Raw genomic sequence first — 183,158 nt, forward strand, 5'->3', positions numbered from 1 at the left:
TACAGCGCCGATGGTACTGCAGGGGGGACCCTGTGGGAGAGTAGGACGCCGCCGAACAAATCTTGGGAAGACCCCGCACCGGGACGGTGCGGGGTCTTCTGCATTTCAGGGCTCTTTAGGCGGGGCGGCGGCGCCACCCACCATTACAGGCGGCCCGCAGCTTTCAGTGCCAGATACGCGTCTGCCAGTGCTGGAGCCAGATCGTCGGGCGTCGCATCGACGACCGTCACGCCGTGGCGGCGGAGTTGTTCCGCAGTGCGATGACGTTCGGCTTGGGCGTGGGCGGCGGCTGCGGCCTCGTAAATTGCCTCGGTGCTTCCGCGGGCCGTGGCCATGCGAGCGATGTGCGGGTCCGCTACCGATGCCAGCAGGAGGGTGTGGCGCTGGGTGAGTCGGGAGAGGACGGGCAGCAGGCCTTCTTCGACGGGGGCTGCGTCCAGGGTGGTCAGGAGGACGATCAAGGATCGGCGAGGGGCCGTCCGGAGTGCCGTCGCTGTGAGGCCACGGGCGTCCGTTTCGACGAGTTCGGGTTCCAGTGTCGCCATCGCGTTGACCAAGGACGGAAGGACGTCGCCTGCCGTGCGGCCCTGAACGAGGGCGCGTACCCGGCGGTCGTAGGCGAGCATGTCCACGCGGTCGCCGGCTCGGGATGCCAGTGCCGCCAGGAGCAAGGCGGCGTCCATGGAGGCGTCGAGGCGGGGGGCGTCGCCTACGCGGCCGGCCGAGGTACGTCCGGTGTCGAGGACCAGGAGGATGTGGCGATCGCGTTCGGGGCGCCAGGTGCGTACGGCGACCGCGGACTGGCGGGCTGTGGCGCGCCAGTCGATGGAGCGCGTGTCGTCGCCAGGGACGTACTCGCGCAGGCTGTCGAATTCCGTGCCTTCGCCGCGGGTGAGCACACTCGTGCGGCCGTCCAGTTCGCGCAGGCGGGCGAGCTTGGAAGGCAGGTGCTTGCGGCTGGTGAAGGGAGGCAGGACGCGTACCGTCCAGGGAACCTGGTGGGTGCCTTGGCGGGAGAAGAGGCCGAGAGGGCCGTAGGAGCGGATCGTGACGCGATCGGCCTGGCGGTCGCCGCGGCGGGTGGGGCGTAGGCGGGTTGTGATGCGTCGGCGTTCGCCGGCCGGGACTGTCAGGCGGTGACGGGAGGCCGCGATTTCCGTGCCGGGCTGCCAGCTGCTGGGGGGCCAGGCGTCGCGGAGGCGCGCGCGGAGGGGGCGGGGGGAGGTGTTGGTGACCGTGAGAGTGACGTCGGCGGTGTCGCCCAGGCGCACCGAGGTGTCGCCCGAGCGGGCGAGGCCGAGGCGCCGTACGGGTGCTGCCAGCGCGAAATCGCAGGCGCAGGCCACGGCCAGGGGGGCGTTGACCGCGAGGAGCCCGGTCCAGCCGGGTTCCCAGATGCCGACGGGGAGGGAGCCTAGGGCCGCGAGGAGCGCGGCGCGTCCGGTGAGCGCCATCAGCGGGGGACGGGGACGTGGGCGAGGATCGCGTTGATGACGGAGTCGGCCGTCACGCCTTCCATCTCGGCCTCCGGACGCAGCTGTACACGGTGGCGGAGGGTGGGGAGGGCGAGGGCTTTGACGTCGTCGGGGATGACGTAGTCGCGGCCCGTCAGCCAGGCCCAGGCGCGGGATGTCGCGAGGAGGGCGGTGGCGCCGCGGGGGGAGACGCCGAGGGTGAGGGACGGCGATTCGCGGGTGGCTCGGCAGATGTCCACCACGTAGGCCGTGATCTCGGGGGAGATCGCCGTCTTGGCCACCGCGGCGCGGGCGGCTTCGAGGGCGGCGGGGCCTGCTACGGGGCGTACGCCGGCGGCGTGCAGGTCGCGCGGGTTGAAGCCCTCTGCGTGGCGGGTGAGGACATTGATCTCGTCCTCACGGGAGGGGAGCGGAATCGTCAGCTTGAGGAGGAAGCGGTCCAGCTGGGCTTCGGGGAGGGGGTAGGTGCCTTCGTACTCGACCGGGTTCTGGGTTGCGGCGACCAGGAACGGCTCCGGGAGCAGGCGGGGCGTGCCGTCGACCGTGACCTGGCGTTCCTCCATGGCTTCCAGGAGGGAGGACTGGGTCTTCGGCGGGGTGCGGTTGATCTCGTCGGCCAGGAGGAGGTTGGTGAAGACCGGGCCGGGCTGGAAGGAGAACTCGGCGGTGCGCGTGTCGTAGACCAGGGAGCCCGTCACATCGCTCGGCATCAGGTCAGGGGTGAACTGGACGCGTTTGGTGTCGAGTTCGAGTGCGGATGCGAGGGCGCGGACGAGCAACGTTTTGGCGACTCCGGGGACTCCTTCCAGTAGTACGTGTCCGCGGCAGAGGAGGGCGACGACGAGGCCGGTCACGGCGGGATCCTGGCCGACCACGGCCTTGGCGATCTCGGCGCGCAGGGCCTCCAGGGCGGCTCGGGCGTTGCCCGGGTCCCCGGTCTGCCCGGCGTTGTCAGTGGTCGGGTCCATCATGGACGGCGTACCTCTCTTTCGAGGGCGTCGAGTTGATCGGCGAGAGAGATGAGGGCGGCGTCGTCGCCGGGCGGCGGGCCGTAGAGGAGGGACTGCAGGGCCTGTCCGTCTCCGTGACCCCGGAGATGGGCGGACAGGGCGGGGAGCAAGGCTTCGGGTGCGTGCGCCTGGGTGACGGGGACGCCTACGAGGGGGGCGAGGCGGGTGCGAGTGGTGGAGCGAAGAGCGGCGGCGGCGCGATCGCGGGCGTTCGCCTTGCGGTAGAGGCGGGCACGGCCTTCGACGGTTTCGGAGGCGCGGATCGCCACGGGGAGTTTTTCGGGCACGAGGGGGCCGAGTCGGCGTGCCCGCCAGAGGGCGGCGAGGGCGGCGGCGATGAAGAGCTGCAGTGTGCCCCAGAGCCAGCCCGAGGGGAGCAGGTCGAAGAAGCCGCGTTCCTCGTCGGTGTCGGCGGCCGTGGTGTCGGAGAGCGAGGGGAGGTACCAGACCAGATGGGGGCGGGAGCCGAGGAGTTGGAGGGCGAGCGAGGCGTTGCCCTGCTCGTCGAGGCGGTCGTTGTGGAGGATGTCGGGCGCGCCGAGTACGACGGTGTCACCGTCCCCGGCCGCCTCGGGTACGCGCACCAGGGTGGCCAGGCGCTCGCTGGGGTAGCACTCGTCGGCGTCGGGCCGGGTGGCGGTGTAGCGGATGCCTCCCGTGTCGGCGGTGCCCGCGCGTCGGGCGGCGGGCAGGTCGCAGTCGGGGGCGAGCGCCGAGTCGAGGCTGGTAGCGGGGTCAGCGACGACGCCGGGGGCGAGCCGTTCGACGGACCAGCTGCCGGGGGCGACGAGGACGGTGCGTCCGCCGGAACCGTTGGTCGCGGAGTGCAGTCGGTTCTGCTGGCGGTGCGTCAGCTGGTCGGGGACGGCGACGAGCAGGGTGGTGTCCGGGCCGGCGGCGGCACGGGCCTCGTTCAGGCTGGTGACCACGCGCGTGGAGACGCCGCGGTCGGCGAGGAGTTCGGCGACGGCGCGGCTGCCGGAGGGGTCGGCGGAGCGCGGGTCGAGGTTGCCGTGCCGGGCGTCGGAGCGGATCACGGCGATCGCGACAGCCGCCGCAAGGAGCAGCACCAGGGCGAGCATGACGCCTCGCGTGCGGGTCCACACCTGTCGTGCGGTGGGCGAGGCCGAGGTGGACGGGAGCGTGGCCTCGGTGGTCATTCGGCGGCTCCCCGGCGGGCGTTGTGGGCCGCGCTGTGGCTGCTGCTCGCGAGCTGCGGCTTGGTGCGCTCCAGGTCGCGGTCGAGTTCGGCGGTTCGGTGGTACGACTGCTCGGTCGCTGTCCGTCCGCCGTATGTGACGTCGTCGAAGTCCCGGGCGGCGGTGCGTAGCCGGTCCGCGTGCGAGGGCAGGGTCCGCCCCGCCTCCGCGGCCGCCTCGTCGGCGGTGCGGCCGGGGCGGGTGTCGAGGAGGGCGCGTTCTTCCAGGGAGCGGACGATGGCGCGCATGCGCTCCTGGACGGCCTGGTTCCAGTGGGCCTGGGCGGCGTGTGCCTCGGCGGCCGCGCGGTGCTCGGCGGCGCTGCGGGGGCGGTCGTCGAACAGGGTGGTGGCGGAGGTGGCCTCGCGGCGCGGAGTGCCCAGGCGCCACCACAGGGCGCCCAGGACCGCGAGGACGGCCACGATGACGACGACCAGGCCGAGCGGCCCGCCGGGTGTCGCGGCCGAGGCGGTGCTGAACAGCTTGTCGACCCAGTCCCAGAAGGCGTCCAGCGCGCGTTGGAAGAGGCCGGGTTCGTTCTCGTGGTACATGCGCTTGGTCAGCTCGCGCCGGGCCGCTTCCCGCGCGGGGTCGCGAGGGATCGTCAACGGCGGTTCGTCGCTCGAGCGGGAGAGCGACAGCAGGGAGGTGTCGCCGGCGCGCAGCACGGCCCGTACGGACCGGGCGCCGGCCCGCAGCACCGTCCGTACGGGCGATACGGCGGCGTGCGGCAGCGCCGGTACCGCTGTGAGGACTCCCCCCGCCAGGCTCACTTCGTCAGCTCCGGGGGGTGGCGCTGGTGCCGTAGTCCTGGACGCCGGCCGCGCGGGCCAGTTCGAGGTCGAGGGCTTCGCGGCGGATGCGCTGGTCGATGTAGAGGAGCACGGTGACGCCGGCCGTGATCGGGAATGTGATCATGGAGCCGATCACCGAACCGATCCCGCTGATGATGAGGAACGTCCAGCCGAGGTCGCCGGTGCCCTCCAGGAAGCCGCCGACGCCGTCGCCGCTCAGTGCCGCGGCGAGGAAGGTGAAGGGGATGACGACGATCGCGGCGATGATGTTCGCGATGATCGCCGCGAGGAGCTGGATGCCGAACACGCGCCACCAGGAGCCGCGGACGAGCTTCACGGAGCGGCTCATCGACTTCACGAGGCCCTGCTTCTCCAGCATCAGCGCGGGCGAGGCCAGGGAGAAGCGGATCATCAGCCACACGGCGACGACACCGGCGCCCAGGCCGCCCAGGACGGCGAGCGCGGCGCCTCCCGCCCCCTCGCCCGAGATGGCCACGAGGATGCCGGGCAGCGTGCCCGCGAAGACGATTCCGGCGGCGATAAGCATCAGGAGGAGGATCAGGCCCAGCAGCCTCAACACCTGCGGGCGGGCGTCGCGCCAGGCCTCGCCGGTGGTGACGGGCTTGCCGAGCACCGCGCGGCTGGTGACGCTTGTGAGCAGGGCGGTCGCAAGGACCGTGCCGATCAGGGAGATCACGAGGACGACGGCGGAGCCGAGCATGGCGTCGCCCATGGCACGGGTCAGTTCGTCGAGTGTGGCGCTCGGGTCGTTGAGGGCCTCGGCGTCGGCGGTGTCGTTGAGGACGAAGCCCTGGAGCAGGATGACGACGATCTCGGTGACGACCGCGACGGTCAGCGAGATGCCCAGGACCGTGCGCCAGTAGCTGCGCATGGTGGAAACCGCGCCGTCGAGGATCTCGCCCACGCCGAGGGGGCGGAGCGGGATCACGCCGGGCTTGGCCGCGGGCGGGGGGCCGCCCCAGCCGCCGTAACCGCCGGGAGGGCCGTAGCCGCCGCCCCAGCCTCCGCTGCTCCCGCCGGGAGGCCCGTAGCCCCCGTATCCGCCGGGGCCGGCGGGGGGCGGGGTGCCCCAGCCCGGGCCGGGCGGTGGGGGTGGTGGGGTCTGGCCGGGGGCCGCGGGGCCGGTGGGCGCGGACCACTGGCCCGGTGGCGGCTGCTCCTTGGACCACTTCGAGCCGGTGTCCTGCGGGTCCGGTCCCGGTTGCTCCGTGGGGTTCGCGGTGCCCGGCCGGTCGGCGGGCTCGGCGGGGTCCGACGCGCCGGGGTCGTGCCCGTCGGACGGGGCGGATCCGGGCGAGGCCCAGCCCGGAGTGTCGTTCATCGTCGCTCCTTCACGGTGCCCGTCCGCGGTCGCGGCGGCAGGTTGGCAGCCATCGTGCCATGGTGCGGTCGTCGACGGACCAGCCGCGGTATGGGCTGGACACCTTCAATTGTCCGCCGGATAAGGGGCAGACTGACCGCATGGCTGATCAGTACGCGCACAGCGACGAGGACAACCGGCCGACCGAGATACCGGCGATCCGTTGGGATGAGCCACCCGAAGGCCCCGTACTGGTGCTTCTCGACCAGACGAGGCTGCCGGCCGAGGAGGTCGAGCTGGTCTGTACGGATGCGCCCGCGCTGGTGGAGGCGATCCGTTCGCTCGCCGTGCGGGGGGCGCCGCTGCTCGGCATCGCCGGGGCGTACGGCGTCGCGCTCGCCGCCGCGCGGGGCTTCGACGTGGACGACGCCGCGACCGCGCTGGCGGGTGCGCGTCCCACCGCGGTGAACCTGGCCGTCGGTGTGCGCAGGGCGCAGTCCGCGTACCGCGCGGAGCTCGGCAAGGGCGGTGATGCCCAGCAGGCCGCCGAGGCGGCGTTGGCCGCGGCGCGCAGGCTGCACCGGGAGGATGCCGAGGCCAGCGCCCGGATGGCCGAGCGTGGGCTGGCGTTGCTGGACGAGCTGCTGCCCGGCGGCGGGCACCGGATCCTCACTCACTGCAACACCGGGTCGCTGGTGTCGGGCGGGGAGGGGACGGCGTTCGCGGTGGCGCTCGCGGCGCACCGGGCGGGGCGGCTCAGGCGCCTGTGGGTGGACGAAACGCGTCCGTTGCTGCAAGGTGCTCGCCTGACGGCGTACGAGGCGGCTCGCAGCGGTATGGCGTACACCTTGCTGACCGACAACGCGGCGGGCTCGCTGTTCGCGGCCGGGGAGGTGGATGCGGTGCTGATCGGGGCGGACCGCATCGCGGCCGACGGTTCGGTGGCGAACAAGGTGGGGAGCTATCCGCTCGCGGTACTTGCGCGGTATCACCATGTGCCGTTCATCGTGGTGGCGCCGGTGACGACGGTGGATCCGGACACGCCGGACGGGGCGTCCATCGAGGTCGAGCAGCGCCCCGGTCATGAAGTGACCGAGATCACAGCACCCCAGGTGCCGACGGTGGGGGCGGAAGCGGGAGGCGGAATTCCGGTGGCACCCCTGGGGACCCAGGCGTACAACCCGGCGTTCGACGTGACGCCGCCCGAGTTGGTGACGGCGATCGTCACCGAGGAGGGCGCCGTATCGCCCGTGACGGCCGAGGCGCTCGCCGAGCTGTGTGACAGGTCACGCCAGGTAACGATTTAGTTAATGGGATGATGGCATTCATGAAGGGACGAGTCCTTGTCGTCGACGACGACACCGCACTGGCCGAGATGCTCGGCATTGTGCTGCGTGGTGAAGGTTTTGAGCCGTCTTTCGTAGCCGACGGCGACAAGGCGCTGGCCGCATTCCGTGAGACCAAGCCCGATCTGGTGCTGCTCGATCTCATGCTGCCCGGACGGGACGGCATCGAGGTGTGCCGTCTGATCAGGGCGGAGTCGGGCGTGCCGATCGTGATGCTCACGGCCAAGAGCGACACCGTCGATGTCGTCGTGGGCCTGGAGTCGGGCGCCGACGACTACATCGTGAAGCCGTTCAAGCCCAAGGAGCTGGTCGCGCGGATCCGGGCGCGGCTCAGGAGGTCTGAGGAGCCGGCGCCCGAGCAGCTCGCCATCGGTGACCTGGTCATCGACGTGGCCGGTCACTCCGTGAAGCGGGACGGGCAGTCGATCGCGCTGACGCCGCTGGAGTTCGATCTGCTGGTGGCGCTCGCGCGCAAGCCGTGGCAGGTGTTCACGCGTGAGGTGCTGCTCGAGCAGGTGTGGGGCTACCGGCACGCCGCGGACACCCGTCTGGTGAACGTGCATGTGCAGCGGCTGCGGTCGAAGGTCGAGAAGGATCCGGAGCGGCCGGAGATCGTGGTGACCGTTCGTGGCGTCGGTTACAAGGCGGGGCCGAGCTGACGTGTCCGGGGACAGTGCCGCTTCGGTCCCCGGCCGGTCCGGGGACCGTGCTGGGCGGCCTGTCGGCCGGCAGACGGCGGGCTCCCGCTGGGGACAGGTCCTCCTGGAGGGCGGGCTGCTGCAGGGCGGGGTACAGGGCAGTCCGGTCCTGCGCTTGTTCATGCGCTGGGTGCGGCGGCCGCTGCTGCCCGTCATGCGGCTGTGGCGGCGCAACATCCAGCTCAAGGTCGTCGTCACGACGCTGCTGATGTCCCTGGGCGTCGTCCTGCTGCTGGGCTTCGTGGTCATCGGGCAGGTGCGCAACGGCCTGCTGGACGCCAAGGTGAAGGCCTCGCAGAGCCAGGCCACCGGCGGGTTCGCGGTGGCCAAGCAGAAGGCCGACGAGGCGGAGGCCGGGACCGGCGACGACGGCACCTCGGCGGACGGCCACCCGGAGCAGAACGTCATTCAGTGGATGAGCGACCTCGCGTCCTCTCTCTCCAGCGGCGGCCAGGGCGCCTTCGACGTGGTGACCCTCCCCGCGGACGACGACAGCGGCAGCGGGCGTGGGCCACGGGCCTCCGGCGACGTGAACCCGACGGCGAGCGTGCCCGAGGATCTGCGCGAGCAGATCGACAAAAACACGACGGCGGCCCAGAGCTACACCCGCATCATCTACAAGCCCACCGCCGGCAAGGAGTCCCAGCCGGCCCTGGTCATCGGCAAGCAGGTCAACGACCCGAACGGCGACCCGTACCAGCTGTACTACCTCTTCCCGCTCACCCAGGAGGAGAAGTCGCTGAGCCTGGTCAAGGGGACGCTGGCGACGGCCGGGCTCTTCGTCGTCGTACTCCTCGGGGCCATCGCCTGGCTCGTGGTGCGCCAGGTCGTCACCCCGGTGCGGATGGCGGCCGGGATTGCCGAGCGGCTGTCCGCCGGGCGACTGCAGGAACGCATGAAGGTCACCGGCGAGGACGACATCGCGCGCCTCGGCGAGGCCTTCAACAAAATGGCGCAGAACCTTCAGCTGAAGATCCAGCAGCTGGAGGACCTGTCGCGGATGCAGCGGCGGTTCGTGTCGGACGTGTCGCACGAGCTGCGGACGCCGTTGACGACCGTACGGATGGCCGCGGACGTCATCCACGAGGCGCGCGAGGACTTCGATCCCGTGACCGCGCGGTCGGCGGAACTGCTCGCCGACCAGCTGGACCGGTTCGAGTCGCTGCTCGCGGACCTGCTGGAGATCAGCCGCTTCGACGCGGGAGCGGCGGCGCTGGAGGCCGAGCCGATCGACCTCAGGGAGGTCGTGCGGCGGGTCGTCAGCGGGGCCGAGCCGCTTGCCGAGCGCAAGGGCACGAAGGTCCGGATCGTGGGCGACCAGCAGCCCATCGTCGCCGAGGCCGACGCCCGGCGCGTGGAGCGGGTGCTGCGCAACCTCGTCGTCAACGCCGTGGAGCACGGCGAGGGCAAGGACGTCGTCGTCAAGCTCGCCGCGGCGGGCGGGGCGGTCGCGGTCGCGGTGCGCGACTACGGCGTCGGGCTCAAGCCCGGCGAGGCGACCCGCGTCTTCAGCCGCTTCTGGCGGGCCGACCCGGCACGCGCGCGTACCACCGGTGGTACGGGACTGGGGTTGTCGATCGCTCTGGAGGACGCGCGTTTGCACGGGGGCTGGCTGCAGGCGTGGGGTGAGCCGGGCGGCGGCTCGCAGTTCCGGCTGACGTTGCCGCGGACCGCGGACGAGCCGTTGCGGGGCTCCCCGATACCGCTGGAGCCCAAGGACTCGCGGCGTAACCGTGGACTTAATGACGCCGGTCTGCCGCGCGGGGGCGGGGAAAAGGTGGCCACCGTGCCGGCCCAGCCAACGGGTGAGCCGGTGCGGTCGCGGGATCCGATCGGGCCGCGGTCGGCCGCCGCAGTGCCCACGGCCGACCCGACGGCGCTGCCGGGCAACGGCGCGCGCGTGGTGCCCCGGTCCGCGTCGGGCCCGCGCCGGCCGGACGACACGCCATCGACCGGGGACGGGCCACAGAGCGAGGCCGCGAGCCGTCCGGAGGCCGGGTCGGAGGAGTCGTACGAGCAAGGGGAGGCATTCCGTGGGCGCTGACCGCGAGGGGGGCACCCGGCGCAGGCCGGGGCGCGCGGCGGCGTACGTCGCCTGTGCCGCCGTACTGCTGGCGGGGTGCGCCTCGATGCCCGACAGCGGGGACCTGCGGGGTGTCGAGGCCACGTCGCGCCAGGACACGCAGGTGCGGGTCTTCGCCATGCCGCCCCCGGAGAAGGCGTCCACCACGGAGATCGTGCAGGGTTTCCTGGAGGCGCTGACCAGTGACGATCCGAACTACGAGACGGCTCGCAAGTACCTGACCGCCGATGCCGCGCGGAAGTGGCAACCGGAGCTGTCCACCACCGTGCTGGCGAACGGGCCGAGTTCCGCGCCCGAGCGTTCGGGGGACCGGGAGAACCCCGACGAGGTCTCGTACGAGCTGACGGGCACCAAGGTCGCCACTGTGGACGCGCGGCAGTCATACGCGCCCGCCGATGGGGAGTACGCGCAGTCGGTGCACCTCGTGCGGGACCAGAAGACCGAGCAGTGGCGCATCGACGGGCTGCCGCAGGGTGTCGTCATGGGCAAGTCGGACTTCGAGCGCAACTACACCTCCGTCAACAAGTACTACTTCGCCTTGAGCAAGACGGGGGGCACGACATCGGAGACCGTGGCCGTCGCCGATCCCGTGTACGTGCGCGAGCGCGTGGACCCCATGACTCACATGGTGCGTTCCCTGCTGAACGGGCCCACGACCTGGCTCGGGCAGGTCGTCAGGTCGAGCTTTCCCACCGGGACGGAGCTGAAGATGAAGAAGGGCGTCAGCTCGCTGACGCCCGACGACCAGAACAAGCTGACCGTGCCCCTGAACGACAAGGCCGCCCGGGTCGGTTCGGACAGGTGCGACGAGATGGCGGCCCAGCTCCTGTTCACCCTGCGCAACCTCACACCCGCGGTGGACGAGGTCGAGCTGCAGGCGGACGGCAAACAGCTGTGCGGGCTCAAGGCCGACGCCCTCGCCGCGCGCGGATCCGTGCAGCAGCCCGAGTACCTGTACTTCGTCGACGGCAAGCACCGGCTCGTGCGGGTACCGGCCGACGGCGACAGCACGCAGCCCGATCCGGTGCCGGGGGCGCTGGGCGAGGGCGACAAGCAGCTGCGCTCGGTGGCGGTCTCGCGCGACGAGCGCGCCGCGGCCGGGGTCGGGGCCGACGGCAAGGCGCTGTACGTCGGGTCGCTGGTGTCTGGCGGTTCACTCGGCGATCCCGTCCTGCTCAGCCAGGGTGCGACGGAGCAGGACCGGCTGACGGCACCGAGCTGGGACGCGCGGGGCGACCTGTGGGTGGCCGACCGCGATCCGCGCAATCCGCGGCTGCTGTTGCTGGAGGAGGGCGCTGGTGAGCCGCTGGAGGTCAAGACGCCGAGGCTGGACGGGCGTATCAAGGACGTGCGTGTGGCCGCCGACGGAGTGCGGATCGCGCTCGTCGTGGAGAAGGCTGGCGAGCAGTCCCTGTTCATGGGGCGGATCGAGCGGGACGAGAAGTCCCAGGACCCGCCGTCGGTCCAGGAGCTGCGATCCGCGACGCCGGAGTTGGAAGAGGTCACGGCCATGTCGTGGGCCGGCGACAGCCGGCTCGTGGTGGTCGGGCGGGAGCACGGCGGCGTGCAGCAGCTGCGCTACGTCCAGGTCGACGGCTCCACGCCGGAGGGGCCCGCGCCCGCGGCGCTGACGGGCGTGAAGGAGATCGCCGCGTCCGAGGACGACCAGCTGCCGTTGGTCGCGTACTCGGAGGACGGGATCGTACGGCTGCCGCCCGGGGCGCAGTGGCAGAAGGTGGACCCGGATGGGACGGCGCCGGTTTATCCGGGGTGAGTCGCTCAGGAGGCTGAGGAAAACGGCCGTCTGCTGCCGGGGGAAGCCCGGGCGGAGGCGGCCGTTGCCATGCGAGGGCCGGGATTTCCCGCTGGTGAGGGCCCTCTGCGCCGTGGTTCGGAGTTATCCACAGGGCGTTTTCCACAGGGGTGGCCGGGTCGCGTCGGGGTTGGCAGAGTGGTGCACATGCGGGGGTGGTGGCGGGACCTCACCGACTTGGTGCTGCCGGCCGAGTGCGGAGGCTGCGGGAGGCCTCGTGCGGTGCTCTGCCCGGAGTGCCGTGCGGTCCTGAGCGGGGCCGTACCGCGCCGGGTGCGACCGGTGCCGGAGCCGCCGGGGCTGCCGGTCGTGCACGCGGCGGCTCGGTACGCGGACGAGGTGCGGGCAGCGCTGCTGGCCCACAAGGAACGGGGCGCACTGGCACTGTCGGCACCGCTCGGCACGGCTCTGGCGGGGGCTGTGCGCGCGGGGCTCCGGGAGGCTTGGGCGCCCCGAGGGAGGCGTGAAGGGGCTCGGGAGCACGCCGGCGGCGCCGTGCGGGCAGAGCACCCGGCGAGGGCCGAAGCGGCTCGGGTACGGGCCGACAGGGCCATGGGGGCGGAGCAGCGAGCGGGGCTTCGTGGCCCGCGAGTGACGGACGACGCGGCCGTGCTGCTCGTTCCTGTGCCGTCCTCGCGCGGGGCCGTACGGGCTCGGGGGCATGATCCGGCGCGGCGGATCGCGCTCGCGGCGGCCGGTGAGCTGCGGCGGGCCGGGCTGTCGGCGCGTGTGGTCGCCGTGCTGCGGCAGCGGCGGGCGGTGGCCGACCAGTCGGGGCTCGACTCCCGGCAGCGGCTGGCGAATCTGGCGGGTGCGCTGGTGGTGGCGCCCGGCGGGGGTCGGCTGCTCTCCGGCGGGCGGGTCGTGCTCGTCGACGACCTGATGACGACGGGTGCGTCCCTGACGGAGGCGGCGCGTGCGGTACGGGCGGCGATGGCGGGGGAGGCGGTCGCGTACAGCGAGAGGGCGACAACGGCGGTGTACGGGGCACCAACTCGGGAATGCAGAGGAGAACGGATGACTGGAGTGACGGAGGAGGAGACCGGTCGGTCGCCCGTCCCCGCGGGACCGGCGGACGCCGACGGTGCCCGTGACCTGATCTGCGCGGCCGTGGTCGCGGCTTCGCCGGATTCTTTCGAAATGAACCGGAACTGACTGCGAACACGCATCGTTGCAGGTAATGAGAGGGCCAATTCACCTGAACGGAGGTACGCCGCGTTAGAGGGTGACGACATCCGTCCGGGCGAGATATGTTCGGTTGTGAGAGAAAGGCGCAGGCCAGCCCTCTCGTATCCGAATGCGGTGCTGCGGGATTCTCACATCACCCGCACCGGTGGAGTGGAGATCTCGCCCGCGGGGGAGGAGGTGGAAGTCACCGAGTCCGAGGTTCCGGGGTTCACCGGAGCCTGGTGCAAAAGGGAGATGCTCCGCAGCGAGGCGGAGCGATCCGGGAACGGAGTTCTGCGTGGACATCGTCGTCAAGGGCCGCAAGACCGAGGTGCCCGAGCGGTTCCGCAAGCACGTGGCCGAGAAGCTGAAGCTGGAGAAGATCCAGAAGCTCGATGGCAAGGTGATCAGCCTCGACGTCGAGGTGTCCAAGGAGCCCAACCCCCGACAGGCCGACCGCAGTGACCGAGTGGAGATCACGCTCCGCTCCCGCGGTCCGGTGATCCGGGCGGAGGCGGCAGCCAGCGACCCGTACGCGGCACTCGACCTGGCGGCGGAAAAGCTGGAAGCCCGGCTGCGCAGGCAGCACGACAAGCGCTTCTCACGCCGAGGCGCACGACGGCTCACGGCAGCCGAGGTCCCCGACCACGTTCCGGACGCGGCGACGCTCAACGGAAACGGCCACGCCGTCCGGGAGGAAGAGCCGGACGCAGTGCCCACCAAGAAGATCGGCTCGCTGGAGGTCAAGGGGGAAGGTCCCCTCGTCGTCCGTGAGAAGACCCACGTCGCCTCCCCGATGACCCTCGACCAGGCTCTATACGAGATGGAGCTGGTCGGGCACGACTTCTACCTGTTCATCGACTCCGAGACCAAGGAGCCGAGTGTTGTCTACCGGCGACACGCCTACGACTACGGCGTCATCCACCTCAGCACGGATCCGATGGTCGCCCAGGCGCAACCCCCTGCGGCGGGTGGCACGCTGGGCGGCTGATCGCCCGGCCAACAGCTGAGCCGGTGCCCCTGGTGCGCGTGTGCGCCCCCAGGGGCACCGGTGTGCGACCACTTCGCGCCCCGCCCGTCACCGCAGTGTCGTCCGGGCATGAAATCATGGCCGCACCGGCCCAACCGCTGGGCCGTTGCCTTGGGTTGGCGATGGCACAGGACCACAGGCCACAGCCTTCAGGGGGAGGAACGATGGCGGACAGCTTCGGACCGATGCAGGACGAGGACGCCGGCGACGGTGCCGTCGGCATGGGCCCGGACGCGGGCTCTCCACGCAAGGAGCCGATCCGTGTCCTGGTCGTGGACGACCATGCCCTGTTCCGCCGTGGCCTGGAGATCGTGCTCGCGGCCGAGGAGGACATCCAGGTCATCGGGGAGGCGGGCGACGGCGCGGAGGCCGTGGACAAGGCCGCCGACCTGTTGCCGGACATCGTTCTGATGGACGTACGGATGCCCAAGCGAGGCGGCATCGAGGCATGCACCTCCATCAAGGAGGTCGCCCCCAGCGCCAAGATCATCATGCTGACGATCAGCGACGAGGAGGCCGACCTCTACGACGCGATCAAGGCGGGCGCGACCGGTTATCTCCTGAAGGAGATCTCGACGGACGAAGTGGCCACCGCCATTCGCGCGGTGGCCGACGGGCAATCGCAGATCAGTCCTTCCATGGCGTCGAAACTGCTCACCGAGTTCAAATCGATGATCCAGCGGACCGACGAGCGCCGTCTGGTGCCGGCGCCGCGGCTCACGGACCGTGAGCTGGAAGTGCTCAAGCTCGTCGCCACCGGGATGAACAACCGGGACATCGCCAAGGAATTGTTCATCTCCGAGAACACCGTGAAGAACCACGTGCGCAACATCCTGGAGAAGCTGCAGCTGCACTCCAGGATGGAGGCCGTGGTCTACGCGATGCGGGAGAAGATCCTCGAGATCCGGTAGAGCCGGATCCGGATCCGGCAAGGATCAGGTGAGGGCGCGGGCGAGCTCCGTCGTGAGGGGCTCGCGCAGATCCGGTGCGTCCACCCGTTCCACGCGTACGTCCGTGCAGTCCACCCAGCTCGCCGCCTCGACCAGCGCCTGGGCCACCGCCGGGACCGCCTTCGGGCCGTCCAGGGTGACCTGCTTGGCGACCAGGGTGCGGCCCTCGCGGGCCGGGTCCACGCGGCCGACGAGGTGGCCGCCGGCTAGCACGGGCATCGCGAAGTAGCCGTACACCCGCTTCTGCTTGGGGACGTAGGCCTCCAGGCGGTGGGTGAAGCCGAAGATCCGCTCCGTGCGCGCGCGTTCCCAGATGAGGGAGTCGAAGGGGGACAGCAGCGTGGTGCGGTGGCGGCCGCGCGGGGGCGTCTCCAGGGCGGCCGGGTCGGCCCAGGCAGGCTTGCCCCAGCCCTCGACCGTGACCGGGACCAGGCCCGAGTCGGCGATCACCGCCTCGACCTGTTCGCCCTTGAGACGGTGGTAGTCGGCGATGTCCGCGCGGGTTCCGACGCCCAGGGACTGGCCGGCGAGGCGGACCAGGCGACGCAGGCACTCGGTGTCGTCCAGGTCGTCGTGCAGCAGCGCTTCCGGGACGGCGCGTTCGGCCAGGTCGTACACGCGCTTCCAGCCGCGGCGCTCGACGCAGACCACCTCGCCGTACATGAGGGCGCGCTCGACGGCCACCTTCGAGCCCGACCAGTCCCACCACTCGCTGGTCCTCTTCGCGCCGCCCAAGTCCGTGGCCGTGAGGGGGCCTTCCGCGCGGAGCTGCTTGATGACCTGGTCGTAGGCGCCGTCGGGGAGTTCGTGGTTCCAGTGCGGGCGGTTGCGGTAGGCGCGGCGGCGGAAGGCGAAGTGAGGCCACTCCTCGATGGGGAGTATGCAGGCGGCGTGGGACCAGTACTCGAAGGCGTGCGTGTCCCTCCAGTACGCGTTCTCGATCGTCTTGCGGCCCACGGCTCCCAGGCGGGCGTACGGGATGAGCTCGTGGGAGCGGGCGAGTACCGAGATCGTGTCGAGTTGGACCGCGCCCAGGTGGCGAAGGAGGCCGCGGACGCCTGCTTTGCGGTGGGGGGTGCCGAGGAAACCCTGGGCGCGAAGGGCGATGCGGCGGGCCTCGTCTGCGGAGAGTTCGGTGAGGGGGCGCGAGGTCGTCATGGGTCCGCACGATAGGGGGTGGGTCTGACAATGGGGACTGAGCTGGGGATTCGCCGAGGGGTGCGCGCTGCGGAGGTCAGGAGCGGGCCGGCAGATAGGGCGCCGTCGACGGCAGGCCGAGGTCCGAGGGCAGGAGCGAACCCATCCAGCAGTCCCGGCGTACGCCCTGGTGGATGAGCGCGGAGCGCAGGACGCCCTCGAGGGTGAAGCCGGCGCGTTCCGCCACCGCGCGGGAGGGCTTGTTGCCGATTTCGGCGCGCCATTCCACTCGGTCCACCGGCAGGTGGGTGAAGGCCCAGTGGGAGGTGGCGCGGGCGGCCTCGGTGATGTAGCCGTTGCCGCGGTGGTCCTTGGCGCACCAAAAGCCCATCTCGACCGTGCCCGGAGAGCGCAGGCCCAGGCTGAGCATGCCCGCCAGGTCCTCCCCTTCGGGGAGGAAGATGCCCCAGGTGAGCATGGAACCGTTCGCCCAGCCGTCGGGGACCAGTTGTTCCGTGAAGCTCTGGGCGTGTTCGAGGAGGTAGGGCGAGGGGATCGAGGTCCAGCGCTGGATGTCGGGGTCCTGGGCGGCCGCGTACACGGCGTCGGTGTCCTGCGGGCCGACCGTGCGCAGCAGCAGGCGGTCGGTGGTGAGCGTGACGGGGTCCATCGGCCGATTCTGCTCGGAGGTTCGGCGAAGACGCCATCTTTTCGCTCTGCGTGAGCGGGTGATCACAATTCGCGCAATTCGTCGGCGCCACGCGGCACCATCCGCGGGCCCCGGACGTTGTCCCCATTGAAGAGATGTGAAGCAGTGGACGGTCGCCGCCCCGGCAGGCCTCCCGGCGTGGCGGGGTCCTCGCATACGATGGCCGTTGCTCAGTAAGTCAAATGGAAACCGACCGTCCCAGGCCCGACCGGCAAGGAGACCAACCCCCGTGTCCGTCCTCTCCAAGATCATGCGTGCAGGCGAAGGCAAGATCCTGCGCAAGCTGCACCGCATCGCGGACCAGGTCAACTCCATCGAAGAGGACTTCGTCGACCTCTCCGACGCCGAGCTGCGGGCCCTCACCGATGAGTACAAGCAGCGGTACGCAGACGGTGAGAGCCTGGACGACCTGCTTCCCGAGGCATTCGCCACCGTGCGTGAGGCCGCCAAGCGCGTCCTCGGCCAGCGGCACTACGACGTCCAGATGATGGGCGGCGCCGCCCTGCACCGCGGTTATGTGGCCGAGATGAAGACCGGTGAGGGCAAGACACTCGTCGGCACCCTGCCCGCGTATCTGAACGCCCTCTCCGGAGATGGCGTCCACATCATCACGGTCAACGATTATCTGGCCGAGCGCGACTCCGAGATGATGGGCCGCATCCACAGGTTCCTGGGCCTGAACGTCGGCTGCATCCTCGCCAACATGACGCCGGCCCAGCGCCGTGAGCAGTACGCGTGCGACATCACGTACGGCACGAACAACGAGTTCGGCTTCGACTACCTGCGCGACAACATGGCGTGGTCCAAGGACGAACTCGTCCAGCGCGGCCACAACTTCGCCATCGTCGACGAGGTCGACTCCATCCTCATCGACGAGGCCCGTACGCCGCTGATCATCTCCGGCCCGGCCGACCAGGCCACCAAGTGGTACGGCGACTTCGCCAAGCTGGTCACGCGCCTCAAGCGCGGCGAGGCGGGCAACCCCCTCAAGGGCATCGAGGAGACCGGCGACTACGACGTCGACGAGAAGAAGCGCACGGTCGCCATCCACGAGGCCGGTGTCGGCAAGGTCGAGGACTGGCTGGGCATCGACAACCTCTACGAGTCGGTGAACACGCCGCTGGTGGGCTACCTGAACAACGCCATCAAGGCCAAGGAGCTCTTCAAGAAGGACAAGGACTACGTCGTCATCGACGGCGAGGTCATGATCGTCGATGAGCACACCGGCCGTATCCTCGCCGGCCGCCGCTACAACGAGGGCATGCACCAGGCGATCGAGGCGAAGGAAGGGGTGGACATCAAGGACGAGAACCAGACCCTCGCCACGATCACCCTGCAGAACTTCTTCCGCCTCTACGACAAGCTCTCCGGCATGACCGGTACGGCGATGACCGAGGCCGCCGAGTTCCACCAGATCTACAAGCTCGGCGTGGTCCCGATCCCGACCAACCGGCCGATGGTCCGCAAGGACCAGTCGGACCTGATCTACCGCACCGAGGTCGCGAAGTTCGAGGCGGTCGTCGACGACATCGCCGAGAAGCACGAGAAGGGCCAGCCGATCCTCGTCGGTACGACGTCGGTCGAGAAGTCCGAGTACCTGTCGCAGCAGCTGAGCAAGCGCGGTATCCAGCACGAGGTGCTGAACGCCAAGCAGCACGACCGTGAGGCGACGATCGTCGCCCAGGCCGGCCGCAAGGGAGCCGTGACCGTCGCCACGAACATGGCCGGCCGTGGTACGGACATCAAGCTCGGCGGCAACCCCGACGACCTCGCCGAGGCGGAGCTGCGCCAGCGCGGCCTCGACCCCGACGAGCACATCGAGGAGTGGGCCGCCGCGCTGCCCGCCGCCCTGGAGAAGGCCGAGAAGGCCGTGCAGGCCGAGTTCGAAGAGGTCAAGGATCTCGGGGGGCTCTACGTCCTCGGTACCGAGCGGCACGAGTCGCGGCGTATCGACAACCAGCTGCGCGGTCGCTCCGGCCGTCAGGGCGACCCCGGCGAGTCCCGCTTCTACCTCTCGCTCGGCGACGACCTGATGCGCCTGTTCAAGGCCCAGATGGTCGAGCGCGTGATGTCGATGGCGAACGTCCCGGACGACGTGCCGATCGAGAACAAGATGGTCACGCGCGCGATCGCGTCCGCCCAGTCGCAGGTCGAGCAGCAGAACTTCGAGACCCGTAAGAACGTCCTGAAGTACGACGAGGTCCTCAACCGCCAGCGCGAGGTCATCTACGGCGAGCGGCGCCGCGTCCTGGAGGGCGAGGACCTGCACGAGCAGGTCCAGCACTTCATGGACGACACGATCGACGCGTACGTCGGCGCGGAGACCGCCGAGGGCTTCCCGGAGGACTGGGACCTGGACCGGCTGTGGGGCGCGTTCAAGCAGCTCTACCCGGTGAAGGTCACCGTCGAGGAGCTGGAGGAGGCGGCCGGTGACCGGGCCGGGCTGACCGCCGAGTTCATCTCCGACTCCATCAAGGACGACATCCACGAGCAGTACGAGGCGCGTGAGGCGCAGCTCGGCTCCGAGATCATGCGTGAGCTGGAGCGCCGGGTCGTGCTGTCGGTCCTGGACCGCAAGTGGCGCGAGCACCTCTACGAGATGGACTACCTCCAGGAGGGCATCGGCCTGCGCGCGATGGCGCAGAAGGACCCGCTGGTCGAGTACCAGCGCGAGGGCTTCGACATGTTCACCGCCATGATGGAGGGCATCAAGGAGGAGTCCGTCGGCTACCTGTTCAACCTGGAGGTCCAGGTCGAGCAGCAGGTCGAGGAGGTCCCGGTCGAGGACGCCAAGCCGTCGCTCGACAAGCAGGACGCGGTGCCGGCGCAGGCGGGCTCGCGTCCCGAGATCCGCGCCAAGGGGCTCGACGTCCCGCAGCGGCGTGATCTGCACTTCTCCGCGCCCACCGTGGACGGCGAGGGCGGCGTCATCGAAGGTGAGTTCGCCGAGGACGAGCCCGTGCGTTCCGAGGCGGACGGCCTCACGCGCGCGGAGCGGCGCAAGCAGGCCCGGGGCGGGCGGCGCCGCAAGAAGTGACGGTACCTGCGGCGTCGTAGCGGCTCGCAGGTCCGAGTGATGTGAAGGGCCGGATCACCCGAGGGTGATCCGGCCCTTCGGCGTTCCGCTGGGTCAGTCGTCGTACGCGCGGGGCGGGCGCGGGCCGCCCAGTTCCACCGCGGTGCAGCGCCAGCGCAGGTCCCGGCCCTGTTCCAGGCGGAAGGCCATGGCACGCAGCTGGTCGCCGGCGCCGATGCGGGCGAAGGCCTCGATGGCGCCGGGGCGGGGGAACTCGTAGCCGATGTCGCGGACGACGGGGAGGGTGCCGCGGGTGGTGCGCAGGGGGCCGCGTTCGGCGAGCCAGGCCAGTTCGTCGTAGGCGCGGCCCGCGGTGTGCCGGAGCATGCAGTGGACGGGGCGTTGGCCGCTCAGGACGGCGAGGAGGCGGTCGGCGAAGACGTCGGTGGGGCGGGGTTGGGGGAGTGGCCTGCGGGGGGTCCGGTCGGGGGCTGTGGGGGTGGCGGTGGCGACCGGGGTGGTGGTGGGAGTGGTCGTGGCTGGGGTCTTGGCTGTGGCAGTGGCCCTGGCCGGCGTCGTGGTCGTGGCTGGGGTCTTGGCTGTGGTCGTGGTCCTGGGTGTGCCGGGGGCGGTCCGTGGGCGGGTGTCGGCGGGCCTGGTGCGGGCGGACGTACCTCCGGCGCCCGGTGAGCCCGGTGGACGGCCGCCGGGGGTCGTGGTGCGGGTCGTCCCCCCGCCCGGCGTGCGGGGTGGTGTGCCGCCGGGGCGGCGGGAGTCGCGGCGGCTCGGCGGGCGGGTGCCGGTGTGGTGGTGGTTCGTCCTGGTCATGACCTTGTGCATGGTGTCCCCGCTCGATCGGCCCGGGTGATACCGGGCGGTAACTTCGTGGTTGGGGATCTTGTACGGGGTTGGGGACCGCGGTGGCAAGAAGCGGAGGGGGCGGGTCGGGGTGGCCGGAGAGTTCACCTATCCGGGTGATTGAGGGAGGTGGAAGCCCGTCGGGGCAGGGACATGCCGGGTGAATTCCGGGACGTGGGTGGACGCCTCCGGGGGTGTGGGCAGGGACTCGAAAGGGGACGCGGCGCACGTATCCTGAAGGCCCTCCGGGAGGTGCCGTAGGCCCTCCGAGAGGGACCAGAGGAGCCTCCGACCACGAAAGCGGCCAGTCATGCGCGTCTACGTCCCCCTGACCCTCCCCGGTCTCGCCGAGGCGTACAGGACGGGAGAGCTGGGAAGCGGGCCGTTCATCGCGTACGCCGTCACGCCCGCGTTGCGCGAGTGGTACCTCTCCGACGACATCGAGGAGCTGGAGTACGCGGCGCTCAACCGGGCCGCGCTGGCCTCGCTGCGGCTGTTGGCGGCGGACCCCGGCGCGGCGCGGCGCCGGGTCGTGGTCGCCGTCGATGTGCCCGACGGGGCTGCGACCGCCGATCCCGACCGGGCGCTCGATCCGGCGGCGCTCGGCCAGGTGCGGGTCGCGGGGAGCGTGGCGCTGGCCAAGGCCGCCTCCGTGCATGTCGACTCGGGCGACGCGGAGGCGGACGTGACCGCGGCGGCTGAGGCCTTGGCGGCGGCGGACGGTGGGGACGACGACGCGCAGTTCGTCGTGGACGGGGCCGAGGACCATGAGCTGCTGTGGTTCGCGACGCAGGAGATCCCGAATCTGGTGGGGCCCGGGGACTGAGCGGGAGTTGGTGGGGCTCGTGGGCTGAGCGTTCACGGTCCCTTCAGCGGTTCACGGTTCCTTCGGCGCCGCTTTGACCTGTGGGTCTCATGATTGTCAGTGGCGGCGGGTACGTTTTTGGCATGGGGAAGCAGACAGGCGCGCACATTGTGTGGGACTGGAACGGGACGCTGTTCCACGACAATGACGCGATCATCGGGGCGACGAACGCGGCCTTCGCCGAGCTGGGGCTGGAGCCGATCACGATGGAGCAGTACCGGGCGCTGTACTGCGTGCCGGTGCCGAAGTTCTACGAGCGGTTGATGGGGCGGCTGCCGACCGAGGCCGAGTGGGAGATCATGGACGAGACCTTCCATCGGTACTACGCCGAGCATCGGGTGCGGTGCGGTCTTACGGAGGGTGTGGCGGAGCTGCTCGTGGAGTGGCGGTCCGCGGGGCGCAGCCAGTCCCTGCTCAGCATGTACGTCCATGACGAACTCGTCCCGTTGGTGCGGGGATTCGGGATCGAGCCGCACTTCCTCCGTGTCGACGGGCGGGTCGGGCCGTCCGGGGGGAGCAAGGCCGAGCACATGGTGCGGCATCTTGGTGCGCTCGCGGTGGTGGATCCGGCTCGTACGGTGGTGATCGGGGACGCCGCGGATGATGCGGTGGCGGCGCTGCATGTGGGGGCGCGGGCTGTGCTGTACACCGGGGGGTCGCACGGCCGGGCCAGTCTGGAGGAGGTCGGGGTGCCTGTGGTGGATTCGCTGGCGGAGGCGGTTGTGGAGGCGGAGCGGTTGGCGGCGTGAGTTCTTTGGGCAGGGGCTGTGTCAGTGGCGGGACTGGACGGGGGTCGGCGGGGTTGCCTGGGGCTTACGAACGGTGCGTGGCGTCACACCGCCGGGGCCTTCGCGCGCAGCACGGTCAGGAACTCGCGCATCCAGCGGGAGTGGTCCGGCCAGGCGCGGGCGGAGACCAGGGTGCCGTCCACCACCGTCTCGGCGTCCTGGAAGGTGGCGCCGGCGGCCTGCATGTCCAGCTCCAGGGCGGGGTACGCCGTGACGCGGCGGCCGCGGAGGCTGTCGATCGCTGCGGTGAGGAGGGGGCCGTGGCAGATCTGGGCGACGGGTTTGTCGGCGTCGAAGAAGGACTTCAGGATCTTGCGGAGTTCGGGGTCGTTGCGGAGGTATTCGGGGGCGCGGCCGCCGGGGATGACGAGGGCGGCGTACTGGCCGGGGTCGACATCGGCGAAGGCCAGGTCTGCGGGCCAGGTGTAGCCGGGCTTTTCGGTGTAGGTGTCGAAGCCGGGTTCGAAGTCGTGGACGACGAAACGGAGGGTTTTGCGGGTGGGGGCCGCGATGTGGACTTCGTAGCCCTCTTCGCGGAGGCGCTGGTAGGGGTACAGGACCTCCAGTGACTCTGCTGCGTCGCCGGTGACGATGAGGATTTTCGCTGTCATGGCGGGTGGCTCCTCTCGGGCGGGCGTGGGTCGTATATGGGCAACGTGCGTCTTGGGGGTGGGATTGCCAAGGGGGAGGTCGGCTGGGGTTCGGTGGGCTGGTGCCGGGGTTCGGTTTTCTCGCCCCCGCCGCCCCTACCCGTCCCATCCCCAGGGGCTCCGCCCCTTCAACCCCGCCAGGTGGCTCCGCCCCCTGGACCCCCGCCGGGGCTCCGCCCCTGCACCCCGGCTGGGATTGCGTTTCCTGCGCCCCCGGCGGGTCGTCGCTTCTGGGCTCCTGCTGGGACTGCGTCTCCGGCACCTCGCGGGGCTCCGCCCCTGCACCCTGGCGGGGCGTCCCCTCTGCCCCCTGCGGGCAGTCACCCCCGCACGCCGGTGGGGCTTGCCCCTGCACCGCCGCTGGGACTGCGTCCCCCCCGCCTCCCCGTTAGCGGGACTGCGTCCGCCCCCCTCGTGGGACTGCGTCCGCCCTCCGCCTCCCCCGGGGCTTCCCCTCTGCCCCCCTGCGGGGTCACCCCCGCACCCCGGTGGGGCTTGCCCCTGCACCGCCGCTGAGACTGCGTCCCCCGGCCTCCCCCTCGCGGGACTGCGTCCTCCCCCGCCTCCCCTCGCGGGACTGCGTCCCCCGCCTCCCCTCGCGGGACTGCGTCCGCCCCCCCCTCGCGGGGCTCCGCCCCCCACCCCAACGAGGGCCCCGCCCCACCCCCGCCTTGGCCTAAACGGCCTCCTCCTCAAACGCAGGACAGGCTGAGTGCAGCTGGCCGGTGCTGAGGTGTGTGGCTCGTCGGCTCGGGGGTGGGAGCCGGGGCGGATGAGGTGGACCCGCATGCTCAGCCACCCCCAGTCCCTGTGCAGAGTGTCAAAGTTCCACCCCCAGTTTTGTACACATACGGCTCATGACGGGCCCCCTGTAAGGAGCGATAGCCTTGGTGGCGTGATCAGCGCGATAGTTCGCGGGGGCCTTGTTGCCCCTGCCATGCGCCCGGGGAACACGGACGACATCCGTGACCGGGTGGCGGTCGCTGGTCTTCGCGGGCGGGATGGGGGCGCAGAGGCCCCGAGGACGCCGCCACGTACACCCCGGGGACAGGCGTCGCAGAGAGCAGCGTCACACCCCTCGGGCGTGTCGAAAATGGCTGATATCCCCCCGCTCATCTCACCTCGCGGCATAGCGTCGAAGCAGACCGGACACCCCGCGTCGCGGCGTTATGTCGGAGGGGAAGAAACCGTACTTCCTTCTACGTCACGCAACGGCGCGCGACAGGAGCCAGAGGACAATGCAGACCAAGCTGGACGAAGCCAAGGCCGAGCTGCTCGAGAGGGCCGCCCGGGTCGCTGAGAACAGCCCGGTCGGGGGGCATCTACCGACTGGGACGACGGGCGAGGGCACCCCGGAGACCCCGGACACCCCTGACCACGACTCCGTGCTCTCGTTCCTCCAGCGCTACTACCTGCACACCGCCCCGGAAGACCTCTCCGACCGCGACCCGGTCGACATCTTCGGAGCCGCGCTCTCGCACTACCGGCTGGCCGAGAACCGCCCGCAGGGCACGGCCAACGTGCGGGTCCACACGCCCACTGTGGAAGAGAACGGGTGGACCTGCAGCCACTCCGTGGTGGAAGTCGTCACCGATGACATGCCCTTCCTCGTCGACTCCGTGACGAACGAGCTCACGCGGCAGGGGCGGGGGATTCACGTCGTCATCCACCCGCAGATCGTCGTCCGGCGCGATGTCACCGGCAAGCTCGTCGAGGTGCTGCTCACCACGCCGTCCACCGGTGAGCTGCCGCACGACGCGCACATCGAGTCCTGGATTCACGTCGAGATCGACCGCGAGACCGACCGCGGCGACCTGAAGCAGATCACCGCCGACCTGCTGCGCGTCCTGTCCGACGCCCGTGAGGCCGTCGAGGACTGGGAGAAGATGCGGGACGCGGCGCTGCGCATGGCCGACGAACTGCCCAAGGAGCCCATCGCCTCCGACCTGCGCGAGATGGAGATCGAGGAGGCCCGCGAGCTGCTGCGCTGGCTGGCCGACGATCACTTCACCTTCCTCGGGTATCGGGAGTACCAGCTCAGGGAGGACGACTCCCTGGCGGCGGTGCCGGGCACCGGGCTGGGCATTCTGCGCTCCGACCCGCATCACTCCAGCGAGGAGAGCCACCCCGTCAGCCCGTCCTTCGAACGGCTGCCCGCCGACGCCCGCGCCAAGGCCCGCGAGCACAAGCTGCTGGTGCTGACCAAGGCCAACAGCCGGTCCACCGTGCACCGGCCGTCGTACCTGGACTACATCGGCGTCAAGAAGTTCGACGCGGACGGCAATGTCATCGGTGAGCGGCGCTTCCTCGGGTTGTTCTCGTCCGCCGCCTACACCGAGTCCGTGCGGCGCGTGCCCGTCATCCGGCGCAAGGTCGAGGAAGTGCTGGAGCGCGCCGGGTTCTCGCCCAACAGCCACGACGGGCGGGATCTGCTGCAGATCCTCGAGACCTATCCGCGGGACGAGCTCTTCCAGACCCCGGTCGACGAGCTGCAGTCCATCGTCACGTCCGTTCTGTACCTGCAGGAGCGGCGGCGGCTGCGGCTCTACCTGCGGCAGGACGAGTACGGGCGCTACTACTCCGCTCTCGTGTACCTGCCCCGCGACCGGTACACCACCGGCGTACGGCTGCGGATCATCGACATCCTGAAGGAGGAACTCGGCGGCACCAGCGTCGACTTCACCGCCTGGAACACCGAGTCGATCCTCTCCCGGCTGCACTTCGTCGTCCGCGTCCCGCAGGGAACCGAGCTGCCGCAGCTCAGCGACAGCGACAAGGAGCGCATCGAGGCCCGGCTGGTGGAGGCCGCGCGGTCGTGGGCCGACGGGTTCGCGGAGGCGCTGAACGCCGAGTTCGGCGAGGAGCGGGCCGCGGAGCTGCTGCGCCGCTACGGCAACGCCTTCCCCGAGGGCTACAAGGCCGACCACTCCTCGCGCTCCGCGGTCGCCGACCTCGCCCACGTGGAACAGCTCACGGAGGAGAAGAACTTCGCGCTGAGCCTCTACGAGCCCGTGGGCGCGACGCCCGAGGAGCGCCGGTTCAAGATCTACCGCAAGGGCGACTCCATCTCCCTGTCGGCCGTACTGCCGGTCCTCAACCGCCTCGGCGTCGAGGTGGTGGACGAGCGGCCGTACGAACTGCGCTGCTCGGACCGCAGCGTCGCCTGGATCTACGACTTCGGTCTGCGCATGCCCCAGCCGAAGAGCGGCAGCGGCGACTACCTCGGCGACGACGGGCGCGAGCGGTTCCAGGACGCCTTCGCCGCCACCTGGAACGGCCAGGCGGAGAACGACGGCTTCAACGCGCTCGTGCTGCGCGCCGGGTTGAGCTGGCGCCAGGCGATGGTGCTGCGGGCGTACGCGAAGTACCTGCGGCAGGCGGGCTCGACGTTCAGCCAGGACTACATGGAGGACACCCTCCGTAACAACGTCCACACGACCCGGCTGCTCGTCTCGCTGTTCGAGGCGCGGATGTCGCCGGACCGGCAGCGCGCCGGCACCGAGCTGACCGACGCCCTGCTGGAGGAGCTGGACGCCGCCCTGGACCAGGTGGCCAGCCTGGACGAGGACCGGATTCTGCGGTCCTTCCTGACCGTCATCAAGGCGACCCTTCGTACGAACTTCTTCCAGGAGGCGGCGGGTGGCAGGCCGCACGAGTACGTCTCCATGAAGTTCGACCCGCAGGCGATGCCGGATCTGCCGGCGCCGCGTCCGGCGTACGAGATCTGGGTGTACTCGCCGCGGGTGGAAGGTGTGCACCTGCGGTTCGGGAAGGTCGCGCGCGGTGGGCTGCGCTGGTCCGACCGGCGTGAGGACTTCCGGACCGAGATCCTCGGGCTGGTCAAGGCGCAGATGGTGAAGAACACCGTCATCGTGCCCGTCGGCGCCAAGGGCGGCTTCGTCGCCAAGCACCTGCCCGACCCGGCCGTCGACCGGGACGCCTGGCTGGCGGAGGGCATCCGCAGCTACAAGACCTTCATCTCCGCGCTGCTCGACATCACCGACAACATGGTCGCCGGAGAGGTGGTCCCGCCCGCCGACGTCGTCCGGCACGACGGGGACGACACCTACCTCGTCGTCGCCGCCGACAAGGGCACCGCGACCTTCTCGGACATCGCCAACGAGGTCGCCGAGACCTACAACTTCTGGCTCGGCGACGCCTTCGCCTCCGGCGGCAGCGCGGGCTACGACCACAAGGGCATGGGCATCACCGCCCGCGGTGCCTGGGAGTCCGTCAAGCGGCACTTCCGCGAGCTGGGCGTGAACACGCAGGCCGAGGACTTCACGGTCGTCGGCATCGGCGACATGTCCGGTGACGTGTTCGGCAACGGCATGCTGCTCAGCGAGCACATCCGCCTGGTCGCCGCCTTCGACCACCGGCACATCTTCATCGACCCGAAGCCCGACGCGGCCACCTCCTACGCCGAGCGCCGCCGCGTCTTCGGGCTGCCGCGCTCCAGCTGGGCCGACTACGACACCGAGCTCATCTCCACGGGCGGCGGCGTGTTCCCCCGTACCGCCAAGGCGATCCCGGTCAACGCACACATCCGCCAGGCCCTCGGTATCGAGGGCAAGGTCTCCAAGATGACCCCGGCCGAGCTGATGAAGGCCATCCTCAAGGCGCCGGTGGACCTGCTGTGGAACGGCGGCATCGGTACGTACGTCAAGGCCTCGACGGAAACCCACGCGGACGTCGGTGACAAGGCCAACGACGCCATCCGCGTCGACGGCAAGGACCTGCGCGTCCGGGTCGTCGGCGAGGGCGGCAACCTGGGTCTGACCCAGCTCGGCCGGATCGAGTTCGCGCTGCACGGCGGCAAGATCAACACCGATGCCATCGACAACAGCGCGGGCGTGGACACCTCCGACCACGAGGTGAACATCAAGATCCTGCTCAACGGCCTGGTCGCGGACGGCGACATGACCGTCAAGCAGCGCAACAAGCTGCTCGCCGAGATGACCGACGAGGTCGGCCACCTGGTCCTGCGCAACAACTACGCCCAGAACACGGCGATCGCCAACGCGCTGGCCCAGTCCAAGGACATGCTCCACGCCCAGCAGCGCTTCATGAAGCACCTGGTGCGCGAGGGCCATCTCGACCGGGCCCTGGAGTTCCTGCCCACCGACCGCCAGATCCGCGAACGGCTCAGCCAGGGCCAGGGCCTGACGAGCCCGGAGACGGCCGTCCTGCTGGCGTACACGAAGATCACGGTCGCCGAGGAGCTGCTGTACACCTCGCTGCCGGACGACCCCTACCTGCGCGGTCTGCTGCACGCGTACTTCCCGAGCGCCCTGCGCGAGCAGTTCGCCGAGCGCATCGACAGTCACCCGCTGCACCGCGAGATCACCACGACCGTCCTGGTCAACGACACGGTCAACACGGGCGGTACGACCTACCTGCACCGCCTGCGCGAGGAGACCGGCGCCTCGCTGGAGGAGATCGTGCGGGCGCAGACCGCGGCCCGTGCCATCTTCCGCTCCGGCGTCGTGTGGGACGGGGTCGAGGGCCTCGACAACCAGGTCGAGGCCGCCGTACTGACCCGGATCCGGCTGCACTCGCGCCGCCTGGTGGAACGCGGCACGCGCTGGCTGCTCAACAACCGGCCGCAGCCGATCCAGCTCGCCGAGACGGTCGACTTCTTCGGCGAGCGGGTCGAGCAGGTGTGGGCGCAGCTGCCGAAGCTGCTCAAGGGCGCGGACCTGGAGTGGTACCAGAAGATCTACGACGAGCTGACCGGCGCCGGCGTGCCGGACGAGCTGGCCACGCGCGTGTCCGGTTTCTCCTCCGCCTTCCCGACGCTCGACATCGTCTCGGTCGCCGACCGCATGGGCCGGGAGCCGCTGGACGTCGCCGAGGTCTACTACGACCTGGCCGACCGCCTGCGCATCACCCAGCTGATGGACCGCATCATCGAGCTGCCCCGTGCCGACCGCTGGCAGTCCATGGCCCGCGCCTCCATCCGCGAGGATCTGTACGCGGCCCACTCGGCGGTCACGGCCGACGTGCTGGCGGCGGGCAACGGCACGTCGACTCCCGAGCAGCGCTTCAAGGCGTGGGAGGAGAAGAACGCGGCGATCCTGGGGCGGGCGCGGACGACTCTGGACGAGATCCAGGGGTCGGAAACGTTCGATCTGGCGAATCTGTCGGTGGCGATGCGGACGATGAGGACGCTGCTGCGGTCGCATTCGTAGACGGACGGATTGGCCGTACGACCATCAGGGCGCCCCGGGCCGGAATGGCTCGGGGCGTCTTTCTTGGCGTGCCTTAGGCGGGTTTTGGGGCGAATCGGGTGGAGGACTTACCGTTTCCGGCTAAGGCTTATGAGGTGACTGTGAACCTCTCCGAGGAGCGAGTGGCCGCTCCCGTCGTTCGTGCCCGGCCGGTGAAGCGGGTTCTTCGTGAAGTGGTGAACTTCGGGGTCGTCGGCGGAAGCGGCGTCGCGGTGAATTTCGTCGTCTTCAACGTGCTGCTGCACGGCCTCGGGTGGCGGGCCATGGTCGCGACCGTACTGGCCAGCGTCGTCGCCATGGGCACCAACTACCTGGGCTTCCGCTATTTCGCCTATCGCGACCGGGCGGCACGTACGCGACGCCAGATCGGGATGTTCTTCGGCTTCAGCGGGCTCGGTGTGGTCATGGAAAGCGGGCTGTTCTACGTCGGCTATCACGGACTCGGGCTGAACGGGCCGCTGGAGTCGAATGCGGTGAAGGCCCTGTCGATCGTGCTCGCCTCGGCCTTCCGTTTCCTCGTGTATCGCACCTGGGTGTTCCAGCACGATGCGCGCCGCGGTTAGAACCTCGCCGCTGGCGGTCGCCGCGCTGGTGCTGCTCTTGCTGCTCCTGGTGATCGTGCGGCTGCCATGGGCCGGTGACCTCGGGATGCACGCGGCGACGATCGAGCGGCTGCGGCACAGTCTGGTGCGCCCCGGGAATCCGCTCGTGGACGCGGACACGCCGAGTCCGTACTACTCGCCGTGGATGCTGCTGCTCGGGTGCCTCGCACGGGTGACGGGATTCTCGGTCTTCGTCGTGCTGCGGATCGGTGCGGTGGTGGGGCTGGGACTGCTGGTGACGGGCGTGTGGCGGTACGTCCGCACGCTGAGCGCGCGTCGGGCGGCGCCGGCGTTGGCGTTGCTGTGCCTGCTGTTTCTGTGGGGGCCCGTGCTGTTCGCGTGGAGCGGGTTTCTGGGACTCAATTCGTTGGCGTTGACGGTGTCGTATCCGAGTGTGTTCGCGTTGGGGCTCGCGTTTCACTTCTGGGCGTGGCTGGCGGGCGCGCCGCGCGGGCCGGCCGGGTGGGGAACGTGGCTCGGGCTCGGGGCGCTGTGGGCGGTGATCCTGCTCTGCCACCAGTTCTCGGGAGTCGTGGCCTCCCTGGGCGCGCTCGCCACGGTGATCGCCGCGCGACCGGACAGGGCCGTGTGGGCGCGGCTCGGGGGTGGGCTGGTGGTGGGGGTGGTGGTGCTGTGGTTGTGGCCGTACTACGACTTCTTCGCGTTGTTCGGGGCCGGTGAGGATCTGGAGTCGGTGCATCGGGTGCTGTACCGGGATCCGGTCGGGCGGTTCGGGCTGGTGCTGGTGGGGGTGGTGGCGCTGGTGGTGCGGTGGCGGCGGGATCGGTGGGATCCGTTGGTGCTGTTCTTCGCGCTGGGGGTGATGGTCTTCGCGGTGGGTGGGCTGAGCGGGGACTACTCGTGGGGGCGGGTGCTGCCGGCCGCGTTGATTCCGGCGCAGATCGCCGCGGCGGTGGAGGCGGTCGAACCGCGGGCCTTGCGGACGGGGTGGGTCTGTGGGCTCGCCGGGGCGTTGGCCGTGGGGGCGTGGACGCAGGTGGGGACTGTGGGGTACGTGGTGGGGCGGGGAGTGTTGCCGGACGCGGTGGCGGAGAAGTACCGGGCGCCTTGGGTGGGGTACCACTGGATCACCCCGTGGGTGAAGTACGGGGACGTGGTGATGGCTCGGACGTTTCCGGCTCGGCAGATTCCGGCGTACGGGGCCTACACCGTGGCGCCCGGGTATCCCGACTTCTTTCTGGCGGACGAGGGGCGGCGGGTGGCTGCTGTGCGGCGGTACTTCGCGGCGGGGACGTCGGCGGGTGAGCGGCGGGAGATCGTGCGGGCGTATGGGGTGCGGTGGGTGGTGGATCGGGGGGAGCGGTTGCGAGGGGTTGGCGGGTTGCGGGTGGTGACTCGGGGGCCGGGTGGGCAGGTGCTGTACGCGGTGGTGCGGTGAGGGCTGGATGATGCGGACCGGCGCTGAAAAGTCACCTCAGCGCGCTCCTGACCAACCGCGCCGCCCTCCTCACCCTCGGTCTGGCCAGCCGTCGTGCCACCGGACGTATCAGCCTCGCCGTCACCCCCACGGGCTCCCACCGCACCTGGAGGCGGCCGGGGCCGCGGCCCTCCGGTTCCACCGTGACCCGGTGCGGGGTTGCGCCGGCGTGGTAGTCGACGTGGGTGGTGCGGGGCGGGAAGGTCAGGGGGGTCAGGAGGAGGGACGTGTGGGTCAGGCCCTGGTGGGTGAGGCGGAGCAGGGGGTGGCGGGTGCCGGCGAAGCCCTGAAGGGGGAGGGGGGCCGTGGTCAGGTCCAGGTGGACTTGGCCTTCGAAGATTCCCGGGCGGAGGGGGGAGAGACGGAAGGGGACCGTCAGACGGTGGCGGCCGGGGGCCAGGAGGAGGCTTGCGCGTACCGGGCCCACGGGAAGGCGGAGGCCGGGGTCGTAGGTGCGGATGGTGAGATCGAGCGAGGCGCCGGGGCCGTGCGTGAGCTCCGTGATCTCGTGGCGGAACTGGGCGCTCGGGAAGGGGCGCGTGTCCAGGTCCAGGTCGGTGACCTCCAGTTCGCGGCGGGAGGTTTCCGAGGGGGGGACGTGGTCGCCCCAGTACGTTCTGCCGTGCTCGTCCGCCGTCACCTGCCTCGGCGCGACCCCGTGGCCCAGGCCGCGGGCCGCCAGCTGGGCATCCGCCAGGCGGCGGTCGCGAACCAGTTGGAGGACCACGCGTTCGGCACGCGGGAGGCGGGCGTACGCGGAGGGCGTCAGCGTCGCCAGGTACGGGTTCACCAGGTCCGCGAAGGACTCAAGCCATGCCTCGTCGCGGTGGGGCAGGTCACCGGCGTACATGCGGAAGTCGTGCTTGAGGAACTTGTAGTCCTTGTCCTCGCGCAGCGACTCGTGCCCGGACGCGGCCAGGAAGTCGTCGATCAGGTGCTGCACGTGGACGCGGTCGCGGACGTTGGTGAGCTTGTGGCGCTGGTTGGAGATCGACGCCGCTTGCGGGGCCGCCTGCGGGGCGATGTACCAGCGGTAGACCGGCTCGGGGATGATCGTGAACGACTTCGCCAGGCAGTACGCCTGGGCCGTGAACAGCTGGTCCTCGTAGTGGATGCCCTCGGGGAAGCGCAGGTCGTGGCGGTCCAGGAAGGCGCGGGCGTACATCTTGCTCGTCGCCAAGTGCTCGAAGAGGAGACGGGGGTCGGTCTCGATGCCGTCGAGGGTGCGGCGCTCGGTCACCAGGTGCCGCATCCAGGTCGAGCGGCGGCCGCTGTCCGCCCTGACCCGCCGCACCGCTCCCATCGCGAAGTCGATCTCCTGCTCGCGGTGGGCGGCGAGCAGCAACTCGACCGCGTTCTGGGTGAGTTCGTCGTCGCTGTCCAGGAACATCAGGTACGGCGCCCGGGCGATCTCCAGCGCCCGGTTGCGCGGGGCGCTGCAGCCGCCGCTGTTCTCCGGCAGACGGAGGAGCCGGATACGGGGGTCCTGGGCCGCCAACTCTCTTGCCACTTGCGGGGTTTCGTCCGTCGAGTGGTCGTCGCTGATGATGATCTCGATGTGGTGATGGGTCTGGCGGCGGACCGAGGCGACCGCGCGGGGGAGGCGTTCGGCGTCGTTGTGGACGATGACCGTCACGGTGACGTCCGGGATCATGAGGCCTCCTGGGGGGTGGGCGCCGTCGTGCGGTCCTCGACCGGGATCACCGGCGGCAGCGACTCCTCGCTCTCGCCGAGGAAGACACGGCGTACGACCCGTTCGGCGGCGTGTCCGTCGTCGTACTCACAGAACCGGCGCCGGAAGGCGGCCCGGGTCTTTTCCGCGCCCTCGTCGCGCCAGGCGTCCGTGGTGAGGATGTCCGTCAGTTCCTCCTGCGTGCGCGACACCTGGCCCGGTGGTTCGGCCATCAGGTCGAAGTAGACGCCGCGCGTGGTGCGGTACGTCTCCCAGTCGTCGGCGTGGATGACGATCGGGCGGTCGAGGTTGGCGTAGTCGAACATGATCGACGAGTAGTCCGTGACCAGCGCGTCGGCGGCCAGGCAGAGCTCCTCGACGGGGTCGTAGGAGGAGACGTCGATGATCCTGCCCGTGCGGCGCAGGCCCGTCAGGGGGGATGCCGAGCCGTAGAAGTAGTGGCCGCGCACCAGCAGGACCGTTTCCCCGCCGAGGCGGTCGGCCAGGGCGGCGAGGTCGAGACGGGGGGTCCAGCCGGCCTCGTAGTCGCGGTGGGTGGGGGCGTAGAGGATCGCGCGGTGGCCCGGAGGGATGCCCAGGCGGGCGCGGATCGCGCGGATGTCCTCGGCTCCGGCCGCGTAGTAGACGTCGTTGCGCGGATAGCCGTGGTCGAGAGAAATGAAACGGGAGGGGTACGCCCGCTCCCACATGCGGGTCGTGTGGCTGTTCGCGGAGACGCTGTAGTCCCACTTGTCGATGCGGGCGAGCAGGGCGTCGAAGTCCAGGCCCTTCGCGGCGGCCGGGAAGTCCATCTGGTCCAGGCCCATGCGCTTGAGGGGCGTGCCGTGGTGGGTCTGGAGGTGGACCGCGTCCGGGCGTTTGACCACGGCGTTCGGGAAGTTGACGTTGTTGACCAGGTACTTCGCGCTCGCCAGTGTCTCCCAGTAGCGACGGGTGCCGGGCGTGACGTGGTCCGTGCCGGGCGGGAGGAGGGGCGCGTTCTCCGGGGTCACCACCCACACCGGGTGGATCTGCGGGGCGAGTTCGGCGAGCTCGGCGGCGATCGCCGCCGGGTTGCAGGCGACGCCGCGGTTCCAATAGGCCGTGAAGACAGCCAGGTTGGGGTTCACGGGGCGGCTCAGCGCCTTGCGGTACTGGTGGTCGCGGAGCTTGGCCGCGGCAGCGCTCTTGCGGTCCCTGAGTGTCGATCTCACCGCGCGCCGCGCCCGGTTGGCGGTCTGGAAGGCGCGGTACCTGGTGTACGCGCCCTCTTCGAGGAGAGCGCGGCGTATGCCCTCGGGGCCGACGGGGCGCCGGTGGTTCTCGGGACGGTGGCGTACGGCCGCCTGTGACGCCCGGTGGAAGAACTCCCGCGCCACCGGATCCGGCAGGTCGGCGCGGGCGAAGGTGCGCAGGCAGTCGTGGACCATGACGTCGTAGAGGACGGCGTGGGGGGCGGGGCGATCCTCGGTGCGGGCGAGGAGTCGTTCGTAGCGGTCGACGAGGGCGTAGTACTGGTGCGCGGTGCGCGGCGGGAGGCTCTCGGGGCGCAACCGGCGGTCCTCGTACGCGACTTGGTTCAGGCAGGCGATCCGGTTCGCGAGGAGGAGGGCGGTGTACGCCGTGAACTGCTCGTCGTCTGCGGTGAGCTGGTCCTCGTACGTCCGCCAGAAGTCCGTGCGGATCGCGCGGTTGCCCAGCAGCGGGGTCAGGCGGAGGAGCCTCGCGGCGTCGTCGAGGGGCAGGTCGGCGCGGCCCGCGCGGGCGAGGAGGCGGCCGTCCCGGCTGGGCAGCGCGGGCGTGTCCCAGGCGCTGTGGACGTGGTCGAAGAGGAGGACGTCCACCTCGTCCGGCAGCTCCGCGGCACGCTCGGCGACCGTGCGGGGGGAGCCCGGAGGCAGGCCGTCCTTGGCGTGCACGAAGTGCAGCCAGCGGCCGGAGGCCCGCGCGGCGCCCGCCGCCCGGGCCGCGGTGTCGTCCGTCCCGTCCGGCAGGGGCAGTACCAGCGTCCCGGGAGCCGCGTGCGCCTGGGCGGCGTCCCGGGCCCAGGCGCCGACCGCGGCCACGATCACCTCGACGCCCGCCGGCGGCACGGCGGCCAGGGAGTCGAGGAGTCCGGCCAGGTGTCCCTGCGTGTTCGGCCCGTGGACTATGACGCTGAGCTCGGGCATCGCAGGGACTCCTTCACTTCGGCTTCGCTCCCGGTGCACCCTCTTCGGTCATATTGGCATCAATGTGAGGAAAGGGGTGGTCGGGGGTGCGCCTCACGAGGGACGCGCGGGGATGCGCGAGGGCCTCACGAAGGAAGAGGCACCGCCTTTGGTTTCGGCTGGGGCTTCGGCTTGGCCTTCGCGGCCTTGTCCGGCCCGCCCGTGAACGCCTCGTACGCCTCCAGCACCTCCTCCGTCGGCCCGTCCATGCGCAGCTCGCCGCGCTCCAGCCACAGCACCCGGTCGCAGGTGTCGCGGATCGACTTGTTGCTGTGGCTGACCAGGAAGACCGTGCCCGCGTGCTTGCGCAGCTCGCGGATGCGGGCCTCGGAACGCTTCTGGAAGGAACGGTCGCCCGTCGCCAGCGCCTCGTCGATGAGGAGGACGTCGTGGTCCTTGGCGGCGGCGATGGAGAAGCGCAGACGGGCGGCCATGCCGGAGGAGTACGTCCGCATCGGGAGGGTGATGAAATCGCCCTTCTCGTTGATGCCGGAGAAGTCGACGATCTCCTGGTAGCGCTCCTTGACCTGCTCGCGGGACATGCCCATGGCCAGGCCGCCGAGGTACACGTTGCGCTCGCCGGTCAGGTCGTTCATCAGGGCCGCGTTCACGCCGAGCAGGGAGGGCTGGCCGTCGGTGTGGATGCGGCCGTTCTCCACCGGGAGCAGGCCGGCGACCGCCTTGAGCAGCGTCGACTTGCCGGATCCGTTGGTGCCGATCAGGCCGATGGCCTCGCCGCGGTACGCGACGAAGGACACGTTCTTCACGGCGTGCACCTTGCGTACGCCCGCCGCCTGCTCGGCCTTCTTGCGGCGCAGCATGCGGTTGAGGGCGGCGGTCGCGGAGCCGCGGCCGGCGCCGGTGCCGTTGACGCGGTAGACGATGTCGACGCCGTCGACGACGACGGTGGGGATCCTGTCGCCGGTGTAGGGGTTCTCGGTGTTGTCAGCCACGGCCGTACGTCTCCTCAGCCTTCCAGAAGTAGATGAAGCCGCCGACTCCGGCGAGCAGGGCCCAGCCGGCCGCGATCAGCCACACGTGGTGCGGCAGCTGGCTGGAGTGGAAGCTGTCGATCAGGGCGAAGCGCATCAGGTCGATGTAGACGGCGGCCGGGTTGGCCTGGAGGACGGGCGCGACCCAGGACGGCAGGTCGTTGTGCTTGCTGAGCAGGTGGTCGATGCTCCACATCACACCCGAGACGTACATCCACGTGCGCAGGATGAACGGCATCAGCTGTGCGATGTCCGGTGTCTTCGCGCCCAGCCGGGCCATGATCATCGAGACGCCGGCGTTGAAGGTGAACTGCAGCACCAGGGCGGGGATCGCCAGCACCCAGGACGCGGAGACCGGCACGCCGAAGCAGAGCAGGATCACGACCAGGGCGCCCATCGAGAACAGCAGCTGCTGGAGCTGTTGCAGACAGAAGGAGATCGGCAGCGCGGCCCGCGGGAAGTGCAGGGCCCGGACGAGACCGAGGTTGCCGGAGATGGCGCGGGTGCCCGCCAGGATCGAGCTCTGCGTGAACGTCCAGATGAACACGCCCGTCACCAGGAACGGGATGTAGTCCGGCACGCCCTTCTTGGTGCCCAGCAGCACACCGAAGATGAAGAAGTACACCGCCGCGTTCAGCAGTGGGTTCATCACCTGCCAGACCTGGCCCAGCTTCGCCTGGCTGTACTGCGCGGTCAGCTTGGCGGTCGAGAACGCCGCGATGAAGTGGCGCCGCGCCCACAGCTGGCGGACGTACTCGGGCAGGGAGGGGCGGGCACCGCTGACCGTGAGGCCGTGGCGGGCGGCGAGGGCCGCGAGGTCGTCGTCGACGGCGGGTGGGGTCGCTGTCGTCGGGGGCGGTGTGTGGAGGACCTGGCTCACATCCGCTGCTTTCGTTCGGGGGGTGGCGTGGTGCGTGGTGCGTGTCCGTCGCCCGGCGTTTCCTTACGCTTCTCTTCACGTTTTCTTACGTCGGGACGGGACCGTATCGTCGCAACGTGAGCGTAGGCCGATCTGACGTCGGGACGCAACCGTTTCGTCGCGACGGATTGCGTCGGGACGGGACCGTTTCGTCGCAACGCCCTATGCTGGTCCGCATGACGACCAACGCCGACGAGCCGCAGACGCGTCCGCGCCGCCGGGCCCCCGCCGGAGCCGCCGTGCTCCGGGAGGATGTGACGGAGGCCATCCGAGCGGCTGTCTTCGAGGAGCTCGCGGCCGTCGGCTATGCGCGGATGTCCATCGAGGGCATCGCGCGCCGAGCGGGCGTCGGCAAGACCGCGGTGTACCGCCGCTGGCGGTCCAAGCTGCACCTCGTCCTCGACGTGGTCTCGGCGATGGCGGTGCAGGGTCTGCCGGCCCCGGACACCGGATCCCTGGAGGGCGACCTCCGGTTGCTGTACGAGGTGACGTCCCGCGCCCTGCGCCACCCCGTGGCCTCGCAGGTCATCCCCGACCTCCAGGCCGAGGCGGCCCGCAACCCGGAGATCGCCGAGGCCATGCAGAAGGCCCTGCGGGAAGGCCAGGAGGGCGTCGCCAGCAAGATCGTGGTGGCGGCGGAGCAGCGCGGCGAGATCCGTACGGGCTTCGACGACGAACTGGCCCTGGACCTGATCTCGGGCCCCCTGTACTGGCGCTCGGTGGTGATCCGCAGCCCGAAGCTGCCCAAGGGGTATCTGGGGGCGTTGGCGCGGGCGACCGCGGAGGCGCTCAAGGCGCTGTGAGCCACCGAGCGTTGTGAGTCATCGAGCAAGGGGTTGTCATGAGAGTCGTGATCGCCGAGGGCGACGCCCTGCTGATGTGAAGGGCTGGTCCTCCTGTTGACGTCGGCCGGACGCGAGCCGGTGGCCGTCGTCGGCGCCGCCCCGAGGTCCTGTCGGCGCTGTTGGAGCACCGCCCGGACGTGGCCGTGCCGGACGTGCGGATGCCGCCGGACTTCCGCGACGAGGGCCTGCGCGCCGCACTCGACGCGCGCGAGAAGATCCCCGGGCCCCTACAGTTGCGCAGGAGCCGGAGCCGGCCCGCGGTCACGTGTCGTCCAGTGCGGCTGCCTGCTCCTGGAGAGCGTTGATCAGGGTCGCGAGCTGGGGGTGGTCGCGGCGGCGGCTGATCGTGGCAACGCCGATGTGGCGAGTCGGAACCGGCTCCTTGATCGGGACGGTGCGCAGGCCTGGCACCTCCGGGGCCAGCGCGATGGAGGGGATCAGGGAGAGTCCCATGCCTGCGGCGACGAGCGAGCGAGCGAAGAAGTAGTCGGTTGTCGTGCCGCGCATCTCCGGGTTGAAGCCGGCGCGCTCGGCATAACGCCGCAGGTACGCCTCTGTCTTGAGGCAGCCGAGCACCCAGGGCTCGGCTGCCAGTTCGGCGATGTCGAGCGCGGCGCGGCCGGCCAGTCGGTGCCCCTCGGGCAGAACGACGTGCAAGGGGTCTTCCATGAGCGCAGTCCACTCCGTGCTGGAGTTCTGGCTCACGTGTCCGGGCAGCGGGCCGTCGAAGTGATAGGCCAGTGCGAGATCCACGGCCCCTTGCCGGACCAGCGGCAGGCTGTCTTCGGGCTCGCCCTCGCTGATGTGGAGCACGGTGTCGGGATGGGCTGCCGTAAACCGTGCGAGGGCTCCGGGCAGAAGAAACCTGCCGCCGCTGGTGAACGTGGCGACGGTGAGTTGTGTGCGGCCTGTGCCGAGCTGGTCGACCTGCTGTTGTGCGTGCGCAAGCTCCGCGGTGACCGACTCGGCGGCCTGGACCATGATCCGACCGGCCTGGGTGAGGGTGACACCACGTGTGCTGCGCGTTACGACCTGGGCGCCGAGGCTGCGCTCCAGGGCAGCCACGTGCTGGGAGACGGCCGAGGGTGTGAGGTGGAGAGCTGCCGCCGCCTGGTTGAAGCTGCCGTGCTCCGCCACTGCCCGCAGGACGCGAAGCCGCTGCACATCGATCAACAGTATTCCTTAATGCCTATCAGGTAAGTCGGCACTTCTGCTGGTGACATTAGATCGCCAGGATGGGGGCATGCAAAGAATCTGTGTCATCGGCGGCAGTCGGTACTTCGGAAAGCTCCTGGTCCAGCGGCTGCAGGCCGCCGGGCATCAGGTCACTGTGATCAACCGCGGCTCCACCCCGCCGCCCCCCGGTGTCGAGCACCTCGTCGCCGACCGCGACGACGAGACCGCCCTCACCGCCGCCCTCGGCTCCCGCGCCTTCGACGTGGTCGTCGACCAGGTCTGCTACACCCCCGTGCAGGCCGCCATCGCCGCCCGTGCCTTCCGCGGCCGCACCGCTCGGTACGTCATGACGTCCACGATCGAGGTGTACGACCCGGCGACCGCCGCACTGCCCGCAGTCCCGTACGGCACACCCGTGCCGGAAGACATCGTGGACCCCGCCGCCTGGCTGGTACGGATGGACCTGCCCTGGCGCGACGCGGCGTACCTGGAAGCCCACTACGCCGAGGGCAAGCGCCAGGCGGAGGCCGTCTTCACCCGGGACGGCGGGTTCGCCTTTGCCTCCGTGCGCAGCGCCCACGTGCTTGGCGGCGGCGTGCAGGAGTTCACCGGTCGCCTGGCGCACTACATCGAGCACATCGGCCAGGGCACGGAGATCGCCGTGCATGCCGAGGTGCTGCCCACGGTCTTCATCCACTACGAGGAGCTGGCGGACCTGCTGCTGTGGGCGACCACGGCCACCGACTTCACCGGCCCGGTGAACGCCTGCTCCGACGAACTGCTCGACGTACGCGGCCTCGCCGCCATCATCGCCGCGCAGACCGGCCAGGAGCCCGTGTACCGGACCGTCGTCGCGGGGGAGGCGGCCTCCCCCTTCTCCTTCGACCGCCACTACGCCATGAGCAACGCCCGCGCCAAGGAACTGGGCTTCTTCTTCTCCCACGCCACCGACTGGCTGCCGGATGCCGTCGCCGAAGCCCTCGACGTATCCGCCATCCCTGCTGCCTGAGGAACAATCCGCCATGGAGTACCGCACCATCGGGAACACCACCGTCAGCGCCGTCGGCCTGGGCGCCATGCCGCTGTCCATCGAGGGGCGACCGGACGAGAAGCGGGCCATCGCCACCCTCCACGCCGCCCTCGACGCGGGTGTCACGCTCATCGACACCGCCGACAGCTACCACTGGCACGTCGGCGAGAGGGGCCACAACGAGCTCCTCGTCGCCCGCGCCCTGGCCCGCTACGGCAGCGACACCTCCGGTGTCCTCGTCGCCACCAAGGGCGGCCGCGGCCGGCCCGGCGACGGCAGCTGGACGGTCACCGGCACCCCCGGGCACCTCAAGCACGCCGCCGAGGCATCCCGGAAGCGATTGGGCGTCGAGGCCATCGGTCTCTACCAGCTGCACAAGCCGGACCCGGCCGTGCCCTGGGCCGACTCCGTCGGCGCACTGCTCGAGCTGCTCGACGCCGGGACGATCCGCGCCGCTGGGATCTCCAACGTGAACACCGCCCAGATCCGCGAGGCGCACGCGATACTCGGCGACGGGCTCGTCTCCGTGCAGAACCAGTACTCCCCCGCTGTGCGCAGCAGCGAGCCCGAACTGCGGCTGAGCGCGGAGCTGGGCCTGGCCTTCCTGCCCTGGAGCCCGCTGGGTGGCATCTCCCGCAGCTCCCTCGACGGCCCGTCGGGCCCCACCTCCGCGGGCACAGCCTTCCACCGCATCGCGGCCGAGCGCGGCGTGAGCCCGCATCAGATCGCCCTGGCATGGCTGCTCACCCGCTCCCCGGCAACGATCCCGGTGCCGGGAGCCAGCCGCCCGGCATCCATCCGGGACTCGGCCCGGGCCGCGGATCTCAAGCTGAGCACGGCGGAGCTGACGCAGCTTGACGATGAGCTGCCGAGCTGAACAGGCACCGCTCGACATCCGCTGTGGCGGACGTCGCTGGGCTCCTCGGAGGCAGCTGCTGATCTCCAGCAAGCGGCTCGGATCGAGTCGGCGAGGCAAGGACCACGAAGCCGCTGCTGGACCGCACCACGGTGAACGCGCCCCGCGCCGTGTGCGCAGTCACAAGCCAGCGAACCACATCAACTGAGATCAGAAGCGAATCGGACTGGATCATCTGATACAGGGACCAGATCCATCGAGACGGGACATCGAGGTACATCTCTACACTCAGTGCCCTGCGTCATGGAAAGTCGAGCGTGCGCCATCGAAGTTTGACCATCGGCCGAGGTACTTCGCGCGCCCCACGCTGGGGCGTCTTCGTATCCATTGAGAGGGATCCGCAGCGCGCGGCTCGTCTGCCTGAGGCCGAGCGGATCTCCCAGGACGACACCGCCGGGGAAGCCACGTTCCGAGCCGCCATGGCAGAGAGCAACGCGATTCTGCGCGAGGCTGAGCGGAGATCGCACGGGAACTCGTCGTGCTCGCCTCGTTGGGCCAGGACCCGGGCGACGGGGCCGGTGTGACGAACCCGCAGGGTCTGAGGGGGATCGCCGTGGCGCCGCTCATGGTGTGGTGCCAGGTCATCGACTATCGGAAGCGCGTGTACGTCCAACGTGTGACCTGGCTCGGATGAGTTCGAGCCGCCGCCCGGCAGGCGGCGGCTCCCAGGCAGCGAGGCCGGCGAGGCCGATCAGTCCCGCGCCGCCTCCGGATGCAGCCGTACCCAGCCCTCCCACGCCGACGTGATCATGTCCTGGACGTCGTGCTTGGCCGTCCAGCCCAGTTCCGTGGCGGCGCGGTCGGCGGAGGCCACGACGCGGGGTGGATCGCCGGGGCGGCGTGGAGTGACCGTGGGGGGACGGTCGTAGCCGGTGAGGGCGTTGATGTGGTCGATCATCTCGCGGACCGAAACGCCTTCCCCGCGCCCGATGTTGAGGGTGAGGTCGCGGCCGGGGGAGGCCTGGAGGGCGCGGGCCGCCGCCACATGGGCCTCGGCCAGGTCGACGACGTGGATGTAGTCGCGCACGCAGGTCCCGTCGGGGGTCTCGTAGTCGTCGCCGAAGATGCGCGGGGGCGCATTCTCCGTCAGTTTCTCGAAGACCATGGGGATGAGGTTGAAGACGCCGACGTCCGCGAGCTCCGGGCTCGCCGCGCCCGCCACGTTGAAGTAGCGCAGTGACGCCGTGGAAAGGCCCGTCGCCCGGCCCGTCGCCCTGACCAGCCACTCGCCGGCCAGCTTGGTCTCTCCGTACGGCGACATCGGCACGCAGGGCGTTTCCTCCGTCACCAGGTCGCCGTAGCGGGCGGCGTCCGGCATGCCGTACACCGCCGCGGAGGACGAGAGCACGAAGGAGGGCACGCCGGCCGCCGTCACGGCCTCCAGGAGCACGCGCAGGCCCTCGACGTTCTCCCGGTAGTAGCGCAGCGGCAGGTCGACCGATTCGCCGACCTGCTTCTTCGCCGCCAGATGGACGACGCCGGTGACGCCGTGGTCCGCGAGGGCGCGGGCGACGCGGTCGCCGTCCAGGATCGAGCCCACCACCAGCGGGACCCCTTCGGGGACGCGCTCGGCGATGCCGGTGGACAGGTCGTCGTACACCACCGCCCGCTCGCCCGTCTCCGTCATCGCCCGTACGACATGCGCCCCGATGTAGCCGGCGCCTCCGGTGATCAGCCAGGTCATGTGCGGCCGCCCTCTCATCGGTCAAAGGTCGGTCAAAAGTGAGGTACCAGTCATCAGTGAAGCAGGTGCCGGAGTCTGCGACGGGCAACCGCGACAATTCCGCGTGAACCGGTGGCGACTCGCAGTGCCAGGGCGCCGGAGTGCGTGGCGTACGGCTGCACCAGCACCACGCCGTGACGGGCGCTCAACACGGCACGACGGCGCAGCAGACCGGCGCCCGCCAGCGCGTGCGCCGTGACGTCGCGGTGCGCGCCGTCGCGGAAGACGAGGCGCAGGCGCAGGTCCCAGGTGCCCGCGCCGAGCGCGGCCGCGTCGACCGTCGTCTCGGCCGACCATTTGCCGTCGGGGGTGGGCGCGAGTGCGGTCGTACGGCTGTGACCCGCGTGGCCGTCCCCGCGGCGCCGCCACTCCACCTCTACCGTCTCCGGGCCCGATTCCCCGCCCGCCTCGGACAGCCGGCCGTACAGGTCGTGCAGGCGGAGCCGCAGGCGCAGGCGGGTGGCACGCGCGCGTGGGCGCAGTTCCGCGTCGACGGCGAGGGGGAGGAGGCGGACGGGGCGGGTGAGGAGGGGTTCCAGGGTGATCCGGGGAAGGTCGGCCGACCAGACGGGGGTGCCGTCGGAGGCGTGCGCGTAGGGAGGGAGGAGGCGTGCGGGGCGGGCCGCGAGGTCCCGGAGGCGGGGCAGGTCGCGCGGCTCGGGGGAGGCGAGGACCACGCGGGCGAGGATGCGACCGGGCGCGGTGGGGTTGCCGGCCCAGTCGGCCGCGTCGTACTCGGCGAGGTACGCCCGAGTGTGCGCCCACCACGCACGCCGGTAGTGCGCGTCGTGCAGTCCCAGCTCGCGCACGTACATGCGCAGCTCGTGGTCGAGGAACTTCGCGCGTGCCGCCCGTGCGAGCGCCTTCTGTCCGGCGGTGAGGAGGATCTCGTACGTCAGTCGGCACGCGTGCGTGCGCGCCTGCCAGTTCTCGATGCCGGCGCGGTCCAGGGAGATCGACAGCCGCTCGGCGGACCGGCGCACATGCCAGACGTACACCGTGTCCGGGACGAGGGCGATGCGTGGGCCGGCGGCCAGCATGCGCGCGGTGAACACGAAGTCCTCGTACGGGAAGCGGCCTTCTGGGAACCGGATGCCGTGCGCGTTCAGGAAGTCGGTGCGGTAGAGCTTGTTGACGCAGAGGGTGTCGTGGACCAGCCGCGGGCGCAGTGCGGGGCGCTCGATCACGGCGTGCGCCGCGTAAAGGGACGCCTGCCAGGGCACTTCACGCCCTTCGGGCAGCTCCCGGCGCACACACAGGCCGCCCGCCACCTCCGCGCACGCCTCCGTCGCCGCCGTGAGCAGTGCGTCCACCGCGCCGGGCGGCAGGATGTCGTCGCTGTCCAGGAACATCACGTACGGCGAGGTCACCGCGTCGAGTCCGGTGTTGCGGGGGGTGCCGCAGCCGCCGCTGTTGGCCGGGCGGCGGATGAGCCGTACCCGCGGTTCCGTCGCGGCCAGGGCGGCGAGCAGGTCCGCGCTGCTGTCCGTCGAGCAGTCGTCGACGGCGACGACCTCGGCGACGGCGGGGCCCTGCGCGAGTGCCGAGCGGACGGCGTCTGTCGCGTGGGAGGCGTCGTTGTGGCCGATGACGACGACGGCGACCTGCGGAGTGCCGGTGGGACGTTTCATCACGACGGATCGTAAGTCGGGCGAATGCCGTGACAGCGCTGATACGCCGACAATCCATGACTCACCACGAGCTTGCTACTCGCAGCCCGGCGTCTCCCCCAGTGCGGCCGCGTCCAGCGTCGTGGTGAGTTGGTCGAGGCGTTCGCGCAGGTCGCGGATCTCGTCGAGGTCGAAGCCGGTCGCGGCGGCGATCCGGCGCGGCACCTGAAGCGCGCGCTCGCGCAGCGCCACGCCCTCCTCGGTCAGCCGTACCTCCACCGAGCGTTCGTCGCGGGCGCTGCGCTCCCGGCGGACCAGACCGGCCGCCTCCAGTCGCTTGAGCAGCGGCGAGAGCGTGCCGGAGTCGAGGCGCAGATGCTCGCCCAGCTTCTTCACGGGCAGCTCGCCCCGCTCCCACAACACCAGCATCACCAGGTACTGCGGGTACGTCAGTCCGAGCTCCTTGAGGACCACGCGGTAGACGCCGTTGAAGGCGCGTGAGGCGGCGTGCAGCGAGAAGCAGATCTGGGAGTCCAGGCGCAGCCAGTTCTCCTCGGTGGTGGCGGGTGTCGGCGTTCGAGTCATGTCTCCAGGATAGCTCTTGCGAGCCATTCAGTTGTGGGCAATTGAATTGTGTGCTCTACTTGTGGTCGTGAGGCGGCCCGTCCGGGCCGCCGCAACGTGAGAGGGATGGTTTTCCATGGACGCGCTCTACACCGCTGTCGCCACCGCCACCCACGGCCGTGAGGGCCGTGCCGTCTCCTCCGACGGCAAGATCGACCTCGCGCTCGGCATACCGGTGGAGATGGGCGGCAACGGGCAGGGCACCAACCCGGAGCAGCTGTTCGCCGCCGGTTACGCCGCCTGCTTCGGCAGCGCCCTCGGCCTCGTCGGCCGTCAGGCCAAGGTCGACGTGAGCGACGCCGCCGTCACCGCCGAGGTCGGCATAGGCAAGCAGGGTGAGGGCTTCGGCCTCAAGGTCACCCTCCGCGTCGAGCTGCCCGACACCGTGGACGAGGCGACCGGCCGCAAGCTGGTCGAGCAGGCCCACCAGGTCTGCCCCTACTCCAACGCCACGCGCGGCAACATCGAGGTCGACCTCGTCATCGAGTAACCGCCGGAATACCCCGTACACACCTCACCCGACCCGCGCCAACACCTCCCCCGTCCGCCTGCTCCACGCCACCACGACCGCCTCCTCGGGCACCGGGTGCCAGCGCGTCAGCAGCAGCCAGCGCACGCGATAGCGGCGGGCGACGGCGGTGCGTTCGGCGCGGGTCGAGGCCGGGGCGAGGTAGGCGCGGACGTCCGCGACCCGCCGCAGCCGCTCCCGTTCGTCCAGGGCCGCGTCCGGCCAGGCGGGCGCGGCGAGGTTCGGGCCGTATCCCGCGATCGCGTGCACGGAGTAGTAACCGTCGGTGATCACGACCTCGCCGGGTTCCATGTGCCGCGCGGCCCACTCGTACGACGGCCAGCGCGGCGGCTGCGCGAAGCCGACGGGGTCCAGCGAGCGCGGGACGACCGCCCCGGCGTGGACCGTGAGGAAGCCGGCACACGCCCCGGCCGCCGCGGCCCCGCCCAGCACCCGCCGCCACGCCCCCCACGGCCGCGGCGCCGCCAGCTCCACCGCCAGCGCGAACTGCAGGGGCACCAGCGTGAGTCCGAGGATCCTGCCGTACGTGTAGTGCCCGCTGACCCAGCCGTACGCCACGACCAGGCAGTCGAGGGCGAACATCAGGACGAGGGGATCGCGCGCAGAACGCCTGCCCCGCAGCCACAGCGCCGGCAGCCCCAGCAGTGCCAGCCCGAAGTGCCCGTCGAGATCCCGGTAGAGCCGCCGGTGCATCGCGTCCACGCTGCCGTCCCCGGCCAGCGCGAGCACGTCGAAGTACGGCCAGCAGGCGGCGACCAGCAGCGCCGTGACACCCACCAGCGCCCACCGCCCCACGACGGCCGCGGACCGGCCCCGCTGCCATCCGGCGACCAGGGCCACCGCCCCCAGCACGGCCGCCACCGCCGTGATCGGGTGGATCAGCAGGATCACCCCGTACAGCGTGCCGAGCCCGGCGTACCCCACCGCCCGCCCACCGTCCCGAGCCCGTACCCCCGTAACCCCCCAGGCCCAGAACGCCAGCCCGATCGCGAACGTCGACGGATACCCCAGATTCCCCGTCATCGACATCAGCCCGAGATACCCGCTCCACCACGCCCGCTCGGTCCCCCACAGCAGCGTCATCGCGGCCAGCGCCAGCACCGGCGCCCACTGTCTCGGCGTCAGCACGCGCACGAAACGGCCGATGCCCACCAGCAGGACCAGCAGGTTCACCGGCCCGGCGAGCCTCACCACCTCCCACCCGCCCAGCCCCGTCAGCCGCGCGAACGCGCCCTGCGCGACCGCGTACGGCGAGTAGTACGGGCTGCCCGCACCCGGCAGATCGGCCATGGGGTGGCGCGGGTGGAGCAGGCCGTCCTTCAGACGTTCGACGACCGCCGCGTGCTGCCCGGCGTCGCAGCACAGCGGCACGCGCCAGTACGCCAGCGACATCACCAGCCAGAACAGGAACCCGAAGACCTGGTACGGGGTCGGACGCCGGCGGCGGCCGCCGCGCAGTGCCGTCGCACCGCGCACGGTCCGCCGGACCAGGACGCCGGCGCTCATCGGACGGGGGAGACACAAAGGGGCTGAAGCATTGGCCGTATGTTCCCGCCCAGGTCAACGGCTTAGCCGTACGTCACCTCATCGAGTGAGCCCGATCGGGGTGCCCCTGTGCCGGCATCACCACCCGGTCCCGCAGGACGGATTCCAGCAGCAACGGCACCCCCACCACCGGCAGCAGCCACGCCAGCACGATCAGCCGCTCGCCCCAGATGTTGATGTCCGGATGCCCGGCCTGCGTGAGGATCCCGGTGAACGCGGCCCCCAGCAGAAACCCGCCGAAGGCCCGCCGCCGCCCCCGCCACACACCCCAGGCCCCGGCGGCCAGCGCCGCCAGGAACAGCGGCTCCCACAACTGCCGGCGCAGCCACTCCCCCCAGAAGTTGACCTGGAGGTGCAGGAACTCCGGCCACGGACTCGTCCGGTCGGGCCGGGCGAAGTGACCGGTGAGCAGATCCTGCAGGCTCTCGGACTCGGACGGATAGTGCAGCACCTTCGCCAGCAGCATCGTCCCGGCCACCGCACCGCAGCCCACGACCGCGAGCGCCACCACCCCGCGCCCCGGAGCCGCCCCCCGCCGCCACCGCCGTACGGCGATCACCGCCCCCGCCCCCGCCAGGCACACCCCCAGAAACAGCGCCTGCGAGTGCTTCACGGTGAACAGGGCCAGCAGCGAGCCGCCCACCAACACCAGCCCCGTCCGCTCCCGATGCCCGTGCAGCACCAGCGCGCACCCCCACACCGCCGCCAGGGTCAGCGCCAGCAGCAGCCCCTCCGTCATCGGCCGCATGGCGGTCGTCCCGCACGGCAGGACGTAGTACAGGGCCTGCCCGGTCAGCGCGAGCGGCACCGGCACGGACAGCGTGCGCAGAATCAGGAAGACGAGCACTCCGGCCGCGACCGCGATCACGACGCCCGCCGCCCACAGCCCCCACTTCACGCCGAACAGAACGAGGAACGGCACCAGGAACGCCGGATACCCGGGCCGCACGTCGAAGATCCGCATGAACCGTTCCGGCATGAACGGCACCGTGTGCCCGCCGGTCTGCCCCGCCCGCAGCCGCGGGTCCACGCCCCGCCACTCGGCCGCCCGGCAGTCCTCCCTGACCTGCCGGGTCGGGCTCGGCGCGTGGAAGCGCACCACGTTGACCTTCTGGTTGCGGTGAGCGATCGACGCCTTGCTCGCGCAGACGTAGTCGATGGTCGCGGCCGCCGCCTCCCGCTTGTTGTCGCCGCGCAGGCTCAGGGCGTACGACAGGTAGTTCTTGGAGTCGGGGGTGTCCCGGCCGGAGACGTTCGCGAGCTGGAGCACGGCGAACACCGCGGCCAGGACCAGCACCCAGGTGCGCGGCCTCACGAGGAGGTCAGCAGGTCACGGTCGGCGGCGGGCGCCCGCAGCGGCTCGGGGACCGGCGCCGGTCCGGGCACCCACCCGTCCTCGCCGAGCAGCAGCGTCCGTACGGCCCGCTCGGCGGCGCCTCCGTCGTCGTACTCGCAGAACCGGTCCCGGAAGGCGGCCCGCAGCCGCGCCGACTCCTCGTCCTGCCAGGTCCGGGAGGCGAACAGCCACGCCAGTTCCCGGTAGGAGCGCGAGACATGGCCCGGTGCCTCGGCGGTGATGTCGAAGTAGGTGCCCCGGCTCGCCGCGTACGCGCCCCAGTCGTCCGCGTGGACCACGATCGGCCGGTCGAGGAGGGCGTAGTCGAACATCAGGGCCGAGTAGTCGGTGACCAGGACGTCGGAGGCGAGCAGGACGTCCTCGACGTGCGGTTCGTCGGTGGCGTCGACCAGGATGCCGCGCCGGTGCAGCTCGGCGAGGCCCATGCCGCGGGCCGGGCCGGTGGCGAGGGACGGATGCAGGCGGACGACGAGGGTGTGTCCGGCGCCGAGGTCCTCGGCGAACCGGGCCAGGTCGACGCGGTCGACGTGACCGCCCCGGCGGTAGTCGCGGCGGGTGGGCGCGTACAGCACGACCGTGTGGTCGGCGGGGACGCCCAGCCGGGCACGGACGGCCTCGCAGTCCCCCGGCCGGGCGTTGACCAGCGCGTCGTTGCGCGGGCTGCCCGTCCGCAGCGATGTGAAGTGGCACGGATACGCCCGCTCCCACACCAGCTCGGAGTGGCGGTTGGCGACCAGGCTGTAGTCCCAGCGGTCGGCGCGGCGCAGCATCTGCGGCACGTCGACGCCGTGCCGGGCGCCGGGCTTGGTGAGCAGGTCGGCGCCCATGTACTTGAGCGGGGTGCCCTGGTGGGTGTGGATGTGGACGCTGCCGGGGCGCTTGGGCAGGGAGCCGGGCCAGTTGACGTTGTTGACGAAGTAGGTGGCCCGGGCGGTGATACGGCGGTAGCGCGGGGAGTCGAGGAGGACGTGCTCGACGTCCGGCGGGAGCAGCGCGGCCTGCGCTGCCTCCTCTTCGTCCCGGACCACCCACACCCCCCGCAGGTGGGGGGCGATCTCTCGCGCCTTGTGGTAGATCGCGGCCGGGTCGCCGAGGACGCCCCGGTGGGAGAAGGCCGAGTAGACGACGAGGTTCGGGTCGAGGGAGCGGCGTGCGGACAGCGCGGACCGGCCGCGTGCCATCCGTACGCCCGCCGCCCGCCGCACCTGCTGCGCGCGCCGACCGGCTTCACGAGCGGCCCGCCCGGCCTGCCGCTTGGCCGTGTACAGCGCGTAACCGCCTTCCAGCACGCGCAGTTCTGGGGCTACGGAGGTGCCTGGCGGCTTGTGTTCGCGGAACATCTCGGCCGTACGGCGGAAGAACTCGCGTTTGTCGGACGGGGGCAGCCGGTCCGGCTTGGAGAGGATGTCCAGGCAGTGCTCGCCCATCTTGGCGTGCAGATACGGCCGCCAACTCGCAAGCTGCGGCCGGGAGTCGACGTACGCGAAGACCCGCTGGTACTGGTCGTGGATGTCGAAGTGCTTGCGGCTGGTGGTGGACAGGATGTTGCCCTGGCGGCGCTGGCGGTAGTTCAGGCAGATCCGGTCCAGCGTGGCGATCCGCTCGGCGCTGAGCAGCACCGGGAAGGTCCAGGGCGTGTCCTCGTAGTAGCCGGGCGGGAAGACGAAGCCCCCGCGCTCGACGAAGTCGCGGCGGTAGACCTTGTTCCACACCACCATCAACAGGTCGAGGATCTCCGGGCGTTCGGCCACCGTGAAACAACCACCGCCGGCCTCCGCGAGCACATGCGCGAGCACGTTCCGGCGCGTCCCGCCCCACCAGTACGTGCGCGCGTAGTCGAAGATCAGCACATCCGGATCGGAGGTCTCCTCCAGCCTGTCGGCCATCGCCCGCAGCGCCCCCGGCGTGAGGGTGTCGTCGCTGTCGAGGAAGAACAGGAAGTCGCCGGTGGCGTGCGGCATCCCGGCGTTGCGGGCGCGGCCGAGACCGACGTTCTCCGGCAGGTGCAGCACACGGACGCGCGCGTCGCGGGCCGCGTACTCGTCGAGGATCGCGCCGCAGCCGTCCGGCGAGCAGTCGTTCACGGCGATGACCTCGATGTCCCGGTAGGACTGCTCCAGAACCGAGTCGAGGCACTCGCGCAGGAAACCCTGCACCTTGAAGCACGGGATGATCACGCTGAAGCGGGGCACTGCGGGGTCAGCTCCTTACGAGGGTGGCGGCGGCGGGCGCCGGGACGCGCTCCGCGAGCGGGATCACGGGCGGGATCGCCTCCGGCGGCTCGCCCAGGAACACCCGGCGTACGACGCGTTCGGCGGCGCGTCCGTCGTCGAACTGGCAGAAGAGCTCACGGAAGCGGGCCCGTTGCCCGGCCGACCGGGAGTCCGTGTACGAGCCGTCGCGGAAGACCCGCGCCAGGTCCTCCGGCGTCCGGGCCACCGGGCCCGGCGGGTCCTGCAGGAGGTCGAAGTAGACACCGCGCGTCTCTCGGTAGACCTCCCAGTCGTCGGCGTACACGACGATCGGCCGGTCCAGGTTGGCGTAGTCGAACATGATCGACGAGTAGTCGGTGACGAGCGCGTCGGCGGCCAGGCAGACGTCCTCGGAGGAGCGGTGGGCGGTCACGTCGATGATCCGGCCGCTGCTCTTCTTCCCGCCCCGGTCGTAGAAGTAGTGGGCGCGCAGCAGCACGACCACGTCCTCGCCGGCCTCCTCGCAGAAGGCCTCCAGGTCCAGCCCGGTCTCGAAGCCGGTGTGGTGGTCGCGGTGGGTGGGGGCGTACAGCACGGCCGTCCTGCCCTCGGGGACGCCCAACTCCCGGCGGATCCGCGCCACATCGTCCGCCGTCGCCGTGTAGTACACGTCGTTGCGCGGATAGCCGTACTCCAGGTGCTCGTACGAGCCCGGGAAGGCGCGCTCCCACATCTCCGTGGAGTGGCGGTTGGAAGAGAGGTTGTAGTCCCAGCGGTCCACGCGGCCCAGCAGCTTGGCGAAGCTGCCGGTCGCGGCGGCCACCACCGGATACGTCGACTGGTCGATGCCCATCGTCTTCAACGGCGTGCCGTGCTGCGTCTGGACGTGCACGCTGCCGGGGCGCTTGACCACGCCCTCCGCGAAGTTGGCGTTGTTGATCAGGTACTTGGCGCGGGCCAGCACCTCCCAGTAGCGGTGGCTGCCGATGACGGCGTAGTCGATGCCGTCGGGCATGGCGTGCGCCTGGTCGGGCTCCACCAGGAACACCGAGCGGATGTGCGGCGCGAGTTCGCGGGCCTTGGCGTGGATCGCGGCCGGGTTGCAGGCGTAGCCCCGGCCCCAATAGGCGCAGTACACGGCGAGGTTGGGATCCAGGGGGCGGCGCAGATGGTGGTGGTACAGCAGCCGGGTGCGCAGCATGTGGGGGCGCGGGAGGTGCTCCAGCGTCCTGGAGGCCTGCTGGTTGGCGCCCCGCAGCGCACGGAAGGCCGCGTACGAGCCGCTCGCCAGCAGCCGGTGCTGCACGCCCGGGCTGCCGCCCGGCACCCGGAACCCGGCGGGGCGGTGGTGCCGGTACAGCCTGCTCGCCCGGCGGAAGTAGGCGCGGCGCTGGGAGGGCAGTCGGCGGGGGTGGGCGGCGGTCTTCAGGACGGCGGCGAAGAGGTGATCGAACAGGGCGTGCAGCCGCTCGCCGGACAGGCCCTGCTCGGCGGCGCGGGTGAGCACCAGGTCGGCCTGGTCGAGCAGTTCGAAGTGGTGCTCGCCCGGCAGGTTGAGCCGGTTGCCCTGCCGGCGCACCAGATGCCGTACGACGACCGAGCGCTCCACCGCGACCCGCTCCGCCTTCAGCGCGGCCAGACCGCCGAAGCCGATGTCGGTGAAATGGCCGCCGGGGAAGTGCAGTTGGTGATCGGTGACGAAGGCGCGGCGGTAGGCCGCGCTCCACGCCGGGAGCTGTACGCCGGTCAGCTGCGGGGCACGGTCGGGGGAGAAGACGCCGGGGGGTGCCGTCGCGAGCACCGGTGCCGCCGGGTTGCTCGGCTCGCCCTCCCACCACGGCGTGCGCTCGTGCTCGAAGTGCAGCACGTCGATGTCGCCGGTCTTCGTCAGGCGCGCGTCGAGCGCCGCCAGCGCACCAGGGACGAGGACGTCGTCGCCGTCGAGGAACAGCAGATACGCGCCGGTCGCCGCCCGCATCCCGGTGTTGCGCGCCCCGGCCAGGCCCGCCGACGGCGGCGAGTGCACCGGGGCCACCCGGGAGTCCCGGCGGGCGTGCCCGGCGACGACGTCCGCGGCGGGGGAGCCGGGCGCGTCGCAGACCGGGATCAGCTCGAAGTCGCCGAAGGACTGGGCGAGGACCGAGTCCAGCGCCTGGGCCAGCCGGCCCGCTACCCCATGGGACGGGACGATGATGCTGAAGCGGGGCATTCTGCTCTTTCTGTGGGTGTTCTCGAGGTCCGTGAGGAGCTATGGCGCCTCACGCGGCGCTGGGCCGTCCGGACGGACGCCAGGTGGACGGCCGGCTCGGGGTGGGCCGCGAAGGACTGGAGGGCATACGAACTCCCCGGAGTGAGAACGGCGTTCAGGCGCGGTCGGTGACGGCCAAGGGGCCGGGCGGATGCGGCACGATGGCGAACGGGCTGCTCGCGAGCGCCTCGGCCGCGGACGGCACGGGGTGGCGCTCGGCGAGCGGTACGGCCGGGGGCTGGTCCGTCTCCCCCAGCACCACATGCCGTACGACCCGCTCGGCGGCGCGTCCGTCGTCGTACGGGCAGAACCGCGCGCGGAACGCGGAGCGCAGCTGGGCGGAGCGCGAGCCGCGCCAGTGGCCGGTGGCGAAGATGTCGATCAGCTCGTCCTCGCTGCGCGCCACCGCGCCCGGCGCGCAGGAGCGCAGGTCGAAGTAGGTGCCGCGGGCCGCCTCGTACGCCGCCCAGTCGTCGTCGGTGGCGTGGATGACGATCGGCCGGTCCAGGTTGGCGTAGTCGAACATGATCGAGGAGTAGTCGGTGACCAGGGCGTCGGAGGCGAGGCACAACTGCTCGACGCTCGGGTGGTCGGTGACGTCGATGACCCCGCTGGAACCGGGGACGAGAGGGCCGCCGCAGTGGTGATGGGCGCGGGCCAGGACGACGAAGCCCGGGCCGAGACGGTGGACGACCCGCTCCAGGTCGAGGGTCGTGCGCTGGGTGCGCCGGTAGTCGCGGTAGGTGGGGGCGTACAGGATCGCGATCGTGCCCTCGGGGATGCCGAGGGACTCGCGCAGGCGGGTCACCTCCGTCGACGTCGCCTTCTGGAAGACGTCGTTGCGGGGCTGGCCGTACTCGAGCGTGGTGTAGCCGCCGGGGTGGACGCGTTCCCAGACGAGGGTGGAGTGGCGGTTGGCGGAGACGACGTAGTCCCACTGGTCGACGCCCCGCAGCTGCTCGGCGAAGTCCGTGCCGGCGGCGGCCGCCGGGTGTTCCTGGAGGTCGAGGCCCATGTGCTTGAGCGGGGTGCCGTGCCGGGTCTGGACGAGGATCTGGCCGGGGCGCTTGACCAGACCGGGGTCGAAGTCGACGTTGTCGATCAGGTACTTGGAGCGGGCGAGCGCCGTCCAGTAGGCGGCCGTGCCGGGGCTGAGGCGGCGGGTGGCGGCCGGGACCGTGTGGTGGTGCTCGGGGTGGGCGACCCACGCCGTGCGGATGTGCGGCGCGTAGGTGCGGAACGCGGCCTCCAGCGCGCCCGGGTTGCAGCCGTGGCCACGGCCCCCGTACGCGGAGAAGACGGCACGGTCGGCGCGCAGCGGGAGGCGCCGCTGGATCCGGTAGTGCAGCCGCAGGGCGGCGGACCGGGTCGCGCGCAGGAGCTTGGCGGTGAGCCTGACGGTACGGCGGCGCAGGGCCGACGCGACCTGCAGGGCGCGGAAGGTGCGGTGCAGGCCCAGGTGGACCAGGGTGTGCCGCAGCCGCGAGTGGAGGGGGACGCCCGGGACGCGGTGGCGGCGGCAGTGGGCGCGGGCGGTGCGCAGGAACTCCGCCCGCAGTTCGCGCGGCAGCCGGTCGCGCCGGGTGAACACGGTCGCCAGATGGTCGACCATGCGGCGGAACAACACCGGGCGCCAGCGGGCGAGTTCGGGGTGCTGCTCGACGTACGCGAAGACACGGTCGTACTGCTCGAAGACGTCGAAGTGACGGCGGCTGGTGGTGCCGAGGATGCTGCCCTGCCGGCGCTGCCGGTAGTGCACGCAGACCCGGTCGAGGGTCGCGATCGACTCGGCGGTCATCAGCACCGGGTACGTCCAGGGGGTGTCCTCGTAGTAGCCCGGCGGGAAGGTGAAGCCCGCGCTCTCGACGAACTCCCGGCGGTACGCCTTGTTCCAGGCGACCATGAGCTGGTGCAGCAGGCCGGGGCGGTCCTCCAGGCGGAAGGGCGCCGGGCCCCGCTCGTCGAGCTGGACGGCGGCCTGGTTGCGGACGGTCCGGCCCGACCAGTAGGTGCGCGCGTAGTCGTGGACCAGGATGTCCGGCTCGCCGGTCTCGGTCAGCCGGTCGGCGATCGCGCGCAGCGCGTGCGGGGTGAGGGTGTCGTCGCCGTCCAGGAAGAGCAGGTAGTCGCCGCTCGCCTCACGCATCCCGGCGTTGCGGGCGGGGCCCAGCCCCTGGTTCTGCGGCAGATGCACCGGCACGACACGCGGATCGCGGGCGGCGAACTCGTCGATGATCGCGCCGCAGGCGTCCGGCGAGCAGTCGTCGACCGCGATCAGTTCCAGATCCGGATACGACTGGGAGAGCACCGATTCCAGGCATTCGTGCAAGTACGCCTGAACCTTGTACGCGGGGACGATGACACTGAACCTGGGCAAGGGACATCCATGGGTCGGCGCGGACGACAGGGCCTTGCCCGGGAACGGCCGATGGAGTCGGTTGGTTACGTTGTGTGCTGCATACGGGGGATTCTGGATGAATTTCGAGGGGCGGACCGGTGTCGGTCCGCCCCTCGCGAAGTGCACTGGTGTCGTGGCTACTTGACCGCGCCGGCCATCACGCCGGACACGAACTGCCGCTGGAACGCGAAGAACACGGCCAGCGGGATCACCATGGAGATGAACGCGCCGGGCGCCAGGACGTCGATGTTGTTGCCGAACTGGCGTACCTGCGTCTGCAGGGCGACCGTGATCGGCTGGCTGCCGGAGTCGGTGAACACCAGCGCGATCAGCATGTCGTTCCACACCCACAGGAACTGGAAGATGCCAAGGCTCGCGATCGCCGGCCCGCCGAGCGGCATCACGACCCTTGCGAACAGGCGCAGTTCGCCGGCGCCGTCGAGCCGGGCCGCCTCCAGCAGTTCCCTCGGGATCTCCGCGAAGAAGTTCCGCAGCAGGAACACCGCGAAAGGCAGACCGAAGCCCGTGTGGAAGAGGATCACACCCAGCATCGAGCCGAACAGCCCGATCTTTCCGAAGAGTTCGGCGATCGGGATCAGCGCCACCTGCACCGGCACCACCAACAGGCCGACCACGGCCAGGAACCACCAGTCACGGCCCGGGAACTCCATCCATGCGAACGCGTAGCCCGCGAGCGCGCCGATGACGACGACGAGGACCGTCGCCGGGACCGTGATCAGCACGGTGTTGACGAGCGAGTCGGTGATGTCGCTGTTCGCCAGGAGCTTGTCGTAGCTCTCGAAGGTGAGTTGGGACGGTTTGCTGAGTACTTCCCACCAGCCGCTGGCCGCCATGTCCCGCGGGGTGCGCAGCGAGGACAGCAGCAGACCGATCGTCGGGACCAGCCAGAACAGGCCGACGACGATGAGGAAGACACGGACCAGACCGCCGCTGGCGCGTTCCGCGAGACGGGAGCCGAGGGACTGCTTGGCCTTGGTGATCGTGACGGGCGGGGGTGCCGCCTTGCTGATGCTGCCGGCGTCCGCGGTCATCGCCGTACCTCCCGCCTGAGCCTGCGAATGTTGAACCACATCACAGGGATGACGAGGAGAAGCAGGAACACCGAGATGGCGCTCGCGATGCCCGGCTGATCCTCGGAGAAGCCCTTGCGGTACAGCTCCAGCGCGAGGACGTTCGCGTCGTCCTGCGAGGAGCCCGGGGCGATGATGAAGACCAGGTCGAAGATCTTCAGGACGTTGATCATCAGGGTGACGGTGACGACCGCGAGGACCGGCGCGAGCAGGGGGACCGTGACCCTGCGGAACACCTGCCACTCGCTCGCGCCGTCGACGCGGGCGGCCTCCAGGAGTTCACGGGGGACCCCGGCCAGTCCGGCCGCGATCAGCACCATCGCGAAGCCCGCCCACATCCAGATGTACGACCCGATGATGGCCGGCGTGACCAGCGACGGGCCGAGCCAGTCCACGCCGTTGTACGCCTCCTTGAAGTTGCTTGCCGGAAGGCGCAGTTGGGCTCCGTCGGCCTTCGACGACAGGGTGAAGGTGCCGTCGTCGGCGGCCTTGGTCGACTCGACCACCTTGCCGTCCTTGACCGCCTCGATCTTCATGCCGGGGTAGCCGAACTCGGACGCGTCGGGCGCGCCGAGCGTGCCCACGCCCTTGCCGCGCGTGAAGTCCTGCCAGGTCGTGCCGGAGATCTTCCCCGGGTCGGCCTGCGGGGCCGCGGCCGGCTTCGCGTCGTCGGGCATCTGGTCGGGGGCGACGCCCACGAGGGGGAGGGTGACGGTGTCCCCGGTGTTGACCGTCGCCTTGGTGATGAAGGCGCCCCCTTGCGCCACGAGCGGCGACTCGCGGCCCGGGTGGGCCTTCGGGAACGCGGACGCCTCGGCGAAGGTGTCGTGGATGCCGACCCAGACGGCGTTCGCGACGCCCTTGTCGGGGTCCTGGTCGTAGACGAGGCGGAAGATGATGCCCGCCGCCAGCATCGAGATCGCCATCGGCATGAAGACGACCAGCTTGAACGCCGTACCCCAGCGCACCCGTTCGGTCAGCACCGCGAAGATCAGACCGAGCGCGGTGGCGACCGTCGGGGCGAAGACCACCCAGATGATGTTGTTCTTCAGGGCGGTGCGGATGCCGTCGTCGGTGAACAGGGCCTGGTAGTTGTCGAATCCGGCGAAGCCGTCGCCCGACTGGTTGTAGAAACTGCGGACGACCGAGTACCCGATCGGGTAGACCACGAGCGCGCCAAGCAGCACCAGTGCGGGCAGCAGGAACAGGGCTGCCACGGTCTTGCGGGTGCCGGTCACGCTCTTGCGCGACTTGGGTGCGGCAGGGGTCGGTGGGGCCCCTGCCGCCGAAGCCGACGTCATGGCGTCAGCCTCCGTAGGCGGCGGCCGCGTCGGCTTCCAGCTTCCGCTGCGCTCCCGCGATGTCCTTCGGGTTCTTCAGGAAGTCCTGGAGGGCCTTCCACTCGCCCTTGCCGGGGGTGCCGCCGAAGGCCTGCGGTGCCTGGTCGGACATGTCGAAACGGAAGTCGTCGCCGGCCGCGACGAGCGCCTTGGCCATCTTCTGCTGCACCGCGTTCGGGTACGCCGAGTCCGCCACGTTCTTGTTCGGCGAGAGGTAGCCGCCCAGCTTCGCCTGGATGGTCGCCGCGTCCGGGGAGGCCAGGAAAGTGGCCAGCGCCTGGGCCGCCTTGGAGTCCTGGAGGATCACGGCCGCGTCGCCGCCGGTGACCACGGGCGCGGTGTCGCCCACGGCCGGGAACGGGAACACCTTCGCGTCCGTGCCGATCTTCGCGTCGGTCTCGCCGATGTTGACCTGCACGAAGTCGGCCTCGAACACCATGCCCGCCTTGGGCTGGTCACCGCCGGTGAAGGTCTGCGTCACGGACGCCGGGAACTCCGTCTGCAGCGCGCCGTCCGCGCCGCCCGCCACGTAGTCCTGCTTGCCCCAGATCTGGGCGAGGGTGGTGAGGGCGTCCTTCACGGACGGGTCCGTCCACTTGATCTCGTGCTGGGCGAGCTGGTCGTACTTCTCCGGGCCCGCCTGCGAGAGGTAGACGTTCTCGAACCAGTCCGTGAGGGTCCAGCCGTCGGCGCCGGCGACCGAGAACGGCGTGACACCGGAGTCGTAGACGGTCTGCGCGGTGGTCAGGAGCTCGTCCCAGGTCTTGGGCTCACTCGCGCCCGCGTTCTCGAAGACCTGGGCGTTGTACCAGATCAGGGACTTGTTCGCGGCCTTGTAGTAGACGCCGTACTGCTTGCCGTCGACCTTGCCGATGTCCTGCCAGCCCTGGGAGTAGTTCTCCTGCAGTTCCTTGGTGGCCTCCGCGCCGAGCGGCTTGGCCCACTTCCTGTCCACGGCCTGCTTGATGGCACCCGGCTGCGGGAGCATCGCGATGTCCGGCGGCTGGCCGCCCGCGATCTTCGAGCCGAGGAAGTTGATGATCGGATCCTGCGCGGGCACGAAGGTCACCTTGGCGCCGGTGCGCTTCTCGAACTCCGCGAGGACCTTCTTGAAGTTCTCCTGCTCGGCGCCGGTCCAGACGGCGGCGACCTCCAGGCTCTGCCCGTCGAGCTTGGGGAGGGTGACGGTGGTGCCGGTCTCCGTGCCACCGGTGGGGCCGCTGTCGCTGCTCTTGTCGTCGTCTCCGCCGCAGGCGGTGAGCGAGAGCGCGAGCGCTCCCGCGAGGAGGGCGGCCGCGGTTTTCGCGGACCTGTGCTGCCGGTGCTTGCGGATGGTGCTGCTCGTCCTGCGCATCAATGCCCCGTTCTTCGTTCCTCGTCGAACGTCCGAACGCTGTCCCGTGCGCTCTGGTCTACGCCTTGGGGTGGGGGGCGGCAAGAGCGCGTCCGCTGTCAAGCGGGTGATCGTGACCCCCCTGTGACCAGGCACCCGGCGTGGGTGGCGTCCTCGGCCGGGAGTTGCCTGCCCGGTGCCGCGAGGAATGTCCGCATCAGCATCCCGCACTACAGCAGGGACGGCACCTCGGCCGACGCGACCTCCCGCGCCGCCCTCTCCAACGCGCTGGCCAACAACGCCAGGTCCGTCGGCCCGTTGCCCAACTCCCGCACGGGACGCCGGGCCGGTGGGTCACCCATCCGCTCCCACTCCAATGGCACAACCGTCGGCCGAAGCGTCGCCGTGCGCGGAATCCGCCCCGTGACCCGGCCGCCCTGGAAGGGCGTCACCCGTCCGTCCGGCCGGGCCAGACGCCCGCGCCCGGGGGCCGGTTCGTCCGGGCCGGCGGCCGGCGCGTCGAGGGTGACGCGCAGGGTCGCCCGGCGGGCCGGTTCCGACTGGGCCGTACGGCCGCCGACGCCGGCCGCGGCCACCAGGTGCACGCCGAGCCGCTCGCCGTCCCGGGCCACGGCCTCCAGCGCGCGTATCACCGAGCCGGCCGCGGGTCTGCCCGGGGAGCCCAGCGCGGGGGAGACCAGCGCGTCCAGGTCGTCGACGACCACGACCAGCCGGGGCAGCGGCGGGGCGGCTTCCGCCCGGCGGCGCGCCGCCGCCGGGCGCAGGCGGATGGTCGAACTGGGCGGGGTGTCGAGGTCTCCGGTCGACTCGCTGGTCCCGGCCACCACGGTCCCGGACGCCCCGCGTGCCGTCGCCGTCCGCTGGGCGACCATACGGCCCGACACCACACGTCCGGTGTGCCACTCGGCGAAGTCGGACCGCCCGAGCAGCTCCGCACGCCGCTTCAGCTCGGCGCTCAGGGACTGGGCGAACTCCCGCATCCGCACCGGGTCGTTGGCGGAGAGGTGGGTGGTGACGTGCGGAACGTCCGTGCAGACGCGCAGGCCTTCGCCGTGTCCGCCGCCGCTCGTGCCCACGTTGTCGCGGCCGTCCATCAGGACCACGCTCAGCCGGTCGGGGCGCTCGGCGGCGGCCAGGGAGGCGACCACGGCTCGCAGCAGCTCCGTACGTCCGCTGCCCGGCGGTCCCTCGATCAGCAGGTGCGGGCCCTCGGCCACGAGGTCCACGCAGACCGGCCCGCGCGGCCCGGCCCCGAGCACCGCCGAGGCCCGCCCGCCGAGCGACTCCGTGTCGTCGGCCGCGTCCGCCCAACGCGCCATCAGCGACGCCGGGGTGGCCCTCGCGAGCCCCAACTCGTCCAGCAGCCGCGCGGCCTGAGGCAACGGCATGGACACGCGCGCGTGCCGCTCACCGGCCGTCGTCTCCGCCCGCAGCGGCGCCAGCGCCCGCGCGAACCGCTCGGCCCAGGCGAGCGACACGGCGTCCACCGCGGCCACGGTGCCGTGCCCGACGGGGCCGCTGGGGGGCGCCTCCGCAGTGCGGGGGGACTGTGGCGGCGTGCCCGGGGGCGCCGCCGTCCCGGTCCGCGCGACGCGCATCAGCCGCAGCGCCGTCGCCACGTCGCCGCTGAGCAGGGCGACCGCACCGCACTCACGGAACGTCGGCGACACCGCGCAGGCCGCCTCGTACGTCTCCGTCACCGGCGAGGCGGGCGACGCGGGTGCCGTCTCGGCGAGGCACACGACGTGTATGCCGGCCCGCGGGCCCTCCAGCGCCAGCCGCGCCATCGCCTCACGCACGGCGGCGCCCGGCGGGTCGCCGTCCACGACGACCACGGTGTACGGCCCCGGGAAGCCGCCCCCGTCCCCGTCCGCCATGGCGTCGTCCCTGGCCCAGGAGGGGCGCCGGGTCGCACCGGGCGGTTGATGGACGTCGGGAATGCCGGCGGCAGGCGGTGCGGCGTCGAGCGCGGTGGGGCCCGCCTCCGCCAGATGGTCCTCCAGACGGCGGAGGAGTTCGTCGGAGCGGGCCGTGGCCTGTTCGCGGTCGTAGGCGAGGAGGAGGCGGCAGTCCTGGCCGTGGCCCGGGCGCAGATGGGGGAGCCAGCCCAGCCAGGACCACTCGGCGGTGCGCTCCTCCTGAGGGCGGGAGCGGTCCGCGCTGATCAGAACGATTTCCAGGGCGTCGGGGGAGTGCAGCGCGGCGAGCTGGGCGACGACCGCGCGGGCCACCCCGGCCAGCCGCGCGCGCGGACCGGCCAGCCCCAGCGCCCCGACCTCGCGCAGATCGGCGGTCACGGGCACCGCGGGCAGCAGCCCCGAGCCGTCCGGTGCCGCACGGTCGGCCGTGCCCAGCCGCACCGTGAGCGCCTCCGGGTGGCCCGGTCCGCGCTCCCACAGACGCGGGCCGGGGCCCAGGGCCGTCAGGAGCAGCGCCGCCGGGTCCGGCCAGGCCTCGGGGGCCTGGGAGACGGTGGCCGGGGGTGCCTCCGTCGTGTCCGCGGCGGCGTCCTCCGTCTCGTCGTACGTCCCGCGCCCGGTCGCGCCCTGTTCGCCGCGTCCGCCGGTCAGCCGCCGCGCCCACGCCGTGAGCCCGCCGCGCCGACGCAGTCCCTGCGGCACGTCCGTCCCCCGGAGGGGGGTCCCCTTGCGGCGGCCGGTTCCGGAGATGTCCGGGTCGGCGCCGGTGGCGATGTCGGAGGCGTCGTCCCGAGCCGTCGGACGGGCGGACGCGTCGGGGGAACCGTCGATGCCGGCCGTCTCGGCGAGTCCCGGGATGCCGGAGCGACCGGCGTGGGTGTCCCCGGCACCGGGAACCGGGTCGGCCGCGCTGCCCCGGACGGGCATGCTCCGGGCGCCGTCGTGGCCCTCGATGCGCGGCGCCCCGCCCTGGCCCGGCACGACGGGCGGTTCGACCCGCCCGTGCCCCTGGGCGCCCGGGGTGCCGGTCGAGGCGCCCCAGCCCGCCGAGCCGTACGCGTGATGGGTCCTGCCGGAGGGGCCCGGCCCGGCCTCGGTCGCGGGTGCCTGCGCCGCACCGGTGCCGGTGCCGCTGTGCGCCGCCCCGTCCCCGGCGGGCACGCGCACGTGCCCCTCCCCGTCCGGAGTCGCCCGCACGCGCGCGCCGGGCCCTCCCGCCGGGGCCAGCCGCAGGGCCGACTCGCCGATCCGCAGCAGCGCGCCCGGCGTGAAGCGGACCGGGCGGGGGCCGATGCGCCTGCCGTCCAGCGTGGTGCCGTTCGTCGAGCCGGGGTCGGCGACCGAGACGCGGCCGTCGGGGCCGACCGTGACCGCGCAGTGCAGCCGGGAGACGTCCGGGTCGTCGAGCGGGACGTCGGCGTCGGCCGAACGGCCGATCTGGATCTGGCCGCCGTGCAGCAGGTGGACCCCGCCGGCGTCGGGTCCGGCGACCACATGCAGCTGGGCGGGGGCGTCGTCGAGCTCGGGGTGGGGTTCCGGCACGCCGGGGGTGCCCAGGGACAGCACGGCGCCGTCGATCAGCGGGGGCTCGCCCAGCGTGCAGCGCTGCGCGTCGAGCCGCTCCGCACCGGCGTACAGCACCACCGGGCTTCCGCTCGGCTCCCGGCCCCGCTCGGGCGCGGAGGTGCCACCGTCCGCCAAGACCGCCGAGGCCAGCGCCGACGCCACCGCGGCCAGTGCCGTGCCCGCGGGCGCCGTGATCAGCACGTCGCGGCTCGCGGCGCGGCCCCGCGCGGCCTGGGCAGGCGGGCCCAGCGGGTCCACGACGGTCAGCCGGATCTGCATCGCCGTCAGCTGTCCCTTCTGCGCACACGAGCACGTCGGCCAGTACTGGAGGCATCCTCGCACCTGCCACTGACAACGCGCCCGCCGCGCGGCAGCAAATGATCTTGATTGGTCGGCTCTGCCCGCAAAAGTGCCTGACCGGTGCCGCACCGGCGACCGTTTGAGAACCGCTTGAGATCGGTCACGTCGGGGTCGGGCAACCAACCGGACCGAGTCGAGCGTCTTTCCTTCGAACATGGCCACTGGACGCGGCGGCACTACAGTGGGTCGGAACACAGGCAAGCAGCAGGGAGCGCATGACGTGCGGCCGGTAGGCAGCAAGTACCTGCTCGAGGAGCCGCTCGGACGCGGCGCCACGGGCACCGTCTGGCGAGCCCGCCAGCGAGAGACCGCGGGCGCCGAGGCAGCCGTTCCCGGCCAGCCCGGCGAGACCGTCGCGATCAAGGTCCTCAAGGAGGAACTCGCGAACGACGCGGACGTCGTGATGCGGTTCCTGCGGGAGCGGTCCGTCCTGCTCCGGCTGACCCACCCGAACATCGTCCGGGTCCGTGACCTGGTCGTCGAGGGCGATCTGCTGGCGCTGGTCATGGACCTCGTCGAGGGCCCCGACCTGCACCGCTACCTGCGCGAGAACGGGCCCTTCACGCCCGTCGCCGCCGCCCTGCTCACCGCGCAGATCGCCGACGCGCTCGCCGCCAGCCACGCCGACGGCGTCGTCCACCGCGACCTGAAGCCGGCCAACGTCCTGCTGCGGCAGAACGGCGGCCAGATGCACCCGATGCTGACCGACTTCGGCATCGCGCGGCTCGCCGACTCCCCGGGGCTGACCCGCACGCACGAGTTCGTCGGCACGCCCGCGTACATCGCGCCCGAGTCCGCCGAGGGCCGCCCGCAGACCTCCGCCGTCGACATCTACGGCGCCGGCATCCTGCTGTACGAGCTGGTCACCGGCCGCCCGCCGTTCTCCGGCGGCTCGGCCCTCGAAGTCCTGCACCAGCACCTGAGCGCCGAACCGCGCCGCCCGTCCACGGTCCCCGACCCCTTGTGGACGATCATCGAGCGCTGTCTGCGCAAGAACCCGGACGAACGGCCCAGCGCCGAGAACCTCGCGCGCGGGCTGCGTGTCGTCGCCGAGGGCATCGGCGTGCACGCGAACTCCGCGCAGATCGCCGCGGCGGAGGGCGTCGGAGCCCTGCTGGTCCCGGACCCGGCCCCCGCGGCCGTCCCGGGCGCCCCCGGCGCCGCCGACCCGACGCAGGTGCTGCAGCACGGCGCGGGCGCGTACGACCCCAACGCCAACGCCTACGACCCGAACGGCGCGACCAGCGTCCTGCCCCACACCGGCGGCCCCGCGGGCGCCGCCGACCCCACCGCCGTCATGCCGCCGATGCCGCCCGGCCGGCCGGGGCAGCAGCCCGGCGGACCCGAGGACCCGCACCCCTGGCAGAACCAGCTGCGTGCCGCCCGGGACCGCAACGAACAGACGCAGGTCCAGTACCTCGACCCCAGCCAGGACCCGCTGCGCCGCCGCCCCCAGCGGCAGGCCGCCCGGCCGCAGCAGCGGCCCCCTCAGCAACAGCCCCAGCAGCGGCCACCGGCCGGTTACGGCCATCCGCAGCAGCAACAGCCCCAGCAGTACGCCCCGCCGCAGCAGCCCCGGCAGCAGCCCCGGCAGCAGCCACAGCCGCAGCGGTACGCGCCGCCCGCCCAGCCGGAGCCCCAGCGCCCCGCGCGCGAGCCCCGGCAGCCGCGGCAGCGCAGTGCCAACCCGATGAAGATCCCGGGTCTCGGCTGCCTCAAGGGGTGCCTGTTCACGATCGTCATCCTGGTCGTGGCGGGCTGGCTGGTCTGGGAGCTGAGCCCGTTGCAGGACTGGATCGGCACGGGCAAGGGCTACTGGGAGCAGCTCAGCGACTGGGTCACCACCGTCAGCGGGTGGATCGGGGACCTGGGCGGGGGTTCCTCCGGCCAGTAGAGGCCACTCTGGTGATTTGTCGACACCTGGCGGGTGATTTCTGTCCCCGCGGTGAAGGTTGGCTCTTCGGACGCGTAGTTTTAGCGACAACACGCGGCAGTAGGAGCAGCCTTGGCACGGAAGATCGGCAGCCGGTACACCGCCCACCAGATCCTGGGGCGGGGCAGCGCCGGCACGGTGTGGCTGGGTGAGGGACCCGACGGGCCCGTCGCCGTCAAGCTGCTGCGCGAGGACCTCGCCTCCGACCAGGAGCTCGTCGGACGCTTCGTGCAGGAGCGCACGGCGCTGCTCGGCCTGGAGCATCCGAACGTCGTCTCCGTGCGCGACCTGGTGGTGGACGGCAACGACCTCGCGCTGGTGATGGACCTGGTGCGGGGCACGGACCTGCGCACCCGGCTCGACCGGGAGAAGCGGCTCGCGCCCGAGGCCGCGGTGGCGATCGTCGCGGACGTGGCGGACGGGCTGGCGGCGGCGCACGCCGCCGGGGTCGTGCACCGTGACGTGAAGCCGGAGAACGTGCTGCTGGACATGCAGGGCCCGCTGGGGCCGGGCGGGTCGCACCCCGCGCTGCTGACGGACTTCGGAGTGGCGAAGCTGATCGATTCGCCGCGGCGGACGAAGGCCACGAAGATCATCGGCACGCCGGACTATCTGGCGCCGGAGATCGTGGAGGGGCTGCCGCCCCGGGCGTCGGTCGACATCTACGCGCTGGCCACGGTCCTGTACGAGCTGCTGGCGGGCTTCACGCCGTTCGGCGGGGGGCATCCGGGCGCGGTGCTGCGGCGTCACGTGACCGAGACGGTCGTCCCCCTCCCGGGCATCCCGGACGAACTCTGGCAGCTCCTGGTGCAGTGCCTGGCCAAGGCGCCGGCCTCGCGGCTGCGGGCCTCGGAGCTGGGCGCGCGGCTGCGGGAGCTGCTGCCGATGCTGGCGGGGATGCCGCCGCTGGAGGTGGACGAGCCGGACGCGGAGTCCCCGGAGGAGCCGGAGGCCGCGCCGGAGGAGCCGGCGTCCTCGGCGCCGGTGCGGCGGGGGGCGGTGCCGCTGGTGCCGGGGGCGAAGCCGGCCGACTCCAACCGGGACACGCATACGTCGATGAGGGTGCCGGGGCCGGACGAGCTGGCCGGGGGTGCGCGGGGCACCGCCCGGGCGCCTCGGGCCGCGGGTGCCCCACGTCCTGGTTCCGCTCGGCACCGGGCGGCGACGCGGCGGCGGAGGGTTGCCCTGGGGGCGGCCGCGGTGGCTCTGGTGGCCGCGGTCGGGGTGGGTACGTGGCTGGCCACGTCCGGCGACGACGCCGGGGCGACTCCCCAGGACACGAAGAACTCGGCACCGGCGACGCCCTGACCGCCAGGGCTCCGCCCCCGGTGACCAGCGCCCGGCACCGGACGGCCCAGGTCGGTTGCCACAGCCGTTACGCTGGGAGGCGTGGCAGTCGTGGATGTATCCGAAGAGCTCAAGTCCCTCTCCTCGACCATGGAGTCGATCGAGGCCGTTCTGGACCTCGACAAGCTGAGGGCAGACATCGCCGTGCTCGAGGAGCAGGCAGCCGCGCCGTCCCTGTGGGACAACCCGGACGAGGCGCAGAAGATCACCAGCAAGCTCTCCCACCTCCAGGCCGAGGTCAGGAAGGCGGACGCGCTGCGCGGACGGATCGACGATCTCGCCGTGCTGTTCGAGATGGCCGAGGAGGAGGACGACTCCGACACCCGAGCCGAGGCCGAGTCCGAGCTCACCGCCGTCAAGAAGGCGCTGGACGAAATGGAAGTGCGGACACTTCTCAGCGGGGAGTACGACGCCCGCGAGGCGCTCGTCAACATCCGCGCCGAGGCCGGTGGCGTCGACGCCGCCGACTTCGCCGAGAAGCTCCAGCGGATGTACCTGCGGTGGGCGGAGCAGCGCGGCTTCAAGACCGAGGTCTACGAGACGTCGTACGCCGAAGAGGCCGGCATCAAGTCGACCACCTTCGCCGTGCAGGTGCCGTACGCCTACGGCACCCTCTCCGTCGAGCAGGGGACCCACCGGCTGGTGCGCATCTCCCCGTTCGACAACCAGGGGCGCCGCCAGACCTCCTTCGCCGGTGTGGAGATCCTCCCCGTCGTCGAGCAGTCCGACCACGTCGAGATCGACGAGAGCGAACTGCGCATCGATGTGTACCGGTCCTCCGGGCCCGGCGGCCAGGGCGTCAACACCACCGACTCAGCCGTCCGCATCACCCACCTTCCCACCGGCATCGTCGTCTCCTGCCAGAACGAGCGGTCGCAGATCCAGAACAAGGCCACCGCGATGAACGTCCTCCAGGCCAAGCTGCTCGAGCGGCGCCGCCAGGAGGAGCAGGCCAAGATGGACGCCCTGAAGGGGGACGGGGGCAACTCCTGGGGCAACCAGATGCGTTCGTACGTCCTGCACCCGTACCAGATGGTCAAGGACCTGCGCACCGAGTTCGAGGTCGGCAACCCCGAGGCCGTGTTCAACGGCGAGATCGACGGGTTCCTGGAGGCCGGGATTCGCTGGCGCAAGCAGCAGGAGAAGTAAGTTTGTCGACAAGGCAACTGTCGCCCGCCTGGCGGCAGTTGCCTTTTGTGTGCCCGCTTGCATGCCTGATGTCTGGGTTTTACATCACACTCACAGGCTTCAATCTCCGGCATTGATCCCTTAGTTGGACATTGCGCGCGCAACGCCCTTGACGTTGCTCTGAAAAGTGGGAAGGGTAACGCGCGGCATGCGTATCTCTGGGGCGCATGTGAATCCGGGGGCTTGAGCGCAGCTACCTCCGTTGAATCACGGTCCCGAGCGCCGCCTCACTGACGATGAGCTACTGGGGGTAGCAACCAGATGACCAACAAGACGCGGATCCGGATCGCGCGGGTGGCCGCCGGTGCGGTGATCGCCGCCGGTGCTTCACTGACCGCCGCGGGTGCCGCTTCCGCCGACGACTGCGGCTTCCTGGGCCTCGGGTGCGTGACCGAGCCGCCCAACCCGCCGGAGGAGCCCACGGACCCGCCGACCGGTCTGCCGACCGACCCGGAGGTCCCGCCGACGGACCCGGGCCTCCCGACCGACCCGGGCCCCGAGGAGCCGCCCACGGTTGAGCCGACCGAGCCCACCGAGGAGCCGCCCGCCGAGCCCACCGAGGACCCGTCCGACCCGGGCAACGGGAACGGCAATGGGAACGGCAACGGCAATGGAAACGGGAACGGCAACGGTGCCGGCGGCGGCAACAACGCCGACCCCGACGGCGGCACCTCTCCTCAGGACGAGGGTTCCTCGTCCCTGACCGACACGGGCACGGACACCACCACTCCGTCCGGCTCCGACACCTCGGCCCAGGGCAACGGTGAGGAGCTCGCGGAGACCGGTTCCGGCCAGACCACCTTCCTGATCATCGGCGCCGCCACGATGATCGCCGGCGGTGTCGGCTTCCGCGTCCTGCCGCGCCTCATGGGCGGCCGGGGCGGCGCGGCTGCCTGACGGTAGCCGTCCGCGTACGGAACGTACGCGCGTCATACGGCGAGGGGCCTCGGAGCGTGCATCGCTCCGGGGCCCCTCGTGCGTCCTGTACGGCCCTTGTGCCGCCCTACGCGGTCTGGTGGGCCAGCAGCGCCACCGCCGCGATCAGCACCGCCAGCAGGGCGATCAGCGCCATGGGGTTCAGCCCCGCGAAAAGGTTCTCCTGCTGCAGCCGCTCGCGGTTCGCACGGCACACGGGGCACCGCCCCTCGCTCACGGGCGCCGCGCAGTTCGCGCACACCAACCGGTCGTACGTCATGCGCCTCGCCCTCCTTGCACCGGTTCCACGTATCTCAACGCTCGCGGCGGTGCGAACGTTCCCCCCTCCAAGATGCCAGGTTCCTTCGGAAAGGGCGCGGGCGCCTTCTAAGGGGTGGCTCGCATTGTCTCGCGGCCGCGGGCCGTATGTGGCTGGTCGCGCAGTTCCCCGTGCCCCTTCAGGCAAGCTGCGCCTCAGCCCCGTTTACAGGTTGCCCGGTACAAAAACACACAACCCTCGCGCAACCCCTACCGGTGACTGCGGTCTCGTACCCGGTTCGCGTATGGTCACGCTCATCTACCCCCGGCGACCCGTGGTGCATCCGTGATCCGATTCGACAATGTCTCCAAGGTCTACCCCAAGCAGACCCGCCCCGCACTCAGGGATGTCTCCCTGGAAGTGGAGAAGGGCGAGTTCGTGTTCCTCGTGGGGTCCTCCGGCTCCGGAAAGTCCACCTTCCTGCGGCTGGTCCTCCGCGAGGAGCGGTGCAGCCACGGTCAGGTGCACGTCCTGGGCAAGGACCTCGCGCGCCTCTCCAACTGGAAGGTGCCGCAGATGCGCCGCCAGCTGGGGACGGTGTTCCAGGACTTCCGTCTCCTGCCGAACAAGACGGTCGCCGAGAACGTGGCCTTCGCGCAGGAGGTCATCGGCAAGTCGCGCGGTGAGATCCGCAAGTCCGTGCCGCAGGTGCTCGACCTCGTCGGGCTGGGCGGCAAGGAGGACCGGATGCCGGGCGAGCTGTCCGGTGGTGAGCAGCAGCGTGTGGCCATCGCCAGGGCCTTCGTGAACCGGCCCAAGCTGCTCATCGCCGACGAGCCCACCGGCAACCTCGACCCGCAGACCTCCGTCGGCATCATGAAGCTGCTCGACCGGATCAACCGGACCGGCACGACCGTGGTGATGGCGACGCACGACCAGAACATCGTGGACCAGATGCGCAAGCGCGTCATCGAGCTGGAGAAGGGACGCCTCGTCCGCGACCAGGCACGCGGCGTCTACGGCTACCAGCACTGACGACCGACATGCTCCACGGAAAGGCTTAACCAGACGCCATGCGCGCCCAGTTCGTACTCTCCGAGATCGGTGTCGGTCTCCGCCGCAACCTGACGATGACCTTCGCCGTCATCGTCTCCGTCGCCTTGTCGCTGGCCCTGTTCGGCGGGTCGCTCCTGATGAGCGACCAGGTCAGCACCATGAAGGGCTACTGGTACGACAAGGTCAACGTCTCGGTCTTCCTCTGCAACAAGAGCGACGCCGAGTCCGACCCGAACTGCGCCAAGGGCGCGGTCACCGAGGACCAGAAGAAGGACATCCTCGCCGACCTGAAGAAGATGTCGTCGGTCGTGCAGACGGTGACCTACGAGTCGCAGGACCAGGCGTACAAGCACTACAAGGAGCAGTTCGGCGACTCCCCGCTGGCCAGCTCCCTCACGCCGGACCAGATGCAGGAGTCGTACCGCATCAAGCTGAAGGACCCGGAGAAGTACCAGGTCATCGCCACCGCCTTCGACGGGCGGGACGGCGTGCAGTCCGTGCAGGACCAGAAGGGCATTCTGGACAACCTCTTCGGGCTGCTCAACGGCATGAACTGGGCCGCGCGGGCGGTCATGGCGCTGATGCTGGTCGTCGCGCTGATGCTGATCGTCAACACCGTGCGCGTCTCGGCGTTCAGCCGACGGCGTGAGACCGGGATCATGCGCCTGGTGGGCGCCTCGGGCTTCTACATCCAGGCGCCGTTCATCATGGAGGCCGCGGTCGCCGGGCTGATCGGCGGCACGGTCGCGTGCGGGTTCCTGGTGATCGCGCGGTACTTCCTGATCGACCACGGCCTGGCCCTGTCCGAGAAGTTGAACCTGATCAACTTCATCGGCTGGGACGCCGTGCTGACGAAGCTGCCGCTCATCCTGGCGACGAGTCTGCTGATGCCCGCGTTGGCCGCGTTCTTCGCGCTGCGCAAGTACTTGAAGGTGTGACGCACGCCAAGAGGGCCGTACGGTCAACCGGCCGTGCGGCCCTTCGCGTTGTCCTAGACTCACCGGCATGTCAGGCCAAGACCCGTTCTGTCAGCCCCGCCGCGTCCGTCGCGGGGCCGCCCTGACGTTGGTTTTCGCGAGCGTGCTGGTGGCCGGTGCCGCGACCGGCTCCTTTCCGGCCGCCGAGTCCCTCGACCGGAAATCGGCCTCCGACCGTGCCCGTACGGCCGCGTACGCGAGCCCCCAGGAGGACGTGGCGAAGGCGGCCGAGGAGGCCATGGCCGACGGCAAGTCCCCGATGGAGGCCGCCGAACGCGCGGTCAGCCGCAGCGGCGACCGCTGGGGCGCCGTCTACTCCCCGGGCGAGTACGAGGAGTTCGAGGAAGCCCTCGACGGTGAGTACACCGGCGTCGGCCTGTGGGCGCGGCGCGAGCGCGACGGCCGTATCGAGGTGGCGAAGGTCGCCTCCGGCTCGCCGGCGGCCGCCGCGGGGATCCGCGAGGGCGACCGGCTGAGCAGCATCGACGGCAAGAAGGTCGACGGGCGACCGGTCACCGAGGTCGTCTCCTTGCTGCGCGGTGACGCCACGGACGCGGCCGCCGGTACGACCGTCCGACTCGGGCTGGAACGCGGCACGCGCGCGTGGAGCGAGACACTGCGCCGGGCGCGCCTGTCCACGGACGATGTGACGGTTCGCACACTGGCCGACGGCGGCATCACCGTCATCAGGATCGGCGCCTTCACCAAGGGCTCCGGGGACAGGGTGCGCACCGCCGTACGGCGGGCCCCGGCCGGCACCGGGATCATCCTCGACCTGCGCGGCAACTCGGGCGGCCTGGTCACCGAGGCCGTCACCGCCGCCTCCGCCTTCATCGACGGCGGCCTGGTCGCCACGTACGACGTCGAGGGCGACCAGCGCGCCCTGCACGCCGAGCCGGGCGGCGACACCACCAGCCCCCTGGTCGCGCTCGTCGACGGCGGCACGATGAGCGCGGCCGAGCTCCTCACCGGCGCCCTGCAGGACCGCGGCCGCGCGGTTGTCGTGGGCTCCCGCACCTTCGGCAAGGGCTCGGTCCAGATGCCGAGCAGGCTGCCCGACGGGTCCGTCGCCGAACTGACCGTCGGCCACTACCGCACCCCGTCCGGCCGCGGGGTCGACGGCCGGGGCATCACGCCCGACCTGGACGTCGAGCGGCAGGTCGTGGAGCGGGCGGAGACGGTGCTCAGCGGGCTCGGGCAATAGCGGCCCCGCTCGTCGTCGTCCCCCTGGGGCCCCTTGTTAATGCGCTTCCCGTCCACCCCCTCCGTAGTGCGAAAATGGTCGCACTATGGCTAAGGAAAAAGGGCGCAAGCTGATCGCGCAGAACAAGAAGGCGCGGCACGACTACCACATCCTCGACACCTACGAGGCCGGCCTGGTCCTCACCGGCACCGAGGTGAAGTCGCTGCGCCAGGGGCGTGCCTCGCTGGTCGACGGCTTCGTGCAGCTCGACGGGCATGAGGCGTGGCTGCACAACGTGCACGTGCCGGAGTACAGCCAGGGCACCTGGACCAACCACAGCGCCCGCCGCAAGCGCAAGCTCCTGCTGCACCGCATCGAGATCGACAAGCTCGAGGCCAAGTCCCAGGAGACGGGTCACACGATCGTGCCCCTCGCGCTGTACTTCAAGGACGGCCGGGCCAAGATCGAGATCGCGCTGGCGCGAGGCAAGAAGGAGTACGACAAGCGCCAGACGCTCCGCGAGAAGCAGGACCGGCGCGAGGCGGAGAAGGTGATCTCGGCGGTGCGGAGGAAGCAGCGGGCGTGAGCGGTCGCCGGGCGGGAATGTCCTGGGGCAGGAGCGCGTTGAACCGGGTACGACGGCGGGGTGACCGCCGGGAATACGGTGGCATCGATGCGCGTTGGTCACGTACGATGGCATCTGCATCCCACAGCGGGTGCGCTGATTGAAAAGTCAACATGGGGATGATCGGTTTCGACAGCGGCTGTCGAAGCAGGGGAAGCGTGTCGAGGAAGCGGCCATGATCTCGTAAACCACAGGCCGAAAAAAATAATCGCCGATAACAAGCGATCCTTCTCCCAGGGCGAGCTCGCCCTCGCTGCCTGATCTTCAGGTAGCGAGCAGCGGCTCTCCTACTTAAGGGAGTGTCAGCCCGGGGGTGTTCCCGACCCGGATCCTGGCATCATTTAGGGGACTAAACCTCGATCCCGGTCACGGGGTGAAGAGGGAAACCCAACAGTGACTGAGCCCGTCGGAGACTTGTCCGCGTGATCTCCGGGGCCGAGAAAAGCACAGCGGACTGCGCACGGAGAAGCCCTGGTTCCGCACCGTTGGACGCGGGTTCGATTCCCGCCATCTCCACTCACCCACCCCTGTGTGGGTACCCCATGTGGGCAAAGGCCCCGTCGCTTTCGAGCGGCGGGGCCTTTGTCGTGCCCGGTCGTTTTGACGCGCATCGGACTGTGACCGGCCCGGGGGGGTGCGGCGACGAACTGTTCGAGCAGCATGTGCACGGCCCTCACCGTCCGAACGGGTTGTGGCAAGGAACGGCTCGAACAGCTCCGCGCCACGCTGAGCAGCGGTGAACGCGCCGTCCTCTCGGCCGAGGACCTGCACGTCCTGCACGCGGTACTGCTGTCGGTGTACAGCATGTTCGCCTCGGCAGGCTCTTCGGGACCCCTCTCCCGCAGACCGGGTGAGGAGCCCCTGCTGCCGGCGCGGTACGAAGGAGGGCCGATAGCCTGACGCCGTGACGCGCCCGATGGGCGCGTCCTCCCTTCACTCCGGGCCCCTCCTCTTCGGGGCCCGGCCCGACGAGAGCGGTCCCGGCCTGTGGAAAGGCTGCCTCACGTCGAAGGGAGGGCGCCCCCACATGGGCTGTCACGAGGAGCAGAAACCGACTCTCGTCATGCGGCTGATCCGACCCCTTCCGGTGCATCCAAGTACAGCACACCAGCCCCCCACCCAGCACCACGATCAGCCACCGTTCACGCAACCGCCCGCCGCGCCGTACTCCCCCTCTCTGTCATCCTCGGCGCCAGCAACGTCGCCTCCGGTACGGCCGCCCCACCCAGCTTCCGCATCAGCAACTCCACCGCCCGCGTGCCCACTTCGGCGGACGGCACAGCGACGGACGTGACCGGGACGCGCTGCGATTCGGCGAGTTCGGCGGGGCAGATCGCGGTGACCGACAGATCGGCGGGGACACGCAGGCCCAGCTGTTCGAAGGCGTCGATCAGTGGTTCCAGCAGGGGCTCGTTGTGGACGACCACTCCCGTCAACGCGGGCTGCTCGCGCAGCAGTCGCTCGGCCACCTCGCGGGCGGCGTCGGGTGCGGCCTCGCACGGGTGGACCGTAGAGGCGAGGCCGTTGCGGTCGGCGGCGGCCGTGAAGCCCTGGACCACGCGCTGGGCGAAGGCGGTCTGCCGGACGTACACCTCCGGCGGGGAGCCGACGAGCGCCACCGTCCGGTGCCCGAGCCGCGCCAGATGCTCCACGCACGCCTCGCCCGCCGCCTTGAAGTCGAGGTCGATGCAGGTCAGACCCTCGGCAGAGGCGGGGAAGCCGATCATCACCGACGAGCGGTCCAGGGACCGAAGCAGCGGTATTCGGGGATCGTGCAGCTGTACGTCCATCACGATCAGCGCGTCGACCAACGCCGTGTCGGTGACCCGGCTCAGCCCCTCCTCGCCCTCCTCCTGGGTGAGCAGCAGTACGTCGTGGTCGTACCGCCGTGCCGTCGTCACCACCGACACCGCGAACTGCATGACGGTCGGCACGTGGATGCCGGCCCGCAGCGGCACCACCAGCGCCAGCACGTTCGACTTGCTGCTGGCCAGTGCCCGTGCACCCGCGTGCGGGCGGTAGCCCAGCTCGCGGATGGCCTCCTCCACCCGCCGCCGGGTCTCCTCGGAGATCGGGCGCTTGCCGCTGAGCGCGTAGGAGACGGTGCTGGGGGAGACCCCGGCGCGCCGCGCCACGTCAGTGATCTTGACCATCAGGCCGACTCCACCGTGAGGAACCCGGTACCGGCCTGCGCCCGCACCTCACGTCCGCCGCCCACGGCCAGTCCCCAGGGCGCCGAGGGATCACTGCAGGACGCCCGCAGCAGATCCCCTTCGCGTACGACGGTGAAGGCCACCTCCCCGACCCGTACCGTCACCTGCGCGCCCCGCTCCAGGCCGTAGGCCCGGAGCGTGACCCCGTCGGCGTGGTCGTAGTCGGGCCGGTCGTCCACCGCGCCCACCGGGATGACCGCCCCGGGCCGCACCAGCAGCGGCACGCTCAGGAAGTCGTGGCTCTCGCGCACCCAGCGCGGACCGGTCACCGTCCGACCGGTCACGAAGTGCGTCCAGGTGCCCTCGGGGACGTAGTAGGCGACCTCCCCGTCGTCGGAGAACACCGGCGCGACCATCAGGTCCGGGCCGAGCATGTACTGCCGTTCCAGATGCGCGCACCCGGGATCGTCCGGGAACTCCAGGACCATCGCCCGCATCATCGGCACACCCTCGGCGTGGGCGGTGCGCGCGGCCTCGTACAGGTAGGGCATGAGCCGCAGCTTCAGCCGGGTGAACAGCCGCAGGACGTCCACGGCCTCCTCGTCGAACAGCCACGGCACCCGGTAGGAGGAGCTGCCGTGCAGGCGGCTGTGCGAGGACAGCAGGCCGAAGGCGACCCACCGCTTGAACAGCGCCGGCGACGGCGTGCCCTCGAAGCCGCCGATGTCGTGACTCCAGTAGCCGAAGCCGGAGAGCCCGAGGGACAGCCCTCCCCGCAGCGACTCCGCCATCGACTCGTACGTCGCCTCGCAGTCGCCGCCCCAGTGCACGGGGAACTTCTGGCTCCCCGTCGTCGCCGAGCGCGCGAAGACGACCGCCTCCTCCTCGCCCCGGTGCTTGCGCAGCACGTCGAAGACCGTGCGGTTGTAGAGGTACGTGTAGTAGTTGTGCATCCGCTCCGGGTCGGAGCCGTCGGACCAGGCCACGTCGAGGGGCACCCGCTCGCCGAAGTCGGTCTTGAAGCAGTCGATGCCCTGCGCGAGCAGCGCCTCCAGTTTCGAGGCGTACCAGTCACGGGCCGCCGGGCTGGTGAAGTCGACCAGCGCCATGCCCGGCTGCCACAGGTCCCACTGCCAGACACTCCCGTCCGGCCGCTTCAGCAGGTGCCCGAGCGCCTTGCCCTCCGCGAACAGCGGGGAGCGCTGGGCGATGTACGGGTTGATCCACGCGCTGACGCGCAGGCCGCGTGCGTGAAGCCGGGCCAGCATGCCCTCCGGGTCCGGGAAGACGCGCGGGTCCCACTGGAAGTCGCACCAGTTGAACTCGCGCATCCAGAAGCAGTCGAAGTGGAAGACGGAGAGCGGAAGTTCGCGCTCCCTCATGCCCTCGATGAAGGAGGTGACGGTCTCCTCGTCGTACGAGGTGGTGAAGGACGTCGACAGCCACAGGCCGAAGGACCACGGGGGCGGCAGGGCCGGACAGCCGGTGAGGGCCGTGTACTTGCGCAGGATCTCCTTCGGGGACGGACCGTAGATGACGTAGTACGTCAACTGCTGAGTCTCCGCGCTGAACTGCACCCGGGAGACCACCTCCGAGCCGACCTCGAAGGACACCTTGCCCGGGTGGTCGACGAAGACGCCGTAGCCCGCGTCCGTCAGGTAGAAGGGGACGTTCTTGTAGGCCTGCTCGGTGGCCGTGCCGCCGTCGGCGTTCCAGATGTCGACGACCTGGCCGTTCTTGACCAGCGGGCCGAAGCGCTCACCGAGGCCGTAGACGGACGTCCCCACCCCGAGGCTCAGCTGCTCGCGCAGGTAGTGCCCGCCCGACGCGTCCCGCATGATGCCCATGCCCTTGGTGCCGCTCGAGGTGAGCGTGCGGCCGTGCGCGAGGAAGTCGACGTGCCAGGAGCCGGTGCGGGCGACCTTGACCGACAGTGCGCCGGAGGTCAGGGTCGCGTGCTCGTCGTCGTACGCCACCTGCGGCGCGACCTCCTCCTCCCGCACCTCGAACTCGGGGCCGCGCGGCTGCTCGCCGTCGAAGTGGGTGAAGGTGACGCCGATGACGTCGGGCATCGGCGCTCGTGCGCTGATCGTCACGACCGGTCCCTTCAGCAGGTCGCCGCGGTGGCGGATGGGCTGGGTCGGCGCGTGGATCTCCAGCGCGCCGTCCTGTGCGGTGACGTCGAGCACCTCGACCGGATAGGCCGCGGTGACACCCTCGCGCAGCAGCCAGTAGCCGTCGGTGAACTTCATGTGGGGGGTTCCTTACTTCACGGCACCCACGGCGATGCCACGGGTGAGGGTTCTCTGGAAGACGAGGAAGAACACGAGAGCGGGCAGGACGCCGAGCAGGGCGGCCGCGTTGGTCATGGTGGCGTCCATCAGACGCTGGCCCTGGAGGACACCCAGGGCCACCGACACGGTCTGGTTGTCGTTGGAGATCAGCATCACCAGGGGGAGCAGGAACTCGTTCCAGGTCCAGATGAAGAAGAGGACCAGGAGCACGCCGAGGGTCGGACGGCTGACGGGGACGACGATCCGCCAGAGGATCTGCCACTTGTTCGCGCCGTCGATCCTGGCGGCCTCGATGATCTCGCGGGGGAACTGGCCGAGGACGGAGGAGAGGAGATACGTGCCGAAGGCCGCCTGGATGACCGTGAACACGATGATCACGCTGAGCCGGGTGTCGTAGAGGCCGGCCTCCTTGCTCAGGTAGTAGATCGGGTAGACCAGCGCCTCCTGCGGCAGCATGTTGGCGAGCACGAAGAACGCCAGCACCCAGGTGCGGCCCTTGATGCGGCCGATGCCGATCGCGTACGCGTTCAGGACCGAGAGGACTACGGCGAGCACGGCCACCGACCCGCTGATCAGCACCGAGTTGAGGAGCTTCTGGCCGAAGTCGACGCGTTCCCAGAAGTCTCTGACGCCTTCGGTGTAGAAGCCGTCAGGGAGGCTGAGGGGGCCGTTTTGGGCGTACTCCGTGGGGGACTTGAAGGCGTTGATCGTGACGATGAGGAACGGCACGATCATGAAGAGGGCGGCGATGCACAGGGCGATCAGCACCGGGTAGCGGCGCAGGGCTGTCGTCACGACTCCTCCGCGCGGGTCTGGAGCTTCAGGCCGATCAGGGACAACAGCAGGATGATCACGGTCAGCACGGTGGAGATCGCGGCGCCGTAGCCGACCTGCGTCTTCTCGAAGAACGTGGTGAAGGAGAAGTAGGAGGGGACGTTGGTCGCGCCGCCCGGCCCGCCCTTCGTCAGGACGTACACCGCGCCGAAGACCTTCAGCGCGGCGATCGTGCACCAGGTCAGCACGACGTAGACCTCGGGCCGGATCTGCGGCAGCGTGATGTGCCAGAAGCGGCGCCACCAGCCGGCGCCGTCCAGCTCGGCCGCCTCGTACAGCTGGGGGTCGACGCGCTGGAGTCCCGCCATGAAGACGACCATCGGGAAGCCGATCTGGACCCAGACCATCACGCCCATCACGCTGTACAGCGCGATGCCGGGGTCGCCGAGCCAGTCCTGCTGCCAGGACGACAGACCTATGGCCTTGAGGACTTCGTTGAGCGAGCCGTTGTCCGGCGCGAGGATCCAGCTCCAGACGATGCCGGCGACGGCGATGGGCAGCACCTGCGGGAGGTAGAAGCAGGCGCGGAGGACAGCCACGACCTTCGGGCCGTAGTGCTTGCCGACATAGTCGAACAGCGCGGCGGCGAGCACGAGTCCGATCGCCGTCGGTACGGCCGCCATGGCGACGACCATGAACAGGCTGTGCCGGAAGGACGCCCAGAACTCGCTGTCGTCCAGCAGCTCCCGGTAGTTGGCGAGGCCGGACCAGTCGGGGGAGCCCACGCCCTCCCAGTCGGTGAAGCTCACGCCCGTGTTCATCAGGAACGGGACCACGACGACGGTGAGGAAGGCGAGGATCCCGGGGAGCAGGAAGAGGGCGTAGGAGTCGCGGGGGCGGCGGTGCGCTTGGCCGGTCCGGGGGCGTTTGTCGACCACCCGCCCGCCGCGTTCGACGGTGACCGTCATCGCTTCGGTACGTCCTTGTCGTACGCCTCCTGCAACGCGTCCAGGTAGTCGTCGGGTTTCGCGCCGCCCGTCATCAGCTTCTGCGTCTCGGAGACGAGGACGTCGTAGAAGCCGGCGACCGGCCAGTCCGGGTAGAAGGCCAGGCCGTCGCGTTCGGCGAGGGTGTTGAAGTTGTCGATGAGCGTCTTGGACTTCGGGTCGGTGATGGCGCTCGTGTCCGCCGCGACCGGGACGCCGCCCTTGTTGCCCAGCAGGGTCTGGATCTGCTTGGACAGGGTGATGTCGATGAAGTCGTAGGCGAGTTCCTTGTTCTTGGCGCCCTTGGGGACCACCCAGAGGTTGCCGCCGGAGCCGAGGGTGAGGTGGGAGTCGGGCCACAGGAAGGTGTCCCAGTCGAACTTGGCCTCGTCCTGGAAGCGGCCGTACCACCAGCTGCCCGAGAAGAAGATCGGCGACTTGCCCTGGAGGAAGGAGACGCCGGCGTCCTCCGCCTTCGAGCTGGTCGAGTTCTTGCTGATGTAGCCCTTCTTCACCCAGTCGGCGAAGGTGTCGGCCGCGTAGGTCCAGGCGGCGTCGTGGAAGTCGGTCTTGCCCTGGTACAGCTCGTAGGCGTCGACCCAGGCGCGGTCGGCCTTCGACAGGGCGAGCTGGTAGAGGTACTGGTGGGCGGGGTATTCGGCGCCGGCGTTGGCGAGCGGGGTGACGCCGTCGGCCACGAACTTGTCCATGGCGGCGGTCAGTTCGTCGAACGTCTTCGGTTCGGCGATCCCGTGCTCGGCGAACAGGTCCTTGTTGTAGAAGACCATCGTGTACTCGGCGTAGTTGGGCACGCCGTACCACTTGCCGGAGCCCATGACCCCGTCGGTGTCGTAGAGGCTGGTGGTACGGACGCCGGCACTGAGCTTCTTGTCCCAACCGCGCTTCGTCGCCTCCGCGCCGAGGTCGGTCAGCAGGCCCTGCTTGGAGAGCAGGCCCGCCGTCGCGTTGCCCTTGTTGTACTCCATGAGGTCGGGCGCGTCGGAGGAGTTCAGGACCATCGGGGCGGTCTTCTGGATCTGCTCGAAGCCCTTCGCCTCGAACTCCACCTTCACGCCGGGGTGCTTGGCCTTGAACTCCTTGATGGCCGCGTCCCAGGCCTGCCCCATCGCGCTGTTGGGGGCCTCGTAGTGCCAGAGCTTCAGCGTCTTTCCGTCGGAGGAGCCGCCGCTGTCCGAGTCGCCGCAGGAGGTCAGGAGCAGGGCTCCGCTCAGGGCAGCCGCGGCCAGGGCCGCCACACGCCTTCGTGCCGTTAACATCCAGTGCCTCCACGGGAGTCGGATGGATACGTCGCGCAGCGTTCATCGAAGCGATTCGATGGGTGACGTCGAAGCGCTTCGACGGGCGAAGGTATGTGTGAGCCGTGGGCGCGTCAATGGATCGTGCGGGAATTGCGGCAAGTGTTCGGATGGTCGAACGGGATGAGCGAGATCAGCAGTGCCACCGCCGCCGCCGTGACCGGCACCCCGAATCCCGCCGTGGCCGACACGTGCTCCGCCAGCCAGCCGCCGAGCGCGCTGCCGCCGGCGATCCCGCCGAGCAGGCCGGTCACCGCGAGGGTCATGCCCTCGTTGAGGCGGCCCTCAGGGGTGCGCCGCTGGACCAGGGTCATGCCCGTGACCATCGTCGGTGCCGTCGCCATCCCGGCGACCAGCAGCGCGCCCGCCAGGGCGAGGAGCGAGCCGGTCAGGGTGGCGGCGAGCAGCGGCAGGGTCAGCAGCGCGGTCATCGCGGCGATGCACCACACGTACCGTTCCTGCGGGGGACCGGCCGGTTTCAGCGCCCCGTACAGCAGACCCGCCGCGCACGAACCGGCCGCCTGGAGGCCGAGCACCGCACCGGCCGCCGAGCGGTGCCCCTGCGCGTCCGCGAAGGCGATCGTGACGACCTCCATGGCCCCGAACACCACGCCCATGGCGAGACAGACGGCGAGCAGGGGCGGCAGCCCGGGGGCACGGAAGAGGGCCCGCGCCTTCGCGGGCGTCCGCGCCGCCACCGGCGGCTCGGTCGAGCGCTGCGCGGCGAACAGCAGCATGCCCGTCACCAGCAGCACCACGCCGGTGAGGGTGCCCGCCTCCGGGAAGAACGTCCCGCACAGGAAGGCCGCGAGCACCGGGCCCAGCATGAAGCACAGCTCGTCCACGGCCTGCTCGAAGGAGTTGGCGGTGTGCAGGGCCTTGTGGTCGCCCTTGAGCAGATGGGACCAGCGGGCGCGGGACATGCCGCCGAGGTTGGGGGTGGTCGCGGTGGCTGCGTAGGAGGCGAAGAGCGTCCAGGCGGGAGCGTCGTGCCGTACGCACAGCAGCAGCGCGAGCGAGCCCAGCGCCGCGAGGAGGGTGGCGGGAACGGCGATCCGGGCCTGCCCGTACCGGTCGACGAGCCGCGCGGTCCACGGGGCGACCAGCGCGGTCGCCGCCAGGCCGGTCGCGGTGACGGCACCGGCGAGGGCGTACGAGCCCCGGGTGCCGGCGATCATGACGACCGCGCTCACGCTGAACATGCCCATCGGCAGCCGGGCCAGCAGGTTCCCGGCGGTGAAGGCGCGGGCGCCGGGGACGGTGAAGAGGCGGCGGTACGGGCCGGGCGGGCGGTTCCCGGTGCGGGGGGTGAAGTCGACGGCGACGAGGGTGTCGGCGGTGACGGTGTACAGAGGTGGCTTCCTCGGGGTCGGTTGCGGCATGGGCCAACCGTCGCCCGCCGCCGATCAAGGGGTCCAACACCTTCTCCGTACCGATTCACGCATCTCCGTTGTAAGTTCACCGGATGCCCGCCACCGGTCACCACCTCGACCCCCGTCTGCTGCGTGCCTTCCTCGCCGTCGCCGAGGAACTGCACTTCACGCGCGCCGCGGCCCGCCTCTACGTCGCCCAGCAGGCGCTCAGCCGGGACGTACGGCGGCTGGAGCGGGGGTTGGGCGCCGAGTTGTTCGTCCGCACCACCCGGCAGGTGACGCTCACGGCCGACGGCGAGCGGCTGCTGCCGTACGCGCGCCGCGCCCTGGAGGCGCAGGACGAGCTGCTCGCCGCCTTCGGGCAGGCCCGGCCCCTGCTGGTGGACCTCAACTCCCCGGGCCTGGCCACCGGCCGCCGCGTCCTGCACCGGGCCCGCGAACTCGCCCCCGACCACGAGCTGATGGCCCGCTACGAGAGCGGGCTGACCTACGCGGCGGGCGAGTTGCTCGCGGGCCGGCTCGACGCGTCGTTCGGGCGGTTCGCCGGTCTGGCCCCGGCGCTGCGGGCGGGCCTCGACCACCAGCCCGTGCGCTACGAGCCGATGGCGGTGGTGCTGCCCGAGGACCACCCGCTGGCGGCACTGGAGGCGGTTCCGCTCTCCGCGCTCGCGGGCGAGGCCGTGTACGCGGGCGCCGGGAATCCGCGCACGCCGGAGTGGACCGACCTCGCGCACCGGCTCTTCGAGGGACGCGGCATCGAGGTCGCGCCGCCCGCCCCGCTCGCCGTCGGGGACGAGGAGTTCCAGCGGATCATGGCCAAGACGCGGAATCCGATCCTCGTGGTGGTGGATTTTCCGGCCATGCCTGCCACTGTGCTGCGCCCGCTCATACATCCGATTCCGCTGTCACCCGTGTCACTCGTGTGGCGAAAAGGGCTGGTGCATTCCGGACTCGATGCCCTGCGACGGGCCGCACTCGAACTGTCGGTCGAGAAGAGCTGGCTGCGGCGACCGGCCGGGGGATGGATTCCGGCCAATGATGTAGACCTGATGAGCACCCACTGTTGACACGTAGCGAACACAGCCCCTCTCTCTGCGCTACATTCAGGGCCCTGAGCACGGTGTGATAGAGGGGGCGCTCGGATTCGGGTGGGGATTCGGTCCGGTCGACGTGTGCTCGGGTCGTCCGCGTACCCGGAACTGTCCCGTGGGGGGATGTGCGTGCGCGTGAAAAAGTGGCGGGAAGACGCCAAACCGGAATGGCCCGAGGTTGCGGTCGAGGACCGTTTTACCGCGGGTGAAAGTACCCAGGCGTTCCCGGAGACGCTCAGAAGCGGAATCCCGAGACAGGCCTCCGCCGAAGCGGCCCGGACCGGGATATCCGGCAGAGGCGACCGGGACCTCCCGGACGCCGGTGGGACCGGCGGAACCGACAAGGCCGACCCCCTGCCGTTGGCCGGCGAGACCGGGGAGCGCCCGGAGACCGCCGTACGAACCGCCGCCGTGCGCGACCCGTGGGAGGAGTCCGACGCGTCGGATTCCGGCCAGAACCCGCACGGCGCGACCGCCCCGGCCCACGACCCGGACGAGGTGACGGTTCAGCTCGACGACATCGGTCAGCAGCTGGAGGACCCGCTCGTACGGCAGGCCGAGGCGGCCGGATCGGGCAGCGGACCGGGCGGTGGCCAGGACGGGTCCGACGGGCCGGTCTTCGTGGACGAGTCGGGGCGCCGCAGCCGGCGTTTCCGCCGTATCGGCATGGTCGTCGGACTGGCCTGCGCGGTCTACGCCGTCGTCATCGTCGCCACCCTGCTGTCGGGCAACTCCAACGCCCCCTGGCTGCCGGTGCCGGGCCAGGAGGAGGCCCAGCCGGCCGGCAAGGTCGAGACTTCGCCGCAGCCCGAGGAGTCGGCGCCGCCCTCCGCCACCGGCGGCGTGCCGCCCGGACCCACTCCGACGGCGGGCGAGGGCACGGCCCTGATCCCGGACGCCGACGCCACCGCGCCCGGCACGACCACCAGCCCCGACCGGCCGGGCACGTCCCCCGACCCCAAGGCGAGCCCGACGAGAACCGCGCCGGGCCCGGGCACCGGACCGACCGAGCCCGCCTCGACGCCGTCGCCGCAGGTGACGATCACCGACCCGCCGGTCACCCCGACTCCGACCGACACCGGGCCCACGCCGACCCCGACCGGGACGACGGGCACCGGCGACAGCGCGGGCCCCGGCACGGACACGGTGGCGGACGGGCCGAACGAGCCCGCGCCGATCGCCACGGAGCCGGACGCACCGGCCGGACCGGGCCCCGAGCCCGCCCCGGCGCCCATCGCCTGATCGCACCCGTCTCCCAGGCGCACGTTTGTCGGAGGCGCGCCGCTGCCGGTGCGCTTCCGCGGACCCACCCTGCCCGGTGCGCATCGGCGGATGACACCGCCGCTCCTGGTGCGCATCTCCTGGTCGCACCCCGTTTCCCCGTGCACAACGCCACCCGATGGCGTCCCCGACCCCGGTGCACACCCTCCCGATGCACATCCCCGTGATGGCATCCCCGTCCCCGGAGCACAACCTCTGATGGCATTCCGCACCCGCCGTCCCGGGGCCGCGACCGGAGCCCCCGACGGCTCCCGGCGCCGCCGCCTGCCCATGCGCCTGCTGCTGCCCGTGCTCGTCCTCGCCGCCCTGATGGCGATGCTGATGCTGCGCGGTTACGTACACAGCGAGATCCTCGCCGACCACCGCATCCGGCCCGAGGGCTCCGCCGACCAGGTGCCCCAGCGGATACTCGACGGCGGCCCGGTCATCGACACCCGCGGTGGCCGACCCACCAGCCTGAAGGTCCCCGACCATCGCATGGTCCTCACCTTCGACGACGGCCCGGACCCGACCTGGACCCCCAAGGTCCTGGAGGTGCTCGAGAAGCACGACGCACACGCCGTCTTCTTCGTCACCGGCACCATGGCCTCGCGCTACCCGGACCTGGTCAGGCGCGTGGTCGACGAGGGCCACGAGATCGGTCTGCACACCTTCAACCACCCCGACCTCACCCTCCAGTCGAAGAAGCGCATCGACTGGGAGCTGTCCCAGAACCAGCTCGCGATCACCGGCGCCGCCGGTATCCGCACCTCGCTGTTCCGGCCGCCGTACTCCTCGTACGCCGCCGCCATGGACAACAACTCCTGGCCGGTCACCCAGTACATCGGCACCCGCGGCTACATCACCGTCGTCACCAGCGTCGACAGCCGGGACTGGAGCAAGCCGGGAGTCGAACAGATCATCCGTAACGTCACGCCCAAGGGCGGCAAGGGCGCGGTCGTGCTGATGCACGACTCCGGCGGCGACCGTCACCAGACGGTCCAGGCGCTGGACCGCTTCCTGCCGCAGATGAAGGCCAAGGGCTACGCGTTCCGCAACCTCACCGAGGCCCTCGACGCGCCCAGCGCGCACAGCCGGGTCGCCGGCGTCGACCTGTGGAAGGGCAAGGCGTGGGTCTTCCTGGTCCAGGCCTCGGACAACATCACGGCCGTCCTGGTGGTCGGTCTCGCGATCATCGGCTTCCTGGTCATCGCCCGCTTCGGCCTGATGCTCCTGCTCTCCGGCATCCACGCCCGCCGGGTACGCCGCCGCGACTTCAGCTGGGGAGCGCCGGTCACCGAACCGGTGTCGGTGCTGGTCCCGGCGTACAACGAGGCCAAATGCATCGAGAACACGGTCCGTTCGCTGATGGAGAGCGACCATCCGATCGAGGTCATCGTCATCGACGACGGCTCCAGTGACGGCACGGCACGGATCGTCGAGAACCTGAACCTGCCGGGCGTCCGCGTGGTCCGTCAGCTCAACGCGGGCAAGCCAGCCGCCCTCAACCGGGGTGTGGCGAACGCCCGGTACGACCTGGTCGTGATGATGGACGGCGACACCGTCTTCGAGCCGTCCACGGTCCGCGAACTCGTCCAGCCCTTCGGCGACCCCCGCGTCGGCGCGGTCGCCGGCAACGCGAAGGTCGGCAACAAGGACACCCTCATCGGCGCCTGGCAGCACATCGAGTACGTGATGGGCTTCAACCTCGACCGCCGTATGTACGACGTCCTGCGGTGCATGCCCACCATCCCGGGTGCCGTCGGAGCCTTCCGGCGATCGGCCCTGGAACGGGTCGGCGGCATGAGCGACGACACGCTCGCCGAGGACACCGACATCACCATGGCCATCCACCGCGACGGCTGGCGTGTCGTCTACGCGGAGAAGGCCCGCGCCTGGACCGAGGCCCCGGAATCCGTCCAGCAGCTGTGGTCCCAGCGCTACCGCTGGTCGTACGGCACCATGCAGGCGATCTGGAAGCACCGCGGCGCCCTTTTCGACCGGGGCCCGTCCGGACGCTTCGGCCGAGTCGGACTGCCTCTCGTCTCCCTCTTCATGGTGCTGGCCCCGCTGCTCGCCCCGCTGATCGACGTGTTCCTTGTCTACGGCCTGGTCTTCGGCCCCACCGAGAAGACGATCCTGGCCTGGTTCGGCGTCCTGGCCATCCAGGCGGCCTGCGCGACCTACGCCTTCGTCCTCGACCGTGAGCGCCTGACCCCGCTGATCTCCCTGCCCCTGCAACAGATCCTCTACCGCCAGCTGATGTACGTCGTGCTGCTCCAGTCCTGGATCACCGCCCTCACCGGCGGCCGGCTGCGCTGGCAGAAGCTGCGGCGCAAGGGCGGGGTGTCCGCGCCGCCGGGCGCCGTCCCCGCGCAGGGCAGGCAGGTCGCGGACGAAAGGCCGGTCGGATGAGTACGGCGCCCCCGCAGCCCGTCACCCAGGACGAACCCCAGGTCCTCGAACCGTCCCCCGCCCGCGACCGCTACTTCGACCTCCTCCGGGCCCTCGCCCTCTTCCGGGTCGTCCTCTACCACCTCATGGGCTGGGCCTGGCTCCCGCTCGTGTTCCCCTCCATGGGCGTGATGTTCGCGCTGGCGGGCAACCTCATGGCCCGCTCCCTGGGCAGCCGCCCGCCCCTGAAGGTCGTACGCGGCCGGATGCGCCGCCTGCTGCCCCCGCTGTGGCTGCTCGGCGCGGTGGGCGTGACGGGCATGCTGGCGCAGGGCTGGGGCCCGGACGCCGAAGGGCATCCGGGCTGGTGGTGGCTGCACCTCACGTACTGGATCCTGCCGCTGAGCGACCCGCCGTACGCCGAGGGCCTGGCCGGGATCCACGGCATCGTCGGCGAGGACTGGGCGACGGAACTGGCGGGACCGCTGTGGTACGTCCGCGCCTACCTCTGGTTCGTGCTGCTGTCCCCCTTCCTGCTGAAGGCCCTGCGGGCGCTGCCCTGGGCGACGCTCCTCGCGCCGATCGCCCTGTCGGCGGCCTTCCAGTTCGGCTACCTCACGCTGCCGGGCGAGCGGTTCCCCTCGGCGCTGACCGACTTCAGCACGTTCGGCGCCTGCTGGATCCTGGGCATGGCCCACCAGCAGGGCGTTCTGAAGCGCATCCCCCAGTACGTCATCCCCTCCGTGGCACCGGCGATCGCCTGCCTGGGCCTGTGGTACGCGCTGGCGCACGGCTTCAGGGACGGCCACGACCTGGACGCCATGCCCTTCGCCCAGGCCCTGTGGTCCTTCGCGACGGTGATGCTGCTGCTGCACCTCAGCCCGTCGTGGACCGAGTGGCCGGGCAGGCTGCGCCGCTGGGGCCGGCTGATCACCCTCCTCAACTCCCGAGCGGTGACGATCTACCTCTGGCACAACACGTGCATCCTCCTCGCGGCCACGCTCTGGGACCGCCTGTGGAACATCGACGTACTGGCGGATCAGTGCCCCTGGCTCCTGGAAAGCCCCTGGCCGGTGCTGGTCCTCGTCTGGCTGCTCATCGGCGGCTGTGTGGTCGCCTTCGGCTGGGCGGAGGACCTGGCGGCGAAGCGGAGGCCGCGGCTGTGGCCGGACAGTGCGGAACGGGGCCGTACCGGCAGACACAGGTGAACCGGGTCACATAACGTTCCGAGACCTCTCAAGCCGCCTCCACTCTTGGTGAGAGCAAAGTTCCCTTCCGGTCACTCGGTGCCACAGCGCGGAAACGCGCCCTCCCTACCTTCGGGACTCAGCCACTCCCTGTAGCGCGCAGAACCATCCGAGCCCCGGAGCACCGTGGAGGCGTCATGACAGCCCCTAGCACAGCCCCCGCACCCCCGAGCAGGGGCGGCCGCTGGATCCAGCAGTGGGATCCGGAGGATGAGACCTTCTGGAAGGAGACCGGAGAGAAGGTCGCCCGCCGCAACCTGATCTTCTCCGTCCTTTCCGAGCACATCGGGTTCTCGATCTGGACCATGTGGTCCGTGCTGGTGCTCTTCATGGGCCCGGAGTACGGGCTCACCCCGGCGGACAAGTTCCTGCTGACGTCCGTGGTCACGCTGGTCGGAGCCGTCGTTCGCGTGCCCTACACCTTCGCCGTCGCGATCTTCGGCGGGCGGAACTGGACGATCATCTCGGCCAGCCTCCTCCTCGTCCCCACCGTCGCCGCGTTCGCCGTGATGGAGCCGGGGACCTCCTTCAACACCTTCCTGCTGGTGGGCCTGCTGGCCGGTATCGGCGGCGGAAACTTCGCCTCGTCGATGACCAACATCAACGCGTTCTTCCCGCTCCGTAAGAAGGGGTGGGCGCTCGGCCTCAACGCCGGCGGCGGCAACATCGGCGTACCGGTGATCCAGCTGGTCGCGCTCGCCGTCATCGGTGCCAGCGCCGGTCCGCGTGTGCTGCTCGGGATCTACATCCCGTTCATCGTCGTCGCCGCCGTCCTCGCCGCGCTCTACATGGACAACATCGAGAACGTGAAGAACGACACCGGCGCCGCCAAGGACGCCGCGAAGGACGCCCACACCTGGATCATGTCCTTCCTCTACATCGGCACCTTCGGCTCCTTCATCGGATACAGCTTCGCCTTCGGGCAGGTGCTGACGAACCAGTTCGGGCGCACCCCGCTGGAGGCGGCGTACGTCACCTTCATCGGCCCGCTGCTGGGCTCGCTGATCCGGCCCCTGGGCGGCTGGCTCGCCGACAAGTACGGCGGCGCGAAGATCACGCTGTACAACTACGTCGGGATGGGCGTCGCCACCGCCGTCCTCATCGCCGCCAGCATGGAGAAGTCGCTGGCCCTGTTCACCGTCGCGTTCGTGGTGCTGTTCGTGCTCACCGGCCTCGGCAACGGCTCGACGTACAAGATGATCCCCGGCATCTTCCAGAACAAGGCCCTGGCCAAGGGGCTGCAGGGTGAGGAGGCCGCCGCCTGGGGCCGCCGCCTCTCCGGCGCCTCCATGGGGCTGATCGGCGCGGTCGGCGCGCTCGGCGGCGTCGGCATCAACCTCGCCTTCCGGCAGTCCTTCCTCTCCTACGGCTCCGGCACCGGCGCGTTCGTCGCCTTCCTCGCCTTCTACGCCGCCTGCTTCGCGGTCACCTGGGCCGTATACCTTCGCCGCCCGTCCGCCCGTGCACAGGCCGAGTCCGCCACCTCGGAGGCGAAGCCGCAGCTCAGCTACGCCGAGGTGTGACGTAACACTGTCGACATCAAGCGGAACCGAGCCTGTCACGAGCCGTTGACAGGCTCGGTCGGCATGTGGATGCAAGCACCTGATGGGTAGGTGCGACGACTCGAGTGCGGGACGAGAGTTATGTACGACGAACAGCAGCGACCGGACCATGGACCCCTGGCGGGGTTCACCGTTGGAGTGACCGCCGCGCGCCGGGCCGAGGAGCTGGGCGCGCTGCTCCAGCGGCGCGGAGCCGTCGTACTGCACGCCCCTGCCCTGCGCATCGTGCCACTGTCCGACGACAGTGAGCTGCTCGCGTCGACCAAGGAGGTCATCCACCAGGTTCCGGATGTCGTGGTCGCCACGACCGCGATCGGCTTCCGGGGCTGGATCGAGGCCGCCGACGGGTGGGGCCTGGGCGAGGACCTGCTGGAGAAGCTGCGCGGCGTGGAGCTGCTCGCGCGCGGACCCAAGGTCAAGGGCGCCGTACGGGCCGCCGGACTGACCGAGGAGTGGTCGCCGTCGTCGGAGTCCATGGCCGAGGTCCTCGACCGACTGCTGGCCGAGGGCGTCGACGGCCGCCGTATCGCCGTCCAGTTGCACGGCGAGCCGCTGCCCGGGTTCGTGGAGGCGCTGCGGGCCGCGGGAGCGGAGGTCGTCGGGGTGCCGGTGTACCGGTGGATGCCGCCGGAGGACATCGGGCCGGTGGACCGGCTCCTGGACGCGACCGTCTCCCGAGGCCTGGACGCACTCACCTTCACGAGCGCGCCGGCGGCGGCGTCGCTGCTGTCCCGTGCCGAGGAGCGCGGCCTGCTGCCCGAGCTGCTCGCCGCCCTCAACCACGACGTCCTGCCGGCCTGCGTCGGCCCGGTCACCGCGCTGCCGCTCCAGGCCCAGGGCATCGACACGGTCCAGCCGGAGCGCTTCCGGCTCGGCCCGCTCGTCCAGCTGCTCTGCCAGGAACTCCCGGGCCGGGCCCGGGCGCTGCCGATCGCCGGGCACCGGGTGGAGATCCGGGGGCACGCGGTGCTGGTGGACGGCGACCTGAAGCCGGTACCGCCGGCCGGGATGTCCCTGCTGCGAGCGCTGTCGCGGCGGCCGGGGTGGGTGGTGTCCCGTTCCGAGCTGTTGCGGGCGCTGCCGGGTGCGGGGCGGGACGAGCACGCCGTCGAGACGGCGATGGCACGGTTGCGTACGGCTCTGGGGGCGCCGAAGTTGATTCAGACGGTGGTCAAGCGGGGGTACCGGTTGGCGCTGGACCCGGCGGCCGACACGAAGTACGCGGACGTGTGACCGGGCGCCTCGCGTCGGCCTGAACGGACTCGTCCTCCGTACGTAACCAGCCCCTGTGCCCACCGCCGGTACGAGGGGTTCCAGCGGCGCGAGCGGGCAGGCACTGTTAGAGGGAACGGTTCCCCAGCCCCCTCCCACGGATCTCACCCTCCCCTCCCGAACCGGGGTGACCCCTAGGCGGTGACAGGCACATGGCATTGGGTACGGCCACGGACGCGTACGAGCTGCGGTTCGACGCCGGGCGGATCTGCCTGGATCTCCTCGCGACCACCCATCCCGTCGAACGCCTCGACTCCGCCGCGGTGCTGCGTGCCTGGATCACCGGGTCCGGACTCGTCCCGGAGGGCACCCCGCTCGCGCACATCGACGCCGCCTGGCTCGTCGGCTTCCGTGAACTTCGTGGTCGTATCGGACAGTTGGTACCGGGAGGGCTGACCCCGGAAGGGCGGCCGTACGGCCTCGCGCTCGCCCGGGTCAACGAGATCGCCCGCGCCGCCCCTCCGGCTCCGCGTGCCGTGCCCGGTGAAGACGGCACGCTCGTGCGGGAGTTGGACGGTCCGCCCGAGTGCGTGGCGCTGCTCGGTGCCGTCGCGCGTGACGCCGTGGAACTCCTCACGGATCCGGTCGCGCGGGCGGGGCTTCGGCAGTGCGAGGGGGACAACTGCCCGATCGTCTATCTCGATACGTCACGGGGGCGCAGGCGCCGCTGGTGTTCCAGTGAGGTCTGCGGGAACCGCGAAAGGGTGGCCCGGCATCGGCGACGGGCGGCGGTCGCCCGAGCCTGACTGTCCGTTAAGTACCTTCTGCGCGGCGGCTGTCGAAGTGATTTCGATTACACGCCGTTTACCTTCGGCCGCCCCGGGGCAGCTGGCGCAATCCTTTCGGTGTGGCGGAAATGTGAAGATCACGCGGGGGGAATGTGCGACCATGTCCGGCCTCGTCACGTCACTCACGAGAAAACTGTCACTCCACTTTGAACACTCAACTCCTCGCGTCCGTACCCGTGGTCGAGCGACCGACTGGGGGAACCCCCGGACACCGGAGGTGGGCGTGCGCAAGGATGCGGCCGTGGCCAATGAACGTGGATCGAGGGCCCGACATCGCATGTCCCAGCCCTCGGAACCTGATGAGGAGCTGATGCGTGCTCTGTACAGAGAACACGCCGGACCTCTCCTTGCGTATGTCCTGCGGCTGGTCGCCGGTGACCGGCAACGCGCAGAGGACGTCGTGCAGGAGACACTCATCCGTGCCTGGAAGAACGCCGGTCAGCTCAATCGTGCGACCGGATCGGTACGCCCCTGGCTGGTGACGGTCGCCCGGCGCATCGTCATCGACGGCCACCGCAGCCGGCAGGCCCGGCCGCAGGAGGTCGATCCGTCGCCGCTGGAGGTCATCCCCGCGGAGGACGAGATCGACAAGGCGCTGTGGCTGATGACGTTGTCCGACGCGCTCGACGACCTGACCCCGGCCCACCGGGAGGTGCTCGTAGAGACGTACTTCAAGGGGCGTACCGTCAACGAGGCGGCCGAGACCCTGGGCATACCCAGCGGCACCGTCCGCTCCCGGGTGTTCTATGCCCTGCGGTCGATGAAGCTGGCGCTGGAGGAGCGGGGGGTGACGGCGTGATGAGTGTTTACGGGGGATCGCAGGGATTCGGCCCAGGTGGTTCGGGTATGTCTGGCCCCATGATGGGATCTCCGGGCCCGAACGAGCACGAAACCGTCGGCGCCTACGCCCTCGGGATCCTCGACGATGCCGAGGCAACCGCTTTCGAGGCCCATCTCGCCACCTGCGAATGGTGCGCCCAGCAGCTCGACGAGCTCGCCGGCATGGAACCGATGCTCGCCGCCCTCGCGGACCTGCCCGGCTCCGGCACACCCGCCATCGGCGAGTCGCTGTCCGCGAAGCCCAGCCCGCGCCTGGTGAACAAGCTCGTCGACGACGTCGCCGACCGTCGCGCGCAGCGGCGCCGGAAGGGCTTCTACCTGGTGGCGGCCGCCGCCGCGCTGATCATCGGCGGCCCGATCGTCGCCGTGGGGGCGACCGGCGGGGACTCGGGAGGCAACTCGGCGGCGCCCGTGCCGAGCGCGGCCAAGACCCTCTTCGACGGCATGGACGACAAGGCCACGGGGACGGACCCCTCTACGGGCGTCAGTGCGACCGTCGCCACGGAGAAGAAGGACTGGGGCACCGAGGCGGTCCTCGAGCTCAAGGGTGTCAAGGGCCCGCTCAAGTGCTCCCTGATCGCCGTCGGCAAGAACGGCGAGCGCGAGACGATCTCCTCCTGGTCCGTCCCGGAGTGGGGCTACGGCCTGCCCGACGGCAAGACCGAGAAGTCCAGGAACCCGCTCTACATCGGCGGCGGAGCGGCCCAGACCCCGAACGAGATCGACCACTACGAGGTCATGACCTTCGACGGCAAGAAGCTCGTCGAGGTCGACGCGTGAATCACTGAGAGCGGATGCATAGCTTCCCGGGCCCCCCTTCGCGTACGGTTGACGGCTGCCCAGCACGTCAGAAGGGGGCCCGGTGGCCGCTCAGGTTCAACAGGAAACCGCGGTCGGCTCGGTTCAGGACTCAGTCCGGGACCGGGAGATCAGCATCGAACAGCAACACCTGGACCGGGTGTACCGGCGCCTCGAGGAGAAGATCCACGAGGCTGAGTTCCTCATGAACGACGCGGCCAAGCGCGGCCAGGTCGGCACGCCCGGCGCGCTCGCCGAGCGGGACGCGCAGGTCTTCCGGGCGGGTGTCCACCTCAACCGGCTGAACAACGAGTTCGAGGACTTCCTCTTCGGCCGGATCGACCTGCTTCCCGGCAAGGACGGCAAGAAGGGGCCCGACGGCGCCTACACCGCCGTGGAGCCCGCCGAAGGCGCCGTGCGGGACGACAACACCGCCGACATCGCCGAGACCCTGCACATCGGCCGCATCGGTGTCCTCGACGAGGACTACGCCCCGCTGGTGATCGACTGGCGGGCGCCCGCCGCCGCCCCCTTCTACCGGTCCACTCCGGTCGACCCGGGCCGGGTCGTGCGCCGGCGCGTGATCCGTTCCAAGGGGCGCCGCGTGCTCGGCGTCGAGGACGACCTGATGCGCCCCGAGCTGAAGGCCTTCATCGGCGGCCGGGAACTGCCCGTCATCGGCGACGGCGCCCTGATGGCCGCCCTGGGGCAGGCCCGTACGCACACCATGCGGGACATCGTCGCCTCCATCCAGGCGGAACAGGACCTGGTGATCCGTGCTCCCGCCGCCTCCGTGACCTACGTCGAGGGCGGGCCGGGCACGGGCAAGACGGCCGTCGCCCTGCACCGGGCGGCGTATCTGCTGTACCAGGACCGGCGCCGGTACGCGGGCGGCATCCTGATCGTCTCCCCGACCCCGCTGCTGGTGGCGTACACCGAGGGCGTGCTGCCCTCCCTCGGCGAGGAGGGCCAGGTCGCCATCCGCGCGATCGGCTCGCTCGTCGACGGCGCCGAGGCCACGCTGTACGACTCCCCGTCCACGGCCCGCGCCAAGGGCTCGTACCGCATGCTCAAGGTGCTGCGGAAGGCCGCGCGCGGCGCCCTGGAGCTGAACGATTCACCGGCCCGGCTGCGGGTCGTCGCCTTCGGCCGCCGCCTGGAGCTGGAGGCCGAGGAGCTCAACCGCATCCGCCAGAGCGCGCTCGGCGGCACCGCACCCGTCAACCTGCTCCGCCCCCGTGCCCGCAAGCTGCTCCTGGACGCCCTGTGGGCACAGTCCGGCGGGGCCGACCGGCACACCGACCCGGAGCTGGCCGCCGAGCTGCGCTCCTCCTTCGACGAGGACGTCAGCTCCGAGGACAGCTTCGTCGACTTCCTGGACGCCTGGTGGCCGGAGCTCACCCCGAAGGCCGTACTCGACGCCATGGCCGACGAGCGGCGGCTCGGGCGCTGGGCCCGGCGCGTGCTGAACCCGGGCGAGGTGCGCAGGGTGGCCCGCTCCCTGAGACGGGACGGCCACTCCGTGCACGACATCGCGATGCTCGACGAGCTCCAGTCCATCCTCGGCGCCCCGGCCCGCCCTCGCCGCAGGCGCGAGCTGGACCCGCTCGACCAGCTCACCGGCCTGGAGGAGCTGATGCCGGTGCGCGAGGAGACCCAGCGCGAGCGGGCCGAGCGGCTGGCGCAGGAGCGCACCGAGTACGCGCACGTCATCGTCGACGAGGCCCAGGACGTCACGCCGATGCAGTGGCGCATGATCGGCCGCCGGGGCCGGCACGCCACCTGGACGGTGGTCGGCGACCCGGCCCAGTCCTCCTGGTCCGACCCCGACGAGGCGGCCCAGGCCCGCGACGAGGCCCTCGGCACCCGTCCGCGCCGCCGCTTCCAGCTGACCGTGAACTACCGCAACCCGGCCGAGATCGCCGAGCTCGCGGCGAAGGTGCTGGCGCTGGCCATGCCGGGCTCCGAGGCCCCGTCGGCCGTCCGCTCCACCGGCGTGCGGCCGCGCTACTCGGTCGTACGGGAATCCCTCGCCGAGACGGTCCGGTCGGAGGCCGCCCGCCTCCTCGACCTGGTCGACGGCACCGTCGGCGTCGTCGTCGCCATGAACCGCCGCGAGGAGGCGGCACGCTGGCTCGCCGGGCTCGGCATGGAGGTCCCCCCGGTCGAGCGAAGCCGAGACTGGGGGAGGGTCGTGGCACTCGGCAGCCTGGAGGCGAAGGGCCTGGAGTACGACGCGACGGTGGTCGTCTCCCCGGCGGAGATCGCGGACGAGTCCCCGGCCGGGCTGCGGGTGCTGTACGTGGCCCTCACCCGGGCGACCCAGCAGCTCACCGTGGTGTCGGGGGAGCGGGACGCGCCGGACGCGAACGGGGTGCCCGACCTGCTCAGGGATTGATGTCCCGGTACGGGAATGGCCTTACGGGAACTGTTTGTTAGCCTGGATGTGGCACCGGCCCGATCCAAGCCCCCGGGCCCAACCTTCGTCGCTACGAGCGACCACTTGCCGCGAGGCGAGCATGGCGGGTCGGTGTCACTGAGCAGGCGAGAGGCTCACGTCGATGTGACGTGAGCCTCTTTCGCTGTGAACAAAAAGTTCGCAATACCACCCGGCTAACGCCTACTCCGCGGTAGGTGCGACCATCGGACGGCATCCAGCATCACACGGTGAAAGCAGAGGAAGTCGGCCATGGCAACGGCGCCCAGCGTCTCCTACTCGATGACGGTCCGGCTGGAGGTGCCCGCGAGCGGAACCGCGGTCTCCCAGCTCACCACGGCCGTCGAGTCCCACGGAGGCTCGGTGACCGGCCTCGACGTCACCGCGTCCGGCCACGAGAAGCTTCGCATCGACGTCACGATCGCGGCCACCTCGACCGGGCACGCCGACGAGATCGTCGAGCAGCTGCGCGGCATCGAGGGCGTCACGCTGGGCAAGGTCTCCGACCGTACGTTCCTGATGCACCTCGGCGGCAAGATCGAGATGGCGTCCAAGCACCCCATCCGCAACCGTGACGACCTGTCCATGGTCTACACGCCGGGCGTGGCCCGCGTCTGCATGGCGATCGCCGAGAACCCCGAGGACGCCCGGCGTCTGACCATCAAGCGCAATTCCGTTGCGGTAGTGACGGACGGCTCGGCCGTCCTGGGCCTCGGCAACATCGGGCCCAAGGCCGCCCTCCCCGTCATGGAGGGCAAGGCGGCCCTCTTCAAACGCTTCGCCGGCATCGACGCCTGGCCGCTCTGCCTGGACACCCAGGACACCGACGCGATCGTCGAGATCGTCAAGGCGATCGCCCCCGGCTTCGCCGGCATCAACCTCGAGGACATCTCCGCGCCCCGCTGCTTCGAGATCGAGGCGCGGCTGCGTGAGGCCCTCGACATCCCCGTCTTCCACGACGACCAGCACGGCACGGCGATCGTCGTCCTCGCCGCCCTCACCAACGCACTTCGCGTGGTGGGCAAGGCAATTGAGAACGTGCGCGTGGTCATGTCCGGCGCCGGCGCGGCCGGTACGGCCATCCTCAAGCTGCTGATCGCCGCGGGCGTGAAGAACGCCGTCGTCGCCGACATCCACGGCGTCGTGCACGCCGGCCGCGAGGACCTGGTCGACGCCGCCCCGGACTCGGCGCTGCGCTGGATCGCCGACAACACCAACCCCGAGGGGCTGACGGGGACGCTGAAGGAGGCCGTGCGCGGCGCGGACGTCTTCATCGGCGTCTCGGCTCCCAACGTCCTCGACGGCGACGACGTGGCCGCCATGGCCGACGGTGGGATCGTGTTCGCGCTCGCGAACCCGGACCCCGAGGTGGACCCGGCAATCGCTCGCCAGACGGCGGCGGTTGTGGCCACCGGCCGCTCCGACTTCCCGAACCAGATCAACAACGTGCTGGTCTTCCCGGGCGTCTTCCGCGGTCTGCTGGACGCGCAGTCCCGCACGGTCAACACGGAGATGATGATCGCTGCCGCGAAGGCCCTCGCGGACGTGGTGACCGAGGACGAGCTCAACCCGAACTACATCGTCCCGAGCGTGTTCAACGACAAGGTCGCGGGCGCGGTGGCCGGGGCGGTGCGGGAAGCGGCGAAGGCCGTCGGGGCGGCGGCTCCTTCGGTGTCGTAGTCCGTCGTGACACTCTGCGGCGGGCCTTGGCTGTGAGGATCACCACGGCATGACATCGGCGCGTCGCGGAACCCGGGGTTCTTGGCCTCCGTTTATCGTGTCGCCAGGCTCAGGCCCTCTTTTCGTGTGACTCCCTTGGGTGTTCTCACGACTCCTGGGGGTGCCGGATTGGCTTTCCCGCCGCAGGTAGGGGCAGGATGCGTCCCTGGGCGCGAGGGTCTGACGACGGACCCGGGTCCGGGGCCTGTCCGAGGACCCTGGCAGCATCGGCATCGCAGTGCCGAATCATGCGGCTCTGCCGCGTGGCACGCCTCAACGGCAAGAAGAACACGGGAGTAACAACATGAACCGCAGTGAGCTGGTGGCCGCGCTGGCCGACCGCGCCGAGGTGACCCGCAAGGACGCCGACGCCGTTCTGGCCGCGTTCGCCGAGACCGTCGGCGAGGTCGTCGCCAAGGGCGACGAGAAGGTCACCATCCCCGGCTTCCTGACCTTCGAGCGCACCCACCGTGCCGCTCGCACCGCGCGCAACCCGCAGACCGGCGACCCGATCCAGATCCCGGCCGGCTACAGCGTGAAGGTCTCCGCGGGCAGCAAGCTCAAGGAAGCGGCCAAGGGCAAGTGACCTTGCCGCTACACCACGGGACGGTGTGCGGCACATGAGTAACGCCGATGGGGCGGCCCCCGGATTCCGGGTGCCGCCCCATCGTGGTTCGCTCAGCAGTGGCCTCAAACGCCGGCCGGGCTGGACTTACCCGAGCGCTTTGCCCGGAAGCTCGACCTTGGCGCCCAGCTCCACCAGCTTCTCCATGAAGTTCTCGTAACCCCGGTTGATGAGGTCGATGCCGTGCACCCGGGACGTACCCTGGGCGGCCAGTGCGGCGATGAGGTAGGAGAAGCCGCCGCGGAGGTCGGGGATGACCAGATCGGCGCCCTGGAGCCTGGTGGGGCCGGAGACGACCGCGGAGTGCAGGAAGTTGCGCTGGCCGAAGCGGCAGTTCGAGCCGCCCAGGCACTCGCGGTACAGCTGGATGTGCGCCCCCATCTGGTTCAGCGCGGAGGTGAAGCCCAGCCGGGACTCGTAGACCGTCTCGTGGATGATGGACAGCCCGGTCGCCTGCGTCAGGGCGACGACCAGCGGCTGCTGCCAGTCCGTCTGGAAGCCGGGGTGCACGTCCGTTTCGAGGGCGATGGACTTCAACTGGCCACCGGGGTGCCAGAAGCGGATGCCCTCGTCGTCGATCTCGAAGGCACCGCCCACCTTCCGGTAGGTGTTGAGGAACGTCATCATCGAGCGCTGCTGGGCGCCCCGGACGTAGATGTTGCCCTCGGTCGCCAGCGCCGCGGACGCCCAGGAGGCGGCCTCCAGGCGGTCCGGCAGGGCGCGGTGGTTGTAGCCGCCGAGCCTGTCCACACCGGTGACGCGGATGGTGCGGTCGGTGTCCATCGCGATGATGGCGCCCATCTTCTGCAGGACGCAGATCAGGTCCTCGATCTCCGGCTCCACGGCCGCGTTCGAGAGCTCGGTGACGCCCTCGGCGAGCACGGCCGTCAGCAGCACCTGCTCGGTCGCGCCGACGGACGGGTACGGCAGCCGGATCTTCGTGCCGCGCAGGCGCCGCGGCGCCTGAAGGAACTGACCGTCCGCCCGCTTCTCGATCGTCGCGCCGAACTGCCGCAGCACCTCGAAGTGGAAGTCGATGGGCCGACCGCCGATGTCACAGCCGCCGAGACCGGGGATGAACGCGTGCCCGAGGCGGTGCAGCAGCGGACCGCAGAGGAGGATCGGGATACGGCTCGAACCCGCGTGGGCATCGATGTCAGCGACGTTCGCGCTCTCCACCGACGTCGGGTCCATCACCAGTTCGCCCGGTTCCTCACCCGGACGGACCGTCACACCGTGCAGCTGCAGCAGACCGCGTACGACACGAACATCCCGGATGTCCGGAACGTTGCGCAGTCGACTCGGGCCGCTGCCCAGCAGGGCGGCGACCATGGCCTTCGGTACGAGGTTCTTCGCACCGCGGACACGGATCTCGCCCTCCAGCGGGGTTCCGCCGTGGACAAGCAGGACATCGTCGTTGACGGTCATGTATCTCGCGTTCCGATGAGTGGGGCAGGGGCCAGGAGGGAAAGGGTAATCGCCGCCCACCCCCCTTCTGTAAGCCCGAGGACGGCCCGACTGCGTCATAGCTCTGTCACAACACGAACCGTTCCCCGGCGGGTACATGGGGTCACCGACCCCTTTCGTGCGCTGGGGCGCACCGGTGCGCCCTGAGCTGCATTCACTGCCGTACGGGCATTGCCTCCCCACGCGCAGGGAAGATGCGGGATCATGTCTGGCATGACCGAGGTGTCCTCGCTCACAGGGCGGTTGCTCGTGGCAACACCCGCCCTGGCGGACCCGAACTTCGACCGTGCGGTGGTGCTCCTTCTCGACCACGACGAGGAGGGCTCCCTCGGTGTCGTCCTCAACCGCCCCACCCCGGTGGACGTGGGCGACATCCTGGAGGGCTGGGCCGATCTCGCCGGCGAACCCGGCGTCGTCTTCCAGGGCGGACCGGTCTCCCTGGACTCGGCGCTCGGCGTCGCCGTCATCCCCGGCGGCGCGTCCGTCGACCGGGCCCCGCTGGGCTGGCGCCGGGTGCACGGCGCGATCGGTCTGGTCGACCTGGAGGCCCCGCCGGAGCTCCTCGCCTCGGCGCTGGGAAGCCTGCGGATCTTCGCCGGTTACGCCGGCTGGGGCCCCGGCCAGCTGGAGGACGAGCTGGTGGAGGGCGCCTGGTACGTCGTCGAGTCGGAGCCCGGAGACGTCTCCTCCCCGTCCCCGGAGAGACTCTGGCGCGAGGTTCTGCGCCGCCAGCGCAACGAGCTCGCGATGGTGGCGACGTATCCGGACGACCCTTCGCTCAACTGATGCCTGTGACCTTCAGTACCCTTGGCACTTATGAGCACTCTTGAGCCTGAGACCCAGCCGCAGCGAGGTACTGGGACGGGAACCCTCGTAGAGCCGGCGCCGCAGACGTCGCACGGCGACGGCGACCACGAGCGCTTCGCCCACTACGTCCAGAAGGACAAGATCATGGCGAGCGCCCTCGACGGCACCCCCGTCGTGGCGCTGTGCGGCAAGGTCTGGGTGCCGGGCCGCGACCCGAAGAAGTACCCCGTGTGTCCCATGTGCAAGGAGATCTACGAGTCCATGGGCGCCGGCGGTGACGACAAGGGCAAGGGCGGCGGCGACAAGTAGCCCTGTCCGGCTGAGGGTTCGGCCCGTCTGAGGTTCTTGGAAGGCCCCCGGGGCACGCTGAGCGTGCCCCGGGGGCCTTCGTGCGTCCGCGCGCCCTGTGTCACGAAGTGGTTGAGACCTCTTGTGGACATGTTCATGTAGTCCATAGCCTTCGTGCGTTGTGCAGAGCGAAACCGTCATTGCATATATTGCAACGCACGTCCGGAGGAACACTCCATGAAGCTCGCCCCCCGACTGGCCGTTCTCCTGGCCGCCCTCGTCGTCACCGCCTGTGCCCCTCAGACATCCGACAACTCCTCCTCCGACACGGACGAGCAGACCGGCACCCTGCGCGTCTGGCTCTTCCAGGAGGTCAACAACAAGCCCAAGGAAGAGGTGGTCGACTCCGTCCTCGCCGATTTCAGGAAGGCGCACAAGGACACCAAGGTCACCGTCGAGTACATCCCCGTCGAGACCCGCGCCCAGCGCATGAAGGCCGCCTTCAACGACCCGAAGAGCGCCCCCGACGTCATCGAGTACGGCAACACCGACACCGCCGGCTACGTGAAGGACGGCGGACTCGCCGACGTCACCGAGGACTTCTCGTCCTGGAGCGAGGCCAAGGACACCGACCCGACCGCGAGACAGTCGGTCACGGTGGACGGCAAGATCTACGGGGCGCCGTACTTCGTCGGCGTACGGGCCCTGTACTACCGCACGGACATCTTCAAGGACCTCGGCCTGGAAGTCCCGAAGACCATGGCCGAGTTGGCCACCACCGCCCGCGAGATCCGGGCCGCCGAGCCCGACCTGTACGGCCTCGTGGTCGGCGGCGCCTTCACCTACGGCGCGATGCCGTTCATCTGGGCGAACGGCGGCGAACTCGCCACCGGCAAGTCGGGCTCGTACGCCTCCGCGATCGACAGCGCGGCGGCCCAGAAGGGCATCAAGGCGTACACGTCCCTGTTCTCGGACGACAACTGTCCCGCCGCCAAATGCGCCGGCATGGGCGGCAACGACACGATCACCGCCTTCGCGGCCGGTCAGGCGGGCATGGCGATCGGCGGCGACTTCAACCACACGGCCGTGGAGGCCGGGAAGGTGAAGGGCAAGTACGCGGTCGTGCCGCTGCCGGGGGTGAAGGCCGGGGAGATCGCGCCGGCGTTCGCCGGGGGCAACAACATCGGGGTCCTGAAGAGCACCTCGCACCGCACCCTCGCGGTCGACCTGATGAAGCGGCTGGCGTCGAAGAAGACACAGGAAGAGCTGTTCGGGGCGATGGGCTTCCTGCCGACGTTCACGGACGTACGGCAGCAGGTCGCGGCCGAGCAGCCGTACGTGAAGCCCTTCGTGGAGACCCTCGCCGCGGACACGAAGTTCGTGCCCGCCTCGCCCGCCTGGTCGCAGATCGACTCCTCGCTGGTCCTGCCGACCATGCTCCAGGAGGTCATCAGCGGCAAGAAGGACGTGGCGACGGCCTCCAGGGACGCGGCGACCAAGATGAACGACGCGTTCAGCTCCGTCGGATGACGCCGATGAACGACCGCACAGCGCCGGGCGCCCCACCGCCCGGCTCCGCGCCGGACGCCGGGTCCCCGTCCCGGACCGGACCCGGGACCGCTGCGGCGGTCCCGGCCGGGGCGGCTTCCGGTGGTGGGTCCGTCGCAGGGGTGAAGGCGACCGCGCCGCGGGCGCGTCGGCCGCGTGGCGTGCCCGTGAAGGGTGGCTCCCCGCTCGGGCGCGCTCGCTGGACGCCCTGGCTCTACCTCGCGCCCGCCCTCGTCGTCCTCGGCGGGCTGCTCCTCTACCCCATCTACCAACTCGGCCTGATCTCCTTCTTCCAGTACACCCAGGCCCAGGTCAGCGGCGGCGAACCGACCACCTTCCGGGGCTTCGGGAACTACACCGAACTGTTCGGTGACGACCAGTTCTGGCAGGTGCTGCTGGCGACGGTCCTCTTCGCGGCGGCCTGTGTCGTCTCCACCCTCGCGGTCGGCTGCGCGCTCGCCGTACTGCTCACACGCGTGCGTGCCGTACCCCGGCTCGCGCTGATGCTGGCCGCGCTGGGCGCGTGGGCGACGCCGGCGATCACCGGTTCGACGGTCTGGCTGTTCCTCTTCGACCCGGACTTCGGCCCGGTGAACCGTGTGCTGGGACTCGGCGACCACTCGTGGACGTACGGGCGCTACAGCGCCTTCCTCCTCGTCCTGCTCGAAGTGGTGTGGTGCTCCTTCCCGTTCGTGATGGTGACGGTGTACGCCGGTATCCGCGCCGTACCGAGCGAGGTCCTGGAGGCCGCCGCCCTGGACGGTGCCTCCCAGTGGCGCATCTGGCGGTCGGTGCTCGCGCCGATGCTCCGGCCGATCCTGACGGTCGTCACCATCCAGTCGGTCATCTGGGACTTCAAGGTCTTCACGCAGATCTACGTCATGACCAACGGCGGCGGCATCGCCGGGCAGAACCTCGTGCTCAACGTCTACGCCTACCAACAGGCGTTCGCGTCCTCGCAGTACGGCCTCGGCTCGGCGATCGGAGTGGTGATGCTGCTGATCCTGCTGGCCGTCACGCTCGTGTACCTGCGGCTGCTGCGCCGGCAGGGGGAGGAACTGTGAATCTTCTACGTGGCCTGGTGCGACGTCCCTGGCGGCTGGCCGCCGAGGCCTCCGCCCTGCTGATCGCGGTCGCTGTCGCCTTCCCTCTGTACTGGATGGTGCTGAGCGCCTTCAAACCGGCCGGCGAAATCGAGTCGGCCCAGCCCCGGCCATGGACTCTGGCCCCCTCCCTGGACTCCTTCCGACGGGTCTTCGAGCAGCAGGAATTCGGCCGTTACTTCCTCAACAGCCTTGTCGTGGCGGGCAGTGTCGTGATCGCCTCGGCGTTGATCGCGTTTCTCGCGGCGACCGCCGTGACGCGATTCCGGTTCCGCTTCCGGACCACCTTGCTGATCATGTTTCTGGTGGCCCAGATGGTGCCCGTGGAAGCCCTCACGATCCCCTTGTTCTTCCTGATGCGGGACTTCGACCAGCTGAACACGCTGGGTTCGCTGATCCTGCCCCACATCGCCTTCTCGCTGCCGTTCGCGATCTGGATGCTGCGGGGATTCGTGAAAGCCGTACCGGAGGCGCTGGAGGAGGCCGCGTACATCGACGGGGCGAGCCGGGCGCGGTTCCTGTGGCAGATCCTTTTCCCGCTGGTCTTCCCCGGGTTGGTGGCCACCAGCGTGTTTTCCTTCATCTCCGCCTGGAACGACTTCCTGTTCGCCAAGTCCTTCATCATCAGCGACACCTCCCAGTCGACCCTGCCGATGGCTCTGCTGGTCTTCTACAAGCCGGACGACCCGGACTGGGGTGGTGTGATGGCGGCCTCGACGGTGATGACGATTCCGGTGCTCATCTTCTTCGTACTCGTACAGCGACGGCTGGTCTCCGGGCTGGGCGGAGCGGTTAAGGACTGATGACATGAACGGTATTCCCTACGACGAGTTCCCGGGGTTCCACGTGGAGCTGGTCCCCGCCCCGAGCAGCTTCACGACGTCGATCGGCGGCGGCCAGGGGTACTTCATCGACGCGGCGACCGAGATCGAGGCGGCCCCCGGCACCGAGCGGGTCGCGCAGTGGCTGCGGACGACGGTCGGCGCGGCGACGGGCTACCCGCTGCCGCCGCACGGCAACAACTGGAACCGCATCCTGCTGCGGACCCTCCCGGAACTCGCCGAGGAGCTCGGCAGCCCCGAGGCCTACCGCCTCTGCGCCGACGGGTATGTGCTCGCCGTCGACGGGGCAAGCGAGACCGGCGTGTTCTGGGGCGCCCAGACCCTCCGGCAACTGCTCGGCCCCGACGCCTTCCGCCGCGCCCCCGTCGCCGCCAAGGAGGAGTGGGAGTTCCCCGCCGTCACCATCCACGACGCCCCTCGGTTCCGCTGGCGCGGCCTCATGCTCGACGTGGCCCGGCACTTCATGCCCAAGGACGGCGTCCTGCGCTACCTCGACCTGATGGCCACGCACAAACTCAACGTCTTCCACTTCCACTTGACGGACGACCAGGGCTGGCGGATCGAGATCAAGAGGTACCCCCGGCTGACCGAGGTCGGCTCCTGGCGGGCGCGCACGAAATTCGGCCACGGGGCCTCACCGCTGTGGGAGGAGAAGCCGCACGGTGGCTACTACACCCAGGACGACATCCGGGAGATCGTCGCCTACGCCGCCGAGCGGCATATCACCGTCGTCCCCGAAATCGACGTACCCGGCCACTCGCAGGCCGCCATCGCCGCGTACCCGGAACTCGGCAACACCGACGTCATCGACACGACCTCCCTCTCGGTCTGGGACAGCTGGGGCATCTCCGAGAACGTACTCGCCCCCACTGACAACACCCTGCGCTTCTACGAGGGCGTCTTCGAGGAACTGCTCGATCTTTTCCCGTCGGAGTTCGTGCACGTGGGCGGCGACGAATGCCTCAAGGACCAGTGGAAGCGGTCACCCGCCGCGCAGGCCCGCATCCAGGAACTCGGCCTCGCGGACGAGGACGAGTTGCAGTCGTGGTTCATCGGTCACTTCGACAAGTGGCTCTCCGCGCGCGGGCGCAGGCTCATCGGCTGGGACGAGATCCTGGAGGGCGGGCTGGCCGAAGGAGCGGCCGTTTCCTCGTGGCGCGGGTACCAGGGCGGGATCGCCGCCGCACGGGCCGGTCACGACGTCGTCATGTGCCCGTCGCAGCAGGTCTACTTGGACCACCGGCAGCACGCGGGCCCGGACGAGCCGGTCCCCATCGGCTACGTCCGGACACTGGAGGACGTCTTTCGGTTCGAGCCCGTACCCCCGGAGTTGACGCCCGAAGAGGCCGGACACGTGCTCGGCACGCAGGCCAACGTGTGGACCGAGGTGATGGAGGACCGCGCGCGCGTGGACTACCAGACCTTCCCCAGGCTCGCCGCCTTCGCCGAGGTGGCGTGGAGCCGCCTGCCCGCCCCCGCCGAGCGGGACTTCGCCGACTTCGAACGGCGGATGGCCGCCCACTACCGGCGACTCGACGCCCTGGGCGTCGCGTACCGGCCGCCCACCGGACCCTTGCCGTGGCAGAAGCGGCCCGGTGTGCTGGGCCGGCCGGTCGACGGCCCGCCCCCGAACAGGTAACCCCCGCACAGGCGGACCCCACCCGGACGGACTCCCGAACAAGTCATGGAAAACACCCGCAAGACTCACCGAAGAGTGTCATTCGGTACGCACTGGTGAAGCCGTGCGAAAACGGACCATCTCCCTGGTGAGGTGGGCGAATGCCTCCTAGCGGACCCCTGTCCTCGGGTCCTGCGAAGATGTGCCAGAGTTGCCACGTCCGCCCTGTCAGCACGTACCGTACGGCAACACAGGTGGGACCAGGTGGGGCAGCGGGAAGGGGCAGCCGGTTTGACCACGCACGCACCACAGGCGGCGCAGACCGTCACGCTGCCCACGACTCTGGACGAGGCCGTGGCGGCCCTGGCCGCCATGCCCGCCGCCGTGCCCGTCGCGGGCGGCACCGACCTGATGGCCGCCGTCAACTCGGGGCAGCTCAGGCCCGCCGCCCTGGTCGGCCTGGGCCGGATCAGCGAGATCCGCGGCTGGCAGTACCTGGACGGCCACGCCCTGCTCGGCGCGGGCCTCACCCACGCGCGGATGGGCCGCCCCGACTTCGCCGCACTGATCCCGGCGCTCGCCGCCGCCGCCCGAGCCGCCGGCCCGCCGCAGATCCGCAACGCGGGCACCCTGGGCGGCAACATCGCCTCGGCGGCCCCCACAGGGGACGCGCTTCCGGTGCTGGCAGCCCTGGAGGCGACACTGATCATCGCGGGCCCGGGCGGAGCCCGCCGGGAGATCCCGGTGTCGCACCTGCTGGCCGGCATGGAGATGCTGCGCGCCGGCGAACTCATCGGCTACGTGCGCGTGCCGCTGCTGCACGCGCCGCAGGTCTTCCTCAAGGCGACCGGCCGCACCGGCCCCGGCCGCGCGGTCGCGTCCGTCGCGCTGGTCCTCGACCCCGCCCGGCGCGGAGTCAGGTGTGCCGTGGGCGCCATAGCGCCTATGGCGCTCAGGCCCCTGGAGGCCGAGCAGTGGGTCTCCCGGCTGATCGACTGGGACAACAGCCGCGCCATCGTCCCGGAGGCGCTGAGCGCCTTCGGGGAGTACGTCGCCGCGGCCTGCATCCCCGATCCGGTCCCGGCCGAGGACGGCTCCGTACAGCAGCTTCCGCCCGCCGTACTGCACCTGCGGCGCACCGTCGCCGCGCTGGCCCGACGAGCACTGGGGAGGGCACTGTCGTGACCGACGACCAGCACGGAGAGGGCATGCCCCAGGGCGGGGCCCGCTGGGACCCGCTGCCCCAGGGCGACTACGACGACGGCGCCACCGCCTTCGTGAAACTCCCCGAAGGGGGCATCGACGCCCTCCTGGCCTCCTCCGACAGTCCGCTCGCCGCGCCCGGACACGGCTATGTGCCGCCGCGGATAACGGCGAACTTGGACACCGGTGCGGGCACCGACCCGGCGGCCACAGGCTCCTGGGCGACACCCCAGGCGCCTGCCGAAGGCGTCCACTGGCCCGACCCGAACGCGCTGCCCCAGGAAGCCGGGGACACCCGGGACGACCGGTTCACGTACCGCCCGGACGCCACCGGGCAGTGGAACTTCGAGGAGAGCGCGGCGGCGGAGGCGGCGGCCACGGCGCCGGGTCACGACGTGACCGGGCAGTGGTCGATCCCCGTGGCCGGCGGCGACCTTCCGGACGAATCGGGCGAGTTCACCACGTCGTCCCTGGTCGAGCAGTGGGGCGGCGGCACCCCGCCGGCCACCCTCCCCGGCGGCGCGTCCGCCCCCTGGGCCACGGAGGCCGCGGGGCAGCCGTGGGGGCAGCCGGCACCGGAGCCGACGGCCCCCGAGCAGCCCGAGCCGCACACGCCGGAGCGGCACGCGCCGCAGTCGTACACGCCGGGCGAGCCGGGCCCGGCCGGACAGGAACCCGGCCGGCCTCACTCGCACGTCCCTGAGCAGCCCCATGCGCCCGCCGAGCAGGCTGTCGAGCGGTACGAGGAAGCGCCTGCGGAGTCGTACGCCGAAGCGCCCGACGATTCGTACGCGGAGACACCCGCCGAGCCCCACGCGGAGACGCCCGCCGAACCCGCCGTAGCCGCTGCGCAGCCCGCTCACGCGACCGATGAGGCCCCCGAGGCCTTCGATGCGCCCGAGGACGTCCCAGGCGCCCCAGAGGCCGCAGAAGCCGCCGAAGAGGCCGCCGAGCCTCCCGCCGACCTCTCCGTGGACGGGGCGCCCGCACCGGAGCCCGCCGAGGAGCCCGCTGTCTCCGACGCTCCGGCCGACGAGTCGGCACCCTCGCCCACGGGCGAGGAACACCCCCTCGCCTCCTACGTCCTGCGCGTCAACGGCGTGGACCGCCCCGTCACCGACGCCTGGATCGGCGAGTCGCTGCTCTACGTGCTGCGCGAGCGGCTCGGTCTCGCGGGCGCCAAGGACGGCTGCTCGCAGGGCGAGTGCGGGGCCTGCAACGTCCAGGTCGACGGGCGGCTCGTCGCCTCCTGCCTGGTGCCGGCCGTGACCGCGGCCGGCAGCGAGGTCCGTACGGTCGAGGGCCTGGCCGTCGACGGGCAGCCCTCGGACGTGCAGCGTGCCCTCGCGCGGTGCGGCGCGGTGCAGTGCGGGTTCTGTGTGCCGGGCATGGCGATGACCGTGCACGACCTGCTCGAGGGCAACCCGGCGCCGACCGAGATGGAGACCCGCCAGGCGCTGTGCGGCAACCTGTGCCGCTGCTCCGGCTACCGGGGTGTCGTCGACGCGGTCAAGGAGGTCGTCGCGGAGCGCGAGTCGCACAGCGCCGCCGGCGACTCCGAACAGGACGGCGACGAGCCACGTATCCCTCACCAGGCGGGCCCGGGAGCCGGCGGGGTGAACCCGTCGGCGTTCGAGGCCTCGGGCCCGCCGGGCCCGCATGACCAGCCGTACGGACAGGACGGAGGCCCGGCGTGAGCAACGAAGCCGCCACCGCGACCAGCACCGCGGAGGCAGCCCCCGCCCCCGAGCCGATCCCGCACGGCCTCGGCGCGTCCCTGCCGTCCGCCGACGCCCGCGCGAAGACCGAGGGCACCTTCCCGTACGCCGCCGACCTGTGGGCCGAGGGCCTGCTGTGGGCGGCCGTACTGCGTTCCCCGCACGCGCACGCGCGCATCGTCTCCATCGACACCACCCACGCGCGCGAGATGCCCGGGGTACGGGCCGTCATCACCCATGAGGACGTTCCCGGCAGCCCGGTGCACGGCCGCGGCAAGGCCGACCGCCCGGTGTTCGCCTCCGAGGTCGTCCGCCACCACGGCGAGCCCATCGCGGCCGTCGCCGCCGACCACCCCGACACCGCGCGCATGGCCGCCGCCGCCGTCATCGTCGAGTACGAAGTGCTCGACCCGGTGACCGACCCGGAGCAGGCCTTCGAAGCAGAGCCGCTGCACCCCGACGGCAACCTGATCCGGCACATCCCGCTGCGCCACGGCGACGCGGACGCGGCCGGCGAGGTCGTCGTCGAGGGCCTGTACCGCATCGGCCGCCAGGACCCGGCCCCCATCGGCGCCGAGGCCGGCCTCGCCGTGCCGCGTCCCGACGGCGGCGTCGAGCTGTACGTGGCCTCCACGGACCCGCACACCGACCGCGACTCGGCCGCCGCCAGCTACGGGCTGGAACCCGAGCGCGTGAAGGTCGTCGTCACCGGCGTCCCCGGCGCCACGGCCGACCGCGAGGACCAGAGCTTCCAACTCCCGCTCGGACTACTGGCGTTGAAGACCGGCTGCCCGGTCAAGCTCACCGCGACGCGCGAAGAGTCCTTCCTGGGGCACACCCACAGGCATCCGACCTTGTTGAGGTACCGCCACCACGCGGACGCCGAGGGCAGACTGGTGAAGGTGGAGGCGCAGATCCTGCTGGACGCGGGCGCCTACGCCGACACCTCCTCGGACGCGCTGGCCGCCGCGGTCGCGTTCGCCTGCGGTCCGTACGTCGTCCCGAACGCCTTCATCGAGGGCTGGGCCGTCCGCACCAACAACCCGCCCTCCGGCCACGTACGCGGCGAGGGCGCCATGCAGGTGTGCGCCGCCTATGAGGCGCAGATGGACAAGCTGGCCAAGAAGCTCGGCATCGACCCGGCGGAACTGCGCCTGCGCAATGTCATGGCCACGGGAGACGTGCTCCCGACGGGCCAGACGGTGACATGCCCCGCCCCGGTCGCGGAACTGCTGCAAGCCGTACGGGACTTCCCCCTCCCCGCGCTGCCCAAGGACACGCCCGAGGACGAGTGGCTGCTGCCCGGCGGCCCCGAGGGCGCGGGCGAACCGGGCGCGGTGCGCCGAGGCGTCGGCTACGGCCTGGGCATGGTCCACATGCTGGGCGCGGAGGGCGCGGACGAGGTCTCCACGGCGACGGTTCGGGTCCAGGACGGCGTGGCGACGGTGCTGTGCGCGGCGGTGGAGTCCGGCCAGGGTTTCACCACGCTGGCCCGGCAGATCGTCCAGGAGACGCTCGGCATCGACGAGGTGCACGTGGCCCCGGTCGACACCGACCAGCCGCCGGCCGGCGCGGGCTGCCGCGGCCGCCACACCTGGGTGTCGGGCGGCGCGGTGGAACGGGCGGCCAAGATGGTCCGCACGCAGCTCTTGCAGCCCCTGGCGCACAAGTTCGGCATGTCCACGGAACTGCTGCAGATCACCGACGGCAAGATCACGTCGTACGACGGAGTGCTGTCGACCACCGTCACCGAGGCCATGGACGGCAAGGAGCTGTGGGCGACCGCCCAGTGCCGCCCGCACCCGACGGAGCCGCTGAACGACGTCGGTCAGGGCGACGCCTTCGTGGGCCTCGCCTTCTGCGCCATCCGCGCGGTGGTGGACGTCGACATCGAGCTGGGCTCGGTGCGCGTGGTGGAGCTGGCGCTCGCCCAGGACGTCGGCCGCGTACTGAACCCGGCCCAGCTGACGGCACGCATCGAGGCGGGCGTCACCCAGGGCGTGGGCATTGCGCTGACGGAGAACCTGCGCTCCGCGCGCGGGTTGATCCGCCACCCGGACCTGACCGGTTACGCGCTGCCGACGGCCCTGGACGCGCCGGACATCCGGATCGTGAAGCTGGTCGAGGAACGGGACGTGGTCGCTCCCTTCGGGGCGAAGGCGGTGAGCGCGGTGCCGGTGGTGACGTCTCCGGCGGCGATCGCCTCCGCGGTCCGGGCCGCGACCGGCCGCCCGGTGAACCGGCTGCCGATCCGGCCGCAGGCGGCGGTGGTCACGGCGCAGTGAGCGCGTGTTCGTTTTCGACGGACCGGGTCTGATGGACGGGGTCGTCCTCGTCACCGGCGTGATGGCGGCCGGGAAGTCGACGGTGGCGCAGGCGCTGGCGGAGCGGCTGCCTCGGGCGGCGCACGTCCGGGGGGACATCTTCCGGCGGATGATCGTGTCGGGTCGGGAGGAATACCTTCCAGGTGCCCCGCCGGGCGGCGAGGCGGAGGCCCAACTCCGGCTGCGGTACCGGCTGTCGGCGGCGACGGCGGATGCGTACGCGGAGGCCGGGTTCACCGCGGTCCTCCAGGACGTGGTACTGGGCGACGACCTGGCGGCGTACGTCGACCTGATCCGCACGCGCCCGCTGTACGTCGTCGTATTGACGCCGAGCCCGAAGACCGTGGCCGCCCGCGAGGCGGCCCGGACGAAGACCGGCTACGGAGCCTGGACGGTCGAGGAACTGGACGCGGACCTGCGGGCCACGACCCCGCGCATGGGGCTGTGGCTGGACAACTCCACGCTGACGGTGGCGGAGACGGTGGAAGCGATCGTGGCGGGACGGGAACGGGCTCGGGTGTTCTGAGCGTCTCCTGGTCCGGGGGCGTTGTCAGTGCCGGCGCGTAGTGTTCTGGGCAGTGGGGGACGGCTGCCGGATCAGGTCGTTTGTCGGCCGGACGTGCCCTGCGCGGGGACTGTGAGAGAAGCACATGCGGGGGAGCCCATGAGCACGACCTACGCCGACACCACGGCGATCACTTTGACCGAGGACATCCTCGATCCGTACGTCACGCACGTGCCGACGCGCCGCTGGCTCACGGGCCCCGGACTCCCCGGCGACAGCGACCTGTTCACCTTCGCGGAACTGCGCCGCGAGGGCCTGCGGACGGTGGCGGACTCGACGGGCGATCCGGACCGCCTGACCGCGGCACTGCGCGACCAGCTGGTGATCGGCGGTCTGTCGGACCTGGACGGGCTGGAGAGGGAGTCGCTCCTCCTCGACGGCGGAACGGGCGAGCTCTCGACGACGTACTTCCTCCACGACCGCCCGCACCTCATGACCCGCACCCCGCTGGCGCCGTCGCTGCACACACTGGTGCGCTTCGCGACGGCGACACACGAACTGACGGACTTGCGGGGCCAGTTCGCGTCCTACGCCGGCCGTTTCGGCCCGACGGCGGTGGAGGAGGCGACACGGCAGCTCCTGGCCGTGTTCGAGGAGGGCATGGGCGGCGCCGAGGTCCCGACGTTCTGGAAGATCGCGGCCCTGATCCGCCCGCTGGCCCTGGTGGCGGCCCCGGGCACGGAGTCCGGACTCACCCTGGACCTCCCGCCCCGCCTCCTGGACCAGGAGTTCGGCCGGGGCAAGGTGATGCGCTTCGAGGACTTCGACTTCCCCACGACCCTCACGCACGAGCCGACCCGCCGCTTCCTGAGCGAGACGGGCCTGCCCGAGGACGGCATCCTCTTCTCCCTGGACACGGACGTCCCCCTGCTGACCCTCGCCGAGAGCTACACCGACGCCCGGGCGCACCACGTCCCGGCCCACGCCGACCGCCTCATTCGCCTCGGCTACCTGATCGAGGACAACAGCCTGGTGATCGACGGCACCACGGGCGAGATCCTGAACTGGAACGAGCCCGAGGCCAAGCTGCACTCCCTGAACACGGACGTCTCCACGCTGGCCTTCACGCTCTGGCTGCTGCACCGAGAGAGAACCATCGACGTCTCGCTGGCCCACGAACTGACCCACAACCTCTGCACCCAGGTGGCCAAGACGCTGATCCAGGTCCTGTCGAGGATCGACCCGACGGGGACCAGGGCCGGAACCGACCGGCACTACTGGACGGAGCGGTTTCGGGACGAGGCGGGCGGGGTGCTCTGACCATCACCGCCCACCGGGCCGAGCCCGGCGTGGTAGGCATGAAACCGCATCGAAGAGTGACAAGCCAACTGAGAGCACATACGCCGTAGGATCAGTCGCCACCCCATGGGTGCTGCTTGCGCGCCGCTTTCGCCACAGCTGCCTGCCAGGCCAACAGCCCCGGAACCGCCACCAGTTCAATGCCCAGCGCGGCGAGCATCGTCGGATGCGGCCGTCCCGCCTTGCGCAGCGAGACCAACCGTCCGATGCCGCCCACGAACGCGGTGCCCAGGACAAGCTGCAGCACGCGACTGTGCCGCTCCACCTGGGGCAGCGTCGACCAGACAACCGGAGCGGCCGCCAGCCAGAACGCATTGACGAACCGGTACTCGCTATCGAGCGTGGCGCTGACCTGCCCGCTCTGACCCGGCAGCGCCGAGGGCCCGACCACCATCCCGGCCGTCCCGGAACACAGCGGGATCGCAGCGACCGTACCGAGACAGATCTGCAGCCCTCGCCGACCTCGGTTGCCCTCAGCACGTAACCCGGGCGTGGCCGGCCTCGCTCCGGTGCTCAAGCGATTTGGATCACGGGTCGACCGCCCGTCCTTCTTCCCGCAGAGATCCGGCCGACGCCTGATATCTCTGGCCTGTGACAAATACAGAGTTTGAGGCGAGCGCAGTGGCCGAGATGCTGGCCGAGGCGTTTCCGGCTGAGTGGCGCGAGCCTGCGCTGGGCTGGGAGGAGGTGTGTTCCTGGGAGGCGGAGCACGGGGTGGTGTTGCCGGAGCCCTACCGCACGTTCATCGCGGTGGTGGCGGATGGCTCTTCTCTCGGTCCCCCTGACGACGGCGGCCTGCTCGCGCTGGATGAGATTCCTGAGTACTGGCCATATGGAGAGCGCGATGCCGCTACCGAGTTCCCGCTCACCGAGGCGTGGTTCTGGGAGACCGATCCGAGGGGAGCCGACGCGACCCAGCCGCTCATTGAGGCGGTGTACCGGTACGGGTCAGTGGTGCTTGGCGCCAATGACGGCCCTGTGTATTGGCTGCTGATTGTCAGCGGTCCTCAGCGCGGGCGGATATGGCTCCTCTCCGATGTGGGAGCCATGCCGTTTCCTGGTCCGGAGACGGCCGAGCACGGTGCGACGTTCGCCGAATGGATCATGCGATGGCATGAGGACCCGGACACCTGGGACATGCCTTCGGCGTGACTGCCCTCTTCGCCTCGCCGACGTGTTCAACCCCGTGGCCCACCCAGTCGGCCAGGCCCATCAATTCCAAGACGGACGAACAACAGGGCTGCACACCCTTCGGGGGAGCAGCCCTGTTGTCTTGTCTGGTCAGGCTGTAGAGGCCGTGGCGGGAATCGAACCCGCGTCACTCGCTTTGCAGGTTTGTCCGGGTGGGTCCGAGCAAGATCCAGGCTCATTCACCGGCGTTCGTTCCCGTACGGACGCCCTGCTCATAGGGACGCGCTGAACGGCCCCGGACGGCCGAGAACGGGGATGAACGAGACGGAAACTGAGACGGAACGCGATCACGTTCGCGGGGCTGTTCACGAGTTCCTCGCCCTCTGACATCGCCGGGGATGAAGGTGAAACAGTGGCAGCCTCCGCAAGCGAGATCCACGGAAGTCAGACCAGCGCGAGCATTGAGCTATGCGATTTTGGCGACGGGGGTATCTCTCGCAGCGACAGCAAAGAGCGGCCTTTCAACCCTGGAGCGATATCGGCGCTACCCCAAGTCGTAGTCAAGGCTGAGGGTGAACGGTTCGTTGGTGCCGGCGCTCGCGCCGACGAGCAGGGCCGCGCAGGCCCGGTTGCAGTTCCCGAACGGAGGCCGTGCCGAGACCTCGCTACGGAAGCGGGTGTTGGCGGCGACGGGCATGGTCTGAGTCTGCGTGCCTCCCGTCAGGGTCACGGCCACAGTCGAGTCGGGGGCCGCACCGCAGCCCTCAACGACCAACCTGTCGCCGGACGGGGTCACGGAGGCCGTCGGAGTGGAGCAGTCCTTGGCCTGCGCCGTGGGCGAGACGCCGGTCAGTACACCGACGAGTAGGGCGCTGCTCGCGAGGAGCCGGGCTGCCGATCGAGTGAGGTGATGCATGCGTCCTCCCTGGTATGGCCGGATGCAGACCTACACGGCGGACCGCTTGCCTTCCAGCCGATCACTACACAGCGTGGTGCCATCCAGTGCCCGACGAATACGGCGCAGAGCCCGGCGTGCGAAGCACTGGGCTGGGCCTGTAATGCCTCTGCCTCCCCCCATCCGAGGGTGGCGGTCGTGCCGCGTGTGTGGTCCACGGCAAACTCTCCGTCTACCGCCCCGGCTTCCGGGCAACATGGTGATTGTGGCGCGGGCCTGGCTCGGCGTCGGGCCCGTTCAGAGGATGCTGCGCTATTCCAGCCGCAGTCGGTCCGGACCGGCCCGCGCGGGCGGAGGAGCGGACACTGATGCCGATTGCGGGCGCCCACATGGGGGGAGGGACTCCACACTCTGATGGATCTGCAAGGCATCGGGGCCATAGCCGCCGTACCAACTACCGTCATCGTCGGATTCCTCGCTTGGTGGGGTGCAGCAAGACAAGTCGTGAGATTCGCGAACTTCAAGCTGTGCGAGGTGAAATCGTTCACGGTCTTTCATTGACGGCAGAAATCGACGGTGACACGGTTCGGCGTATTAAGCAGGTGGCAGAAGTAGTTAACGTCGAGATTTCGAAGGTGCAGGCGTGATGTGAGAGTTGCATTGCGTCTATCGCGGTGTGCGTACTACATAGCCGTAACCGGCATCGGACGTGCGACTCTTGAGGCGACGATGGGTGAGCAGAGAGGGAGAACGAGTGTCGCAGCAGGCCAGTCCTCGGGGAACCTTCCTGAAGATCGCCGATGCCGTGAAGGCGCGAGTCGGAGCTTCCGTCTGCTGTTGATCTCATGAGCGAATACAAGATCTCGCGCGGCGTCGCTCTCCGGGCGTTCGCAGCCCTCCACAAGGACGGTGTCGCCGAACCGGTGCCGGGTGGACGCTGGCGTGTCGTACGGGCGGGCGAGCGGACCGACCGCCGCCCGCTGGAAGAGCGCATCGCACCGCCCTCAATGAGGCCGTACGGCGCGGCCACCTCGGCAAGAACCCCGTCCAGTTGGCCAAGGCCCCGAAGACGGGGGAGTACGAGGTGGAGCCCTACAGCGTCCAAGAAGTACAGCGATTGCTGAAGGCCGCTGACCAGCATCGCAACTCCGCACGGTGGGCCGTCGCCCTCGCCCTCGCCCTCGGACTGCGTCAAGGCGAGGTGCTGGGGCTGAAGTGGGAGGACGTGGACCTTGAGGGCGGGTTCCTCGTTGTCCGCCGTAGTCGCCACCGGCCGCAGTACGCTCACGGGTGCGCGGAGCCCTGCGGACGCAAGGCGGCCGGGTATTGCCCGGAGAGGCGACGTACCAACCCGGAGTTGTCCACCACCAAGTCCCGCGCCGGCCGTCGCGCGGTCGGTCTCCCCGAACAGCTCGTTGACCTACTCCGTGCGCATCTCAAGGCGCAGGAAGTGGAGCGAACGGAGGCCGGGAAGAGCTGGGAGGACAACGGCTTGGTCTTCCCGGATGAGCACGGCCGTAGCCCGTCCCACCGCCGGGACTGGACTGAGTGGAAGGCTCTTCTGGCAGAGGCGAAAGTTCGGGACGGGCGTCTGCATGACGCGCGCCACACGGCCGCCACGGTCCTTCTCATCCTCGGTGTTCCCGAGCGGGCCGTCATGGGCCTCATGGGATGGTCGACCACGGCCATGGCTGCCCGCTATCAGCACATGGTGGACGCCGTGTGGACGGACATCGCGCGGCAAGTGGACGGCCTGATCTGGAAGCCTGAGACGGACCGGCCGGACGACGGCGATGGACTCGCCGGAGTGCCCGTGCGGGTCGGCTAGATGGCAGCGACGGATAGGGAAGCCTCTTCGAGATTGCCCTATCCGTCTGTCTGCGGTAACGGAGTTCACCAGGGACGTCGGCGATAAGCCCCACGCTTTAGCACTTCGAGATGTTCGTCAGGGAGTTCGTGCAACTGGCCGCGCCGTAGCCGGTCGACCTGATTCTTCTCCCACCGGGCGAGTGTGCCCAATTCCGGTGTTAGCGCGGCAAGCTCCTTACAGCCATCCGTTCGGCGACGGCACGCGCAGTACCCGTCTCGGGCCTCATCTTGATGGTGCAACCGATTGATCGCCCACAATGCCCGGTAGGCGTGATCCCTGGATCGATAGGCGTGGTCTCGCTGCCGTGCGGCCTCGGCGACCTGTGTGTTGGTCCACCACTGCTCCACCGAGGGCAGCGGAGCCTTCTCGACTCCTTCAGTCAAGGTGGCCCGTAGATCGTTAACCAGGGTCTGTAGCCGCGTAATCTCCGCGTTGCGCTCTTCAAGAGCGCCGCGAAGCCGCTCTGCCTCGTTGCTCCGCCTTTCCTGTTCGAGGGCGAGTTCAGAGCGCCACAGACCGACGTGGTCTGTGTCGCGGAGGCGTGCCTTCGCAGCCGTATCGCCCTGATGGCGTGTGCAGCCTTTGCAGATGACATGGTCTGTCTTGGACGTGAAGACGAACTCTTGCTCAGCCTTACAGCAGAGGCACTCGGCGAAGAGAGGTCGGTGGAGTGGGTGGTTGTGCACGGGTCCTCCGTCACGGAGACGTTGGATCCTGCCGAGTCTGCCAACCGCCACTGACAACGCCGTGCGCTCGTGAGGTCTGTTTCACTGTCGGGCACCGTGGCTCTCCCCGCCCCAAAGCATGATCCCTGGGGTGAGAAGTGAGACGGGAACTGAGACGGACGAACAAAAGGGCGGCACCCCTCAGGGGATGCCGCCCTGTTGTTTTGTCTGGTCAGGCTGTAGAGGCCGTGGCGGGAATCGAACCCGCGTCACTCGCTTTGCAGGCGAGCCCCTCAACCACTCGGGCACACGGCCGTGTCGGTGGAGTGTGGTGCTGCGTGCTCCGTTCCGAACCTGGTGAGACGACCGTATGGCGGGGCGGGGTAGGCCTCAAGAGAATCCCAGGTGCTGCAATGGGACTGCCACACCCCGTTCATAAAAGGTCTGGTCTTGAGGCCGTCTGCCTCCCACGAAACCTTGGCCAGTGACAGGGTCTCGTCGTATCCCGGCTCAGTTGTGCCGCTCGCCCATGACAGCGCGCAGCCACTCCAGCGGCCTCATGCTCAGCAGCTGGTCGGCGAGTTCGATGGCCGTCTTCGTGGTGAGGCGGGCGCGGCTGTTGTCGATCCAGCGCTGGGCGAGTTCGTAGCCCTGGGACTTGTACTCGATGCCTTGCAGCATGCACTCCAGCTTGTCCGCGTCGCGGGCGCAGATCGCTTCGGGGGACTCGCGGGCCTCGTACTCTGCGATCAGGTCCCGCACTGTGGAGGCGAGGGCCTCGGGCATGCCCGTGACCTGGTCTGCGGTGACGGCCTGGGGGTCGGCCTCGCCGGCGTACTTCTTGGCGAGGTGGTTGACGTCGCCGGTTCGGGTCTCCTGGGAGTCGTGCCAGACGGCCAGGAACGCGGCGCGGGCCGGGTCGGCGCCCTCCAGTTTGGCGATGATCGACGCGATCAGTGAGTGCGCCAGGCATGCTCGGCCACGCTTTCGGGGTCGCGTACGCCGGCCATCCACCAGCCGGTGCGCTTGGACTGCTTCAGCGTTCCCGCTTCGTACAGGAAGCGTGCCACCTGTGGCTATCCAACATCACAGGCAGCCGCTGGACTCGTCTCCATAGGAGCCTGGTCGTCCAGCGCGCCGGCCAGGAGCACATCGGCTTCCATGGCCCGCTCAAGCGCCTGCAACAGCGCGGGCACGGTACCGAACACCGGCTGTGGTCGTACGACCAAGGTCCGAGCCCGAGGCCTCCTCCCGACAGGGGTCAAGCCGGGTTGTGGGCCTTACGCTGGCGACCATGACCGCCCTGGAACCTGGTGACACCGGTGTCGCCGACGCCCCTGCCCCGTCCACTGCCGCCGAGCGCGACGAGACCGTGTTGAGCCGGGCGTACCGGGCGCTGAGTGTCGGGATCGTCTCCGTCGTGCTGTTGATCGCGTTCGAGGCGACGGCGGTGGGGACGGCGATGCCGGTCGCGGCGCGGGAGTTGGACGGGGTGTCGCTGTACGCGTTCGCGTTCTCGGGGTACTTCACGACGAGCTTGTTCGGGATGGTGCTCTCCGGGCAGTGGTCCGACCGGAAGGGGCCGCTCGGGCCGTTGACCACCGGTATCGGTGCCTTCGCCGCCGGGCTGCTGCTGTCCGGGACCGCGAGCGTGATGTGGCTGTTCATCCTCGGGCGGGCCGTGCAGGGGCTCGGCGGTGGGCTGGTGATCGTCGCGTTGTACGTCGTCGTGGGGCGGGTCTATCCCGAGCGGTTGCGGCCGGCCATCATGGCGGCGTTCGCGGCGAGTTGGGTCGTGCCGTCGATCGTCGGTCCGCTCGCCTCGGGCGCGGTGACCGAGCATCTCGGCTGGCGGTGGGTGTTCGTCGGGATTCCGGTGCTTGTCGTCTTTCCGCTGGCCCTCGCGCTGCCGCAGATACGGCGGCGGGCGTCGGGGTCGGTGGACGCCGCCGCGGAAGGTGCCTCCTTCGATCGGCGTCGTATTCGGCTCGCCCTCGGTATCTCGCTCGGCGTGGGGCTGCTTCAGTACGCCGCCCAGGACCTGCGGTGGCTGTCGCTGGTCCCCGGCGTCGCGGGGGCCGCGCTGCTCGTACCGGCCGTGCTCGGGCTGCTGCCGCGCGGCACGTACCGGGCGGCGCGTGGGCTGCCGTCCGTGGTGCTGCTGCGCGGAGTGGCCGCGGGGTCCTTCATCGCGGCCGAGTCGTTCGTGCCGTTGATGCTGGTCACCCAGCGGGGGCTGTCCCCGACGCTGGCAGGGTTCTCGCTCGCGGCGGGTGGCGTGACGTGGGCGCTGGGTTCGTGGGTGCAGTCGCGGCCGCGGGTGGAGCCGTACCGGGAACGTCTGATGACGCTGGGGATGGCCCTGGTGGCCGCCGCCATCGCCGCCGCGCCGAGCGTGCTGATCGACTCCGTGCCGGCCTGGGCCCTTGCCGTGGCCTGGGCCTTCGGCTGCTTCGGGATGGGCCTGGTGATCTCCTCCACCAGCGTGCTGCTGCTCCATCTCTCCGCCCCGGAGGAGGCCGGCACCAACTCCGCCGCCCTCCAGATCTCCGACGGCCTCTCCAACGTCATCCTGCTGGCGGTGGGCGGCGCCGCGTTCGCCGCGCTGGGCGGCGGCACGGTGACGCACGCGGCGACGGAGGCGTCCGGTTCTCATCCGGCGGCCTTCGCGGCGGTGTTCCTGCCGATGGCCGGGGTGGCGCTGGTGGGGGCTTGGGTGACTACGCGGGTGCGGGAGCGGTGAGCACCGGTAAAGCGCGCTGGTCATCGATATGGCCTCCGGCGTGGAGGGTGACGTCAGCGTGATTGCGGGGCGGCTGCGGCTGTTGTGACGTGGATCCCACCCACGGGCGACCCGGCCTTGTCCGCGCGTTGACAGCGTCGGGGCGCCGGTAGGGTGGCCCGGTTGTCATACGTAGCCGAGCCGCCCAACCCGTCCGCCGAGCCTCCCGAACTGTTCGCCGAGCCGCCCGACCCCACCTACGGAGACCGTGACTACCACCGCCGCCTCCTCCCATCACCTCTCTCCCGCCTTTCCCGGCCGCGCCCCCTGGGGCACGGCCAGCAAGCTGCGTGCCTGGCAGCAAGGGGCGATGGAGAAGTACGTCCAGGAGCAGCCGCGTGACTTCCTCGCCGTCGCCACGCCCGGCGCCGGGAAGACGACCTTCGCGCTGACGCTGGCGTCCTGGCTGCTGCACCACCACGTCGTGCAGCAGGTGACCGTGGTCGCGCCGACCGAGCATCTGAAGAAGCAGTGGGCCGAGGCGGCGGCGCGGATAGGGATCAAGCTGGATCCCGAGTACAGCGCGGGGCCGCTCGGCAAGGAGTACCACGGGGTCGCCGTTACGTACGCCGGTGTCGGCGTGCGGCCCATGCTGCATCGGAATCGGGTCGAGCAGCGCAAGACCCTGGTGATTCTGGACGAGATCCATCACGCCGGTGACAGCAAGTCGTGGGGTGAGGCCTGTCTCGAGGCCTTCGAGCCGGCCACTCGGCGGCTCGCGCTCACCGGTACGCCCTTCCGGTCCGACACCAATCCCATCCCCTTCGTGACGTACGAGGAGGGGAATGACGGGATTCGGCGGTCTGCCGCCGACTACACGTACGGGTATGGGTCCGCTCTGTCCGACGGGGTCGTGCGGCCGGTCATTTTCCTGAGTTACAGCGGCAACATGCGGTGGCGGACCAAGGCCGGTGACGAGATCGCCGCCCGGCTCGGCGAACCCATGACCAAGGACGCCGTCTCGCAGGCGTGGCGTACCGCGCTCGATCCGCGCGGTGAGTGGATGCCCAGCGTGCTGCGCGCCGCCGACCAGCGGCTGACCGAGGTCAGGAAGGCCATCCCGGACGCCGGGGCGCTCGTCATCGCCTCCGATCAGGATTCCGCTCGGGCCTACGCCAAGCTCATCCGTGAGATCACCGGCAGCAAGGCGACCCTCGTGCTGTCCGACGACGCCGGCGCTTCCGCGCGGATCGACGAGTTCAGCGGCAACAACGACCGGTGGATGGTCGCCGTGCGGATGGTGTCCGAGGGTGTCGACGTTCCCCGGCTCGCGGTGGGGGTCTACGCCACCACCATCTCCACCCCGCTGTTCTTCGCGCAGGCCGTCGGGCGTTTCGTACGGTCCCGGCGGCGCGGCGAGACCGCCTCCGTCTTCCTCCCGACCGTCCCCGACCTGCTCACCTTCGCCAACGAGATGGAGGTCGAGCGCGACCACGCCCTCGACAAGCCGAAGAAGGAGGGCGAGGAGGACCCGTACGCCGAGTCCGAGAAGGAGATGGAGGAGGCGAACAAGGAGCAGGACGAGGACACCGGCGAGCAGGAGCAGTTCGCCTTCGAGGCGCTGGAGTCCGAGGCGGTCTTCGACCGGGTGCTGTACGACGGCGCCGAGTTCGGCATGCAGGCCCACCCGGGGAGCGAAGAGGAGCAGGACTACCTCGGGATTCCGGGGCTTCTCGAACCCGATCAGGTGCAGTTGCTGCTGCAGAAGCGGCAGGCCCGGCAGATCGCGCACAGCCGGAAGAAGCCGGCCGAGGAGGCCGACCTGCTGGAGCTGCCCGCCGAGCGGCGGCCGGTCGTCTCGCACAAGGAGATGATGGAGCTCAGGAAGCAGCTCAACACGATGGTCGGTGCGTACGTCCATCAGAGCGGCAAGCCGCACGGGGTCATCCACACCGAGCTGCGGCGCGTGTGCGGCGGCCCGCCGAGCGCCGAGGCCACGGCCGGGCAGCTGCGGCAGCGGATCGCCAAGGTGCAGGAGTGGGCCACCCGGATGCGGTGACGCCGGGCGGCGTGGTTCGATCCAATGCTCGGTTCCGGGTGTGAAACCGGTGGGACGCAGGCGCGAAACCGGCGGGGCACGGGCGTGAAACAGGGCGTGACCAGGGGTGTGCGCGGTGTGGGGGAGTCGTGCGCGCCGGGTGCTGTGCGCCGTACGTATGCGGACGAATGGAAACAGTCCGTACCAGCCAGTGCCCGGATTCTGGACGGAGCCTTCCGCTCAGCGAACCGTCTTCGCTAATGTCCCGCTACGCACACGCCCCGTGGCAGCGCAGCCGCGGAGCGCAGCCGTGAAGCGACCCGGTCCGGGCAAGCCGGGCCGCCAGCCGATCGGCGGCCTCTGAAGCGCGTCGCCGACGGGACTCGGTGGCGCATCCGCCGCGAGGGGGCCGCCGACCTCACCACTTGGAGGAGTGGGCGTCGTGACCGCGGAGACCTCTCAGACGCTCGACCGAGGACTGCGTGTCCTCAAGCTGCTGGCCGACACGGACCACGGGCTGACCGTCACCGAGCTTTCCAACAAACTGGGCGTCAACCGGACCGTCGTATACCGGTTGCTCGCCACGCTCGAACAGCACGCTCTCGTACGCCGTGACCTGGGCGGACGTGCCCGGGTCGGGCTCGGGGTACTGCGGCTGGGCCGCCAGGTGCATCCGCTGGTACGGGAGGCCGCCATGCCGGCCCTGCGGTCGCTGGCCGAGGACATCGGGGCGACGGCTCATCTGACGTTGGTGGACGGCGCGGAGGCGCTGGCCGTGGCCGTGGTCGAGCCGACGTGGACGGACTACCACGTGGCCTATCGGGCCGGGTTCCGGCATCCGCTGGACCAGGGGGCCGCGGGGCGGGCGATCCTGGCGGCGCGGCAGCAGGCCCTTGTGGAGCCGGGGTACACGCTGACGCATGGGGAGTTGGAGGCGGGGGCGAGTGGGGCGGCGGCGCCGTTGCTGGGGGTGACCGGGGTCGAGGGCAGTGTGGGGGTCGTGATGTTGGCCGACGCGGTGCCGGAACGGGTGGGGCCGCGGGTGGTGGACGCGGCTCGGGAGGTGGCGGAGGCGTTGCGCTGAGGTTCGTACGGCGGGCCGGCCGGGCGCTTGCCGCGGGACGACGCAGCCCTGCCCACCCGCGAAGGCAACCTGCACCTGGCCGAATGTCACCCCCACGTTAGATTGATTCCGTGCTCTCTCGTCTCACGCGTCTCCAAGCCGTCGCCGTCTGTGGCCTGCCCGTCGCGGCTCTGATCGCCACCGCGGCGTTCGCGCCGCTGCCGTTCTCGTTGACGCAGCCCGGTATGACGGCGAACGTGCTCGGTGAGAACAAGGGCGCGCCGGTGATCACGATCTCCGGTGCACCGACGCGTGACACGAGCGGGCAGTTGCGGATGACGACCATCGTGGCGACGAGCCCGGACGCGGACGTCTCGCTCGGCGATGTGATCGACAGCTGGTTCCGCACCGACCGGGCGGTCATGCCCCGTGACGCGGTGTACCCGAGCGGGGACACCGTCAAGGAGATCGAGCGGCACAACACCGAGGAGATGAGGGAGTCCCAGGACGCGGCGACCCGGGCCGCGCTGAACTACCTGGACCTCGGTGACAGGGACGTCAAGGTCACGCTGAGGCTCGCGGACGTCGGTGGTCCCAGCGCGGGGCTGCTGTTCACGCTCGGCATCATCAACAAGCTGGACGGCGACGGCCGTGGCGGCGACCTCACGGGCGGCCGCACCATCGCCGGTACGGGCACGATCACCGCGGAAGGCACGGTCGGCGCGGTCGGGGGAGTGGCCCTGAAGACGCAGGCGGCCAAGAGGGACGGGGCGACCGTCTTCCTGGTGCCCAAGGCGGAATGCTCCGACGCGAAGGCCGAGCTGCCGAAGGGCCTACGACTGATCCCGGTGACCACACTGAAGGGCGCGGTCAATGCCCTGACGGCCCTGGAGAGCGGGAAGGGCTCGGTTCCCAGCTGCTGAAGGCACGCTCCTGATCAGCCTTCCTTCACGAACCCCTCCTCCTTCAACCAGTCCAACGCCACCTGATGCGGGTCCTCCCCGTCCACGTCCACCTTGGCGTTCAGCGTCCGCGCCACCGTGTTGTCCAGCTTCCTGGTGATCGGGTCGAGGACGTCCGCGATCGCCGGCCACTCCTTCAGGGTCTTGCTGTTGATCTCCGGCGCCGCGTTGTAGTTCGGGAAGAACTTCTTGTCGTCCTCCATCACCACCAGGTTCATGGACCTGATCCGGCCGTCGGTGGTGAAGACCTCCCCGTACGTGCAACTGCCCTTCGCCGCCTGCGTGTAGATGATCCCCGTGTCCATCTGCGTGATCCGGGACGCCGGGACGTCCATCCCGTACGCCTTCTGCATGCCGGGCAGCCCGTCCGCCCGGTTGGCGAACTGGCTCTCCACGCAGAGTGTCACCGCCCCGGGGTCGGACTTGGACAGGGCGGCCACGTCCGACAGCGTCTTCGTGCCGTACCTCTTGTACCGGGACTGGTTCATGGCCAGCGCGTAGGTGTTGTTGAGCCGGGCCGGCTGCAGCCAGGTCAGGCCGTTCTTCAGGTCGGCGTCGCGTACCGCCTGCCACTGCTGCCGCGGGTCGGTGATCGGCTCGCTGTTGCCCAGGTAGTTGATCCAGGCGGTGCCCGTGTACTCGTACATGCCGTCGGCGTCACCGGACCTGACCGCCTCCCGTGCCCCGATGGAGCCCTGGATGCCGGTGCGGTCGAGTACGTCCGCGCCCGCCGCCTCGAAGGCGACGCCCATGATCGCGCCGAGGATGAGCTGCTCGGTGAACTCCTTCGACGTCACCGTCAGGTCGGCGCCCTTGAGCGGCTCGCCCCGGCCGATCGAGCCCGGTCCCACGTCGTCGACCATCGGTGAGCCGCTGGTCAGGCCGCACGCACTCGCCGTCACCAGCACCCCGGCGAGCAGCAGACACGCACGCCGCCTCACGTCCCCACCTCCAGCCCCCGCGGCCGCAACAGCAGCTCGGCCAGCGACGCCAGCCAGTCCACCAGCAGCGCGAGGACGACCGTGAGGATCGAGCCCAGCATCAGCACCGGCATCCGCTGGTTGGTGATGCCGGTCGTGATCAGGACGCCCAGCCCGCCGCCCCCGCCGAAGGTCGCCAGGGTCGCCGTACCGACGTTCAGAACGAGAGCGGTACGTACGCCCGCCAGGATCAGCGGGACCGCCAAGGGCAGTTCCACCCGGCCCAGCACGCCCATCGGCGACATGCCGATGCCCCGCGCCGCCTCCAGCAGCGTCGGGTCGTTCGCCTTCAGGCCCGCGATCGTGTTCGCCAGGACCGGGAGCACGGCGTAGATGATGATGCCGATCAGGGCCGCCTTCATGCCCGTGCCGAGCCAGATCACCAACAGCGCCAGCAGACCGATCGCCGGCGTCGCCTGACCCGTGTTGGCGACCGCCATCGCCACGGGGGCCGCCTTCCGGAACGCCCGCCGTGTCAGCAGGATCCCCAGCGGGATCGCGATGATCAGCACGAAGAACGTGGAGATCACCGTCAGCTCGATGTGCCGCCACAGCGCCTTCGACACCTGCCCGTTCGACAGCGCGTTCTCGGAGATCGGGTCGAGGTCGGCCTGCCGGAACCACAGCCAGGTCGCCAGCAGCACCGCCACCAGCACGGTGGGCAGGAAGGTCAGCTTCTGCCAGTTGACGCGCCTGTGCGGAAGACCTGGCGGCCCCGGCGGCGCCGACTCCTCCCGCGGCTCGTCCCCGGACTCCTCCCGCGGCTCGTCCAGCTCCGGAGTGGTCACGCCTTCGGCTCCCCTCCGTGGCCCTCCTGCTCGGCGTGCGTCTGCGGAGCCCGCGTCTGCTCCAGCTCGTGCTGGGCCTCGATCGCCTCCAGCCGGTCCGCCTCCATCAGCTCGTGCACGGAGTTCATCAGCGTCTCCACGTCCACGACACCCGTGTACTCGCCGCGCCGCCCGGTGACCGCCACCCGCCCCGAGCTGTCGGTGAGCACCGCCTCAAGGGCGTCCCGCAGGGTCGCGTCCCTGGTCACCGTGTCGTTCACCAGCGTCCCGGCCCGGGCCAGCGAGCCCTTGGCGCGCATCAGGTCGCCGCGCCTGAGCCACTTGTAGGGCCGGCCGCGCTTGTCGAGCAGCAGGATCTCGTTCGTGCCGCTGGAGCGGAGCTTGCTGAAGATCTCCTGGAGCGGGTCGTCGATGGTCACCGTCGGATAGTCGGTGATCTCCACGTCCCGTACGCGGGTCAGGTTCAGCCGCTTCAAAGCGGCACCCGCGCCCACGAAACCGGACACGAAGTCGTCCGCCGGGTTGGTCAGGATCGCCTCCGGGGTGTCGAACTGGGCGATGTGCGACCGCTCCCGAAGCACCGCGATCCGATCGCCCAGCTTGATCGCCTCGTCGAAGTCGTGCGTGACGAAGACGATCGTCTTGTGCAACTCGTGCTGCAACCTGATCAACTCGTCCTGCAGATGGTCACGTGTGATCGGGTCGACCGCGCCGAACGGCTCGTCCATCAACAGCACCGGCGGATCGGCGGCGAGCGCCCGCGCCACCCCCACCCGCTGCTGCTGGCCGCCGGAGAGCTGGCGCGGGTAGCGGCCGTGGAACTCGCCGGGGTCCAGCCCGACCAGGTCGAGCATCTCCTCGACCCGTTCCCTGATCCGCGCCTTCGGCCAGCCGATCATCTTCGGTACGAGGGCGATGTTCTGGGCGACCGTCATGTGCGGGAAGAGGCCGGAGGCCTGGATCGCGTACCCGACCTTGCGGCGCAGCTTGACCGGGTCGATGCCGGTGACGTCCTCGCCGTTGATACGGATGCGTCCGCCGGTCGGCTCGATCAACCTGTTGATCATCTTGAGCGTTGTCGACTTACCGCATCCGGACGGGCCGACGAAGATGACGATCTCGCCCGCCCTGATCTCCATGTTGACGTTGTCGACGGACGGCAACGGATTGCCGGGATACTGCTTGGTCAGGTGCTCCAGCTCAATGGTGGCGCCCGCAACGCTTGACCCCGCGACGCTCGACTCAGGCACGGATCCCCCTGGGAATGGTCAGCCGTCCGATCAGGACGTACGCGGCGTCGAACAGCAGGGCCAGGACGATGATCCCGAGCGTGCCCGCGAGCACCTGGTTGAGCGCGTTCTTGCTGCCGAGGGAGCCGAGGCCGCGGAAGATCTCGTTGCCGAGGCCGGGCCCGGCGGCGAAGGCCGCGATCGCCGCGATGCCCATCAGCATCTGCGTCGAGACCCGGATGCCGGTCAGGATCGGCGGCCAGGCCAGCGGCAGCTCGACCCGTGCCAGACGCGCGAGCCGGGACATGCCGATGCCCCGGGCCGCTTCCACCAGCGAGGGATCGACCCCGCGCAGTCCGACGATCGAGTTGCGCACGATCGGCAGTAGCCCGTACAGCGTCAGCGCGATCACCGTGGGCGGCACGCCCAGGCCCACGATCGGGATGAGCAGACCGATCATGGCGAGCGACGGAATGGTCAGGACGGTCGAGGTGGCCGTGGTCGCGAGGTTGCCCGCCCACTCGCTCCGATACGTGACGACGCCGATCAGCACCCCGAGCAGCGTCGCCACGACCATGCACTGGAAGACGGCGCTCGCGTGCTGGTAGGCGTCCGTCAGCAGCTGTTCGTGGCGGTTGCCGAGGTACTCCCAGAAGTCCAATCCGCTCACCCCCAGGCGCCGACGTCAGTTCCTCTCCCGGTCCAGGGCCTGCCCAAGCTGGTCAGGCCCTGTCACTTTCCTCCGGCCTGATGCGCCGGGCAGGCCCTGCCGCCTGCTCCACCAGCGGAATGATCCGCAGCGGAACGGCGGTCTCCATGACGATCGCCGTGGAGGCCCGGACGATCCCATCAAAACCGACAACCAGGTCGATGACCCGCTGGAGATCGGCGTTCGAGCGGGCCACGAGGCGGCACAGCATGTCCCCGGTGCCCGTCGTGGTGTGCAGCTCCAGTACCTCCGGCACGGTCGCCAAGTGCGCCCGTACGTCCGCCCCTTGACCCTGCCGGATCTGCAGCGTCGCGAACGCGGTGACCGGGTAGCCGAGCGCCGCCGGGTCCACGTCCGGCCCGAATCCGCGGATGACTCCATTCGACGTAAGCCGGTCCAGGCGCGCCTGCACGGTCCCCCGGGCGACCCCCAGCCGCCGGGACATCTCCAGCATCCCGATCCGCGGCTCCCGCGCCAGCAGCACGATGATCCGCCCGTCCAGCCCGTCGATCCCCACAGAGGCCCTCCCAGCACTGGTCATCCTGTACACAGAGCCCGCCTAGGCGGGCACCGGGCTGGTCATATTGCCCAGCGAACAAGGAAACTATTGCGCACCTTGCGAGGTGGCGCGAGGCTGCCGTTATGACGCAGACCACACACCACACTCCCGACACCGCCCGGCAGGCCGATCCCTTCCCGGTCAAGGGAATGGACGCGGTCGTCTTCGCCGTGGGCAACGCCAAGCAGGCGGCGCACTACTACTCCACCGCCTTCGGCATGCGGCTGGTCGCCTACTCCGGACCGGAGAACGGCAGCCGCGAGACCGCGAGCTACGTCCTGGAGAACGGCTCCGCCCGCTTCGTCCTCACCTCCGTCATCAAGCCCGCCACCCTCTGGGGCCACTTCCTCGCCCAGCACGTGGCCGAGCACGGCGACGGCGTCATCGACCTCGCCATCGAGGTCCCGGACGCGCGCGCCGCGTACGCCTACGCGGTCGAACACGGCGCCCGCTCGATCGCCGAGCCGTACGAACGGAAGGACGAGCACGGCACCGTCGTCCTCGCCGCCATCGCCACGTACGGCGAGACCCGTCACACCCTCGTCGAACGGACGGGCTACGACGGCCCCTATCTCCCCGGCTTCGTCGCCGCGCGCCCCCTCGTCGAACCGCCCGCCCACCGCACCTTCCAGGCCATCGACCACTGTGTCGGCAACGTCGAGCTCGGCCGCATGAACGAGTGGGTCGGCTTCTACAACAAGGTCATGGGCTTCACGAACATGAAGGAGTTCGTGGGCGACGACATCGCCACCGAGTACAGCGCGCTGATGTCGAAGGTCGTCGCCGACGGCACCCTCAAGGTCAAGTTCCCGATCAACGAGCCGGCCCTCGCCAAGAAGAAGTCCCAGATCGACGAGTACCTGGAGTTCTACGGCGGCGCCGGCGTCCAGCACATCGCGCTCAACACCAACGACATCGTCGAGACGGTACGGACGATGCGGGCGGCCGGCGTCCAGTTCCTGGACACCCCCGACTCGTACTACGACACCCTCGGCGAGTGGGTCGGCGACACCCGCGTCCCCGTCGAGACCCTGCGCGAGCTGAAGATCCTCGCCGACCGCGACGAGGACGGCTACCTGTTGCAGATCTTCACCAAGCCGGTCCAGGACCGGCCGACCGTGTTCTTCGAGCTCATCGAACGGCACGGCTCGATGGGTTTCGGCAAGGGCAACTTCAAGGCGCTGTTCGAGGCGATCGAACGCGAACAGGCCAAGCGCGGCAACCTGTAGCAGCCCGGCCCGCCAGGTCAGCGCTCGGGCGCGTCCCGCGGTGACGGCTCCCCGAGTTCCGTCAGCACCGCCCGGGCCACCCGCGCCCCCACCGGGGAGAAGTACGGGTTGATCCGCAGCGCCTCCTCGAGATGCCTGCGGGCCGACCCGTACCGCTCCAACTGCCGCTCGATCATGCCCCGGTGATACGAGTACAGCGCGCTGCGCACCCCGCCGCCCTTCGTCTCGTCCGTCGCCGTCGTGGCGAACCGCAGCGCCTCCTCGGGCCGGCCGGCCCGGTGCAGCGCCCAGCCCAGCGCGTCGGCCACCGCGATGCCCGGCTGACGGTCCCACTCGGCCCGCAACCGACGTACCGCCGCCCGCGGATCACCGTGGTCCGCCTCGAACTGCCCGAGCACCAGCTCCTCGTCCGCCCCGCCCGCGGCGGCACCGCGCACCCGCTCCCGCAACAGGTCGTACTGCACGCGCGCCGCCTGATCCAGCCCCAGCGACTCGTACAACTCGCCCAGCTCCAGGGCGTATTGAGGATACGGCTGCTTGGCGAGTGCCGCCCGGTAGGCGTTCAGCGCCTCCGTCGTCCGCCCCAGCGCCGCCAGTGCCCGCCCCTGCCCGGCCTGGGCGGCCCGCTGGTCGGGGTCGATCCGTACGGCCTCCTGGAAGTGCCGCAGCGCGACCTCCCGGTCCCCGCGCTCCCAGGCCAGCTGCCCGGCCCGCTCCAGATACGCCGCCCGCTCCGCCGGCGCCTCGGCCCCCGCCGCCGCGTCGGCGAGCTGGGCGGCCGCGTCCTCACGCCAGCCCCGGTCGCGGTAGACGGCCGCCGCCCGAGCCATCACGGCCGGCCCGGAGCGCAGCTTCATGAGCTTGTCGAGGGCGCCGCCGGCCGCCTTGTGGTCGCCGAGGCCGGTGTAGGCGTCGATCAGCAGCGGATACGTCGTCCACCGCTTCGGTTCCAGCTTCCGCGCGGCCTGAGCCCACGTCCGCGCCGCCCGGAAGTCCCGCCGCGCGTTCGCGAGGGCCGCGAGCCCCTCCAGCGCCGCCACTTTTCCGTCGTTTCCCTTCGCCCGCACCTTCAGCGAGGTCCGCAGCGCCTTCTCGGCCCTCGGGTAGTACGCCGCGTCCGCGGTCCGCCGCCCCTGCTCCACATAGGCCGCCCCGAGCACCGCCCACGACCGCGAGTCCTTGGGATGCGTCCGCAGACGGCTCTCGCGCTCGCCGATCAGCACCGCCAGATCGGGCAGCGCGGCCGGCACCCCGGCGGTGACCGCCGCATGGGCCTGTGCCCCCGGCGCCGGTGCGGGCGCCCGCGTCGACGTCCCCTCCCAGGGCAGCAGCGCCAGCACCCCGCCGAGCACGACACACCCGGCGACCGAGGCGATCAGGACCCGCCGACTGATACGTGGACCGGTACGTGAGGGCCGCTCCTCCGCTTGGTTCTCCATGGCGCTCACTGTGCGTCAGTACGACGACCGCGCCCCGGCATACTGCGGCCGGCGCAGACGGGGTTCACACCGATGGCCCCGGGTGCGAACCTGTGATCATGAGCCGTATCGAAGCGCCTCGTGACGAAGTGACCGGCAACCTCGTCGACCGCCTGCTGGCCGCTCTGCCCGCCGAGGCCGTCCTCACCGACCCGGACATCACGGCCTCCTACGCCAACGACATGGCCAGCTTCTGCCCGGCCGGCGCCCCCGCCGTGGTCGTCCTCCCGCGCTCGGTCGAAGAGGTCCAGCACGTCATGCGCACCGCCACCGAACTGCTCGTCCCGGTCGTCCCGCAGGGCGCCCGCACGGGCCTGTCGGGCGCGGCCAACGCCTCCGACGGCTGCATCGTGCTGTCCCTGACGAAGATGGACCGGATCCTGGAGATCAACCCGGTCGACCGCATCGCCGTCGTCGAGCCCGGCGTCATCAACGCGGCCCTGTCCCGCGCGGTCAACGAACACGGCCTCTACTACCCTCCCGACCCCTCCAGCTGGGAGATGTGCACCATCGGCGGCAACATCGGCACCGCCTCCGGCGGCCTGTGCTGTGTGAAGTACGGGGTGACGGCCGAGTACGTCCTCGGCCTGGACGTCGTCCTCGCCGACGGACGGCTCATGTCCACCGGCCGCCGTACGGCCAAAGGCGTCGCCGGATACGACCTGACCCGCCTGTTCGTCGGCTCCGAGGGCTCGCTCGGGATCGTCGTACGGGCGACCCTGGCCCTCAAGCCGCAGCCGCCCGAGCAGCTGGTGCTGGCCGCCGAGTTCGCGTCCGGGGCCGCCGCCTGCGACGCCGTGTGCCGGATCATGGCGGGCGGCCACGTGCCGTCCCTCCTCGAACTGATGGACCGTACGACGGTGAAGGCGGTCAACGACCTGGCCCACATGGGGCTCCCGGAGACCACCGAGGCCCTCCTCCTGGCCGCCTTCGACACCGCGGACCCGGCCGCCGACCTCGCCGCCGTCGGCGCGCTGTGCGAGGCCGCCGGCGCCACCCAGGTCGTCCCGGCCGACGACGCGGCCGAGTCCGAACTGCTCCTCCAGGCGCGGCGGCTGTCGCTCACCGCGCTTGAGGCGGTCAAGGGCACGACCATGATCGACGACGTGTGCGTGCCCCGCTCCAGGCTCGGCGAGTTGCTCGAGGGAACCGAGCGGATCGCCGAGAAGCACCAGCTCACCATCGGCGTCGTCGCCCACGCCGGCGACGGCAACACCCACCCGACGGTCTGCTTCGACGCGGCGGACCCCGACGAGTCCCGGCGCGCCCGGGAGTCCTTCGACGAGATCATGGCCCTCGGCCTGGAACTCGGTGGCACGATCACCGGCGAGCACGGCGTGGGCGTCCTGAAGAAGGAGTGGCTGGCCCGCGAGATCGGCCCGGTGGGCGTGGAGATGCAGCGGGCGATCAAGGCGGCCTTCGACCCGCTGGGCATCCTGAACCCGGGCAAGCTTTTCTGATCGCCGCGTCCCGGGCCGGTCACCGGGCGAGCAGCTCGTCAAGCTCGTCGTCGATACCGAGCTGCTCGCCCTCAGCCCCCGGCGGCACCACCCGCAGTGTCCGCTCCAGCCAGGCGGACACCTGGGCGGCGGGGGCCTCGAGCAGGGCGTCACCCTCAGGTGAACTCAGCGCCATCAGGACGACGCTGCGGCCCTCCGCCTTGGCCGGCCACACCCGCACGTCGCCGTGCCCGCACGGCCGGAACACTCCCTCCACCAGGAGGTCGCGGGAGAACGTCCAGTGCACCGGGTGGTCGGAGTTGATGTGGAAGGTGATGTGGACGGCGAACGGGTCGTCCGAGCGGTAGGCGAGCCGGGCCGGGACCGGGATGCCGCGCTCCGGCGACAGGACGAGTCTGAGCTCCAGTTCGCGCTCGACAACGGTGTAGTGCATGGCGTGCGTTCCTCTCCCGTGTTGGTCGCGGGGCCCGCGGTGGGCCCGTACGAGTGGAGAGGGGGCGGGGCCGGAAGCATTACGCGGGTTCTCGGAAGTTTTTTCGGCGGCCGCTGCGAGAGGCGTTGCGGAGAGGTTCCGGAGAGCTTCCGGAGACGTTCCAGAACGTGAGAAGTACGTGGAAGAGGTTGCCCGGAAAGGGGTGGGTCCCGCGGGACTGGCGGTGGTTGTTGCGCCGGTCTGATAGATGTGGAGGCCCCCATTTGACCCCCGAGCAGATACGGGACGACGGACATGAGCGCCCCAACCCCGGCCCCCGGTGACGACAGGCCCCGCGAAGGGTATTACCCGGACCCGTCCATTCCTGGATATGTCCGGTACTGGAACGGTGCCTCCTGGATTCCGGGCACCAGCCGTCCGGCACCGGCGGACGGCGAACCGCTCGCCCCGCCGCCCGGCGCCCAGCCGGGCCAGGCCGCGGCACCGGTCGAGGAGACGGGCCCGCACTTCTTCGACGAGGACCCGGCCGACGAACCCGGCACGCCCGGCGCGTCCGCCGATGCCCAGCACGGCAGCCGGCCCGAGCCCGCGTCCGCCTGGGGCGCCGACCGCTCCCGCCAGACGGGATTCGGCGGCGACCAGGACCGCCGGGTGTCCTGGGGCTCCCCGCAAGACGCTCCACAGGGAGCCCAGGGCGCTCAGGGAGCCCCGCAGGGCGCCGACCCGAGGGTGCCGCGCCCGGCGGACCCCGCCGACGGTCCCGCCCAGCCCGACGGCCGCTCCACGCGTACGGACGGCACGGCGACGATCCCGCCCGCCGAGCCGGACGCGGGCGACGCCGCCGCCGGTAACACGTTCGTCTTCCGCAGGCCCGCGGCCGGGCCCGGGGGAGCGCCGGGCGGCGCCGACCGCTCCGGCTCGGGAACCCCCGGTGGCCCCAGGTCCGACGACGGCACCATGACCTTCCGCGCGCTCTCCCCGCGCACGGCGCAGCAGGGGAGTACGGGCGGGCCGGGCACCGGAGGCGCACAGTCCGCGGCCGGCACTCCCGGTGCCCCCGGCTTCGGCGCCGGAAAGGCCGCCGCGGCCCGCGCGGCAGCCGCCCAGGCCCCCGCCTCCGCCGCCCTCTCCGGCCCGCAACAGGCGCCCCCGGCGGCCGGCCCGCAGCAGCAGGCGGCCGCCCCGAGCGTGCCCCAGCAGTCCGGCGGCCCGCAGCCCGCCGCCCCCGCCCCGAACGCCCCGAACGCCGCCACCCCGGTGACGAGCGGACCCGGCGGCGGTCAGCCGTCCTGGGCGCAGCAGGTGCACCGGCTCGCGGGCGCGTCCGACGACGAGCAGCCCGTCACGCCCTGGAAGCCACCGGTCGAGGACATCTTCCAGGCGGCCGCACGCCGCCAGGCCTCCGCCCGCCCCGCGAGCCTCGGCAAGCGACTGGCCGCCCGCCTGGTGGACTCCCTCGTCCTCGGAGCCGTCACCGCCGTGGCCGGCGTACCGCTCGGCATCAAGGCGATCGACCACGTCAACGACAAGATCGACGCGGCCAAGCTGTCCGGCGAGACGGTCACGGTCTGGCTGCTCGACGGCACGACCTCCGTGTACCTGGGCATCGTCCTCGCCGTCCTGCTCCTCGCCGGCGTCCTCTCCGAGGCGCTGCCCACCGCCAAATGGGGCCGCACCCTCGGCAAGAAGCTGCTCGGTCTGGAGGTGCGCGACATCGAGGCCCACGAGCCCCCGTCCTTCGGCGCGGCCCTGCGCCGCTGGCTCGTCTACAGCGTGCCCGGACTGCTCGCCGTCGGTGTCGTGGGTGTCCTGTGGGGCCTGTTCGACAGGCCGTGGCACCAGTGCTGGCACGACAAGGTCGCGCATACGTTCGTGGCGGGCTGAGGGCGTACCGCAGAAGACGTAAGGAATTCGGTACCCCGGACGGCCGCTCGCCGGATGCGGAGCCGGGGTGTTCGCGGTCGACTCGGGCCATGAGCAGTGAACCGCCTCCCGGCTCCGGTCAGCAGCCACCGGAAGACGATCCGTTCAGGAAGCAGCCCCCGCCGGCCGGGGGCTCGGGTTCGCCGTACGGCGGTCAGCCACCGCCCTACGGCGGCCAGCCCCCGCCGGGCCAGGGCGGCGGCCCCTATGGCGGTGCCCCCTACGGCGGTGGCGGGTACCCCGGCGACCCGCTCGCGGGCATGCCGCCGATGGCGGACAGCGGCAAGCGCACGCTCGCCCGGATCATCGACATGATCCTCGTGGGCGTCGTGGTCTGGCTGCTCACCTGGGGCTTCGGCGTCAACGAGTACGACGTGGACACCGAAGAGGTCGACTACGGCAGGTCCCTCGGGCAGTCGCTGGTCGCCGCCGTGCTCTACATCGCGTACGACACCTTCATGATCACCAAGTCGGGTCAGACGCTCGGCAAGAAGTGGCTGGGCATGCGGGTGGCGAACCTCGACGACGGTGCCACGCCCTCCGTGCAGAGCACGTTGATCCGCTCGGCGGTGCTGTGGATTCCGTTCGCGTTCTGCTGCGCCTGCATCTGGACCGCGATCTCGGGCGGCTGGAGCTTCTTCGACAGGCCCTACAAGCAGGGCCTGCACGACAAGGCGGCCAAGACGGTGGTGGTCAGCACCAACTGACGATCAGGGCCGAGTGGGCTTCAGGAAGCAGCGCGCTCGTGCACGGGCTCGGACGCCACCGCGGCGATGGAGGCCGGCACGGGTGCTTCCGCCTTCTCCGCCTCCCGTGCGGCGGGCTGCCGCACCGCGACCAGGCGGCGGGCCTTCGGTGCCGGGGCCGTCATGGCGACCAGAAGCCCGAGGGCGAGCGCCGCGACGGCGATGACCGCGATCCCCACACCCGAACTCGTCTGTGACAGCAGCAGCATGGCGAGCGTCGAGAAGATCACGGTGCAGGAGCCGTAGGCGAGCTGTGCGGCAGTCGGACGAGGCATGGCAATCGTGTCCTCGGAAGTGGGGGTCCACGGGGGTGTCGGCCTGGCTTTCCGCCGTTTTCGGGGCGTTCCGCCGATCGACTCTAATCGCCTGCATGCCCGAGTGGAACGAACGGTAAGCGTGACCTGACCAACAGTGCCGGTGCACGGGGGGCGCACAGGTTCATGGCGTCCACCAAGTGGACGGATCCGCGCGCCTGTTCGGGTGGCCGTCACGCGTCCGGGAAATGAACCCTCGCGGGCGTCGGCGTCACTGACACCGACCTCCCGATCAAGATCATTAAGGGGCCTCCGGACGGCTTGACGATCATGGTGCGGATCGGGCCGTCTGTAGAGTAGACGGCATTCCCGCAGGTCAGAGGCTTATCGTCAAGGACCCTCTGGCGAGTTGCCGCCGATCGTGTTTAGGTGCGTCCTGTGCCTCGCTTATTGACACCGACATCGACGCCGACTCGCACGGGGAAGTGACCGCATGGCCGCAGGAGGTTTCTGCAAGCTGCCGACAGGCAGTGTGGTGGTGGCGCTGAACCTGCCCAGCCCCACGACCCACGGCACGGGCAGCGTCCGCGTGCTCGTGCACGCCCAGAACCGGGCGCGGGCCCTGACCAGGCTGCGCAACCTGGGCATGCGGGCCGTGTACCTGCGGGGCAACGCCGCGCCGCCGACCCCGGACGAGATCACCGCGGTCCTGCACCACCCCGACGGCCTCATATGGCGTACGGCACCCGACAACGGCATCGGCGGCCCGGAGCTCGTCCAGGAGCTGTGGCAGCCGATCAGGGCGCTGCTGAGACGCCCGGCGGCCCCGGCGTGAGCCCTCGGGCCGGGTGGGCCGTGCAGGCCCGGACAGGCCCCTGAAGACACGCCCTAGGCGACCACGGGCTTCCCGGAGAGCGCCACGCCCGCCTCCCGCATCTCCTCCAGCGCCCGCTCGGTGGACTCCCCGGCCACCCCGGCGGTGAGGTCGAGCAGCACGTGCGTGCGGAAGCCCTCCCGTACGGCGTCCAGGGCGGTGGCCCGGACACAGTGGTCGGTCGCGATCCCGACCACGTCCACCTCCTCGACCTGCCGGGCCCGCAGCCAGTCGGCCAGGGGCATCCCGTTCTCGTCGGCGCCCTCGAATCCGCTGTACGCCGCCGCGTACGCCCCCTTGTCGAAGACGGCGTCGATCGCGCCGGAGGCGACCGCGGGAGCGAAGTTCGGGTGGAAGCCCACGCCTTCGGTGCCGGCGACGCAGTGCGCGGGCCAGGAGCGGACGTAGTCGGGGTTGTCGGCGAAGTGACCGCCGGGGGCGATGTGGTGGTCGCGGGTGGCCACGACGTGCTGGTAGCCGGAGCCGGCCGCCTGCCCGATCAACTCGGTGACGGCGGCGGCCACATCGGCACCCCCGGCCACCGCGAGGCTGCCCCCCTCGCAGAAGTCGTTCTGCACGTCAACGACGATCAAGGCGCGGCGCATGGTCGGTGTCCTTCGACTATGGGGTCGGGGGTGAAGGGTGCTGCGGGCCCGGCCGGTGAACTTCCGAGCCTATTGACTTCGGCGGCCGGATGGGAGGGGGCGCCACGGGGCGCGTGAACGCGGGCACCAGCACTAGGGGGCGTCTGATGGATCTCCGCGGCGTCGCGGCGCCCGGCACGCACTCTCGCCGCACCGGACGAAAGCCCTAGTAGCTCGGCGACGAGGACTTCCGCCCGGCACGCCGAGAGCACGCACCGAGCGCCGCTCCTTCTTCCACGGCGATCCATCAGACGCCTCCTAGCTACCCGAGCGCCCCTGTACGTACTCCGTCGGAATGACCGGTTCCCCGCGCGAGAGCTGGGTCGCCGACAGGGGCAGGTTGGCGCGGGCGGCCGCGTGCCGGTCGCGTACGACGTCCAGCGGCTCGCGGGCCACGACCTCACCGCCCTTGACGAGTTCGACGAGCAGCTGCCGGTCGGCCAGCTCGCCCGGGACGGGCCCGGTGCCGACGACCTCGGCCTCGGCGGCGCCGTACTCGTCCAGCCGGCGCGCGGCCCACTTGCGACCGCCGATGGAGGTCTTGCCGCCGGTCGACTTCTTCGCCACCGGCACCAGCGGGGCCTTGGCGTCGGTGGACTCGGCGCGGGCGACCAGCTTGTAGACCATCGAGCAGGTGGGGTGCCCGGAGCCGGTCACCAGCTGGGTGCCGACGCCGTACGCGTCCACGGGCGCCGCCGCCAGCGAGGCGATGGCGTACTCGTCGAGGTCCGAGGTCACGATGATCTTCGTGTCCCGCGCGCCCAGCTCGTCCAGCTGCTGCCGCACCCGGTGCGCGACCAGCAGCAGATCGCCGGAGTCGATCCGCACGGCGCCCAGCTCGGGCCCGGCGACCTCCACGGCCGTACGGACGGCCTCGGTGACGTCGTACGTGTCCACGAGCAGCGTGGTGTTCCGGCCCAGCGAGTCGACCTGGGCCTGGAAGGCGTCCCGCTCGCGGTCGTGCAGCAGGGTGAAGGCGTGGGCGCTGGTACCCACGGTGGGGATGCCGTAGCGGAAGCCGGCCGCCAGGTCGGAGGTGGTGGCGAAGCCGCCGACGTACGCGGCGCGCGCGGCGGCGACGGCGGACAGCTCGTGGGTGCGGCGGGCGCCCATCTCGACCAGCGGGCGGTCTCCGGCGGCGGAGGACATGCGGGAGGCGGCCGCGGCGATGGCCGAGTCGTGGTTGAGGATCGACAGGATCACGGTCTCCAGGAGCACGCACTCGGCGAAGGTGCCCTCGACCCGCATGATCGGCGAGCCCGGGAAGTACACCTCGCCCTCGGGGTAGCCCCAGATGTCACCGCTGAAGCGGTACGAGGCGAGCCACTGGAGGGTGTCCTCGTCGACTATTGCGCGCTCGCGCAGGAAGCCGAGGACGTCCGCGTCGAAACGGAAGTTCTCCACCGCGTCCAGCACGCGGCCGGTGCCCGCCACGACGCCGTAACGGCGCCCGTTCGGCAACCGCCGTGTGAAGACCTCGAACACGCTGCGCCGCCCGGCGGTGCCCGCCTTCAGGGCGCCTTGCAGCATCGTGAGCTCGTACTGGTCCGTGAAGAGCGCCGTCGAGGGAACGTCCACCGGCAGCCCAAGGTCCGCTGTGTTCATGGCAAGGAATGCTACCCCCATTCGCGTCAGTGTGACGATTTATGGCGTGCGTGGCAGCATGGGCCATGTGACGTCACCCGCTCCCGTAGAGATCGAACGCACCGAATCGGCGGAGGAGGTCTTCGCCGTACCAGAGCCGGACGTCCCCTGGGTCACCATCGTCCACAACGACCCGGTCAACCTCATGAGCTATGTGACCTACGTCTTCCAGACGTACTTCGGGTACTCCAAGGACAAGGCCACCAAACTCATGCTGGACGTCCACCACAAGGGCCGGGCGGTCGTCTCCAGCGGCACGCGCGAGGAGATGGAACGCGACGTGCAGGCCATGCACGGCTACGGTCTGTGGGCCACGCTCCAGCAGGACCGGAAATGACCCGGCCCGGCCGCACGGTGCCGGACCGGACCCGCCCCAGCCGCCCGCAGGACCGGAAGTAGCGATACCCCCTGATGCCAGGACACTTCGAACCGCTCCCCGGCGGCGGCGCGGCCGTCGCCCTCGACGACGTCGAGATCTCCATCATCCGGTCGCTGGCCGTCCAGCTCCTGGAACTCATCGGCCCCGGCCCCGCCGAGGACGCCGACGACGATCCGCTCGCCGAACTGTTCTCCGAGGGCCCGAGCGAGCCGCCCGCCGACCCGGTCCTCAAGCGCCTCTTCCCGGACGCCTACAGCGACCCCGAGGGCACCCCGCAGGCCAGGGAGGCCGAGGAGCAGCGGGCGTACTCCGCCGAGTTCCGCCGCTACACCGAGAACGACCTCAGGGCCGGCAAGCGCGACAACGCCCTCGCGGTGATCCGCTCGCTGGACGCGCTGGCCTCCGCCGGTGAGGGCGGTGCGGTCCTGAAGCTGTCGACCGAGGAGTCCCAGCAGTGGCTCAGCGCCCTGAACGACCTGCGTCTGGCGATCGGCTCCCGGCTGGAAATCACGGACGAGGAGGACACCGACCTCCTCTACCGCCTGCCGGACGAGGACCCGCGCAAGCCGATGGTGATGGCGTATCTGTGGCTGGGCGGGCTCCAGGAGACGCTGGTCGCCACCCTTTTGCCGTAACTCGTGACGGTTGTTTCCTCGTCGTGTGACCGTTTTATGTTCGCTCAGAGGACGCTCAAATCCGGATAACGATCCAGTCACCGCTCCTGGGGTTTTGGGGTGCCGGACCGGTTTTATGTGACTTACGTCACCCAAGGGCGAGCAATAGGCGTGATATGAACTGGCAATTCGCTCGCGGCCCCACCGCGTCCGCTGCGCCACGCCAGCACGTCCCCCGCGCTCTGAGGTAACTCGATGTCACTCGACTCCGTCACCACATCCATTGACGATGCCGTCAGTGGATTCTTCGAACCCGTCGCCACCGCTGTGGCCGACGTCGTCTTCTACGCCGTTCCCCTCGGCGACACCGAGCTTCCGCTCATCGTCGCCTGGCTCGTGGTCGCGGGCCTGATCTTCACCACCTGGTTCGGACTGATCCAGGTGCGCAAGTTCAAGCTCGCCTTCGACACCGTGCGCGGAAAGTACGACGAAGAGGGCTCGGTCGGTGAGGTCAACCACTTCCAGGCGCTGACCGCCGCCGTCTCCGGCACCGTCGGCCTCGGCAACATCGCCGGTGTCGCCGTCGCCGTCTCCATCGGTGGCCCGGGCGCCACGTTCTGGATGATCCTGTGCGGTCTGCTCGGCATGGCGAGCAAGTTCGTCGAGGTCACCCTCGGCGTGAAGTACCGCGAGGAGCACGAGGACGGCACCGTCTCCGGTGGCCCGATGCACTACCTGCCCAAGGGCCTCGCCGAGCGCTTCGGCAGCGGCGGCGCCAAGTTCGGCAAGGTGCTGGCCGTCCTCGCCTCGATCATGGTCCTCTTCTTCGGCCTCTTCGGCGGCAACCTGCTCCAGATCAACCAGAGCTACGCGCAGGTCGCCTCGACCGCCGGCGGCGAGGACGGCTTCATGGCCTCCTCCGCCGGCGCCATCCTCTTCGGCCTGGTGATCTCCGCGCTGGTCGGCCTCGTGCTGCTCGGCGGTATCCGCTCCATCGCCTCGGTCACCAGCCGGCTCGTCCCGGCGATGGCCGCCATGTACGTCGTGGCCTGCCTGGTCGTCATCCTGGGCAACATCACCGCGGTGCCCGACGCCTTCCAGACCATCATCAACGGTGCCTTCGAGGCCGAAGGCGTCACGGGCGGTGTGATCGGCGCCCTGATCGTCGGTTTCCAGCGGGCCGCCTTCTCCAACGAGGCCGGTCTGGGCTCCGCCCCGATCGCCCACTCCGCGGTCAAGACCAAGCACCCCGCGAGCGAGGGTCTGGTCGCCCTGCTGGAGCCGTTCATCGACACGGTCGTCATCTGCACCATGACCGCGCTGACCATCATCATCGCCGACCCGGCCAGCTGGGCCGAGGCCCGCGAGGGCGAGAGCATCGGCGGCGTGACCATCACCTCCGACGCCTTCGAGACCGTGCTGCCCTGGTTCCCGCACGTCCTGACCGTCGCGGTGCTGCTGTTCGCCTTCTCCACGGTGCTGACCTGGGGCTACTACGGCCTCAAGGCCTGGTCGTACCTCTTCGGCAAGAGCAAGACGAGCGAGACGACCTTCAAGGCCATCTGGAGCCTGTTCGTCATCGCGGGTTCGCTGCTCACCCTCGACTCGCTGATCAGCCTGGCCGACTCGGCACTCTTCCTGCTGTCGGTCTTCAACATCATCGGCCTCTACCTGCTGGCCCCGGTGGTCAAGCGAGAGCTCGACTCCTTCCTGGACTTCGTCCGGAGCCGGAAGACCGGCGTGGCCGTGAGTGCGGGCCCCGAGGAGGACGGCCTGGAGGCCGCCAAGACGCTCTAGTCTCCACGGCCGCCGTCAGACGCCTGAGGGCCCGTCCGTACCATCCGTGGTGCGGACGGGCCCTCTGCGCTGTCCGGACCCGCCCGTCGGGTTGACGACCGTTCGTTCAACGGACACTCAAATCCGGATAACGATCGCGTCACCGCCGGGGCCATGAATGCCCCCTCTGCCCGGCCTTTGTTCGCTTCTCTCTGTGCGCTGGGCCACAAGTCGCGCAAGTGCTCAATATCGCGGCCGTGATAGATCTTCACGACCGCCCGGCGAACACCACTCGTATGTTCGGCCGGGTGCGCCACCGAGCCGGTCGATCGCCGGCCAGGCGCGGGCGGGCTCGCGAAACCCGCCCAACTCCATCAGTCCGGGGGGATCGAGACCCGATCCGAGGCCGACGAGAGGCCCGGGTCGGCATGGAGAAAGGCGCACCACACCATGACCTCTGCGCAGGTCGACACGGAGAAGACACCCGAAGAGGGATACGAACGCGGGCTCGGCAGTCGTCAGGTCCAGATGATCGCGATCGGCGGCGCCATCGGCGTCGGCCTCTTCCTGGGCGCCGGGGCGAACATCGCCAAGGCCGGACCCAGCCTGATCGTCATGTACGCCCTCGCGGGCCTGATCATCTTCTTCATCATGCGGGCGCTCGGCGAACTGCTGCTCTACCGCCCGGTCTCGGGCTCCTTCGCGGAGTACTCCCGCGAATTCCTCGGCCCGTTCTTCGGCTACTTCACCGGCTGGACGTACTGGCTGATGTGGGTGGTCACCGGCATGGCGGAGCTCACCGCCGCAGCGATCTACGTCAACTACTGGTTCCCGTCCATCCCGCGGTGGGTGACGGCCCTCGTCTTCCTGGTGATCCTCTTCGGGGTCAACCTGATCTCCGTGAAGCTCTTCGGCGAGCTGGAGTTCTGGTTCTCGATGGTCAAGGTCACCGCCCTCATCGGCATGATCGTCATCGGTCTGGGCGTGCTGACCCTCGGCTTCAGCAACGCCGGTGACACGGCGGCCGTCTCCAACCTCTGGGCCTTCGACGGCTTCTTCCCCAAGGGCGTCGGCTCGTCCCTGATGACCCTGCAGGGCGTCATGTTCGCCTACCTCGCCGTCGAGCTGGTCGGTGTCACCGCCGGCGAGTCCGAGGACCCGGAGAAGACCCTCCCCAAGGCGATCAACACCCTGCCCTGGCGCATCGCCCTGTTCTACGTCGGCGCCCTCACCGTCATCCTGTGCGTGGTGAAGTGGACCGAGTTCTCCGAGGGCGTCAGCCCCTTCGTGAAGGCCTTCGCGGTCATCGGCATCCCGGCCGGCGCCGGCATCGTCAACTTCGTCGTGCTGACCGCGGCCCTGTCCTCCTGCAACTCCGGCATGTACTCCACGGGCCGCATGCTGCGGAACCTGGCCGAGAGCGGCGAGGCCCCCAAGGCCTTCAGCAAGCTGTCGTCGACCAAGACGCCCGCCTTCGGCATCCTTGTCTCCGTGCTCTTCATGGGCATCGGCGTGATCCTCAACTACATCGTTCCGGAGAAGGCCTTCGGCTACGTCACCTCCGTCGCCACCGCCGCCGGCATCTGGACCTGGCTGATGATCCTGATCAGCCACGTCCTCTACCGCCGCGCGGTCGAGGCGGGCCGCCTGCCCGCCTCCTCCTTCCCGGCGCCGGGCGGCTCGAAGTGCAGCTACGTCGCCATCGCCTTCCTGCTCCTCGTCACCGGCCTCATCGCCTACGACGCCGACGCCCGCGTCTGCCTCTACGTGATGGCCGGCTGGGCCGCCGCCCTGGGCATCGGCTGGGCGATCCTGAAGAGCCGCACCCCGCAGATCGCCGAGCGCCGCGAGACGCAGTTCGACAAGGTCGGCTGAACCGTCCCCCGTCAGTCCGTCCGGAATGTGGGCCGCCCCGTACCACTCCTCAGTACGGGACGGTCCTTCTGCTTATCCTGACCAGCATGCTGACCATCACCCGGGATCTCTACGACAAGATCGTCGCGCACGCGCGCGCGGACCACCCCGACGAGGCGTGCGGCGTCATCGCGGGCCCGGAGGAGTCCGACCGGCCCGAGCGCCACATCCCGATGCTCAACGCCGAGCGCTCCCCCACCTTCTACAAGTTCGACGACGGCGAGCTCCTCCAGCTCTACAAGGAGATGTGGTCCCGCGACGAGGAGCCGGTGATCATCTACCACTCCCACACCGCGACCGAGGCCTACCCCTCCCGCACCGACATCTCGTACGCCAACGAGCCCGGCGCGCACTACGTCCTCGTCTCCACCGCGGACACCGACGGGCTCGGGGAGTTCCAGTTCCGCTCCTTCCGCATCGTCGAGGGCGTGGTGACCGAGGAAGAGGTCAAGGTCGTCGAGGCATACTGATCGTCGTACGCCACAGGACAACTCGCCGTATCGGAGATGGTGTTGACGCAGTGGACGAACGGGCGGCGCCCCACCCTGGAGGATGTCGCCCGCCGGGCGGGAGTCTCGAAATCCACGGTGTCGCGGGTGATCAACGCCGAGCCCAGGGTGCGGGTGGAGGTCGTCGAACGCGTCCGGGAAGTGATCGCCGAGCTCGGATACGTCCCCAACCAGGCCGCCCGGCAGCTGGTCACCCACCGCACCAACGCCGTCGCCGTCGTCGCGACCCAGCCGCAGAACCGGCTCTTCCTCGACCCCTTCTTCGACCTCCTGCTGCGCGGCGTCCGCAGAGAACTCGCGGAGCACGGCGCGCAGGCCGTCCTGCTGTTCCTGGAGGAACCGGACGACTACGCGCGCGTGGCCGACTTCCTCGGCGGCGGCCATGTCGACGGAGCCGTGCTGTTCTCCCTGCGCCCCGGCGACCAACTGCCCGCGATGATCGACCGGCTCACCCTGCCCACCGTGTTCGGCGGCCGCCCCCTCCTGCGCGACGGCGACACCGTGCGCGGACACGCCTACGTCGACGGCGACAACCGCGGGGGAGCCCGGCAGGCCGTCCAGCACCTGGTCTCGATCGGCCGCCGGCGCATCGCGACCATCACCGGCCCGTACGACCAGGAGAACTCCGCCGTCGACCGGCTCGCCGGCTACCGGGACGTCCTCCTGGACGCACCCCACCTGGTCGAGAGGGCCGACTACACGCGGCAGGGCGGCGCCGACGCCATGGCCGCGCTGCTCGACCGGTGCCCCGACCTGGACGCCGTGTTCGTCGCCTCGGACTTCATGGCGTCCGGGGCCATGCAGGTGCTGCGGGAGCGCGGGCACCGGGTGCCGGACGACGTGGCCGTCGTCGGCTTCGACGACCTGACCGAGATCGCCGAGTCGACCGACCCGCCGCTGACCACCGTCCACCAGGACGTCGAGGGCATGGGCCGCCTGATGGCCCGGCTGCTGTACGACCGCACCACGCGGGCCGGCACACCGGACGTGTCGTCGGTCGTGGTGCCGACCCGGTTGGTCCTTCGCGAGTCCGCCTGAGCCCACGGTGTCCCTGAGCCGTGCGATGGCCTGAGCCGTGCGATGCCCTGAGCTGTACGGTCTCACTCCTCGGCCGAAAATCGTCCGGAATGTGGGATCACATATCGGGACCCGGACCGGGAATCGATACGATGACCCCATGGTTTTCCACGACGTGAGCGAAAAGACGCCGGGCATGCTGCTCGTGGCGCGGCTGCACGTCGACCTGTGCAGGCTCGCCAGCGCCATCTGTTGACGCTGCCCCCTGCCGCCGTACGGCCGTGAGCCGCGGCGCCTGAGACGCACCACCCCTTGCTGAACTGCGCTGCCGCGCGCCCACCGACCCGAACACCTTCCGACAGGAGCCCTGAGCCATGGCCATCGAGGTCCGCATCCCGACCATCCTCCGCCAGTACACCGACGGCCAGAAGGCGGTGGAGGGCACCGGGGACACTCTCGCCGAGCTCTTCGCCGACCTCGAGACCCGGCACGCGGGCATTCAGGCCCGCATCGTGGAAGGCGAGCAGCTGCGCCGCTTCGTCAACGTCTACCTCAACGACGAGGACGTCCGCTTCCTCGACGGAATCAACACCAAGCTCACCGACGGCGACAACGTGACCATCCTGCCGGCCGTCGCCGGCGGCATGGCCTAGAGGGCCCTGACCACCCATGCGTTACGACTCCCCGCTGGCCGCGGTGGGCAACACCCCTCTGGTGCGCCTGCCGCGGCTCTCGCCGTCCGCCGACGTCAGCATCTGGGCCAAGCTGGAGGACCGCAACCCGACCGGCTCGGTCAAGGACCGCCCCGCCCTGCACATGATCGAGCAGGCGGAGAAGGACGGCCGCCTGACCCCGGGTTGCACCATCCTCGAGCCCACCTCCGGCAACACCGGCATCTCCCTGGCCATGGCGGCCAAGCTCAAGGGCTACCGCATGGTCTGCGTGATGCCCGAGAACACCTCCCAGGAGAGGCGCGACCTGCTCGGCATGTGGGGCGCCGAGATCATCTCCAGCCCGGCCGCGGGCGGTTCCAACACCGCCGTACGGGTCGCCAAGGAGATCGCCGCCGAGCACCCCGACTGGGTGATGCTCTACCAGTACGGCAACCCGGACAACGCCGGCGCGCACTACGCGACGACAGGCCCCGAGATCCTCGCGGACCTCCCCTCCGTCACGCACTTCGTCGCCGGCCTCGGCACCACCGGCACCCTGATGGGCGTCGGCCGCTACCTCCGCGAGAACAAGCCGGACGTCAAGATCGTCGCCGCCGAACCGCGCTACGACGACCTGGTGTACGGCCTGCGCAACCTCGACGAGGGCTTCGTACCCGAGCTGTACGACGCCTCCGTGCTGACCACCCGCTTCTCGGTCGGCTCCGCGGATGCCGTGACCCGCACCCGGGAGCTCCTCCAGCAGGAGGGCATCTTCGCGGGCGTCTCCACCGGCGCCGCCCTGCACGCGGCGATCGGCGTCGGCAACAAGGCCGTCAAGGCCGGCGAGAGCGCGGACATCGTGTTCGTCGTCGCCGACGGCGGCTGGAAGTACCTGTCCACGGGCGTCTACACGGCGGCCACCACCGAAGAGGCCATCGAGACCCTCCAGGGCCAGCTCTGGGCGTAAGCCCCTCTACGTAGCCAGGTGACGGACCTGGTCCCACAGGACCGGGTCCACCACACCCACCCGCCGCCGGAAGTCCCCCACCGGCACCCGCCGCAGCTCGTCCGTCTCCAGAAAACTCGCGCGCCCGTGCGCGTCGCCCACCGAGCCCGGCGGCAGCGGAATCACCCCGGACCGCTCGTCCCGGTACTTGCTGGTGATCTTCGCGACGGTCGCGTGACGCCCGCGCACCGTCAGCACCAGACACGGCCGGTCCTTCTCCCCGGGCCCCTCCTCGAACGGCACGCTCGCCCACCAGATCTCCGCGGGCACCGGACGAACACGCGCCCGCCCGGCCGGCCCCTCCGCACGCCCCGGCGGCCGGGTCCGCCGCCCCGCCGGACGCCGTCCGCGCCCCCAGCCGTCGACGAGCGTGGCGACGAGTGCGAGCAGTACCACCGCCGCGAGCGCGAGCCACCAGGACGTGTCCATGGGGACGACGTTACCGGCGCGCCTGCCACCGCGCGCCCCCTCTCACACCTCACGCGCCCCGCGACCAGCCGAACCGGTGACACCACAGGTGAGTTCGCCCACAACAGCCCTTGGTGGAGGAGCGACCCGGGGTTTTGCGCCTTACGCTCGACGAACCGCACGACCCCCGAAGCCCCTTCTCTCGTTTCCCGCCAGCGGAGGTTTCTGTTCCATGAAGCTCACCGTCGTCGGCTGCTCGGGGTCGTTCCCGTCCGCGGAATCGGCCTGCTCGAGCTACCTCGTCGAGGCCGACGGCTTCCGGCTGCTTCTCGACATGGGCAACGGTGCCCTGGGCGAGCTGCAGCGCCACTGCGGTCTCTACGACCTCGACGCGATCTTCCTCAGCCATCTGCACGCCGACCACTGCATCGACATGTGCGCGTACTTCGTCGCGCGCTACTACCGCCACGACGGCGGCCGCTGCGACCCGATTCCCGTCTACGGACCCGAGGGCACCGAACACCGGCTGACCACCGCCTACGCGGACACCCCCACCGCCTCGTCCATGAGCGAGGTCTTCGACTTCCACACGGTCAAGCCGTCCACCTTCGAGATCGGCCCGTTCACCGTGCACACCGAGCGCGTGGCGCACCCCGTGGAGGCGTACGGCATCCGCGTCGAGCACGCCGGCAGGTCGCTGACGTACTCCGGAGACACGGGCGTCACCCCGACCCTGGACGAACTCGCCCGCGACACCGACCTGTTCCTGTGCGAGGCCGCGTTCACGTACGGCAAGGAGAACATCCCCGACCTGCACCTCAACGGCCGCGAGGCGGGTGAGACGGCGGCTCGGGCGGGCGCCCGCCGCCTGGTCCTCACCCACATCCCCCCGTGGACCGACCCGCAGGCCAACCTGTCCGACGCCCGCGCGGCCTTCGACGGCCCGGTGGAACTGGCGGCGCCGAGGCAGACGTACGAGATCTAGGTCGTACGACTGACAGAGGCCCCCGGAGCTCGACGGCTCCGGGGGCCTCCTGCCGCCCTTCAGGGACTGCTCACGCCTTGGTGAGGTCCTCGACCTCCTCCTCGGGCTCGCGGCCCGGGGTGGGGAGGTTGAACTTGGTGATGGCGAAGCGGAAGACGGTGTAGTAGATCACCGCGAAGACCAGGCCGATCGGGATGATCAGCCAGGGCTTGGTGGCCAGGCTCCAGTTGAGGCCGTAGTCGATGGCGCCCGCGGAGAAGGTGAAGCCCGCATGGACACCGAACGCCCAGGTGACCGCCATCGAGACGGCGGTGAGGACCGCGTGGATCGCGTACAGCACCGGGGCGATGAACATGAACGAGAACTCGATCGGCTCGGTCACACCGGTCACGAACGAGGTCAGCGCGAGCGAGATCATCATGCCCATCACGGCCTTGCGGCGCTCGGGACGGGCGGAGTGGGCGATCGCGATCGCGGCGGCCGGCAGACCGAACATCATGATCGGGAAGAAGCCCGACATGAACTGACCGGCGGTCGGGTCACCGGCGAAGAAGCGGTTCAGGTCGCCGTGGACGACCTCGCCCGCCGCGTTCGTGAAGTCACCGAGCTGGAACCAGGAGACGGTGTTCACGAACTGGTGCATGCCGACCGGGATCAGCGCGCGGTTGATCAGACCGAACAGACCCGCGCCGAAGGCACCCAGACCCGTCATCCACTCGCCGAAGTCGGAGATGACCTCACCGATCGGCTCCCAGACCAGGCCGAAGAAGACACCCATGACCGTGCCCACGAAGGCCATGATGATCGGCACCAGCCGGCGGCCGTTGAAGAAGCCGAGCCAGTCGACCAGCCTGGTGCGGTGGAAGCGCTGCCACAGCACGGCGGCCAGCAGACCCATGATGATGCCGCCGAGGACGCCGGGGTTGTTGTAGGTCGCGGCTATGTCCTCGCCGGCCTGGACCTTCGCCTCGGTGACCGGGAACGCCTTCAGAACGTTGCTGTAGACCAGGAAGCCGACCAGCGCGGCCAGCGCGGTCGAGCCGTCCGACTTCTTGGCGAAGCCGATCGCGACACCGATACAGAACAGCATGGGCAGGTTGTCGAAGATGGCGCCGCCGGCCGTGGCGAACACCGCCGTGACCTTGTCGGGCAGGTTCAGCTTCTCCTGGATGTCAGCCTGCCCCAGTCGGAGCAGGAGACCCGCCGCCGGAAGCACGGCGATCGGGAGCTGAAGGCTGCGGCCGACCTTCTGCAGGCCCTGGAACAGTCCGGATCCCCGCTTCTTCGCGGGGGCCGCCGTGTCGGTGGCGGAGCTCATACTTCCTCCATCGGGTGGTGGTCTACACCACTCAGTGGTGTAGACCTGTTTGTAGCACGATGAAGGGCGTATAAGGAACCCGTGATTTTCGCTACCCGTAGGGAGAAGGAACATGGCCAGCAAGGCTGAGAAGATCGTTGCCGGGCTCGGCGGCATCGACAACATCGAAGAGGTCGAGGGCTGCATCACGCGGCTGCGCACCGAGGTCAGCGACGCCTCGCTGGTCGACGAAGCCGCCCTGAAGGCCGCCGGCGCCCACGGCGTCGTCAAGATGGGCACCGCGATCCAGGTCGTCATCGGCACCGACGCCGACCCCATCGCCGCGGAGATCGAAGACATGATGTGAGCCGCCCGACTCACTTCCGAGGGGCCTTTCCCACCGCGGGAGGGGCCCCTTCCCCATGGACGGCCAGGCCCGCCGCCACGTACGGCTAGGCTCGTGGCCATGTCTCGAATCGACGGCCGCACCCCCGAACAACTCCGCCCGGTCACCATCGAACGCGGCTGGAGCAAGCACGCCGAGGGCTCCGTCCTCGTCTCCTTCGGCGACACGAAGGTCTTCTGCACCGCCTCCGTCACCGAAGGCGTCCCGCGCTGGCGCAAGGGCAGCGGCGAAGGCTGGGTCACCGCCGAGTACTCCATGCTCCCCCGCGCCACCAACACCCGCGGCGACCGCGAGTCCGTACGCGGCAAGATCGGCGGCCGTACGCACGAGATCTCCCGCCTCATCGGCCGCTCCCTGCGCGCGGTCATCGACTACAAGGCACTCGGCGAGAACACCATCGTCCTGGACTGCGACGTGCTCCAGGCCGACGGCGGCACGCGCACGGCCGCCATCACCGGCGCCTACGTCGCGCTCGCCGACGCCGTCTCCTGGGCCCAGGGCAAGAAACTCATCAAGGCCGGTCGCCAGCCGCTGACCGGCACGGTCAGCGCGGTGTCGGTGGGGATCGTGGGAGGAGTGCCCTTGCTGGACCTCTGCTACGAGGAGGACGTGCGCGCCGAGACCGACATGAACGTCGTCTGCACCGGCGACGGCCGCTTCGTCGAGGTCCAGGGCACCGCGGAGGCGGAACCCTTCGCGCGCGAGGAACTCAACGCCCTGCTGGACCTGGCGGTCACCGGCTGCACGGAACTCGCTGTCCTCCAGCGCAAGGCACTTGATACGGTCCTCGAAAAGTAAAGGACGCGCCAAGAAGGTCGGCCGCCGCGGGCAACCCCGCCGACCGCCCTGGCGTCACTACGGGTACGGGCGTACGGCACACCACCGTACGCTCGGCCAGTGCACGGGCCGACAAGGCCTGCCAACGGGAGGGATCCGATCCATGGCCGCGAGCCGACGCCGCCGTAGTCGCCGTATCGCCATCGTCGCCGCAGTGGCGGCCGTCGGCCTGACAGCCGGCCTCACCACAGGTTGTGACGCCGTCGGCAAGGCACTGGACTGCGTCCAGACCGCCGACGCCATCGCCGACAGTGTCACGGAACTCCAGCAGGCCGTGGAGAGCGCGTCGAACGACCCGACGCAGCTGCAGGAATCCCTCGACTCGATCGAGAAGAACCTCGACGAGATCGGCGACAAGACGGACAACGCGGACGTCAACAAGGCCGTCGACGACCTGAGCGCCGCCGTCACCAACGTCCGCACGTCCGTCAAGAACGGCGACGCGACCCCCGACATCAGCCCCGTCACGGACGCGGCCGGCGAACTGACGAAGGTCTGCACGCCGTAAGCAACGATCGGCGAGGGCGGAATACTGGACCCCATGACCCGCTTGATCCTCGCCACCCGCAACGCCGGAAAGATCACCGAACTCAGGTCGATCCTCGCCGACGCAGGCCTGCCCCACGACCTGGTCGGCGCGGACGCCTACCCGGACGTACCCGACGTCAAGGAAACGGGCGTCACGTTCGCCGAGAACGCGCTGCTGAAGGCCCATGCCCTCGCCCAGGCCACGGGCCTGCCCGCCGTGGCCGACGACTCCGGCCTGTGCGTCGACGTCCTGAACGGCGCCCCCGGCATCTTCTCGGCCCGCTGGGCAGGCCGGCATGGGGACGATCGCGCGAACCTGGAGCTACTGCTGGCCCAGCTCGCCGACATCGCTGATGAGCATCGGGGGGCGCACTTCGCGTGTGCGGCGGCGCTCGCCCTCCCGGACGGCACGGAGAGGGTGGTCGAGGGGCAGCTGCGGGGGGTGCTGCGGCATGCGCCGGTCGGCACGAACGGCTTCGGGTACGACCCGATTCTGCAGCCGGAGGGGGAGACGCGGACGTGTGCGGAGCTGAGCGCTGAGGAGAAGAACGCGATCAGTCATCGGGGGGAGGCGTTTCGGGCGCTTGTGCCGGTGGTTCGGGAGTTGTTGGGCTGAGGCGCATACGCCAACGGCCTGCTCATCGTTCCTTCGATTCGCAGGCCGTTCATGTGCGGCGGAAGGGATTCGAACCCTCAAGCCCGATCAAGGGCCACAGATCCTAAGTCTGCTGCGTCGCCATTGCGCCACCGCCGCTAGCCGCCTGCCATCGTACCGGGAGTTGCTCGCTGCCTTCGGCCTCCCCTGCACCACGTGCTGGTGACTGCGTGGCAGTTGGGGCACAGCAGCCGCAGGTTCTCGTGCCGGTCGTCGCGCCAGCCCCCGTTGATGTGATCGACCTCCAGCGTCATCGGTTTGCCGAGCCACTCGGGGCCGATGCCGCACTCGGCGCACTCCTCGGGAACCCCGATTTCGCTAAGCGCCCGACGGAGTAGTCCGGTCCTGGTTCGCTGTGTGCCGTCATGTTGCACCAAGACGTCTTCGGGACGCTTGGCGCAGTCGGGCCGTGACTTGCCTCGTTGGTGAGCCTGCCCTAGGAAGTGCGCGACTGAGAGACGTTCTTCAGTGATCCACTGGCGCAGCAGTGCACGTTGCCTCCAATTGTCCGGGCGCTCCAAGCGGCGTAGCACTTCTGCGATGGACGCGGACGCGCTGACTGCCGCGCGCAACTCGTCGCGTGTGGGTCGGCACTGCCTGCCGCAGGGTCTGAAGTGCGAGATGTCGATGTTGAAGTGAGCGAAGCGCTTGGTGAGGTAGCGGCGGAGTGTGTCGTACGGCTGGGTACCGAAGAAGGCGATGACCTCGTCGATGTCGGAGCACTGCGCGGCGGCTTCGACCAATCGTTCACGGGTGTACTGCACCCCGCTCATGAGACGCCGCCCACCCGGACCTTGCCGCGGCCTCGGTAACTGTCTGTCGTCGAATGGCAGTTGGGGCACAGGAATCGCAGGTTCTCGATCCGGTTGTCGCGCCAGTTTCCATCGATGTGGTCGACTTCCAGGGGCAGCGGATGGCCTCGCCAGATCGCTTCGATCCCGCAGAGAGCGCATCGCTCTGGTACGCCCGAGGCCGTCATCGCCCACCTGAGGCGATCACTCTGGATGCGTCGGGCGTCAGCAGCCGACTGCTCGACGAGTAGGTCTTCCGGCGTCCGAGAGCGCCGCGCCTTGCCTCGCTGGGTCGGCACCTGGAAGTGCGAGGTGTCGATGCCATATGCCTTGATCCGCCGGCTGATGTGCGTGTGTTGCCCGCCGACGACTTCGACGCCGAGTCGGCGCAGCACCTCGCACATGTTCGTCGAGGCCGCAACCGCCTGCGCGAGGATCTCCTTCGTCCACTTCACCTGCTCCTTCTCGAAGTGCGAGGTATCCACCCCCAGAAACTTCATCCGTTCCCGGATGTAGTGCCGCGTCGAACTCTTCGGATCCACCCCCAACCTCACCAACGCCTCCGACAACGTCCGCGCTCCCCGAGCCGCCTCCTCCAGCCGCTCCTTCGGATATGCACTGGCCCCCATCGTTCCCCTCCGATCTCGGCCACGCGTTCGTGGCCTCGCACGGAGTAACGAACCGCTTATCGGACAGTCACGCTCGAAACGGAAAGAGGCTCGGGTTCGCCTTCGGTGTGGCGGCTGTCGGGCTCAGTCCAGGGCGTCGAGAGCGGCAGTGATCAGGGACCGGGCCGCAGCGCCGCGCACCGCGCCCGCCGAGAGCCGGTCGAAGGCGCGTGCGTACAGCTCCACCGTGCTGGGCTGCACGTGGGTTGCTGCCGCGTCCAGAGAGTCGGCATGCACCCGCTCGCCGTCGAAGATCGTGAAGGTTGCCATGGGCCATATGGTCCGTTCAGTGGCGAACGGGATCACGCCCAGAGAGACGGACGGCAGCGCCATGACGGAGAGCAGATGGCCGAGTTGGGCAGCCATCGTTTCGCCGTCGCCGATCTGGTGGCGGAGCACCGACTCTTCGAGGACGATCGCGAACCGGTGGTCGCCCTCGTGGATCACGGAGTTGCGGCGTATGCGGGCCTCCACGGCCTCCGTGACGTCGTCCGGGGTCCCCCGGAACGTCGCGATGGATTTCAGGAGCGCGGCGGCGTATCCGGGCGTCTGAAGGAAGCCGGGGATGACATCGGAGCAGTAGACGCTGAACTGGCGGGTGCGCTGGTAGAGGCTCGCCCCGGACTCCTGCAAGCGGCGCAGCCCCGTGCGCTGGAGACGTCGCCACTCGACGTACATCTCGGCGGACTGCCGGTTCGCGGCGATCAAGTCCGGCGCTTGGTCGAGTGCTCCGCATGCCTCGCACCACGCACGGATGTCCTGGTCGGACGGCGGCGTCCGGGCGTTCTCGATGCGGCCGGACTTCGACTCATGCCAGGAACACCGCGCGGCCAGCTCACGCTTCGTGAGCCCTGCGTCCAGACGGAGCTCCCGCAGGCGTGCCGCCAGTGTCTCGCGGGCCTGCTGCACACTGGATGACGGGTGCGGAGACATGAACTGGCCCTGGCAGTACGCTAGTTCTGGTCACCGGCCCGGCCAACGTCGTACTGGTCGTGGGAAGTTGCACGCTCCCAGACGGCCTCGAACGCGGCGGTGAGATGCTTGATCAGCGTTGGGTCTTCGGTGAACTCAGTGATCGCAGGCGGCGAGGAGTTCAGCGAACGTGGGCACGCTCGACGGCATCTCACCCTGATCATCGGGATCATCCGGGCCGGGGCGGATGATCGCCTCGGTCTCCGGCACCGAGCCGTTCGCCGGCGAGGTCGCCTCACAGACGGCCTGCGCTGCGGCGTCCGGCTTCCAGCCTTGCAAAAGGATCTCCTGAGCCTCGGGGTCCGCCCACACTGTCGGGCAGTGGTCGCGGTCGGTGTCGGGGTCGATGCCGACGAACTTTACGGCCATGTTGATCTCTGTTGATCTGCCGTGTCCACATGCTTGCTCAGACTTGCATGAGCATCATCGAGCAGTCACAGGACGTCAACAGGGCCATGCATCAGTCGAATTGGCGTGCAAGCCCATGCAAGTTCGTTGAGATCGACTCCTCGCTGTTCCTAGCGTGCTGAACACGGAGCACAGCTAAGTCGGGGAGACGCCATGGCACCCACACGCCACCCAAGAGCCGCCGGTAGATCTTCCGGTCGGCTTCAACGCATGGTTGCTCGACTGCGCACCGGCCCCCGGCTGCAAGGTGTGCGCCGCCAACTGGAAGCAACTCAACGCTGCGAAGAACAAGGGCGACATCACCAAGGCCGCCAGGCACGCCACCGAGATCCGGGATCACGCTTCCGGGGTGCACCAATGACGATGGACGTGCAGACCTACCGAGACGGCCGCAAGCAGGCCACAGAGGCGGCGGAGGCCATCCGGGAAGCCCTGGCCAGTCTCGGCCTGCCAGAACGAGTCTGGGGCGGTGTGCGCCCGATGGTCACTCACAGCGGCACGCCGTACGTGCACCTGGGCATGGTCCGCGCGGACGCGGTCGAGCGCATGGCCGAGGCCATGCGGACCCCGGCTGAGACCGAGCCCGTTGAGTAGCCCGGCCGCCTTGCCCTGCCTCTGGTGGTGCGGCGGCGTCCTGGTGGGCACCGCCGCCGGGCGGCTCGTGCGCTGGGCGCGCGGCCGGTGCGGGTTCGTCGTGTGGAGCTGACCGTCAGGTCCAACTCCCCATCGCATTCCCCTAGATGCACGTGTGTCGTACTCGACACATGCTCTAATGGAGTAATGACCGCTCCGAGGCTTACGAAGCCGACCATCGCCGTGCTGGAGGTGCTGCTGGCCGCGACGGACGACGCCCCCGCGTGGGGGCTGAGTATCTGCCGCGAAGCGGACCTCGGCTCCGGCACCGTGTACCCGATCCTCGACCGCCTACTGGAGCGTGGTTGGGTCACCAGCTACGACGAGGCGGAACCGCATCCCGGCCGTCCCCCTCGCCGCTACTACGAACTTACTGGGACCGGCCGCAGTCAGGCTCAGGCTGCACTCGACGCCCGTACGGCTCGTCGACAGGCGTTCGGGTTTGGCTTGTCGGGGGGCACGGGGTGAGACCAAAGACCAAGCTAATTCTCTTGCTCCTGGGCGGCGTGGTTGCCGGGAGCGGTTTGTTCGCAGGGCTTGCGCTTTTGCTTGATGGAGCCAATACGGATGATCAGCTCATCCTGCTGGCCACCCTCTTTTCGGCTGCGGGCATAATTGTCCATGCGTTTACCAAGGACGCTGACCGGACTATCCGCAGGTCACCGGCTGGCTGGGCGGCAACATCGTGGGCAGCGAAGATCGCTGGAACGCGTCGGGACATGCTTGAGCAGTGGCGTGCCCACCTTGAAGGCGACCCGGAGAACGGAACGACTCTTACTCCGTGGCAGCAGCGCCGGTACGCGGCTGGGTTCCTGGTCGCTGCCCTGCGCATGCGTAGCCGGGATCTCGTTCGGCCTTGCTGGGCTCCCGTCGATTGGCTGTTGTCGATGGACTCGCGTACGAACGGGTTCATCGCCGCCGTTGTCGGCACCCAGGCGGTCTACATCGTGGATGACGGCGGCATCCCGGCTCTCGTGACGGAGATCTGGGAACCCTGCGGCATCCTCGGAGCAGGGCTGTACGTCCTGGCGAGGTGGCTGCGTCGTGTACGAGGCATCGAACTCGCGCCCGCGAGCCCGCCGCCGGAGGAGTAGCCAAGACAGCAGGGGCGCCACCTGGGGAGATTCCCTCGCGATGGCGGCCCTGCTGTGTGCGTCGGGGACACATCCAGGCCACTGGACACCGAGAAAGGACCGGAAACGACCGGAACCAGTGAGGACCTTCTACCAGGTCAGACGCCCTTTCGCAGCATCACCGCAGGTAGCCAGGACACGGGATAAGTACTGGTCGTACTCGCGCGGTGCCAGGGCGATCAGTCCCGGAGATAGGGCCGATGCCAGTGGCGTTCACTGAGGACCTTGGTCCACTCGGCGGCGAGTCGCTCCCGCTTGTCGTCAGGAAGCTCGTCCAGGGTGGGGCGGAGTCCCTCGATGATCTTTGCTGTCTCTTGCGGGTCGCGCCGAACGGGCAGACCGAGGTGGTGGGCGATCATGCGGAGGGTCATTGTGATCAACTTCTTTGTCTCTTAATGAGTCCAGTGTCGCGCCGCCGCCAGCCATCCGCCGAGGGCACATTTCAGGGCTCAAGGGTCGGGAATCACCGCGACACGTTGAGAACCGTTGAGGGACGTTTTCGCACGTCAGTCGATCCCTCTGGTATCTGTGCACACCAGGCGGGCAGGCACATCTGTTGTGGGCGAACACAGCTGTTGGGGCTCTGCCATCAGGGCTACCTGGCGTGCAGTCATTCGCCTTCGGGAGCCCAGCAGCCTTGATCACCGGACGCCACACGTTGTCGCCGAAGTGATCAGCATTGACCGGCCCAGCGAACAGGAAGCCGTCAGGGCCCGCCGGGTACCTTTGCAGGCGGAAGATGACGGCGTCGATGACGGCTTGCCGCACCGGCACCGTGCGATACGGTCAGGCAGTGTCTTCTTCAGGCACCGGATCTCCTCCGTGGTCTGCCGTTCACGAACGACGCCTTTCGGGCGCGGACGCTTGTCCGCTCGGGAGGCTTTTTTCATGACCTCTTCAGAGCTGACCGTCCGCCCAGCCACCCCCGCCGACCGCCCCACCGTCGAACGCCTCTGGCTCATGTTCCGGCATGACCTGTCCAAGTTCGGTGGGCAACTGCCCAACCCGGACGGGACGTTCCGCAGTGAGCGGCTGGAGGCTGCCTTCTCAGGGTCCGCCGACTGGGCGCCGTATCTGATCAGCAGGGGCGAGCAGCCCATCGGGTTCGCCTTCGTGCGGGCGCTCAGCACGCCCACCCACGTGCTCAACAGCTTCTTCGTCGTGCGGGGCGTGCGCAGGGAAGGGGTCGGGCTGGCGGCCGTACGAGAGGTCGTCGCCCGGCATCCGGGGGAGTGGGAGGTCGCCTTTCAGGACGACAATGCCGGTGCCGTGCGCTTTTGGCGGCGGGTTGCCGAGGAGCTCGCGCCGGGGGCGTGGAGGGAGGAGCGCAGGCCGGTGCAGGGGCGGCCCGACCTGGCTCCCGACGTCTGGGTTTCCTTCAGGTACCCGAGTTCTTAGATACCCAGGTCCTTGATGATCTTTGCCACGTGGCCCGTCGCCCGCACGTTGTACAGGGCCCGTTCGACCTTGCCCTCCTCGTCCACGATCACCGTGGAGCGGATGACGCCCATGTACGTCCTGCCGTAGTTCTTCTTCTCGCCGAAGGCGCCGTAGGCGTCGAGGACCTTCTTGTCGGAGTCTGCCAGGAGCGTGATCCTGAGGGACTCCTTGTCGCGGAACTTCGCCAGCTTCTCCGGCTTGTCCGGGGAGATGCCGATCACGTCGTAGCCGGCGCCGGCCAGCAGTTCCAGGTTGTCCGTGAAGTCGCACGCCTGCTTGGTGCAGCCGGGGGTCAGGGCTGCCGGGTAGAAGTAGACGATGACCTTGCGGCCCTGGTGGTCGGACAGGGACACCTCGTGGCCGTCGGTGTCGGGGAGGGTGAAGGCGGGGGCGGTGTCCCCGGGCTGGAGTCGCTCGCTCATCGGACCAGCGTAACCGGGGGTTGGGAACTGCTGCCGATGTAGTGGGCGGGAGTGACTTTGGCCGAGTGTGAGTGAGTGCTGGGGCCGGAGGTGGGGGGCGGGTCGTCCGCAGTGCGCCAGGGATGTTCTTCGGCCAGGGGGTGTTCTGGGCTGACTTTCCAGGGGGAACGGGAGTTCTTGGGGCGAACGGGTGACCTTTTCGGGTGGTGCTCGTTGACTGCGGTGACGGGGGTCTTCGAGTCGCGGGCGGGGGTGGAGGGGTGGGTGGGCTGCGGGAGGTGGTGGCGCCGTTCGTGGTGCCCGGTCCGGCCGGGGTGGCGGTTCGGGACCGGTTGCGGGTGTCGGCGGCGGATGCGGCGGTGCTGGCTGAGGTCGGGGTGTTCCTGGGTTCGCTGGCCGCCGGTGATCTGGCAGTACGGTGTCGGCAGGGGCTGGCGCATGATGCGGCCGGGTGGGCGGTGCGCAAGCGCGAGCTGACGGGGAAGTCGTCGGCGCGCTGGGCGGGCAGTATTACCAAGGCCACGCATGACCAGTGGGCGCTGGCGAGGCGCGGGCAGGCAGCGCATAGGGGCTGGTTGCGGGGGCAGATCGCCTCGGTCGAGGCGCGGCTGGCCCGGCCGCTGGGCGCCAAGGCGAACAAGCGGGAAGGCCTGGTGCGCGGGTATGCCTCGCGGGGTGAGTGGCATGCCAAGTCCCGCCGCCTGCAGATGCTGAAGGACCGGCTGGCGGTGGTGGAGGCGGACTGGGCGGCGGGCCGCGTGCATGTGGTGCGCGGCGGAACGCGCCTGGCGCACCTGCGGCATCATCTGGCGGCGGCCGGGCTGAGTGAGCAGGTGTGGCGGGAGCGGTGGCAGGCGCAGAGGATGTTCCTGGCCGCTGACGGGGAGTCCGGCAAACGCTTCGGCAACGAAACCCTCCGCATCACCGACACCGGACAGGTCTCGGTCAAGCTCCCGGCCCCGCTGGCCCACCTGGCCAACGCACCGCACGGCCGGTATCTGCTGGATGCGACGGTGGCGTTCCGGCACCGGGGCGCGGAGTGGCGTGACCGGGTCACCGCCAACCGGGCGGTGGCCTACCGCATCCACCACGACGTGCTGCGCGGCCGCTGGTATGTGACGGCGTCCTGGCAGCGCGCCGCCGCCCCCATCCTGCCGTTTCAGGCGGCGCTGGCCTGGGGTGTGGTGGGGGTGGACATGAACGACGACCACCTCGCTGCCTGGCGCCTCGACGTACACGGCAACCCGGTCGGTGAGCCGCGGCGCTTCTTCTACGACCTGACCGGCAGCAGTGAGCATCGCGATGCGCAGATCCGGCACGCGCTGACCCGCCTGCTGCACTACACCCAACGTTTCGGGGCCGCCGCGATCGCTATCGAGGACCTCGACTTCACCGACGGCACCAGCCGCGAGAAGCACGGCCGCAACAAACGCTTCCGGCGCCTCATCTCCCGCTTCCCGACTGCGAAGCTCAGGGCCCGGCTGGTGTCGATGGCCGCCGAGCAGGACATCGCCGTCGTCGCGGTCGACCCCGCCTACACCAGCCGCTGGGGTGCCCAGCACTGGCAGCAACCCCTGACCACGAAAACTCGCAAGATTTCCCGGCACGATGCGGCGAGCATCGCGGTCGGGCGACGCGCCCTCGGGCACCCGATCCGGCGACGGACGGCACCGCCCCACGACGACCGGAGTGATCGTCGTGGGCATCGGACCGTCCAGGCCGCCTCGGGCACCCGGCGGCGTGAGGAAGCCTGCCCCCGTATCCCCGGACCACGGACACGATCCGTGTCACCGGGCGCGGAGCGAAAGCGGGCGACCAGGACATCCAACACCGTTCGGGATGTCCGCAGTGACCAGGTATGGCTCCGACACTCACTCCTGCTCACTGATTAGGAACGGTGCTGACAGCGCGGTCGCGGGCGGAACTGACAGACTGTCCAGAACAAAGCATCAGCAGACTTCGGAGGCCGTACGGTGGCGGACACGTCGGACACGAGAACCCCGGCGCAGATCGAGGCGGACATCAGGCGCCGCCGCGAGATGCTGGCCGAGACGCTCGACGAGATCGGGGTGCGCGTGCATCCGAAGACGATCGTGGGCGATGCCAAGGCCAAGGTGGTGTCGAACATCGATCACACCCTTGGGCGGGCCTACGTGGGGGTCAACCGGGCCGTGACGGACGTCAAGGCTCAGTTCGTGGACGAGGACGGGGCTCCCCGGCTGGAACGGGTCGTGCCCGTCGCGCTCGTCGTGGTCGGGGTCGTGGGGCTGCTGGCCCTGGGGACCCGGCGGCGCAAGGGCTGACCCACCCGGGTACGGGTGTGCCGAAGACAGGTAGGTTCAAGGCGTGAGCGCCAACAGAAACGAGCACAGCACCCAGCACGACAAGCTGCCCATCCGGATGCTGCACGACCGTGTACTCGTGCGGCAGGACACCAGCGAGGGGGAGCGGCGTTCGGGCGGCGGCATTCTGATTCCCGCCACCGCGGCCGTGGGCCGTCGGCTGGCGTGGGCCGAGGTCGTCGCGGTGGGGCAGAACGTACGGACCGTGGAGCCGGGAGACCGGGTCCTGTTCGATCCGGAGGACCGGGCCGAGGTCGAGGTGCGGGGTGTCCCGTACGTGCTCATGCGTGAGCGGGATCTGCATGCGGTGGCTGCGGATCGGTTCGAGGGGTCCGAGGACACCACCGGGCTGTACCTGTAGAACAACCGGGCTGTGGAACAGCGGCTTCAGGGGCCGGTGACCGTCGTCACCGGCCCCTTTGCCGTCACTGCCTTCTCGTCGTCTGTGGCGTCAGGCCTCCGGTCGTCGGTCCGCCCTGTGAGCCGTCCGTGGTGCCGCCGGACGCGTCCCCGGTGCTGCCGCCGTCCGCCGTGCCTCCGGTCGTGGCGTCGCCCGTCGTGCCGTCGCTCGGGTCTCCTGTGGTGCCGTCGGTGGTCGTGCCTCCGTTGGTGGTGCCGCCGTCCGTCGTGCCGCCGTTGGTGTCGCCCGCGCCGGGTGAGCTCGGCGTGGCGCTGTCGTCCTGGCCGCCGGTCTGGCCCCCGGTGTCCTGGCCGCCGGTGGTGTCTCCGGTGGTGCCGCCGTTGTTCTGGCCGCCCGTGGCCGGGTCCACCGGGATGTCGGAGGGGGGTGCCTGCGTCTCCTCGGCGCCCGGCTGGAGCTGGAGGTCGAAGTCGGTGACCGGCTTGCCCTTGAGGGCGTCCTTGGTGAACTGCGCCCAGATCTCGGCGGGTGCCCCGCCGCCGTTGATGCGGGGCAGGCCCATCGCGCCGTACAGCGGCTTGTGGGCGGCGGTGACCGGGTCCTGGCCCATGACGGAGACGACGGTGGCGAGGTCGGGGGTGTAGCCGGCGAACCAGGCGGCCGTGTCCTCCTCCGCGGTGCCGGTCTTGCCCGCGGCGGGGCGGCCGGCGGCCTGGGCGGCGGTGGCGGTGCCGTTCTCGACGACGCTCTGCAGGACCGAGGTCGTGGTGTCGGCGGCCTCGCGGGGGACGGCCTGGCGGGTCTTCTTCCGGGGCAGTTCGATGTCCTGGCTGCCGTCCTTGGTGATCTTTTCGATCATGGTGTACGTGCCGTGCTTGCCGTGGTTGGCGAGGGTGGCGTAGGCCTCCGCCATGTCGAGGACGCTGGCCGTGGACGGGCCGAGCGCGATGGACGGGGACGCGGTCAGGTCGGGGGTGTCGGCGGGGATGCCGAGGTCGATCGCGGTCTTCTTGACCTTGTCGGAGCCGACGTCGACGGCCATCTGCGCGTACACCGAGTTGACGGACTTGTCCGTGGCCTCGCGGACGGTGATGTCGCCGTAGGAGACCTGGTCCTCGTTCTCGGGGTTGTACGCTCCGCCGTCCCAGCCCACGACGGGGCGTTTGTTGGTGCCGTCGTAGATCGTGTTCGGGGTGATGGTGCGGCCGTCCTGTGTCTGGGAGTCGTTCTGGACGGCGGAGGTGAAGACGAACGGTTTGAAGGTGGAGCCGACCTGGAAGTCGCCGCGGGTGGCGTTGTTCGTGTACTGCTTCACGTAGTCGATGCCGCCGTACATGGCGAGCACCTTGCCGGTCTTGGGGTCGACGGCGGCGCCGCCGGCGCGGACGTAGGTGTCGACCTTGCGGTTCTTCTTGTCGAGCTTGGCCATCAGCTGGTCGTCGACGGCTTCGACGAAGGCGTTCTGCTTGCTCTTCTGCAGGGTGGTGGTGATGCGGTAGCCGCCGGCGTCGAGCGAGTCCGCGTCGACGATGTTGTTCTTGGTCAGGTAGTCCTTGATCGCGGTGACGATGTAGCCGCGCTGTCCGGACATGCCGGTGGAGAGGGTGGCTTCCTTGGGCATCGGGAACTTCATGCCGGCGCGGTCGGACGCGCTGAGCCAGCCCTTGGTGACCATGCCGTCCAGGACGTAGTTCCAGCGGGCCTCGGCGGAGGTCTTGTTCTCCGGGTGGGCGACGACGTCGTACTCGCTGGGCGCGTTGACCAGCGCGGCGAGGTAGGCGCCCTGGGCCGCGGTGAGTTTGGCGGCGTCGACGCCGTAGTAGGCCTGGGCGGCGGCCTGGATGCCGTAGGCGTTGCGGCCGAAGTAGCTGGTGTTGAGGTAGCCCTCGAGGATCTGGTCCTTGGACTCGGTGCGGTCCAGCTTGATCGAGATGAAGAATTCCTTCACCTTGCGGGTGACGGTCTGCTCCTGGGCCAGGTAGTAGTTCTTGACGTACTGCTGGGTGATCGTGGAGCCGGACTGCTTGCCCTTGCCGGTGGCGGTGTTCCAGGCGGCGCGGACCATCGCCTTGGGGTCGATGGCGGACTCGGTGTAGAAGTCGCGGTCCTCGGCGGCCAGGACGGCGTGCTGGGCGGCCTTGGAGATCTGGCCGAGGGAGACGTTCTCCCGGTTGACCTCGCCGTCGCGGGCGAGCTGGCTGCCGTCCGCGTAGAGGTAGACGTTGCTCTGCTTGGTGGCGAGGGCGTTGGCGGGCGGGATCTTGACCATGGAGTAGCCGAGGAAGAACAGGCCGATCAGGAGCAGGGTGCCGATGACGAACGTGCCGAGCACCATGCGCCAGGTGGGGATGATCCGGCGCCAGCCGGTGCGCTCGGGCTTCTTGCCGGACGGCTCCCCGGGTTCCGAGGCCCCCAGGGACTCTCTCGGTGCCCAGCCCTGGTTCGGCTGCTGCGGCTGCGGCTCGTCGCTCATGTCGTGCACGGACTCCTGTTTCGCCTCGTACGTTCCCGTACGTCTCGTACGCCTTCTACGCCCCCTGTTGAAGACTCTCGCACCAGGCGTTCCGTTCCCGACAATCGGCACGTGTTGCCGCGTGGAAAATGCCTGGCGGGTCGAGTCGGCCGCGTACTAGGCTCCTGCGCTTCGGTGTCGGGCGGGCGAGGAGGACGGCTGCGGTGGGTTCGGGGCGGTTGTACGCGGCCGTCGCGGCGGGGGGTTTCAGAAGATACGCGACGTATCGGGCGGCCACGGCCGCGGGGGTTTTCACCAATACCGTTTTCGGCCTGATCCTGGTGTACACGTATCTGGCGTTGTGGGACGAAAGACCCCACTTAGGGGGGTACGACCAGGCGCAGGCCGTCACCTATGTGTGGCTGGGTCAGGCGTTGCTCGCGGCGCTGGCCATCCAGGGCGGGGGCTTCGAGAACGAGCTCATGGAACGCATCCGGACCGGTGAGATCGCGATCGACCTCTACCGGCCGGCCGACCTCCAACTGTGGTGGCTGGCGAACGATCTGGGCAGGTCGCTCTTCCAGCTCCTGGGACGGGGGGTGATCCCCTTCGTCTTCGGGGTGCTCTTCTTCCCGGCGGCGCTGCCGCACGATCCGCTGACCTGGCTGGCGTTCCTGGTCGCGGTCGTGCTCGGGGCGGTGGTCAGCTTCGGGATCCGCTATCTGGTGGCGCTGAGCGCGTTCTGGCTGCTGGACGGCAAGGGCATGCTGCAACTCCTGATGATCACCGGGGTGTTCTGTTCGGGGATGACACTGCCGCTGAACGTCTTCCCGGGGGTGCTCGGCGAGGTCGTACGGGCCCTGCCGTGGTCGGCCTTGCTGCAGTTGCCCGCGGACGTCCTGATGGGGAAGGCCGATCCGCTGGGTGCCTACGTCTTCGCGGCGGCCTGGGCTGTGGCGCTCCTGGCGGCCGGGCGGCTGCTGCAGTCGTCGGCGACCCGGCGGGTGGTGGTCCAGGGTGGGTGAGACGAGCCGTCTGGCGGACGGGCTGCGCGCCTACGGGCTGATCGCCGGGATGTGGATCCGCTCCAGCCTGGCCTACCGCGCCTCCTTCGCCATGACCGTGCTCGGCAATCTGCTGCTGTCCGGGCTCGACTTCGTCGCGATCCTGCTGATGTTCTCGCGGGTCGACTCGCTCGGCGGCTACTCCCTGCCCGAGGTCGCCCTGCTGTACGGCCTGTCCGTCACGTCCTTCGGTCTCACGGACCTGATGTTCAACTCGCTGGGCCAGTTGGGCCAGCGGGTGCGTGACGGCACGCTCGACACGCTGTTCGTGCGGCCGGCGCCGGTGCTCGCGCAGGCCGCCGCGGACCGCTTCGCGCTGCGCCGTGTCGCCCGCCTCACGCAGGGGGCGCTGGTGCTGGGCTACGCGCTCGTGGCGGTCGACGTCGACTGGACCTTGCTGAAGGTGCTGCTGGTGCCGGTCATGCTGGTCAGCGGCGCGGCGATCTTCGGCGCGGTGTTCGTCGCGGGCGCGTCCTTCCAGATCCTGGTGCAGGACGCCGCCGAGGTGCAGAGCGCGTTCACGTACGGCGGCACGACTCTGCTGCAGTACCCGCCCAGCGTGTTCGGCAAGGACCTGGTGCGCGGGGTGACCTTCGTGCTGCCGCTGGCGTTCGTCAACTGGGTGCCCGCGGCCTATGTGCTGGGGCGGCCGTATCCGCTGGGCCTGCCGGAGGGGGCGGCGTTCGCGTCGCCGCTGGTGGCGGTGGCGTGCTGTGCGCTGGCCGGGGTGGCCTGGCGGTCGGGGCTCAGGTCGTACAGAAGCACGGGGAGTTGAGGGCTCATGGGTGACCGCTTCATCGAGGTGGACCGCGTCGAGAAGGTCTTCGAGGTACGCAAGAAGGCCGGCTTCCTGAAGCGGGAGCGGCGGCAGGTGCGGGCGGTGGACTCCCTGTCCTTCACCGTGCCGCGCGGCGAGATGGTCGGTTACATCGGGCCGAACGGTGCCGGGAAGTCGACGACGATCAAGATGCTCACCGGCATCCTGACGCCGAGCGGCGGCCGGCTGCGGGTGGCCGGTCTCGATCCCGCCCGGGAGCGGATGCGGCTGGCGCACCGTATCGGGGTGGTGTTCGGGCAGCGTACGACGCTGTGGTGGGACCTGCCGCTGATCGACTCCTACCGGCTGATGCACCGCATGTACCGCATCCCGGACGGCCGTTACCGCGAGAACCTCGATCGTCTCGTCGAACTCCTCGAACTGGGCAGCCTGTTGGACGTCCCGGTACGGCAGCTCTCGCTCGGCCAGCGGATGCGCGGCGACATCGCGGCGGCCCTGCTGCACGATCCGGAGGTGCTCTACCTCGACGAGCCGACGATCGGCCTGGACGTCGTCTCCAAGGCCAAGGTGCGGGAGTTCCTGCGGGAGTTGAACGCCGAGCACGGCACGACGGTGCTGCTGACCACGCACGACCTGCAGGACATCGAGCAGTTGTGCTCGCGGGTGATGGTCATCGACCACGGGCGGCTGATGTACGACGGCCCGCTCGTCGGCCTGCACGAGGCGGGGGAGAGCGAGCGGACCCTGGTGGTGGACCTGGAGCGGGAGCTGCCGCCCATCGAGGCGCCGGTGCCCGCGCGGGTCGTACGGGTGGACGGGCCCCGGCAGTGGCTGGCCTTCCCGGCGTCGGAGTCGGCGGCGCCGCTGGTCGCGCGGATCGCGGCGGAGTATCCGCTGGTGGACCTGTCGGTGCGGGAGCCGGACATCGAGGCGGTGATCGCGAAGATGTATGCGGAGAGGTCGACCGCGTAGGGGCCGAGGGGCCGATCGCATAGTGCCCGTCGCCCGGAACTCGTAGGCTGCTTGTATGACCGAGGATGCCCCGGAGCTGCGCGCCTCCGACGCCGATCGTGAACGAGTCGCCGAGGTCCTGCGGGACGCCCTCGCGGAGGGGCGTCTCGACATGGAGGAGTTCGAGGAGCGGCTGGACGCGACGTACACGGCGCGTACGTACGGGGAGCTGGCGCCGATCACGCGGGACCTGCCGGCCGGCGGGGCTCCGGTTCCCAAGGTGTCGATGACCAAGCAGCCCGTGGAGAGCGGGAGTTGGGCGGGGCGGATCGTCGGCGGCGAGGGGTCGTCGACGTGGGCCGTGGCCGTCATGTCGGGGTTCCAGCGCAAGGGGCGCTGGACGGTGCCCCGGCGTTTCAACTGTTTCGCCTTCTGGGGCGGCGGTGAGATCGATCTGCGTGAGGCGAACTTCGCGGACGGCGAGGTCGAGATCAACTGCGTCGCGATCATGGGTGGGGTGCAGGTGATCGTGCCGCCCGGGGTCGAGGTCGTGGTGCGCGGGATCGGCGTCATGGGCGGTTTCGACCACCGTGAGGAGGGCGTGCCGGGGGATCCGGGGGCGCCGCGGGTGGTCGTGACGGGGTTTGCCTTCTGGGGCGGCGTGGGCGTCGAACGCAAGCTCACGCGGGCCGAGCGGCGGCAGGCGAAGCTGGACCGGAAGGCGTCCATGCGGGAGCTGCGGGAGTCGTTCCGGGACGACATGCACGAGGCTCATCGCAGGATGCTGGAGGGGCACCGGGACCATGTGTGGGACCGGCGGGAGGACCGGCGGGAACGGCATGAGGAGCTGCGGGAACGTAAGCGGGAGCGGGGGGAGCGGCGGGATCGGTACCGGGACGGGGAGCGCTGACCGGGGTGGGGGCCGAGCGGGGGTGGGTCGCGCAGCCCGGCGCTACGGGGTGCCGCCTCTCTATTGGGTCGGGAGCCGCCCCAGCGGCACGACTGCCCGCAGGCTGACGGCGTCGGCAGGCCCGCAGGCTGACGCGGCGGCTGGCCCGCGGCTAGGCCGGCCGACTACAGCTCCGCCGGTGCCGCCCCCTTGAGGTCGTCCAGGTCGAACGCCCCCGCCATCCGCTCGTACCCCTTGTCGCTCGGGTGGAGATGGTCGCCCGAGTCGTAGTCGGAGCGGAACCTGCGCGGGTCGTAGGGGTCCCGGACGGCCTTGTCGAAGTCGACGACGTCGTCGAAGAGCCGGCCCGAGCGGATCTCGGCGTTGATCTCCTGCCGTACGGCCTCGCGGGCGACGGAGTAGCCGCGGTGGCCGCCGAAGGGCATCAGCGTGGCGCCGATGACCTTGATGCCGCGGGCGTGGGCCTGGCGGACCAACGCGTGCAGGCCGTCGAGGATCTTGTCGGGGTCGGCCAGCCGCGGGTTGCGCAGGATGTCGTTGATGCCGAGGTCGATGACGACGACCTTGACGTTCGTCCGGCCGAGCACGTCCCGGGCGAAGCGGCTGACGCCGGCCTCGTTCTCGGCGATGGGGGTCCCCCCGCTCGAGCGAAGCCGAGAGTGGGGGAGGCCGAGGCCGTCGGCGAGGACCTGGTTGCCGCCGATTCCCTGGTTGACGACGCTGTAGCGGGGTACGTCCCGGCCCGCCTCGATCGCCGTGTGCAGCCGCTCGGACAGCAGGTCGGGCCAGCGGTTGTTGGCGTTCTCCGTGGAGCCGACGCCGTCGGTGAGCGAGTCGCCGAAGGCGACGATCGTGCCCTCGGCCCCGTCGCTCAGTACGTCCAGCGCGGTCAGGTAGCGCCAGTACTCGCTCTGCTCGGTGTACGCGGTGCCGGTCACGTCCTCGGTGAGGTCGCCCCGGGCGGCGTAGGAGATCTGGCGGGCGCGCGGGTGGTAGGTGACCGGGCCGGACGGCGTGGGGGAGTAGGTGGTGACCAGGACGTCGCTGCCCATGGGGATCGTGACGCGGACGGCGTCGCTGAGCACCTGCTGCCCGGCCGGGACGACGACGGTGGTGTTGCCGCCGAAGGTCAGCCGCCGCATGGTCTCCGCGACCGCCTCGGCGGTGCCGGTGCCGGCCGCGACGGCGATCGAGGCGTGTGTGACGGTCAGTGGGGACCGGCCGTAGAGATTGGACAGTGTGATCCGGGCACTCGTACCGCCGATGCTCGCGTGCACGACGTTGCGTACCGAGCGGCCCGCCAGGCCCGCGATCTCGGTGCCGGGTTCGGCGCCGACCGGGGAGGCGGACCAGGAGCCGACCCAGACGCCGGTGGAGGCGGGGGCGGCGGAGTTGTGCGGGGGGCGTCCGCCGGCCAGGGTGGCCCGGTCGTTCGTACCGGGATCGGCTGCCACCCCGATGTAGATGACGGCGGACAGGGCCACGATCGCGGCGACGATCGCGACAAGCAGGGCGTAACCGTGACGCCGGGTCATGCTGTGCTGTTCTCCTCGGGCGATGGGAGCCCGAGGCTCCGATCTGATGAGCCCATGATGAGTCATGGGCCTGGGGAAAACTGACAGCACCCCGCCGCGTTCCCCCGACCGGACAGACGCCGGGAACTCTTGTTCCGTTCCGGGAGTCGGTCAGGAAGGGACAATGTGTGAGGGATCACCGAACGGGTGGAGTGGATGGAACGTACGGAAACGGGATCAATGGGTACCGCGGGGGCCGCGGAGCAGCAGGCCCGCCCCGGCGCCTTCACGAACCGCGCCATGAACACCTTCAGCGCCGCCGACGAGGAGAAGCAGCGCGGCGTACGGCGGATGAAGCTCACCGCGACCGGGATGCTGCTGTTCGTGGCGCTGGTGTACGTCCTGGCGAAGTGGGCGTCGAACGAGGGCGCCGGCGCCTGGGCGGCCTATGTGGCGGCCGCCGCCGAGGCCGGCATGGTCGGCGCGCTCGCCGACTGGTTCGCCGTCACCGCCCTCTTCCGCCACCCCCTGGGTATCCCCATCCCGCACACCGCGATCATCCCCACGAAGAAGGACCAGCTGGGTGTGACCTTGGGGGAGTTCGTCGGGGAGAACTTCCTCTCCGAGGACGTCGTACGACAGCGACTGCGCGCCGTCGGCATAGGCAGCCGGCTCGGCGCCTGGCTGTCCGAACCGGAGCACGCCGACCGGGTGACGGCGGAGCTGTCCGCCGCGCTCCGAGGCGCCTTGACGGTGCTGCGCGACTCCGACGTGCAGGCGGTGGTCGGCGAGGCGATCACCCGCCGGGCCAACGCCCAGGAGGTCGCGCCCGGCATCGGCAAGATGCTGGACAGGATCGTCGCCGACGGCGGTCACCGGCGGGCCGTCGACCTGATCGTCACCCGGGCGCACGACTGGCTGGTGCTGCACAGCGACTCCGTCATGGACGCCGTGCAGGGCGGCGCACCCGGCTGGACGCCGAGGTTCGTCGACAAGAAGGTCGGCGAGCGGGTCTACAAGGAGCTGCTGCGCTTCTGCGCGGAGATGCGCGACATGCCCTCCCACCCGGCGCGCGGCGCCCTCGACCGCTTCCTCACCGACTTCGCCGCCGACCTGCAGTCCGACACGGACACGCGTACGCGGGTCGAGCGGCTCAAGGGCGAGGTGCTGGGCCGGGGCGAGGTCCAGGACCTGATCGCCTCCGCCTGGACCGCCGTACGATCCATGATCGTCTCGGCCGCCGAGGACGAGCGCAGCGAGCTGCGGCTGCGGGCGCGGGCCTCCCTGCTGTCCCTGGGCGCGCAGATGGCCGCCGACAAGAGGGTGCAGGGCAAGGTCGACAAGTGGGTGGAGGACGCGGCCGTCTACGTCGTCACCACCTACCGCCGGGAGATCACCTCCCTGATCACGGACACGGTGGCGGGCTGGGACGCCGAGCACACGACGCGGAAGATCGAGGCAAACATCGGCCGTGACCTGCAGTTCATCCGGATCAACGGCACGGTGGTCGGCTCGCTGGCGGGACTGTTGATCTACACGGTGTCGCACGCGCTGGGGGCGTAACGCCAAGGGCCGAGGGGACCCGACCCCGGTTCTCGCTCGACGAGGAGGGAGCCGCCCATGACCACCGCGCGGGCCGAGACAGGCCGTACCGTGACCACCGACCTCCCCGCCCGGCTCGACCGCCTCCCACGGTCGCGCCGGCACTGGACGATCGTCATCGGACTCGGCACGGTGCGGATCCTCGACGGACTCGAGGTCACCGTCGTCGGCAACCTCGCCGGCCGCCTCTCGGAGCCCGGCAGCGGGCTTCCGATCACCTAGGGCGAGATCACCGGCCTCGCGGCGGCGCTGCATGTGGCGGGCGCCTGCTCGGGCGCCCTGTGCCTCGGCCGGCGCGTCCAGCGCCTACCTCACGGTCTCCGAGGTCTTCCCGATGGAGACCCGCGCGATGTCCATCGCCTTCTTCCACGCCCTCGGCACCGCCGCCGGCGGCATCAGCGGCCCCCTGCTCTTCGCCGACCTCACCGGCACGGGCAAGGTCGGCGACACGGTCCTCGCCTTCCAGATCGGCGCGGCACTGATGTGCCTGGCGGGCCTGGTGGCAGCGGCACTGATGGTACGAGCGGAACGCCGCTCCCTGGAGGACATCGCCCGCCCGCTGACGGCGGCGGCGCCGGTGGCTCGGTCGAAGGCGGCGGGGGTCGGGGCCCGGGTCGGGGTCGTGGCCGGCGACGGCGTAGCAACGGCAGCCGCGGGCGGCCGATCCTGCCCGACTGCGGGTGGCACTGCGCGGGCGTGGGGTGTGTGCGGTGCTCAGCCATCCTGCCCGGCTGCGGGCAGTTGTGCCGCTGGGACGCTTTCCGGCCCAAAGAGAGGCGGCACCCCGCAAGCGCCGGGCCGCGCGACCCACCCCCGCCCAGCACTCACGCCGGGCAGTTGGGCAGGAGGCGGTGTCCAGTGATCCGGCCCGGCCGACGCCGTCAGCCCGCGCCGGGTTGCACGCCCTGCCCGTCCACCACGGCCGGCAGCTCCTACTGACCGCCCTCGCGTCGAACCCGGTCGCGCCGACGCAGGAACAACAGCCCCCCGGCAATCGCGGTGATCCCCGCCGCCGCGGTCCAGCCGACGACGTCGTCGGAGCCGGTCGCGGCCAGGTCGCCGTCGGCCGCCGGGGAGGCGGACGCGGAGGCCGTGGCCGTACCGCCCTGCGGCCGGGCGCCGGCGCCGGAGTCGGAACCCGCGCCCGCGCCCGAGCCGCCGCCCGTCGCGCCGGACGCCGACGCAGCCGGCCTTGGCGAAGCTGCCGTATCGGCCGCCTTGTCCCGCGTGAACGCCAGCGTGCCGAAGCCGAGTTGGTCGTAGCCACCGCTGTTGGGGCCGTAGTCCCCGCCGCCACCCTCCGGCGCGACCTGGGCGGCGATCCGGGTGACGTACGTCGCGGACATCCCCCGGCGCTTGGTGTAGTGGTTGGCGATCATCGCCCAGATCGGCCGCTGCATGGCCGGGTTCACGCCGGCGGCCTCGGTCGCGGTCTCGCTGCCAGACCAGCCGTTGATCGCGCCCTTCGCACGGGTGTTGGCGGTGTAGGCCACATCCCCGCCCATGCTCCACTTGGCCACGTACTGGGCGCCCTTGAGGAACCGGCTGTCGTCGTAACCGTACAGATCGATCCCTTGGTTCCACGCCATCTCGCAGACCGTGCCCATCAGGCCGACGCCGAGCAGCGCGTGCCCCTGGTCGCGGCCGGCCTCGACCCACTCGGCGAGTCCGTCGTCGTGCACGACGGGGATGGCGTGCTTGATCGAGCCCATCCCCTCGCCGTTCTTGAAGTAGTCGACGGCACGGGCGACTTGGACCTTGTCCTCGCAGAAGATACCGGTGGCCAGGACGCAGGCGAGGGCGCACAGGTCCCAGTTGGGCCAGTAGTTGGTGACGACGGCGCCGTTGTGGTCGGCCAGGAAGCTGTCGCTGAGCGGCGCGAAGACGTTGCTCAGCATGTCCTGGAACCGGCCGAGCTCGAAGTCGCCGTGATCGCGGACGAGTTCGGCGGCGTTCGCGAACTGGTAGCCGTACAGCCCGGCGGCCAGGAACCGGTCCGCACTGCCCTCGAGGCTGGTCAGCTTGGCCGACCAGGCGTTGAGGATCGCCACGGCGGTGTCGAGGTGCGCGCTGTCGCCGCTGACGTGTCCGCGCAGGGCGTTCTGGTAGGCGGCGTGGATGTCGTTGTAGAGGGTCACGTAGTTCTGCGGGCTGCCCGATCCTCGGTACACGGTGGCCTGCGGATTGGCCGTCCAGCCGCCGGCCGAATGCCGGTTGGCGGTCAGCCTGGCGAATCCGGCGGTGTAGGGGGCGGCGCCCGCCTTGACCTTCGCCGCCATGCGGTCGAGGTCGGCGCGGGTGTGCAGCAGGCCGGGGTGCGCGTAGGCGGTGCCGGCGGCCGCGGCGGGGCTCGGGGCGAGGGCGGTACCGATGCCGACGGCTCCGGCGGCGACGCCTGCGGCCTTGAGCATGGAACGGCGGCTGAAGTCTCGTGTCACGTGCTTCGTTCCTCGGGGTCGAATCGCGTGCCTGTGGCTGGGGACGGTGAGGAGACGAGGGGAAGACCCCGGTGATAACAAAAACTGGAGCCCCGATCGGATCAGCGCTGGGAGTGAACCTCGATGTTCTTGAGGCTCGATCGGCTCCTCGGCCATGAGGGCACCTCCCGGCTTGCGCGTGGTGCCGAACACTATGCGTCGGCACGGCGGGTGCCGCCGTATCGCTTCTTCCGCCACCAGATGCTCTGTCGCGCGATGCCATGGACAATGGCGGAGAGTGCACCTTCGGAGAAGGGCGGCACGGCATGGCCATCGTTTCGCGCGGATTCCGCGGTCGGCCAGGCGATACGCACCACAAACTGCCTCCCGGGCAGTACGAGACCACCGACTTCCCGGTGCTGTCCGCCGGGCCCACGCCGAGGGTGGATCGTGACTCGTGGGAGTTCACCGTCCGCACCGAGACGGGCGCGCGGCACAGCTGGAACTGGGCGCAGCTCATGGCGCTGCCCAGCCAGACGCCGACGGTGGACCTGCACTGCGTCACGAAGTGGTCGAAGTTCGCCACCGAGTGGCAGGGGGTTTCCTTGGATCTCCTTCTGGAAGACGTGGAGACCGCCGCCGAATTCGTGCTCGTCCATTCCTACGGTGGCTACACGACCAACCTGCCCCTGGAGGACCTGCTCGACGGGAAGGCGTGGCTCGCGTACCGCTACGACGGGGAAGAGCTGGCGCCCGAGCACGGCGGCCCGGCCAGGCTGCTGGTCCCGCACCTGTATCTGTGGAAGTCCGCGAAGTGGGTGCGCGGGATCCAGCTGCTCCTCGAGGACGAACCGGGCTTCTGGGAGAGCGCCGGCTATCACGACTACGGGGACCCATGGCGCGAGCAGCGGTACCAGGGCGACTAGGCGACCGGTTGCGCTGGAAGACGGCCCGGCTGGCCGACCGGTGCTCCGAGTCCTCCGCCGCGCACACCCTGGTCTTCGACGTACCCGGCTGGCCGGGCCATCTGGCGGGCCAGCATGTCGATGTGCGGCTCACCGCGGAAGACGGCTACAGCACACAGCGCAGCTACTCCCTGGCATCGGCGCCGGACGGCGAGCGCATCGAGCTGACCGTGCAGCGCGTCACCGACGGCGAGGTGTCCCCGTACCTGACGGACGAACTCGCGGTCGGAGACCTGGTGGAACTGCGCGGACCGGTCGGCGGCTGGTTCGTGTGGCGCCCCGAGCGGAAGGAACCGGTCCTTCTCGTGGCCGGCGGCTCCGGCCTGGTGCCGCTGATGGCGATGATCCGCGTCCGCCGCGCGGCCGGCAGCCGTACGCCCTTCCGGTTGGTGTACTCCGTGCGCACACCCGAAGACCGGCTCTACGGACCCGAGCTGCGCCGGGACGAGCCCGGCCTCGACAAGACGTACCTCTACACCCGCGCCGCCCCGCCGCAGTGGCCGAGGCCCGCCGGGCGGCTCACCGCAGCGGACCTGTCGCGCGCGGGGTGGCCGCCGGAGTTCGAACCCACCTGCTACGTCTGCGGGCCCACCGGCTTCGTCGAAACGGCCGCCGACCTGCTGGTAGCCCTGGGCCACGCCCCGGACCGGATCCGCACCGAACGTTTCGGCCCCAGCGGAGGATGAGATGCCCCACCCCCACGAGGACCCGTACACCGGCCAGTACGAGGACGGCAACGCCCTGGCCGGGCCCCTCTCCGAAATCCTCGCGGTCGACCCGACCACCGCTCTCGGCTGCTGCACCGGGTGCGGCAGCCACTGGCCTCTGGCGCGGCTGCACGTCTACGCGCATGCCCCGGGATACGTCGGCCGCTGCCCCGACTGCGACCACGTGATCCTCCGCCTCGTCCGCAGCCCCGACAAGGCCTGGCTCGACCTCCGCGGCACCGTCGCCCTCACCTTCGCCCTCGACACCTGACGCTCCAAGACGGTCAACGAGAGCCGACGCCCGGTCCTGCCGCCTCAGCGGCTTCAGCGGCTTCAGCGGCCTCAGCCGTTCCGGTCCGCCACCGCCCACGACGCCAGGGCGACGGCCCCCGCGACCCCGAACACGGCAGGCCAGGCGCCCACCTTCTTGGCCAGGGGGTGGGAGCCGGCGAAGGCGGCGACGTACGCGGCGCTCAGCGTCCCCGCGGCCTTCCCGCCCGCCTGCTGCCGCCACTGCCGTGCCGCCGCGGCCCCGGCGACGGCCAGGACCACGCCGCCCAGCTGCCGCTTCCTGGTCCAGCGGGCGACGCCGTACCCCCCGACGAGCCCGCTCGCGGCGACCACTGCGCTGGGAACCTTGGCCATGCCTGCCTCCTGCTGTCTGGTGTATCCCGGACACCCCGGCCCCCCGGCCTCTGGGCGTTCCCGGGTGCCCCGAGACTAACGCTCACCTCGGACGACGCCCGGGACCTGAGTCCGGGCTTGTCAGGTTTTCTCCTCCGAGCTATATAAGAAGCCGTAGGGCATCGCACGGAACAGCGCCTGACGAGAGGAGATGGACTGTGATGCTCATGCGTACCGACCCCTTCCGTGAACTCGACCGACTCGCGCAGCAGGTCTTCGGTACCTCCACCGGCCCCTCCGCGATGGCCATGGACGCCTACCGGTCAGGGGGCGACTTCCTCGTCCACTTCGACCTGCCCGGCATCGACCCCGAGTCGATCGAGCTGGACGTCGAGCGCAACGTCCTGAACGTCCGCGCCGAGCGCAAGTCCCCCGCCCCCGAGGGCGCGGAACTGATCGTCGCCGAGCGGCCCACGGGTACCTTCACCCGCCAGCTCTTCCTCGGCGACACCCTCGACACGGATCGCGTCGACGCCTCGTACGACGCCGGCGTCCTGACGCTGCGCATCCCCGTGGCCGAGCAGGCCAAGCCGCGCCGCATCCAGATCACGGGCGGCGGCGAACGCAAGGAAATCAGCAGCTGACCGAACCGAGGAACCGAAGTCCAGGAACAGAAGCCCAGGAATCGAAATCCAGAATCGAAATCCAGGACCGACCCCAGAAGCAGCGTCCCGCGAGCGCGCGCCCGCAGTCTCCCCGCACGTGCCCGCGGGACGCCGTGCGGCCACCCGGAGGAACGGAGGAGGACCCCCGACATGACCGTGCTGAGCATGCGACCCGCACCCGCGCCACGGCAGGCACAGCAGCCACAGCAGAGCGAGCGCCCGCAGCGGAAGACCAGATGGACCGACCTGGTCGACGCGGTACAGGACGCCGGCCAGTACTCCACCAGGGCGGAGGCGGAACGCGTCACCCGTATCGTCCTGTCGGCCCTCGGCGGCCATGTGATCGGCGACGAACGCGTCGACCTCGCCCGAGCCCTGCCCGAGGAGGCGGCCCAGGTGATCGCGTCCCAGATCCCGGCGACCCGCCCACTGACGGCAGCGGAGTTCGTGGACGCGATCGCCCTCCGGATCGAGGGCGCCACCCCGGCCACGGCCCGCTGGGACGTCAGCTCGGTCCTGAGTGTCCTGCCGTCACTGATCGGCGACGATCTGGTGGACCGTGTCCTCGCCCAACTCCCGCCTGGATACGCCCTGTTGTTCGGCCGCGCGGAACTGACCCCGACAGCTTGACCGACGGCCTGTTCAAGGGGCGTCCGACCGCCGGGCTTCGCCCTCTCCCCGTGCCCCGCCGCCCCGGAGGCGCAGCTCCGACACATAGCCCGCGGAGATCGCGCACCCGGCGGCGGCGAGGCCGAAGCCCAGCACGGCGGGGTTGACGTAGCCGGGCACGTCGTCGGTGGTGTAGCTCCCGCCGCCCTTCGTCTCGCACACGTAGTCGAGCGGCACCCAGCTCACCGAGTAGTCGACGATCCCGTTGCCGCTCTTCTCCCGCTCGAGCCAACCCGATGTACGGCAGGCCCGGTTGGGTGCCGAGTCCGTCCCCCCGTCCTCCGCCTCCATGATCGCCCCGGCGACCCCGAGCAGCCCCCACGCGTATAAGGCGGCCGCGCCTGCCCCCGCTGTCGCGGCGAAGCCGCGCAGCGCCGTCGGCGGGCTCGTCCGCCGCAGCCCCTTCTCGGCCAGACTGCCGCAGCCGCGCCCGAGGAGCGCGCAGGCGGTGATCAAGAGAATCACGACCAGCAGCATGACCAGCAGGAACAACATCGAGACCCCCGTATGAACCCGTAGGAATCTGTGTGGATCCGTACGGCGCCCGTATGCATCATTGAGTCCGCAGAGTCCAACAGCCCCGCCCCACCCAGGCTGTGGCGGAGCCCACAGTTCCGGCAACAGGACCGTCACAACGGCTCGTGGAGCACCGAAGGCCAGAAGGGCAGGGCCAGTTGACGCCGGAGACACTCACCACCCCCGACGGCACCCGCATCGCCTACCGCGACCACGCCCCACCGCTGCCCGGACACCGCCCGGTCCTCCTCCTGCACGGCCTGGCAGGTCACATGGGCGAATGGGACGACCTGGTCGGCCGCCTGCTCGCCGCCGGCCACCGCGTGGTGACGTACGACGCCCGAGGCCACGGCGCGAGCAGCCGCCGCCCCCCGACCACGACCCGTGCCGCCCACGTCGAGGACGCGGTCACCCTGATCCACGCCCTGGCCCTGGCCCCCGTAACCCTGGTCGGCCAGTCCCTGGGCGGCCATACGGCGATGCTGCTGGCGTCGGACCGCCCGGAGCTGGTGGATTCCCTGATCCTCGTAGAGGCAGGCCCGGCGGGCCCGAGCCCCGGTCTGCCGGCCCGCATGGCGGACTGGCTCGACAGCTGGCCGACCCCCTTCGAGTCCCAGGAGGAGGCGACGGCGTTCCTGGGACACGAAGCCTGGGCGCTGGGACTGGAGAAACGCGAGGACGGCTGGTACCCGCGAACGGACCGCGACACGATGATCGACTCCGTCGCGGAGCTGGCGACGAACGCCTACTGGACGCAGTGGTCGCGGATCCGCTGCCCGACTCTCCTGATCCAGGGCGAGAACGGAACCATGCGCCCCGACGAACCGACCGCCATGCTGGCCGCCCGGCCTGCCACCTCCCACACCGTCGTCCGGGACGCGTCCCACGACGTGCACCTGGACCAGCCGGAGGAGTTGTGTGAGGCGATCGTGAACTTCCTGGAGGAATGATTGCCAGATCCTGAACGTTCGTAGAACAACAGGGACTTGGCTTGGGGGGGAAGTTGATGCTCAAGGTCAGCATTGTGGTGCCCGTGTACAACGCGGGCCGCTACATCGAGCTCTGCGCACCTTCGCTCCTCCACCAGAGCCTCGGCCAGGACGCGTACGAGGTCGTCTACGTCGACGACGGCTCGACCGACGACTCCGCCCTGCGCCTCGACCGCCTGGCGGCCCGGCACCCGCACGTCCGCGTGGTCCACCAGGAGAACTCAGGCTGGCCCGGCAAACCGCGCAACGTCGGCGTCCGCGTGGCCCGCGGCGAGTACGTCCAGTTCGTCGACCAGGACGACGAACTCACCCCCGAGGCCCTCGAGCGACTCCACCGCCTCGCCACCCGCAACGGCTCCGACATCGTCCTCGGCAAGGTCACCGGCACCATGCAGGGCCCCAGCAGCCTCTTCAAACGCACCGTCGAGCACTGCACGGCCGAGGACATGCCCCTCTTCGAGAGCCTGACCCCGCACAAGATGTTCCGCCGCGACTTCCTGCTCGAGCACGGAATCGAGTTCCCCGAGGGACGGGTCCGCCTGGAGGACCAGCTCTTCATGGCCCGGGCCTACCCGCGGGCCAAGTCCGTCTCGATCCTCGGCGGCCACCCCTGCTACGTATGGAACCGCCGCGACGACGGCGGCAACACCAGCGGACGCGCGACCGCCCCCGAGGACTACTACGGCCATCTCCGCACGGTCGTCGAAGCCATCAAGGAGGCCACCCAACCGGGCCCCCTCCAGGACCACTTACTCCGCCGCTCCTACCGCGTCGAACTCCTCCGCCCGGTCAGCGAACCCCGCGTCCTGCAACGCACGGGCAAGGCCCTCGAACGCCACTTCGGCGTCGTACGCCGCATGGCCCTCGACAGCTATCCGCCGGGCGTACGCGAGGGACTCCCGGCGATCAGCCGGCTCAGAGGACACCTGCTGGAGGAGGGCCACCTTCAGTCCCTGGTCGAACTCGCCCGAAGAACCCAGGCGATCACCCCGCACCTCACCCTCGACGACATCCGCTGGAAGTCCGGCAGACTCCACGTCACCACCACGATCGGCATGCTCCGCCCCGACGGCGAACCCCTCACCCTTGTGGAACGGCACGGCCGCCTGCTCCTCGACCCCGACCTCCTCGACGGCATCAAGGGCGCCGAGAACTGGGAGGCCCCGCACCCCCTCGGACACGCCCGCGGTGAACTCCTCGTCCACGACACGGCCCGCAACCTGTGGTGGTTCCCGGACGCCGACCTCAGCCCGCGCACCGAACCCCTCGGCGCCGGCCGGCACCGCGTGGTCCTCACCGGCGAGACAGCCATCGACCCTCTGGCGCCGGCCGGAGGGGAGGCGATGCAGCCCGGCACCCACCTGGTCTGGGCGAGCGCCCAACTCCTCGGCATCGGCCGCCGGACCCGCCTCACCCAGGACGACGACCGCGCCCGCCCCGCCACGATGAAGCTCGGCACCCCGCCCCGCCTGATCCTCCCCACCTGGGGCGGCCCGGCCGGTCAACTCCGCCTGGCCGTAGGCCAACCGGGCCGAGCCACCGTCCCTCACCGCATCCTCCTGCACACCACAGCCACCCCCAGCCTCCGCCGCACCACCCGAGACCTCCTCCACCACCTCCCGCCCGACCTACGCCGCCGAGCCCACAGGCTGGCGCGCCGGGCGGACCCGTGGAGCCGGAGGTGAGCCGGACCTGGTCACTCAATTTCCGTGGCGATCAATTCGGTGGCGATCCATTCCATGGCGAATAATTCAGTGGCGATCTTCAAAAGCGCGTAGCTAGCGTCGAGCCGTGATCCACGAGAACCCGCTCGCATACCTGCTGGGCCTCGAAGGCATCGCGCTTCTGCGCTCATTCACCGGCGAGTTCGACCAGGACTTCGTCGACTCCCGCATCGCCGAGATCCGAAAGCTGCTCGACGACGAATCGCTGGCGAACGCGGCCGTCGACGTCGCTCGCGTGAGCACGGTCGAGGGCTACCGGATCTGGTCCGAGACCTACGACGGCCCCAACTCGGCCTTCGCCTACGACGAACCCGTCCTCGCGGAAATCGTCGCCGGCCTGCCGAAGGGCGTCGCCCTCGACGCCGCCTGCGGCACGGGCCGGCTCTCGGCCCTGCTCGCCGAGCGCGGTCACCGGATCATCGGCGTGGACAGCTCTCCCGACATGCTCGCCCGGGCCCGCGAGCGCGTGCCGGCCGGCGAGTTCCACCTGGGCGACCTGAGCCGGCTGCCCGTGTCCGACGACGCCGTGGACCTGATCGTCTGCTCGCTGGCGTTGACCCACGTCCGCGACCTGAAGCCGGTGCTGGCGGAGTTCGCCCGAGTACTGCGCCCGGGCGGACACCTGGTGATGTGCGACATCCACCCGCACTGGCTGGAGCGGGGTGCGATCCCACCCGTCCGACTGCCGGACGGCACGCCGGGACGTCTGGAGAGCCACCGCCACCTGGTCGGCGACTACCTGCGCGCCGCACTTCCCCTGGGACTGCGGGTCCGCCGCTGCGAAGAACCCACGGCACCGCCCGGCGCCCGCTCCGAGCCACAGGACACGCCGCAGGACACACCGAGCGAGCCCACGTCGGACCTGGGCCCGTGGGAACTCTGGCCCTGGTCCCTGGCCGCCACGGTCCCCGAGGCGGCGGCAGCGGCCAACGCGGTCCCGTCCGTGCTCATCTGGCACTTCCAGTTGACCGACCCCGCTCCCCGTGTCGTGAACCGGAACTGACTGCCGTCCGGAGGACCCGGCCGGGCCTCGGCGTCTCTTTCGGATCAATCCCTCGTTGGGCTGATGTGGACATCGAGCGATGCCGCGAACGGAGAGCCCCTTGCACACGACCGACATCCAGCGTTGTGAGATCCGGCCCGGATATCTCGTGGAGTGGACGCTGCATCCGAGGACCGTCGAGACGGCCGCCGCTCTGCCGGAGGATTCCCGCCCACCCGCCTACGTACAGGAGTCGCATGTACGGACAGCGCGGTCGGTGCGGGAAGACGGATTGTTCGTACCCACCTGGTGCGGCGCCGCATTCGACATCCCCGGACAGGTCGACACCGAGGCCCTCCAGGAGGCACTGCGCGCCTGGACCCTCCGGCACGAGACACTGCGCAGCGGCTTCCGCTGGGTCGGCGACGAGATGCGGCGGTTCACGCTGGACGCCGATGCCGTCGCGCTGCACCGCGAGGACGTCGGCGACTTCGCCGACGCGGCGACGCTGACCCGGTACCTGGAGGATCGTTTCGACGTCGCGGCGGACGCCCTCAGCTGGCCGAACTTCCTCTACGCCGCGGTCGTCAGGCAGGACGGCACGAGCATCTACATGGTGTTCGACCACAGCAACGTCGACGCGTACTCGATCTACCGCATCCCCGGGGAGATCCACGACCACTATGAGGCCGCGCTCGCCGGCCGCGCCGTGGAGACGGCGCCGATCGCCAGCTATGTCGACTTCTGCGCGATCGAGCGGACGGACGCCGACCGGATCGACGACACGCACGCGATCGTCGCCCGCTGGCGCGAGTTCGTCGCCCAGTGCGAGGGGAAGCTGCCGAACTTCCCCGTCGACCTCGGACTCGAACCCGAAGGGCCGCTGCCCACCCAGAAGCTGTTGCGCGAGATGCTCGTCGACGACGCGGACGCGGGAGCCTTCGAGGCGTACTGCCGCCCGTACGGCGGAAGCCTGATCGGTGTCCTGGCGGCCACCGCCCTCCTCGTCCACGAGATCGGCGGACAGCGGGTGTACCGCACCGTCGTGCCGTTCCACACCAGGGTGAAGTCCCAGTGGCTGGACTCGCTCGGCTGGTATGTGGGCGGCGCACCGATCGAGATCCCCGTGACGCAGGCGCCGGACTTCGACAGCGCGCTGAAAGTGGTCCGCGCCGAACTGCGGAAGAACAAGCCACTGTCACGGATGCCCCTCGCCCGCGTGCTGCGTCTGCTGGGCGCCGACTTCCGGCCCACGTCCCCGGACCTGTACTCGATCGTCTCGTTCGTCGACACACGCGACATTCCGGGATCGGAGCGGTGGCAGGAGATGAAGGCGCACGCGCTGATGCGCGTCTCGTACGGCGACCAGGTGTGCGCGTGGGTCACCAGGTTCCACGACGGCCTGCAGTTCGCCAGCCGCTATCCGGACACCGACGTCGCCTACAAGAACATGCGGCTGTACGCCGAGGGGCTGCGGGAACTCATCGTCTCCGTGGCGCGAGAGGCGGCCGTCCGTCGCTGAGCGGGACCTGAAATTCCCTTTGCATGATCATGCATTTCTATGCATACTCTTCCTATGTCCAAGGTCCTCACCTCCCTTCCCGCCGGCGAGCGCGTCGGCATCGCCTTCTCGGGCGGCCTCGACACGTCGGTCGCGGTCGCGTGGATGCGCGACAAGGGCGCCGTCCCGTGCACCTACACCGCCGACATCGGCCAGTACGACGAGCCCGACATCGCCTCGGTGCCCGGCCGTGCGAAGACCTACGGCGCCGAGATCGCCCGCCTGGTCGACTGCCGCGCCGCGCTCGTCGAGGAGGGCCTGGCCGCGCTCACCTGCGGGGCGTTCCACATCCGCTCGGGCGGGCGTGCCTACTTCAACACCACGCCGCTCGGCCGCGCCGTCACCGGCACCCTCCTGGTCCGGGCGATGCTCGAGGACGACGTACAGATCTGGGGCGACGGCTCGACCTTCAAGGGCAACGACATCGAGCGGTTCTACCGCTACGGCCTGCTCGCCAATCCGCACCTGCGGATCTACAAGCCCTGGCTGGACGCGGACTTCGTGACCGAGCTCGGCGGCCGCAAGGAAATGTCGGAGTGGCTGCTCGCCCACGACCTGCCCTACCGCGACAGCACGGAGAAGGCGTACTCCACCGACGCCAACATCTGGGGCGCCACCCACGAGGCCAAGACCCTGGAGCACCTGGACACCGGCGTGGAGACCGTGAACCCGATCATGGGCGTACGGTTCTGGGACCCCGAGGCCGAGATCGCCACCGAGGACGTGACGATCGGCTTCGACCAGGGCCGCCCGGTGACGATCAACGGCAAGGAGTTCGCCTCCCCCGTCGACCTGGTGATCGAGGCCAACGCCATCGGCGGCCGCCACGGCATGGGCATGTCGGACCAGATCGAGAACCGGATCATCGAGGCCAAGAGCCGCGGCATCTACGAGGCGCCCGGCATGGCCCTGCTGCACACGGCCTACGAGCGCTTGGTCAACGCGATCCACAACGAGGACACCCTCGCCCAGTACCACACCGAGGGACGGCGCCTGGGCCGCCTCATGTACGAGGGCCGCTGGCTCGACCCGCAGGCGCTGATGATCCGGGAGTCGCTGCAGCGCTGGGTCGGCTCGGCGGTCACCGGCGAGGTCACCCTGCGGCTGCGGCGCGGCGAGGACTACTCGATCCTCGACACCACGGGCCCGGCGTTCAGCTACCACCCGGACAAGCTGTCCATGGAGCGCACCGAGGACTCCGCGTTCGGCCCGGTGGACCGGATCGGCCAGCTCACCATGCGCAACCTCGACATCGCCGACTCGCGCGCCAAGCTGGAGCAGTACGCCGGCCTCGGCCTGATCGGCACCGGCAGCCCCGCCATCGGTGCCGCCCAGGCGGCCGCGACCGGCCTGATCGGCACCATGCCGGCCATGCCGCAGGGCGGCGCCGAGGCCATCGCCTCCCGCGGCGAGATCTCCGAGGACGACGAACTGCTGGACCGCGCCGCGATGGAGTTCGGCACGGACTGACAGGCCCCGAGGGGGGACGCACCACCGAAAAGGGCGGGGGGGGGCCCCCCCCCGGGGGGCGCGCGGGGTGGAACCCCCCCCAACCGCACCCCCGCGGCCGGGCGCCGCCAAAAGAGCGCAGAGGGGGGGGGACAAAAAACAAACAACAAAACAGCGGGA

158 protein-coding genes, 2 tRNA genes, 1 other RNA gene and 4 pseudogenes are annotated in these 183,158 nt (G+C 70.3%); 102 read left to right on the top strand and 63 right to left on the bottom strand.

The window, feature by feature from the left end; all coding sequences use genetic code 11:
- Window positions 1-143: 143 nt before the first annotated feature.
- From ABT063_RS20375 to ABT063_RS20395, 5 genes are read right to left on the bottom strand one after another with little or no spacing between them, the layout of a single operon-like run.
- Window positions 144-1,454: a DUF58 domain-containing protein gene (locus tag ABT063_RS20375; RefSeq protein ID WP_351058760.1), complete on the bottom strand. Its 1,311-nt coding sequence runs from the start codon at window positions 1,452-1,454 to the stop codon at window positions 144-146.
- The gene (locus tag ABT063_RS20380) at window positions 1,454-2,443 is read right to left on the bottom strand and encodes an AAA family ATPase (protein ID WP_351058761.1); all 990 of its coding nucleotides are present in this window, start codon (window positions 2,441-2,443) and stop codon (window positions 1,454-1,456) included. The genes ABT063_RS20375 and ABT063_RS20380 overlap by 1 nt, the downstream gene beginning before the upstream one ends.
- Window positions 2,443-3,645, bottom strand: coding sequence for a DUF4350 domain-containing protein (locus ABT063_RS20385; protein WP_351058762.1), 1,203 nt, complete (start codon window positions 3,643-3,645; stop codon window positions 2,443-2,445). Before ABT063_RS20385 ends, ABT063_RS20380 begins: the two co-directional genes overlap by 1 nt.
- Window positions 3,642-4,457: a DUF4129 domain-containing protein gene (locus ABT063_RS20390; RefSeq protein WP_351058763.1), complete on the bottom strand. Its 816-nt coding sequence runs from the start codon at window positions 4,455-4,457 to the stop codon at window positions 3,642-3,644. The genes ABT063_RS20385 and ABT063_RS20390 overlap by 4 nt, the downstream gene beginning before the upstream one ends.
- A 4-nt stretch (window positions 4,458-4,461) precedes the next feature.
- Window positions 4,462-5,820 carry a DUF7847 domain-containing protein gene (locus ABT063_RS20395; RefSeq protein ID WP_351058764.1) on the bottom strand — a complete coding sequence of 453 codons (1,359 nt, stop codon included), beginning with the start codon at window positions 5,818-5,820 and terminating at the stop codon, window positions 4,462-4,464.
- A gap of 140 nt (window positions 5,821-5,960) precedes the next feature.
- Here ABT063_RS20395 and mtnA point away from each other — a divergent pair, with 140 nt between their 5' ends.
- The 7 genes from mtnA to ABT063_RS20430 all read left to right on the top strand — a co-directional run bounded on the left by mtnA (window position 5,961) and on the right by ABT063_RS20430 (window position 14,847).
- Window positions 5,961-7,106, top strand: coding sequence for an S-methyl-5-thioribose-1-phosphate isomerase (gene mtnA, locus ABT063_RS20400; protein ID WP_351058765.1), 1,146 nt, complete (start codon window positions 5,961-5,963; stop codon window positions 7,104-7,106).
- Window positions 7,107-7,114: 8 nt separating this feature from the next.
- A complete protein-coding gene (mtrA, locus tag ABT063_RS20405) occupies window positions 7,115-7,804 on the top strand; it encodes a two-component system response regulator MtrA (RefSeq protein ID WP_187822996.1) in 690 nt (229 codons plus the stop codon).
- Window position 7,805: 1 nt separating this feature from the next.
- Window positions 7,806-9,887, top strand: coding sequence for an MtrAB system histidine kinase MtrB (gene mtrB / locus ABT063_RS20410; RefSeq protein ID WP_351058766.1), 2,082 nt, complete (start codon window positions 7,806-7,808; stop codon window positions 9,885-9,887).
- The gene (locus ABT063_RS20415; protein WP_351058767.1) at window positions 9,877-11,700 is read left to right on the top strand and encodes an LpqB family beta-propeller domain-containing protein; all 1,824 of its coding nucleotides are present in this window, start codon (window positions 9,877-9,879) and stop codon (window positions 11,698-11,700) included. Before mtrB ends, ABT063_RS20415 begins: the two co-directional genes overlap by 11 nt.
- A gap of 186 nt (window positions 11,701-11,886) precedes the next feature.
- Entirely contained in the window at window positions 11,887-12,894 is a 1,008-nt protein-coding gene (locus tag ABT063_RS20420) for a ComF family protein (protein WP_351058768.1), read from the top strand.
- Window positions 12,895-13,204: 310 nt separating this feature from the next.
- Entirely contained in the window at window positions 13,205-13,897 is a 693-nt protein-coding gene (gene hpf / locus ABT063_RS20425; protein WP_351058769.1) for a ribosome hibernation-promoting factor, HPF/YfiA family, read from the top strand.
- A gap of 203 nt (window positions 13,898-14,100) precedes the next feature.
- Entirely contained in the window at window positions 14,101-14,847 is a 747-nt protein-coding gene (locus ABT063_RS20430; protein ID WP_351058770.1) for a response regulator, read from the top strand.
- A 24-nt stretch (window positions 14,848-14,871) separates the two neighbouring features.
- Here the strand turns inward: ABT063_RS20430 and ABT063_RS20435 are convergent, their stop codons facing one another.
- Together ABT063_RS20435 and ABT063_RS20440 are read right to left on the bottom strand one after the other, a co-directional pair.
- Complete coding sequence (locus tag ABT063_RS20435; RefSeq protein ID WP_351058771.1) at window positions 14,872-16,044, bottom strand: winged helix-turn-helix domain-containing protein; 1,173 nt, start codon at window positions 16,042-16,044, stop codon at window positions 14,872-14,874.
- A 76-nt stretch (window positions 16,045-16,120) separates the two neighbouring features.
- On the bottom strand, window positions 16,121-16,693 hold the full coding sequence (locus ABT063_RS20440) for a GNAT family N-acetyltransferase (protein ID WP_351058772.1): 573 nt from the start codon (window positions 16,691-16,693) through the stop codon (window positions 16,121-16,123).
- Between the two features lie 268 nt (window positions 16,694-16,961).
- On the opposite strand from ABT063_RS20440, the gene secA reads away from it, so the two are divergent.
- Window positions 16,962-19,769 (top strand): preprotein translocase subunit SecA, encoded by a 2,808-nt coding sequence (gene secA / locus ABT063_RS20445; RefSeq protein ID WP_351058773.1) that lies wholly within the window; start codon window positions 16,962-16,964, stop codon window positions 19,767-19,769.
- 93 nt (window positions 19,770-19,862) lie between these two features.
- Here secA and ABT063_RS20450 read toward each other — a convergent pair whose 3' ends face one another.
- Window positions 19,863-20,588: an Rv3235 family protein gene (locus ABT063_RS20450; protein ID WP_351058774.1), complete on the bottom strand. Its 726-nt coding sequence runs from the start codon at window positions 20,586-20,588 to the stop codon at window positions 19,863-19,865.
- Between the two features lie 328 nt (window positions 20,589-20,916).
- Between ABT063_RS20450 and ABT063_RS20455 the strand changes: the two genes are divergently transcribed.
- Window positions 20,917-21,432 (top strand): DUF6912 family protein, encoded by a 516-nt coding sequence (locus ABT063_RS20455; protein WP_351058775.1) that lies wholly within the window; start codon window positions 20,917-20,919, stop codon window positions 21,430-21,432.
- Between the two features lie 122 nt (window positions 21,433-21,554).
- Window positions 21,555-22,220 (top strand): HAD family hydrolase, encoded by a 666-nt coding sequence (locus tag ABT063_RS20460; protein ID WP_351058776.1) that lies wholly within the window; start codon window positions 21,555-21,557, stop codon window positions 22,218-22,220.
- An 83-nt stretch (window positions 22,221-22,303) separates the two neighbouring features.
- Here ABT063_RS20460 and ABT063_RS20465 read toward each other — a convergent pair whose 3' ends face one another.
- Window positions 22,304-22,870: a DJ-1/PfpI family protein gene (locus tag ABT063_RS20465; protein ID WP_351058777.1), complete on the bottom strand. Its 567-nt coding sequence runs from the start codon at window positions 22,868-22,870 to the stop codon at window positions 22,304-22,306.
- 1,277 nt (window positions 22,871-24,147) lie between these two features.
- On the opposite strand from ABT063_RS20465, the gene ABT063_RS20470 reads away from it, so the two are divergent.
- The 3 genes from ABT063_RS20470 (at window position 24,148) to ABT063_RS20480 (ending at window position 31,140) form a co-directional block, all read left to right on the top strand.
- A complete protein-coding gene (locus ABT063_RS20470; RefSeq protein ID WP_351058778.1) occupies window positions 24,148-29,100 on the top strand; it encodes an NAD-glutamate dehydrogenase in 4,953 nt (1,650 codons plus the stop codon).
- A 134-nt stretch (window positions 29,101-29,234) separates the two neighbouring features.
- Window positions 29,235-29,702 carry a GtrA family protein gene (locus ABT063_RS20475; RefSeq protein ID WP_351058779.1) on the top strand — a complete coding sequence of 156 codons (468 nt, stop codon included), beginning with the start codon at window positions 29,235-29,237 and terminating at the stop codon, window positions 29,700-29,702.
- Entirely contained in the window at window positions 29,686-31,140 is a 1,455-nt protein-coding gene (locus tag ABT063_RS20480) for a putative glycosyltransferase family protein (protein ID WP_351058780.1), read from the top strand. Before ABT063_RS20475 ends, ABT063_RS20480 begins: the two co-directional genes overlap by 17 nt.
- Before the next feature lie 31 nt (window positions 31,141-31,171).
- Here the strand turns inward: ABT063_RS20480 and ABT063_RS20485 are convergent, their stop codons facing one another.
- The 4 genes from ABT063_RS20485 to ABT063_RS20500 all read right to left on the bottom strand — a co-directional run bounded on the left by ABT063_RS20485 (window position 31,172) and on the right by ABT063_RS20500 (window position 36,933).
- On the bottom strand, window positions 31,172-32,833 hold the full coding sequence (locus ABT063_RS20485) for a glycosyltransferase family 2 protein (RefSeq protein ID WP_351058781.1): 1,662 nt from the start codon (window positions 32,831-32,833) through the stop codon (window positions 31,172-31,174).
- Window positions 32,830-35,022, bottom strand: coding sequence for a CDP-glycerol glycerophosphotransferase family protein (locus ABT063_RS20490; RefSeq protein ID WP_351058782.1), 2,193 nt, complete (start codon window positions 35,020-35,022; stop codon window positions 32,830-32,832). Before ABT063_RS20490 ends, ABT063_RS20485 begins: the two co-directional genes overlap by 4 nt.
- A gap of 125 nt (window positions 35,023-35,147) precedes the next feature.
- Window positions 35,148-36,014: an ABC transporter ATP-binding protein gene (locus ABT063_RS20495; RefSeq protein ID WP_351058783.1), complete on the bottom strand. Its 867-nt coding sequence runs from the start codon at window positions 36,012-36,014 to the stop codon at window positions 35,148-35,150.
- On the bottom strand, window positions 36,007-36,933 hold the full coding sequence (locus ABT063_RS20500; protein ID WP_351058784.1) for an ABC transporter permease: 927 nt from the start codon (window positions 36,931-36,933) through the stop codon (window positions 36,007-36,009). The genes ABT063_RS20495 and ABT063_RS20500 overlap by 8 nt, the downstream gene beginning before the upstream one ends.
- 215 nt (window positions 36,934-37,148) lie before the next feature.
- Between ABT063_RS20500 and ABT063_RS20505 the strand changes: the two genes are divergently transcribed.
- Together ABT063_RS20505 and ABT063_RS20510 are read left to right on the top strand one after the other, a co-directional pair.
- On the top strand, window positions 37,149-37,775 hold the full coding sequence (locus ABT063_RS20505; protein WP_351058785.1) for a TetR/AcrR family transcriptional regulator: 627 nt from the start codon (window positions 37,149-37,151) through the stop codon (window positions 37,773-37,775).
- 38 nt (window positions 37,776-37,813) lie between these two features.
- Window positions 37,814-38,041: pseudogene (locus tag ABT063_RS20510) on the top strand (helix-turn-helix domain-containing protein); the annotation flags it as partial.
- A gap of 37 nt (window positions 38,042-38,078) precedes the next feature.
- Here ABT063_RS20510 and ABT063_RS20515 read toward each other — a convergent pair.
- Complete coding sequence (locus ABT063_RS20515; RefSeq protein ID WP_351058786.1) at window positions 38,079-38,990, bottom strand: LysR family transcriptional regulator; 912 nt, start codon at window positions 38,988-38,990, stop codon at window positions 38,079-38,081.
- A 70-nt stretch (window positions 38,991-39,060) separates the two neighbouring features.
- On the opposite strand from ABT063_RS20515, the gene ABT063_RS20520 reads away from it, so the two are divergent.
- The 3 genes from ABT063_RS20520 to ABT063_RS20530 all read left to right on the top strand — a co-directional run bounded on the left by ABT063_RS20520 (window position 39,061) and on the right by ABT063_RS20530 (window position 41,573).
- Window positions 39,061-40,002 (top strand): NAD-dependent epimerase/dehydratase family protein, encoded by a 942-nt coding sequence (locus tag ABT063_RS20520; protein ID WP_351058787.1) that lies wholly within the window; start codon window positions 39,061-39,063, stop codon window positions 40,000-40,002.
- Window positions 40,003-40,015: 13 nt separating this feature from the next.
- Window positions 40,016-40,900, top strand: a complete 885-nt coding sequence (locus ABT063_RS20525) for an aldo/keto reductase (protein WP_351058788.1) — start codon at window positions 40,016-40,018, stop codon at window positions 40,898-40,900.
- 517 nt (window positions 40,901-41,417) lie between these two features.
- The gene (locus ABT063_RS20530; RefSeq protein WP_351058789.1) at window positions 41,418-41,573 is read left to right on the top strand and encodes a hypothetical protein; all 156 of its coding nucleotides are present in this window, start codon (window positions 41,418-41,420) and stop codon (window positions 41,571-41,573) included.
- Window positions 41,574-41,630: 57 nt separating this feature from the next.
- On the opposite strand, the gene galE is transcribed toward ABT063_RS20530, so the two are convergent.
- The 3 genes from galE to ABT063_RS20545 all read right to left on the bottom strand — a co-directional run bounded on the left by galE (window position 41,631) and on the right by ABT063_RS20545 (window position 44,857).
- Window positions 41,631-42,623, bottom strand: a complete 993-nt coding sequence (gene galE / locus ABT063_RS20535; protein WP_351058790.1) for a UDP-glucose 4-epimerase GalE — start codon at window positions 42,621-42,623, stop codon at window positions 41,631-41,633.
- Between the two features lie 53 nt (window positions 42,624-42,676).
- Window positions 42,677-44,293, bottom strand: coding sequence for a glycosyltransferase family 2 protein (locus tag ABT063_RS20540; RefSeq protein WP_351058791.1), 1,617 nt, complete (start codon window positions 44,291-44,293; stop codon window positions 42,677-42,679).
- 75 nt (window positions 44,294-44,368) lie between these two features.
- Window positions 44,369-44,857, bottom strand: coding sequence for a MarR family winged helix-turn-helix transcriptional regulator (locus tag ABT063_RS20545; RefSeq protein ID WP_351058792.1), 489 nt, complete (start codon window positions 44,855-44,857; stop codon window positions 44,369-44,371).
- A gap of 115 nt (window positions 44,858-44,972) precedes the next feature.
- Here ABT063_RS20545 and ABT063_RS20550 point away from each other — a divergent pair, with 115 nt between their 5' ends.
- Window positions 44,973-45,386: an organic hydroperoxide resistance protein gene (locus ABT063_RS20550; RefSeq protein WP_351058793.1), complete on the top strand. Its 414-nt coding sequence runs from the start codon at window positions 44,973-44,975 to the stop codon at window positions 45,384-45,386.
- Between the two features lie 24 nt (window positions 45,387-45,410).
- Here the strand turns inward: ABT063_RS20550 and ABT063_RS20555 are convergent, their stop codons facing one another.
- From ABT063_RS20555 to ABT063_RS20595, 9 genes are all read right to left on the bottom strand, one after another.
- Entirely contained in the window at window positions 45,411-46,931 is a 1,521-nt protein-coding gene (locus ABT063_RS20555; RefSeq protein ID WP_351058794.1) for a hypothetical protein, read from the bottom strand.
- Window positions 46,932-47,004: 73 nt separating this feature from the next.
- Window positions 47,005-48,285: a hypothetical protein gene (locus ABT063_RS20560; protein ID WP_351058795.1), complete on the bottom strand. Its 1,281-nt coding sequence runs from the start codon at window positions 48,283-48,285 to the stop codon at window positions 47,005-47,007.
- Entirely contained in the window at window positions 48,282-50,519 is a 2,238-nt protein-coding gene (locus tag ABT063_RS20565; RefSeq protein WP_351058796.1) for a bifunctional glycosyltransferase/CDP-glycerol:glycerophosphate glycerophosphotransferase, read from the bottom strand. The genes ABT063_RS20560 and ABT063_RS20565 overlap by 4 nt, the downstream gene beginning before the upstream one ends.
- Window positions 50,520-50,526: 7 nt before the next feature.
- Entirely contained in the window at window positions 50,527-52,728 is a 2,202-nt protein-coding gene (locus ABT063_RS20570; protein WP_351058797.1) for a bifunctional glycosyltransferase/CDP-glycerol:glycerophosphate glycerophosphotransferase, read from the bottom strand.
- Between the two features lie 154 nt (window positions 52,729-52,882).
- A complete protein-coding gene (locus ABT063_RS20575; RefSeq protein WP_351058798.1) occupies window positions 52,883-55,144 on the bottom strand; it encodes a bifunctional glycosyltransferase/CDP-glycerol:glycerophosphate glycerophosphotransferase in 2,262 nt (753 codons plus the stop codon).
- Between the two features lie 158 nt (window positions 55,145-55,302).
- Window positions 55,303-56,217 (bottom strand): carbohydrate ABC transporter permease, encoded by a 915-nt coding sequence (locus ABT063_RS20580; protein ID WP_351058799.1) that lies wholly within the window; start codon window positions 56,215-56,217, stop codon window positions 55,303-55,305.
- On the bottom strand, window positions 56,214-57,557 hold the full coding sequence (locus tag ABT063_RS20585; RefSeq protein ID WP_351058800.1) for a carbohydrate ABC transporter permease: 1,344 nt from the start codon (window positions 57,555-57,557) through the stop codon (window positions 56,214-56,216). The genes ABT063_RS20580 and ABT063_RS20585 overlap by 4 nt, the downstream gene beginning before the upstream one ends.
- A gap of 4 nt (window positions 57,558-57,561) precedes the next feature.
- Window positions 57,562-58,950: an ABC transporter substrate-binding protein gene (locus tag ABT063_RS20590; protein ID WP_351058801.1), complete on the bottom strand. Its 1,389-nt coding sequence runs from the start codon at window positions 58,948-58,950 to the stop codon at window positions 57,562-57,564.
- Window positions 58,951-59,159: 209 nt separating this feature from the next.
- Window positions 59,160-62,714, bottom strand: a complete 3,555-nt coding sequence (locus tag ABT063_RS20595; RefSeq protein WP_351058802.1) for an FHA domain-containing protein — start codon at window positions 62,712-62,714, stop codon at window positions 59,160-59,162.
- Window positions 62,715-63,015: 301 nt separating this feature from the next.
- Here ABT063_RS20595 and ABT063_RS20600 point away from each other — a divergent pair, with 301 nt between their 5' ends.
- The 4 genes from ABT063_RS20600 (at window position 63,016) to ABT063_RS20615 (ending at window position 68,160) form a co-directional block, all read left to right on the top strand.
- Entirely contained in the window at window positions 63,016-64,689 is a 1,674-nt protein-coding gene (locus ABT063_RS20600; RefSeq protein ID WP_351058803.1) for a serine/threonine-protein kinase, read from the top strand.
- Window positions 64,690-64,800: 111 nt separating this feature from the next.
- Complete coding sequence (locus tag ABT063_RS20605; RefSeq protein ID WP_351058804.1) at window positions 64,801-66,036, top strand: serine/threonine-protein kinase; 1,236 nt, start codon at window positions 64,801-64,803, stop codon at window positions 66,034-66,036.
- 81 nt (window positions 66,037-66,117) lie between these two features.
- Window positions 66,118-67,224, top strand: a complete 1,107-nt coding sequence (gene prfB / locus ABT063_RS20610) for a peptide chain release factor 2 (protein ID WP_351058805.1) — start codon at window positions 66,118-66,120, stop codon at window positions 67,222-67,224.
- A gap of 300 nt (window positions 67,225-67,524) precedes the next feature.
- Window positions 67,525-68,160 (top strand): hypothetical protein, encoded by a 636-nt coding sequence (locus ABT063_RS20615; RefSeq protein WP_351058806.1) that lies wholly within the window; start codon window positions 67,525-67,527, stop codon window positions 68,158-68,160.
- A 106-nt stretch (window positions 68,161-68,266) separates the two neighbouring features.
- Here the strand turns inward: ABT063_RS20615 and ABT063_RS20620 are convergent, their stop codons facing one another.
- Window positions 68,267-68,458 (bottom strand): hypothetical protein, encoded by a 192-nt coding sequence (locus ABT063_RS20620; RefSeq protein ID WP_053851796.1) that lies wholly within the window; start codon window positions 68,456-68,458, stop codon window positions 68,267-68,269.
- A 324-nt stretch (window positions 68,459-68,782) separates the two neighbouring features.
- Between ABT063_RS20620 and ftsE the strand changes: the two genes are divergently transcribed.
- From ftsE to ABT063_RS20650, 6 genes are all read left to right on the top strand, one after another.
- Complete coding sequence (gene ftsE / locus ABT063_RS20625) at window positions 68,783-69,472, top strand: cell division ATP-binding protein FtsE (RefSeq protein WP_067235911.1); 690 nt, start codon at window positions 68,783-68,785, stop codon at window positions 69,470-69,472.
- 38 nt (window positions 69,473-69,510) lie between these two features.
- A complete protein-coding gene (gene ftsX / locus ABT063_RS20630; RefSeq protein WP_095748677.1) occupies window positions 69,511-70,431 on the top strand; it encodes a permease-like cell division protein FtsX in 921 nt (306 codons plus the stop codon).
- 67 nt (window positions 70,432-70,498) lie between these two features.
- Window positions 70,499-71,674: a S41 family peptidase gene (locus ABT063_RS20635; protein ID WP_351058807.1), complete on the top strand. Its 1,176-nt coding sequence runs from the start codon at window positions 70,499-70,501 to the stop codon at window positions 71,672-71,674.
- Between the two features lie 85 nt (window positions 71,675-71,759).
- Window positions 71,760-72,239 (top strand): SsrA-binding protein SmpB, encoded by a 480-nt coding sequence (gene smpB, locus ABT063_RS20640; protein WP_351058808.1) that lies wholly within the window; start codon window positions 71,760-71,762, stop codon window positions 72,237-72,239.
- Window positions 72,240-72,393: 154 nt separating this feature from the next.
- Window positions 72,394-72,797, top strand: a transfer-messenger RNA (tmRNA) gene (gene ssrA, locus ABT063_RS20645).
- Between the two features lie 141 nt (window positions 72,798-72,938).
- A complete protein-coding gene (locus tag ABT063_RS20650; protein WP_351058809.1) occupies window positions 72,939-73,178 on the top strand; it encodes a hypothetical protein in 240 nt (79 codons plus the stop codon).
- Between the two features lie 242 nt (window positions 73,179-73,420).
- Here the strand turns inward: ABT063_RS20650 and ABT063_RS20655 are convergent, their stop codons facing one another.
- The 6 genes from ABT063_RS20655 to ABT063_RS20680 all read right to left on the bottom strand — a co-directional run bounded on the left by ABT063_RS20655 (window position 73,421) and on the right by ABT063_RS20680 (window position 81,183).
- Window positions 73,421-74,431: a LacI family DNA-binding transcriptional regulator gene (locus tag ABT063_RS20655; protein ID WP_351058810.1), complete on the bottom strand. Its 1,011-nt coding sequence runs from the start codon at window positions 74,429-74,431 to the stop codon at window positions 73,421-73,423.
- Window positions 74,431-76,683 (bottom strand): alpha-xylosidase, encoded by a 2,253-nt coding sequence (gene yicI, locus ABT063_RS20660; RefSeq protein ID WP_351058811.1) that lies wholly within the window; start codon window positions 76,681-76,683, stop codon window positions 74,431-74,433. The genes ABT063_RS20655 and yicI overlap by 1 nt, the downstream gene beginning before the upstream one ends.
- A gap of 12 nt (window positions 76,684-76,695) precedes the next feature.
- Complete coding sequence (locus ABT063_RS20665) at window positions 76,696-77,520, bottom strand: carbohydrate ABC transporter permease (protein ID WP_351058812.1); 825 nt, start codon at window positions 77,518-77,520, stop codon at window positions 76,696-76,698.
- The gene (locus ABT063_RS20670; protein ID WP_351058813.1) at window positions 77,517-78,467 is read right to left on the bottom strand and encodes a carbohydrate ABC transporter permease; all 951 of its coding nucleotides are present in this window, start codon (window positions 78,465-78,467) and stop codon (window positions 77,517-77,519) included. Before ABT063_RS20670 ends, ABT063_RS20665 begins: the two co-directional genes overlap by 4 nt.
- A complete protein-coding gene (locus ABT063_RS20675) occupies window positions 78,464-79,762 on the bottom strand; it encodes an ABC transporter substrate-binding protein (RefSeq protein ID WP_351058814.1) in 1,299 nt (432 codons plus the stop codon). The genes ABT063_RS20670 and ABT063_RS20675 overlap by 4 nt, the downstream gene beginning before the upstream one ends.
- A 113-nt stretch (window positions 79,763-79,875) precedes the next feature.
- Entirely contained in the window at window positions 79,876-81,183 is a 1,308-nt protein-coding gene (locus ABT063_RS20680) for an MFS transporter (protein WP_351058815.1), read from the bottom strand.
- A gap of 83 nt (window positions 81,184-81,266) precedes the next feature.
- On the opposite strand from ABT063_RS20680, the gene ABT063_RS20685 reads away from it, so the two are divergent.
- The 12 genes from ABT063_RS20685 (at window position 81,267) to ABT063_RS20740 (ending at window position 97,168) form a co-directional block, all read left to right on the top strand.
- The gene (locus tag ABT063_RS20685) at window positions 81,267-82,241 is read left to right on the top strand and encodes a LysR family transcriptional regulator (protein WP_351058816.1); all 975 of its coding nucleotides are present in this window, start codon (window positions 81,267-81,269) and stop codon (window positions 82,239-82,241) included.
- 384 nt (window positions 82,242-82,625) lie between these two features.
- Window positions 82,626-83,507 carry a hypothetical protein gene (locus ABT063_RS20690; protein WP_351058817.1) on the top strand — a complete coding sequence of 294 codons (882 nt, stop codon included), beginning with the start codon at window positions 82,626-82,628 and terminating at the stop codon, window positions 83,505-83,507.
- 237 nt (window positions 83,508-83,744) lie between these two features.
- Complete coding sequence (locus tag ABT063_RS20695; protein ID WP_351058818.1) at window positions 83,745-85,940, top strand: bifunctional polysaccharide deacetylase/glycosyltransferase family 2 protein; 2,196 nt, start codon at window positions 83,745-83,747, stop codon at window positions 85,938-85,940.
- Window positions 85,937-87,127: an acyltransferase family protein gene (locus ABT063_RS20700; RefSeq protein WP_351058819.1), complete on the top strand. Its 1,191-nt coding sequence runs from the start codon at window positions 85,937-85,939 to the stop codon at window positions 87,125-87,127. Before ABT063_RS20695 ends, ABT063_RS20700 begins: the two co-directional genes overlap by 4 nt.
- Before the next feature lie 176 nt (window positions 87,128-87,303).
- Complete coding sequence (locus tag ABT063_RS20705) at window positions 87,304-88,689, top strand: nitrate/nitrite transporter (RefSeq protein WP_351058820.1); 1,386 nt, start codon at window positions 87,304-87,306, stop codon at window positions 88,687-88,689.
- Window positions 88,690-88,809: 120 nt separating this feature from the next.
- Window positions 88,810-89,961: a uroporphyrinogen-III synthase gene (locus ABT063_RS20710; protein ID WP_351058821.1), complete on the top strand. Its 1,152-nt coding sequence runs from the start codon at window positions 88,810-88,812 to the stop codon at window positions 89,959-89,961.
- Window positions 89,962-90,152: 191 nt separating this feature from the next.
- Window positions 90,153-90,746: a CGNR zinc finger domain-containing protein gene (locus tag ABT063_RS20715; RefSeq protein WP_351058822.1), complete on the top strand. Its 594-nt coding sequence runs from the start codon at window positions 90,153-90,155 to the stop codon at window positions 90,744-90,746.
- Between the two features lie 319 nt (window positions 90,747-91,065).
- Window positions 91,066-91,587 carry a sigma-70 family RNA polymerase sigma factor gene (locus ABT063_RS20720; protein WP_010039908.1) on the top strand — a complete coding sequence of 174 codons (522 nt, stop codon included), beginning with the start codon at window positions 91,066-91,068 and terminating at the stop codon, window positions 91,585-91,587.
- Window positions 91,587-92,408, top strand: coding sequence for an anti-sigma factor family protein (locus ABT063_RS20725; protein ID WP_351058823.1), 822 nt, complete (start codon window positions 91,587-91,589; stop codon window positions 92,406-92,408). Before ABT063_RS20720 ends, ABT063_RS20725 begins: the two co-directional genes overlap by 1 nt.
- A gap of 82 nt (window positions 92,409-92,490) precedes the next feature.
- A complete protein-coding gene (locus tag ABT063_RS20730) occupies window positions 92,491-94,824 on the top strand; it encodes a HelD family protein (RefSeq protein ID WP_351058824.1) in 2,334 nt (777 codons plus the stop codon).
- Between the two features lie 291 nt (window positions 94,825-95,115).
- Window positions 95,116-96,543 carry an NAD-dependent malic enzyme gene (locus ABT063_RS20735; protein ID WP_351058825.1) on the top strand — a complete coding sequence of 476 codons (1,428 nt, stop codon included), beginning with the start codon at window positions 95,116-95,118 and terminating at the stop codon, window positions 96,541-96,543.
- Window positions 96,544-96,886: 343 nt separating this feature from the next.
- Complete coding sequence (locus ABT063_RS20740; RefSeq protein WP_007498188.1) at window positions 96,887-97,168, top strand: HU family DNA-binding protein; 282 nt, start codon at window positions 96,887-96,889, stop codon at window positions 97,166-97,168.
- A gap of 126 nt (window positions 97,169-97,294) precedes the next feature.
- Here ABT063_RS20740 and murA read toward each other — a convergent pair whose 3' ends face one another.
- Window positions 97,295-98,635: a UDP-N-acetylglucosamine 1-carboxyvinyltransferase gene (murA, locus tag ABT063_RS20745; RefSeq protein WP_351058826.1), complete on the bottom strand. Its 1,341-nt coding sequence runs from the start codon at window positions 98,633-98,635 to the stop codon at window positions 97,295-97,297.
- Window positions 98,636-98,887: 252 nt separating this feature from the next.
- On the opposite strand from murA, the gene ABT063_RS20750 reads away from it, so the two are divergent.
- The 11 genes from ABT063_RS20750 (at window position 98,888) to ABT063_RS20800 (ending at window position 111,950) form a co-directional block, all read left to right on the top strand.
- On the top strand, window positions 98,888-99,460 hold the full coding sequence (locus tag ABT063_RS20750) for a YqgE/AlgH family protein (protein WP_351058827.1): 573 nt from the start codon (window positions 98,888-98,890) through the stop codon (window positions 99,458-99,460).
- A 30-nt stretch (window positions 99,461-99,490) separates the two neighbouring features.
- Window positions 99,491-99,790 (top strand): DUF3039 domain-containing protein, encoded by a 300-nt coding sequence (locus ABT063_RS20755; protein WP_095748699.1) that lies wholly within the window; start codon window positions 99,491-99,493, stop codon window positions 99,788-99,790.
- 216 nt (window positions 99,791-100,006) lie between these two features.
- Window positions 100,007-101,299: an extracellular solute-binding protein gene (locus tag ABT063_RS20760; RefSeq protein WP_351058828.1), complete on the top strand. Its 1,293-nt coding sequence runs from the start codon at window positions 100,007-100,009 to the stop codon at window positions 101,297-101,299.
- 5 nt (window positions 101,300-101,304) lie between these two features.
- On the top strand, window positions 101,305-102,381 hold the full coding sequence (locus ABT063_RS20765; RefSeq protein WP_351058829.1) for a carbohydrate ABC transporter permease: 1,077 nt from the start codon (window positions 101,305-101,307) through the stop codon (window positions 102,379-102,381).
- Window positions 102,378-103,223, top strand: coding sequence for a carbohydrate ABC transporter permease (locus ABT063_RS20770; RefSeq protein ID WP_351058830.1), 846 nt, complete (start codon window positions 102,378-102,380; stop codon window positions 103,221-103,223). Before ABT063_RS20765 ends, ABT063_RS20770 begins: the two co-directional genes overlap by 4 nt.
- A gap of 4 nt (window positions 103,224-103,227) precedes the next feature.
- Window positions 103,228-104,901, top strand: coding sequence for a beta-N-acetylhexosaminidase (locus ABT063_RS20775; RefSeq protein WP_351058831.1), 1,674 nt, complete (start codon window positions 103,228-103,230; stop codon window positions 104,899-104,901).
- A gap of 270 nt (window positions 104,902-105,171) precedes the next feature.
- Window positions 105,172-106,065 carry an FAD binding domain-containing protein gene (locus ABT063_RS20780; protein ID WP_351058832.1) on the top strand — a complete coding sequence of 298 codons (894 nt, stop codon included), beginning with the start codon at window positions 105,172-105,174 and terminating at the stop codon, window positions 106,063-106,065.
- Window positions 106,062-107,780, top strand: a complete 1,719-nt coding sequence (locus ABT063_RS20785; protein WP_351058833.1) for a (2Fe-2S)-binding protein — start codon at window positions 106,062-106,064, stop codon at window positions 107,778-107,780. The genes ABT063_RS20780 and ABT063_RS20785 overlap by 4 nt, the downstream gene beginning before the upstream one ends.
- On the top strand, window positions 107,777-110,086 hold the full coding sequence (locus ABT063_RS20790; RefSeq protein WP_351058834.1) for a xanthine dehydrogenase family protein molybdopterin-binding subunit: 2,310 nt from the start codon (window positions 107,777-107,779) through the stop codon (window positions 110,084-110,086). The genes ABT063_RS20785 and ABT063_RS20790 overlap by 4 nt, the downstream gene beginning before the upstream one ends.
- A gap of 31 nt (window positions 110,087-110,117) precedes the next feature.
- The gene (locus tag ABT063_RS20795) at window positions 110,118-110,651 is read left to right on the top strand and encodes an AAA family ATPase (RefSeq protein ID WP_351058906.1); all 534 of its coding nucleotides are present in this window, start codon (window positions 110,118-110,120) and stop codon (window positions 110,649-110,651) included.
- A 138-nt stretch (window positions 110,652-110,789) separates the two neighbouring features.
- Window positions 110,790-111,950, top strand: a complete 1,161-nt coding sequence (locus ABT063_RS20800; RefSeq protein ID WP_351058835.1) for an SUKH-4 family immunity protein — start codon at window positions 110,790-110,792, stop codon at window positions 111,948-111,950.
- 91 nt (window positions 111,951-112,041) lie between these two features.
- Here the strand turns inward: ABT063_RS20800 and ABT063_RS20805 are convergent, their stop codons facing one another.
- Window positions 112,042-112,587, bottom strand: coding sequence for a DUF4345 domain-containing protein (locus ABT063_RS20805; protein ID WP_351058836.1), 546 nt, complete (start codon window positions 112,585-112,587; stop codon window positions 112,042-112,044).
- Window positions 112,588-112,619: 32 nt separating this feature from the next.
- Here ABT063_RS20805 and ABT063_RS20810 point away from each other — a divergent pair, with 32 nt between their 5' ends.
- Complete coding sequence (locus ABT063_RS20810; RefSeq protein ID WP_502990852.1) at window positions 112,620-113,141, top strand: SMI1/KNR4 family protein; 522 nt, start codon at window positions 112,620-112,622, stop codon at window positions 113,139-113,141.
- 523 nt (window positions 113,142-113,664) lie between these two features.
- Here ABT063_RS20810 and ABT063_RS20815 read toward each other — a convergent pair.
- Window positions 113,665-114,036, bottom strand: coding sequence for a hypothetical protein (locus tag ABT063_RS20815; protein WP_351058838.1), 372 nt, complete (start codon window positions 114,034-114,036; stop codon window positions 113,665-113,667).
- A 973-nt stretch (window positions 114,037-115,009) separates the two neighbouring features.
- On the opposite strand from ABT063_RS20815, the pseudogene ABT063_RS20820 reads away from it, so the two are divergent.
- Window positions 115,010-115,843 (top strand): annotated as a pseudogene (locus ABT063_RS20820) (tyrosine-type recombinase/integrase); the annotation flags it as partial.
- A 950-nt stretch (window positions 115,844-116,793) separates the two neighbouring features.
- Here the strand turns inward: ABT063_RS20820 and ABT063_RS20825 are convergent.
- Together ABT063_RS20825 and ABT063_RS20830 are read right to left on the bottom strand one after the other, a co-directional pair.
- A tRNA-Cys gene (locus tag ABT063_RS20825) sits at window positions 116,794-116,865 on the bottom strand.
- 195 nt (window positions 116,866-117,060) lie between these two features.
- Window positions 117,061-117,620: pseudogene (locus tag ABT063_RS20830) on the bottom strand (HD domain-containing protein).
- A gap of 224 nt (window positions 117,621-117,844) precedes the next feature.
- Between ABT063_RS20830 and ABT063_RS20835 the strand changes: the two are divergent.
- The 4 genes from ABT063_RS20835 (at window position 117,845) to ABT063_RS20850 (ending at window position 123,296) form a co-directional block, all read left to right on the top strand.
- Window positions 117,845-119,293: an MFS transporter gene (locus ABT063_RS20835; protein ID WP_351058839.1), complete on the top strand. Its 1,449-nt coding sequence runs from the start codon at window positions 117,845-117,847 to the stop codon at window positions 119,291-119,293.
- A 247-nt stretch (window positions 119,294-119,540) separates the two neighbouring features.
- Window positions 119,541-121,331 (top strand): DEAD/DEAH box helicase, encoded by a 1,791-nt coding sequence (locus ABT063_RS20840; RefSeq protein WP_351058840.1) that lies wholly within the window; start codon window positions 119,541-119,543, stop codon window positions 121,329-121,331.
- Window positions 121,332-121,752: 421 nt separating this feature from the next.
- The gene (locus ABT063_RS20845; RefSeq protein ID WP_351058841.1) at window positions 121,753-122,394 is read left to right on the top strand and encodes an IclR family transcriptional regulator; all 642 of its coding nucleotides are present in this window, start codon (window positions 121,753-121,755) and stop codon (window positions 122,392-122,394) included.
- 110 nt (window positions 122,395-122,504) lie between these two features.
- Window positions 122,505-123,296: a S16 family serine protease gene (locus ABT063_RS20850; protein ID WP_351058842.1), complete on the top strand. Its 792-nt coding sequence runs from the start codon at window positions 122,505-122,507 to the stop codon at window positions 123,294-123,296.
- 14 nt (window positions 123,297-123,310) lie between these two features.
- Here ABT063_RS20850 and ABT063_RS20855 read toward each other — a convergent pair whose 3' ends face one another.
- From ABT063_RS20855 to ABT063_RS20875, 5 genes are all read right to left on the bottom strand, one after another.
- The gene (locus ABT063_RS20855; RefSeq protein WP_351058843.1) at window positions 123,311-124,276 is read right to left on the bottom strand and encodes a glycine betaine ABC transporter substrate-binding protein; all 966 of its coding nucleotides are present in this window, start codon (window positions 124,274-124,276) and stop codon (window positions 123,311-123,313) included.
- A complete protein-coding gene (locus ABT063_RS20860; protein ID WP_351058844.1) occupies window positions 124,273-125,103 on the bottom strand; it encodes an ABC transporter permease in 831 nt (276 codons plus the stop codon). The genes ABT063_RS20855 and ABT063_RS20860 overlap by 4 nt, the downstream gene beginning before the upstream one ends.
- Window positions 125,100-126,353, bottom strand: a complete 1,254-nt coding sequence (locus ABT063_RS20865; RefSeq protein WP_351058845.1) for an ABC transporter ATP-binding protein — start codon at window positions 126,351-126,353, stop codon at window positions 125,100-125,102. The genes ABT063_RS20860 and ABT063_RS20865 overlap by 4 nt, the downstream gene beginning before the upstream one ends.
- On the bottom strand, window positions 126,346-126,993 hold the full coding sequence (locus ABT063_RS20870) for an ABC transporter permease (protein ID WP_351058907.1): 648 nt from the start codon (window positions 126,991-126,993) through the stop codon (window positions 126,346-126,348). The genes ABT063_RS20865 and ABT063_RS20870 overlap by 8 nt, the downstream gene beginning before the upstream one ends.
- Before the next feature lie 61 nt (window positions 126,994-127,054).
- Window positions 127,055-127,558 carry an Lrp/AsnC family transcriptional regulator gene (locus ABT063_RS20875; RefSeq protein ID WP_351058846.1) on the bottom strand — a complete coding sequence of 168 codons (504 nt, stop codon included), beginning with the start codon at window positions 127,556-127,558 and terminating at the stop codon, window positions 127,055-127,057.
- A 125-nt stretch (window positions 127,559-127,683) separates the two neighbouring features.
- Here ABT063_RS20875 and hppD point away from each other — a divergent pair, with 125 nt between their 5' ends.
- Entirely contained in the window at window positions 127,684-128,829 is a 1,146-nt protein-coding gene (gene hppD, locus ABT063_RS20880; RefSeq protein WP_351058847.1) for a 4-hydroxyphenylpyruvate dioxygenase, read from the top strand.
- A 17-nt stretch (window positions 128,830-128,846) separates the two neighbouring features.
- On the opposite strand, the gene ABT063_RS20885 is transcribed toward hppD, so the two are convergent.
- On the bottom strand, window positions 128,847-130,268 hold the full coding sequence (locus ABT063_RS20885; RefSeq protein ID WP_351058848.1) for a tetratricopeptide repeat protein: 1,422 nt from the start codon (window positions 130,266-130,268) through the stop codon (window positions 128,847-128,849).
- Window positions 130,269-130,360: 92 nt separating this feature from the next.
- Here ABT063_RS20885 and ABT063_RS20890 point away from each other — a divergent pair, with 92 nt between their 5' ends.
- Window positions 130,361-131,767 (top strand): FAD-binding oxidoreductase, encoded by a 1,407-nt coding sequence (locus ABT063_RS20890; RefSeq protein WP_351058849.1) that lies wholly within the window; start codon window positions 130,361-130,363, stop codon window positions 131,765-131,767.
- Window positions 131,768-131,786: 19 nt separating this feature from the next.
- On the opposite strand, the gene ABT063_RS20895 is transcribed toward ABT063_RS20890, so the two are convergent.
- Window positions 131,787-132,200, bottom strand: coding sequence for an SsgA family sporulation/cell division regulator (locus ABT063_RS20895; RefSeq protein WP_351058850.1), 414 nt, complete (start codon window positions 132,198-132,200; stop codon window positions 131,787-131,789).
- 294 nt (window positions 132,201-132,494) lie between these two features.
- Between ABT063_RS20895 and ABT063_RS20900 the strand changes: the two genes are divergently transcribed.
- Together ABT063_RS20900 and ABT063_RS20905 are read left to right on the top strand one after the other, a co-directional pair.
- Complete coding sequence (locus tag ABT063_RS20900; RefSeq protein ID WP_351058851.1) at window positions 132,495-134,084, top strand: RDD family protein; 1,590 nt, start codon at window positions 132,495-132,497, stop codon at window positions 134,082-134,084.
- 89 nt (window positions 134,085-134,173) lie between these two features.
- Window positions 134,174-134,830 (top strand): RDD family protein, encoded by a 657-nt coding sequence (locus tag ABT063_RS20905; protein ID WP_351058852.1) that lies wholly within the window; start codon window positions 134,174-134,176, stop codon window positions 134,828-134,830.
- Between the two features lie 20 nt (window positions 134,831-134,850).
- Here ABT063_RS20905 and ABT063_RS20910 read toward each other — a convergent pair whose 3' ends face one another.
- A complete protein-coding gene (locus ABT063_RS20910) occupies window positions 134,851-135,144 on the bottom strand; it encodes a hypothetical protein (protein WP_351058853.1) in 294 nt (97 codons plus the stop codon).
- A gap of 472 nt (window positions 135,145-135,616) precedes the next feature.
- Here ABT063_RS20910 and ABT063_RS20915 point away from each other — a divergent pair, with 472 nt between their 5' ends.
- Window positions 135,617-135,958: a hypothetical protein gene (locus ABT063_RS20915; RefSeq protein ID WP_351058854.1), complete on the top strand. Its 342-nt coding sequence runs from the start codon at window positions 135,617-135,619 to the stop codon at window positions 135,956-135,958.
- 53 nt (window positions 135,959-136,011) lie between these two features.
- On the opposite strand, the gene ABT063_RS20920 is transcribed toward ABT063_RS20915, so the two are convergent.
- Together ABT063_RS20920 and ABT063_RS20925 are read right to left on the bottom strand one after the other, a co-directional pair.
- Window positions 136,012-136,602: an isochorismatase family protein gene (locus ABT063_RS20920; RefSeq protein ID WP_351058855.1), complete on the bottom strand. Its 591-nt coding sequence runs from the start codon at window positions 136,600-136,602 to the stop codon at window positions 136,012-136,014.
- Between the two features lie 297 nt (window positions 136,603-136,899).
- Window positions 136,900-138,246, bottom strand: a complete 1,347-nt coding sequence (locus ABT063_RS20925; protein WP_351058856.1) for a nicotinate phosphoribosyltransferase — start codon at window positions 138,244-138,246, stop codon at window positions 136,900-136,902.
- A 58-nt stretch (window positions 138,247-138,304) separates the two neighbouring features.
- On the opposite strand from ABT063_RS20925, the gene clpS reads away from it, so the two are divergent.
- The 9 genes from clpS to ABT063_RS20970 all read left to right on the top strand — a co-directional run bounded on the left by clpS (window position 138,305) and on the right by ABT063_RS20970 (window position 146,114).
- Window positions 138,305-138,622 (top strand): ATP-dependent Clp protease adapter ClpS, encoded by a 318-nt coding sequence (gene clpS / locus ABT063_RS20930; RefSeq protein ID WP_095754611.1) that lies wholly within the window; start codon window positions 138,305-138,307, stop codon window positions 138,620-138,622.
- Between the two features lie 74 nt (window positions 138,623-138,696).
- Complete coding sequence (locus tag ABT063_RS20935) at window positions 138,697-139,299, top strand: DUF2017 domain-containing protein (protein WP_351058858.1); 603 nt, start codon at window positions 138,697-138,699, stop codon at window positions 139,297-139,299.
- 234 nt (window positions 139,300-139,533) lie between these two features.
- Window positions 139,534-141,075, top strand: a complete 1,542-nt coding sequence (locus tag ABT063_RS20940; protein WP_351058859.1) for an alanine/glycine:cation symporter family protein — start codon at window positions 139,534-139,536, stop codon at window positions 141,073-141,075.
- A 429-nt stretch (window positions 141,076-141,504) separates the two neighbouring features.
- On the top strand, window positions 141,505-142,929 hold the full coding sequence (locus ABT063_RS20945; protein ID WP_351058860.1) for an amino acid permease: 1,425 nt from the start codon (window positions 141,505-141,507) through the stop codon (window positions 142,927-142,929).
- Between the two features lie 86 nt (window positions 142,930-143,015).
- Window positions 143,016-143,438: a M67 family metallopeptidase gene (locus ABT063_RS20950; protein ID WP_351058861.1), complete on the top strand. Its 423-nt coding sequence runs from the start codon at window positions 143,016-143,018 to the stop codon at window positions 143,436-143,438.
- A gap of 36 nt (window positions 143,439-143,474) precedes the next feature.
- Window positions 143,475-144,515: a LacI family DNA-binding transcriptional regulator gene (locus tag ABT063_RS20955; protein WP_351058862.1), complete on the top strand. Its 1,041-nt coding sequence runs from the start codon at window positions 143,475-143,477 to the stop codon at window positions 144,513-144,515.
- Window positions 144,516-144,654: 139 nt separating this feature from the next.
- The gene (locus tag ABT063_RS20960; RefSeq protein WP_316959376.1) at window positions 144,655-144,750 is read left to right on the top strand and encodes a putative leader peptide; all 96 of its coding nucleotides are present in this window, start codon (window positions 144,655-144,657) and stop codon (window positions 144,748-144,750) included.
- Between the two features lie 118 nt (window positions 144,751-144,868).
- The gene (locus ABT063_RS20965; RefSeq protein ID WP_351058863.1) at window positions 144,869-145,147 is read left to right on the top strand and encodes a MoaD/ThiS family protein; all 279 of its coding nucleotides are present in this window, start codon (window positions 144,869-144,871) and stop codon (window positions 145,145-145,147) included.
- 16 nt (window positions 145,148-145,163) lie between these two features.
- On the top strand, window positions 145,164-146,114 hold the full coding sequence (locus ABT063_RS20970; RefSeq protein ID WP_351058864.1) for a PLP-dependent cysteine synthase family protein: 951 nt from the start codon (window positions 145,164-145,166) through the stop codon (window positions 146,112-146,114).
- 6 nt (window positions 146,115-146,120) lie between these two features.
- Here ABT063_RS20970 and ABT063_RS20975 read toward each other — a convergent pair whose 3' ends face one another.
- Window positions 146,121-146,582, bottom strand: coding sequence for a type II toxin-antitoxin system PemK/MazF family toxin (locus ABT063_RS20975; protein WP_351058865.1), 462 nt, complete (start codon window positions 146,580-146,582; stop codon window positions 146,121-146,123).
- Window positions 146,583-146,793: 211 nt separating this feature from the next.
- Here ABT063_RS20975 and ABT063_RS20980 point away from each other — a divergent pair, with 211 nt between their 5' ends.
- Window positions 146,794-147,546 (top strand): MBL fold metallo-hydrolase, encoded by a 753-nt coding sequence (locus ABT063_RS20980; protein ID WP_351058866.1) that lies wholly within the window; start codon window positions 146,794-146,796, stop codon window positions 147,544-147,546.
- A 70-nt stretch (window positions 147,547-147,616) separates the two neighbouring features.
- Here ABT063_RS20980 and ABT063_RS20985 read toward each other — a convergent pair whose 3' ends face one another.
- Window positions 147,617-148,864 (bottom strand): PTS transporter subunit EIIC, encoded by a 1,248-nt coding sequence (locus tag ABT063_RS20985; RefSeq protein WP_351058867.1) that lies wholly within the window; start codon window positions 148,862-148,864, stop codon window positions 147,617-147,619.
- A gap of 112 nt (window positions 148,865-148,976) precedes the next feature.
- Here ABT063_RS20985 and ABT063_RS20990 point away from each other — a divergent pair, with 112 nt between their 5' ends.
- The 4 genes from ABT063_RS20990 to rdgB all read left to right on the top strand — a co-directional run bounded on the left by ABT063_RS20990 (window position 148,977) and on the right by rdgB (window position 151,230).
- Complete coding sequence (locus tag ABT063_RS20990; RefSeq protein WP_093720813.1) at window positions 148,977-149,210, top strand: PTS sugar transporter subunit IIB; 234 nt, start codon at window positions 148,977-148,979, stop codon at window positions 149,208-149,210.
- Between the two features lie 99 nt (window positions 149,211-149,309).
- The gene (gene rph, locus ABT063_RS20995) at window positions 149,310-150,047 is read left to right on the top strand and encodes a ribonuclease PH (protein WP_351058868.1); all 738 of its coding nucleotides are present in this window, start codon (window positions 149,310-149,312) and stop codon (window positions 150,045-150,047) included.
- Between the two features lie 142 nt (window positions 150,048-150,189).
- Window positions 150,190-150,594 carry a hypothetical protein gene (locus ABT063_RS21000; protein ID WP_351058869.1) on the top strand — a complete coding sequence of 135 codons (405 nt, stop codon included), beginning with the start codon at window positions 150,190-150,192 and terminating at the stop codon, window positions 150,592-150,594.
- A 33-nt stretch (window positions 150,595-150,627) separates the two neighbouring features.
- Window positions 150,628-151,230: an RdgB/HAM1 family non-canonical purine NTP pyrophosphatase gene (gene rdgB, locus ABT063_RS21005; protein WP_351058870.1), complete on the top strand. Its 603-nt coding sequence runs from the start codon at window positions 150,628-150,630 to the stop codon at window positions 151,228-151,230.
- A gap of 54 nt (window positions 151,231-151,284) precedes the next feature.
- Here rdgB and ABT063_RS21010 read toward each other — a convergent pair.
- From ABT063_RS21010 to ABT063_RS21030, 5 genes are all read right to left on the bottom strand, one after another.
- Window positions 151,285-151,368, bottom strand: a tRNA-Leu gene (locus ABT063_RS21010).
- Complete coding sequence (locus ABT063_RS21015; protein WP_351058871.1) at window positions 151,368-152,042, bottom strand: HNH endonuclease; 675 nt, start codon at window positions 152,040-152,042, stop codon at window positions 151,368-151,370. The genes ABT063_RS21010 and ABT063_RS21015 overlap by 1 nt, the downstream gene beginning before the upstream one ends.
- A complete protein-coding gene (locus ABT063_RS21020; protein ID WP_351058872.1) occupies window positions 152,039-152,689 on the bottom strand; it encodes an HNH endonuclease signature motif containing protein in 651 nt (216 codons plus the stop codon). Before ABT063_RS21020 ends, ABT063_RS21015 begins: the two co-directional genes overlap by 4 nt.
- A 123-nt stretch (window positions 152,690-152,812) precedes the next feature.
- The gene (locus tag ABT063_RS21025) at window positions 152,813-153,661 is read right to left on the bottom strand and encodes a helix-turn-helix domain-containing protein (RefSeq protein WP_351058873.1); all 849 of its coding nucleotides are present in this window, start codon (window positions 153,659-153,661) and stop codon (window positions 152,813-152,815) included.
- Between the two features lie 135 nt (window positions 153,662-153,796).
- Window positions 153,797-154,069: a hypothetical protein gene (locus ABT063_RS21030; RefSeq protein ID WP_502990850.1), complete on the bottom strand. Its 273-nt coding sequence runs from the start codon at window positions 154,067-154,069 to the stop codon at window positions 153,797-153,799.
- Between the two features lie 253 nt (window positions 154,070-154,322).
- Here ABT063_RS21030 and ABT063_RS21035 point away from each other — a divergent pair, with 253 nt between their 5' ends.
- The 3 genes from ABT063_RS21035 to ABT063_RS21045 all read left to right on the top strand — a co-directional run bounded on the left by ABT063_RS21035 (window position 154,323) and on the right by ABT063_RS21045 (window position 155,209).
- On the top strand, window positions 154,323-154,469 hold the full coding sequence (locus ABT063_RS21035; protein ID WP_351058874.1) for a hypothetical protein: 147 nt from the start codon (window positions 154,323-154,325) through the stop codon (window positions 154,467-154,469).
- Entirely contained in the window at window positions 154,466-154,702 is a 237-nt protein-coding gene (locus ABT063_RS21040) for a hypothetical protein (RefSeq protein ID WP_351058875.1), read from the top strand. The genes ABT063_RS21035 and ABT063_RS21040 overlap by 4 nt, the downstream gene beginning before the upstream one ends.
- A gap of 186 nt (window positions 154,703-154,888) precedes the next feature.
- Window positions 154,889-155,209, top strand: coding sequence for a PadR family transcriptional regulator (locus ABT063_RS21045; protein ID WP_351058877.1), 321 nt, complete (start codon window positions 154,889-154,891; stop codon window positions 155,207-155,209).
- 14 nt (window positions 155,210-155,223) lie between these two features.
- On the opposite strand, the gene ABT063_RS21050 is transcribed toward ABT063_RS21045, so the two are convergent.
- Window positions 155,224-155,364: a hypothetical protein gene (locus ABT063_RS21050; protein ID WP_351058879.1), complete on the bottom strand. Its 141-nt coding sequence runs from the start codon at window positions 155,362-155,364 to the stop codon at window positions 155,224-155,226.
- A 264-nt stretch (window positions 155,365-155,628) separates the two neighbouring features.
- Here ABT063_RS21050 and ABT063_RS21055 point away from each other — a divergent pair, with 264 nt between their 5' ends.
- The gene (locus ABT063_RS21055) at window positions 155,629-155,835 is read left to right on the top strand and encodes a hypothetical protein (protein ID WP_351058880.1); all 207 of its coding nucleotides are present in this window, start codon (window positions 155,629-155,631) and stop codon (window positions 155,833-155,835) included.
- A gap of 218 nt (window positions 155,836-156,053) precedes the next feature.
- On the opposite strand, the gene ABT063_RS21060 is transcribed toward ABT063_RS21055, so the two are convergent.
- Window positions 156,054-156,245: a hypothetical protein gene (locus ABT063_RS21060; RefSeq protein WP_351058881.1), complete on the bottom strand. Its 192-nt coding sequence runs from the start codon at window positions 156,243-156,245 to the stop codon at window positions 156,054-156,056.
- A gap of 517 nt (window positions 156,246-156,762) precedes the next feature.
- Here ABT063_RS21060 and ABT063_RS21065 point away from each other — a divergent pair.
- Window positions 156,763-157,272, top strand: coding sequence for a GNAT family N-acetyltransferase (locus tag ABT063_RS21065; RefSeq protein ID WP_351058882.1), 510 nt, complete (start codon window positions 156,763-156,765; stop codon window positions 157,270-157,272).
- Here the strand turns inward: ABT063_RS21065 and bcp are convergent.
- Window positions 157,269-157,736: a thioredoxin-dependent thiol peroxidase gene (gene bcp / locus ABT063_RS21070; RefSeq protein ID WP_351058883.1), complete on the bottom strand. Its 468-nt coding sequence runs from the start codon at window positions 157,734-157,736 to the stop codon at window positions 157,269-157,271. The two genes, ABT063_RS21065 and bcp, sit on opposite strands and share 4 nt — an antisense overlap.
- Window positions 157,737-157,996: 260 nt before the next feature.
- Between bcp and ABT063_RS21075 the strand changes: the two genes are divergently transcribed.
- The 3 genes from ABT063_RS21075 to ABT063_RS21085 all read left to right on the top strand — a co-directional run bounded on the left by ABT063_RS21075 (window position 157,997) and on the right by ABT063_RS21085 (window position 160,439).
- Window positions 157,997-159,628 (top strand): IS200/IS605 family accessory protein TnpB-related protein, encoded by a 1,632-nt coding sequence (locus ABT063_RS21075; RefSeq protein WP_351058884.1) that lies wholly within the window; start codon window positions 157,997-157,999, stop codon window positions 159,626-159,628.
- Between the two features lie 81 nt (window positions 159,629-159,709).
- On the top strand, window positions 159,710-160,039 hold the full coding sequence (locus ABT063_RS21080) for a DUF3618 domain-containing protein (RefSeq protein WP_351058885.1): 330 nt from the start codon (window positions 159,710-159,712) through the stop codon (window positions 160,037-160,039).
- 43 nt (window positions 160,040-160,082) lie between these two features.
- Window positions 160,083-160,439, top strand: coding sequence for a GroES family chaperonin (locus ABT063_RS21085; protein WP_095754593.1), 357 nt, complete (start codon window positions 160,083-160,085; stop codon window positions 160,437-160,439).
- A 64-nt stretch (window positions 160,440-160,503) separates the two neighbouring features.
- On the opposite strand, the gene ABT063_RS21090 is transcribed toward ABT063_RS21085, so the two are convergent.
- On the bottom strand, window positions 160,504-162,912 hold the full coding sequence (locus tag ABT063_RS21090) for a transglycosylase domain-containing protein (protein WP_351058886.1): 2,409 nt from the start codon (window positions 162,910-162,912) through the stop codon (window positions 160,504-160,506).
- 203 nt (window positions 162,913-163,115) lie between these two features.
- Between ABT063_RS21090 and ABT063_RS21095 the strand changes: the two genes are divergently transcribed.
- Genes ABT063_RS21095 through ABT063_RS21110 form a run of 4 tightly spaced genes read left to right on the top strand, consistent with a single transcriptional unit; the run spans window position 163,116 to window position 166,594 of the window.
- Window positions 163,116-163,916: an ABC transporter permease gene (locus ABT063_RS21095; protein ID WP_351058887.1), complete on the top strand. Its 801-nt coding sequence runs from the start codon at window positions 163,116-163,118 to the stop codon at window positions 163,914-163,916.
- A 49-nt stretch (window positions 163,917-163,965) separates the two neighbouring features.
- The gene (locus tag ABT063_RS21100; protein ID WP_502990853.1) at window positions 163,966-164,730 is read left to right on the top strand and encodes an ABC transporter permease; all 765 of its coding nucleotides are present in this window, start codon (window positions 163,966-163,968) and stop codon (window positions 164,728-164,730) included.
- Window positions 164,731-164,736: 6 nt separating this feature from the next.
- On the top strand, window positions 164,737-165,705 hold the full coding sequence (locus tag ABT063_RS21105) for an ABC transporter ATP-binding protein (RefSeq protein WP_351058889.1): 969 nt from the start codon (window positions 164,737-164,739) through the stop codon (window positions 165,703-165,705).
- A gap of 55 nt (window positions 165,706-165,760) precedes the next feature.
- On the top strand, window positions 165,761-166,594 hold the full coding sequence (locus tag ABT063_RS21110; protein WP_351058890.1) for a DUF1707 SHOCT-like domain-containing protein: 834 nt from the start codon (window positions 165,761-165,763) through the stop codon (window positions 166,592-166,594).
- A 164-nt stretch (window positions 166,595-166,758) separates the two neighbouring features.
- On the opposite strand, the gene ABT063_RS21115 is transcribed toward ABT063_RS21110, so the two are convergent.
- Window positions 166,759-168,129 (bottom strand): SGNH/GDSL hydrolase family protein, encoded by a 1,371-nt coding sequence (locus tag ABT063_RS21115; protein WP_351058891.1) that lies wholly within the window; start codon window positions 168,127-168,129, stop codon window positions 166,759-166,761.
- 219 nt (window positions 168,130-168,348) lie between these two features.
- Here ABT063_RS21115 and ABT063_RS21120 point away from each other — a divergent pair, with 219 nt between their 5' ends.
- The 3 genes and pseudogenes from ABT063_RS21120 to ABT063_RS52220 form a co-directional block, all read left to right on the top strand.
- Window positions 168,349-169,671 (top strand): DUF445 domain-containing protein, encoded by a 1,323-nt coding sequence (locus tag ABT063_RS21120; RefSeq protein WP_351058892.1) that lies wholly within the window; start codon window positions 168,349-168,351, stop codon window positions 169,669-169,671.
- A gap of 57 nt (window positions 169,672-169,728) precedes the next feature.
- Entirely contained in the window at window positions 169,729-169,932 is a 204-nt protein-coding gene (locus tag ABT063_RS52215; protein WP_502990851.1) for a hypothetical protein, read from the top strand.
- 61 nt (window positions 169,933-169,993) lie between these two features.
- Window positions 169,994-170,288: pseudogene (locus ABT063_RS52220) on the top strand (MFS transporter); the annotation flags it as partial.
- Between the two features lie 354 nt (window positions 170,289-170,642).
- On the opposite strand, the gene ABT063_RS21130 reads toward ABT063_RS52220, so the two are convergent.
- Window positions 170,643-172,121 (bottom strand): alginate lyase family protein, encoded by a 1,479-nt coding sequence (locus ABT063_RS21130; RefSeq protein ID WP_351058908.1) that lies wholly within the window; start codon window positions 172,119-172,121, stop codon window positions 170,643-170,645.
- A 332-nt stretch (window positions 172,122-172,453) separates the two neighbouring features.
- Here ABT063_RS21130 and ABT063_RS21135 point away from each other — a divergent pair, with 332 nt between their 5' ends.
- Genes ABT063_RS21135 through ABT063_RS21145 form a run of 3 tightly spaced genes read left to right on the top strand, consistent with a single transcriptional unit; the run spans window position 172,454 to window position 174,070 of the window.
- Complete coding sequence (locus ABT063_RS21135) at window positions 172,454-173,053, top strand: sulfite oxidase-like oxidoreductase (RefSeq protein WP_351058893.1); 600 nt, start codon at window positions 172,454-172,456, stop codon at window positions 173,051-173,053.
- Entirely contained in the window at window positions 173,023-173,778 is a 756-nt protein-coding gene (locus tag ABT063_RS21140) for a ferredoxin reductase (protein ID WP_351058894.1), read from the top strand. Before ABT063_RS21135 ends, ABT063_RS21140 begins: the two co-directional genes overlap by 31 nt.
- A 1-nt stretch (window position 173,779) precedes the next feature.
- Window positions 173,780-174,070 (top strand): DUF6510 family protein, encoded by a 291-nt coding sequence (locus tag ABT063_RS21145; RefSeq protein WP_351058896.1) that lies wholly within the window; start codon window positions 173,780-173,782, stop codon window positions 174,068-174,070.
- A gap of 71 nt (window positions 174,071-174,141) precedes the next feature.
- Here ABT063_RS21145 and ABT063_RS21150 read toward each other — a convergent pair whose 3' ends face one another.
- A complete protein-coding gene (locus ABT063_RS21150) occupies window positions 174,142-174,444 on the bottom strand; it encodes a hypothetical protein (RefSeq protein WP_351058897.1) in 303 nt (100 codons plus the stop codon).
- Between the two features lie 200 nt (window positions 174,445-174,644).
- Between ABT063_RS21150 and ABT063_RS21155 the strand changes: the two genes are divergently transcribed.
- Together ABT063_RS21155 and ABT063_RS21160 are read left to right on the top strand one after the other, a co-directional pair.
- Window positions 174,645-175,067: an Hsp20/alpha crystallin family protein gene (locus tag ABT063_RS21155; protein WP_351058898.1), complete on the top strand. Its 423-nt coding sequence runs from the start codon at window positions 174,645-174,647 to the stop codon at window positions 175,065-175,067.
- A 171-nt stretch (window positions 175,068-175,238) separates the two neighbouring features.
- On the top strand, window positions 175,239-175,718 hold the full coding sequence (locus tag ABT063_RS21160; protein WP_351058899.1) for a DUF2267 domain-containing protein: 480 nt from the start codon (window positions 175,239-175,241) through the stop codon (window positions 175,716-175,718).
- A 12-nt stretch (window positions 175,719-175,730) separates the two neighbouring features.
- On the opposite strand, the gene ABT063_RS21165 is transcribed toward ABT063_RS21160, so the two are convergent.
- Window positions 175,731-176,252 carry a hypothetical protein gene (locus ABT063_RS21165; protein WP_351058900.1) on the bottom strand — a complete coding sequence of 174 codons (522 nt, stop codon included), beginning with the start codon at window positions 176,250-176,252 and terminating at the stop codon, window positions 175,731-175,733.
- A 179-nt stretch (window positions 176,253-176,431) separates the two neighbouring features.
- Here ABT063_RS21165 and ABT063_RS21170 point away from each other — a divergent pair, with 179 nt between their 5' ends.
- The 5 genes from ABT063_RS21170 to argG all read left to right on the top strand — a co-directional run bounded on the left by ABT063_RS21170 (window position 176,432) and on the right by argG (window position 182,999).
- Complete coding sequence (locus ABT063_RS21170; RefSeq protein WP_351058901.1) at window positions 176,432-177,223, top strand: alpha/beta fold hydrolase; 792 nt, start codon at window positions 176,432-176,434, stop codon at window positions 177,221-177,223.
- 56 nt (window positions 177,224-177,279) lie between these two features.
- Entirely contained in the window at window positions 177,280-178,947 is a 1,668-nt protein-coding gene (locus ABT063_RS21175) for a glycosyltransferase family 2 protein (protein ID WP_502990854.1), read from the top strand.
- Between the two features lie 106 nt (window positions 178,948-179,053).
- A complete protein-coding gene (locus ABT063_RS21180) occupies window positions 179,054-179,989 on the top strand; it encodes a class I SAM-dependent methyltransferase (protein ID WP_351058903.1) in 936 nt (311 codons plus the stop codon).
- Window positions 179,990-180,089: 100 nt separating this feature from the next.
- On the top strand, window positions 180,090-181,490 hold the full coding sequence (locus ABT063_RS21185) for a condensation domain-containing protein (protein WP_351058904.1): 1,401 nt from the start codon (window positions 180,090-180,092) through the stop codon (window positions 181,488-181,490).
- Between the two features lie 54 nt (window positions 181,491-181,544).
- A complete protein-coding gene (gene argG / locus ABT063_RS21190) occupies window positions 181,545-182,999 on the top strand; it encodes an argininosuccinate synthase (RefSeq protein WP_351058905.1) in 1,455 nt (484 codons plus the stop codon).
- The last annotated feature ends 159 nt before the right edge of the window (window positions 183,000-183,158 follow it).

It is taken from the genome of Streptomyces sp. NPDC002838, assembly GCF_040295365.1.
Classification (GTDB): domain Bacteria; phylum Actinomycetota; class Actinomycetes; order Streptomycetales; family Streptomycetaceae; genus Streptomyces.

Excerpts from the sequence above, each read along its gene's own strand:
- ABT063_RS20765 (WP_351058829.1), top strand. The coding sequence starts at position 101,305 with ATGAACGACCGCACAGCGCCGGGCGCCCCACCGCCCGGCTCCGCGCCG.
- ABT063_RS20520 (WP_351058787.1), top strand. The coding sequence starts at position 39,061 with ATGCAAAGAATCTGTGTCATCGGCGGCAGTCGGTACTTCGGAAAGCTC.
- ABT063_RS20905 (WP_351058852.1), top strand. The coding sequence starts at position 134,174 with ATGAGCAGTGAACCGCCTCCCGGCTCCGGTCAGCAGCCACCGGAAGAC.
- ABT063_RS20955 (WP_351058862.1), top strand. The coding sequence starts at position 143,475 with ATGGTGTTGACGCAGTGGACGAACGGGCGGCGCCCCACCCTGGAGGAT.
- ABT063_RS20555 (WP_351058794.1), bottom strand. The coding sequence starts at position 46,931 with ATGAGCGCCGGCGTCCTGGTCCGGCGGACCGTGCGCGGTGCGACGGCA.
- ABT063_RS20490 (WP_351058782.1), bottom strand. The coding sequence starts at position 35,022 with ATGCCCGAGCTCAGCGTCATAGTCCACGGGCCGAACACGCAGGGACAC.
- ABT063_RS21045 (WP_351058877.1), top strand. The coding sequence starts at position 154,889 with ATGACCGCTCCGAGGCTTACGAAGCCGACCATCGCCGTGCTGGAGGTG.
- ABT063_RS20700 (WP_351058819.1), top strand. The coding sequence starts at position 85,937 with ATGAGTACGGCGCCCCCGCAGCCCGTCACCCAGGACGAACCCCAGGTC.
- bcp (WP_351058883.1), bottom strand. The coding sequence starts at position 157,736 with ATGAGCGAGCGACTCCAGCCCGGGGACACCGCCCCCGCCTTCACCCTC.
- ABT063_RS21000 (WP_351058869.1), top strand. The coding sequence starts at position 150,190 with ATGGCCGCGAGCCGACGCCGCCGTAGTCGCCGTATCGCCATCGTCGCC.
- ABT063_RS21145 (WP_351058896.1), top strand. The coding sequence starts at position 173,780 with ATGCCCCACCCCCACGAGGACCCGTACACCGGCCAGTACGAGGACGGC.
- ABT063_RS21175 (WP_502990854.1), top strand. The coding sequence starts at position 177,280 with ATGCTCAAGGTCAGCATTGTGGTGCCCGTGTACAACGCGGGCCGCTAC.
- ABT063_RS20750 (WP_351058827.1), top strand. The coding sequence starts at position 98,888 with ATGACCGAGGTGTCCTCGCTCACAGGGCGGTTGCTCGTGGCAACACCC.
- ABT063_RS20385 (WP_351058762.1), bottom strand. The coding sequence starts at position 3,645 with ATGACCACCGAGGCCACGCTCCCGTCCACCTCGGCCTCGCCCACCGCA.
- ABT063_RS20970 (WP_351058864.1), top strand. The coding sequence starts at position 145,164 with ATGCGTTACGACTCCCCGCTGGCCGCGGTGGGCAACACCCCTCTGGTG.
- ABT063_RS21030 (WP_502990850.1), bottom strand. The coding sequence starts at position 154,069 with ATGGCCGTAAAGTTCGTCGGCATCGACCCCGACACCGACCGCGACCAC.
- ABT063_RS20470 (WP_351058778.1), top strand. The coding sequence starts at position 24,148 with ATGCAGACCAAGCTGGACGAAGCCAAGGCCGAGCTGCTCGAGAGGGCC.
- ftsX (WP_095748677.1), top strand. The coding sequence starts at position 69,511 with ATGCGCGCCCAGTTCGTACTCTCCGAGATCGGTGTCGGTCTCCGCCGC.
- mtnA (WP_351058765.1), top strand. The coding sequence starts at position 5,961 with ATGGCTGATCAGTACGCGCACAGCGACGAGGACAACCGGCCGACCGAG.
- ABT063_RS21055 (WP_351058880.1), top strand. The coding sequence starts at position 155,629 with ATGGACTCGCGTACGAACGGGTTCATCGCCGCCGTTGTCGGCACCCAG.
- ABT063_RS20985 (WP_351058867.1), bottom strand. The coding sequence starts at position 148,864 with ATGAGCTCCGCCACCGACACGGCGGCCCCCGCGAAGAAGCGGGGATCC.
- ABT063_RS20720 (WP_010039908.1), top strand. The coding sequence starts at position 91,066 with ATGTCCCAGCCCTCGGAACCTGATGAGGAGCTGATGCGTGCTCTGTAC.
- ABT063_RS20440 (WP_351058772.1), bottom strand. The coding sequence starts at position 16,693 with ATGGACCCCGTCACGCTCACCACCGACCGCCTGCTGCTGCGCACGGTC.
- ABT063_RS20925 (WP_351058856.1), bottom strand. The coding sequence starts at position 138,246 with ATGAACACAGCGGACCTTGGGCTGCCGGTGGACGTTCCCTCGACGGCG.
- ABT063_RS20455 (WP_351058775.1), top strand. The coding sequence starts at position 20,917 with ATGCGCGTCTACGTCCCCCTGACCCTCCCCGGTCTCGCCGAGGCGTAC.
- ABT063_RS20550 (WP_351058793.1), top strand. The coding sequence starts at position 44,973 with ATGGACGCGCTCTACACCGCTGTCGCCACCGCCACCCACGGCCGTGAG.
- ABT063_RS21040 (WP_351058875.1), top strand. The coding sequence starts at position 154,466 with ATGACGATGGACGTGCAGACCTACCGAGACGGCCGCAAGCAGGCCACA.
- ABT063_RS20680 (WP_351058815.1), bottom strand. The coding sequence starts at position 81,183 with ATGCCGCAACCGACCCCGAGGAAGCCACCTCTGTACACCGTCACCGCC.
- ABT063_RS20775 (WP_351058831.1), top strand. The coding sequence starts at position 103,228 with ATGAACGGTATTCCCTACGACGAGTTCCCGGGGTTCCACGTGGAGCTG.
- rph (WP_351058868.1), top strand. The coding sequence starts at position 149,310 with ATGTCTCGAATCGACGGCCGCACCCCCGAACAACTCCGCCCGGTCACC.
- ABT063_RS20450 (WP_351058774.1), bottom strand. The coding sequence starts at position 20,588 with ATGCACAAGGTCATGACCAGGACGAACCACCACCACACCGGCACCCGC.
- ABT063_RS20580 (WP_351058799.1), bottom strand. The coding sequence starts at position 56,217 with ATGACCGCGGACGCCGGCAGCATCAGCAAGGCGGCACCCCCGCCCGTC.
- ABT063_RS20375 (WP_351058760.1), bottom strand. The coding sequence starts at position 1,454 with ATGGCGCTCACCGGACGCGCCGCGCTCCTCGCGGCCCTAGGCTCCCTC.
- ABT063_RS20705 (WP_351058820.1), top strand. The coding sequence starts at position 87,304 with ATGACAGCCCCTAGCACAGCCCCCGCACCCCCGAGCAGGGGCGGCCGC.
- argG (WP_351058905.1), top strand. The coding sequence starts at position 181,545 with ATGTCCAAGGTCCTCACCTCCCTTCCCGCCGGCGAGCGCGTCGGCATC.
- ABT063_RS20950 (WP_351058861.1), top strand. The coding sequence starts at position 143,016 with ATGCTGACCATCACCCGGGATCTCTACGACAAGATCGTCGCGCACGCG.
- rdgB (WP_351058870.1), top strand. The coding sequence starts at position 150,628 with ATGACCCGCTTGATCCTCGCCACCCGCAACGCCGGAAAGATCACCGAA.
- ABT063_RS20675 (WP_351058814.1), bottom strand. The coding sequence starts at position 79,762 with ATGTTAACGGCACGAAGGCGTGTGGCGGCCCTGGCCGCGGCTGCCCTG.
- smpB (WP_351058808.1), top strand. The coding sequence starts at position 71,760 with ATGGCTAAGGAAAAAGGGCGCAAGCTGATCGCGCAGAACAAGAAGGCG.
- yicI (WP_351058811.1), bottom strand. The coding sequence starts at position 76,683 with ATGAAGTTCACCGACGGCTACTGGCTGCTGCGCGAGGGTGTCACCGCG.
- ABT063_RS20540 (WP_351058791.1), bottom strand. The coding sequence starts at position 44,293 with ATGAAACGTCCCACCGGCACTCCGCAGGTCGCCGTCGTCGTCATCGGC.
- ABT063_RS20725 (WP_351058823.1), top strand. The coding sequence starts at position 91,587 with ATGAGTGTTTACGGGGGATCGCAGGGATTCGGCCCAGGTGGTTCGGGT.
- ABT063_RS21065 (WP_351058882.1), top strand. The coding sequence starts at position 156,763 with ATGACCTCTTCAGAGCTGACCGTCCGCCCAGCCACCCCCGCCGACCGC.
- ABT063_RS20670 (WP_351058813.1), bottom strand. The coding sequence starts at position 78,467 with ATGACGGTCACCGTCGAACGCGGCGGGCGGGTGGTCGACAAACGCCCC.
- ABT063_RS20525 (WP_351058788.1), top strand. The coding sequence starts at position 40,016 with ATGGAGTACCGCACCATCGGGAACACCACCGTCAGCGCCGTCGGCCTG.
- ABT063_RS21150 (WP_351058897.1), bottom strand. The coding sequence starts at position 174,444 with ATGGCCAAGGTTCCCAGCGCAGTGGTCGCCGCGAGCGGGCTCGTCGGG.
- ABT063_RS20570 (WP_351058797.1), bottom strand. The coding sequence starts at position 52,728 with ATGCCCCGCTTCAGCATCATCGTCCCGTCCCATGGGGTAGCGGGCCGG.
- ABT063_RS20485 (WP_351058781.1), bottom strand. The coding sequence starts at position 32,833 with ATGATCCCGGACGTCACCGTGACGGTCATCGTCCACAACGACGCCGAA.
- ABT063_RS21135 (WP_351058893.1), top strand. The coding sequence starts at position 172,454 with ATGGCCATCGTTTCGCGCGGATTCCGCGGTCGGCCAGGCGATACGCAC.
- ABT063_RS21130 (WP_351058908.1), bottom strand. The coding sequence starts at position 172,121 with ATGCTCAAGGCCGCAGGCGTCGCCGCCGGAGCCGTCGGCATCGGTACC.
- ABT063_RS20885 (WP_351058848.1), bottom strand. The coding sequence starts at position 130,268 with ATGGAGAACCAAGCGGAGGAGCGGCCCTCACGTACCGGTCCACGTATC.
- ABT063_RS20715 (WP_351058822.1), top strand. The coding sequence starts at position 90,153 with ATGGCATTGGGTACGGCCACGGACGCGTACGAGCTGCGGTTCGACGCC.
- ABT063_RS21110 (WP_351058890.1), top strand. The coding sequence starts at position 165,761 with ATGACCGAGGATGCCCCGGAGCTGCGCGCCTCCGACGCCGATCGTGAA.
- ABT063_RS21105 (WP_351058889.1), top strand. The coding sequence starts at position 164,737 with ATGGGTGACCGCTTCATCGAGGTGGACCGCGTCGAGAAGGTCTTCGAG.
- ABT063_RS21015 (WP_351058871.1), bottom strand. The coding sequence starts at position 152,042 with ATGAGCGGGGTGCAGTACACCCGTGAACGATTGGTCGAAGCCGCCGCG.
- ABT063_RS20735 (WP_351058825.1), top strand. The coding sequence starts at position 95,116 with ATGGCAACGGCGCCCAGCGTCTCCTACTCGATGACGGTCCGGCTGGAG.
- ABT063_RS21115 (WP_351058891.1), bottom strand. The coding sequence starts at position 168,129 with ATGACCCGGCGTCACGGTTACGCCCTGCTTGTCGCGATCGTCGCCGCG.
- ABT063_RS20740 (WP_007498188.1), top strand. The coding sequence starts at position 96,887 with ATGAACCGCAGTGAGCTGGTGGCCGCGCTGGCCGACCGCGCCGAGGTG.
- ABT063_RS20430 (WP_351058770.1), top strand. The coding sequence starts at position 14,101 with ATGGCGGACAGCTTCGGACCGATGCAGGACGAGGACGCCGGCGACGGT.
- ABT063_RS21025 (WP_351058873.1), bottom strand. The coding sequence starts at position 153,661 with ATGTCTCCGCACCCGTCATCCAGTGTGCAGCAGGCCCGCGAGACACTG.
- ABT063_RS20695 (WP_351058818.1), top strand. The coding sequence starts at position 83,745 with ATGGCATTCCGCACCCGCCGTCCCGGGGCCGCGACCGGAGCCCCCGAC.
- ABT063_RS20505 (WP_351058785.1), top strand. The coding sequence starts at position 37,149 with ATGACGACCAACGCCGACGAGCCGCAGACGCGTCCGCGCCGCCGGGCC.
- ABT063_RS20585 (WP_351058800.1), bottom strand. The coding sequence starts at position 57,557 with ATGACGTCGGCTTCGGCGGCAGGGGCCCCACCGACCCCTGCCGCACCC.
- ABT063_RS20920 (WP_351058855.1), bottom strand. The coding sequence starts at position 136,602 with ATGCGCCGCGCCTTGATCGTCGTTGACGTGCAGAACGACTTCTGCGAG.
- ABT063_RS21165 (WP_351058900.1), bottom strand. The coding sequence starts at position 176,252 with ATGTTGTTCCTGCTGGTCATGCTGCTGGTCGTGATTCTCTTGATCACC.
- ABT063_RS20990 (WP_093720813.1), top strand. The coding sequence starts at position 148,977 with ATGGCCAGCAAGGCTGAGAAGATCGTTGCCGGGCTCGGCGGCATCGAC.
- ABT063_RS20620 (WP_053851796.1), bottom strand. The coding sequence starts at position 68,458 with ATGACGTACGACCGGTTGGTGTGCGCGAACTGCGCGGCGCCCGTGAGC.
- ABT063_RS20685 (WP_351058816.1), top strand. The coding sequence starts at position 81,267 with ATGCCCGCCACCGGTCACCACCTCGACCCCCGTCTGCTGCGTGCCTTC.
- ABT063_RS20800 (WP_351058835.1), top strand. The coding sequence starts at position 110,790 with ATGAGCACGACCTACGCCGACACCACGGCGATCACTTTGACCGAGGAC.
- ABT063_RS20810 (WP_502990852.1), top strand. The coding sequence starts at position 112,620 with ATGCTGGCCGAGGCGTTTCCGGCTGAGTGGCGCGAGCCTGCGCTGGGC.
- ABT063_RS21100 (WP_502990853.1), top strand. The coding sequence starts at position 163,966 with ATGTGGATCCGCTCCAGCCTGGCCTACCGCGCCTCCTTCGCCATGACC.
- ABT063_RS20795 (WP_351058906.1), top strand. The coding sequence starts at position 110,118 with ATGGACGGGGTCGTCCTCGTCACCGGCGTGATGGCGGCCGGGAAGTCG.
- ABT063_RS20545 (WP_351058792.1), bottom strand. The coding sequence starts at position 44,857 with ATGACTCGAACGCCGACACCCGCCACCACCGAGGAGAACTGGCTGCGC.
- ABT063_RS20465 (WP_351058777.1), bottom strand. The coding sequence starts at position 22,870 with ATGACAGCGAAAATCCTCATCGTCACCGGCGACGCAGCAGAGTCACTG.
- ABT063_RS20760 (WP_351058828.1), top strand. The coding sequence starts at position 100,007 with ATGAAGCTCGCCCCCCGACTGGCCGTTCTCCTGGCCGCCCTCGTCGTC.
- galE (WP_351058790.1), bottom strand. The coding sequence starts at position 42,623 with ATGACCTGGCTGATCACCGGAGGCGCCGGCTACATCGGGGCGCATGTC.
- ABT063_RS20615 (WP_351058806.1), top strand. The coding sequence starts at position 67,525 with ATGACCAACAAGACGCGGATCCGGATCGCGCGGGTGGCCGCCGGTGCG.
- mtrA (WP_187822996.1), top strand. The coding sequence starts at position 7,115 with ATGATGGCATTCATGAAGGGACGAGTCCTTGTCGTCGACGACGACACC.
- hppD (WP_351058847.1), top strand. The coding sequence starts at position 127,684 with ATGACGCAGACCACACACCACACTCCCGACACCGCCCGGCAGGCCGAT.
- ABT063_RS21020 (WP_351058872.1), bottom strand. The coding sequence starts at position 152,689 with ATGGGGGCCAGTGCATATCCGAAGGAGCGGCTGGAGGAGGCGGCTCGG.
- ABT063_RS20940 (WP_351058859.1), top strand. The coding sequence starts at position 139,534 with ATGTCACTCGACTCCGTCACCACATCCATTGACGATGCCGTCAGTGGA.
- ABT063_RS21155 (WP_351058898.1), top strand. The coding sequence starts at position 174,645 with ATGCTCATGCGTACCGACCCCTTCCGTGAACTCGACCGACTCGCGCAG.
- murA (WP_351058826.1), bottom strand. The coding sequence starts at position 98,635 with ATGACCGTCAACGACGATGTCCTGCTTGTCCACGGCGGAACCCCGCTG.
- ABT063_RS20460 (WP_351058776.1), top strand. The coding sequence starts at position 21,555 with ATGGGGAAGCAGACAGGCGCGCACATTGTGTGGGACTGGAACGGGACG.
- ABT063_RS20835 (WP_351058839.1), top strand. The coding sequence starts at position 117,845 with ATGACCGCCCTGGAACCTGGTGACACCGGTGTCGCCGACGCCCCTGCC.
- ABT063_RS20960 (WP_316959376.1), top strand. The coding sequence starts at position 144,655 with ATGGTTTTCCACGACGTGAGCGAAAAGACGCCGGGCATGCTGCTCGTG.
- ABT063_RS21050 (WP_351058879.1), bottom strand. The coding sequence starts at position 155,364 with ATGGACAATTATGCCCGCAGCCGAAAAGAGGGTGGCCAGCAGGATGAG.
- ABT063_RS20935 (WP_351058858.1), top strand. The coding sequence starts at position 138,697 with ATGCCAGGACACTTCGAACCGCTCCCCGGCGGCGGCGCGGCCGTCGCC.
- ABT063_RS20815 (WP_351058838.1), bottom strand. The coding sequence starts at position 114,036 with ATGCATCACCTCACTCGATCGGCAGCCCGGCTCCTCGCGAGCAGCGCC.
- ABT063_RS20755 (WP_095748699.1), top strand. The coding sequence starts at position 99,491 with ATGAGCACTCTTGAGCCTGAGACCCAGCCGCAGCGAGGTACTGGGACG.
- ABT063_RS20635 (WP_351058807.1), top strand. The coding sequence starts at position 70,499 with ATGTCAGGCCAAGACCCGTTCTGTCAGCCCCGCCGCGTCCGTCGCGGG.
- ABT063_RS20435 (WP_351058771.1), bottom strand. The coding sequence starts at position 16,044 with ATGACGACCTCGCGCCCCCTCACCGAACTCTCCGCAGACGAGGCCCGC.
- ABT063_RS52215 (WP_502990851.1), top strand. The coding sequence starts at position 169,729 with ATGACCACCGCGCGGGCCGAGACAGGCCGTACCGTGACCACCGACCTC.
- ABT063_RS21120 (WP_351058892.1), top strand. The coding sequence starts at position 168,349 with ATGGGTACCGCGGGGGCCGCGGAGCAGCAGGCCCGCCCCGGCGCCTTC.
- ABT063_RS21060 (WP_351058881.1), bottom strand. The coding sequence starts at position 156,245 with ATGACCCTCCGCATGATCGCCCACCACCTCGGTCTGCCCGTTCGGCGC.
- ABT063_RS20420 (WP_351058768.1), top strand. The coding sequence starts at position 11,887 with ATGCGGGGGTGGTGGCGGGACCTCACCGACTTGGTGCTGCCGGCCGAG.
- ABT063_RS20380 (WP_351058761.1), bottom strand. The coding sequence starts at position 2,443 with ATGGACCCGACCACTGACAACGCCGGGCAGACCGGGGACCCGGGCAAC.
- ABT063_RS20900 (WP_351058851.1), top strand. The coding sequence starts at position 132,495 with ATGAGCGCCCCAACCCCGGCCCCCGGTGACGACAGGCCCCGCGAAGGG.
- clpS (WP_095754611.1), top strand. The coding sequence starts at position 138,305 with ATGGGCCATGTGACGTCACCCGCTCCCGTAGAGATCGAACGCACCGAA.
- ABT063_RS20945 (WP_351058860.1), top strand. The coding sequence starts at position 141,505 with ATGACCTCTGCGCAGGTCGACACGGAGAAGACACCCGAAGAGGGATAC.
- ABT063_RS21090 (WP_351058886.1), bottom strand. The coding sequence starts at position 162,912 with ATGAGCGACGAGCCGCAGCCGCAGCAGCCGAACCAGGGCTGGGCACCG.
- ABT063_RS21140 (WP_351058894.1), top strand. The coding sequence starts at position 173,023 with ATGGCGCGAGCAGCGGTACCAGGGCGACTAGGCGACCGGTTGCGCTGG.
- ABT063_RS20895 (WP_351058850.1), bottom strand. The coding sequence starts at position 132,200 with ATGCACTACACCGTTGTCGAGCGCGAACTGGAGCTCAGACTCGTCCTG.
- ABT063_RS20965 (WP_351058863.1), top strand. The coding sequence starts at position 144,869 with ATGGCCATCGAGGTCCGCATCCCGACCATCCTCCGCCAGTACACCGAC.
- ABT063_RS20595 (WP_351058802.1), bottom strand. The coding sequence starts at position 62,714 with ATGCAGATCCGGCTGACCGTCGTGGACCCGCTGGGCCCGCCTGCCCAG.
- ABT063_RS20975 (WP_351058865.1), bottom strand. The coding sequence starts at position 146,582 with ATGGACACGTCCTGGTGGCTCGCGCTCGCGGCGGTGGTACTGCTCGCA.
- ABT063_RS20910 (WP_351058853.1), bottom strand. The coding sequence starts at position 135,144 with ATGCCTCGTCCGACTGCCGCACAGCTCGCCTACGGCTCCTGCACCGTG.
- ABT063_RS20480 (WP_351058780.1), top strand. The coding sequence starts at position 29,686 with ATGCGCGCCGCGGTTAGAACCTCGCCGCTGGCGGTCGCCGCGCTGGTG.
- ABT063_RS20980 (WP_351058866.1), top strand. The coding sequence starts at position 146,794 with ATGAAGCTCACCGTCGTCGGCTGCTCGGGGTCGTTCCCGTCCGCGGAA.
- ABT063_RS20650 (WP_351058809.1), top strand. The coding sequence starts at position 72,939 with ATGTGCACGGCCCTCACCGTCCGAACGGGTTGTGGCAAGGAACGGCTC.
- ABT063_RS20710 (WP_351058821.1), top strand. The coding sequence starts at position 88,810 with ATGTACGACGAACAGCAGCGACCGGACCATGGACCCCTGGCGGGGTTC.
- ABT063_RS20590 (WP_351058801.1), bottom strand. The coding sequence starts at position 58,950 with ATGCGCAGGACGAGCAGCACCATCCGCAAGCACCGGCAGCACAGGTCC.
- ABT063_RS20395 (WP_351058764.1), bottom strand. The coding sequence starts at position 5,820 with ATGAACGACACTCCGGGCTGGGCCTCGCCCGGATCCGCCCCGTCCGAC.
- ABT063_RS21160 (WP_351058899.1), top strand. The coding sequence starts at position 175,239 with ATGACCGTGCTGAGCATGCGACCCGCACCCGCGCCACGGCAGGCACAG.
- ABT063_RS20655 (WP_351058810.1), bottom strand. The coding sequence starts at position 74,431 with ATGGTCAAGATCACTGACGTGGCGCGGCGCGCCGGGGTCTCCCCCAGC.
- ABT063_RS20915 (WP_351058854.1), top strand. The coding sequence starts at position 135,617 with ATGGCCGCAGGAGGTTTCTGCAAGCTGCCGACAGGCAGTGTGGTGGTG.